Source organism: Microbacterium sp. NPDC087868 (assembly GCF_044900755.1).
Lineage (GTDB): Bacteria > Actinomycetota > Actinomycetes > Actinomycetales > Microbacteriaceae > Microbacterium > Microbacterium galbinum.
In genome coordinates this window covers 168054-390931 of record NZ_JBJDNO010000001.1, presented here as the reverse complement: position 1 = coordinate 390931, position 222878 = coordinate 168054, and the positions used below count along the sequence as shown (strand labels likewise).

The 222878-nt window shown below is 69.2% G+C and carries 225 protein-coding genes, 3 tRNA genes and 1 other RNA gene (2 of these 229 cut by a window edge); 92 read left to right on the top strand and 137 right to left on the bottom strand.

Translation table 11 applies throughout. The annotated features are described in order from the left end of the window. Positions 1 to 2 carry a 2-nt sliver of an SDR family NAD(P)-dependent oxidoreductase gene (locus ACI2JZ_RS01965; RefSeq protein WP_404596349.1) on the bottom strand. Its footprint begins 775 nt before the window's first position, so only 2 of the gene's 777 nt are visible here; only part of the start codon is in view: it crosses the left edge, with 2 bases visible at positions 1 to 2; the stop codon falls past the left edge of the window. Positions 3 to 87: 85 nt separating this feature from the next. Between ACI2JZ_RS01965 and ACI2JZ_RS01960 the strand changes: the two genes are divergently transcribed. The 3 genes from ACI2JZ_RS01960 (at position 88) to ACI2JZ_RS01950 (ending at position 3175) form a co-directional block, all read left to right on the top strand. Next, entirely contained in the window at positions 88 to 639 is a 552-nt protein-coding gene (locus ACI2JZ_RS01960; RefSeq protein ID WP_404596348.1) for a TetR/AcrR family transcriptional regulator, read from the top strand. Between the two features lie 24 nt (positions 640 to 663). Beyond that, complete coding sequence (locus ACI2JZ_RS01955; protein WP_247632153.1) at positions 664 to 1713, top strand: 2,3-butanediol dehydrogenase; 1050 nt, start codon at positions 664 to 666, stop codon at positions 1711 to 1713. A gap of 133 nt (positions 1714 to 1846) precedes the next feature. Continuing rightward, complete coding sequence (locus ACI2JZ_RS01950; RefSeq protein WP_404596347.1) at positions 1847 to 3175, top strand: flavin monoamine oxidase family protein; 1329 nt, start codon at positions 1847 to 1849, stop codon at positions 3173 to 3175. A 28-nt stretch (positions 3176 to 3203) separates the two neighbouring features. Here the strand turns inward: ACI2JZ_RS01950 and ACI2JZ_RS01945 are convergent, their stop codons facing one another. Both ACI2JZ_RS01945 and ACI2JZ_RS01940 read right to left on the bottom strand, forming a co-directional pair. Further along, the gene (locus ACI2JZ_RS01945; RefSeq protein ID WP_404596346.1) at positions 3204 to 4508 is read right to left on the bottom strand and encodes an ABC transporter permease; all 1305 of its coding nucleotides are present in this window, start codon (positions 4506 to 4508) and stop codon (positions 3204 to 3206) included. Further along, a complete protein-coding gene (locus ACI2JZ_RS01940; RefSeq protein WP_247622391.1) occupies positions 4505 to 5206 on the bottom strand; it encodes an ABC transporter ATP-binding protein in 702 nt (233 codons plus the stop codon). The genes ACI2JZ_RS01945 and ACI2JZ_RS01940 overlap by 4 nt, the downstream gene beginning before the upstream one ends. A 154-nt stretch (positions 5207 to 5360) precedes the next feature. Here ACI2JZ_RS01940 and ACI2JZ_RS01935 point away from each other — a divergent pair, with 154 nt between their 5' ends. Both ACI2JZ_RS01935 and ACI2JZ_RS01930 read left to right on the top strand, forming a co-directional pair. Beyond that, the gene (locus ACI2JZ_RS01935) at positions 5361 to 6548 is read left to right on the top strand and encodes a histidine kinase (RefSeq protein WP_404596345.1); all 1188 of its coding nucleotides are present in this window, start codon (positions 5361 to 5363) and stop codon (positions 6546 to 6548) included. Next, positions 6545 to 7213: a response regulator gene (locus ACI2JZ_RS01930; protein WP_404596344.1), complete on the top strand. Its 669-nt coding sequence runs from the start codon at positions 6545 to 6547 to the stop codon at positions 7211 to 7213. Before ACI2JZ_RS01935 ends, ACI2JZ_RS01930 begins: the two co-directional genes overlap by 4 nt. Positions 7214 to 7283: 70 nt before the next feature. Here ACI2JZ_RS01930 and ACI2JZ_RS01925 read toward each other — a convergent pair whose 3' ends face one another. The 4 genes from ACI2JZ_RS01925 to zapE form a co-directional block, all read right to left on the bottom strand. After that, positions 7284 to 7667, bottom strand: coding sequence for an SPW repeat protein (locus tag ACI2JZ_RS01925; protein ID WP_247622388.1), 384 nt, complete (start codon positions 7665 to 7667; stop codon positions 7284 to 7286). Between the two features lie 81 nt (positions 7668 to 7748). Beyond that, positions 7749 to 8303: a type II toxin-antitoxin system PemK/MazF family toxin gene (locus ACI2JZ_RS01920; RefSeq protein ID WP_336640309.1), complete on the bottom strand. Its 555-nt coding sequence runs from the start codon at positions 8301 to 8303 to the stop codon at positions 7749 to 7751. Between the two features lie 32 nt (positions 8304 to 8335). Continuing rightward, positions 8336 to 9574 (bottom strand): ammonium transporter, encoded by a 1239-nt coding sequence (locus ACI2JZ_RS01915; protein ID WP_336640308.1) that lies wholly within the window; start codon positions 9572 to 9574, stop codon positions 8336 to 8338. A 114-nt stretch (positions 9575 to 9688) separates the two neighbouring features. Further along, positions 9689 to 10732 carry a cell division protein ZapE gene (gene zapE, locus ACI2JZ_RS01910; RefSeq protein WP_404596343.1) on the bottom strand — a complete coding sequence of 348 codons (1044 nt, stop codon included), beginning with the start codon at positions 10730 to 10732 and terminating at the stop codon, positions 9689 to 9691. A gap of 130 nt (positions 10733 to 10862) precedes the next feature. Between zapE and ACI2JZ_RS01905 the strand changes: the two genes are divergently transcribed. Together ACI2JZ_RS01905 and ACI2JZ_RS01900 are read left to right on the top strand one after the other, a co-directional pair. After that, on the top strand, positions 10863 to 11756 hold the full coding sequence (locus ACI2JZ_RS01905) for a sulfurtransferase (RefSeq protein ID WP_247622384.1): 894 nt from the start codon (positions 10863 to 10865) through the stop codon (positions 11754 to 11756). Positions 11757 to 11775: 19 nt separating this feature from the next. Continuing rightward, positions 11776 to 12207, top strand: a complete 432-nt coding sequence (locus tag ACI2JZ_RS01900; protein WP_247622383.1) for a SufE family protein — start codon at positions 11776 to 11778, stop codon at positions 12205 to 12207. Here the strand turns inward: ACI2JZ_RS01900 and ACI2JZ_RS01895 are convergent. Continuing rightward, positions 12191 to 13345, bottom strand: coding sequence for an alpha/beta hydrolase family protein (locus tag ACI2JZ_RS01895; RefSeq protein ID WP_404596342.1), 1155 nt, complete (start codon positions 13343 to 13345; stop codon positions 12191 to 12193). The genes ACI2JZ_RS01900 and ACI2JZ_RS01895 overlap by 17 nt on opposite strands. 25 nt (positions 13346 to 13370) lie before the next feature. Between ACI2JZ_RS01895 and ACI2JZ_RS01890 the strand changes: the two genes are divergently transcribed. The 5 genes from ACI2JZ_RS01890 (at position 13371) to ACI2JZ_RS01870 (ending at position 19485) form a co-directional block, all read left to right on the top strand. Beyond that, on the top strand, positions 13371 to 13952 hold the full coding sequence (locus ACI2JZ_RS01890; RefSeq protein ID WP_247622381.1) for a DUF3000 family protein: 582 nt from the start codon (positions 13371 to 13373) through the stop codon (positions 13950 to 13952). Then, positions 13945 to 15138 (top strand): HRDC domain-containing protein, encoded by a 1194-nt coding sequence (locus ACI2JZ_RS01885; protein WP_336640305.1) that lies wholly within the window; start codon positions 13945 to 13947, stop codon positions 15136 to 15138. Before ACI2JZ_RS01890 ends, ACI2JZ_RS01885 begins: the two co-directional genes overlap by 8 nt. A 73-nt stretch (positions 15139 to 15211) precedes the next feature. Further along, positions 15212 to 16417: a thiolase family protein gene (locus tag ACI2JZ_RS01880; protein ID WP_247622379.1), complete on the top strand. Its 1206-nt coding sequence runs from the start codon at positions 15212 to 15214 to the stop codon at positions 16415 to 16417. Continuing rightward, a complete protein-coding gene (locus ACI2JZ_RS01875; protein ID WP_404596341.1) occupies positions 16417 to 18585 on the top strand; it encodes a 3-hydroxyacyl-CoA dehydrogenase NAD-binding domain-containing protein in 2169 nt (722 codons plus the stop codon). Before ACI2JZ_RS01880 ends, ACI2JZ_RS01875 begins: the two co-directional genes overlap by 1 nt. Positions 18586 to 18789: 204 nt before the next feature. After that, complete coding sequence (locus ACI2JZ_RS01870; protein ID WP_404596340.1) at positions 18790 to 19485, top strand: SPFH domain-containing protein; 696 nt, start codon at positions 18790 to 18792, stop codon at positions 19483 to 19485. A 12-nt stretch (positions 19486 to 19497) separates the two neighbouring features. Here ACI2JZ_RS01870 and dxs read toward each other — a convergent pair whose 3' ends face one another. The 5 genes from dxs to dut all read right to left on the bottom strand — a co-directional run bounded on the left by dxs (position 19498) and on the right by dut (position 26358). Further along, positions 19498 to 21438 carry a 1-deoxy-D-xylulose-5-phosphate synthase gene (dxs, locus tag ACI2JZ_RS01865; protein WP_404596339.1) on the bottom strand — a complete coding sequence of 647 codons (1941 nt, stop codon included), beginning with the start codon at positions 21436 to 21438 and terminating at the stop codon, positions 19498 to 19500. A gap of 155 nt (positions 21439 to 21593) precedes the next feature. Beyond that, entirely contained in the window at positions 21594 to 24428 is a 2835-nt protein-coding gene (locus tag ACI2JZ_RS01860) for an aconitate hydratase (protein ID WP_282185355.1), read from the bottom strand. 154 nt (positions 24429 to 24582) lie between these two features. Then, positions 24583 to 25329 carry a DUF3159 domain-containing protein gene (locus tag ACI2JZ_RS01855; RefSeq protein ID WP_247622375.1) on the bottom strand — a complete coding sequence of 249 codons (747 nt, stop codon included), beginning with the start codon at positions 25327 to 25329 and terminating at the stop codon, positions 24583 to 24585. Continuing rightward, positions 25326 to 25913, bottom strand: coding sequence for a DUF3710 domain-containing protein (locus tag ACI2JZ_RS01850; RefSeq protein WP_247622374.1), 588 nt, complete (start codon positions 25911 to 25913; stop codon positions 25326 to 25328). Before ACI2JZ_RS01850 ends, ACI2JZ_RS01855 begins: the two co-directional genes overlap by 4 nt. Continuing rightward, positions 25906 to 26358 carry a dUTP diphosphatase gene (dut, locus tag ACI2JZ_RS01845; protein ID WP_247956242.1) on the bottom strand — a complete coding sequence of 151 codons (453 nt, stop codon included), beginning with the start codon at positions 26356 to 26358 and terminating at the stop codon, positions 25906 to 25908. Before dut ends, ACI2JZ_RS01850 begins: the two co-directional genes overlap by 8 nt. Positions 26359 to 26370: 12 nt before the next feature. On the opposite strand from dut, the gene ACI2JZ_RS01840 reads away from it, so the two are divergent. Beyond that, on the top strand, positions 26371 to 26835 hold the full coding sequence (locus ACI2JZ_RS01840; protein WP_336640301.1) for a DUF3093 domain-containing protein: 465 nt from the start codon (positions 26371 to 26373) through the stop codon (positions 26833 to 26835). 89 nt (positions 26836 to 26924) lie between these two features. Here ACI2JZ_RS01840 and ACI2JZ_RS01835 read toward each other — a convergent pair whose 3' ends face one another. Next, positions 26925 to 27218, bottom strand: a complete 294-nt coding sequence (locus ACI2JZ_RS01835) for a DUF4193 domain-containing protein (RefSeq protein WP_247622371.1) — start codon at positions 27216 to 27218, stop codon at positions 26925 to 26927. A gap of 198 nt (positions 27219 to 27416) precedes the next feature. On the opposite strand from ACI2JZ_RS01835, the gene sepH reads away from it, so the two are divergent. Further along, positions 27417 to 28502, top strand: coding sequence for a septation protein SepH (sepH, locus tag ACI2JZ_RS01830; RefSeq protein ID WP_404596338.1), 1086 nt, complete (start codon positions 27417 to 27419; stop codon positions 28500 to 28502). A gap of 11 nt (positions 28503 to 28513) precedes the next feature. Here the strand turns inward: sepH and ACI2JZ_RS01825 are convergent, their stop codons facing one another. Next, complete coding sequence (locus ACI2JZ_RS01825; RefSeq protein ID WP_404596337.1) at positions 28514 to 29584, bottom strand: alkaline phosphatase family protein; 1071 nt, start codon at positions 29582 to 29584, stop codon at positions 28514 to 28516. Positions 29585 to 29679: 95 nt separating this feature from the next. Here ACI2JZ_RS01825 and ACI2JZ_RS01820 point away from each other — a divergent pair, with 95 nt between their 5' ends. Further along, a complete protein-coding gene (locus tag ACI2JZ_RS01820; RefSeq protein ID WP_404596336.1) occupies positions 29680 to 32121 on the top strand; it encodes a DNA topoisomerase (ATP-hydrolyzing) subunit A in 2442 nt (813 codons plus the stop codon). Between the two features lie 52 nt (positions 32122 to 32173). Beyond that, positions 32174 to 32410, top strand: a complete 237-nt coding sequence (locus tag ACI2JZ_RS01815; RefSeq protein WP_404596335.1) for a hypothetical protein — start codon at positions 32174 to 32176, stop codon at positions 32408 to 32410. A gap of 22 nt (positions 32411 to 32432) precedes the next feature. On the opposite strand, the gene ACI2JZ_RS01810 is transcribed toward ACI2JZ_RS01815, so the two are convergent. Further along, positions 32433 to 34511: a type IIA DNA topoisomerase subunit B gene (locus ACI2JZ_RS01810; RefSeq protein WP_372491549.1), complete on the bottom strand. Its 2079-nt coding sequence runs from the start codon at positions 34509 to 34511 to the stop codon at positions 32433 to 32435. Between the two features lie 179 nt (positions 34512 to 34690). On the opposite strand from ACI2JZ_RS01810, the gene ACI2JZ_RS01805 reads away from it, so the two are divergent. After that, positions 34691 to 34909 carry a hypothetical protein gene (locus tag ACI2JZ_RS01805; protein WP_247622365.1) on the top strand — a complete coding sequence of 73 codons (219 nt, stop codon included), beginning with the start codon at positions 34691 to 34693 and terminating at the stop codon, positions 34907 to 34909. A 79-nt stretch (positions 34910 to 34988) separates the two neighbouring features. Here the strand turns inward: ACI2JZ_RS01805 and ACI2JZ_RS01800 are convergent, their stop codons facing one another. Both ACI2JZ_RS01800 and ACI2JZ_RS01795 read right to left on the bottom strand, forming a co-directional pair. Next, on the bottom strand, positions 34989 to 36026 hold the full coding sequence (locus ACI2JZ_RS01800; RefSeq protein WP_404596334.1) for an alanine racemase: 1038 nt from the start codon (positions 36024 to 36026) through the stop codon (positions 34989 to 34991). Continuing rightward, complete coding sequence (locus ACI2JZ_RS01795; protein WP_247622363.1) at positions 36023 to 36727, bottom strand: alanine racemase C-terminal domain-containing protein; 705 nt, start codon at positions 36725 to 36727, stop codon at positions 36023 to 36025. The genes ACI2JZ_RS01800 and ACI2JZ_RS01795 overlap by 4 nt, the downstream gene beginning before the upstream one ends. 84 nt (positions 36728 to 36811) lie before the next feature. Between ACI2JZ_RS01795 and ACI2JZ_RS01790 the strand changes: the two genes are divergently transcribed. After that, the gene (locus ACI2JZ_RS01790) at positions 36812 to 37828 is read left to right on the top strand and encodes a sugar-transfer associated ATP-grasp domain-containing protein (protein ID WP_247622362.1); all 1017 of its coding nucleotides are present in this window, start codon (positions 36812 to 36814) and stop codon (positions 37826 to 37828) included. A 70-nt stretch (positions 37829 to 37898) separates the two neighbouring features. Here ACI2JZ_RS01790 and ACI2JZ_RS01785 read toward each other — a convergent pair whose 3' ends face one another. From ACI2JZ_RS01785 to ACI2JZ_RS01775, 3 genes are all read right to left on the bottom strand, one after another. Continuing rightward, entirely contained in the window at positions 37899 to 38591 is a 693-nt protein-coding gene (locus ACI2JZ_RS01785) for a coenzyme F420-0:L-glutamate ligase (RefSeq protein WP_404596333.1), read from the bottom strand. After that, positions 38591 to 39835 (bottom strand): RNA polymerase sigma factor, encoded by a 1245-nt coding sequence (locus tag ACI2JZ_RS01780; RefSeq protein ID WP_404596332.1) that lies wholly within the window; start codon positions 39833 to 39835, stop codon positions 38591 to 38593. Before ACI2JZ_RS01780 ends, ACI2JZ_RS01785 begins: the two co-directional genes overlap by 1 nt. Before the next feature lie 168 nt (positions 39836 to 40003). After that, on the bottom strand, positions 40004 to 40945 hold the full coding sequence (locus ACI2JZ_RS01775) for a proteasome assembly chaperone family protein (RefSeq protein WP_247622359.1): 942 nt from the start codon (positions 40943 to 40945) through the stop codon (positions 40004 to 40006). A gap of 114 nt (positions 40946 to 41059) precedes the next feature. Here ACI2JZ_RS01775 and ACI2JZ_RS01770 point away from each other — a divergent pair, with 114 nt between their 5' ends. The 3 genes from ACI2JZ_RS01770 to sucB all read left to right on the top strand — a co-directional run bounded on the left by ACI2JZ_RS01770 (position 41060) and on the right by sucB (position 45701). Then, positions 41060 to 42532 carry a leucyl aminopeptidase gene (locus ACI2JZ_RS01770; RefSeq protein ID WP_404596331.1) on the top strand — a complete coding sequence of 491 codons (1473 nt, stop codon included), beginning with the start codon at positions 41060 to 41062 and terminating at the stop codon, positions 42530 to 42532. A 1-nt stretch (position 42533) separates the two neighbouring features. After that, a complete protein-coding gene (gene lpdA, locus ACI2JZ_RS01765; protein ID WP_404596330.1) occupies positions 42534 to 43907 on the top strand; it encodes a dihydrolipoyl dehydrogenase in 1374 nt (457 codons plus the stop codon). A gap of 69 nt (positions 43908 to 43976) precedes the next feature. After that, positions 43977 to 45701: a 2-oxoglutarate dehydrogenase, E2 component, dihydrolipoamide succinyltransferase gene (sucB, locus tag ACI2JZ_RS01760; protein ID WP_404596329.1), complete on the top strand. Its 1725-nt coding sequence runs from the start codon at positions 43977 to 43979 to the stop codon at positions 45699 to 45701. A gap of 11 nt (positions 45702 to 45712) precedes the next feature. Here sucB and ACI2JZ_RS01755 read toward each other — a convergent pair whose 3' ends face one another. Then, positions 45713 to 47185 carry a hypothetical protein gene (locus ACI2JZ_RS01755; RefSeq protein ID WP_404596328.1) on the bottom strand — a complete coding sequence of 491 codons (1473 nt, stop codon included), beginning with the start codon at positions 47183 to 47185 and terminating at the stop codon, positions 45713 to 45715. 169 nt (positions 47186 to 47354) lie between these two features. Between ACI2JZ_RS01755 and ACI2JZ_RS01750 the strand changes: the two genes are divergently transcribed. Continuing rightward, positions 47355 to 48062, top strand: a complete 708-nt coding sequence (locus ACI2JZ_RS01750; RefSeq protein ID WP_404596327.1) for a DUF4191 family protein — start codon at positions 47355 to 47357, stop codon at positions 48060 to 48062. Between the two features lie 62 nt (positions 48063 to 48124). Here the strand turns inward: ACI2JZ_RS01750 and ACI2JZ_RS01745 are convergent, their stop codons facing one another. Continuing rightward, the gene (locus tag ACI2JZ_RS01745; protein WP_247622353.1) at positions 48125 to 49312 is read right to left on the bottom strand and encodes a RimK family alpha-L-glutamate ligase; all 1188 of its coding nucleotides are present in this window, start codon (positions 49310 to 49312) and stop codon (positions 48125 to 48127) included. A 25-nt stretch (positions 49313 to 49337) separates the two neighbouring features. Between ACI2JZ_RS01745 and ACI2JZ_RS01740 the strand changes: the two genes are divergently transcribed. After that, positions 49338 to 49817 carry an ATP-dependent zinc protease gene (locus tag ACI2JZ_RS01740; RefSeq protein WP_282185356.1) on the top strand — a complete coding sequence of 160 codons (480 nt, stop codon included), beginning with the start codon at positions 49338 to 49340 and terminating at the stop codon, positions 49815 to 49817. A 4-nt stretch (positions 49818 to 49821) separates the two neighbouring features. Here ACI2JZ_RS01740 and ACI2JZ_RS01735 read toward each other — a convergent pair whose 3' ends face one another. Continuing rightward, complete coding sequence (locus ACI2JZ_RS01735; RefSeq protein ID WP_404596326.1) at positions 49822 to 50253, bottom strand: RDD family protein; 432 nt, start codon at positions 50251 to 50253, stop codon at positions 49822 to 49824. 143 nt (positions 50254 to 50396) lie between these two features. Here ACI2JZ_RS01735 and glnA (ACI2JZ_RS01730) point away from each other — a divergent pair, with 143 nt between their 5' ends. Together glnA (ACI2JZ_RS01730) and ACI2JZ_RS01725 are read left to right on the top strand one after the other, a co-directional pair. Beyond that, entirely contained in the window at positions 50397 to 51821 is a 1425-nt protein-coding gene (gene glnA, locus ACI2JZ_RS01730; protein WP_247622350.1) for a type I glutamate--ammonia ligase, read from the top strand. A gap of 123 nt (positions 51822 to 51944) precedes the next feature. After that, entirely contained in the window at positions 51945 to 52511 is a 567-nt protein-coding gene (locus tag ACI2JZ_RS01725; RefSeq protein WP_404596325.1) for a hypothetical protein, read from the top strand. Positions 52512 to 52625: 114 nt separating this feature from the next. On the opposite strand, the gene ACI2JZ_RS01720 is transcribed toward ACI2JZ_RS01725, so the two are convergent. After that, entirely contained in the window at positions 52626 to 53102 is a 477-nt protein-coding gene (locus tag ACI2JZ_RS01720) for a hypothetical protein (protein ID WP_404596324.1), read from the bottom strand. A gap of 87 nt (positions 53103 to 53189) precedes the next feature. On the opposite strand from ACI2JZ_RS01720, the gene ACI2JZ_RS01715 reads away from it, so the two are divergent. Further along, a complete protein-coding gene (locus tag ACI2JZ_RS01715) occupies positions 53190 to 53399 on the top strand; it encodes a hypothetical protein (RefSeq protein WP_404596323.1) in 210 nt (69 codons plus the stop codon). A 224-nt stretch (positions 53400 to 53623) separates the two neighbouring features. Here the strand turns inward: ACI2JZ_RS01715 and ACI2JZ_RS01710 are convergent, their stop codons facing one another. The 5 genes from ACI2JZ_RS01710 to ACI2JZ_RS01690 form a co-directional block, all read right to left on the bottom strand. Then, positions 53624 to 53845, bottom strand: a complete 222-nt coding sequence (locus ACI2JZ_RS01710; RefSeq protein WP_404596322.1) for a WhiB family transcriptional regulator — start codon at positions 53843 to 53845, stop codon at positions 53624 to 53626. 540 nt (positions 53846 to 54385) lie between these two features. After that, positions 54386 to 55324 (bottom strand): glutaminase A, encoded by a 939-nt coding sequence (gene glsA / locus ACI2JZ_RS01705; protein WP_404596321.1) that lies wholly within the window; start codon positions 55322 to 55324, stop codon positions 54386 to 54388. Positions 55325 to 55357: 33 nt separating this feature from the next. After that, entirely contained in the window at positions 55358 to 55696 is a 339-nt protein-coding gene (locus ACI2JZ_RS01700) for a transcription initiation protein (RefSeq protein ID WP_336640285.1), read from the bottom strand. Positions 55697 to 55738: 42 nt separating this feature from the next. Continuing rightward, positions 55739 to 56434: an ABC transporter ATP-binding protein gene (locus tag ACI2JZ_RS01695; protein WP_404596320.1), complete on the bottom strand. Its 696-nt coding sequence runs from the start codon at positions 56432 to 56434 to the stop codon at positions 55739 to 55741. Further along, positions 56431 to 57498 (bottom strand): ABC transporter permease, encoded by a 1068-nt coding sequence (locus tag ACI2JZ_RS01690; RefSeq protein ID WP_404596319.1) that lies wholly within the window; start codon positions 57496 to 57498, stop codon positions 56431 to 56433. The genes ACI2JZ_RS01695 and ACI2JZ_RS01690 overlap by 4 nt, the downstream gene beginning before the upstream one ends. 163 nt (positions 57499 to 57661) lie before the next feature. On the opposite strand from ACI2JZ_RS01690, the gene ACI2JZ_RS01685 reads away from it, so the two are divergent. From ACI2JZ_RS01685 to ACI2JZ_RS01675, 3 genes are all read left to right on the top strand, one after another. Further along, a complete protein-coding gene (locus ACI2JZ_RS01685) occupies positions 57662 to 58843 on the top strand; it encodes a sensor histidine kinase (protein ID WP_404596318.1) in 1182 nt (393 codons plus the stop codon). Continuing rightward, positions 58840 to 59466: a response regulator transcription factor gene (locus ACI2JZ_RS01680; RefSeq protein ID WP_247622344.1), complete on the top strand. Its 627-nt coding sequence runs from the start codon at positions 58840 to 58842 to the stop codon at positions 59464 to 59466. The genes ACI2JZ_RS01685 and ACI2JZ_RS01680 overlap by 4 nt, the downstream gene beginning before the upstream one ends. A 111-nt stretch (positions 59467 to 59577) precedes the next feature. Beyond that, complete coding sequence (locus tag ACI2JZ_RS01675; protein WP_404596317.1) at positions 59578 to 60735, top strand: AI-2E family transporter; 1158 nt, start codon at positions 59578 to 59580, stop codon at positions 60733 to 60735. On the opposite strand, the gene ACI2JZ_RS01670 is transcribed toward ACI2JZ_RS01675, so the two are convergent. Genes ACI2JZ_RS01670 through ACI2JZ_RS01655 form a run of 4 tightly spaced genes read right to left on the bottom strand, consistent with a single transcriptional unit; the run spans position 60722 to position 66230 of the window. Beyond that, on the bottom strand, positions 60722 to 61642 hold the full coding sequence (locus ACI2JZ_RS01670; RefSeq protein WP_247622341.1) for a diacylglycerol kinase family protein: 921 nt from the start codon (positions 61640 to 61642) through the stop codon (positions 60722 to 60724). The two genes, ACI2JZ_RS01675 and ACI2JZ_RS01670, sit on opposite strands and share 14 nt — an antisense overlap. A gap of 48 nt (positions 61643 to 61690) precedes the next feature. Further along, complete coding sequence (locus ACI2JZ_RS01665; RefSeq protein WP_404596316.1) at positions 61691 to 64666, bottom strand: bifunctional [glutamine synthetase] adenylyltransferase/[glutamine synthetase]-adenylyl-L-tyrosine phosphorylase; 2976 nt, start codon at positions 64664 to 64666, stop codon at positions 61691 to 61693. A 9-nt stretch (positions 64667 to 64675) separates the two neighbouring features. Further along, the gene (glnA, locus tag ACI2JZ_RS01660) at positions 64676 to 66013 is read right to left on the bottom strand and encodes a type I glutamate--ammonia ligase (RefSeq protein WP_247622339.1); all 1338 of its coding nucleotides are present in this window, start codon (positions 66011 to 66013) and stop codon (positions 64676 to 64678) included. A gap of 13 nt (positions 66014 to 66026) precedes the next feature. Beyond that, positions 66027 to 66230 (bottom strand): SPOR domain-containing protein, encoded by a 204-nt coding sequence (locus tag ACI2JZ_RS01655; RefSeq protein WP_247622338.1) that lies wholly within the window; start codon positions 66228 to 66230, stop codon positions 66027 to 66029. 69 nt (positions 66231 to 66299) lie between these two features. Between ACI2JZ_RS01655 and ppgK the strand changes: the two genes are divergently transcribed. Beyond that, positions 66300 to 67046 (top strand): polyphosphate--glucose phosphotransferase, encoded by a 747-nt coding sequence (gene ppgK, locus ACI2JZ_RS01650; protein WP_247622337.1) that lies wholly within the window; start codon positions 66300 to 66302, stop codon positions 67044 to 67046. Between the two features lie 61 nt (positions 67047 to 67107). Here the strand turns inward: ppgK and rnpB are convergent. The 4 genes from rnpB to ACI2JZ_RS01630 all read right to left on the bottom strand — a co-directional run bounded on the left by rnpB (position 67108) and on the right by ACI2JZ_RS01630 (position 70419). Beyond that, positions 67108 to 67470: RNase P RNA component class A (gene rnpB, locus ACI2JZ_RS01645), an RNA gene on the bottom strand. 35 nt (positions 67471 to 67505) lie between these two features. Then, positions 67506 to 69209 carry a bifunctional 3'-5' exonuclease/DNA polymerase gene (locus tag ACI2JZ_RS01640; protein ID WP_404596315.1) on the bottom strand — a complete coding sequence of 568 codons (1704 nt, stop codon included), beginning with the start codon at positions 69207 to 69209 and terminating at the stop codon, positions 67506 to 67508. A gap of 19 nt (positions 69210 to 69228) precedes the next feature. Beyond that, complete coding sequence (locus ACI2JZ_RS01635) at positions 69229 to 69960, bottom strand: zinc ribbon domain-containing protein (RefSeq protein WP_404596314.1); 732 nt, start codon at positions 69958 to 69960, stop codon at positions 69229 to 69231. 33 nt (positions 69961 to 69993) lie between these two features. Beyond that, positions 69994 to 70419 (bottom strand): YchJ family metal-binding protein, encoded by a 426-nt coding sequence (locus ACI2JZ_RS01630; protein ID WP_336640260.1) that lies wholly within the window; start codon positions 70417 to 70419, stop codon positions 69994 to 69996. A gap of 42 nt (positions 70420 to 70461) precedes the next feature. Here ACI2JZ_RS01630 and ACI2JZ_RS01625 point away from each other — a divergent pair, with 42 nt between their 5' ends. Then, complete coding sequence (locus ACI2JZ_RS01625) at positions 70462 to 71310, top strand: aldo/keto reductase (RefSeq protein WP_404596313.1); 849 nt, start codon at positions 70462 to 70464, stop codon at positions 71308 to 71310. A 7-nt stretch (positions 71311 to 71317) separates the two neighbouring features. Here the strand turns inward: ACI2JZ_RS01625 and ACI2JZ_RS01620 are convergent, their stop codons facing one another. Continuing rightward, a complete protein-coding gene (locus ACI2JZ_RS01620; RefSeq protein ID WP_404596312.1) occupies positions 71318 to 72154 on the bottom strand; it encodes a helix-turn-helix transcriptional regulator in 837 nt (278 codons plus the stop codon). Between the two features lie 100 nt (positions 72155 to 72254). Between ACI2JZ_RS01620 and ACI2JZ_RS01615 the strand changes: the two genes are divergently transcribed. Beyond that, entirely contained in the window at positions 72255 to 73019 is a 765-nt protein-coding gene (locus tag ACI2JZ_RS01615; protein ID WP_404596311.1) for an SDR family oxidoreductase, read from the top strand. 57 nt (positions 73020 to 73076) lie between these two features. Here ACI2JZ_RS01615 and ACI2JZ_RS01610 read toward each other — a convergent pair whose 3' ends face one another. Continuing rightward, positions 73077 to 74030 carry an L-lactate dehydrogenase gene (locus ACI2JZ_RS01610; RefSeq protein ID WP_404596310.1) on the bottom strand — a complete coding sequence of 318 codons (954 nt, stop codon included), beginning with the start codon at positions 74028 to 74030 and terminating at the stop codon, positions 73077 to 73079. A 41-nt stretch (positions 74031 to 74071) separates the two neighbouring features. On the opposite strand from ACI2JZ_RS01610, the gene ACI2JZ_RS01605 reads away from it, so the two are divergent. Both ACI2JZ_RS01605 and ACI2JZ_RS01600 read left to right on the top strand, forming a co-directional pair. Continuing rightward, complete coding sequence (locus ACI2JZ_RS01605; protein WP_404596309.1) at positions 74072 to 74986, top strand: methyltransferase family protein; 915 nt, start codon at positions 74072 to 74074, stop codon at positions 74984 to 74986. Positions 74987 to 75260: 274 nt separating this feature from the next. Next, positions 75261 to 76349, top strand: a complete 1089-nt coding sequence (locus ACI2JZ_RS01600; protein WP_247622328.1) for an AAA family ATPase — start codon at positions 75261 to 75263, stop codon at positions 76347 to 76349. Between the two features lie 35 nt (positions 76350 to 76384). On the opposite strand, the gene ACI2JZ_RS01595 is transcribed toward ACI2JZ_RS01600, so the two are convergent. The 34 genes from ACI2JZ_RS01595 to ACI2JZ_RS01430 form a co-directional block, all read right to left on the bottom strand. Next, complete coding sequence (locus ACI2JZ_RS01595; RefSeq protein WP_247622327.1) at positions 76385 to 76699, bottom strand: HU family DNA-binding protein; 315 nt, start codon at positions 76697 to 76699, stop codon at positions 76385 to 76387. A gap of 125 nt (positions 76700 to 76824) precedes the next feature. Further along, the gene (locus tag ACI2JZ_RS01590) at positions 76825 to 77388 is read right to left on the bottom strand and encodes a hypothetical protein (protein ID WP_404596308.1); all 564 of its coding nucleotides are present in this window, start codon (positions 77386 to 77388) and stop codon (positions 76825 to 76827) included. Between the two features lie 3 nt (positions 77389 to 77391). Further along, a complete protein-coding gene (locus ACI2JZ_RS01585; RefSeq protein WP_404596307.1) occupies positions 77392 to 77802 on the bottom strand; it encodes a flagellar assembly protein FliW in 411 nt (136 codons plus the stop codon). Further along, positions 77799 to 78686 (bottom strand): flagellar hook-associated protein FlgL, encoded by an 888-nt coding sequence (flgL, locus tag ACI2JZ_RS01580; RefSeq protein ID WP_247622324.1) that lies wholly within the window; start codon positions 78684 to 78686, stop codon positions 77799 to 77801. Before flgL ends, ACI2JZ_RS01585 begins: the two co-directional genes overlap by 4 nt. A 14-nt stretch (positions 78687 to 78700) precedes the next feature. Next, positions 78701 to 80107, bottom strand: coding sequence for a flagellar hook-associated protein FlgK (gene flgK / locus ACI2JZ_RS01575; RefSeq protein WP_247622323.1), 1407 nt, complete (start codon positions 80105 to 80107; stop codon positions 78701 to 78703). Between the two features lie 7 nt (positions 80108 to 80114). Then, the gene (locus ACI2JZ_RS01570; protein WP_404596306.1) at positions 80115 to 80597 is read right to left on the bottom strand and encodes a flagellar protein FlgN; all 483 of its coding nucleotides are present in this window, start codon (positions 80595 to 80597) and stop codon (positions 80115 to 80117) included. A 122-nt stretch (positions 80598 to 80719) separates the two neighbouring features. Further along, positions 80720 to 80968, bottom strand: coding sequence for a carbon storage regulator CsrA (gene csrA, locus ACI2JZ_RS01565; RefSeq protein ID WP_336640252.1), 249 nt, complete (start codon positions 80966 to 80968; stop codon positions 80720 to 80722). A gap of 89 nt (positions 80969 to 81057) precedes the next feature. Beyond that, positions 81058 to 83124 carry a flagellar biosynthesis protein FlhA gene (locus ACI2JZ_RS01560; RefSeq protein WP_404596305.1) on the bottom strand — a complete coding sequence of 689 codons (2067 nt, stop codon included), beginning with the start codon at positions 83122 to 83124 and terminating at the stop codon, positions 81058 to 81060. Between the two features lie 38 nt (positions 83125 to 83162). After that, positions 83163 to 84266 (bottom strand): EscU/YscU/HrcU family type III secretion system export apparatus switch protein, encoded by a 1104-nt coding sequence (locus tag ACI2JZ_RS01555; protein WP_336640250.1) that lies wholly within the window; start codon positions 84264 to 84266, stop codon positions 83163 to 83165. After that, positions 84263 to 85024: a flagellar biosynthetic protein FliR gene (locus ACI2JZ_RS01550; RefSeq protein WP_404596304.1), complete on the bottom strand. Its 762-nt coding sequence runs from the start codon at positions 85022 to 85024 to the stop codon at positions 84263 to 84265. Before ACI2JZ_RS01550 ends, ACI2JZ_RS01555 begins: the two co-directional genes overlap by 4 nt. After that, positions 85024 to 85299, bottom strand: coding sequence for a flagellar biosynthesis protein FliQ (fliQ, locus tag ACI2JZ_RS01545; RefSeq protein ID WP_247622317.1), 276 nt, complete (start codon positions 85297 to 85299; stop codon positions 85024 to 85026). Before fliQ ends, ACI2JZ_RS01550 begins: the two co-directional genes overlap by 1 nt. Further along, positions 85296 to 86105: a flagellar type III secretion system pore protein FliP gene (fliP, locus tag ACI2JZ_RS01540; RefSeq protein ID WP_247624684.1), complete on the bottom strand. Its 810-nt coding sequence runs from the start codon at positions 86103 to 86105 to the stop codon at positions 85296 to 85298. The genes fliQ and fliP overlap by 4 nt, the downstream gene beginning before the upstream one ends. A gap of 155 nt (positions 86106 to 86260) precedes the next feature. Beyond that, entirely contained in the window at positions 86261 to 86689 is a 429-nt protein-coding gene (locus tag ACI2JZ_RS01535) for a flagellar biosynthetic protein FliO (protein WP_247622316.1), read from the bottom strand. A gap of 2 nt (positions 86690 to 86691) precedes the next feature. Next, positions 86692 to 87351: a FliM/FliN family flagellar motor switch protein gene (locus ACI2JZ_RS01530; RefSeq protein ID WP_247622315.1), complete on the bottom strand. Its 660-nt coding sequence runs from the start codon at positions 87349 to 87351 to the stop codon at positions 86692 to 86694. After that, the gene (locus ACI2JZ_RS01525; protein ID WP_336640247.1) at positions 87351 to 88271 is read right to left on the bottom strand and encodes a flagellar motor switch protein FliM; all 921 of its coding nucleotides are present in this window, start codon (positions 88269 to 88271) and stop codon (positions 87351 to 87353) included. Before ACI2JZ_RS01525 ends, ACI2JZ_RS01530 begins: the two co-directional genes overlap by 1 nt. Positions 88272 to 88274: 3 nt before the next feature. After that, complete coding sequence (locus tag ACI2JZ_RS01520) at positions 88275 to 89090, bottom strand: flagellar motor protein MotB (RefSeq protein WP_247622313.1); 816 nt, start codon at positions 89088 to 89090, stop codon at positions 88275 to 88277. Then, positions 89087 to 89896, bottom strand: a complete 810-nt coding sequence (locus ACI2JZ_RS01515) for a motility protein A (protein WP_404596303.1) — start codon at positions 89894 to 89896, stop codon at positions 89087 to 89089. Before ACI2JZ_RS01515 ends, ACI2JZ_RS01520 begins: the two co-directional genes overlap by 4 nt. A gap of 2 nt (positions 89897 to 89898) precedes the next feature. Then, positions 89899 to 90114, bottom strand: a complete 216-nt coding sequence (locus tag ACI2JZ_RS01510) for a flagellar FlbD family protein (protein ID WP_247622311.1) — start codon at positions 90112 to 90114, stop codon at positions 89899 to 89901. A gap of 105 nt (positions 90115 to 90219) precedes the next feature. After that, the gene (locus ACI2JZ_RS01505) at positions 90220 to 91386 is read right to left on the bottom strand and encodes a flagellar hook protein FlgE (RefSeq protein WP_247622310.1); all 1167 of its coding nucleotides are present in this window, start codon (positions 91384 to 91386) and stop codon (positions 90220 to 90222) included. A 21-nt stretch (positions 91387 to 91407) separates the two neighbouring features. After that, positions 91408 to 91839 carry a flagellar hook capping FlgD N-terminal domain-containing protein gene (locus ACI2JZ_RS01500; protein WP_404596302.1) on the bottom strand — a complete coding sequence of 144 codons (432 nt, stop codon included), beginning with the start codon at positions 91837 to 91839 and terminating at the stop codon, positions 91408 to 91410. Positions 91840 to 91850: 11 nt separating this feature from the next. After that, a complete protein-coding gene (locus ACI2JZ_RS01495) occupies positions 91851 to 93227 on the bottom strand; it encodes a hypothetical protein (protein WP_404596301.1) in 1377 nt (458 codons plus the stop codon). Then, entirely contained in the window at positions 93224 to 93646 is a 423-nt protein-coding gene (locus tag ACI2JZ_RS01490; RefSeq protein ID WP_247622307.1) for a hypothetical protein, read from the bottom strand. Before ACI2JZ_RS01490 ends, ACI2JZ_RS01495 begins: the two co-directional genes overlap by 4 nt. Then, positions 93643 to 94971 carry a FliI/YscN family ATPase gene (locus ACI2JZ_RS01485; protein WP_404596300.1) on the bottom strand — a complete coding sequence of 443 codons (1329 nt, stop codon included), beginning with the start codon at positions 94969 to 94971 and terminating at the stop codon, positions 93643 to 93645. The genes ACI2JZ_RS01490 and ACI2JZ_RS01485 overlap by 4 nt, the downstream gene beginning before the upstream one ends. After that, complete coding sequence (locus tag ACI2JZ_RS01480; protein WP_404596299.1) at positions 94968 to 95624, bottom strand: FliH/SctL family protein; 657 nt, start codon at positions 95622 to 95624, stop codon at positions 94968 to 94970. The genes ACI2JZ_RS01485 and ACI2JZ_RS01480 overlap by 4 nt, the downstream gene beginning before the upstream one ends. After that, entirely contained in the window at positions 95621 to 96694 is a 1074-nt protein-coding gene (locus tag ACI2JZ_RS01475; protein ID WP_404596298.1) for a flagellar motor switch protein FliG, read from the bottom strand. Before ACI2JZ_RS01475 ends, ACI2JZ_RS01480 begins: the two co-directional genes overlap by 4 nt. Positions 96695 to 96696: 2 nt before the next feature. Beyond that, a complete protein-coding gene (gene fliF / locus ACI2JZ_RS01470) occupies positions 96697 to 98334 on the bottom strand; it encodes a flagellar basal-body MS-ring/collar protein FliF (protein WP_404596297.1) in 1638 nt (545 codons plus the stop codon). A 2-nt stretch (positions 98335 to 98336) separates the two neighbouring features. After that, the gene (gene fliE, locus ACI2JZ_RS01465; protein WP_404596296.1) at positions 98337 to 98657 is read right to left on the bottom strand and encodes a flagellar hook-basal body complex protein FliE; all 321 of its coding nucleotides are present in this window, start codon (positions 98655 to 98657) and stop codon (positions 98337 to 98339) included. Beyond that, a complete protein-coding gene (locus ACI2JZ_RS01460; protein WP_247622302.1) occupies positions 98657 to 99049 on the bottom strand; it encodes a flagellar basal body rod protein FlgC in 393 nt (130 codons plus the stop codon). Before ACI2JZ_RS01460 ends, fliE begins: the two co-directional genes overlap by 1 nt. Further along, positions 99046 to 99393: a flagellar basal body protein gene (locus ACI2JZ_RS01455; RefSeq protein WP_247622301.1), complete on the bottom strand. Its 348-nt coding sequence runs from the start codon at positions 99391 to 99393 to the stop codon at positions 99046 to 99048. Before ACI2JZ_RS01455 ends, ACI2JZ_RS01460 begins: the two co-directional genes overlap by 4 nt. Positions 99394 to 99502: 109 nt before the next feature. Next, positions 99503 to 99778 carry a hypothetical protein gene (locus ACI2JZ_RS01450; protein WP_247622300.1) on the bottom strand — a complete coding sequence of 92 codons (276 nt, stop codon included), beginning with the start codon at positions 99776 to 99778 and terminating at the stop codon, positions 99503 to 99505. A 5-nt stretch (positions 99779 to 99783) separates the two neighbouring features. Then, on the bottom strand, positions 99784 to 100197 hold the full coding sequence (fliS, locus tag ACI2JZ_RS01445) for a flagellar export chaperone FliS (RefSeq protein WP_336640238.1): 414 nt from the start codon (positions 100195 to 100197) through the stop codon (positions 99784 to 99786). 20 nt (positions 100198 to 100217) lie between these two features. Then, positions 100218 to 101579, bottom strand: coding sequence for a flagellar filament capping protein FliD (gene fliD / locus ACI2JZ_RS01440; protein WP_336640237.1), 1362 nt, complete (start codon positions 101577 to 101579; stop codon positions 100218 to 100220). A gap of 101 nt (positions 101580 to 101680) precedes the next feature. Then, the gene (locus ACI2JZ_RS01435; protein ID WP_336640236.1) at positions 101681 to 102544 is read right to left on the bottom strand and encodes a flagellin; all 864 of its coding nucleotides are present in this window, start codon (positions 102542 to 102544) and stop codon (positions 101681 to 101683) included. A gap of 106 nt (positions 102545 to 102650) precedes the next feature. Continuing rightward, a complete protein-coding gene (locus ACI2JZ_RS01430) occupies positions 102651 to 103508 on the bottom strand; it encodes a sigma-70 family RNA polymerase sigma factor (RefSeq protein WP_247956287.1) in 858 nt (285 codons plus the stop codon). 195 nt (positions 103509 to 103703) lie between these two features. Here ACI2JZ_RS01430 and ACI2JZ_RS01425 point away from each other — a divergent pair, with 195 nt between their 5' ends. The 3 genes from ACI2JZ_RS01425 to ACI2JZ_RS01415 are packed head-to-tail and all read left to right on the top strand — an operon-like array spanning position 103704 to position 105348. Beyond that, the gene (locus ACI2JZ_RS01425) at positions 103704 to 104297 is read left to right on the top strand and encodes a molybdopterin-dependent oxidoreductase (protein WP_404596294.1); all 594 of its coding nucleotides are present in this window, start codon (positions 103704 to 103706) and stop codon (positions 104295 to 104297) included. Further along, positions 104294 to 105019 carry an FAD-binding oxidoreductase gene (locus tag ACI2JZ_RS01420; protein ID WP_336640234.1) on the top strand — a complete coding sequence of 242 codons (726 nt, stop codon included), beginning with the start codon at positions 104294 to 104296 and terminating at the stop codon, positions 105017 to 105019. The genes ACI2JZ_RS01425 and ACI2JZ_RS01420 overlap by 4 nt, the downstream gene beginning before the upstream one ends. After that, a complete protein-coding gene (locus ACI2JZ_RS01415; protein WP_404596768.1) occupies positions 105019 to 105348 on the top strand; it encodes a DUF6510 family protein in 330 nt (109 codons plus the stop codon). The genes ACI2JZ_RS01420 and ACI2JZ_RS01415 overlap by 1 nt, the downstream gene beginning before the upstream one ends. Here the strand turns inward: ACI2JZ_RS01415 and ACI2JZ_RS01410 are convergent. Then, positions 105305 to 105380 (bottom strand) — tRNA-Val (locus tag ACI2JZ_RS01410). The two genes, ACI2JZ_RS01415 and ACI2JZ_RS01410, sit on opposite strands and share 44 nt — an antisense overlap. Positions 105381 to 105532: 152 nt before the next feature. On the opposite strand from ACI2JZ_RS01410, the gene aceE reads away from it, so the two are divergent. The 6 genes from aceE (at position 105533) to ACI2JZ_RS01380 (ending at position 113163) form a co-directional block, all read left to right on the top strand. Beyond that, positions 105533 to 108259 carry a pyruvate dehydrogenase (acetyl-transferring), homodimeric type gene (aceE, locus tag ACI2JZ_RS01405; protein ID WP_247632086.1) on the top strand — a complete coding sequence of 909 codons (2727 nt, stop codon included), beginning with the start codon at positions 105533 to 105535 and terminating at the stop codon, positions 108257 to 108259. A gap of 31 nt (positions 108260 to 108290) precedes the next feature. Further along, positions 108291 to 109487 carry a CdaR family transcriptional regulator gene (locus ACI2JZ_RS01400; RefSeq protein WP_247633966.1) on the top strand — a complete coding sequence of 399 codons (1197 nt, stop codon included), beginning with the start codon at positions 108291 to 108293 and terminating at the stop codon, positions 109485 to 109487. 100 nt (positions 109488 to 109587) lie between these two features. Then, positions 109588 to 110508 carry an ACP S-malonyltransferase gene (locus tag ACI2JZ_RS01395; protein ID WP_247632085.1) on the top strand — a complete coding sequence of 307 codons (921 nt, stop codon included), beginning with the start codon at positions 109588 to 109590 and terminating at the stop codon, positions 110506 to 110508. Beyond that, positions 110505 to 111506, top strand: a complete 1002-nt coding sequence (locus ACI2JZ_RS01390; RefSeq protein ID WP_336640232.1) for a beta-ketoacyl-ACP synthase III — start codon at positions 110505 to 110507, stop codon at positions 111504 to 111506. Before ACI2JZ_RS01395 ends, ACI2JZ_RS01390 begins: the two co-directional genes overlap by 4 nt. A gap of 68 nt (positions 111507 to 111574) precedes the next feature. Then, entirely contained in the window at positions 111575 to 111823 is a 249-nt protein-coding gene (locus ACI2JZ_RS01385) for an acyl carrier protein (RefSeq protein WP_017202249.1), read from the top strand. Between the two features lie 95 nt (positions 111824 to 111918). After that, on the top strand, positions 111919 to 113163 hold the full coding sequence (locus tag ACI2JZ_RS01380; protein ID WP_247956291.1) for a beta-ketoacyl synthase: 1245 nt from the start codon (positions 111919 to 111921) through the stop codon (positions 113161 to 113163). A gap of 65 nt (positions 113164 to 113228) precedes the next feature. Here the strand turns inward: ACI2JZ_RS01380 and ACI2JZ_RS01375 are convergent, their stop codons facing one another. Then, entirely contained in the window at positions 113229 to 113927 is a 699-nt protein-coding gene (locus tag ACI2JZ_RS01375) for a YitT family protein (protein ID WP_404596293.1), read from the bottom strand. 72 nt (positions 113928 to 113999) lie between these two features. On the opposite strand from ACI2JZ_RS01375, the gene ACI2JZ_RS01370 reads away from it, so the two are divergent. Beyond that, entirely contained in the window at positions 114000 to 115403 is a 1404-nt protein-coding gene (locus ACI2JZ_RS01370; RefSeq protein WP_247622284.1) for a PLP-dependent aminotransferase family protein, read from the top strand. Positions 115404 to 115576: 173 nt separating this feature from the next. Here the strand turns inward: ACI2JZ_RS01370 and ACI2JZ_RS01365 are convergent, their stop codons facing one another. Both ACI2JZ_RS01365 and ACI2JZ_RS01360 read right to left on the bottom strand, forming a co-directional pair. Then, entirely contained in the window at positions 115577 to 116080 is a 504-nt protein-coding gene (locus ACI2JZ_RS01365; RefSeq protein WP_247956294.1) for a DUF3145 domain-containing protein, read from the bottom strand. A gap of 183 nt (positions 116081 to 116263) precedes the next feature. Further along, positions 116264 to 117037 carry a hypothetical protein gene (locus tag ACI2JZ_RS01360; RefSeq protein ID WP_247622282.1) on the bottom strand — a complete coding sequence of 258 codons (774 nt, stop codon included), beginning with the start codon at positions 117035 to 117037 and terminating at the stop codon, positions 116264 to 116266. Positions 117038 to 117212: 175 nt separating this feature from the next. Between ACI2JZ_RS01360 and ACI2JZ_RS01355 the strand changes: the two genes are divergently transcribed. Both ACI2JZ_RS01355 and ACI2JZ_RS01350 read left to right on the top strand, forming a co-directional pair. After that, positions 117213 to 119213 carry a DUF262 domain-containing protein gene (locus tag ACI2JZ_RS01355; RefSeq protein WP_404596292.1) on the top strand — a complete coding sequence of 667 codons (2001 nt, stop codon included), beginning with the start codon at positions 117213 to 117215 and terminating at the stop codon, positions 119211 to 119213. A 48-nt stretch (positions 119214 to 119261) separates the two neighbouring features. Further along, a complete protein-coding gene (locus ACI2JZ_RS01350; protein WP_404596291.1) occupies positions 119262 to 120509 on the top strand; it encodes an alpha/beta fold hydrolase in 1248 nt (415 codons plus the stop codon). 105 nt (positions 120510 to 120614) lie between these two features. On the opposite strand, the gene ACI2JZ_RS01345 is transcribed toward ACI2JZ_RS01350, so the two are convergent. From ACI2JZ_RS01345 to glgA, 3 genes are all read right to left on the bottom strand, one after another. Next, positions 120615 to 120872: a type B 50S ribosomal protein L31 gene (locus ACI2JZ_RS01345; RefSeq protein WP_021200734.1), complete on the bottom strand. Its 258-nt coding sequence runs from the start codon at positions 120870 to 120872 to the stop codon at positions 120615 to 120617. 92 nt (positions 120873 to 120964) lie between these two features. After that, entirely contained in the window at positions 120965 to 121750 is a 786-nt protein-coding gene (locus ACI2JZ_RS01340) for an ABC transporter ATP-binding protein (RefSeq protein ID WP_247622279.1), read from the bottom strand. Between the two features lie 17 nt (positions 121751 to 121767). Beyond that, complete coding sequence (glgA, locus tag ACI2JZ_RS01335; RefSeq protein WP_404596290.1) at positions 121768 to 122952, bottom strand: glycogen synthase; 1185 nt, start codon at positions 122950 to 122952, stop codon at positions 121768 to 121770. Positions 122953 to 122998: 46 nt separating this feature from the next. Between glgA and glgC the strand changes: the two genes are divergently transcribed. From glgC to ACI2JZ_RS01320, 3 genes are all read left to right on the top strand, one after another. Then, on the top strand, positions 122999 to 124243 hold the full coding sequence (glgC, locus tag ACI2JZ_RS01330) for a glucose-1-phosphate adenylyltransferase (protein WP_247622277.1): 1245 nt from the start codon (positions 122999 to 123001) through the stop codon (positions 124241 to 124243). Positions 124244 to 124290: 47 nt separating this feature from the next. Continuing rightward, on the top strand, positions 124291 to 124926 hold the full coding sequence (serB, locus tag ACI2JZ_RS01325) for a phosphoserine phosphatase SerB (protein ID WP_404596289.1): 636 nt from the start codon (positions 124291 to 124293) through the stop codon (positions 124924 to 124926). Between the two features lie 71 nt (positions 124927 to 124997). Beyond that, complete coding sequence (locus ACI2JZ_RS01320) at positions 124998 to 125696, top strand: alpha/beta fold hydrolase (RefSeq protein ID WP_247622275.1); 699 nt, start codon at positions 124998 to 125000, stop codon at positions 125694 to 125696. Between the two features lie 68 nt (positions 125697 to 125764). Here the strand turns inward: ACI2JZ_RS01320 and ACI2JZ_RS01315 are convergent, their stop codons facing one another. Next, complete coding sequence (locus tag ACI2JZ_RS01315) at positions 125765 to 126475, bottom strand: beta-ketoacyl-ACP reductase (RefSeq protein WP_336640222.1); 711 nt, start codon at positions 126473 to 126475, stop codon at positions 125765 to 125767. 142 nt (positions 126476 to 126617) lie between these two features. On the opposite strand from ACI2JZ_RS01315, the gene ACI2JZ_RS01310 reads away from it, so the two are divergent. From ACI2JZ_RS01310 to ACI2JZ_RS01295, 4 genes are read left to right on the top strand one after another with little or no spacing between them, the layout of a single operon-like run. Further along, complete coding sequence (locus tag ACI2JZ_RS01310) at positions 126618 to 127133, top strand: DUF4190 domain-containing protein (RefSeq protein WP_404596288.1); 516 nt, start codon at positions 126618 to 126620, stop codon at positions 127131 to 127133. Positions 127134 to 127186: 53 nt separating this feature from the next. Then, a complete protein-coding gene (locus ACI2JZ_RS01305) occupies positions 127187 to 127537 on the top strand; it encodes a DUF3099 domain-containing protein (protein ID WP_404596287.1) in 351 nt (116 codons plus the stop codon). After that, positions 127534 to 127728 carry a hypothetical protein gene (locus tag ACI2JZ_RS01300; protein WP_404596286.1) on the top strand — a complete coding sequence of 65 codons (195 nt, stop codon included), beginning with the start codon at positions 127534 to 127536 and terminating at the stop codon, positions 127726 to 127728. The genes ACI2JZ_RS01305 and ACI2JZ_RS01300 overlap by 4 nt, the downstream gene beginning before the upstream one ends. Further along, positions 127725 to 128534, top strand: a complete 810-nt coding sequence (locus ACI2JZ_RS01295; RefSeq protein WP_247622270.1) for an SURF1 family protein — start codon at positions 127725 to 127727, stop codon at positions 128532 to 128534. Before ACI2JZ_RS01300 ends, ACI2JZ_RS01295 begins: the two co-directional genes overlap by 4 nt. 2 nt (positions 128535 to 128536) lie before the next feature. Here the strand turns inward: ACI2JZ_RS01295 and ACI2JZ_RS01290 are convergent, their stop codons facing one another. Together ACI2JZ_RS01290 and ACI2JZ_RS01285 are read right to left on the bottom strand one after the other, a co-directional pair. Continuing rightward, positions 128537 to 129115: a pyridoxamine 5'-phosphate oxidase family protein gene (locus ACI2JZ_RS01290; protein ID WP_404596285.1), complete on the bottom strand. Its 579-nt coding sequence runs from the start codon at positions 129113 to 129115 to the stop codon at positions 128537 to 128539. 35 nt (positions 129116 to 129150) lie between these two features. Then, a complete protein-coding gene (locus ACI2JZ_RS01285; RefSeq protein WP_247622268.1) occupies positions 129151 to 130749 on the bottom strand; it encodes an ABC-F family ATP-binding cassette domain-containing protein in 1599 nt (532 codons plus the stop codon). 162 nt (positions 130750 to 130911) lie between these two features. Here ACI2JZ_RS01285 and ACI2JZ_RS01280 point away from each other — a divergent pair, with 162 nt between their 5' ends. From ACI2JZ_RS01280 to ACI2JZ_RS01265, 4 genes are all read left to right on the top strand, one after another. Beyond that, positions 130912 to 131529 (top strand): DedA family protein, encoded by a 618-nt coding sequence (locus ACI2JZ_RS01280; protein WP_404596284.1) that lies wholly within the window; start codon positions 130912 to 130914, stop codon positions 131527 to 131529. 5 nt (positions 131530 to 131534) lie between these two features. Then, positions 131535 to 132788, top strand: coding sequence for a sensor histidine kinase (locus ACI2JZ_RS01275; RefSeq protein ID WP_404596283.1), 1254 nt, complete (start codon positions 131535 to 131537; stop codon positions 132786 to 132788). Beyond that, positions 132785 to 133453 (top strand): response regulator transcription factor, encoded by a 669-nt coding sequence (locus ACI2JZ_RS01270; protein WP_247632069.1) that lies wholly within the window; start codon positions 132785 to 132787, stop codon positions 133451 to 133453. The genes ACI2JZ_RS01275 and ACI2JZ_RS01270 overlap by 4 nt, the downstream gene beginning before the upstream one ends. A 137-nt stretch (positions 133454 to 133590) precedes the next feature. Next, positions 133591 to 134922, top strand: a complete 1332-nt coding sequence (locus tag ACI2JZ_RS01265) for an acyltransferase (protein WP_404596282.1) — start codon at positions 133591 to 133593, stop codon at positions 134920 to 134922. On the opposite strand, the gene ACI2JZ_RS01260 is transcribed toward ACI2JZ_RS01265, so the two are convergent. The 7 genes from ACI2JZ_RS01260 to sufB are packed head-to-tail and all read right to left on the bottom strand — an operon-like array spanning position 134891 to position 141470. Next, positions 134891 to 136255, bottom strand: a complete 1365-nt coding sequence (locus tag ACI2JZ_RS01260; RefSeq protein WP_404596281.1) for an MFS transporter — start codon at positions 136253 to 136255, stop codon at positions 134891 to 134893. The genes ACI2JZ_RS01265 and ACI2JZ_RS01260 overlap by 32 nt on opposite strands. Next, entirely contained in the window at positions 136252 to 137406 is a 1155-nt protein-coding gene (locus ACI2JZ_RS01255) for a MalY/PatB family protein (protein ID WP_404596280.1), read from the bottom strand. Before ACI2JZ_RS01255 ends, ACI2JZ_RS01260 begins: the two co-directional genes overlap by 4 nt. After that, on the bottom strand, positions 137406 to 137741 hold the full coding sequence (locus tag ACI2JZ_RS01250) for a metal-sulfur cluster assembly factor (protein WP_247622261.1): 336 nt from the start codon (positions 137739 to 137741) through the stop codon (positions 137406 to 137408). The genes ACI2JZ_RS01255 and ACI2JZ_RS01250 overlap by 1 nt, the downstream gene beginning before the upstream one ends. A gap of 9 nt (positions 137742 to 137750) precedes the next feature. Further along, a complete protein-coding gene (gene sufC, locus ACI2JZ_RS01245; protein WP_247622260.1) occupies positions 137751 to 138521 on the bottom strand; it encodes a Fe-S cluster assembly ATPase SufC in 771 nt (256 codons plus the stop codon). Further along, the gene (locus ACI2JZ_RS01240; RefSeq protein ID WP_247622259.1) at positions 138522 to 138848 is read right to left on the bottom strand and encodes a non-heme iron oxygenase ferredoxin subunit; all 327 of its coding nucleotides are present in this window, start codon (positions 138846 to 138848) and stop codon (positions 138522 to 138524) included. Then, the gene (gene sufD, locus ACI2JZ_RS01235) at positions 138845 to 140050 is read right to left on the bottom strand and encodes a Fe-S cluster assembly protein SufD (protein WP_404596279.1); all 1206 of its coding nucleotides are present in this window, start codon (positions 140048 to 140050) and stop codon (positions 138845 to 138847) included. Before sufD ends, ACI2JZ_RS01240 begins: the two co-directional genes overlap by 4 nt. A gap of 1 nt (position 140051) precedes the next feature. Next, positions 140052 to 141470 carry a Fe-S cluster assembly protein SufB gene (sufB, locus tag ACI2JZ_RS01230; protein ID WP_247622257.1) on the bottom strand — a complete coding sequence of 473 codons (1419 nt, stop codon included), beginning with the start codon at positions 141468 to 141470 and terminating at the stop codon, positions 140052 to 140054. Positions 141471 to 141701: 231 nt separating this feature from the next. Between sufB and ACI2JZ_RS01225 the strand changes: the two genes are divergently transcribed. Continuing rightward, a complete protein-coding gene (locus tag ACI2JZ_RS01225; protein ID WP_404596278.1) occupies positions 141702 to 142844 on the top strand; it encodes a heme A synthase in 1143 nt (380 codons plus the stop codon). An 82-nt stretch (positions 142845 to 142926) separates the two neighbouring features. Then, positions 142927 to 143406, top strand: coding sequence for a hypothetical protein (locus ACI2JZ_RS01220; RefSeq protein ID WP_404596277.1), 480 nt, complete (start codon positions 142927 to 142929; stop codon positions 143404 to 143406). Here the strand turns inward: ACI2JZ_RS01220 and ACI2JZ_RS01215 are convergent. Next, positions 143352 to 144257: a heme o synthase gene (locus ACI2JZ_RS01215; protein ID WP_404596767.1), complete on the bottom strand. Its 906-nt coding sequence runs from the start codon at positions 144255 to 144257 to the stop codon at positions 143352 to 143354. The genes ACI2JZ_RS01220 and ACI2JZ_RS01215 overlap by 55 nt on opposite strands. Positions 144258 to 144473: 216 nt before the next feature. On the opposite strand from ACI2JZ_RS01215, the gene tkt reads away from it, so the two are divergent. From tkt to pgl, 6 genes are read left to right on the top strand one after another with little or no spacing between them, the layout of a single operon-like run. Next, positions 144474 to 146585: a transketolase gene (gene tkt, locus ACI2JZ_RS01210; protein ID WP_404596766.1), complete on the top strand. Its 2112-nt coding sequence runs from the start codon at positions 144474 to 144476 to the stop codon at positions 146583 to 146585. Beyond that, entirely contained in the window at positions 146582 to 147694 is a 1113-nt protein-coding gene (gene tal / locus ACI2JZ_RS01205; protein ID WP_247622254.1) for a transaldolase, read from the top strand. The genes tkt and tal overlap by 4 nt, the downstream gene beginning before the upstream one ends. Beyond that, complete coding sequence (locus ACI2JZ_RS01200) at positions 147691 to 149298, top strand: glucose-6-phosphate isomerase (RefSeq protein ID WP_336640209.1); 1608 nt, start codon at positions 147691 to 147693, stop codon at positions 149296 to 149298. The genes tal and ACI2JZ_RS01200 overlap by 4 nt, the downstream gene beginning before the upstream one ends. A gap of 22 nt (positions 149299 to 149320) precedes the next feature. After that, positions 149321 to 150871 carry a glucose-6-phosphate dehydrogenase gene (zwf, locus tag ACI2JZ_RS01195; RefSeq protein ID WP_247622252.1) on the top strand — a complete coding sequence of 517 codons (1551 nt, stop codon included), beginning with the start codon at positions 149321 to 149323 and terminating at the stop codon, positions 150869 to 150871. Next, complete coding sequence (locus ACI2JZ_RS01190) at positions 150868 to 151803, top strand: glucose-6-phosphate dehydrogenase assembly protein OpcA (protein WP_247622251.1); 936 nt, start codon at positions 150868 to 150870, stop codon at positions 151801 to 151803. The genes zwf and ACI2JZ_RS01190 overlap by 4 nt, the downstream gene beginning before the upstream one ends. A 4-nt stretch (positions 151804 to 151807) precedes the next feature. Continuing rightward, on the top strand, positions 151808 to 152590 hold the full coding sequence (pgl, locus tag ACI2JZ_RS01185; protein ID WP_247622250.1) for a 6-phosphogluconolactonase: 783 nt from the start codon (positions 151808 to 151810) through the stop codon (positions 152588 to 152590). Positions 152591 to 152611: 21 nt separating this feature from the next. Here the strand turns inward: pgl and ACI2JZ_RS01180 are convergent, their stop codons facing one another. After that, complete coding sequence (locus ACI2JZ_RS01180; protein WP_404596276.1) at positions 152612 to 153643, bottom strand: DMT family transporter; 1032 nt, start codon at positions 153641 to 153643, stop codon at positions 152612 to 152614. 57 nt (positions 153644 to 153700) lie between these two features. Between ACI2JZ_RS01180 and def the strand changes: the two genes are divergently transcribed. Then, entirely contained in the window at positions 153701 to 154267 is a 567-nt protein-coding gene (gene def, locus ACI2JZ_RS01175) for a peptide deformylase (protein ID WP_247956316.1), read from the top strand. A gap of 8 nt (positions 154268 to 154275) precedes the next feature. Beyond that, the gene (locus ACI2JZ_RS01170; RefSeq protein WP_404596275.1) at positions 154276 to 154764 is read left to right on the top strand and encodes a hypothetical protein; all 489 of its coding nucleotides are present in this window, start codon (positions 154276 to 154278) and stop codon (positions 154762 to 154764) included. Here ACI2JZ_RS01170 and ACI2JZ_RS01165 read toward each other — a convergent pair. From ACI2JZ_RS01165 to dusB, 8 genes are all read right to left on the bottom strand, one after another. Further along, positions 154723 to 156861 (bottom strand): heavy metal translocating P-type ATPase, encoded by a 2139-nt coding sequence (locus ACI2JZ_RS01165; RefSeq protein WP_404596274.1) that lies wholly within the window; start codon positions 156859 to 156861, stop codon positions 154723 to 154725. The two genes, ACI2JZ_RS01170 and ACI2JZ_RS01165, sit on opposite strands and share 42 nt — an antisense overlap. Then, positions 156858 to 159101 carry a heavy metal translocating P-type ATPase gene (locus ACI2JZ_RS01160; RefSeq protein ID WP_404596273.1) on the bottom strand — a complete coding sequence of 748 codons (2244 nt, stop codon included), beginning with the start codon at positions 159099 to 159101 and terminating at the stop codon, positions 156858 to 156860. The genes ACI2JZ_RS01165 and ACI2JZ_RS01160 overlap by 4 nt, the downstream gene beginning before the upstream one ends. Then, positions 159101 to 159313 carry a heavy-metal-associated domain-containing protein gene (locus ACI2JZ_RS01155; RefSeq protein WP_247622244.1) on the bottom strand — a complete coding sequence of 71 codons (213 nt, stop codon included), beginning with the start codon at positions 159311 to 159313 and terminating at the stop codon, positions 159101 to 159103. Before ACI2JZ_RS01155 ends, ACI2JZ_RS01160 begins: the two co-directional genes overlap by 1 nt. A 182-nt stretch (positions 159314 to 159495) precedes the next feature. Continuing rightward, positions 159496 to 159571: transfer RNA gene (locus tag ACI2JZ_RS01150), tRNA-Asn, on the bottom strand. Between the two features lie 97 nt (positions 159572 to 159668). Then, positions 159669 to 160442, bottom strand: a complete 774-nt coding sequence (locus ACI2JZ_RS01145; RefSeq protein ID WP_247622243.1) for an ATP-binding cassette domain-containing protein — start codon at positions 160440 to 160442, stop codon at positions 159669 to 159671. Positions 160443 to 160479: 37 nt separating this feature from the next. Further along, the gene (gene dnaG / locus ACI2JZ_RS01140; RefSeq protein ID WP_404596272.1) at positions 160480 to 162342 is read right to left on the bottom strand and encodes a DNA primase; all 1863 of its coding nucleotides are present in this window, start codon (positions 162340 to 162342) and stop codon (positions 160480 to 160482) included. Next, the gene (locus tag ACI2JZ_RS01135; RefSeq protein WP_247632053.1) at positions 162342 to 163733 is read right to left on the bottom strand and encodes a deoxyguanosinetriphosphate triphosphohydrolase; all 1392 of its coding nucleotides are present in this window, start codon (positions 163731 to 163733) and stop codon (positions 162342 to 162344) included. Before ACI2JZ_RS01135 ends, dnaG begins: the two co-directional genes overlap by 1 nt. Continuing rightward, positions 163726 to 164880, bottom strand: a complete 1155-nt coding sequence (gene dusB, locus ACI2JZ_RS01130) for a tRNA dihydrouridine synthase DusB (RefSeq protein WP_402784921.1) — start codon at positions 164878 to 164880, stop codon at positions 163726 to 163728. The genes ACI2JZ_RS01135 and dusB overlap by 8 nt, the downstream gene beginning before the upstream one ends. Before the next feature lie 60 nt (positions 164881 to 164940). On the opposite strand from dusB, the gene ACI2JZ_RS01125 reads away from it, so the two are divergent. Further along, positions 164941 to 165432: a glutathione peroxidase gene (locus ACI2JZ_RS01125; RefSeq protein WP_247622239.1), complete on the top strand. Its 492-nt coding sequence runs from the start codon at positions 164941 to 164943 to the stop codon at positions 165430 to 165432. Here ACI2JZ_RS01125 and ACI2JZ_RS01120 read toward each other — a convergent pair. After that, positions 165429 to 166133 carry a DsbA family protein gene (locus ACI2JZ_RS01120; RefSeq protein ID WP_404596271.1) on the bottom strand — a complete coding sequence of 235 codons (705 nt, stop codon included), beginning with the start codon at positions 166131 to 166133 and terminating at the stop codon, positions 165429 to 165431. The genes ACI2JZ_RS01125 and ACI2JZ_RS01120 overlap by 4 nt on opposite strands. Positions 166134 to 166189: 56 nt before the next feature. Between ACI2JZ_RS01120 and ACI2JZ_RS01115 the strand changes: the two genes are divergently transcribed. After that, complete coding sequence (locus ACI2JZ_RS01115) at positions 166190 to 166801, top strand: AAA family ATPase (protein WP_404596270.1); 612 nt, start codon at positions 166190 to 166192, stop codon at positions 166799 to 166801. On the opposite strand, the gene ACI2JZ_RS01110 is transcribed toward ACI2JZ_RS01115, so the two are convergent. Both ACI2JZ_RS01110 and recO read right to left on the bottom strand, forming a co-directional pair. Then, positions 166741 to 167544 (bottom strand): isoprenyl transferase, encoded by an 804-nt coding sequence (locus tag ACI2JZ_RS01110; protein WP_404596269.1) that lies wholly within the window; start codon positions 167542 to 167544, stop codon positions 166741 to 166743. The two genes, ACI2JZ_RS01115 and ACI2JZ_RS01110, sit on opposite strands and share 61 nt — an antisense overlap. Next, positions 167541 to 168281, bottom strand: a complete 741-nt coding sequence (gene recO / locus ACI2JZ_RS01105; RefSeq protein ID WP_247622235.1) for a DNA repair protein RecO — start codon at positions 168279 to 168281, stop codon at positions 167541 to 167543. The genes ACI2JZ_RS01110 and recO overlap by 4 nt, the downstream gene beginning before the upstream one ends. A 34-nt stretch (positions 168282 to 168315) precedes the next feature. Here recO and ACI2JZ_RS01100 point away from each other — a divergent pair, with 34 nt between their 5' ends. Continuing rightward, the gene (locus tag ACI2JZ_RS01100; protein WP_247622234.1) at positions 168316 to 169002 is read left to right on the top strand and encodes a trimeric intracellular cation channel family protein; all 687 of its coding nucleotides are present in this window, start codon (positions 168316 to 168318) and stop codon (positions 169000 to 169002) included. Between the two features lie 118 nt (positions 169003 to 169120). Here the strand turns inward: ACI2JZ_RS01100 and leuA are convergent, their stop codons facing one another. Then, the gene (leuA, locus tag ACI2JZ_RS01095) at positions 169121 to 170875 is read right to left on the bottom strand and encodes a 2-isopropylmalate synthase (RefSeq protein WP_404596268.1); all 1755 of its coding nucleotides are present in this window, start codon (positions 170873 to 170875) and stop codon (positions 169121 to 169123) included. 189 nt (positions 170876 to 171064) lie between these two features. Between leuA and ACI2JZ_RS01090 the strand changes: the two genes are divergently transcribed. Next, positions 171065 to 171724 (top strand): hypothetical protein, encoded by a 660-nt coding sequence (locus ACI2JZ_RS01090; RefSeq protein ID WP_404596267.1) that lies wholly within the window; start codon positions 171065 to 171067, stop codon positions 171722 to 171724. A 13-nt stretch (positions 171725 to 171737) separates the two neighbouring features. On the opposite strand, the gene ACI2JZ_RS01085 is transcribed toward ACI2JZ_RS01090, so the two are convergent. From ACI2JZ_RS01085 to hrcA, 11 genes are all read right to left on the bottom strand, one after another. Then, a complete protein-coding gene (locus tag ACI2JZ_RS01085; RefSeq protein WP_336640194.1) occupies positions 171738 to 172223 on the bottom strand; it encodes a hypothetical protein in 486 nt (161 codons plus the stop codon). Next, a complete protein-coding gene (locus ACI2JZ_RS01080) occupies positions 172223 to 173197 on the bottom strand; it encodes a hypothetical protein (protein WP_404596266.1) in 975 nt (324 codons plus the stop codon). Before ACI2JZ_RS01080 ends, ACI2JZ_RS01085 begins: the two co-directional genes overlap by 1 nt. Continuing rightward, complete coding sequence (locus ACI2JZ_RS01075; RefSeq protein ID WP_404596265.1) at positions 173190 to 173714, bottom strand: sigma-70 family RNA polymerase sigma factor; 525 nt, start codon at positions 173712 to 173714, stop codon at positions 173190 to 173192. Before ACI2JZ_RS01075 ends, ACI2JZ_RS01080 begins: the two co-directional genes overlap by 8 nt. A 54-nt stretch (positions 173715 to 173768) precedes the next feature. After that, positions 173769 to 174665 carry a GTPase Era gene (gene era, locus ACI2JZ_RS01070; protein ID WP_247622228.1) on the bottom strand — a complete coding sequence of 299 codons (897 nt, stop codon included), beginning with the start codon at positions 174663 to 174665 and terminating at the stop codon, positions 173769 to 173771. Further along, the gene (locus tag ACI2JZ_RS01065; protein ID WP_247622227.1) at positions 174658 to 175959 is read right to left on the bottom strand and encodes a hemolysin family protein; all 1302 of its coding nucleotides are present in this window, start codon (positions 175957 to 175959) and stop codon (positions 174658 to 174660) included. The genes era and ACI2JZ_RS01065 overlap by 8 nt, the downstream gene beginning before the upstream one ends. Beyond that, positions 175956 to 176414, bottom strand: a complete 459-nt coding sequence (ybeY, locus tag ACI2JZ_RS01060) for an rRNA maturation RNase YbeY (protein ID WP_247622226.1) — start codon at positions 176412 to 176414, stop codon at positions 175956 to 175958. The genes ACI2JZ_RS01065 and ybeY overlap by 4 nt, the downstream gene beginning before the upstream one ends. Further along, a complete protein-coding gene (locus tag ACI2JZ_RS01055; RefSeq protein ID WP_247624677.1) occupies positions 176411 to 177433 on the bottom strand; it encodes a PhoH family protein in 1023 nt (340 codons plus the stop codon). Before ACI2JZ_RS01055 ends, ybeY begins: the two co-directional genes overlap by 4 nt. Before the next feature lie 91 nt (positions 177434 to 177524). Continuing rightward, positions 177525 to 177875 carry a histidine triad nucleotide-binding protein gene (locus ACI2JZ_RS01050; protein WP_247622225.1) on the bottom strand — a complete coding sequence of 117 codons (351 nt, stop codon included), beginning with the start codon at positions 177873 to 177875 and terminating at the stop codon, positions 177525 to 177527. Between the two features lie 42 nt (positions 177876 to 177917). Then, positions 177918 to 178646: a 16S rRNA (uracil(1498)-N(3))-methyltransferase gene (locus ACI2JZ_RS01045; RefSeq protein ID WP_404596264.1), complete on the bottom strand. Its 729-nt coding sequence runs from the start codon at positions 178644 to 178646 to the stop codon at positions 177918 to 177920. Positions 178647 to 178649: 3 nt separating this feature from the next. Continuing rightward, the gene (gene dnaJ / locus ACI2JZ_RS01040) at positions 178650 to 179765 is read right to left on the bottom strand and encodes a molecular chaperone DnaJ (protein WP_247956328.1); all 1116 of its coding nucleotides are present in this window, start codon (positions 179763 to 179765) and stop codon (positions 178650 to 178652) included. A 36-nt stretch (positions 179766 to 179801) separates the two neighbouring features. Beyond that, positions 179802 to 180836, bottom strand: a complete 1035-nt coding sequence (gene hrcA / locus ACI2JZ_RS01035; protein WP_247622222.1) for a heat-inducible transcriptional repressor HrcA — start codon at positions 180834 to 180836, stop codon at positions 179802 to 179804. 101 nt (positions 180837 to 180937) lie between these two features. On the opposite strand from hrcA, the gene ACI2JZ_RS01030 reads away from it, so the two are divergent. Beyond that, entirely contained in the window at positions 180938 to 182359 is a 1422-nt protein-coding gene (locus tag ACI2JZ_RS01030; RefSeq protein WP_404596263.1) for a carboxylesterase/lipase family protein, read from the top strand. 16 nt (positions 182360 to 182375) lie between these two features. On the opposite strand, the gene hemW is transcribed toward ACI2JZ_RS01030, so the two are convergent. Genes hemW through lepA form a run of 4 tightly spaced genes read right to left on the bottom strand, consistent with a single transcriptional unit; the run spans position 182376 to position 186610 of the window. Further along, positions 182376 to 183593: a radical SAM family heme chaperone HemW gene (hemW, locus tag ACI2JZ_RS01025; RefSeq protein ID WP_404596262.1), complete on the bottom strand. Its 1218-nt coding sequence runs from the start codon at positions 183591 to 183593 to the stop codon at positions 182376 to 182378. Continuing rightward, the gene (locus tag ACI2JZ_RS01020) at positions 183593 to 184246 is read right to left on the bottom strand and encodes a DUF1990 family protein (RefSeq protein WP_247622219.1); all 654 of its coding nucleotides are present in this window, start codon (positions 184244 to 184246) and stop codon (positions 183593 to 183595) included. Before ACI2JZ_RS01020 ends, hemW begins: the two co-directional genes overlap by 1 nt. Before the next feature lie 10 nt (positions 184247 to 184256). Continuing rightward, positions 184257 to 184727, bottom strand: a complete 471-nt coding sequence (locus ACI2JZ_RS01015; RefSeq protein WP_247622218.1) for a DUF1990 family protein — start codon at positions 184725 to 184727, stop codon at positions 184257 to 184259. Positions 184728 to 184756: 29 nt separating this feature from the next. Then, positions 184757 to 186610 (bottom strand): translation elongation factor 4, encoded by a 1854-nt coding sequence (lepA, locus tag ACI2JZ_RS01010; protein ID WP_247622217.1) that lies wholly within the window; start codon positions 186608 to 186610, stop codon positions 184757 to 184759. A gap of 225 nt (positions 186611 to 186835) precedes the next feature. On the opposite strand from lepA, the gene ACI2JZ_RS01005 reads away from it, so the two are divergent. From ACI2JZ_RS01005 to ACI2JZ_RS00980, 6 genes are all read left to right on the top strand, one after another. After that, positions 186836 to 187819, top strand: a complete 984-nt coding sequence (locus ACI2JZ_RS01005; RefSeq protein WP_247622216.1) for an ABC transporter permease — start codon at positions 186836 to 186838, stop codon at positions 187817 to 187819. 3 nt (positions 187820 to 187822) lie between these two features. Then, on the top strand, positions 187823 to 188755 hold the full coding sequence (locus ACI2JZ_RS01000) for an ABC transporter permease (RefSeq protein WP_247632038.1): 933 nt from the start codon (positions 187823 to 187825) through the stop codon (positions 188753 to 188755). After that, positions 188752 to 190812: a dipeptide ABC transporter ATP-binding protein gene (locus ACI2JZ_RS00995; RefSeq protein WP_404596261.1), complete on the top strand. Its 2061-nt coding sequence runs from the start codon at positions 188752 to 188754 to the stop codon at positions 190810 to 190812. The genes ACI2JZ_RS01000 and ACI2JZ_RS00995 overlap by 4 nt, the downstream gene beginning before the upstream one ends. Positions 190813 to 190905: 93 nt before the next feature. Further along, the gene (locus ACI2JZ_RS00990) at positions 190906 to 192612 is read left to right on the top strand and encodes an ABC transporter family substrate-binding protein (RefSeq protein WP_404596260.1); all 1707 of its coding nucleotides are present in this window, start codon (positions 190906 to 190908) and stop codon (positions 192610 to 192612) included. A 156-nt stretch (positions 192613 to 192768) separates the two neighbouring features. Beyond that, on the top strand, positions 192769 to 192975 hold the full coding sequence (locus ACI2JZ_RS00985; protein WP_404596259.1) for a hypothetical protein: 207 nt from the start codon (positions 192769 to 192771) through the stop codon (positions 192973 to 192975). Positions 192976 to 193065: 90 nt separating this feature from the next. Further along, entirely contained in the window at positions 193066 to 193791 is a 726-nt protein-coding gene (locus ACI2JZ_RS00980) for an alpha/beta fold hydrolase (protein WP_404596258.1), read from the top strand. Here ACI2JZ_RS00980 and ACI2JZ_RS00975 read toward each other — a convergent pair. Together ACI2JZ_RS00975 and ACI2JZ_RS00970 are read right to left on the bottom strand one after the other, a co-directional pair. Beyond that, positions 193786 to 195006, bottom strand: a complete 1221-nt coding sequence (locus ACI2JZ_RS00975; protein WP_404596257.1) for an MFS transporter — start codon at positions 195004 to 195006, stop codon at positions 193786 to 193788. The genes ACI2JZ_RS00980 and ACI2JZ_RS00975 overlap by 6 nt on opposite strands. After that, entirely contained in the window at positions 195003 to 196376 is a 1374-nt protein-coding gene (locus ACI2JZ_RS00970) for a glycoside hydrolase family 1 protein (RefSeq protein WP_404596256.1), read from the bottom strand. The genes ACI2JZ_RS00975 and ACI2JZ_RS00970 overlap by 4 nt, the downstream gene beginning before the upstream one ends. Positions 196377 to 196631: 255 nt before the next feature. On the opposite strand from ACI2JZ_RS00970, the gene rpsT reads away from it, so the two are divergent. After that, entirely contained in the window at positions 196632 to 196892 is a 261-nt protein-coding gene (rpsT, locus tag ACI2JZ_RS00965; protein WP_247622209.1) for a 30S ribosomal protein S20, read from the top strand. A gap of 104 nt (positions 196893 to 196996) precedes the next feature. Here the strand turns inward: rpsT and holA are convergent, their stop codons facing one another. The 6 genes from holA to ACI2JZ_RS00935 form a co-directional block, all read right to left on the bottom strand. After that, complete coding sequence (gene holA, locus ACI2JZ_RS00960) at positions 196997 to 198040, bottom strand: DNA polymerase III subunit delta (protein WP_404596255.1); 1044 nt, start codon at positions 198038 to 198040, stop codon at positions 196997 to 196999. A gap of 9 nt (positions 198041 to 198049) precedes the next feature. Beyond that, the gene (locus ACI2JZ_RS00955) at positions 198050 to 198763 is read right to left on the bottom strand and encodes a ComEC/Rec2 family competence protein (RefSeq protein WP_404596254.1); all 714 of its coding nucleotides are present in this window, start codon (positions 198761 to 198763) and stop codon (positions 198050 to 198052) included. After that, positions 198736 to 200382, bottom strand: coding sequence for a ComEC/Rec2 family competence protein (locus ACI2JZ_RS00950; RefSeq protein WP_404596253.1), 1647 nt, complete (start codon positions 200380 to 200382; stop codon positions 198736 to 198738). The genes ACI2JZ_RS00955 and ACI2JZ_RS00950 overlap by 28 nt, the downstream gene beginning before the upstream one ends. Further along, positions 200379 to 201062, bottom strand: a complete 684-nt coding sequence (locus ACI2JZ_RS00945) for a helix-hairpin-helix domain-containing protein (protein ID WP_404596252.1) — start codon at positions 201060 to 201062, stop codon at positions 200379 to 200381. Before ACI2JZ_RS00945 ends, ACI2JZ_RS00950 begins: the two co-directional genes overlap by 4 nt. A gap of 155 nt (positions 201063 to 201217) precedes the next feature. Beyond that, on the bottom strand, positions 201218 to 203794 hold the full coding sequence (gene leuS, locus ACI2JZ_RS00940; protein ID WP_404596251.1) for a leucine--tRNA ligase: 2577 nt from the start codon (positions 203792 to 203794) through the stop codon (positions 201218 to 201220). Between the two features lie 34 nt (positions 203795 to 203828). Then, positions 203829 to 205172 carry an anthranilate synthase component I family protein gene (locus tag ACI2JZ_RS00935; protein ID WP_404596250.1) on the bottom strand — a complete coding sequence of 448 codons (1344 nt, stop codon included), beginning with the start codon at positions 205170 to 205172 and terminating at the stop codon, positions 203829 to 203831. Positions 205173 to 205213: 41 nt separating this feature from the next. Between ACI2JZ_RS00935 and ACI2JZ_RS00930 the strand changes: the two genes are divergently transcribed. Genes ACI2JZ_RS00930 through ACI2JZ_RS00920 form a run of 3 tightly spaced genes read left to right on the top strand, consistent with a single transcriptional unit; the run spans position 205214 to position 207786 of the window. Next, positions 205214 to 205885 carry a DedA family protein gene (locus ACI2JZ_RS00930; protein WP_404596249.1) on the top strand — a complete coding sequence of 224 codons (672 nt, stop codon included), beginning with the start codon at positions 205214 to 205216 and terminating at the stop codon, positions 205883 to 205885. 4 nt (positions 205886 to 205889) lie between these two features. After that, positions 205890 to 206915, top strand: a complete 1026-nt coding sequence (locus tag ACI2JZ_RS00925; protein WP_404596248.1) for an App1 family protein — start codon at positions 205890 to 205892, stop codon at positions 206913 to 206915. A 1-nt stretch (position 206916) separates the two neighbouring features. Beyond that, on the top strand, positions 206917 to 207786 hold the full coding sequence (locus ACI2JZ_RS00920) for a 3-methyladenine DNA glycosylase (protein ID WP_404596247.1): 870 nt from the start codon (positions 206917 to 206919) through the stop codon (positions 207784 to 207786). Between the two features lie 7 nt (positions 207787 to 207793). On the opposite strand, the gene ACI2JZ_RS00915 is transcribed toward ACI2JZ_RS00920, so the two are convergent. From ACI2JZ_RS00915 to ACI2JZ_RS00895, 5 genes are read right to left on the bottom strand one after another with little or no spacing between them, the layout of a single operon-like run. Next, positions 207794 to 208999: a glycoside hydrolase family 3 N-terminal domain-containing protein gene (locus ACI2JZ_RS00915; RefSeq protein ID WP_404596246.1), complete on the bottom strand. Its 1206-nt coding sequence runs from the start codon at positions 208997 to 208999 to the stop codon at positions 207794 to 207796. Positions 209000 to 209003: 4 nt separating this feature from the next. Further along, on the bottom strand, positions 209004 to 209657 hold the full coding sequence (locus ACI2JZ_RS00910) for an SDR family oxidoreductase (protein ID WP_404596245.1): 654 nt from the start codon (positions 209655 to 209657) through the stop codon (positions 209004 to 209006). 10 nt (positions 209658 to 209667) lie between these two features. Next, a complete protein-coding gene (locus ACI2JZ_RS00905; RefSeq protein WP_404596244.1) occupies positions 209668 to 210195 on the bottom strand; it encodes a hypothetical protein in 528 nt (175 codons plus the stop codon). Then, complete coding sequence (locus tag ACI2JZ_RS00900; protein WP_336640170.1) at positions 210192 to 210983, bottom strand: hypothetical protein; 792 nt, start codon at positions 210981 to 210983, stop codon at positions 210192 to 210194. Before ACI2JZ_RS00900 ends, ACI2JZ_RS00905 begins: the two co-directional genes overlap by 4 nt. A gap of 4 nt (positions 210984 to 210987) precedes the next feature. Then, entirely contained in the window at positions 210988 to 212049 is a 1062-nt protein-coding gene (locus ACI2JZ_RS00895) for an NAD(P)-binding domain-containing protein (protein WP_404596243.1), read from the bottom strand. Positions 212050 to 212204: 155 nt separating this feature from the next. Here ACI2JZ_RS00895 and ACI2JZ_RS00890 point away from each other — a divergent pair. Then, positions 212205 to 212277: transfer RNA gene (locus ACI2JZ_RS00890), tRNA-Ala, on the top strand. Between the two features lie 40 nt (positions 212278 to 212317). On the opposite strand, the gene ACI2JZ_RS00885 is transcribed toward ACI2JZ_RS00890, so the two are convergent. After that, entirely contained in the window at positions 212318 to 212863 is a 546-nt protein-coding gene (locus ACI2JZ_RS00885) for an AAA family ATPase (RefSeq protein ID WP_404596242.1), read from the bottom strand. Positions 212864 to 212868: 5 nt separating this feature from the next. Beyond that, positions 212869 to 213744, bottom strand: coding sequence for an alpha/beta hydrolase (locus ACI2JZ_RS00880; protein WP_404596241.1), 876 nt, complete (start codon positions 213742 to 213744; stop codon positions 212869 to 212871). A gap of 353 nt (positions 213745 to 214097) precedes the next feature. Between ACI2JZ_RS00880 and ACI2JZ_RS00875 the strand changes: the two genes are divergently transcribed. Continuing rightward, entirely contained in the window at positions 214098 to 215453 is a 1356-nt protein-coding gene (locus ACI2JZ_RS00875) for an MFS transporter (RefSeq protein WP_404596240.1), read from the top strand. A 14-nt stretch (positions 215454 to 215467) separates the two neighbouring features. On the opposite strand, the gene ACI2JZ_RS00870 is transcribed toward ACI2JZ_RS00875, so the two are convergent. Then, positions 215468 to 216136, bottom strand: a complete 669-nt coding sequence (locus ACI2JZ_RS00870) for a DUF2510 domain-containing protein (protein ID WP_404596239.1) — start codon at positions 216134 to 216136, stop codon at positions 215468 to 215470. A 165-nt stretch (positions 216137 to 216301) separates the two neighbouring features. Here ACI2JZ_RS00870 and ACI2JZ_RS00865 point away from each other — a divergent pair, with 165 nt between their 5' ends. From ACI2JZ_RS00865 to ACI2JZ_RS00855, 3 genes are all read left to right on the top strand, one after another. Further along, a complete protein-coding gene (locus ACI2JZ_RS00865; RefSeq protein ID WP_404596238.1) occupies positions 216302 to 216460 on the top strand; it encodes a hypothetical protein in 159 nt (52 codons plus the stop codon). A gap of 85 nt (positions 216461 to 216545) precedes the next feature. After that, a complete protein-coding gene (locus ACI2JZ_RS00860) occupies positions 216546 to 216806 on the top strand; it encodes a hypothetical protein (RefSeq protein ID WP_404596237.1) in 261 nt (86 codons plus the stop codon). Next, entirely contained in the window at positions 216803 to 217261 is a 459-nt protein-coding gene (locus tag ACI2JZ_RS00855; protein WP_404596236.1) for a BLUF domain-containing protein, read from the top strand. Before ACI2JZ_RS00860 ends, ACI2JZ_RS00855 begins: the two co-directional genes overlap by 4 nt. Here ACI2JZ_RS00855 and ACI2JZ_RS00850 read toward each other — a convergent pair. Beyond that, positions 217248 to 218069, bottom strand: a complete 822-nt coding sequence (locus ACI2JZ_RS00850) for a hypothetical protein (RefSeq protein WP_404596235.1) — start codon at positions 218067 to 218069, stop codon at positions 217248 to 217250. The two genes, ACI2JZ_RS00855 and ACI2JZ_RS00850, sit on opposite strands and share 14 nt — an antisense overlap. Positions 218070 to 218154: 85 nt before the next feature. Here ACI2JZ_RS00850 and ACI2JZ_RS00845 point away from each other — a divergent pair, with 85 nt between their 5' ends. The 5 genes from ACI2JZ_RS00845 to ACI2JZ_RS00825 form a co-directional block, all read left to right on the top strand. Beyond that, positions 218155 to 219270 (top strand): AI-2E family transporter, encoded by a 1116-nt coding sequence (locus ACI2JZ_RS00845; RefSeq protein WP_247622188.1) that lies wholly within the window; start codon positions 218155 to 218157, stop codon positions 219268 to 219270. 147 nt (positions 219271 to 219417) lie between these two features. Then, the gene (locus tag ACI2JZ_RS00840) at positions 219418 to 219978 is read left to right on the top strand and encodes a hypothetical protein (RefSeq protein WP_404596234.1); all 561 of its coding nucleotides are present in this window, start codon (positions 219418 to 219420) and stop codon (positions 219976 to 219978) included. Positions 219979 to 220016: 38 nt separating this feature from the next. Beyond that, the gene (locus ACI2JZ_RS00835) at positions 220017 to 221009 is read left to right on the top strand and encodes an NAD(P)H-quinone oxidoreductase (protein WP_404596233.1); all 993 of its coding nucleotides are present in this window, start codon (positions 220017 to 220019) and stop codon (positions 221007 to 221009) included. A gap of 10 nt (positions 221010 to 221019) precedes the next feature. Continuing rightward, a complete protein-coding gene (locus tag ACI2JZ_RS00830; RefSeq protein WP_404596232.1) occupies positions 221020 to 222705 on the top strand; it encodes an MFS transporter in 1686 nt (561 codons plus the stop codon). After that, on the top strand, positions 222702 to 222878 hold the 5' end (the start) of the coding sequence (locus ACI2JZ_RS00825) for an FUSC family protein (RefSeq protein ID WP_404596231.1). 906 nt of this gene lie beyond the right edge of the window; the window shows 177 of its 1083 coding nt (coding positions 1-177); it begins with the start codon at positions 222702 to 222704; the stop codon falls past the right edge of the window. The genes ACI2JZ_RS00830 and ACI2JZ_RS00825 overlap by 4 nt, the downstream gene beginning before the upstream one ends.

The following is a 222878-nucleotide window of genomic DNA, read 5'->3' as shown; positions in this document are numbered from 1 at the left end:
ATGACTTCCTCTCTGCGGCACCGTCGTGGTGCCGTCCTTCCCGCCACGTTACGCCTTATCTGACACATGTCGGATAAACTGGGCGACATGGATGCACGGGCGCGACGTTCACGGGAGCACCTCCGCGACGCCGTCCTGGATCTGGCTGGACGGATGCCGATCGCCGACGTGACCGCCTCCGCGATCTGCACCGCGGCGGGCGTGACCCGCGACACCTTCTATCGCCATGCCGAGAGCCCCGTCGATCTTCTCGCCGATGCCCTCTCGTCCGAGATCGCCGAAGCGATGGAGATTCTCCCGCGCACCGACGCGATCGGTGACGGCGAGCGGGCACTGCTCGAGCACGTCCTCCACCGCGCGGACGTCTACCGCGGCGCGATGCACCCCCTGCTCGCCGCTCCCGTGCGCAGCAACCTCGAGCGGTCCATCCGGTCGGGCCTCGAACTCTGGGTGCACCTTCACCCCGACATCGTTCCCCCGGACTTCCGCGACGATCCCGCGGCGATGGCGATCGCGTTCGCCTACGCCGCCGCCGGCACCGTGGGTTCCATCGAGGAGTGGCTGCGCAGCGGCGACGACGACATCGACCGCGCCGTGAGGCTCATCCTCGCGGCGTCCCCGGAGTGGTGGCTGCGCTGACGGCCGCCGGAAAAGGAGAGAAACATGAAGGCCGCAGTTTTCCACGCGCAGGAGGACCTCCGCATCGAGGAGGTCGCAGATCCCTCCCCCGGACCCGGGCAGGTCAAGCTACGCAACGCCTTCGCGGGCATCTGCGGCTCCGACCTGCACGTCTACTACACGCCGGAGGCAGCGGGCCTCGACTTCGAACACCCGCATCCGCTGACCGGGTCGACCCTCCCCCAGATCCTCGGACACGAATTCTCGGGCACGGTCGTCGAGCTCGGCGAGGGCGTCGACGGAATCTCGGTCGGAGACCGAGTGGCCGTCTGGCCGATCTACTACTGCGGTGACTGCGCTGCATGCCGCCGCGGCATGTACAACGCTTGCCAAAAGATCGGATTCCACGGCCTGAGCTCGGACGGCGGCGGCATGGCCGAGTTCACGACCGTCGACGCGTCGAAGCTGCACGTGCTTCCCGAGAACGTCGACCTGCGTCTCGGCGCCCTGGTCGAGCCGATGGCGGTCGCATGGCACGCCGTCTCGCGCAGCGGCGTGGAGTCGGGGGGAACCGCCCTCATCGCCGGGGCCGGCCCCATCGGCATCGGCGTGTGGTTCGCCCTCAAAGCACGTGGCATCGAGAAGGTGCTCGTGTCCGAGCCCAGCGCCGATCGACGCGCGATCATCGCGGCCCTCGGCGCCACGGTCGTCGACCCGGTGACGGAGGACCTCGGCGCGGCCGTCACCGCTCTGACCGACGGCGACGGCGTGGACGTGGCGTTCGATGCCGCCGGCGCCGGCCCCGCCATCACCTCCTCGCTCGCGAGCCTCGTGCCGGGTGGCCGTGTCGTCGTCGTCGCGATCCACGAGCGCACGATGGACTTCCTGCCGACCCAGCTGGTGATGGCCGAGACCGAGATCGCCGGCGCGCTGGCGTATCTCCCCGAGGACTTCGACGCGGTCATCGCCGCGATGGCCGCAGGCGTGTACGACACGACCGGATGGGTGAAGGACGTGCCGCTGGATGGCGTCGTGGATGCGATCCACGCTCTCCGTGGCGGCGCCGGGGCGAAGATCCTCGTCCAGTCGAACTGACGCGCACCTCAGGGCGATGGCCGGGACCCGACGCGATCGGTCCCGGCCATCGCCCTGAGCTCTTCCATCGGTGGGGTCCGACTGACTAACGTCGGGATCACCCCCTGCGATGCCCTCCGGCGAAGGAGCCCTCATGCACACCTCTGACGCGATCGTGATCGGTGCGGGAATCGCCGGCCTCTCTGCCGCGCGACTTCTTCGGGCGGAGGGCTTGAGCGTCGTCGTCCTCGAGGCGCGGGACCGCATCGGCGGCCGTGTGACGACCGATCGCTCCGCCGGCCGGGTCACGGATCTCGGCGCCTCCTGGATCCACGGCATCGACGGCAGCCCGGTCGCGGCCGCGGCGACGGCCTTCGGCATGCGCACGCAGGAGTTCACGGTCGGGGGCTACCAGCCCGACAGTCGTCCGATCGCTCACTACGGCCCCGACGGCATCCGTCTGTCCGACGCGGATGCCCGTGCCTACGTCGCCGACATCCGTGCGGTGGATGCGGCGCTCCGCGACGCCATCGCCGTGTCGGCGGCCGATGCGTCGTATCGCGATGTGACGGAGGCCGCCCTCGCGATGCAGGGATGGAACGCCGACCGCACGCAGCGGGTGCGCGAGTACCTCGAGCACCGCGCCGAGGAGCAGTACGGCGCGTGGATCGAGGACCTCGCCGCTCACGGGCTCGACGACGACACGATCGACGGCGACGAGGTCGTCTTCCCCGACGGGTACGACAGCCTCGCCACGCACCTGGCGGAGGGGCTCGACGTACGGCTCGACCACCCCGTCTCCCGTGTCGAGTGGTCGGCGGAGGGCGTCGTCGCCACCACACCGCACGAGGTCTTCCGCGCGACGGCGGCGGTACTCACGGTGCCGGTCGGGGTGCTGCAGTCCCCCGCATTGGTGATCGACCCTGCGCTGCCCGAGCTTAACGCCGGCGCGCTGTCGCGCCTGCGCATGAATGCGTTCGAGAAGATCTTCCTCCGCTTCCCCGCGCGGTTCTGGGACGACGGCGTCTATGCGATCCGCCAACAGGGGCCGGAGGGCCGATGGTGGCACTCCTGGTACGACCTCACCGCCCTCGACGACGAGCCGACGCTGCTCACCTTCGCCGCGGGGCCTGCGGCGCAGGAGACGCGGGACTGGGATGACGATCAGGTCGTGGAATCGGTGCTCGCGCAGCTGCGCCGGCTGTTCGGCGCCGACGTGCCGGCCCCCGTTGCGGTGAATCGCACGCACTGGCAGGACGATCCGTTCGCCCACGGTGCCTACGCGTACATGACGCTCGGCTCGACGACCGCCGATCACGACGACCTGGCGACCCCGATCGGAGGCGTGCTGCACATCGCCGGAGAGGCGACCTGGACCGATGACCCGGCGACCGTGCCCGCCGCGCTCCTGTCGGGGCACCGCGCGGCGGCCCGGGTCCTCGGGCGCGAGGTCGCGGTCGAGCGGCTGTGGTCCCGGCCGTGAACTCCGGACCGCAGCCACCGACCGCACCTCACTCGTAGCGCAGGGACTCGACGGGGTCGGCTCGCGCTGCCCGGGCGGCGGGCAGGGTCCCGGCGAGGAAGGCGATCACCATCACGAGGGCGATGATCGACAGGACCGAGACCGGATCGAAGGCGATGAGGGTCAACCCCGGCAGGTCCGCGAGGAGGCCGTCGGCCAGGACCGCGCTGATCCCCGCGCCGGCGAGCATCGCGATCCCGACGCCGATCGCGCTCCCGAGGAATCCGAGGAAGGCGGCTTCGAGGCTGAACAGACCGAACACGCGTCCCGAGCCCATGCCCATCGCCTTCATCAGACCGATCTCGCGCGTGCGCTCCTGAACCGACATGTACAACGTGTTCACGATGCCGAACGCCGCGGCCAGCAGGGCGATGATCGCGAAGGCGTTGAGCACGAGCACGATTCCGTCGATGACGGTGGTGATGGTGCCGAGCTGGTCGGCCACGGTCGTCCCGGTGAACCCGGCATCGGCCAGACGGTCCTTCAGCGCCTGGATCTCGTCGTCCGTCGCGTCGGGTGCGAACCACACCGTCGCCGATGCGAAGCGGTCGACCTGATCCGCGGGCAGGCCGGTCGTCTGGGCCTCGACGAGCGCGTCGCTCATCGACCGGTTCACGAGAATGCTCGAACCGGTCGGGCTCGCGAGCGCCTCCTCGGTGATACCGACGACGGTCGCGTCGATCGTGTGCGAGGTGCGCGCCGAATCCGTGATCCCCAGCGTGACCGTGGAGCCGAGCGCATCGTCGTCGTCCGCGAACCCGAGGGCCTCGACGTAGGCGGCGGGCAGCGCGACCTCCGTCTCCGACGCGTCGTCGTCGGGATCCGTTCCGGCGGCGAGCACGGTCGTCTGCCCCGGGATGAGGCTCCCGACCGAGGCGACGAACGGCGTGCCGTCGCCGGCCCGGATGAAATCGGGGGTGATCGTGCGCGTGGGATCCACGCGCACGACGCCATCGATCCCCTCGATCTCGGCGACGTCATCGGGATCGAGCGCGATCACCGTCTGCCCGGGGATGCCGCTCGAGACCTCGTCCGGGTCGTACTCGCGCGGTTCCCCGCCGGTCGCGCCCGGCACCGTCGTCGCATCGTCCGCCGCCCGCGTGACGCTCATCGCGTCGGCGGCGCCGACCCCCGAGACCGTGTCGTCGATGTACCGATTGATCCCGGTGCCGAGGCCGCCGGTCAGAGCGAGCGTGAAGGCTCCGACGAAGATCGCCAGGATGGTGAGGATCGTGCGGGTCTTCGCTCGGAACGTGTTCGAGATCGCCGATCCGACGAGGTCCGCGGCCCTCATGCGGCGACCTGCTCTTCGCTCTCGTCGACGATGCGCCCGTCGCGGATGACGATCCGGCGATCGCAGCGCGCCGCGAGATCCTCGTCGTGGGTGACGACGATCAGCGTGATGCCGTGCTCGCGGTTGAGTCCGAACAGGATGTCCTCGACCACTGCGCCCGTCGCACTGTCGAGGTTGCCGGTCGGCTCGTCGGCGAAGATGATGCGCGGATTGTTCACCAGTGCGCGCGCGATCACGACGCGCTGCTTCTGACCTCCGGAGAGGTCCACCGCCCGGTTGCGCGCCTTGTCGGCGAGGTCGAGCTGCTCGAGCGCGGCCATGCCGCGTCGGCGACGCTCGCCCGCCCGGACGCCCGCGATCTTGAGCGGCAGCACGACGTTCTCGAGCACGCTGTTGCCGCCGGTGAGGAAGAACTGCTGGAAGACGAAACCGAACGTCTTGTTGCGCGTGCGGTTGAGCTGTGCACCCCGCAGGCGAGCCGTCTGCACACCCTCCAGAGCGATCGTTCCGGTGTCCGGGGCATCGAGCAGGGCGAGCAGGTGCATGAGGGTCGACTTTCCCGATCCGCTCTTGCCGACGATCGCGATCGATTCCCCTTCGCCGACGTCGAAGCTCACCCCCTTGAGCGCATCGAAGCGGGTCGGGCCACGCCCGTAGGACTTGTGGACATCCCTGATCTGAAGAAGGGGTGCGGGCATCGGAGAACTCCGTTCGGATCGACGGATATCAGCGTCCCTCTCGCGCCGGGGTCCGCACATCCCTCGATCGTGTTCCATGTGTACCGCGTCCGCGGTACTCCCGATGACCCGGGCGACCGACGCGACGGCGGCCGTTCCACGGCAGACTGAGGGGATGGCAGAGCACACCGACGTTCCCGAGGCGCCCGCGGATCCGCGCCCCCGGATGCCGGTATGGCTCCCCGACGTGCTCGTCGCTGTCGTCGTGCTCGTCTTCGCCCTGGCACCGACTCCGATCCCCGACTTCCGACCGACGAGCGTGCTCTCCCTCGTCCTCGTGCTCCTCCCCCTCGCGATCGTCCCCTGGCGACGGCGCTGGCCGCTCCTGACGCTCGCCGCGCTCCTGGTCAACTTCGGCGCCGCAGCCGCCACCGGCATCCTGTCGCCCGGTATCGGCATCGCGATCGGCCTCGCGATGTACCAGGTCACCCTGCGCACCATCCGTCGACGCGCGCTGCTGATCGCGGCGTGCGCCGTCGTCGCCGTGATGCTGTTGTCCCTGCTCTCGGCGATCGGCTCCGTATACGACCCGCGGGCGTTCCAGTTCGGGCTGATCGTGGCGCTCTCGACCGCCCTCGGCGACGCGGCGCGCTCGCGGCGCGACTACATCTCCGCCATCACCGAGCGGGCGGAACGCGCGGTGCGCAGCCGAGAATCCGAAGCCCAGCGGCGCGTGAGCGAGGAACGGCTGCGGATCGCCCGGGATCTGCACGACGCGGTCGCGCACCAGATCGCGGTCATCAGTCTGCAGGCGGGAGTCGCGACCTCGGTGATCGACGATCGCCCGGAGAAGGCCAAGCAGGCATTGGCGACGATCCGCGGCGCCGCGCGCAGCGTGCTCGGCGAGATCGGAGACCTCATGTCGATGCTGCGCACGGCCGACGTCGGCGACGGGAGCACCGGCCCCCAGGCCGGCACCGACCGCATCGACGAGCTCGTCGCCCAGTTCGCGTCGTCCGGATTGGAGGTGACGGTGCGCACCGAGGGCGACCTCGACCGCGTCACCGGTGCGACCGGGCTCGTCGCCTACCGCGTCGTCCAGGAGGCACTCACGAACGCGCACAAGCACGGCACCGAGCATCGCGCCCACCTCCTGCTCCGCGCCGACGACGACGGCCTCGCGATCACGGTCACCAATCCGACGACCGCGTCGCCCTCACCCGGCGGCAGCGAGTCCCCCGGTCTCGGTCTCCTCGGCCTTCGCGAGCGCGTGACCTCCGTGCGAGGCACGGTCGACGCAGGACCCGACGGCGGCAGCTGGAAGATCCGCGCCTGGATGCCGCGGTCGAAGGAGCAGTCGTGATCCGCGTTCTCATCGTCGACGACCAGGCACTGATCCGACAGGCGGTCGCCGACATCCTCGGCGCGCAGGACGACATCGACGTCATCGGGCTTGCCGCGAACGGGCGGGAGGCGATCGACTTCGTGTCGGCGCATCGGCCGGACATCGTGATCATGGACATCCGGATGCCCGTGCTCGACGGCATCGAGGCGACCGCGCAGATCTGCCGGGCGCCGGGTCTCGAGGGCGTCCGCGTGCTCATCCTGACCACCTTCGAGGAGGACGAGTACCTCGTCCAGGCGCTTCGTGCGGGCGCCAGCGGCTTCATCGGCAAGGGCGCCGAGCCCGACGACATCCCGCGCGCCGTGCGCTCCGTGCACGCCGGCGACGCCCTGCTCTCCCCGTTGGCGACCCGCGCACTCATCGACCGCTTCGTCGCGATGCCGGTCCGAGGAGCGCCGGCACCGGGAGTCGCCGAGCTCGATTCGCTCACCGAACGCGAGCGGGAAGTGCTGCTGATGGTCGCTCGGGGTCGCTCCAACCAGGAGATCGCGGAAGAGCTGTTCATCTCGCCGCACACCGCCAAGACCCACGTGAACCGCATCATGACCAAGGTCGGAGCGCACGACCGTGCCCAACTCGTGATCCTCGCCTACGAGAGCGGTCTGCTCGTTCACGGCGGCTGAGGGCCGTTCCTCCGCCGCGCACGAGAGCGCCCCTCCCGCTCAGAACAGGAGGGGCGCCGTCGTCCGCGCGTCAGGCTCGGGCGGCCCGCGGCGTGGTCTGGGGCTGCGGCTGCGAGAACAGCACGACGATGATGACCGTCACGCCCACGACGACGTGCGGCAGCCAGACGTTGAGCGCTTCTCCGGAGAAGCCGAAGATCCACGGCGAGAGGGCGAGGAACAGGCTCGCGACGATGTCGAAGACGAGGTGCACGGGCATGGGGATGAACCCGAAGGGTCCCCATTCGTACTTCGTGAACAGGCTGTAGACGATGAGGCCGACACCGAGCACGATCGGGATGATGACCGCTGCGCCACCGACGGCGGCGAATCCGAACAGCCACGGTGCCGCGATGAGTGCGATGCCGACGACGTAGTCGAGGACTCCGTGGACCTTCGTGGGGATGAAACGCATGATGCCTCCTTGTGCGGGAACCGCGGGAGCGGCTCATGCAAGGAGTTCGACACCCCGGCGCAAACGGATTGGAGGAATCTCCTACCGGTCGGTGCGCCAGCCGTAGCGCCGCTGGAGGGCGGCGGCGACCCGGTCGAAGCGCGCACGCGCGAGCACGGCGGCCTCGCGGCGCATGCCCGCCTCGTGGACGCTGTAGAGCTGCTCGACGTCGACCCAGGACTCCCGCCCCTGGGAGTCCCACTCCCCCGACCCGATCGACAGGTAGTCGCGATCGCCGTCGTGGGAGCGGCTGGTCATCCGCACGGCGAACACCCGATCCGACGATTCCCGGCCGATCACGAGCACCGGGCGGTCCTTGCCCCGCCCGTCGCCCTCCTCGTAGGGCACCCAGGTCCAGATGATCTCCCCGGCATCGGGAGCGCCGTCGCGATCGGGCGCGTAGCTGATGACGACGTCGTCGAGGTGCGCGGGATCGAGCCGCACGGTCTCGACGCCGCGGGTGCGCCCGGCATCCGTTCTCGACGCCTTCAGCACGGCCGAACGTCCCGGCTCCTTGCGGGGCCGGGACGTTCGGGGTGTCAGTGCGTCGAGCAGCGCTTGCGCGATCGTGACGAGGATGCTCCTGGATGAACTCACACGTTCACACTACGTCGCTCGCGCTCGGGCGATCAGGCGTTGGTGAGCGCGTAGCCCTCCTCGCCGTGGACGACGGAGTCGACACCGGCGATCTCGTCTTCGCTGGTGATGCGGAAGCCGATCGTCTTCTCGATCGCGAAGCCGATGATGAAGGCGACGACGAAGGAGTAGATCAGCACGCCACCTGCAGCGATGGCCTGGACGGCCAGCAGGCGCCAGTCACCACCGGTGAACATGCCCTGTCCGGTGGCGAAGAAGCCGAGGTAGAGGGTACCGATGAGGCCACCGACGAGGTGGATGCCGACGACGTCGAGCGAGTCGTCGAAGCCGAGACGGAACTTCAGCTCGACCGCCAGGGCGCAGACGACACCGGCGACGAGGCCGAGGACCAGTGCCCAGCCGGGCGTCAGGTTGGCGCAGGCGGGGGTGATGGCGACGAGACCGGCGACGGCACCCGAGGCGGCGCCGACCGAGGTGGGCTTGCCGTCCTTGATCTTCTCGATGACGATCCAACCGAGGATGGCCGCAGCCGTGGCGCCGAGGGTGTTGATGCCGATGAGTCCGACACCGCCCATGTCCTCCGACAGCCACTCCGCACCGGCGTTGAAACCGAACCAACCGAACCACAGCAGAGCCGCACCGAGCAGCGTCAGCGGCACGTTGTGCGGCTTGAGGATGCCCTTCTGGAAGCCGATGCGCTTGCCGAGGACGAGAGCGAGGGCGAGGGCCGCGGCACCCGCGTTGATGTGCACCGCGGTACCACCGGCGTAGTCGATGACGGCGATGCCGCTGTCCTCGCCGAAGAGCGTGGTGCCGAGGTTCATGATCCAGCCGCCGCCCCAGACCCACGCGGCGATCGGGAAGTACCCGACCGTGGCGAAGATGCCGGCGAAGATCAGCCAGGAGCCGAACTTGGCGCGGTCGGCGATGGCGCCGGAGATCAGGGCGACCGTGATGATCGCGAAGGTCGCGCCGTACGCGACACCGAGAAGGGCGACGTTCGCGTCGGGGCCCTCGGACAGCGCCGAGAGACCGAAGTCGGCGAACGGGTTGCCCGCGAACTGCGTGGGGCTGTCGACCGCGCTCATCGAGTAGCCGAACAGGATCCAGAGCACGGCCACCAGTCCGATGGAGCCGAAGCTCATCATCATCATGCTGACCACGCTCTTCGCCTTGACCAGGCCGCCGTAGAAGAAGGCGACACCGGGGGTCATGAGAAGAACGAGGGCGGTCGCGGTGATCGCCCAGGAGATGTTGCCGGGAGCATCCATGGAATACCTCACATCCGAGTAACTGAGAGCACCAGTGTGGCGATGCCCGGTTTCGGGAAGGCGCGAGGAGTGTTTCGCTCCGGTTACACCCGGCGTCGGTGTGTAACCATCGCGTTACGCGCGGCTGGAATGCGTCAGTGCATTCAGCCGCGAGATGGCGCGCAGGTACTTCTTGCGGTACCCGCCGCCGAGCATCTCCTCGGCGAAGACCTGGTCCAGCGATACTCCGGTCGCGGCGATCGGGATCTGCGCGTCGTAGACGCGATCGACGAAGGCGACGAACCGCAGCGCCTCGGACTGATCGGTGAGCACGCGCACATCGCGCAGCCCGACGAGTCGGAGGCCGTCGATCAGGCGGATGTACCGAGAGGGGTGCACGCGCGCCAGGTGCGCGACGACCTCGTCGAACGCGTCGTCGGAGACCATCCCGGACTCGGATGCCGAGGCGATCGCCGAGGCGTAGTCCTCATCGGAGAGCACGATCGAGTGCCCGTCGATCGCCCGCTGACGGAAGTCGACTCCGTCGATCCGCATCGTCTGGAAGCTGTCAGACATCTGATGGATCTCGCGGAGGAAATCCTGCGCGGCGAAGCGGCCCTCGCCCAGAGCATTCGGAGGGGTGTTCGATGTGGCCGCGAGCTTCGTGCCCGAGGTGACGAGCTCGCCCAGCAGACGCGTCATGACCATCGTGTCGCCCGGGTCGTCGAGCTCGAACTCGTCGATGCAGAGGAGGTCGGCTCCGCGCAGCAGATCCACCGTGTTCTTGTATCCGAGGGCCCCGACCAGGGCGGTGTACTCGATGAAGGATCCGAAGTACTTCCGTCGGGCAGGCATGGCGTGATAGATCGACGCGAGGAGGTGCGTCTTCCCGACGCCGAAACCGCCGTCGAGGTAGACGCCGGGCTTGACCGCCGGCTCCTTCTTCGGTCGGCTGAAGAACGACGCCTTCTTGACCGGCGCACCGCGCCCGGCGAAACGCAGGAGCGTCTCCTTCGCCTCCTCCTGGGAGGGGTACGCCTCATCCGCGCGGTAGCTGTCGAACGTCGCACCGTCGAACTGCGGCGGCGGGACGAGGCTCGCGAGCATCTCGGGACCGGTGACGGTCGGCTGGCGGTCGCTGAGGCGCACGACGCCCGTGGTGCTCTGCGTGTCGGTCATTCGTTTCCTGTGTCGAAGTCTTACGAATCCGGCGCCTGCGGCACCGCGGGGAACTATCGTCGAAGCGACGGAACAACACTACGCCGTCGCCGCCCGCCCCCTTCACTCGCACACCCCCGAGGAGCATCCCGTGACCATCGAGTTCGACACGTCGTCCGCAAAGTTCGCCGAGTACTCCGAGCCCGGCCGGCTCGTCACCACGGAGTGGCTCGCCGCTCACCTGGGAGAGCCGGGGCTGGTCGTGGTGGAGTCCGACGAGGACGTGCTCCTGTACGAGACCGGACACATCCCGGGCGCGGTGAAGGTCGATTGGCACACCGAACTCAACGACCCGGTCGTGCGCGACTACGTCGACGGCGAAGGCTTCGCCGAGCTGCTGAGCCGCAAGGGCATCGCCCGTGACGACACGGTGGTCATCTACGGCGACAAGAACAACTGGTGGGCGGCGTACGCACTGTGGGTGTTCTCGCTGTTCGGTCACGAGGACGTCCGTCTGCTCGACGGCGGCCGCGACCGCTGGATCTCCGAGGGCCGCGAGATCACGCGCGAGGCGACGAACCGCCCCGCGGTCGAGTACCCGATCGTCGAGCGCGACGACACGCTCCTTCGCGCCTACAAGGAGGACGTGCTCGCCCACATCGGCAAGCCGCTCATCGACGTGCGCTCGCCCGAGGAGTACAGCGGAGAGCGCACGACCGCCCCCGCCTACCCCGAGGAGGGCACTCTGCGCGCCGGCCACATCCCCACCGCGCAGAGCGTGCCGTGGGCGAAGGCGGTCGCGGAGGACGGCGGGTTCAAGTCCCGCGCCGAACTCGACGCCATCTACCGCGACGGCGCCGGTCTCGCCGATGGCGACGAGGTCGTCGCGTACTGCCGCATCGGTGAGCGGTCCAGCCACACGTGGTTCGTGCTCAAGCACCTCCTCGGCTTCGAGAACGTGCGCAACTACGACGGCTCGTGGACCGAGTGGGGCAGCGCGGTGCGCGTTCCGATCGTGACCGGCTCGGAGCCCGGAGCGCTCTGAGCGTGTGACAATGACAGGGATGAGCGAAACGCACGTTCCTGAGACCCTCGCCGAGATCCGAGACGCCTTCCTCGACACGCCCGAGAGCGATCGGCTGCTGCTCCTTCTGGAGTTCGCGGACGAGCTCCCCGCGGTGTCCGAGGAGGTCGCGAACCATCCGGAGATGTGCGAACGTGTCGCCGAGTGCCAGTCCCCCGTGTACATCTACGTCGAGATCGTCGATGGCCGCGTCGTCATGCACGCCACCGCACCGCCGGAGGCACCGACGACTCGGGGGTTCGCGAGCATCCTTGTGCAGGGCATCACGGGACTCACGCCCGACGAGGTGCTGGCGATCCCCGAGGACTACCCGCAGGCGATCGGTCTGACCAAGGCCGTCTCACCCCTGCGCATCGGCGGTATGACGGGCATGCTCATGCGAGCGAAGAAGCAGGTCAGGCAGAAGCGCTGAATCCCTGCGCGGCGAGCCAGTCGCGGATCGCTGCGGTCCACCCGGTCTCGTCGTAGTTCCAGATCTTGGTGTGGCGCGCCCCCGAGAAGACCGGCATCGTGACGAGGTCCGGGCGCGCGTCCCGCAGGGCATGCGAGGCGTCCGCCGGCACGAAGCCGTCGTCGTCGCTGTGCAGGATGAGCGTGGGGGCGGCGAGCTCCTCGGCGCGCGCGACCATGTCGAGGCGGTCGAACGCTATCGCGTCCTCCGCCCCGCTCAGTCGCGCGGTCACCGGAAGGGACAGCGCCCCCATCGCCAGTGCCGGAAGCGGTGCGCGGAGCCCCGCCTCTCGTGCCTGATAACGCAGTACGGTGCGCCAGTCGACCACCGGCGACTCGAGGATGAGCCCGGCGATGCGGTCGCGGTTGCCGGAGTTCACGGCCGTCTGCAGCGAGACGGCACCGCCCATCGACCAGCCCATCAGGATCACCCGCTCGGCTCCGTGCCGGAGGGCATAGGCGATCGCGGCATCCACGTCACGCCATTCCGCGGCTCCGAGTGCATACGCTCCGCCGCGGCTTCGCGGGGCCTCGCCGTCGTTGCGGTACGAGACCATGAGGTTCGGCAGCCCTGCGGCGTGGAGGACGGGCACCGCACGCAGGCACTCGGCCCTGGTCGTTCCACGCCCGTGCACCTGAATGACCCAGGTGCTCGACTCCGCGGGGAAGAACCACGCGGGGCAGGGTCCGGCGGGCGAACCGATGAGGACGTTGCTCCAGGGCAGATGCAGCTCCGACGGGGCGGAGTAGTACCAGCCGCTGAAACCGGCGTCGCGATCGACGCGCGCACCCGGCTCGATCTGGGTGAGGAGCTTGCGCCGCACGGTCGTGCTGTCGGCGCTGAGCACCGCACCCAGCTTGACGTATCCGTACGTTCCCGTCGTGTAGAGCCCGTAACGCCCGGGAAGCTCGGTGTCGAGCGTGCGAGCGAGCTCGATGGTCTGCGCTCCCGTGTCGACCGCGAGGATCTTCGTGTTGGGTCCGCTCCGGGTCGGCATCACGACCCGGCGGGCGATGCTCAGCACGAGCAGCGCGGACGCCGCTCCGAGTGCGAGCAGGACAGGGAGAAGGAGTGCAACGGCGTGCCTGAGACTCTTCATCGCTTCCTGACTCTAGCCTGTTGCCGTGACCGCACCCCCCGATGCCGGGACCCTCTTCGAGAACGCCGCCGCAGAACTGCGCGAGACGGCGTTCCGTGACGACATCACCGTGCGCGAGATTCCGACCCCGACCGGCCTCGCGCCCTTCGCTCTGGCGCTCGCCGCCGATGTCCGCCCCGACGACGACGGCGACTCCGTGTACGGAACGGGTCGTTTCGTGCTGCTGCACGATCCGGACGAACCGGCGGGCTGGGGAGGATCGTGGCGGATCGTCATCTTCGCGCAGGCACCCCTCGAGACGGAGATCGGCACGGATCCGCTGCTCGCCGACGTCACCTGGTCGTGGCTCGTCGATGCCCTCGACTCCCGGGAGGCCCGGTACGGCGCAGCGTCGGGCACCTCCACCAAGACGCTGTCGAAGGGATTCGGGGGCCTCGCCCTCGAAGGCGACGGCGCACAGATAGAATTGCGGGCGTCCTGGACTCCGCAGGGCCCGTTCCGTCCGCACGTCGAGGCATGGGCCGAACTGGTCGGAATGCTGGCGGGTCTTCCGCCCGGTTCCGAGGGCATCGCCGTTCTCGGCGCGCGAAAGGCTGTACGTGACTGAATACTCCGTGATCTCGGATGCCGAGGAGTTCCGCGCCGCCTGCGCCGTGCTCGCGAACGGCACCGGACCGGTCGCCGTCGATGTCGAGCGCGCCTCCGGCTTCCGCTACTCCCAGCGCGCCTACCTCGTGCAGGTCTTCCGCCGGGACGCCGGCGTGTTCCTCTTCGACCCGCCCGCCATCGGCGACCTCACGCCGCTGAACGCGGCGATCGGCGACGTCGAATGGGTCTTCCACGCCGCGAGTCAGGATCTCCCCTCGCTGCGCGAACTCGATCTCGACCCGCACACGATCTTCGACACCGAGCTCGCCTCGCGCCTGCTCGGGCACGAGCGCGTGGGTCTCGCCGCCGTCGTCGAGCACACGCTCGGCATCACGCTGAAGAAGGAGCACTCGGCCGCGGACTGGTCGACGCGCCCGCTGCCGGATGCCTGGCTCGAATACGCGGCCCTCGACGTGCTGCACCTGATCGACGTGCGCGATGCGCTCGCCCTCGAACTCGAGGAGCAGGAGAAGACGGCATTCGCCGCCGAGGAGTTCGCGGCGACCCTGAGTCGCGCACCCAAGCCGCCCCGCGAAGACCCCTGGCGCCGTCTGAGCGGACTGCACCAGGTGCGCGGTGCCCGCAATCTCGCCGTGGCGCGCTCCCTCTGGCAGGCACGCGAAGCATATGCGCAGGCCCAGGACGTCTCCCCCGGACGCCTCATCCCCGACCGTTCGCTGGTGGCGGCGGTCATGGCGAATCCGCAGAGCAAGCAGGCGCTCGCCGGTATCAAGGAGTTCCAGGGGCGTGCGAGCCGCACGCAGCTCGACCGCTGGTGGCAGGCCATCGTCGACGGACGGGCGACCGAGGAGCTGCCGCGCGAACGGGTTCCGAGCGACGCTCTGCCGCCCCCGCGCGCCTGGGCGGATCGCAACCCCGAGGCTGATGCACGCCTGAAAGCCGCGCGCCCCGTGGTCGAGGCGATCGCCGAGGAACTGCACATGCCGACGGAGAACCTGTTGACGCCCGAGTACCTCCGACGCGTCGCGTGGGCGCCCGCGGGAGACACCCCGGAAGCCATCGGCGGCGCACTGACGGCGCTGGGCGCGCGCACCTGGCAGGTTGAACAAACCGCACAGAAGATCGCCGCCGCTTTTGTAGAAGCAGCGCAACAGCCCGACGAGGCTCCCGCCACGGCTTCGTAGGTTCGATCCAACCGATTCCTCCCCGTTTCGGGGCCTCCCTAGACTGAGGCCACCGCACAAACTTGGAGGCAAAGTGGCCGAGATCTCGGACGTCTTCTTCGTCGATGGAGTGCGCACCCCCTTCGGGCGCGCCGGCGAAAAGGGCATGTACTGGAACACCCGCGCAGACGACCTCGCCGTGAAGGCGACCATCGGTCTCATGGAGCGGAATCAGGCCGTCCCGGCCGACCGCATCGACGACGTCGCGATCGCCGCGACCTCGCAGACCGGGGATCAGGGACTCACGCTCGGTCGATCCGTGGCGATCCTCGCCGGACTCCCCCAGACCGTTCCCGGCCTCGCGGTCGAGCGGATGTGCGCGGGAGCGATGACGAGCGTGACGACCATGGGCGCCTCGATCGGGGTGGGCATGTACGACCTGGCCCTCGCCGGTGGCGTGGAGCACATGGGTCATCACCCGATCGGCGGCAACGCCGACCCGAACCCGCGATTCGTCGCCGAGAAGATGGTCGACCCCGGAGCTCTCAACATGGGCGTCACCGCCGAGCGCATCTTCGATCGCTTCCCGCACCTCACCAAGGAGCGCTCCGACCGGTTCGGCATGCTCAGCCAGCACAAGGTGCAGGCCGCCTACGACGCGGGCAAGATCCAGCCCGACCTCGTCTCGGTGGCGATCAAGGATGCCGAGGGCGCCTGGGGACTCGCGACCGAGGACGAGGGGCGCCGCCCCCAGACCACGATGGAGGATCTGGCCGCCCTGAAGACGCCGTTCCGCCCGCACGGTCGCGTCACCGCCGGCACCTCCTCGCCCCTCACCGACGGCGCGACGATGTCGCTGCTCGCCGGTGGCGGCGCGGTCAAGGAACTGGGTCTCGCCCCGAAGATGCGCATGGTCTCGTTCGCGTTCGCGGGCGTCCAGCCCGAGATCATGGGTATCGGTCCGATCCCGTCGACCGAGAAGGCGCTGAAGAAGGCCGGCCTGTCGATCTCCGACATCGGGCTCTTCGAGCTCAACGAGGCGTTCGCCATCCAGGTCATCTCGTTGCTCGATCACTTCGGCATCGCAGACGACGACCCCCGCGTCAACCAGTGGGGCGGGGCCATCGCGCTCGGCCACCCGCTCGCAGCCTCCGGTGTGCGCCTGATGATCCAGCTCGCGGCCCAGTTCGCCGAGCGCCCCGACGTCCGCTACGGCCTGACCGCGATGTGCGTCGGCCTCGGACAGGGCGGTTCGGTCATCTGGGAGAACCCGCACTACGACGGCAAGAAGCGGAAGTGATGGCAGGCATGGCGAACACGGTTTCCGAACAGTACGCGAACGTCGACTTCGCACCGATCCGGGCGCTCACCGACGGCGAGGTGATCACGCAGTCGCCCGTCCGCGACATCCGCCTGGCGTCGGGAAAGGTGCTCGCGCTCATCACGCTCGACAACGGTCGCGACCACACCCGCCCGAACACCCTCGGGCCCGCGACGCTCACGCAGCTCGGCGAGACGCTCGACGCTCTCACCGCGCGAGCGGCTGCCGGAGAGATCCAGGCGGTCGGTATCACGGGCAAGCAGTACATCCTCGCCGCGGGCGCGGATCTCTCCGACATCGGCAAGGTCGGATCGCGCGACAACGCCCGCCTCATCGCGCAGCTCGGCCACAAGGTGCTGGGCAAGTTCGGCGAGCTCGGCGTGCCCTCGTTCGCCTTCGTGAACGGTCTCGCACTGGGAGGCGGACTCGAGATCGCGTTGAACTCGACCTACCGCACGGTCGACTCCTCTGCCGCGGCGGTCGCGCTGCCCGAGGTCTTCCTCGGCATCATCCCCGGCTGGGGTGGCGCCTACCTGCTGCCGAACCTGATTGGCATCGAGAACGCGCTCGAGGTCGTCATCTCGAACCCGCTCAAGCAGAATCGGATGCTCAAGCCGCAGCAGGCGTTCGATCTCGGCATCTTCGACGCGATCTTCCCCGCGGCGAACTACCTCGAGAATTCACTGGCCTGGGCCGACGCGGTCCTCGGCGGCAAGAAGGTCGAGCGGAAGAACGAGCCCGGCAAGCTCGAGCGGCTCACCAAGTGGCCGATCGCGATCAAGATGGCGCGCGGCATGCTCGAGTCCAAGATCGGCACCGTGCCGAAGTCGCCCTATGCGGCGCTCGACCTGCTCGACAAGGCCAAGAGCGGCACCAAGGCCGAGGGGTTCGCCCGTGAGGACGAGGCCCTCGCCGAACTCGTCACGGGTGACCAGTTCGCGGCATCCATGTACGCGTTCGACCTCGTTCAGAAGCGTGCGAAGCGCCCCGTCGGCGCGCCGGACAAGGCCCTCGCCAAGAAGGTCACCAAGGTCGGCATCATCGGGGCCGGCCTCATGGCCAGCCAGTTCGCCCTGCTGTTCGTGCGCAAACTGCAGGTGCCGGTGCTCATCACCGACCTGGACCAGGCGCGCGTCGACAAGGGCGTGGCGTACATCCACGAGGAGATCGGCAAGCTCGAGGCCAAGGGCCGCCTCGACGCGGACTCCGCGAACAAGCTGCGCGCGCTGGTCACCGGCACCACCGACAAGAGCCTCTACGCGGACTGCGATTTCGTGATCGAGGCCGTGTTCGAAGAGGTCGGCGTCAAGCAGCAGGTGTTCGGCGAGATCGAGAAGATCATCGCCGAGGATGCGATCCTGGCGACGAACACCTCGTCGCTGTCGGTCGCGGAGATCGGCGCGAAGCTGGAGCACCCGGAGCGTCTCGTCGGCTTCCACTTCTTCAACCCGGTCGCGGTCATGCCGCTGATCGAGATCGTGAAGACGCCGAGCACGTCGGATGCCGCGCTGTCGACGGCCTTCGTGGTCGCTCGCAATCTCGGCAAGAACGCGGTGCTCACCGCCGACGCTCCCGGATTCGTCGTGAACCGCCTGCTGGCGAAGGTCATGGGGGAAGCGGCCCGCGCCGTGTACGAGGGCACCCCGATCGTCGACGTCGAGAAGGCGTTCGGTCCGCTCGGCCTGCCGATGGGTCCGTTCCAGTTGATCGACCTCGTCGGCTGGAAGGTAGCCGCGCACGTCCAGGACACGATGGCGACGGCATTCCCCGAGCGTTTCTACGCGAACGAGAACTTCCACGCCCTCGCAGAGCTGGACGCGATCGTCGAGAAGGACAAGGGCGGCCGGGTCACCGGCTGGACGAAGCAAGCCGAGAAGCTGCTGAAGCCCGCCGTCGGTTCCACGCCGGCATCGGCCGCGACGATCCTGCAGCGCGTGCAGGACGGCCTGGCCGACGAGATCAAGCGGATGCTCGACGAGGGCGTCGTCCCGGAGGTGGAGGACATCGATCTCTGCCTGATCCTCGGCGCGGGCTGGCCGTTCATCGACGGCGGCGCGTCGCCGTACCTCGATCGGGAGGGCGCGTCGGATCGTGCCTTCGGAGGATCGTTCCACACCCCGCAGATCCGGGGCGTCGAGAACCGCTGATCACGCGCAGCGGAGGGGGTCGTGCAGCGCGCACGGCCCCCTCCGTCGTTCTCCACGCGCTCGGCTGACGGTCGGTCGTTCCGACCCCGCCCCGTATCCGTCCGGCGGCGGTCGGGCGAACACGCACCGAACAGCGCATGAACAGCGCGCCTTCACGCCCGTTCACAGCACTCCGATCGCGGACGAGGGGGCACAGTGGTGTGCATGGACATGCTCCTCTCGATGCTGGGTGGCAAGGGACTCTCGGGTCTGCTCAAGACCGGGACCGCGATCCTCACGATTCTGCTGGTCGTTCCGGCGCTCCTGAAGATCTTCATCGTGACGGTGGACGAGGGCTGGGCAGCGATCCGCACCCGCAACGGCAAGCCGATCATCCGGAACCGCCCACAGCGGCGTCCGAACAGTCGCGGCGGTGCTGTCGGCGAAGTGGTCGTGCTCCATCCCGGATCGCACGGCGCGTTCCCGCTGTTCTACTGGTACAGGCTCGTCGACGTGCGTTGCCGCGCGACCGACCTGCCCGCCCGCGAGATGACGGGAGCGAAGGGGCACCAACATCGCGTCCACGCGTCGTTCGAGTGGAGACCGATCCCCACCGGCCGCGATCTCCGGGTGTTCGAGCTCGACGTCGTGAACGTGAAGGAGCGCGCGTCGAACATCGTCGGCGCAGCCTTGCGTGACGTGATCCGCGGCTTCGACGGTGCGGAACTCCCGCACAACGACGAGATCAACACCCGAGTCATCGCCGCGAGTGCCGACGAGGTACGGCGAGCCTGCGGCGTCGAGCTCGTGCGCGTCATGGTCACCGGCGATGCGCTCACCGACGGCTACCTGCTGTCGACGGCGCTCCGCGACACCGATCGCGACGCGCAGGCGGTCGCCGCGCTCCACGCGCTCAACTGATCAGCGCGGGTGTCAGCGCTTCTCGTGCAGCGGGAGATCGATCGTGCCGGTCTCCCCGGCGCTCCGTGCGACGGGGATACGTGTTCCCAGCACCTGCGCGACGACGTCCTGCGCGATCTTCGACGCGGTGAGACCGGCGTCCGCCAGGATCTGCTCCCGTGACGCGTGGTCGAGGAACTCGTCGGGCAGACCGAGCTCGTCGACCGCCGTATCGGTTCCTGCCTCGCGCAGCACCTGACGCACGCGCGTGCCGATCCCGCCGACGCGGATGCCGTCCTCCATCGTGATGACGAGACGATGACGTGCCGCCAGAGCGACGATCGACGGCTGCACCGGGATCGCCCAGCGCGGATCGATCACCGTGGCTCCGATCCCCTGGGCGCGCAACCGCTCCGCCACGTCCATGGCCATCGCCGCGAACGGGCCGATCGCCACGATCAGCACGTCTTCGCTCTCGCCTCGCGCGAGCACATCCACGCCGTCGTGGAGGCGGTCGAGCGCGGGCAGTTCGGCGGCGACCTCGCCCTTCGGGAAGCGGATGACCGTGGGCGCGTCGTCGACCAGGACGGCCTCTTCCAACGCCTCCGTGAGCCGGACGCCGTCGCGCGGAGCCGCGATACGGATGTGGGGCACGATCTGCAGCATCGCCAGATCCCACATGCCGTGATGGCTGGGTCCGTCGGGACCGGTCACCCCGGCACGGTCGAGCACGAACGTCACGCCTGCGCGGTGCAGCGCGACATCCATGAGCACCTGGTCGAACGCACGCCCCATGAAGGTCGCGTACACCGCGACCACGGGGTGCAGTCCCCCGTATGCGAGACCCGCCGCTGACGCGACGGCGTGCTGCTCGGCGATACCGACGTCGTACACGCGCTCGGGGAATCGCTCGGCGAACGGCGCCAGACCGGTGGGGCGGAGCATCGCGGCCGTGATCCCGATGACGTCTTCGCGGCGCGAGCCGATGTCGACGAGCGCATCGGAGAAGACATCTGTCCATCCGCGACCGCCCGACGAGAGTGTCTCGCCGGTCGCGGGGTCGATCTTGCCGACGGCGTGGAACTGGTCGGCGTCGTCGTCGCGCGCCGGCTGATAGCCGCGCCCCTTCTCGGTGATCGCATGAACGATCACCGGAGCGCCGTAGGACTTTGCGAGCTCGAGAGTCTCGAGGAGGGCGGGGAGGTCGTGCCCATCGACGGGCCCGAGGTACTTGATGTCGAGGTTCGAGTACAGGGCCTCGTTGTTCGTGAAGCGCGAGAGGAAGCCGTGCGTTCCGCCGCGGACGCCGCGGAACACGGCGCGCCCCACGGGACCGAAGGCGCGGAAGAGCCGATCGGACTTGTGGTGCAGGTCCTTGTACGCGGCGGCGGTGCGCACGCGGTTGAGGAAGCGCGACATGCCGCCGATGGTCGGGGCGTAGGAGCGCCCGTTGTCGTTGACGACGATCACGAGGTTGCGGTCGTTGTCGTCGGAGATGTTGTTGAGCGCTTCCCAGGTCATGCCCCCCGTGAGCGACCCGTCGCCGACGACCGCCACCACATGGCGGTCGGCGCGTCCGGTGGCCGTGAGGGCGCGGGAGACGCCGTCTGCCCAGCTCAGCGAACTGGACGCGTGCGAGGACTCCACGACGTCGTGCGGGCTCTCTCCGCGTTGCGGATAGCCGGCGAGACCGCCGCGCACGCGGAGACCCGAGAAGTCCTGGCGCCCGGTGAGCAGCTTGTGCACGTACGATTGGTGTCCGGTGTCGAAGATGAACGGATCGTCCGGCGAGGAGAACGTGCGATGCAGCGCGATCGTCAGCTCGACGACGCCGAGGTTCGGACCGAGATGCCCGCCCGTGCGGGAGACGTTCTCGACGAGGAAATCGCGGATCTCCTGCGCCAGATCGGCCAACTGCTCGGCGCTCAGACCGTCGAGGTCCCTGGGTCCTGAGATGCTCGGAAGAATGGGCATCGGCACCTCCTCACCTGCTGTGTCATCGGTCGCGGACTCGGTATCCGGGGCCTCATCGATGGTACCGCCAACCCCGGAGAATCCCCCGGGAGGCGCACCCCCTGGCATGACGAAGGGGACCCGGCTACGATGCGCCGGGTCCCCTGTCGGAGTGCTCAGACGAGCGAACGCAGAACGTACTGCAGGATGCCTCCGTTGCGGTAGTAGTCCGCCTCACCGGGGGTGTCGATGCGCACGACCGCGTCGAACTCGACGGCCTGCTTGCCCTCGGGCGAGTGCTCGCTCGGCGTGGCCGTGACGCGCACCGTCTTGGGGGTCACGCCGTTGTTGAGCTCTTCCAGGCCCTCGATCGAGACGATCTCGGTACCGTCGAGGCCCAGCGACTCCCAGCTCTCACCGGCGGGGAACTGCAGCGGGACGACGCCCATGCCGATCAGGTTCGAGCGGTGGATGCGCTCGAAGCTCTCGGTGATGACCGCCTTGACGCCCAGCAGGCTGGTGCCCTTCGCCGCCCAGTCGCGCGACGAGCCGGAACCGTACTCCTTGCCACCGAAGATGACGAGCGGGGTGCCCTGCTCCTGGTAGTTCATGCTCGCGTCGTAGATGTACGACTGCGGGCCGCCCGGCTGCGTGAAGTCGCGGGTGAAGCCACCCTCGACCACGGCACCGTCGTTGACCGCCGACACCATGAGGTTCTTCAGGCGGATGTTCGCGAACGTACCGCGGATCATCACCTCGTGGTTTCCGCGGCGCGAGCCGAAGGAGTTGAAGTCCTTGCGGTCGACGCCGTGCTCGGTCAGGTACTGCGCGGCCGGCGTGCCCGGCTTGATGTTTCCGGCGGGCGAGATGTGGTCGGTGGTGACCGAGTCGCCGAGGGTCGCCATGACACGAGCACCCTGGATGTCCTTCACCGGGGTGAGCTCCATCGTCATGCCCTCGAAGTACGGCGCCTTGCGCACGTAGGTCGAGTCCTCGTCCCACTGGAAGATCGCGTCTTCGGGAGTGGGCAGGCTGCGCCAGCGCTCGTCACCGTCGAACACGGTCGCGTACTGCTTGATGAACTGCTCGCGCGAGATCGACGAGTCGACGATCTCCTGCACCTCGTCGGGCGACGGCCAGATGTCCTTGAGGAAGACGTCGTTGCCGTCACTGCCCTTGCCCAGGGAGTCGTTCTCGAAGTCGAAGTGCATCGAGCCGGCCAGCGCGTAGGCGATCACGAGCGGCGGGCTCGCGAGGTAGTTCATCTTCACGTCGGGGCTGATGCGACCTTCGAAGTTGCGGTTGCCCGAGAGCACCGCGGTGACGGCCAGGTCGTGCGAGTTGATGGCCTCGGAGACCTCCTCGATCAGCGGACCGGAGTTTCCGATGCAGATCGTGCAGCCGTAGCCGACGGTGTAGAAGCCGAGACCCTCGAGGTCCTTGTCGAGACCGGACTTCTCGTAGTAGTCGGTGACGACCTTCGAACCGGGGCCGAGCGTGGTCTTGACCCACGGCTTCTGCTTGAGACCCTTCTCGAGCGCCTTGCGAGCGACGAGACCGGCGGCGATCATGACCGACGGGTTCGACGTGTTGGTGCACGAGGTGATGGCCGCGAGCGTGACGGCGCCGTTGTCGAGGATGTACTTCTCGCCGTCGGGGGTCGTCACCGGAACCGGCTTGGAGGCGTTCGCCGGTGCTCCGCTGTTGATGTGGACCGGACGCGTGGTCGGCTCCTCGTCGCCGGGGGCCTGACCGGGGTCGGACGCCGGGAACGAGTGCTTGGACTCGAGGTCGACGATCGAGTCGGAGGTCGACGGGGTCGCGTATCCGAGGATGTCCTGCTCGAACTGCGACTTGGCCTCCGACAGGAGGATGCGGTCCTGCGGGCGCTTCGGGCCGGCGATCGACGGGACCACGGTCGCGAGGTCGAGCTCGAGGTACTCGCTGAACACGGGCTCCTGCGAGGGGTCGTGCCACAGCTTCTGCGTCTTGGCGTACGCCTCGACGAGCGCGACGGCCTCTTCGCTGCGGCCCGTGAGGCGCAGGTAGTCGAGCGTGACGTCGTCGATCGGGAAGATCGCGGCGGTCGACCCGAACTCGGGGCTCATGTTGCCGATCGTGGCACGGTTGGCGAGCGGCACGGAGGCCACTCCCTCGCCGTAGAACTCGACGAACTTGCCGACGACGCCGTGCTTGCGCAGCTGGTCGGTGATCGTGAGGACGACGTCGGTCGCCGTGACGCCGGCGGGGATCTCACCGCTGAGCTTGAAGCCGACGACGCGCGGGATGAGCATCGACACGGGCTGACCGAGCATCGCGGCCTCGGCCTCGATACCGCCGACGCCCCAGCCGAGCACGCCGAGACCGTTGACCATCGTGGTGTGCGAGTCGGTGCCGACGCACGTGTCGGGGTACGCGCGCAGCACGCCGCCCACCTCGCGGTCGTAGATGACCTTCGCCAGGTGCTCGATGTTCACCTGGTGCACGATGCCCGTTCCGGGCGGCACGACCTTGAAATCGCTGAAGGCCGTCTGACCCCAGCGGAGGAACTGGTAGCGCTCGCCGTTGCGCTCGTACTCGATCTCGACGTTGCGCTCGAGGGCGTTCTCGGAGCCGAACAGGTCGGCGATCACCGAGTGGTCGATGACCATCTCGGCCGGCGAGAGCGGGTTGATCTTGTTCGCGTCGCCGCCCAGGGCCGTGACGGCCTCGCGCATCGTGGCGAGGTCGACGATGCAGGGCACACCGGTGAAGTCCTGCATCACGACGCGCGCCGGCGTGAACTGGATCTCGGTGTTCGGCTCGGCCGCGGCATCCCACGATCCGAGCGCCTCGATCTGCGCCTTCGTGACGTTCGCGCCGTCCTCGGTTCGAAGGAGGTTCTCCAGCAGCACCTTGAGGCTGAAGGGGAGCTTGTCGAAACCGGGCACCGTGTCGATGCGGAAGATCTCGTAGTCGGTGCTGCCGACCGTCAGGGTGCTCTGGGCACCGAAGCTGTTCACCGTGGACACGATTCCGTCTCCTTCTGATCTGATGGAAGCGACAGGCGATTCCATCTTGCTCGCCTGGGAGGGGCCGGGGCTAGCAAGGCGGACCTAACCAGTCTGCGCCTTCGACCCTCCAGGCAGAAGCCCTGCAATTTATCTTGATGTCAAGATAAATCTATCACGCCTCGGACGTCGTCTCCGCCGCCTGCGCCTCGCGCTTCTCCGGCGGGTACAGCGCGCGCACGACGAGCCACGTCACGGCGACCATCGGGGCGAACAGCGGCAGCCCCATGATCAGCTTGAGCGTGCCCAGCGCCGTCACCTCGCCCGCGAGGTACAGCGGGAGCTGCACGGCGAGGCGCGCGAAGAAGAGGGCCGACCAGGCCACGCCGAGCCAGAGGAACGCGCGACGCTTGCGACGATCCTGACGCCACGCCATCCCCTCCCCCATGAGGAAGCCCGCGGCGATGCCGATGAGCGACCAGCCGATGAGTGCGGTGACGAGCAGGACCGTGCCGTACGCGGCGTTCGTGATCAGCCCGGGCACGAAGTTGTCCTGCCCGCGCCCGGTGATCAGCGCCAGCGCGGCGGCCGCACCCGCGGCCACCAGCCCGCCGATCGCCGCGGACGGCGGCGACTTCTGCACGAGACGGACGATCGTGAACACGGCGGCGAGCCCCACCGACACCCCGAGGGCGAGGATGAGCGGCTCGGGGCGGATCGTGAACAGAACGACGAACGCCAGACTGGGCAGGACGGACTCGAGGATCCCGCGCCATCCGCCGATCGCCGACCAGACGACCGTGTGCGTGTTCGCACCCTCGGCGGGGTCGACACCGGCGCGGCGCGCCGCTCCGCTGAGCGCCGCGCCGAGGATCTCCGAGGCCGACTGCTCGCGGTCGCCCTGCGGGGCCGCCCCGCTCACGCCGATCCCGGCGTGGCCGGCATCTTCAGCGGAATGAGGTCGCGAGGCGGCATGGGCGAGCCGCCGCGCACGACGACGATCGAACGGAAGAGATCCTCGACCTTCGCGGCGGCGTCGGGGTCGGATGCCGCGGCACCGCCGATCACGCCGCGCAGGAACCACCGCGGACCGTCGATTCCGATGAAGCGCGCGAGGCGGAGCCCACTGCCCTCGTTCGCGGCGGCGGGCACCTCCGCCAGCAGCTCCTTGCCGAGAGAGCCTTCGCGCTCTTCAACGCGGCCGCCCTGGGCCTTGACCTGGTCGCGGAGCTGGACCCGGGTCTCGTCCCAGAGTCCGCCGGAGCGAGGCGCTGCGAAGGGCTGCACCTGCAGCGAGGAATCCGCGTAGTCGAGACCGACGGCGACGATGCGCTTGGACTGCTCCTCGACCTCGAGGCGGAGGTTGAGGCCCTCGCGCGGCAGGATCTTGATGCCGCCGAGGTCGATGTAGGGCCGGACCGGATTCGCCTCGGAGTCGTCGAAGGGGCCGTCGACGGCACGGTTCAGCGGTGCGGACTCCTGGGGAGTGGGGGTGTTGTCAGTCATTGCTCTTCCCTGCCTGATATCCGGTGGATCCGAATCCGCCCTCGCCGCGAACGCTCTCGGGCAGTTCGTCAACCGGGTGGAACACGGCACGCGTCACCGGCATGATGATCAGCTGCGCGATACGATCGCCGACCGCCACATCGTACGCGCTCCGGGTGTCGGTGTTGATCAGACTCACCTTGATCTCACCCCGGTAGCCGGCGTCGACGGTTCCCGGCGAGTTCACGATCGAGATGCCGTGCTTCGCCGCGAGTCCGCTGCGCGGCACGACGAAGGCGGCGTAGCCGTCCGGCAGCGCGATGCGCACACCCGTGGCCACCAGCGCGCGCTCGCCCGGCTCGAGGTGCACGGCCTCCGCGGCCGTCAGGTCCGCGCCGGCATCGCCGGGATGCGCATAGACCGGCGGCTGAGCGGCGATAATGGGGACATCAACGGAATCGGTCACCCCATGAGGCTAATGCAGAACCCCACCACCGACGCACGATCGCGCTACCGCGAGCGGCTCTCGCCGAGCCTGTGGCTCCTGGTCACGGTCGCGCTCGCCGGCCCCATGGTGGCGCTCATCTTCGTCCCGGTCGGCGCGACGATCGCGCTCGTCGCCGGAGCAGTCGTCTCGGCGCTCCTCGTGGCGCTCTTCATCCTCATCACCCCGGTCGTCTCGGTCGAGGACGGGGTGCTCCGCGCCGGCCGTGCACACATCGACGTCGCCCATCTGGGTGCTCCGCTCGCGCTCACGGGCAACGATGCGAAGGACGCCCGAGGAACGGGACTGCCCGCTCGCGGATGGCACCTGATCCGCGGCGGCATCGACGGCATCGTGGTCGTCCCGAACGACGATCCCGCCGACCCGGTGACCGCCTGGACGGTCTCTACCCGCACTCCCGACCGCCTCGCCGCGGCCATCCGCACCGCGCAGCGCTGAGCGCGCCGCCCGCGATCGAGTACCAGGCACAAACGACAACGCGCCCCTGACCGCGAGGGTCGGGGCGCGTGATTCGTCGCGCTGAGCCGTCAGGCCGCGCATTCCTTGCAGATCGGGCCTGCGGCCTCTTCGTGGTCGAGCTGCGAGCGGTGCTTCACGAGGAAACAGCTCATGCACGTGAACTCGTCCTGCTGCGCGGGCAGCACGACGACGTCCAGCTCGAGGTCGGAGAGGTCGGCTCCGGGGAGGTCGAAGCTGGACGGGTTGTCGGCGTCCTCGTCTCCGGTCGATCCGGAGAGCTTGTCGGGAACGCGCTCCTTCAGGGCTTCGATCGACTCGGAGTCGTCTTCGCTCTTACGGGGGGCGTCGTAGTCGGTTGCCATGCGGTTAGATCTCCACATTCATGGTGCGAGTGGTGGTGCGCCGTCGGGTATTCGGCGGCCATAGTTTGCATGACCGAGAGGCATTTCGCAAATGCCGGTGCGATCGACAGAGCAAACTCGCGGCGCGCCCACGGTATTCCCGCCCGGACCGGGCCACGCGTGACACCATGAATGCACACCCATCAGAGGGGCATTCGCATGGAAAACGTCACCATCGTCGGCACCGAGGCAGGAGTCCTCGTGCTCGCGACCGAGTCTGGCGAGCGGTTCGCGCTGGCCATCGACGACGTGCTGCAGCGGGAGCTGCGCAGGGCGACCCGGCAGGCCGAACCGGCCGCCCAGAAGCTCGCCGCCAGCCCGCGCGACATCCAGGCGCAGATCCGCGCCGGTCTCACGGCATCCGAGGTGTCCGCGCTGCTCGGAATCAGCGTCGACGACGTCGTGCGCTTCGAGGCGCCGGTGCTCGCCGAGCGCGAGCACGTCATCGGACAGGCGCTCGCCGTCCCCGTGCTGATCGGCAGCGAAGTCGAACCCGACGCGCAGCCCACGTTCGGCACGGCCATCCGCGCCAAGCTCTCCGACGTCGCGGCGACCGCCGAGCGTTGGGCGAGCTGGAAAGAGGAGTCCGGCTGGATCATCAAGCTGGAGTTCACGGCGAACGAGGTCGATCACGACGCGCGGTGGAGCTTCGATCCCCGCCGCAGCGCCCTGTCGCCCCTGAACGCCGACGCCACCCAGCTCTCCCGCCAGGGGTCCCTCCCCGACGGGCTCATCCCGCGTCTGCGCGCCGTGGAGTCCGACCGCACCTCCTCGCCCTACAAGGACGACAGCCGGTTCGACTCCGGAGCGTTCGGCCCGCGTCTCGTGCCGGCCCCCGAGGTCTCCGTCGAGGAGCCGTCCGCTCCCGAACGATCGAACGCGGCGGCGCAGGCCGCGGCGATCAATCGCGCGCCCGAGACGCAGAGCACGAATCCCGAGACGGCCGATCTGCTGGAGGCGCTCCGTCGTCGCCGCGGACAGCGCGAGGCTTCGCCGGCCATCGACGACGCGCCGACTGCCGAGCAGAGCCCGCCGGCCGCAACCACCGACGACGAGCCGGATCGCAACCTGATCGCGCTCTTCGAGGACGCCTTCGAGCCGGAGCAGTCCGACGAGCCCCGCACGGATGCTCCCCCGTCCCCGCGCGACCCCTCCGATTCGAACGAATCCTCCACGCGGAAGCGGCGCCGGAACGCGATGCCCTCCTGGGACGAGATCGTCTTCGGAGCGCGCACCGACGAGTGACGCTCGTGGGTTCAGTGCGCGAACGCACCGAGCCCGATCAGCGGAACCTGACGCTCCTCGGGAGTGAGTCCGCCGTGCTGTCCCACCATGCCGCGACCGCGTTGATCGGCGGCAGTGCCGTCGTAGATCGCCCCGTTCCCCCGTGGGACGGCGAGCAGGTCGCCGATGCGCGCCGCCGCGGCATCCGCGACCCGCGGTCCGAACAGGCCCGCGGCGATCGCCTCATCCCGTGAGGCGACGTCGGCGAGGCCCGCGAGGTCGGAGCGCCACCGGGCGATGACCTCGTCGGGGTCGGCTGCGGGGTCGAGATAGGCGTGGATCATGCGCGGCTCTCCCCCGACGTGCCGTACACCCGTCAGATGAGCCTCGTCGAGAACGATCTGCCGCCGTTCGGGAACATCGATCATGCCGTGATCCGACGTGACCAGCACTCCCACGCCGGACGGCACGCGCGCGGAGAGTGCGGCATCGACGTCCTCGAGCGCGGCCAGCCACTCCGCGGAGGCCATCCCGTGCTTGTGCCCCGCCTTGTCGACCTCGGGCAAGTAGCAGTAGACCAGGGAACCGGGGTTCTGTTCGGCGAGGGCGTAGGCGAGACGCACGCGATCGGCCGCACGCGCCTCCGCAGCGAAGGCGGCGCCGCGCATCGTCGCTCGGGTGAATCCGCTCTGCGCATAGGCGGCGAGTCCGACCGCGAACGCCCCGTGCCCGGTCGCTGCCGCACGCTCGAAGATCGTCGGAGCCATCTGCCAAGTCGCGGGGTCGAGCCCCTCACTCTCCCATCCCGTGAGCTGATTGACGAGAAGGTCGCGATCCGGGTCGACGACGCGGTAGCCCATCAGACCGTGCTCGCCCGGCCAGACACCGGTGAGGATGCTCGTCAATGCGGAGGCGGTCGTCGAGGGGAACACCGATGTCGCGACGTCGCGCTTGGTCATCTGCGCCGTCAGGTTGCGCGCATGACCGGCGTGCGCGCGCAGTCCGATGGCACCGAGGCCGTCGATCACGACGAGCACGACCGACGCGGCTCGGGGAAGACGCCCGGCATCGCCGCTCAACGCGGAGAACACGTCGTCCGCCACCCCGACGATGCTCCGGGCTGACGCGGACTCGGACGGTAGCATGAGGGACACCCGAGCCAGTCTGACACAGGCTCCCGCACGCCCTCAGGAACCCCATGCCGAAAACGCCGCCGCCCGAGCCCGTCGAGGAGCGCATCCAGGACATCGATCTCTCCAGCGAGATGCAGGGGTCCTTCCTCGAGTACGCGTACTCCGTGATCTACTCGCGCGCCCTCCCCGACGCCCGCGACGGCCTCAAGCCGGTGCAGCGCCGAATCCTGTACCAGATGGCCGAGATGGGGCTGCGCCCCGACCGCGGACACGTCAAGAGCGCCCGTGTCGTCGGCGAGGTGATGGGAAAGCTGCACCCGCACGGTGACTCGGCGATCTACGACGCGCTGGTGCGTCTCGCCCAGGACTTCGCCCTCCGCGTGCCGCTCGTCGACGGGCACGGCAACTTCGGCTCCCTGGACGACGGGCCCGCGGCCGCCCGCTACACGGAGGCGCGCCTCGCCGCTTCCGCCCTCGCCCTCACCGAGAACCTCGATGAAGACGTCGTCGACTTCGTCCCCAACTACGACGGGCAGTTCCAGCAGCCGGCCGTGCTGCCCGCCGCGTTCCCCAACCTCCTGGTCAACGGCGCGAGCGGTATCGCCGTGGGTATGGCGACCAACATGGCGCCGCACAACCTGATCGAGGTCGTGGCCGCCGCGACGCACCTGCTCGAGAACCCGGACGCGACGACCGAAGAGCTCATGGAGTACGTGCCGGGACCGGACTTCCCCTCCGGCGGGGTCCTCATGGGCCTCGACGGTGTGAAGGACGCCTACACGACCGGTCGCGGCGCGCTCAAGGTGCGCGGGAAGGTCTCGATCGAGCCCCTGGGCCCGCGTCGCACCGGCATCATCGTCTCGGAGCTGCCCTACATGGTCGGCCCCGAGCGGCTGATCGAGAAGATCCGCGATGCCGTCCAGGCCAAGAAGCTCCAGGGCATCAGCGACGTCACCGACCTCACCGACCGCAATCACGGCCTGCGCGTCGCGATCGGCATCAAGACCGGGTTCGATCCGAACGCCGTGCTCGAGCAGCTCTATCGCCTCACCCCGCTCGAGGACTCGTTCAACATCAACAACGTCGCCCTCGTGGGCGGCCAGCCCCGCACGCTCGGCCTCAAGGAGATGCTCAGCGTCTACGTGGCCCACCGGCTCGAGGTCATCACCCGCCGCAGCCGTTACCGTCTGGCCCGGCGCGAGGAGCGCCTGCACCTCGTCGAGGGCCTCCTGATCGCGATCCTCGACATCGACGAGGTCATCCAGGTCATCCGATCGTCCGACGACTCCGAGCAGGCCCGCACCAAGCTGCGCGACGTGTTCGATCTCAGCGAGCTCCAGGCCGAGTACATCCTCGAGCTTCGGCTGCGTCGACTCACCAAGTTCTCGCGCATCGAACTCGAAGCCGAGCGCGACGCGCTCCTCGCCGACATCGCGGCGCTCCGCGAGCTCCTCGGCAGCGACGCGCTGCTGCGTCAGGCGGTCGCCACCGAACTCGACGCCGCCGCGGACGCCTACGGCACCCCCCGCCGCACGCTGCTCATGAACGCCGCACCGCCGAAGCCCCGCGCGACGAAGGGCGCCGTCGACCTGCAGATCGCGGATGCGCCGACCGTCCTCGTGCTGTCGACGACCGGGCGCGCGGTGCGGGTCGACCTCGTCGACGGGCAGGAGCTCACGGTTCCCGCGCGCCGCAGCAAGCACGATGCGATCCTCGCGACGGTCGAGACGACGGTGCGGGCGGAGATCGGCGCGCTGACGAGTGCCGGGCGCGTGGTGCGCTTCTCCCCCGTCGACCTGCCCTCGGTGCCGTCCAGCTCGGTGCAGCTCGCCGCAGGCACGCCGCTGCGCGACTACCTCGGGATCACGACCCGCGGGGAACGCATCCTCGGATTCGTTCGCTTCGACAGTGAGACCCCGATCGCGCTGGGGACGGCGCAGGGAACGGTGAAGCGCATCGTCCCGACCTCGATTCCGGTGCGTCCGGACGTCGAGGTCATCGGGATGAAGGCCGGGGACTCCGTCGTGGGTGCCGCGGACGCACCCGACGACTCCGAGGCGGTGTTCGTCACCACCGACGCCCAACTGCTGCGCTTCTCGGCCTCGGCCGTGCGCCCGCAGGGCGCCCCCGCAGGCGGCATGGCCGGCGTGAAGCTCGGGGCGGGCGCATCCGTGCTCTTCTTCGGCGTCGTCGGCGCGGGATCGGATGCCGTCGTGGCGACGGTCTCGGGCTCCGACAGCATCCTTCCCGGCACCGATGCGGGGCGCGCGAAGGTGTCGTCGTTCGAGGAGTACCCGGCGAAGGGTCGCGCCACGGGCGGCGTGCGCGCGCACGCCTTCCTGAAGGGTGAGGACCGGCTGACGGTGGCCTGGGTCGGGGCCAGCCCCGCGCAGGCCGTCGACCCCACCGGCGCCGTGCGGAAGCTGCCCGAGTCCGGAGCTCGACGCGACGCCTCGGGTCAGCCGACGGATGGTGTCATCGGCAGTATCGGACGCACGCTGGTCTGATCTCCACCGCGCTCATCGTATCGCGGCAAGGCCTCTCGGGGAGCCTCGGAGGGTGGGAAAGAAGATCGGACTCATTCTTGCGGGCAGCGTTCTCATCGGAGTCTTTCTCGCCTGGATGCTCGCCAAGGGAACGGACGAGGCTCAGGCGTGGATCGATCCGAATCCGTGGCTCGGCTTCGTTGCCTGGGGCCTCGCGTTGCTCTGCCTCCTCGGTGGTGCCGCATTGATCGCTCGCGTCGTGTTCCGCGCGGACGCAGATCGAACGGACGAGGTCGGCCCCTCTCGATGAGCGTTGCTCGCGGAAACGCGACCTAGGCGTCGATCGCCTCGCGCGACAGACGGTCGGAGGAGTCGATGATGAACTCGCGACGCGGAGCGACCTCGTTGCCCATCAACAGTTCGAAGACACGACCGGCGGCTTCGGCATCCTCCATGCGCACGCGTCGGAGCAGACGCCCCGAGCGGTCCATCGTGGTGTTCGCCAACTGCTCGGCATCCATCTCACCCAGACCCTTGTACCGCTGGATCGGCTCCTGCCAGCGCTTGCCGGCCTTGCGGAGCTTGGCCAGCAACGCGTGCATCTCCTGCTCGCTGTACGTGTAGATCGTCTCGTTCGGCTTGGAGCCCGGGTTCATGACCACGACACGGTGCAGCGGCGGCACTGCGGCGAACACACGCCCGTGCTCGATGAGCGGCCGCATGTAGCGGAAGAAGAGGGTGAGCAGCAGGGTGCGGATGTGGGCGCCGTCGACGTCGGCATCGCTCATCAGGATCACCTTGCCGTACCTCGCGGCGTCGATGTCGAAGCTGCGCCCCGAGCCGGCACCGATCACCTGGATGATCGATGCGCACTCCGCGTTCGACAGCATGTCGCCGATCGACGCCTTCTGCACGTTGAGGATCTTGCCGCGGATGGGGAGCAGCGCCTGGAACTCGCTGTTGCGCGCGTTCTTCGCCGTCCCCAGGGCCGAGTCGCCCTCGACGATGAAGAGCTCACTGCGCTCGACCTCGTTCGTACGGCAATCGACGAGCTTGGTCGGCAGCGTCGACGACTCGAGAGCGTTCTTACGACGCTGCGTCTCCTTGTGGGCGCGCGCCGAGACGCGGGCCTTCATCTCGGCGACGATCTTGTCGAGCAGCTGCGTCGCCTGACTCTTGTCGTCGCGCTTCGTCGAGCTGAAACGCGCCGCGAGATCCTTGCGGATCACCTGGGCCACGATCTGGCGCACGGCGGGCGTGCCGAGCACCTCCTTGGTCTGCCCCTCGAACTGCGGTTCGGGCACGTTGACCGTGAGCACGGCGGTGAGCCCGGCGAGCACGTCGTCCTTCTCGAGTTTGTCGTTGCCGACCTTGAGCCGACGGGCGTTCTGCTCCACCTGTGCGCGCAGCACCTTCAGCAGCTCCTGATCGAAGCCCTGCTGGTGCGTACCGCCCTTGGGCGTCGCGATGATGTTGACGAACGACCGGGTCGTGGTCTCGTAACCCGTCCCCCACCGCATCGCGATGTCGACCTTGCACACGCGCTCGACCTCGGTCGCCACCATGTGGCCGTCGGCTTGCAGCACGGGAACCGTCTCCTTGAACGTCCCCTCGCCCTGCACGCGCCAGGTGTCGGTCACGGGCGGGTCACTGGCGAGGTAGTCGACGAACTCCGAGATGCCGCCCTCGTAGTGGTAGCTCGTCTCGACGTTCTCCTCCGCGCGCTCGTCGCGCACCACGATCTCGAGCCCCGGCACGAGGAACGCGGTCTGCCGAGCGCGCGTCTCGAGGTCACCGAGCTGGAAGGCGGCGTCCTTGGTGAAGATCTGACGGTCGGCCCAATAGCGGATACGCGTGCCCGTGACGCCTCGCGGAGCCTTGCCGACGACCCGCAGCTCGCTCTTCTGCTCGAACGGGGTGAAGGCCGCATCCGGCCGCTTGCCGTCGCGGTCGTCGAAGAGACCCGGTTCGCCGCGGTGGAACGACATCGCGTAGGTCTTGCCGCCGCGATCGACTTCGACGTCGAGACGTTCGGAGAGCGCGTTCACGACGGAGGCTCCGACACCGTGCAGACCGCCGGAGGCCGCGTACGACCCTCCGCCGAACTTGCCACCGGCGTGCAGCTTGGTGAAGACGACTTCGACACCGGTCAGACCGGTGCGCGGCTCGACATCGACCGGGATGCCGCGGCCGTTGTCGTGCACCTCGACGCTGCCGTCCGGGTGCAGGATGACATCGATCTTCGCGCCGTTGCCGGCGACGGCTTCGTCGACGGCGTTGTCGATGATCTCCCAGAGGCAGTGCATGAGCCCGGGCGATCCGTTCGAGCCGATGTACATACCGGGACGCTTGCGGACAGCCTCGAGGCCTTCGAGCACCTGGAGATGATGGGCGGAATACTCGGCGGTCACAATCTCCGATTCTATGTTCGAATACCCCGCACGGCCCGCCGACACTCCCCGGACCGGCCCACCGCGTGCCGCGCGCGTACGCGGTGAGCGAAACACGCCGTGATCCGGGCATGCTCCCACCCACTCCGTGGTTGTATTGAGCACGCTCCCCAGCGAACCCGAATCGAGGAGGCACCGAGATGAACGCAACGACCGAACGTGAGACCTCCGTGGTCGAGTTCCGCCTGACCGCAGCAGACCGCTGCGACTCGTGCGGCGCGCAGGCCTACATCGCAGCCGAGGTCAACGGCTCCGAGCTCCTGTTCTGCGCCCACCACGGACGCAAGTACGAAGAGAAGCTCCGCGCCATCGCAACGAGCTGGCACGATGAGACCGCGCGTCTCGTCGAGGCCGTCTGACCCCGACTCCACGAAGGCCCTCCCGCGGTGACGCGTCGAGGGCCTTCTGCATACCCTCCCGCGGTTCCGCGTCTCGGCGTCAGACGACGACGCGGCGCACGCGCGAGGTCAGCCGGGTGAGGATCTCCTCGCCCACGGTGTCGATCCGCTCGGCGAGAGTCGTCGCGGACGACTCCCCCCACTCGCCCGCTCCGAAGACGCGCACGACGTCGCCCACCACAGCGCCCGGCCACCCGGCGACGACGCTCCGGGTGTGATCGATGCGGCGCAGCTCCCGCGCTCCCTGGGGTGTGCCGACGGCGACCCCCGCGAGCGTCGAGGGGATGCCGTCGAAGCTCCCGATCGCGACGACCGCATCGCCGTCGACGACGTCGACCACCGAGGCGGTCAGCGTCGCGACCGGACGGATGCCGTCGAGCTCGGGGCCGTCGGCCGAGCGGACCCCGTAGCAGAACGCGCCGATGCGCGACAGCGTGCCGCGCAGTTCGGGCCGCCACCACGAGGCCGCAGACGCCGTCAGATGGAGGAAGGTCGGAGCGGCACCGGTGTCGCCCACCTGCCGCACTGCCTCCAGGAAGACCGCCTGAGCCTCGTCGTCCTCGGCATCGCTCGCTTCGGCGATGTGGCTCCAGATGCCGACGAGTTCCAGCACGCCTGCCGCCTCGGCCGCCCGCGCGGTGGCGACGGCATCCGCCCAGTCCTCCGGCAGGATGCCGTTGCGATGCAGCCCGCTGTCGATCTTGAGGTGCACGCGCGCACGCACCTCGATCGCCGTCGCCCGGGCGATCACCCGGTCGAGGTAGTCCGCCGTGCCGATGCCCAGATCGACATCGTGCAGCAGCGCCTCGTCGATCTCCGCGTCGGTGGACGTGACCCAGGCGAAGATACGCGCGCCGCCGCCAGCGACCCGCCGCACATCGATGGCGCTGCGCACGTCGAAGCTGCCGATCCAGGTCACGCCGGACTCGATCGCCGTCTCGACCGCCCAGGGCAGCCCATGGCCGTACGCGTCGTCCTTCACGACGATCATGAGCTCGGACGGCGCGATGCGCCGCTGCACCGCCGCGATGTTGGCGCGCAGAACGTTTCCGTCGAGCCGCAGTTCGGGACGCGTCACGCCTCCCACCCCCGATCCGCGTGGATGCCGGCGACGGTGATCAGCTCGGGCATCGTGAGCCCGGTGACCTCCGCCCATCGCGCCAGTCCGGGGGCAGCGGGACCCGTGCCGCCGAAGTAGGTCGCCTCGGTTCCGACCGCGGCATCCGCCCCGCCGAGGTCGACCACGCAGACATCCATCGCGACACGCCCGACGATCGGTCGTTCGCGTCCGTCGATCTCGACGGACGCGCGGTTGCCGAGCGCCCGCATGATCCCCTGGGCGTAGCCGCCCGTGATCAGCGCCACCGTGGTGTCGCTCTCGGCCCGGAACGTGTAGCCGTACGACACCGCATCGCCTGCCCGCAGGCGCTTGGTCGAGAGCACGAGACCGTGCAGGCGCATCACCGCGCGCACCGGCATCACGCCGTCGCGATCGGGAAGGCCGTAGAGCAGTGTCGAGTCGATATCGGCCTCGCCGTCGAGCGTCGCCGCGATTCCCTCGAGAGCGAGCGCCTCGAGCACGCCCGGCGAATCGACGAGCACGCGCTCGGCGCCGACCGCCGTCACCGCGTGCGCGACCGCCAGCACGCCGTGCCCCCAGGCATCGCGTCGCAGGTCGGCGACGTGCCCGCCCGCGTGGAGCGCGGCGGCAGCGCCGGAGGCCAGAGCGGAGCGGGAGATCATCGCCCGCGGCCGGGCACTCGAAGTCGTCTCACGCACGGTTTCCAGCCTATCGGTGTCTCCCAGGAGACGATCGGTGCCCACCGTAGACTGGGGAGAACCCCCTCTCACCTTCGGAGTCACATGTCACGTCTTTCCCTCGCGCCCCGCATCCGCTACCTGATCGGGCGCGCACGACGCATCGACGTCGGATCGGTCGTCGAACGCGCGAAAGAGGCGTCGGAGCAGCACCACAAGGCCGTGCCCGCGATCGTCGTCGACATGCTCTGGTCGGCAGCACGGCACAACGTCGGGTTCCAGGACTACATCGACTACGACTTCGCGATGCTGACCCGCGCGGAGCGCGAGACGTACATGACCCACCCCGTCTCCAACCAGCTCTCGCAGCGCTACGACCACCCGGACTTCCGATGGATCTTCCAGGACAAGGTCGAGTTCGACAAGCACTTCTCCGCCCACCTGCACCGGGAGTGGCTGGTGGTCGAGGAGGGTAACGCCGACGCCGTGCGCGAACTCACGCAGCGTCTCGGCACGATCGTCACCAAGGAGCCGGTCGGCCAGGCCGGAACCGGTGTGCACCGCTACCACGCGGCCGACATCGAGGACTGGGACGAGTTCCACCGCGGACTCCTCAACAGGGGCGAACTCCTCATCGAAGAGGTCATCCGCCAGCACGACGCCCTCGCCGCGGTCTGCCCCGGCACCGTCAACACCACGCGGATCACGGCGTTCTTCGACGGCGAGAAGGCGCACATCCTCGCGATGGCGCAGAAGTTCGGCCGCGGGGCGGTCAGCGATCAGATGACCTTCGGCGGCTTCTACACGATGCTCGACGAGAACGGCCACGCCGTGGGCGCCGGCTACGACTCGCACGGCCATGTGCACGAGACGCACCCCGACTCGGGCTTCCGGATCGCCGACTTCCAGCTCCCCTACATGGACGAGGTGCGCGCCTTCATCGATCAGGTCGCGCGCGTCGTCCCGCAGGTGCAGTACGTGGGCTGGGACATCGTCGTCTCCCCCGACGGCCCCGTGCTCGTCGAGGGCAACTGGGGTGCCGGCGTGTACGAGAACAAGCCGAGCGTCACCGGCATCCGCACCGGACACAAGCCGCGCTACCGCGAGGTCATCGGCTTCTGAGACGCAGACGAAAGGGCCCCGGATGCCGCGAAGCATCCGGGGCACTTTCCCGTGTCGTTCTCGCGACCGGTCAGATCTCGCGGACGATGCCCAACGGCGTGGACTCCACGCCCTGGCCGAGCGGGTTGTCGCCGAGGATCTTGACGAGCCGACGTTCGCCGTCCTTGTCGAGGGTCGATCCGAGGATGTTCCCGCCGATGTCGTTGATGTCGACGACGGCGACCTCCGCCGTGCCGCCCAGCAGCGTCTTGAGGCGCGCAGCGACCTCTCGCGGGTTCTTCGGCCCGAGCACGACCGCCTGGTTGTAGGGCGGGATCGTGTGCTTGGTGGGGCCGTCGATCGCGCGCGCCTTGTCGCCGGCGATGCGGTAGAAGTCACCGCGTCGGCCGAACGCCTTCGTCACTGCGGACACCGCGGCGGCGAAGAGGATGCGCGGAGTTCCGCATTCGCGCAGTGCCATCTCCATCGTCTCCGGCATGCCGAGTCCGATCCCATAGGGGGTGCGGGTGACGTACTTCGACAGGAAGAGTGCGAGCTTGCGCGGCTGGATCTCGTCGAGACGGTACGAGCGCCCCTGCGTGATCGCCACGATCTTCTCGGTGACGAAGAGCAGATCACCCGGCTGCACGGCGGACGCCGCGTACTCCGTGATGACCTGGTCGATGTCGTCGTTCGGCATCACGACGCGCGTGCGCAGCGGAATGCGCGCGAACGTCTTCCCGTCGACGCTGGTCTCGAGCGCCTTGCCCTCGTTCGCCTGCATCACTCGAGGTAGTCCCGCAGCGACTGCGAGCGGCTCGGGTGGCGCAGCTTCGCCATCGTCTTGGACTCGATCTGACGGATGCGCTCACGCGTCACGCCGAAGGTGTCGCCGATCTGGTCGAGCGTCTTGGGCTGACCGTCGCCGAGGCCGAAGCGCATGCGGATGACACCCGCCTCACGCTCGGACAGCGAGTCGAGCAGCTGCTCCAGCTGGCGCTGCAGCATCGTGAAGCCCACCGCGTCGGCGGGGACCACGGCCTCGGTGTCCTCGATGAGGTCACCGAACTCGCTGTCGCCGTCTTCACCCAGCGGGGTGTGCAGCGAGATGGGCTCGCGCCCGTACTTCTGCACCTCGACGACCTTCTCGGGCGTCATGTCGAGTTCGCGGCTGAGCTCTTCGGGGGTGGGTTCGCGTCCGAGATCCTGCAGCATCTGGCGCTGGACGCGGGCGAGCTTGTTGATGACCTCGACCATGTGCACCGGGATGCGGATGGTGCGGGCCTGGTCGGCCATGGCACGGGTGATCGCCTGACGGATCCACCAGGTGGCGTACGTCGAGAACTTGAAGCCCTTGGTGTAGTCGAACTTCTCGACCGCGCGGATGAGACCCAGGTTGCCCTCTTGGATGAGATCCAGGAACTGCATGCCGCGGCCGGTGTAGCGCTTGGCGAGCGAGACGACGAGACGGAGGTTGGCGCCGAGCAAGTGGCTCTTCGCGCGCTGACCGTCGCGGGCGACCCACTGCAGGTCGAGTCCGAGCTGGCTCGTCTTCTCGGCAGCGGTCATCGCCGACAGCTTCTCTTCGGCGAAGAGACCCGCCTCGATGCGCATCGCGAGCTCGACCTCTTCGGCCGCGTTCAGCAGCGCGACCTTTCCGATCTGCTTGAGGTAGTCCTTGACAGGGTCGGCCGTCGCACCGGTGATCTGCGTCGAGTAGACCGGGACGTCCTCGTCGTCGTTCGACGAGATGACGATCGCGCCGGTCGGCAGCGGCTCGGTGAACTTCGGCTTGCTGTCGTCGTCGTCCTCGTCGTCGCCCGAGGCATCGTCGTTCGCGGCGGTGGGGGCCTCGTCTTCTTCGACGACGTCGTCCGCCTTCTTCTTCTTGACCGGAGCGCGCTTCGCGGCCGCGCGCTTGGCGGCGGTCTTCGGAGCAGCCTTCTCTTCGACCTCGGCCTTCACGTCGAGGTCGGCGTCGTCGGCAGTCTTCTTCGTCCGGGATTTGTTGGTCGTGGCAGGAGTCACGTTTCGCCTTTCACGGAGCGGCAGAGCCCCTCCGGGACATTTCGGACACTAGTAAGACCCTTGTCAAGTCCGCTCCCCGGAAGGAACGATTGACAACGGGTCAGACACCCAGTATCGCACACGCAGAAGGATGCGGGTGCATTCGCGCCGAGATCGTCGCGTCGAACGTCACCCGCGCCCCGACTTGTCGTCGTCTCCCGACGGCCGAGAGGCGAGGTAGCGCTCGAGTTCGGCGGCGAGCTCGTCGGCGCTGGGGAGGTCGCGCTCGTTGAAGCCGCCCTCGTCGTAGCTGCCGTCCTCGGGGTTGCGGCCGGCCATGTAGGCGTCGTAGCGACGCTCGAGGTTGTGCACCATCTGCTGCAGTTCCTCGTTGCCGATCACCTGCTCGTCGATCTTGGCGAGGTAGTCCTCGCGGCGTTCCTGGATCTCGTCGAGCATGAGCACGAGCCCGGTCGAGGCCATGAGCTTCTCGGCCGCCGCGATCACGGCGTTCGGGTTCTCGGTCTCGGCGAGGTAGTGCGGCACGAGCAGCACGAACCCGACGGCGCGATCGCCGCGCTCCGCGAAACGGAACTCCAGGAGGTGGCCGGCCGTCGCCGGCACCTGGGTGCGCGGGCGCCACACCGAGTGCACGACGCTGAGGTCGCGACGGTTGCCGCTGACGGTGGTGCCGATCGGGCGCGTGTGCGGCACCGGCATCGCGATCGAGTGCACCCAGTTCAGTCCGGAGACCTCGAACTCTGTGGCGAGGTCGAGCACCGTGCGGGCGAAGGCGTTCCACGCGAAGTCGGGCTCGTACCCGGCGAGCAGCAGGAACGGCTGCCCGAGGGCGTCGGTCGCGAGGGAGAGCTCGAGCTTGGCGGGGCGGAACTGCGTCAGGTGATCCTGATCGAACGAGATCACCGGACGGCGGGCGCGGTAGTCGAGCAGCACGTCGTTGTCGAACACCACGACGGGCTGCGGGTCGGCGGTCTCGCGGAGGTGCTCGATGAGTCCGGAGACGGCGTTGCCCGCATCGGTGAAGCCGGTCAGCAGCATGACCAGCGGAAGTCCGGGCGGCACCGCCGGAGCGTTCGCGACTCGTTCGTGGATCTCACCGGAGAAGGGCATTCCTCCATGCTACGAGCACGGCGGCGCGCAGGGGCTGGCGGGGTCTTGCTGAGAGCGAACACACCCCCGCCCGTCCGCGCCCGCGCCGCCTGCAGCTTGCCTAGGATGGAGGACATGACGCTTCCCGTGCTCTCGCACACCCCCGATCAGTTCCCCGGAAGCGCTGCCGATGCCGCAGTGCTCGTCGTGCCCGATCTCGCCGATGCGGCGACGTCGCTCGAGTCGTATCCCGGACTCGCCGAGGCCCTCGCGGCGGTGGGCTTCACCGGTTCGGCGTCCGCCTTCGTACGGGTGCACGCCCCCGAGGTGACGAGCCTGCCGTTCGCCGTGGTCGGCATCGGGGCCACCCCGTCGGCCGAAGCCGTGCGGAACGCCGCGGGCGCCGCCCTGCGTTCGCTGACCGGGTTCGAAACGGTCTCGCTGGCGCTGGCACCCGGCCTGGAGGAGTACACCGAGGCGGCGGCGGAAGGCGCCGTTCTGGGCGGCCACCGCTTCGACGGCTACCGCTCCAAGAAGCCCGCCGTCCGGGCCTCCGCCGTCGTCCTGCACGGTGCGCTCGACGACGCGTCGGTCGCCCGGATCCAGGCCACGGGCGATGCCGTGGCGCTGGTCAAGGATCTCGTGAACGTCCCGGCCGAGTGGCAGAGCCCGGCCGATCTCGCCCAGAGCGCGGTCGACAGCGTCGCCGACCTCGACGTCACCGTCGAGATCCTCGACGAGTCGGCTCTGACGGAGCAGGGCTACGGCGGCATCCTGGGCGTCGGACAGGGGTCCGACCGCCCGCCGCGCCTCGTGCGCCTCGACTACTCCCCCGCCGGCGCGACGCAGCACATCGCCCTGGTCGGCAAGGGCATCACCTTCGACACGGGCGGCCTCTCGCTGAAGCCCGCCGCATCGATGGTCGGGATGAAGTTCGACATGGCGGGTGCCGCCACCAGCCTCGCGGCGCTCCGCGCGATCGCGACGCGGGAGCTCCCCGTGCGGGTCACCGCGTGGCTCTGCATCGCCGACAACATGCCCTCCGGCCGGGCGACGCGCCCCGGTGACGTGCTGCGGATGCTCGACGGCACCACGGTCGAGGTGCTCAACACGGACGCCGAGGGACGCCTGGTCATGGCCGACGGGCTCGTCGCCGCGAGCCGGGAGAACCCCGACGTGATCATCGACGTCGCCACCCTCACCGGTGCGATCGTCATGGCTCTCGGGCACCGCCACACCGGCGTCATGGGCGACGACGACGCCGTGACGCGATTCCTCGCGGCGGCCGCGTCCGTCGACGAGCCGGCCTGGCGGATGCCGCTGCCGGACTACATGGAGGATTCCCTCGACTCGCCCATCGCCGATCTCATCAATGCGAACATGAGCGACCGCGCCGCGGGCGCCTCGTTCGCGGGGCTGTTCCTCCGTCGATTCGTCGGACGCGTCTCCGACGATGCGGACGCTCCGCGCATCCCCTGGGTGCACCTCGACATCGCCGGTTCCGGCGAGAACGGCAGCGCGCCGTTCGGATTCACCGAGAAGGGCCCGACCGGGGCGATGGTCCGGTCGATCGTCGCCTTCGCGGCCGCATCGGCACAGGAGGCCTGACATGACGACGCACACCTTCGACATCGTGGTCCTGGGCGGCGGCAGCGGCGGCTATGCGGCCGCGCTGCGCGCGAGCGAGCTCGGCAAGTCCGTCGCCCTGATCGAGAAGGACAAGGTCGGCGGCACCTGCCTGCACCGCGGATGCATCCCGACCAAGGCGCTGCTGCACGCCGCCGAGGTCGCGGAGCACGTGCGCGACGCGGCCGCAGTCGGTGTGACGGCGTCGTTCGACGGAATCGACACCGCGGGCGTCCGCGCCTACCGTGAAGGCATCGTCGCGAAGAAGTTCAAGGGCCTCGAAGGCCTCGTCAAGGCCCGGGGCATCACGACCGTGGCGGGCACGGGGCGGCTGAACGCCGATCGCAGCGTGAGCGTCGGGGACGATGTCTACGTCGGCGCTGACGTCGTTCTCGCGACGGGCTCGTACAGCCGCACGCTCCCCGGGCTCGAGATCGGCGGGCGCATCCTCACGAGCGAGCACGCACTCGCCCTCGACGAGGTTCCGAAGAGCGTTCTCATCCTCGGCGGTGGCGTCATCGGCGTCGAGTTCGCGAGCGTGTGGCGCTCGTTCGGCGCCGACGTGACCATCATCGAAGCTCTGCCCCATCTCGTCCCGAACGAGGACATCGCGATGAGCAAGGGTCTCGAGCGTGCGTTCCGGCGCCGCGGGATCCAGTACTCGCTCGGCATCCGCTTCCAGACCGCGACCCAGGACGACGCCTCCGTGACCGTGACCCTTGAGGATGGCAAGGAGTTCACCGCGGACTACCTGCTCGTCGCGGTCGGCCGCGGCCCGGTGACCGCCGATCTCGGTTTCGAAGAAGCCGGTGTGGTGCTCGATCGCGGTTTCGTCACCGTCGACCACGACCTACGCACCGGCGTTCCGGGCGTGTGGGCCGTCGGCGACATCGTGCCGGGCCTGCAGCTCGCGCACCGCGGATTCCAGCAGGGAATCGCGGTCGCGGAGCGGATCGCGGGCCTGTCACCCGTGAACGTCCCCGACAGCCAGATCCCCAAGGTCACCTACTCCAGCCCCGAGGTCGCCTCGGTGGGCGTGACGGAGGAGGCCGCGATCGCCGAGCACGGTGCGGATGGGATCGTCTCGTACGAGTACAACCTCGCCGGCAACGGCAAGAGCGAGATCATCGGCACCGGTGGCCTGGTCAAGGTCGTGCGCCGAAAGGACGGGCCCGTACTCGGCGTGCACCTGCTGGGAGATCGCGTCGGCGAGCTGATCACCGAGGGCCAGCTGGCCGTCGCGTGGGAGGCCCACCCCGAGGACATCGCACCCCTCATCCACGCGCATCCGACGCAGAGCGAAGCGCTCGGAGAAGCCTTCCTCGCCCTCGCGGGCAAACCCCTGCACGCCCTCTGAACACCAACCGGTGCCCAGGGTCACTAAGCTAGACAAGCGTTTGAACAACTTTCTGAAGGAGACTCCGTCATGAGCACATCCGTTATCCTCCCCCCGCTCGGAGAGAGCGTTACAGAGGGTACGGTCACCCGCTGGCTCAAGCAGGTGGGTGACACTGTGCAGGCGGACGAGGGCCTGCTCGAGATCTCGACCGACAAGGTCGACACCGAGATCCCCTCGCCGGTCACCGGCGTGATCGAGGAGATCCTGGTCGCCGAGGACGAGACCGTCGAGGTCGGCGCCCTGCTCGCCCGCATCGGCGACGGCAGCACGTCCGCACCGGCGGCCGACGCCCCCGAAGCCGCAGCTCCCGCTGCCGAGGCCGCTCCGGCCGAGGCCGCCGCTCCCGCCGCAGAGCCCGCTCCCGCCGCGGAGGCCGCTCCGGCCGCAGAGGCCGCTCCCGCCGCCGCTGCTCCGGCCGGTGACGCCAAGGACATCGTCCTGCCCGAACTCGGCGAGAGCGTGACCGAGGGCACCGTCACCCGCTGGCTGAAGCAGGTCGGCGACGAGGTCGCCGTCGATGAGGCCCTTCTCGAGATCTCGACCGACAAGGTCGACACCGAGATCCCGTCGCCCGTCGCCGGTGTTCTGCAGGAGATCCTCGCCGCAGAGGACGAGACGATCTCTGTCGGTGCCGTGCTCGCCCGCATCGGATCGGGCGCCGCTCCCACCGCTGCGCCGGCCGCACCCGAGGCCGCCGCTCCCGCACCCGAGGCCGCCGCCCCGGCGCCCGCGGCTGCACCGGCACCGGTCGCTGCCCCCGCACCTGCTGCCGCTCCGGCACCTGCTGCCGCTCCGGCACCGGCTGCCGCTCCGGCACCGGCTGCGGCCCCGGCTCCGGCCGCCGAGAACGACAACCTGTACGTCACCCCGCTGGTGCGCCGCCTGGCTTCGCAGCAGGGTGTCGACCTCGCCTCCGTGACCGGCACCGGCGTCGGCGGACGTATCCGCAAGGAAGACGTGCTGAAGGCCGCCGAGTCGGTCGGCTCCGCTCCGGCCGCCGCGGCTCCCGCCGCACCCGCTCCTCTGGAGGTGTCGCCGCTGCGCGGCACGACCCAGCCCATGTCGCGCCTGCGCAAGGTGCTGGCGGAGCGCGCTGTCGCCTCGATGCAGCAGACGGCGCAGCTGACCACCGTCGTGGAGGTCGACGTCACGGCTCTCGCGGATTACCGCGACAGCGTGAAGGCGTCGTTCCTGCAGAAGACCGGTGACAAGCTCTCGTTCCTGCCGTTCTTCGCTCTGGCCGCCGCTGAGGCGCTGCGCGCCTTCCCGATCGTGAACTCCACGGTCGACGGCGACCAGATCGTGTACCCGGCGACCGAGAACCTCTCGATCGCCGTCGACACCGAGCGTGGCCTGCTGACCCCGGTTCTGCGCGACGCCGCGTCGAAGAACATCGCGGAGATCGCGCACGAGATCGCCGATCTCGCCGCCCGCACGCGCGACAACAAGCTGAAGCCCGACGAGCTCGCCGGCGGCACGTTCACGCTGACGAACACCGGTTCGCGCGGCGCGCTCTTCGACACCCCCGTCGTCTTCCTGCCGCAGTCGGCGATCCTCGGAACCGGAACGGTCGTCAAGCGCCCCGGCCTGGTCAAGGTCGGCGGTTCGGACGCGATCGCGATCCGCTCGTACGTGTACCTCGCGCTCTCGTACGACCACCGCATCATCGATGGCGCGGACGCAGCCCGCTTCCTCGGTGCGGTGAAGGCCCGCCTCGAGTCGGCGCAGTTCGCCGCTCAGCTCGGAGCCTGACGACCGACGCCTCATGATGGCTGGTCCGCGACGTCGTACACGTCGCGGACCAGCCATTTCTCGTTCATCCGCACGAGGACGAGAATGCGCGGTGCCGCCGGAGACTCCGCACGGATCACCGCGACGTCACCGTACTCGTCGACGGGAGAGATGGCGGGTTCGGTGCCGGCGATCTCGCCCAGCTCCACGACATCGACCGTCGATCCCTCGGCGATCACGTCCGGACACGATGAGGCCCCGGCTTCGGCGCAGGAGGCTGCTCCGATGAGCAGCGATGCAGCCGCCGTAACCGCCGTCTCGTCGGACGCGGGGGCAGTCGTTCCGAGATCCTCGGCCGCCGGCGTCGGGCTCGGAGACCCCGACGTCTCGTCTGCGGTCGCCGGCTCCGTGGCCGTCGCGCTCTCGGACGCCGTCCGAGACGGAGCGCCGTGCCCTTCGGCAGCCTCCCCCGACTCGCCGCCGGGCCACAGCAGGCCGCCCGCCAGCACCGCGACCGCCGCCGCAGCGGCGATCAGAAGGCTCCGACGACGTGAGCGGGGCCCGACCCGCTCGTCGGTTCGATTCCGTGTGCCACTCGCTGACGGAGAGGCCGAGCGTCTGGCCAAGGACTGCGGGTCCCGATCCGGTAGCGCACGAGCGACGCGCCGCACCGCCTCCGCGACGCTCCCCCGGAGCGCTCCGAGCGCCTCACCGACGAGGCTGGGCCGCTCCGCCCTTCTCGCCCGACGCGACTCCACCGATCCGGTCCACGCGATTCCTCGGCGCCCCAGTGCCTGCCGCTCGCTCGGACGGGCGTTCGCCGCTCGGGCGACGTCTCGCGCGCGCTCGGGCGTGAGCACGTCGCACCGCAACGGGCGCGGTGACGCGATCTGCAGGAGAGCCTCCTCCCACTCCTCGATCCGACGTTGTGGTACGCGTGGCTGCGCCTCACCCAGATGCAGCCCCATCTGCACCTGGGCGAGGACGCGCCCCATTCCCCTGTCGCGGCACCCCTCCGCGACGAGCTCGACCACACGCGCCGCGCCCGCGCACGCGGCCTCCCCCTCCCCGACGACGAACACGGGGCGTCCCTCCCCGGTGACCCACCAGGTGCCGCTCTCGCGTGCCCCCGGCTCCCCGAGTTCGTCGATCCCCCGCAGCACGCTCGCCACGAGCGTGCTGCACTCCCCCAGCGACAGATGCTCGTCGACGACGTGTCGACGCGCGAGAAGGCTCGTCACCCTCTCCGTGCACCACGGCAGCAGCACGTCGTGCCCGTCGCGACGCCGCACGACGTCGAGCGGTGCGGCGATGTGCTCGGCGCCGGCGAAACCCCAGCCGGCCCATCCCGCCAGCGCCCCGGCATCCACCTGCACCGCCACGCCCTCCCCGCGGGTGACGAGCAGTCCGCCGAACGGAGTCTCCGCCGCGTCGAGCGAGCGGACGACCCGGTGCGCATCCGGCACGAGCGGTGGCGTCGGGGTGCCGGCTGCGTCATCTGTCATGTCCCCATGACAGCGCACTGCCCAGGGCTCGAGAGCGGGAAACGGGCTGATGGGGATGGATCCGCACGATCCGCGCTCTGTGCAGGAGCGGTCGACGCCCTGACGATCGCGCTCCGCTCGGCGCGAACGACGGCATCAGCGGCACCGGGGACTCGGTAGGCTTGTCCCTATGGCAAAGACTCCCGAACCCGAGAAGCGTCCTGGGTTCTTCTCCCAGATCAAGTCCCTCTTCAGGTTCACCAAGGAGGCGTACCCCTGGCTGCCCTGGGCGCAGCTCGCGATCCTCATCGGCGGCATCCTCATCGGACTCGTCGTCGGGTACCTGATCCCCCCGCTGCAGTGGTGGACTCTTCTGCTCTGGGGCATCACCGGACTCATGCTCGGCGTCCTCGCCGCGATGTTCCTCATGACGCGCCTGTCGACCTCGGCGATGTACACGAAGATCGACGGCATGCCCGGCGCCACCGGCCACGTCATCAGCACCAGCCTCGGACCCCGCTGGCAGGCATCCGACACCCCGGTCGGCATCAACCCCAAGACCCAGGAGGCCGTCTACCGCGCGGTCGGCCGCGGCGGCATCGTCGTCGTCGGCGAGGGCGCGCGCGGACGCCTCACCCGTCTGATCAACGAGGAGCGCAGCAAAGCCCAGCGCGTCGCCAACGGCGTGCCCGTCACGGTGCTCTACGTCGGACACGGCGATGACGAGGTCGCGATCTCCGACCTTGCCAAGACGATCAAGAAGATCCCGAAGGCGATCGACAAGGCCACGATGGCCGCCGTCATCCGCCGCATCGAGTCGGTGTCGCAGTCGCTGTCGTCGCTGCCGATCCCGAAGGGGATCGACCCGACCAAGGTGCGCGCCCAGCGTCCGCGCTGAGCGCCGACAGCCGAAGAAAGACGAAGCGCGGCCGTTCCCCTCGGGGGACGGCCGCGCTTCTCTCACTCCGAGAGGGGCTGGCGAGGCAGGCGCCGCACCTTGGCGCGCCGGCGGCGACGCTCGGGCACCATCGAGCGCATCTCGTCGAGCTTCCCGAAGCAGAACAGCCGGTCATCGGCCTCGAGCACGACGTGCTTGCGCGGGTTGGGGATCACCGTCACCCCGCGGTGCAGCGTCAGCACCGTGATGTCGCGCTCCCACAGACCCGCCTCGCCGAGCGTCTTGCCCACGAGGTCGACGGCACCGTGCACCATGAGCTCGGCGACGCCGTACCCGGTCGAGACCGTGAGACGCTGACGCACATCGATCTCGGGGAACGCGACCTGCCCGGCGATGTAGTCGATGATCGCTCCCGCGACGTCGAGCTTGGTCGCCGTCTCGATGCCCTGGAGACCCGGCGAGGAGTTCACCTCCATCACGAGAGGGCCGTCATCACCCTCGAGCATGTCGACGCCGGCGACCCGCAGGCCCATGATCTGAGCAGACCGGACGGCGGCGCGCTCGTACACCGGATCGAGCTCGACCGCCTCGACCGATCCGCCGCGGTGCACGTTCGATCGGAACTCGTCGCCGGCCGCCGAACGTCGCATCGCCGCGACGACGCGATCACCGACGACGAGCGCGCGGATGTCGCGACCCCGGCTCTCGGCGATGAACTTCTGGATCAGCACGTTCTGCTTCGTGGAGTGCAGCGTCTCGATGATCGCCTCCGCCACCTTGACCTGCGGGGCGAGGATCACGCCGATCCCCTGCGTGCCCTCCAGGAGCTTGATGACGACGGGAGCCCCGCCGACGCGCTCGATGGCCGGGCGCACGTCGGCGCGGTTGCGCACGAAGGCGGTGGGCGGCATGGCGATGTTGTGCCGCGACAGGATCTGGTTCGCGCGCAGCTTGTCACGGGCGCTCGAGATTCCGTTGGCGGTGTTCGGCGTGTAGACGTCCATCTGCTCGAACTGCCGCACCACGGCGGTGCCGAAGTACGTGATCGAGTTGCCGATGCGGGGCAGGATCGCGTCGTAATCGCTGAGCTGACGCCCCCGATAGTGCAGGTCGGGTTCGTCCGCGGTGAGGTCGATCGCGAAGCGCAACGTGTTCAGCACCTTGACGTTGTGCCCGCGCTGGAGCGCGGCGGCACGGAGGCGCTGGGTGGAGTACGCCTGGGGCGCACGGGAGAGCACTGCGAGCTTCACGAAGATTTCCTGCCAGGATGGTCGGGTGACGAAGACATCCCATTCAAACACTCTTACGGGGTGGCGAGAATGGGTGAGCCTGCCCGATCTCGGCGTGGACTGGATCAAGGCCAAGATCGACACCGGCGCACGTACTTCATCGCTCCACGCGTTCGACATCCACGAGTTCGATCAGGACGGCGCGCCGTGGGTCAGATTCAAGGTCAAGCCCTGGCAGGACAGTCAGGCGGATGCCGTCGTCGTCGAGTCCCCCGTGCACGACCGTCGCGCGGTGCGCAGCTCCTCCGGCCACGCGCAGGAGCGCCTCGTGGTGGAGCTCCTCATCCGCCTGGTCGACCGCGAGGTGCTGGCGGAGGTCACGCTGAGCAACCGCGACGAGATGGGCTTCCGCATGCTCATCGGCCGGGAGGCGCTCCGTCAGGGATTCTCGGTCGACCCCGCGCGATCGTTCCTCGGGGGCCGGGCGCCGCGTGAGGCCCGTCGCCGGAACCGCGGCAGGATCTGACCGCTCAGGTGCGGATCAGCACCGTGCCGACGACCTTGTCGTGGAGTCCGCGCTGGTCGGCATCGAAGATCACCGCGGGGATCACGACGATGAGCAGCAGCGTGCGCACGATCGGTCGCCACAGGCCCACCCAGCCGCCGTCGAGGCGCACCACGCGCATCCCGAGGATGCGGTGCCCGGGGCTTCCTCCCGCCGTGGGGATGAAGAGGATCTGCAGCAGGGCGAACACGGCCATCGGGCCGAACTGGCTGAGTCCCGCCTCGGCGGGCAGGGCGAACTGGTCGAAACCGAGGAACGCGGTGGCGATGATCGTCGCCGCGACGTAATCGATCAGGAGCGCTCCGATGCGTCGTCCGAGGCGACCGACGCTCCCCGTGCCCGACGCGGGCAGTCCGAGGCGTTCACCGGGGTAAGCGTTCACAGCATCCGTCACCATCCCAGCCTACCGAGGGCCGATATGCGCTCCGACCGGCGAGGCGCTGTAACACGCCCGAAACAAAGTCGATACCGTGGAGAAATCCCCCGACCGTACTCTGCGAGTGGCCCCGAAGCCATCGATCCGTCTTACAGGAGTCGTACATGTTCAAAGATTCGTCCGAGGTTCTGAGCTACATCAAGGAGAACGACGTCAAGTTCCTTGACATCCGTTTCACCGATCTCCCCGGTGTGCAGCAGCACTTCAACATTCCTGCATCGACGGTCGACGAGGCGTTCTTCACCGAGGGGCAGCTGTTCGACGGCTCCTCGATCCGCGGCTTCGCCAGCATCCACGAGTCCGACATGCAGCTCATCCCCGATGTCACCACCGCGTACATCGACCCCTTCCGCGAGGCGAGCACCCTCGTGATGATCTTCGACATCTACAACCCGCGCACGGGTGAGATCTACTCGAAGGACCCGCGCCAGGTCGCCAAGAAGGCCGAGAAGTACCTCGCCTCCACCGGCATCGCCGACACCGCGTTCTTCGCCCCCGAGGCCGAGTTCTACATCTTCGACGACGTGCGCTACTCCGTCACCGCCGGTGAGAGCTTCTACAAGGTCGACTCCGAAGAGGCCGCGTGGAACACCGGTCGCGAGGAAGAGGGCGGCAACCTCGCCAACAAGACCCCGTACAAGGGCGGCTACTTCCCCGTCAGCCCGGTCGACAAGACGGCCGACCTGCGCGACGACATCACGCTCAAGCTGATCGACGCCGGCTTCATCCTCGAGCGCTCGCACCACGAGGTGGGCACCGCGGGTCAGCAGGAGATCAACTACCGCTTCGACACGATGGTGCACGCGGCCGACGATATCCTGAAGTTCAAGTACATCGTCAAGAACACCGCCAACGAGTGGGGCAAGGTCGCGACCTTCATGCCCAAGCCGCTCTACGGCGACAACGGCTCCGGCATGCACACGCACCAGTCGCTCTGGAACGACGGCAAGCCGCTGTTCTACGACGAGGCGGGCTACGGCCAGCTCAGCGACATCGCGCGCTGGTACATCGGTGGCATCCTGGCGCACGCGCCGGCCCTGCTCGCCTTCACCAACCCGACGCTGAACAGCTACCACCGTCTGGTCAAGGGCTTCGAGGCGCCGGTCAACCTGGTCTACTCGGCCGGCAACCGCTCCGCCGCGATCCGCATCCCGATCACCGGCTCCAACCCCAAGGCCAAGCGCATCGAGTTCCGCGCGCCGGATGCCTCGGGTAACCCGTACCTGGCCTTCGCCGCGCAGCTCATGGCCGGCCTCGACGGCATCAAGAACCGCACCGAGCCGCACGAGCCCGTCGACAAGGACCTCTACGAGCTTCCGCCCGAGGAGGCCAAGGGCATCCCGCAGGTGCCGAACTCGCTGCTCGACTCGCTCGACGCTCTCGCGGCCGACCACCAGTTCCTCCTCGAGGGCGGCGTGTTCACCAAGGAGCTCATCGAGACCTGGATCTCGTACAAGTACGAGAACGAGATCCTCCCGATGGCGCAGCGCCCGCACCCGTTCGAGTACGAGCTGTACTTCGGCGTGTAGCCAGATCTCGCGGGATTCCAGGGGTTAGTCCGCAGGGAGTCCGCAGAATCTCTGATAGAGCCCGTCTCAGCATCTTGCTGGGGCGGGCTCTTCGTATTGAGCCCACCCACTAGCTTGTCTTTCGTGACCTCATTCGAGCCTCTAACTTTCGTGGCCAGCATCAGCGGCAGTCTCATCGTCGCTTACGTCGGTGTGCGCTATTTCACAGGCGCGAAGATCCGCGCCGAACGCGCAGATGTCGCGCGCAGAGAACTCAGGAAGGCGGTGGCGCCCTGGTTGCGCGCCGCTCGAGAGCGTGCCGCTGGAAGGGGCAGGAACCTGCAGCGCGAGGTACGCACATCCGATGCCGAAGACGGCGTGCGCGCACTCGCCGTCCTAAGGATCGCGGAGGATCTCCCCGCGTGGCGGCGCAGGCTCATTCACCGACGGTGCCGCGTTGTCTTCGGCGCCGAGTGGTATGAGCTCGCGCAGGAGCAGGTCGATGTCGAGACGGACGCGCTAAGTGATGCCGGTCATATTCTCACTCGCGCGCTGTTTCAGCATGCCGAGCCGGGAGTGCGCGTCCTCGGGGTTGGCCAGCCGAAAGTCACTTTCAGTACGGGTCTGATGCAACGCGTGTACTCGTCGAACGTGAACGCCGACGCATCCGTCCTCGTCGACCAGTTACGGAAGCTCAGCAAGGGCTACTGACTGACGGACGCCGCTCCGAGACCGGTGTGACGCGAAAGGGCGGTGACGGCCGCGGCGATCGACGATGCGCCGAACGCGACGAACTTCCCGCGACCAAAGCCCGGCCGACACTGATCAAGAGCGCTGGACGCCCCTGATCTCGCGCAGCACCTCGTTGACCGCGAGTTGCGTCTCGATCGCCGGCTTGCGGTAGGCCGGCACGTCGTCGGCTCCGAGCAAGCCCTGCAGTTTAGCGTCGTCGCCGACCCGTTCATCCCACAGCTTCGGAATGCGCTCACGGCCCAGGGCTCCGATGAGGGTCAGCGCTTCCGATCCGAGTCGCTTGGACTCCTCCCGATCGCTCGATCCGCCCTTGTTGAGGTTCTCGAGCAGCCTCGTGAGTGTCTCTAACTCGAACATGAGGTGTGCCTGACGCAGCGCCTCGCGGCGGTCTTCCGCCGCGACGGCAGCAGCTGCGGAACGATCGTCCTCAGCGATCTTTTGAGCATTCTTGCGGTCTTTCGCCGAGACGATGAGAGCGACGACCGCTGCCCCGACTGCTGCCAGGACAACCGCTATTTGGATCAGGTTGCCGATATCTTGCGAGCTCATAGTCGGGAGTCTGGCAGTCTGTCCGTCACCTGCGCCAGCGTTCCTCGCGGGCCATGCATGTCCGATGTCCACGTTATGGTGTGGGCCATGGCATTCATCTCACGGCAGTACAGCGACAAGGATCTGGCCGATCGGCTTCTCGAGCGGAAGCGCGACTTGAGCTTCGAGGGGGCTCGGGTAACCGACGTTGATCTATCCCTTCCGACCTCGAACGCCTCGCGAACGATCACTGTCACTCTCAGCGTCCCGGTCACTCGCGAGGATCTGGAATACATCCTCGCCGAGCCGATCGACTGAACGATGAGCATCGCCGATTGGTGGTTCAAACTCCCCGAGAGCGCACGCAGCGCTCTCGTCGAAGATCCCCAGCGTAATCTGACGGCCGATCTGGTGATCGCTATAACGCACGCAGCAGGTGTAGGGCCGACACTGACCCGATGGGAGGCTCAGCCACCCGTGCCGGCTCATCTGACGCCCGAGCAGGTGGAGTGGATTCGAACCCACGGGGCTACTAATTCGCTCTAGCGGGTGAAGATTCCCGGGGTGCCGCCGTTTCGTTCCGACGGCAGCACCCCGGCCCACATCTCCGAGGCCGGCCGACCCGCCGCGGCGAACGCGGCGCAGACATCGGACAGTGGGCATTCCGCGCAGACGCCGCGCATCATCGCGAGTTCCTCCGGGTCGACGAACTTGTCACGGGTGAACGTCTCGAGGCCGTCGCATACCGGGGCAGTGTCTTCCATCGTCCGCATGAGCGCCGCGTGCTCCGCCTGGCCACGGAAGTCGCGAGCTCGCGCAGCACGTCCTCCCAGGACACCGCGGCCTCCGTGGCGGTGTCAACGTCCTCCGCGCTGACGGCGAGTCGGGTAGCCGTCTCGTTGCGTGTAGCCGCGGCACGCACCCGCTGAGCGAGTACCTCCGCCGAGAGTGGCGGGGCCTCTTCCCGGCGTCGAGGATTCGGCGTCGGATCCGGTTCTGATGCACGGGTGACTCTGCCATTTTGCGGCGCCACCACTCGAGTAGCGTCTCGAGCTCGACGTAAGCGGGGGTGTCCGCGAGAGTCACCGCGAGTCCGCAGAAAGTCCGCAGAAGCCCCAGATATGCCCGCGCATCGACACCACTCCCCACCATGGAGAAGCCCGGAACTACGGGGATTCCCGAACGGGCACGCGCCGACATGCACCCACGGAAAGTACGAGCTGTACTTCGGCGTCTGATCCCGGATCGAGAAGAGCGCCCCACCGGCTTCGGCCGGCGGGGCGCTCTTTCGTTCTGCAGCGGCGTCACCCGCGCGGCATCGCGAACGCGTGGAGGCCGAGCTCCCGGCTCAGGACCTCGCTCACGTGATGTCCGCGCACGCTGGTCCCCTGCTCGTCGAGTGGCGGACTCACCACGGCCGCTCCCAGCGCCGCCGGCACCGCGAGGACGATCGCGCCGGACACGCTCGACTTCGCCGGCACACCGACCTGGCGCATCCACCTCCCCGACCCGTCGTACACGCCGCAGGTCGCCATGACCGAGACGACGTCGCGTGCGACGTCGGAGCCGACGACCTGCACCCCGGTGAGCGGGTTCCGCCCTCCGGCGGCGAGCGTGGCGCCCATGGCCGCCAGATCGCGCGCGTCGACGAGAACGGCGCACGCGCGGGCGTAGACGGCGACCGCCTCGTCGGCGCCGACCTGCAGCGTGCCCTCCGAACGCATCAGGTGAGCGAGCGCGTGATTGCGATCACCGAGCAGGTGCTCGCTCTCGGCGACGCTCTCGGAGACGCTCAGGTCACGACCCGCGAAAGCCGACAGTCCCACGAGGATCCGTCGACTCCTGGCGGCGGCATCCGCGCCGTCCACCAGCGCCGAGGTGAGCAGCGCGCCGGCGTTGACCATCGGGTTGGGCGGGCGGCCGGTGCCGCTCTCCAGCTTGATCGCGTCGAAGGCCTCCCCGGTCGGCTCGATGCCCAGACGATCGAGAGCCGCGGGTCCATGGTCCTGGAGCGCCAGGGCGAAGAGGAACGGCTTGACGGCGGATTGGATGCTGATCTGCACGTCGGCCTGAGCGGTCGCCCTCGTCTCGCCGTCGAGCGTGACGAGCGCGATGCCCAGCAGGTCGGGGTCGGCATCGGCGAGTTCCGGGATGCTGTCGTCGACGGCGCCCCCTCGCTCGCGCAGCGCCCGGTCGCGCACGCCGTCGAGATCGTAGGAGAGGGGATCGACCGCGGAGTTCATGGTCCCAGCCTGTCACGCCCGGGCCGAGGCTCGTCAGCTCGCCGGGTCGTACCCGAACTCCCGGAGCTCCTGAGGGCACCGGCATGCGTGCGCGACGCGCGCCGCCCAGTCGACGGCATCCGCTCGCGTGGGCAGCTCGAGGACGAGGAATCCTCCGGTGATCCGCGACCCGGGGTACGTCTCGTCGCTCACGGCACCGCGACCGGTCACGAGCACCGGAGCCACGTCCTCGTCGATCCCGCCGCCGAAGACGTAGACGCCCGCGGCCTTGGCCTCGTCGATCACGGCGTGCGAGGTCTCGACGACTTCCGGGAACTCCTCCTCCGTCAGATCCATCGCTTCGGCGGGGAAGGAGATCAGGTACTTGGTCATGCTCCGATGGTGCGTCGCGGGACGGGAGTGCGCAAGAGCGAGTCAGCGCGTGACCGCGGCGGGGTGATCGATACGTCCGTCGACGAGCTGGACCACGGAGTGCATCCGTGGCAGATGGACGAGATCGTGGGTGACGAGCAGCGTCGACGTGCGCCGCTCGTCGGTCAGACGCAGCAGGAGGTCGATGATGCTCGCGCCGCGCTCCTGGTCGAGTGCGCTGGTCGGTTCGTCGATGAGGAGCACGCTCGGTTCGTTCATCAGCGCACGCGCGATGTTCACGCGCTGACGCTGTCCTCCCGAGAGCTGGTGCGGACGCTTGTCGAGGTGCTCCGCGAGGCCGACATCCCTGAGGAGCGATTCGGCACGTCGGGTCGCGGCCGCACGGCGTCGCCGCGGACGATCGCCACCGAGCTCGTTCATGACCACGAGTTGCTCGTGAGCGGTCAGGGACGGGAGAAGATTCGATTGCTGGAAGACGATCCCGATGGACGTGCGGCGCAGTTCGGACGCCCGATCTGCCGTCAGGGTCGTGGCATCGACGCCGTCGATCACGACACGACCGGAGTCCGGCCGGATCAGCGTGGCCGCGACCGCCAGCAGGCTCGACTTGCCCGAGCCGCTCGGCCCGGTGATCGCCGTCACCTCGCCCGGGGACGACGAGAGCGTGACGTGGTCGACGGCGGTGATGCGATCGCTTCCGTCGGGGAAGGTGAGGGTGATGTCTTCGAGGCGGATCATCGGTTGCTCCCGAGTGCGGTGAGGGGGTCGGCGGAGGTGACGGAACGGAGGGCGAACGCGGCGCCAGCGAGACCGAGAACGATCATGAGCACGGCCGGAAGCACGGTGGTGAGCGGACTCAGGAGGAACGGCAGCGCGGCACCCGCAAGAGCCCCGAGGATCGACACGACGCCGATCCCGGCGCCGATGCCCGCCACGAGCACCAGCGCCGCCTGTCCGAGCGCATCGCGCACGAGCACCGAGGTGCGGGCGCCGAGGGCCTTCAGGATCGCGATGTCGGGTGTGCGCTGCATCGTCCACACGGTGAAGAACGCGCCGATGACCAGCGCCGAGATGCCGAAGAGCATCGCGACCATGAGGAGCAGGGACCCGATCTCCGAACGGAAGGCGCTCAGCGCCGTCAGAGAGCCGACGATGGTCGTCGATCGAGTGCCGATCCGGCTGTCCGCCGCGTCCCACTCGGGTGAACCGGTGACCGCGAGCACCGTGGCGAAGGCATCCGGATCACCGGTCGCTTCCGCGTACGCCTGCCAATCCGCGAGGGTCATCCGCACGACGGGCGTGTGACTGTACCAGTCGTCTCCCCCGATACCCACGACCGTGTACGCGGTGCCCGCGATCGTGACCGGGTCGCCGAGGTGCGCGCCGAGCTCGTCCGCTGCGGGACGCGAGAGCACGAGCTCTCCGGAGGCGACCGGCGACTGCGGCGCGAAGTCGGGCTGCACGCCGAAGACGGCGATCGATGCGACGGTGTCTTCCGACTCCGCTCTGGTCTGACTGATGCCGAGGGGGTGCACGGATTCGACACCGGCGGTGGATTCCCACTCGGATGCCTGCTCCGCGGTCACTCGTGACTCGGCGAAGCTCGGTCCGTCGTCGGCACCGGGATCGGCGAAGACCACGCGGTCCCCGGGGATGCCGACCACGGCGGAGATGTTCTGGACGGCGAGGCCGCCGGTCAGTCCGCTGAGGAATCCGACCAGGACGGTGATGAGCGCGACGACGGTGCCGATCAGGACGAATCGTCCGCGGGCGAAGCGCAGGTCGCGGAGGGCGATGTACATGCGGGGTTCCTCTCCTGCCGTCGGAATGACGACGCTTCCACTCTCCTGTCTCGGTGGTCCGCGCTCATCGGCCGTGTGCACGGTCCTGACCGGCCGTTCGGTGGGGGACGGAATCGTCCTTTCGGACGATGCGGTGCGCACCCCGAAGCGTAGGATTCGAGGCATGGCCCACACCCCGCTCACACCCGTCTTCACGGGGTTGCGGACGGGATTGCACCTGCTCTTCGTCGCGCTGTGCGGACTCGTCATCGTGCGGGCCTTCCTCGCTCCAACCCCGACGAGCATCCCCGCGATCGCCCTCACCGTCGCGCTTCTGGCGACATACGGGTGCGGGGCTGCGCTGGCTCGCTCGACCTCTCGCTCGAGCTGGCTCACGGGTGTGTGGCTCGCGGCGGTCAGCGTCGAATGGGTGCTCCTGGTCTTCCTCACCGCCGAGGCCGCGTATCTGGTCTTCCCCCTGTTCTTCCTCTACCTGCACGTGCTCGGGCGCCGATGGGGCACGCTCGCCCTGCTCCTGGCGACCGGGGTGGCGATCTGCACGCTCGGTCTCCACAGCGGATGGACCGTCGGCGGGGTCGTGGGGCCCCTCGTCGGCGCCGGCGTCGCCCTGCTGATCGGCCTCGGCTACGAAGCCCTCGCTCAGGAGGCACGGCAGCGGGAAGATCTCATGCGCGAACTGCTCGCGACCCGCGACCGATTGGCGACCACCGAGCACGAGTCGGGAGTGCTGGCGGAGCGCGCACGTCTCGCACGGGAGATCCACGACACGCTCGCGCAGGGCCTGTCGAGCATCCAGATGCTGCTCCATGCCGCCGAGCGGACGGATCCGGAGCGCCCGGGGATCGAGCACCTCCGCCTCGCCCGTGAGACCGCCGCAGACAACCTCGGCGAGGCGCGCCGGTTCATTCGCGAACTCGCTCCCCCGGACCTCGATGACCACGGTCTCGCCGGGGCACTCCGCCGTCTGGCCGACGACCAGTGGTCGACGCAGGGACTCGACGTCGACGTGCGCGTCTCGGAGGCGGTCGATCTCCCCATGCACGTGCAGACCGCGCTGCTGCGGATCGCCCAGGGAGCGATGTCGAACGTCGTGCAGCACGCCGATGCGCGCACCGCGACGATCGCCCTCACCCTGAGTCCCGGCGACCTGGAGTTCGTGATCTCCGACGACGGCCGCGGGTTCGACGCCGGCCTGGACGCCGACCGCCCCGCCCGTTCGGACTCGTTCGGACTGCGCGCGACGCGCGAGCGCGTGGATCAGCTCGGCGGCACCCTCGACGTCCGTTCCCTTCCGGGTGAGGGGACCACGCTGCGCGTCTCCTTGGCTCTCGAGGGCCGCGCATGATCCGTCTCCTGGTCGTCGACGACCACCCCATCGTCCGCGCCGGACTGGTCGCCCTGTTCGCCCTCGACGACGACATCGAGGTCATAGCGGAAGCCTCGACCCCCGACGAGGCCGTCGCCGTCGCGGAACGCGCGAACCCCGATGTCGTGCTCATGGATCTGCAGTTCGGCGCGGGAACGGCCGGATCCGGTGCCGAGGCCACGCGGAGGATCCGGGCACTCGACGCACCGCCCTACGTGCTCGTCCTCACGAACTACGACTCCGACGCCGACATCCTCGGAGCGGTGGAGGCGGGCGCGAGCGGCTACCTGCTGAAGGACGCGCCGCCGCATGAGCTCTCCGCGGCGGTCCGTGCGGCCGCGGCCGGGGAGAGCGCACTCGCGCCCGTGATCGCCACCCGGCTGCTGCAGCGGATGCGCGCCCCGAAAGCGAGCCTGAGCGCGCGCGAGATCCAGGTGCTCGAACTCGTCGAAGCCGGCCGCACCAACACCGAGATCGCGAGCGAGCTCTTCGTGAGTGAGACGACGGTCAAGTCGCATCTCGCGCACATCTACACGAAGCTCGACGCGACGTCGCGCACGGCCGCGGTATCGGAAGCCCGGCACCGCGGCATCCTGCGCTGACCCGCCATCCACAGGCACAGAACAGTGGCCTGCGCAAGCCCGCGTGTCCTTGCTTGACCCGGGTCGGACGCGGTGGTCAACTGAGAGGTCTGCACTACGAGGGGATCCATCATGCGCCGCAGAAAATCAGTCACGAGGACCGAGACCATCGAATCGGGCCCCGCGACGGGCCGCACCTCGCGGCAGGTCAGCTCGGTCACGGCCGCGGCCCGCACGAATCCCTTCATGTTCGGACTGCTCGGCGCACTCGGCGTTCTGGTGGCCCTCGCGATCGGCGGGATGGTCGGCCAGCTGGCGACGGTGTTCGTCTACATCGGCGTCGCGATCTTCCTCGCCCTCGGACTCGACCCCATCGTCTCGTTCATCGAGCGCAAGCTCCCGCGGCCCGCCGCCGTCGCGATCGTCGTCGCCGTCGTGGTGCTCGCCTTCGCGGGCATCATCCTCGCGATCGTCCCGATCCTCGTGGAGCAGATCACCAACCTCGTCAACGACGGCCCGCAGATGGTCGAAGACTTCATGGCCAGCGCCTGGTTCAAGGACGTGACGGCGCAGTTCGGATCGACCTTCGAAGACGCGGCCCAGGGGGTTCTGAGCTTCGTGCAGGATCCCGGCAACATCCTCAACATCAGCGGCGGGGTGTTCGCGGTCGGCGCGGGTATCGCCGGCGGCTTCACGGGCGTGACGATCGTGCTCATCCTCACCCTCTACTTCATGGCATCGCTGCGCAGCATGAAGAAGGTCGCAACGCGCTTCGTGCCCGCCTACCAGCGCGACACGTTCAGCGGCCTGCTGGAAGACGTCTCCGGCGCCGTCGGGCGCTACGTCATGGGTCAGGCGAGCCTCGCCCTCGTCAACGGCATCCTGAGCCTGATTTTCCTCAGCATCATCGGTGCGCCGGTGCCGGCACTGCTCGCCCTCATCGCCTTCATCGGATCGATGATCCCTCTGGTCGGCACCCTGGCCGCGTCGATCATCAACTCGCTGATCTGCCTGTTCATCAGCCCCGTGACCGCGCTCATCGCCATCATCTACTACCTGGTGTACATGCAGGTCGAGGCCTACGTGCTCTCCCCGCGCATCATGAACAAGGCCGTCGCCGTCCCCGGCGCGCTCGTCGTGATCGCCGCCGTCGCCGGCGGTGCGCTCGGCGGCATCCTCGGCGCCCTGGTCGCGATCCCCGTGGCCGCGAGCATCATCATCATCGTGCAGAAGGTCGTGTTCCCCGCTCAGGACCGCAAGCAGGTGCCGCCGGCGCTCACCGCACCGTGAGAGCGCCCGGCTGCACCCGCACCGCGAACTGAGTGATCTCGCCCATCTCCTCACCGTCGATCTCGAAGACGAGCGGCTGGGCGAGCGAGACCGCGATCCTCTCCACGGCGAGATGCTGCGCCGAATCGGTGCTGACCGCCTCGTCGCCACCGGTGAGCAGCCGCCGGATGCCGTTGTCCCACACCACCGAACGCAGGGTGTTCATCCACTGGAGCGCGCCCTCCGAGCTGATGAGGAGGATGTCGAGCAACCCGTCGTCGAGCTGCGCATCGGGGAGCAGGCGGAGTCCGCCCTGGAGCATGCCGCAGTTGCCGATGAGCATCGTGTGCCCGCGCACCTCCTCGGGTTCGCGATCATCCACGGTCACGGTGATGTCGGTCATCTCCGTGCCCGCCAGCGCGCGCCCCATGGCTTCGACGTACGCGAGCCATCCCGCCCGGTCCTTGAGGTCGTCGTTCGTCTCGACCAGCATCTGCGCATCGATCCCGAACCCCACCATGACGGCGAACGCGCGAGTCTCGCCGTTGAACTCCACCCAGCCCAGGTCGATGTGCTGCGGAGTGGCATCGCGCACGCGCTCGAGGGCCGCGACCATACCGGTCAGCGGCACTCCGAGGTTGCGAGCGAGCAGGTTGCCGGTCCCCTGCGGAACGATCCCCAGAGCGACCTCCGTGCCGGCCAGGGCTTCAGCGACGGCACGGACCGTCCCGTCACCGCCCACCGCTACGACCACCTCGCACCCGTCCGCGACGGCCTCCGCGGCCATCCCGCGCCCCGGATCGTCGATGCTCGTCTCCCACCACCGGATCGGGGCATCCGTTCCGAAGACCTCGTCGACCGCGGCGCGCACCTCGTCTCCGTCGATCTTGGACGGATTCCACACGATGCCGATGCTCGAGACGCTCATGAGGCCAAGCCTGGGGCCGAACGCGTCTCGCCGCAAGTCGACACGGGTCTAGCCGTAGAACTCCTGCTCGAACGCCTTGCGGGCGCGTCGAGTGACGCCCAGGTACTCCTCCTCGAGCTCGGTGGCCGAGCGGTCGGGATAGCCGAGGATCCGCGCGATCCCGTCGAGCTCGCGGCGATCCGCGGGGAGCACGTCGCTGGTCGTTCCGGTGAGGATCGTGATCGCCGAACGCAGACGGCTGGACAGCAACCAGGCCTCACGGAGGCGATCGGCGGCCTCGGCCGGGAGGAGTCCGGCATCGACCGCCGCGCCGAGCGCTCCCAACGTCGACGTCGTACGCAGGCCCGGCACGGCGTGCGCGTGCTGCAACTGGAGCAGCTGTACGAGCCACTCCACATCGCTGAGCGTCCCGGGGCCGAGCTTGAGGTGGCGACGCGGGTCGGCCCCCTGGGGAAGCCTCTCCCCCTCGACGCGCGCTTTGATGCGCTTGATCTCGCGGGTGCCCTGCAGGTCGATCGACGCGGGGTAGCGGATCGTGTCGGCGAGCTCGGTGAAGCGCGCGATCAGCTTGGCGCTGCCGGCGACGCCACGCGCCCGAAGGAGCGCCTGCGCCTCCCACGACAGCGACCAGCGGCGGTAGTACTCGGCATACGCCTCGATCGATCGCACCACCGGACCGTGGCGACCCTCCGGGCGCAGTCCCGCGTCGAGATCGAGCGGAAGCCGATGGTCGGTGACCTGTTCACGGAGACCGGCGACGATCTTCGTCGCGAGCGTCTGCGCGCGGTCGGGATCGACGCCGTTCGCCGCGTACACGTAGAGGATGTCGGCATCCGATCCGAAGCCCAGCTCCGCTCCCCCGAACCGGCCCATGGCGATCACCGCGAAGTCGAGCGCATCGTCTTCGGGCGGCACGACATCGCGCAGCACCGCACGCAGCGCGGCCTGGATGGTCGCCTCGGTGATGTCGGTGAGAGCGGTCGCGACGTCCTCGATCGTCAGGACGTCGAGCACCCCGCCCATCGCGGTGCGCAGCAGCTCGCGACGCCGCAACGCGCGCACGGCACGCAGCGCGTCGCCGATCGTCTCGTGCCGCGTCTGGATCGCCCTGGCCTCCTCCGACAGCGCGGCGCCGCCGCGCGGACGCAGGGACTCGGTGCTGTCGAGCCAGGCCACGGACTCCGGGATCCACTCCATGAGTTCGCCGATGTACCGCGACGTCGACAGGATCCGGGTGAGGCTCTCGGCCGCCCCCGAGGAGTCCCGCAGCATCCGGAGGAACCAGTGCGTGTTGCCCAGGCGCTCGCTGATGCGGCGGAACGCGATCAGGCCGTAGTCGGGATCGGTGCCGTCGGCGAACCATCGCACCATCACCGGCATGAGGTGGCGCTGGATCGTGGCCTTGCGGCTGAGTCCGCTCGTGAGCGCGCCGATGTGTCGCAACGCGCCCGCCGGATCGCGGAAGCCGATCGCCGCCAGACGATCGTGCGCCTGCGCGGTCGACAGGGAGCGCTCGCCCTCGGGCAACGCGGCGACCGCGCTGAGGAGGGGACGGTAGAAGAGCCGCGTGTGGATCTCGCGCACTTCGCGTCGCACGCTCTCCCAGCGCGCCCAGATGCCGTCACCGCTGTCGGCCAGCGCCGTGCTGCGCGCGAGGACCCGGAGTCCCGCGGGCGTCCGCGGCAGGAGGTGGGTGCGGCTGAGCTCCTTGAGCTGGAGCCGGTGCTCCATCAGTCGCAGGACCCGGTAGTCGTCGGCGAAGGTCGTCGCCTCGACCCGCCCGATGTACCCGCCCTCGACGAGGGCCTCCAAACTCTCGAGGGTGCCACGGGTGCGCAGGGTGGCATCCGTGAGTCCGTGCACCAGTTGCAGCAGCTGGACGGTGAACTCGATGTCACGCAATCCGCCCTCGCCGAGCTTGAGCTGGTACGGGGCATCCTCCGGATCGATGTGCTCCTTGACGCGCTCGCGCATGCGCTGCACGCTGTCGACGAAATCCTCGCGGGCCGCGCTCGACCAGATCTTCGGCTGCACGGCGCCGATGTACTCCGCCCCCAGCTCCGGCTCGCCGGCGAGGGGCCGCGCCTTCAGCAGGGCCTGGAACTCCCAGCTCTTCGCCCAGCGGTCGTAATAGGCCAGATGGGATCCGAGCGAGCGGACCAGAGCACCCTGCTTGCCCTCCGGCCGCAGGTTCGCGTCGACCTCCCAGAGAGGCGGCTCCTTCTCGATGCCGCTCAGGCCGCGCATGGTCTCGCGGGCGAGCTTCGTCGCCAGATCGATCGCACGCGACTCGGAGACGATCTCCTCATCGGCCGTGCCGCCGACGAAGATCACGTCGACGTCGCTGACGTAGTTGAGCTCCCGCGCACCGGCCTTGCCCATGCCGATGATCGAGAGGCGGACGGCCGCCACCTCGCGCTGATCGACGGTCTCGCGCAATCGACTGCGCGCCACGGCCAGCGAGGCCTCGAGCGCCGCACCGGCCGCGTCCGCCAGCGCCGCCGCCACATCGGCGAGAGCCTCGACCGGTGCGGTCCGGGTCAGATCGTAGGCCGCGATCGCCGCGAGGCTGCGGCGGTAGGCGACCCGGAGCGCCACGACCTCGTCGTCACTGCCGGACCGCGCGAAGCCGTCGACGGCGCCGACACCGGCGAGCATCGCCCGGGTGAGCTCGTCTGCGGTCGGCAACGCATCGACCTCGTCGGCGAGCACCGAGAGCTCCGCGGGGTTGCGGAGGAAGAAGTCCGCCAACCCCTCGGATGCCCCGAACACCCGCCAGGTGCGGCGCTGGGTGTCTCCGCCGTCGAGCAGGGCCGCCAACGGCGCGGGGTCGCGTCGCGCCACCCGCAGCATCCCGCGCACGGCCGCGTCGGGATCGGCGGCATCCGCCCCCGTCAGCAGCTCGGCACGCGAGCGACCGAGCAGTTCGGCGAGCTCGGCGAGGGCCTCGGCGGCCTCGCCGAGCTCATCGAATCCGAGTCGAGCCAGCGCGGACAGCGAGAAGGAATCGTCCGGACGGGCCATGCGCACGGCTCAGAGCAGCTCGAGGTTGTTTTTCAGCTCGAGCGGCGTGACCTGGCCGCGGTACGCCTCCCACTCCTTGCGCTTGTTGAGCAGCACGTAGTTGAACACCTGCTCGCCCAGCGTCTCGGCGACGAGCTCGGAGTCCTCCATGTACTCGAGGGCGTGGTCGAGGCTCGCGGGCAGCGACGAGTAGCCCAGCGCGCGGCGCTCGGCGTCGCTGAGCGACCACACGTTGTCCTCGGCCTCGGGCGGGAGCTCGTACTCGTCCTCGATGCCCTTGAGGCCGGCGGCCAGCATGAGCGCGTACGCCAGGTACGGGTTCGCGGCGGAGTCCAGCGCACGGTACTCGACGCGCGACGACTGCCCCTTGTTGGGCTTGTACATCGGCACGCGCACGAGCGCGGAACGGTTGGCGTGCCCCCACGTGACGAAGCTCGGGGCCTCGTCGCCGCCCCACAGGCGCTTGTACGAGTTGACGAACTGGTTCGTGACAGCCGAGATCTCGTTCGCATGGCGCAAGAGGCCGGCGATGAAGTGACGCCCGGTCTTCGAGAGCTGGTACTTCGCGCCCTCTTCGTAGAACGCGTTCTGGTCGCCCTCGAACAGCGACATGTGCGTGTGCATGCCACTGCCCGGGTGGCCGCTGAGGGGCTTCGGCATGAAGGTCGCGTACACGCCCTGCTCGATCGCCACCTCCTTGATCACCGTGCGGAACGTCATCACGTTGTCGGCGGTGGTGAGGGCGTCCGCGTAGCGCAGGTCGATCTCGTTCTGACCGGGTCCGCCCTCGTGGTGGCTGAACTCGACCGAGATGCCGAGGTCTTCGAGCATCCGCACCGAACGACGACGGAAGTCGTGCGCCGTGCCGCCGGGCACGTTGTCGAAGTACCCGGCGGAGTCGACCGGAACCGGTCCCTCCGGACCGTACTGCGACGACTTGAGCAGGTAGAACTCGATCTCGGGGTGCGTGTAGAACGTGAACCCGGCATCGGCTGCCTTCGCGAGCGTGCGCTTGAGCACGTGGCGCGGGTCGGCGACCGCGGGCTGGCCGTCGGGCGTCGTCAGGTCGCAGAACATGCGGGCGGTCGGATCGATCTCGCCCCGCCACGGCAGAGTCTGGAACGTCGTCGGATCGGGCTGCGCGAGCAGATCGGACTCATGGCTGCGCGTGAGCCCCTCGATGGCCGAGCCGTCGAAGCCGATGCCCTCGGCGAACGCGCCCTCGACCTCGGCCGGCGCGATGGCGACCGACTTGAGCGTGCCGATGACGTCGGTGAACCACAGGCGGACGAACTTGACGCCGCGCTCCTCGATCGTCCGGAGGACGAAGTCTCTCTGCTTGTCCATATCGTGCGGAGCCTCAGCCCTTTCCTTCGTCCCAGCCGGATTCGGCCGCTTCTTCATCGGCCCAGGCGCGGGAGCGCGCCTTCAGCGTCTCGGGTGCGTTCGCGGCCTCGGCCTCGGTGTCGAACGGGCCCACGCGGTCGATCGACTGCGAGATCATCCCGAATTCGACCTGCTTGGTCTCGAGGTTGTACCAGTACTTGTGTTCGCCGTCCGACATGGCCCGTCCCTTCGTCGTCTGATGTCATCGATCCTACTGGCGCGAACGCCTGTCGCTATGCTGTGGGTCATGGCAAAAGCGATCGGCGTCGACATCGGCGGTACCGGAATCAAGGCAGGAATCGTCGACCTCGAGCACGGAACGATGGCGTCCGATCGGGTACGGGTGCCCACGCCCGAGGGCGCGGCTCCCGGCGACGTGCTGCAGGCCGTGCAGACGGTGCTGAAGACCCTCGACGTGCACGAGTCGACCCTCCCCCTCGGCGTGGCCTTCCCGGCCATCGTGAAGCGCGGCAAGACGCTGTCGGCCGCCAACGTGTCGAAGGAGTGGGTCGACTTCGACGCCGAGCGCTTCTTCCGCGACGGCCTCGGCCGCAACATCGTGTTCGTGAACGACGCGGATGCCGCGGGCGTCGCCGAGGCACGACACGGTGCGGCGCGCGACGTGCGTGGATTCACCCTGCTCACGACCCTCGGCACCGGCATCGGCTCGGCCTTCATCAACGACGGCGTACTGCTGCCCAACACCGAGCTCGGTCACCTCAACTTCCGCGAGTACGAGTCCGTCGAGCAGTGGGCCGCGACCTCTGCGCGCGAGCGCGAGGGGCTCACCTGGGCCGAATGGGCCGAGCGCCTGCAGGCGTTCTACTCGCACATCGAATTCCTCTTCAGCCCCGACCTGTTCGTGGTCGGCGGCGGCGTGTCGAAGAACGCGGGCGACTTCCTCCCGCTCCTCGACCTGAAGACCCCGATCGTCCCGGCGATCCACCGCAACAACTCCGGCATCATCGGTGCAGCCTCGCTCGCGGGCGACTGACACCCTCGAGACCGCGAGAAGGCCCGGTGACCTGATGGTCACCGGGCCTTTCACGTCGAGGCGAATGGGCCGACCTGTACGCCGGGTTCTGTTCCGGGGTTCTTCGCCCCTTCGACGGCCATCTCTCTCGGCGACACGTTGCCGTGCCGCTCCAGCGGTCTACCCGAGGACTCGGCGAGCCGCGTCAACATCCTCTGTCTGACCTTGCTCCGGGCGAGGTTTACCTGGCGGGACATGTCACCATGTCCCCCGGTGGTCTCTTACACCACCCTTTCACCCTTACCCCCGGCGAACCGGGGGCGGTCTGCTCTCTGTGGCACTGTCTCGCGGATCACTCCGGGTGGGTGTTACCCACCGCCCTGCCCTGTGGAGCCCGGACGTTCCTCGGTGCGGTTGCCCGCCACGCGACCGTCCAGTCGACCCATTCGCATCTGCCAGTCTACGACGCCCGGCCGCGCCTCATTTCTCGGCGGACTCGGTGATGCGCAGATCCAGTGGCACGTCGATCGGGAACGTACCGAACAGGCGTGTGGTCGCGACGGCCGCCGCCTCGCGCACGGCGTCGGCGGCGGCATCCGCGAGCTCGACGGGGACGTGCAGGATCACCTCGTCGTGCAGGAAGAACGCGAGGTGCGCGGCCTCCGCGAAAGGGCCGGATGCTGAGGCCGGCGTCGCAGCGGGCGGCAGGCCGCGCAATCGATGACGGATCTCGGCCAGCCAGATCAGCGACCACTCCGCCGCGGTGCCCTGCACCACGAAGTTGCGGGTGAAACGCCCCCAGTCGCGAGCGCTGCGCCGCGCCTGCGCGACCAGCGCCGCGTCCACGTCCGCTCCGGTGGCCGCGGACTGGAGCGCCGCCCACTCGGGAGACGGCTTCGGCGACGAGCGTCCGAGCCAGGTCGAGACCACCCCGCCGTCCTCCCCCGCGCGTGCGGCGGCATCGACGAGCGCCATCGCTCGCGGGTAGACCTTGCGCAGTCGCGGCACGAGCCGGCCGCTGTCGCCCGTCGTCGCACCGTACATGGCACCGAGCACGGCGTACTTGGCCTCTTCGCGTGTCGCCACCGCGCCCGAGTCGACGACTCCGGCGTACAGATCGGTGCCCTGCGCCGCACGCGCCATCGCAGCATCCGAGGCCATCGCCGCGAGCATGCGCGGCTCGAGCTGGGCGACATCGGCGACCACGAGGGTCCACCCGGGGTCCGCCCGTACGGCGGGGCGCAGACTGCGCGGCAGTTGCAGCGCTCCCCCGCCGGCCGATGCCCAGCGCCCGGTCACGACGCCACCGGGGATGTACACCGGGCGGAACCGCCCGCGGTGCACCCAGTCGGCGAGCCAGACCCACCCGTTGGCGCTGAGCAGACGCGACATCTTCTTGTAGGCCAGGAGCGGTTCGACGACCGGGTGCTCGTACTGGGCGAGCTCCCATTTGCTCGTCGACTCGACGGGGACCCCGGAACGATGCAGCGCCCGCAGGAGCTTCGGCTGGCTGTCGAGATGGAGGGTGGCGTCGCCGAGGATCGCGCGCACCTGTTCGCCGAGCGCGACCATCTTCGCCGGGAGCCCGCCGGCGAGTGATCGAGCGCCGAGCGTTTCGGTGAGGATCTCGTCGTGCACGCCCTCGTTCCAGGGCACCCCCGCCGCGCGCATCTCCTCGGCCACCAGGCCGCCGGCGGATTCCGCGGCGCAGAGCAGGGCGAGCCGGCCGTCGGATGCCGCGGCGATCACCCGGCGCTGCGCGCGGTACTGCTCCAGGGCGTCGGCGACCGGATCCCCGCGCGTCGAGTCCGTGTCGAAGAGATCGAACAGCCCGGGTGCCGCATCGGGCGCCTCGCGGCGCATCCAGTCCTCGGACGGCTCCAGAGGGTGTGGGACGGATGCCGTGTCGCGGAGGATCGCGTGGCACAGGACCAGATCATGGGTGCGTCCGACCCGCACGCCGTCGGCGAGCAGCGGTGCATAGGTCTCGCGCGCGCTGCGGATCACCCAGCGCGGCGCGTCGCGCTGCTCGGACTCGGCCACCCAGCCCGGCAGATCGCGCTCACTCAGGCTCTCTCGGCGGATCTCGACGTCCGCGGCATCGAGATCGACGGCGACGTATGCGCCGCTGCCGTCGGCGACCAGCAGAATGCGTCGCTCGGACGATGCGGGCGACGCGCTCACGACGAGAGCGCCGCGTGCATCACAGTCCCGATTCCTCCGCGCGCACCAGGATGCAGCCGCACTCGGGGCAGTACACGACCGCGTCATCGGCGGCGCGACGGATCTCGGCGATGTCGGTGCTGGGGAGCATCATGCGGCACCCCTCGCACGTGCCACGGGTCAGCAGGGCCGCACCCGCACTGTTCGCGGCGCGACGCGTGTACTCGGCCAGCAGCGGCGCGGGGATGCTCTCGGCCACGGCTGCACGATCGCGGGCGAGCTGGACGCCGAGCTCGGCAGCGGCGGCGACGTCGGCCTTGCCCTGCGCGCTGAGCGTCGAGCCCTCGGCGGTCGTGATGTCGATGAGTGCCTGCTGAGCGGCGACGGCAGCCTCGGCCTCTTCGACCCGCCCCATGACGTCGAGCTCGGCGTCTTCGAGGTCGTTCTGGCGGCGGGTGAGACTCGCGATCTCGTGCTCGAGGGCCTGCGCCTGCTTGGGGTCGGTCGCGACCGCGAGGCGCTCGGCGTCACGTGCCCGGCGCTGCTCGACGAGCTTCACGTCGGACTCGAGACGGGTCAGCTCGGTGCGTGCGTCGTCGCAGGTGCCGGTGAGCGCGGTGAGCTCGCGCAGCTGCTCCTGACGGATCGACACCAGCTCGTTGATGCGCGCGGCCTGCGAGGGATGGGTGCGGGCACGATCGGCCTGCGCGATGCGCCGGTCGAGGTCGGCGATGTCGAGCAGGATGCGCTGATGTTCGGAGCTGGCGTTCACGCTGTCCAATCTATCGTCTGGCGGGGGCCGCCATCACAGCAGGTCGCCGTCGACGTACAGCCACCGGCGCTCCTCGCGAACGAACCTGCTGCGTTCGTGCAGCACGCCGCGGGCTCCGTTCTGGAGCCAGTGCGCCGCGAACTCCACGACCCCGTCACGATCGAAGGGGCCGCCCGCCTCCCGGTCGAGCACCACGAGTCGCCGCCAGCGCAGGTCCGGTTCGATCTCGATCGATGCCGGTCGCGTGGCGGCGTGCCAGGTCGCGCGCAGGTGGGCGACGTCGCCGATCACGAACGCCGTGTAGCGCGACCGCATCAGCCGCTCGGCCGTCGGGGCGGTGGTCTCGGCCCGAAGGATCGGACCGCAGCATCCGCCGAAGAGGTCGCCCGATCCGCAGGGGCACCGGGCGGAATCCGTGATCGCTGCGTCATGCGGCGCCATCTCCGCCTCGGGTGTCATCCCTCCAGCGTACGCTCGAGACACCGACCGAGAAGGAGCACCGTGAGCACTCAGCCCGCCATCCCCACGTTCACCGCCCACAACGGATTCGCCCTGCCGGCGATCGGCCTGGGGACGTACGCGCTCAACGGCGATGCCGGGGCGGATGCCGTGACCGGCGCCATCGGTGCCGGGTACCGCCTCATCGACTCCGCCTTCAACTACGAGAACGAGGGTTCCGTCGGACGCGGGGTCGCGGCGTCCGACATCGATCGCGACGAGATCATCGTGACCACGAAACTTCCCGGTCGCCATCACCCCGCCGAGAAGGCCCGGACGAGCATCGAGGAGAGCCGGTCGCGTCTCGGCCTCGACATCACCGACCTGCACCTCATCCACTGGCCCAACCCGAGCCAGGACGAGTACGTGCAGGCGTGGGCGGCGCTCGTCGACGCCCAGCAGCGCGGGGTCGTGCGCCAGATCGGCGTCTCGAACTTCCTGGCCGAGCACCTCGAGCGCGTCGAGCGCGAGACCGGGGTGCGTCCCGTCGTGAACCAGATCGAGGTGCACCCCTACTTCCCGCAGAGCGAGCAGCTCGCGTACCACCGGGAGCACGGCATCCTCACCGAGGCGTGGAGCCCGCTCGGCCGGGCGAAGGAACTGCTCGACGAAGACGTGATCCGCGAGGTCGCGGCCTCGCACGGCATCACTCCGGCACAGACGGTTCTCGCCTGGCACGTCGCCCGCGGCACGGTCTCGATCCCGAAGGCCTCGTCGCTCGAGCACCAGGTCGCGAACCTCGCCGCCGCAGAGGTCGCGCTCGACGAGGCGGAGGTGCTGGCGATCACGGGCCTCGGGCGTGCGGACGGGCGACTCTTCGACGCCGATCCCGCGCACCACGAGGAGTCCTGACCGAGGATCAGACCTTCTGCGTCCCCAGCACGCGCAGGAACTCGAGCTTGCTCGCCGCCTCGCTGCCCGGCGCCGCGGTGAGCACGATGAGCGCCTGGGACTCGTCCTCGGTGAACAGCGCCTGACAGTCGACCTCGATCTCACCGAGCTCGGGATGGATCATCGTCTTGTGCTGCTCGAAGCGCCTGCTCACCTCGTGGTTCTCCCAGAGCCCGATGAACTCGTCGCTGCGCGCCGAGAGTTCTCCGGCGATCTCGCCGGCCCGCGAGCGCGCCCCCATCACGCCGTGCGCGGCGCGCAACGAGGCCACCAGGGCGCGGCTCTGGCGAGCGTGGTCGGCCTCGGGATAGCGCCGCCGCTCGGTCTCGGGCATCGCGAACCACCGGTAGATGCCGCTGCGTGCGAGTCCCGTCAGCGCGCTGGCGTCGCCGAGGAGGGCCCGAGCGGCGTCGTTCTGCACGAGCACCTCGTCGAGGACCGAGACCACGAACGCCGGGGTGTCGTGCAGGCGGTCGAGCACGCGCAGGATGCCGGGCCGCACGTACTCCGTGACGTGCGCGCGATCGGGGGCGCTGTAGCCGCACAAGCGGTAGAGGTAGTCGCGCTCGTCTTCGCTGAGCCGGAGCGCACGAGCGAGCGATGAGAGGATCTGCGCGCTGGGCTGCGGTCCACGGCGCTGCTCGAGGCGCGTGTAGTAGTCCGTCGACATCGTCGCGAGCTGAGCGACCTCCTCGCGGCGCAGCCCGGCCGTACGCCGACGCGGCCCCGGCGACAACCCCACGTCGTCGGGGGTCAACGCCTCCCGGCGACGGAGGAGGAAGTCGGCCAGCGCATCACGATCCACCCCCCGAGTATCCCGCGAGTCGCCGACCCGATCCAGGGATCGCCGCTCCCTGGATCAGCCGTCTCTGGAGCGGTCCATGCGATCGACGGAGGCTGGACGCATGAACATCAGCGGAAACACCATCTTCATCCCCGGAGCGACGAGCGGCATCGGCCTCGCCCTCGCCCTTGCCCTGCGCGATCGCGGCAACGCCGTGATCGTCGGCGGCCGGCGCACCGACCGTCTGGAGGCGATCGCCGCCGAGCACCCGGATCTCGGCACCGTGCGGATCGACACCGCGGATGCCGGGAGCATCGAGGACGCCGCCCGCACGGTGCTCGCCGAGCATCCCTCCCTCAACGTGCTCGTGACGATGGCGGGCATCATGCGCACGGAGGACTGGCGCACGCCGGACGGCTTCCTCGCCACGGCCGAGGAGATCGTCACCACGAACGTCCTGGGGCCGATCCGCCTCATCGCGGCGTTCGTCGAGCACCTGCGCCGTCTGCCCGACGCCACGATCATGACGGTGTCCTCCGGGCTCGCCTTCGCTCCACTGCGGGTCACGCCGACGTACAACGCGAGCAAGGCGGCGATCCACATGCTCAGCGAATCGCTGCGTCTCCAGTTCGAGGGATCGAGCGTCTCGGTCATCGAGCTCGAGCCCCCGGCCGTGCGCACCGACCTCATGCCCGGACACGCCGAGAACGACGCGGCGATGCCGCTCGACGAGTTCATCGCGGAGGTCATGACACTGCTCGAAACCCGGCCCGACGCCTCGGAGGTGCAGGTCGAGCGAGTGAAGTTCCTCCGCTACGGCGAGGCACGCGGGGACTACGCACAGGTGGTCGCCGCACTCAACAGCACCGACCCGCACGGGAAATGAGAGCGGCCGGGGCACCGGCTCCGGTGCCCCGGGCCACATTTCCGGGGGCAGATACGGTCAGGAGCGCAGGGTCGCCGCGGCCGAGCGGAGCGCGTCGGCGGATCCGCGCAGCAACGCCAGCTCGGAGTCGGAGAACGACGTGTTCCGGATCGGCACGGCACCCGAGGCGCTGACGATCGACGGCACCGAGAGTGCGACGCCGTCGATCCCGTGGAAGTCGTCGAGCACCGTGCTCACCGGCATCACGGCGTGCTCGTCGTGCAGGATCGCCTCGACGATGCGTGCGCTCGAGAGACCGATCGCGTAGTTCGTCGCTCCTTTGCCGCGGATGACCTTGTAGGCCGCGTCGCGGACGTCGACGGCGATCTCGTCGAGCTCGGCGAGTGTGAAACGGGGATGCTCGGGGGTCTCCCATTCGAGGATCGGCGCTGTTCCGATCGTGGCCCGCGACCACAGGGGGAATTCGGTGTCGCCGTGCTCGCCCACGATGTGCGCATGCACGCTCGCCGTCGAGACGCCCGCTCGCTGCGCCAGCTTCCAGCGCAACCGCGAGGTGTCCAGCACGGTACCGGACGCGAAGATGCGCTCGGGCGGCAGACCCGTCTCCTGCTGGGCGATGACGGTGAGCACGTCACAGGGATTGGTGACGATCACGTACACGGCGTTCGGGGCCACCTCGAGGAGTTCCGGCATCATGCGTCGGATGATCCCCGCGTTCACGTCCGCGAGCTCGATCCGCGTCTGACCGGGCTTCTGCTTCGCCCCGGCGGTGATCACGACCACGTGGGAGCCTGCGGCGACGGAGACGTCGCTGCCACCGATGATGTCGCTCGTTCCCGTGAACTGCGTACCGTGCGCGAGGTCGAGCACCTCGGCCTCGACCTTCTCGGTCGCGATGTCGTAGAGGGCGATGTGCCGCGCGGACCCCCGGATCAGCGCTGCATAGGCCACGCTCGATCCGACGCTGCCCGCGCCGACGACCGTGAGCTTCGAGTTCTCGATGATCTCCATCCGCCCAGTGTGGCAGGTGGCCGGGTGGATAGCATGGGGCGGTGTTCGCCAGCATCCGCATCGCTCCCCCGGCGGCACGCGCGTACTTCTCACTGCAGGCCGTGGCCGGCGGATGCTGGTGGCTCGGAGTGCTCCTGATCCCCGCGATCCGCACGGCGACGCTCGACGGACTCCCCGTTCTCCCGATCGCGATCGCCGACATCCCTCTCTTCGTCGGAGGGTCGGCGCTCGCCGCGTGCGGCGTGCGGGCGGCGGTCTGGGTCGTCACCTCCTGGACCGTGCTCGTGGCGGGCGGGATGGTCGTGCACGCGACCGTCACCGGTCTGGCCGGATGGGGTGCGCTGCTCATGGTGGCCGCCGCGGCGGGGAGTCTCGCCGCCGGCATCGTGATCATCGTCGGCCGGGCACCCTTCGAGTGGATCGCTCGTGGACCGTTCGCCTTCCGTACCTCCCGCACCCAGGGGCGCGCCCGGGTGATGGCGCGCACGGGACTTCAGACCCTGTTCTTCTGGGGCGTGTTCCTCGGGCTCCTCCCGCTGCTCATCGCCATGGTTGAGGCTCGGTGGGGGCTTCATCTCGAGCTGCCTCCCGCGCTCCGTCTGACCGGTGTCGCGCTGTTCCTCGCCGCGACCGCCCTGGGCCTCTGGTCGGCGATCACGATGTCGCTTCTCGGCGAGGGAACGCCGCTCCCCTCCGAGATGGCGCGCCGTCTCGTCATCGCCGGTCCGTACCGCTTCGTGCGCAACCCGATGGCCGTCGCCGGCATCGCCCAGGGCATCGCGGTCGGGTTGATGCTCGGCTCCTGGCTGGTCGTCGTCTACGCGCTGTGCGGCTCGCTGGTGTGGAACACCGCCGTGCGTCCGATCGAGGAAGCCGATCTCGCGGAGCGGTTCGGCGACGACTATGCCGACTACCGCCGCCGAGTCACCTGCTGGGTGCCGCGGTTCGCCGGCTGACGGTTCGCGCGCACCCTGTCGAGCGACCCGAGTGCACGTAAACGAAGAGATTTCGGCCCCGACACGCCGTTTCTCGCTTGTCGTCCGACCCGCAGACGTGAAATGGTATCCCGGGCGGATCCCCCACCGCTCGTCCTCCGGTTCCTGCGTGACTCCCCTACTCGTCGGGACCTCGTGCTCCATCCGTGCCGCTCCGCCCACCGCGGGCAGAGCGAGTCACCGAGCGAGCCACGAAACCCCACCGATCGACCATCGGGGAGCGAAGGAGGAGGGTGTGGCCAGCACTTACATCGAGACCGGCGGTCACGTGCGGGTGTACGACGACGCCGTGCGCACCCACCAGGCGTTCCCCCTGGGGACCTATCGGGTCAGCTTCACCTCGAAAGAGGGCTTCAGCCTCGTGCGCATCGATGATCTGACCGTCGGAGCGGAGCGCGTCTACGGCGGCCGCGATCGCAAAGTCGCCAAGATCTTCCGCTCCTACGCTCTCTCCGACCGCAGCCTCGGGGTCATGCTCTCGGGCGACAAGGGCATCGGCAAGTCGCTGTTCCTGCGCATGGTCGCCGAGGCCGCGCGCGAGCAGGGCCTTCCCGTGGTGGTCGTCTCCGAGGACCACGACGGCATCGTGGAGTTTCTCGACAGCCTCGACGAGTGCCTCATCGTCTTCGACGAGTTCGAGAAGATCTTCCCGGCGGGCCGCCGAGGAATCACCGACGGGTTGAATCGGCAGAACCAGTTCCTGTCGCTGTTCGACGGACTCTCCTCGGTGAAGCGCGTCTACTGCCTCTCGGTGAACGCGATCGCCGACGTGAGCACCTATCTGGTCAACCGCCCCGGCCGGTTCCACTACCACCTGCGCTTCGACTATCCGGGGCCCGACGAGGTGCGGCAGTACCTTCTCGATCAGGCACCGAACGCGCACCCCGACGAGATCGAGAACGTGGCGTTGTTCTCGCGGCGGGCGCGGCTGAACTACGACCATCTGCGGGCGATCGCCTTCGAGCTGCAGCAGCCCGACACGCTGTTCGCCGAGATCGTCGACGATCTCAACATCAAATCGGTCGAGCCCGGCACGTATCGCATCGAGGCGCGCTTCCCCGACGGCAAGGTCTGGTTCGACGAGGTCGAGATGAACCTGTTCGAACGCGGAGACGTCGGGCGCACGTTCGAGCTGCGCAACGGCACCCGTTCGCTCTTCGCGTCGTTCGTGCCGCGCGACCTGATCTTCGAACCCGACGGCAGCATCTTCGTGCCGATCGATCGACTCGATCTGCTCGGTGACGACGACGAGGAACCGGAGGTCTATCCGACGACCGTCAGCCTCGCGCTCGTCGCCCCGGCGACCTACGGATTCGGACTCTGACGTCCGGGCCCGTGTCGTTCAGTCGGTGACGTCGGTCAGTCGGTGACCTTGACGCGACGATTGACCTCGCGGGTCGCGGAGAACTTCAGCACCGTGTAGTCGGTGACCTCGCCGGTGCCCTCGTCCTTGCCGAACTGCACGCGGTGCCCCTTGTGGGTCTGCGGATAGAACTTGCCGAAGTTGGTGAGGGTGACGGTGTTGCCCTGGCTGACGAGATCGAGGAGTTCGTCGATCATCGCGTTGTACGCCGTCTGAGCCGCGAAGACCGAGATCCCTCCGCGTCGCGCGAATCGCTGTACGAATTCGCGCTTGCTCACGCGATTGGCCTCGAGCGTCTTGGATGTGCTCATGCTCTGTACCGTCCCCTGGTGTGTTCGCTCGTCGCCGAGCGTCTTGCGCTGCGCCCCTGACAGCTGCACCGGTGATTCGTCGAAGGCCCCCCTGCGACGAACCGGGATCAGCGAGGCCCCAGCCCTTACCCCTCAGAGGATAGTGCCTCTTCCTTGGTATACGCGGTGAACTCCGGTTTCACCTGATTCTTCCGTGTTTTCGCGATTTCTCGGGCCGAGCGTGCGGCGGCGGTCGACATGTCGATCTGCGTACGGATGTCGAGGCCGCGTTCGTCGGCGCTCACCGAGAGCTCGGTCGGCTCGAGCGTCTTGGTGTTCACCACCACGTCGCCGTCGTTGATCAGCAGATCAGCCTTCACACCGTAGGCGCGGCCGACGATCGTCCCGCGCGCATCGAGCAGCGACGCGGTGTTCTCGCCGGCGGCCTCGGCGATCGCGGCGAGTTGGGCCGCGGTGTACCGGGCCGAGTTCTCGAACTCCGCATCGGACGACTCCTCCTTCGAGGGGACGAGTGCGAGTTCGGTCTGCCCCGGTGCCCGACGGTCGCCGGGGTGCACCCGCGCATCGAGGTGGTGGACGGCGCCGTCTGCATCGTCGCCGACGATGAGGCGGTCATCGTAGGCGAGGACCACGAGGTTGACCCCCTTCGTCGCACCGGGACCGTGCGTACGAGAGCGAAGATCGACCATCCGTCACCGTCCGCCGAGAAGCGAACGGATCGGGTAGGTCTGATCCTCGAGGATCACCTGCACCGCGCGCCCGTTTCCGGGGTGGACGACGATCGGCGCGCGCAGATTCACGTGCACACCCTCGTCCCCGGGGTTGGCCACGACCAGCATCCGGAGCGCATCGTCCGCGGATGCTCCGACCTCGGCGCGGACGGATGCCGGAACCTTCGGCGCGTACGCACGATCGACGAACGGCGCCTCCACCACGAACAGGCGCACCTCGGCATCCGTCGCCCGGAGCGCGTACAGACCGTCGGCCCCCTCGATGCTCTCGAGGGTGAACGTCGTGTACGGGGCCAGGCCGAGCATCGGCGAGGTGAACTCGATCACGCGGGCTGCCGACTCGATGTTCGCTCGGGCGGTCGTCGCGGTCATCGCAGGAACTCCAGGAGGTTGGTCTGCAGCGACTTGGCGGTCACCTGCAGGGCGGATTGGAAGACGAGCTCGGCGGACTGCAACCGCACGAGGACCTCGAGGCTGTCGACGTTCTCGACCTCGGCACGACGCGCCTCGAGGTCGGTGGAGGTGGCGAGGTTCTGCGAAGCCGCGCGCTCGATCTGCACCTGCCGGGCACCGGTCGTGCCGCGCGCGGCGATGACGCCCTTCAGGCGCGCGTCGATGTCGTCGAGGCGCGGGCCGACGTTCGCGCCGCTGCGCAGTTCGGCCGCGATGTCCCTCAGAAGCGCGAAAGCGCTGTTCGCTCCCTCGCCGAAGGCCTGCGAGCCGTCGAAGTCGACGCGAACCGTCTCGTTGTCGCTGATACGTCGCTGCACGCCGTCTCCCGGGCTGCCGTGGAACGCGAAGGTGTCGGGGTCGAACGCGGCACCGGCATCGCCGGTCCCGGCGAAGACGCTGCGGCCCAGCACCGTCGTGTTCGCCTGAGCGAGCAGCTCCGCGCTGATCGTCTCGAGCTCCTGCGCGATGGATTCCCTCGCCGTCGGGCTCAGCGCCCCGGAGTTCGCTCCCTGCGCCGTCAGATCGCGGGCCCGGTTGAGCAGGTCGGTGCTCGCTCCGAGCGCCGTGTCGACCGTGGTGACCCAGGCCATACCGTCGCTCAGATTCCGTGCGAACTGTGCGACCCGCGCCTGTTCGCCGTGCACGCCGAGCGTCGTCGCCGCGGCGGCGGGATCCTCGCTCGGTGAGCGGAAGGCGCGCTGCGAGGCGGCCTGATTCTGCAGGCGCTCGCGGTCCGCGAGGTTGGTCTGCAGCGTGCGCAGCGACTGCTGCGTCATGGTGCTGCTCGTGATGCGTCCGATCATGGTCGACTCCCGGGTCAGCGGCCGACCAGGCCGGTGCGGTTGATGAGCAGGTCCAGCGCCTCGTCCATCGCCGTCAGCACGCGGGCGGCGGCCTGGTAGGCGGTCTGGTAGGTCAGCAGGTTGATGGTCTCCTCGTCGCCGTCGACCGAGGCGTTCGACTGCTGCGCGGTGACCGCGGCCACGGCGCCCATGTCGGCGATGTCGGCCCGCTGCAGATCACCGGCGACCGCGACCGCGAAACCGGTGACGAACGTCGCCCAGGTCTTGCTCGGCCCCGTGGCGGAGGCACCGAGAGCACTGATGCGGTCGGCGATCGTGGTGTCCTTCGCTCCGGCTCCCGGCGCCGCCAGCGCGAGCTGATCGAGCCCGGTGGGCACGACGCTCAGTCCGAGCGCCGCGGGCCCCGTCGTGTCGAGGGCGAAGAAGTCGCCCCCGGCCGCGCCGCCGGCGGTCACCCCGGTGCGGTGCACGTCGTTGACCGCCGCGGCGAGGGCGGCTGCGGTGTCGTTGTACGCGGCGGCGACGCCGGCGAGCGTGCCACCGTCCGCCGCCGGGGCGAGCGCGCTGATGGTGCCGCCGATCACGCCGCCGCCGACGGCGACGGGAACGTCCGGCCGATCGGCCCACGACACGACGATCCGACCGGCATCCGAGATCTCGCGCGGACCGCTCACCTGGAGCGATCGGCTGCTGTCGCCCGAGACCAGCGCATTCCCGTCGACACGGAGGGTGAGAGTGCCGTCCGACTCGACGACGCCCGTCGCCCCGATCGCCGAGGACAACTGCTGGGCGAGCACATTCCGCTGATCGATCAGTTCGTTGGCGTTGCGTCCGGCGTGCAGCGCGTCGCGGATCTGACCGTTCAGCGTCGCGACCTGACCCGCCACCGCGTTCACGTCGGCGATATCGCGATCGACCTGTCCGCGCAGATCGCCCCACTGGCCCGCGACGGCCTGATAGCCCGCCGCGATCTGGCCGACGAGCACCTGAGCGTTGGTGAGCACGACCTGCGCCGCCGCCGGTTCCGGGGTGTTCGCGAGATCCGACCATCCGGCCCAGAAGCGGTCGAGGTTCGCGGCGAGGCCGTCCGCGGTCGGCTCCGCCATCGTGCTCTCGGCGCGGGCGGCCGCGGTCGCCCGCGCGCTCCAGAATCCGGAGGTCGAGAGGGCATCGCGCACCCGCGCGTCGAGCACGGCATCCCCGAGGCGTGCGACACCGGTGACGGAGACGCCTCCGCCGATGCCGAGGCCGCTCTTCCACAGTCCGGTCTGACCCACGCCGGAGAGCGGAGCCTGATCGACCCTCTGCCGGGTGTACCCGGTGGTCGTCTGATTGGCGATGTTCTGACCCGTCACGGTCATCCCCGCGCGGGCGGCGGAGAGGGCGGATTCCGCCAGACGAAGACCTGAGAACGAAGACATGGTCACCTCACATCCGGGTGTCGAGAAGTCGGGCGTCGCCGCCGCGGACGACGTCGCCGCTGGGCGTGTACTCGCCGGTCGGCTCGCCGAGCCCGGCGATGGTCTCCTGGGTCATGCGGATCGCCGTGCGCAGACGCTGCTCGTTGACCTGCTTCATCTGCTCGATCTCCTCGGCCAGCGCGGTCATCGCGGAGAGGTGACCCTCGAGCACCTCCCGCCATCCGTCGGAGGGCGCCGCGGCGATCAGCTGCCGCAGAGTCGTCGCCTCGGGTGCACCCCACTCGTCGGCCACGGCCACGACGAGTGCATCACGCGAGAGCGCGACGGTCGGCATGGCGGCGAGCACGCGCTCGATCTCGGTCGACGCGTGCCGGATCCACCGGTTGCGGCCGGTCGCGAGCAGCATCTGCTGCTCGTCCAGTTTGAACAGCAGCGTCTCGAGCAGCTCGCGCTCGCGCAGCAGGTGCATGCTCAGGTCGTGAGCGGCCACAGGGCGTCACCTCGTCGGGTCGGGTCGTCGATGACGGGAATCCCCGTCACATCTACGACTATCGCGACATCGCGGAGGCGAGTAACTCGACACGGATGGGGAGAACTCCCCATTGACACCCGTCAGGAAGCTCCACTCAAGCGTCGCAGGGCACCGAGGAGCGCGCTCTCCGCCGACTCGTCACCCGCGGTCTGCGCCGCCTGCTGGTTGGCATCTCCGACCGCGAGCACGATCTCCGCACGGTTGATGCGGGTGTCGCGAGGGGCGTCGATCCCGACCCGGACGCCGCTCGGGGTGACCGCCAGGATCGTCACCGTGATGTCGTCGCCGATCACGATGCTCTCGTTCGCGCGCCTCGTCAGAACCAGCATGTCCGTCCGCCTTCCCTGGCTGCGGCGCACTCGCGCCATCCTCTTCCCCAAGGTAGTGCATGCCCTCGTAAACGAGCGGAATCTGCAGATCAGCCCGCCGCGCTGGGGAGAGCGGACGGAGCGATGCGCACGACCCCGACGACGTCGGTCGCGTGACCCGCCGCCCCGGCCTCGTCGTAGGAGAGCACGGGGAGAGACTCGACCTGCGGTGCGAGCATCCGCCGCACGGCCTGACGCAGCGACGGCGCGCAGACGAGCACCGGTTCGGGCCCCGCCTGCGTGAGCTCCGACACCGTGCGGCGCACGCTTTCGAGCACCTGCAGCGTCGCCTCCGGCGTGAGAACGATCTGGGGATTGCCGTCGACGACGCGCATTCCCTCGAGCATCTGCTGCTCCAGCATGGGATCGAACATGACGACCCGGATGCGCCCGTCCTCGGCGAAACGTGCGGCGATCGCGGGTCCGAGCGCCGCACGCGCGGCATCGATGAGTCCGGGGATCTCGGTCGACGTCTTTCCCCGGAGCACGAGCGCCTCGTAGATGCGCGCGAGGTCGTTGATCGGCACGCGCTCCGCCAGCAGTCCGGCGAGCACCCGCTGGATCGCCGCCAGCGAGAGCACCGCGGGAGTGAGCTCCTCGACCGTCGTGGGGCTCGTCTGCTTCAGGTGCTCGGTCAGCTGGCGCACGTCTTCGAGCGAGAGGAGGCGGTGCGCCTGGCTCTGCACGATGTCGGACAGGTGGGTGATGATGACGCTCGCGCGATCGATCACCGTTGCCCCCGCCATGTCGGCCGCGTGCGACATCTCGGCCGGCACCCACTTGCCCTCGAGCCCGAACACCGGGTCGACCGCGGCCTCGCCGGGGAGCTGCTCGAGCCCCGTGCCGATCGCCAGCACGTGACCGCGGGGCACTGCTCCGCGACCGACCTCGACACCGGCGATGAGGATCGCGTAGGTCTGCGCCGGCAGATCGATGTTGTCGCGGGTGCGCACGGGAGGCATGAGGATGCCGATGTCGAGGGCGAGCTTGCGACGGAGGGACTTGACCCGGGTGAGCAGATCCCCCGAGCCACCGGCGGCGAGGTCGACGATGTCGGTGGAGAGCGAGATCTCGAGCGCGTGCACCCGCATCCGGTCCATGAGGTCGTCCGGTCCCTCCGCACCGGCCTCGGCGGCTTCCTGCTCCAGCGCATCGGCCTCGCGCGCGGCATCCCGATCCTCGCTCGCCTTCACGCGCGACGCGGCGAAGAGCAGCACGGCGCCGATGCTCGCGAACACGAGCAGCGGCATCCCGGGGATGAATCCCATCGCGACCGCCGCCAGCCCGGTGATGACGAGGGCGTTGCGCGACTGCAGCAGCTGTCGCGCCGCGGCCTGCCCCATCTCTGCCTCGACGTTCTCACGCGTGACGATCATGCCCGTCGACACCGCCATCAGCAGCGCGGGGATCTGCGTCACGAGCCCGTCGCCGATGGTCAGGATGCTGTACGTCTCGAGCGCCTCCCCCATCTCCATGCCGTGCTGCGCCATGCCGATGATGATGCCGCCGACGAAGTTGATGACGACGATCACGATGCCGGCGATGGCATCGCCCTTGACGAACTTCGACGCGCCGTCCATCGCCCCGTAGAAGTCGGCCTCCGCGGCGACCTCGGCCCGGCGCCTGCGCGCCTCGGCGTCGGTGATGAGCCCGGCGTTGAGGTCGGCGTCGATCGCCATCTGCTTGCCGGGCATCGCGTCGAGGGTGAAGCGCGCGCCGACCTCCGCGACGCGCTCCGCGCCCTTGGTGACCACCACGAATTGGATGACGGTGAGGATCAGGAAGATCACCGCACCGATCACGAGCGACCCGCTGATCGTGATCTGCCCGAACGCCTGGATCACCTGGCCCGCGTGCGCCTCACTGAGCACCAGGCGCGTGGACGCCACGTTGAGTCCGAGGCGGAACAGCGTGGCGACGAGCAGCAGGCTCGGGAACACCGAGAAGTCCAGCGGCTTCTTCACGAACATGGCCGTGAGCAGGATCAGGAGCGCGAACGAGATGTTCACGACGATGAGCACGTCGAGCAGCGGCGTCGGGATCGGCACGATGAGCAGGAGGATGATCCCGACCACCCCGACGGGGACGGCTCCCTTCGACAGCAGCTGACCGATCATGCGTCCTACCTTCTCGTTTTCCGTGTCTGGGGTTCGGGTCAGAGCCCGCGGTCGCGGGTGCTCGCGAACGGCATGGTGTGGGTACCGCGCGCCGAGCCGCGCCGCTTGAGGTGCTCGATGAACGCCAGCACCTGGGCCACCGCGGTGTAGAGCTCCTCGGGGATCTCGCGGCCGATCTCGCAGGCCGCATGCAGGGCGCGGGCGAGCGGGATGTCACGCACCAGCGGCACCCCCGACTCCTCGGCCCGCTCGCGGATCTTCTGCGCCACGATGCCGGCGCCCTTCGCGACGACGCGCGGGGCGGACTTCCCGGGCTCGTACCGCAGCGCGACGGCGACGTGGGTGGGGTTGACGAGCACGACGTCGCTGTCGCCGACCGCCGCGATCATGCGGTTGCGACTGAGGGCGATCTGGCGCGATCGCCGCTGAGAACGCACGAGCGGGTCGCCCTCGCTCTTCTTGTGCTCGTCCTTCGCCTCCTTCTTCGTCATGTGCGTGTGCTTGCGGTTGCGGCGCAGCACGACGGCGACGTCGATGGCGGCGAGCAGGATGCCGACGACGACGGCGACCTGCAGGAGGGCCATCACTCCCCCGGCCGCCTGCTCGAGGAGCCAGGTGATGTTGTGGCTGCCGCTGGCCATGAGCACGGGGACCAGGCCGGACACCACGATCCAGAGCGCGAGACCGATGGCCGTCGTCTTGAGCAGCGCCTTCGCACCCTCCCAGAGCGCCTGCCGTCCGACGACGCGCTTCAGCCCGGTGACGAGGTTGAACTGCTCGGTGCGCATCGTCACACCGCGCAGGTGGATGCCGCCCTGTGCGACGGCGGTCGCGGTCGTCGCGAGGAGCACGACGACCAGCATCGGCAGCAGGATGCCGCCCATCGACGTCAACGCCGCCCCCAGCACCTCGACCGCGGCGTCGGCGGTCGGATGACCCGCCACCGGCGCCACCCGCAGGAAGAGCTCGGTGAGCACCTGGGTCGCCGAGGCGATCGCCGGGAGCGACATGATCGCCGCCGCTGCGATGCAGACCCAGGCCGTGAAGTCCTGGCTGCGACCGATCTGGCCCTTCTTCCGCGCCTCCTTCAGGCGACGATCGGTCGCCTTCTCGGTGCGTTCTCCGGTATCGGTCTCGCTCATCGGGTCACCTCCAGGAGCAGCCGGGCGGCGTCGTCGGCGATCGCCGCGACCACGCCGGGGAGCGCCGCGTACACGAAGCCCACGAGCAGGAGGGTGAGCCCGATCTTGATCGGGAAGCCCATCGCGAAGGCGTTGAGGGCCGGGGCGACGCGGGTCACGAGGCCGAGTCCGACGTCGGCGAGGAAGAGCACGATCAGCAGGGGGCCGGCGATCTGCACGGCGCTGAGCATCATCTGCCCCGCCGCTCCCACGAGCGCTTCGGCGGGATGGGCGAGATCGATCATCCCCGTGACCGGCACCGCGTCGAACGAGCGGAAGAGTCCGCCGAGAACGAGCTGGTAGCCGTCGGAGGCGAACAGCAGCACGATCGCGGTCATCTGGAACAGGCGGGTGAACTGGGCGCCGTTCACCGCCATGCCGGGGTCGAACGCCTGCGCGAGCTGGAAGCCGCCGAAGGTGTCGACGAGGTAGCCGGAGCTCTGGATCGCACTGAAGAGCACCATCACGAGGAAGCCGAGAAGCGCGCCCGTGAGGGCCTGCCCGACCAGTGCGAGCAGGAATCCTCCGGTGTCCAGACGCTCGTAACCCGCTGTGACGACCGGTGACACCGCGAGCGCGAGCCCGACGCCGAGCATCGCGCGAATGCGCATCGGCACCGTGCCGTGACTGAACGGCGGCGCGATCACGAGGAACGCCGTGATCCGCACACAGGCCAGAGCCGTCGCCTCGAGCCAGGTGAAATCGATCGGGATGTACATCAGCCGCCGTTCAGCAGCGACGGTATGCGTGCGAACAGTTCGTTCGAGAACGCGATCATCTCGGAGATCATCCAGTGCCCGCTCACCAGCAGCGCGATTCCGACGGCCACGAGCTTGGGCACGAAGGAGATCGTCATCTCCTGCACCTGGGTGATGGACTGCAGCAGCGAGATCGCGAAGCCGACCACGAGTGCCGTGATCAGGAGCGGGGCGCACAGCTTCGCCGCGAGGATGAGCGCCGCCTGGCCGATGTCGATGACCGCTTCGGGATTCATCCCCCACCTCCGGCGTAGGACTGCACGAGGGCGGTGATGACCATCCCCCACCCGTCGATGAGCAGGAACAGCAGGATCTTGAACGGCAGCGAGATCATGACGGGCGGGAGCATCATCATGCCCATCGACATCAGGGCGCTCGCGACGACGAGGTCGATGACGAGGAACGGCACGAAGATGATGAAGCCGATGAGGAAGGCCGCACGCAGCTCGCTGAGCATGAACGCGGGCACGAGCGTCTGCAGGGGGATGCTGGACGGGTCGCTGGGGTTGTCCATCTGCGCGGCGCGGTGCATCAGCGCGATGTCCTCTTCGCGCGTGTAGGCGAGCATCCACTGCCGCAGCGGTTCCTGGGCGAGTTCGAACGCCCGGCCGAAGTCGATCTGCCCCTCGGTGAACGGGGCGACGGCGACCGTGTTGATGTCGGTTAGCACCGGCCACATGATGAACAGGGTCAGGAAGAGGCTGAGGCCGGCGAGCACCTGGTTCGGCGGGATCGACGGCAGCGACAGGGCGTTGCGGGTGAGGGCGAGCACCACGAAGATCTTCGTGAAGCTCGACATCATCAGCAGCAGCGCGGGTGCCACGCTGAGCACCGTGATGCCGAGCAGCGTCACGATGCTGTCGGACGGCGTGCCGTTGATGCCGTTGATCGTCACTCCCTCGCCGTCTCCCGACTGCGCGGGGACGACGGATGCCGCGGCGTGGGCGCCCGCGGCGCCCCAGAGCACGAACACCGCCACGAGCACGAGGACGACGGCGGCGAGGACCCCGATCCGACCGCGGGCTCGCCGCGCGTGCGCCATCGGCGCGGCGGCGAGGGCTGATGCGGGCACGGCGGCACTCCGAAGATGGGTGTCGTGGCCGATCCGTAGCCAGGGGGACGAGCGATCCGTGCTCACACGCGACTATCGCGACAGGGGTTCTCCCGCGTAACCGCGCGAAGGGGTGAGGACGCCGATCAGGCGACGGAGGTGAGCGGCGGGCGTTCCGTGTCGTCGCCGCGCTCGTCGTCGATCGTCTCGTCGTCGATCGTCTCGTCGATCTCGGCCGGAGCCTCCTGCGTGTCGACCACGCTCACACCGCCCTCGGTGACGCCGAGCACGTAGCGGATGCCCCCGAACTCGGCCACCACCAGCTGGGCCTTGGCACCGATCCCGGTGCGGGCGACGACGGTGATCTTCTCGGGACGCGGCCGCGCGGACTTCGACGCCGAGGATCGCGGCGGACGGAGCACGGACAGCCGCCCGAGCTTCTTCGGCAGGAGTCCGTCCAGCGGGCTTCCGCCCTTCGCACCGGCCTTCTGCAGACGTCGGCTGAGGAACAGCAGCAACCCGAGCACCGCGGCCAGTGCCACGATCATCCGCAGCGCGACGAGGACGTCGTCCATGTTCAGACGCTCTCGGCGCCGTCGAGGATGCGTTCGACGCGGATCGCGAAGTCGCCGTCGGCCACGACCACGGTTCCATGACCGATCAGACGCCCGTTGAGCTTGATGTCGGCGGGAGAACCCGCAGCACGGTCGAGCTCGACCACGTTGCCCGGCTCGAGCGCGAGGACGTCGCGCACCGGCATCCGCGTGCGGCCGATCTCGACCACGAGCTCCATCTCGACGCCGGCGATGCGATTGATGCGCTGCGGTCCCGTGGAGCCCGAGCCCGTACGGTCGCCGTCGATGCGCACCGAGGCGCGCGCGGCGATCGCACCGGTCGAATCGACCAGGTCGAACACCTGCGTGCCCGGAGCGGCGAACACCTCGGTCGCCGCGACGGTCTCCCCGGAGCCGAGAGCCCCGGGCCCGAGCACGATCGACGCCGCCTCGAAGATCGGATGCAGCCGGTCGGCGAGATCGGCCTTCTTCGATCCGTCCTCCAGCTGCGCGGGATCGATGACCTGGATGGCGAGCCGGGCCCCCGGTGTGCCGGTGAAGGTCACGGCGATCGCCTCTCCCACCGCGCCGGGGTCGGTCGACGGCGTCGGGATGACGGGGAAGCCGAACGGCAGCTTGCCGGCGATCGCCGCGGCGATGGCGGTCTCGTGGAAGGTGCTCATCAGTGGTTCTCCTCGTGGGTGGTCGTGATCGTGCAGGCGAGGCGCGATCCGCGGCTGCCGGGCGTCGCGCGCGCGATTGCCGTGTCGCCCGCCATCAGTTCGTAGGGCATCGTCTCGGGGTGGGGCAGGCGCAGCAGATCGCCCGGGGCGAGGTCGAGCACCTCCCCCGCTCCGATCGTGATCGGAGCGAGACGCAGCGTGATCTCGAGCGGAGTGCTGTGCACCTGGTCGCGCGTATGACCCGCGCCGCGCGTCGCCGCGGCATCCGCCCCCGCCTCGGCGAGATGGTCGACGACCGCGGAGGCCGGCAGCATGATCGAGGCGACCGTGCGTGTGTCGCCCAGGCGCATCGTGTATCGGGCGACGATCACGGCGGCCGACGCCGAGATGACCTGGAGGTACTGCGGGTTGTAGTGCACACCGCCGAAGACGGGCTCGCCGGGGAGCAGCGGACCGAGGCTCGCGGACAGGTGCTCGAACGTGCCCTCCATGAGGTTGCGCACCAGGGCGAGCTCGATCGGCGTGAACGTGCGGGCATCCGGGAGGGAGGTGCTGCGCCCTCCCATCATCTGCACGACCCAGAGCAGTGCGCTGTCGAGCCCGAACTGCACGACGCACGGCTCGTCGCGATCGGCGAAGGCGCCGGCGACCATGGCCGTGGTGCTCGGCAGCGTCTGCGCGTACTCCTCGTACGACACGAGTTCGACGTCGTCGAGGGTGAGGTGCGTGCGCACGCGGATCTTCGCGGTCAGCTGCGACGACCACAGGCGGGCGAAGGACTCGAACGACGCCTCCAGCCGGCGGATGCTGTCGCGCCCGAGCTGCGCGGGGCGACCGAAGTCGTACGCCGGATAGCGCCCGGCGGGGTCGTCCGGCACGGCGTGCGCGGTCATGGCGGTCTCCTCGGAGATGGTGGACACGTCTCAGCCCTTCCCGGCCGCGTCGGCGAGTGCGGGGAGCAGCGCCCGCACCTGGTCTTCCTCGGTGGACTCGACGACGATGTCGACCCGTCGGTTGCTCGCGAGCGCCTCCGGGCTGTCGCCCTCGACGAGCGGACGCGTGTCGGAGAACGCGGTCGCCTTCACCCGCGCACCGCCGACGAGTTCGTGCTCGACCAGGAAGCGCGCCACCTGCGTGGCGCGACCTCCCGACAGCTCCCAGTTCGTCGGGAAGGGCGCGGCCGAGAGACGCCGATCGGCATGCCCCTCGACGCTCACCTGATTGTCGACGGTCGTCAGCACGTCGCCGATCGCGTCGAGCACGGCGTCGGCCTTGGCCGAGAGATCCGTGCTGTTGTCGCCGAAGAACGTCTCCGCGCCGACCAGACCGACCTTGAGCCCCCGGTCGTCGATCACGAACTCGACCGTGTCCTGCAGCCCCTGGGCGGCGAGCGATGCCCGCATGCGCTCCCGCAGTTCCTCGAGCGACTCGTACTCCGCCGCAGCGCGCTGGGTGAGGTCGGGCTCGCCCTCCTCGTCGAGCATCTCCGGCGGGATCACCAGCCCCTCGGAGATGTCGGCACCGCCGGTGGTCGTCTCCTCCTGCCCGAAGCCGGTCGCGAGGCTGTTCGCCAGCAGCTCGAACTTGGTCTTGTCGACGTTCGAGACGGCGAACAGCACGATGAACAGGCACATCAGCACCGTGACCATGTCGGCGTAGGACACGGCCCAGCGCTCGTCCGGCTCGTCGTGCGATTCGTCCTCGTGGCCGCGCCCGCCCGCGCGGCGGGCCGTGCTCACAGGCCCTCCTCCGAGCCCTGCGCCTCCGCGCCCTTCGTCTCCTTGGGAGCCCGTCGCTTCGGCTTGACGGTCGACAGCGCCTCGAGGCGCTCCTGCAGCAGATGCGGCGCGCTGCCCGCCTGGATGGCGAGCATCCCCTCGCTGACGATCATCATGCGCTCGAGCTCGACGGCCCCGATGCGGTTCAGGCGCCCGGCGATCGGGTTCCAGATGAAGTTGGCCGAGAGGAGCCCCCACAGCGTCGCGACGAACGCCGCCGCGATCATCGGGCCCAGGTGATCGGGCTCGTCGAGCTTCTCGAGCACGTGGGTCAGCGACACCACCGTGCCGACGATGCCGATCGTGGGCGCGTAGCCGCCGAGCGACGAGAAGAACTTCGCGGCGATCCGCGTCCGCGACGAGGCCGCCGTGATCTCGTCGTCCATCATGAGGCGCAGGTCGTCGGCATCCGTCCCGTCGGCGAGTGCCTGGAGAGCCTGCCGGGTGAACTGGTCGGGAGCCGAATCGAGCTCCTGCTCGAGGGCCAGCAGGCCGTCGCCGCGGGCCTTCTCGGCGTAGCCGACGAGGAACGGGATCACGGCTTCGGGCGTCGAGCGGGGCCCGCGCACCATCCTGCCCAGGCTCTGCACGGCCAGGCGCGTGTCGCGCAGCGTGTGGCTGGCGATGCCCACGCCGATCGTCGAGCCCAGCACGAGGATCATCGGTGCTGGGATGAGCAGCGCCTCGAAGCTCGCGCCCTCCATGGTGATCATCGCGACGAGAGCGCCGAACGCGAGGACGACGCCGATGAGGAATGCGGGATCCACCGTCAGTCCCCCGACTTCCGGCCGAGCGCCTGGGCGGCGTCGAGCACGCGGGCACGATAGGCGACGATCAGCTCGACGACCGTGTCGAGGCTCTCCTCGACCACGTACACCCCGCCGTCGATCATGTGCAGGGTCGTGTCGGGCGAGGAGTACACGCGCTCGATGAGATCGGGGTTCACCGCGAACCGTGTGCGGTCGAGGCGGGTGACGATGATCATCGAGGAGTCTCCGGGCGAGGGGCGTCGGGTGAGAGGCGGTTCAGCCCCGACTATCGCGACGTGGCCCGCCCCGGGTAACCAGGGCGGGCCACGTGCGATGCGGGATCAGCGCTTGAGCTGGGTGAGCTCCTGCAGCACCTCGTCGCTCGTGGTGATGATGCGGGCGTTCGCCTGGAAGCCGCGCTGCGCGACGATCAGATTCGTGAACTCCTGCGAGAGATCCACATTGCTCATCTCGAGCGCGCCGGAGACGAGGCTGCCGAATCCGGCCTGGCCCGCCTCGCCGATCTGCGCGGGGCCCGAGTTGACCGACAGGCGGTACGACGATCCGCCGGCCTTCTCGAGCCCCTCGGGGTTGGCGAAGGTCGCCATCGCGATCTTGCCGAGGGTCTGGGTCGCGCCGTTGCTGAACGTACCGACGATCGACCCGTCGCCCGTGATGCTGTACGACTTGAGCGTGCCGGCTGCTGCGCCGTTCTGATCGGTGACGGCGACCGTCGACAGGCTCGCGTACCCGGTGACCGCGGTGAGGTCGACGGTCACCGCGCCCGCGGTGAGGGTGAGCCCCGGGCCCGTCTGCTTGCCGTCCGTGAACGCGAGGGCGCCCGTCGCGCCGCTCACGGGCTCGGAGACGTCCCAGCCCGCGGCCGTGCGCGTGAACGTGAGGCTCAGCGTGGTCGGCGTGCCCTGGGCGTCGAAGACCGTGACGTCGCGCACGACCTCGTCACCGGCGGCGGCGGTCGAGGGCAGGTTCCCGGTGACCGTCGCTCCGGTCGTGGCCCGAGCGGGCGAGACGGCATCGAGGGGCAGCACGATGTTGCCGACGGCCTGGCCGGTGTTGACGACGCCGTTCTGCGCCGACCAGCCCTGCACGATCGCCCCGTCCGCGGTGACCATCTTGCCGGTCGGGTCGAACGAGAATCCTCCCGCACGGGTGTACAGCGTCTCGCCGCCCGCGCGAACGGCGAAGAAGCCGTCGCCCGAGATCATGAGGTCGCCGCCGCGTCCGGTGGCCTGTGCGGAACCCTGGGCGAAGTTGGTGCGCACGCCCGCGACCTGCACGCCGAGACCGACCTGGGCGGGGTTGCGCCCGCCGACCTGGTCGTCGGGGATGCCGGCGTTGCCGATGAGCTGCGAGAGGGAGTCCTGGAAGACCACGGACGAGCCCTTGAAGCCCGCGGTGTTGACGTTGGCGATGTTGTTTCCGGTCACGTCGAGCATGGTCTGGTGCGAGCGGAGTCCGGAGATGCCGGAGTAGAGCGAGCGGAGCATGGTGTTCTCTCTTCCTGTGTGTCAGGTGGTCGGTGCGGTCGGGGTGGCGACGCCCGTGATGGCGTCGAGTGCGATGGTCTTGTCGCCGATGGTCACCTGCGGCACGGGGCCGTCGAACGAGACCTTCGTGACGATGCCGGTGACGGCCTTGCCGTCGGCGTCCTCGTAGCTCGCCTCCTGCCCGATGAGGGCGGCGGCGGCCTGGCGCATGTCGAGTGCGAAGGCCTCGGCGCCGTTGTCGGCGAGGGCCGTGAGCTGCTCCATCATGGCGAGCTGCGTGGTCTGCGAGATCATCTCGTTGGTGTCCATCGGACTCGAGGGGTCCTGGTGGGTGAGCTGGGTGACGAGCAGCTTGAGGAAGACCTCGCCGTCGAGCACCTGCTTTCGGGCGGCGGGATCGGTGGTGCTTCCGGTGTGGATCGCGGTGGGTGCGCTCACGGCGTCGACGGTCACGGGGTGTCCTCTCAGGCGAAGGTGTCGAGACCCGCGCCGGCGACGGCGAGGGCGGAAGTCGGGACGGAACGTCGATCGGGCGCATCGACACGAAGACCCGGGGCGACCACGGGGCCGCTGTCGCGCCTGTCGCCCGCCTGTCCCCCGGCGCCGGGATCGGTTCCGGGCTGCGCGAACCGATCGGAACCTCCGGCATCCGTCGACGATGCGGATGACGAGGTCAGCGAGAGGTTCGCGTGGGGCAGCACGGCGGCGAGGTCGCGACGCAGATCGGAGACGATCGCGCGCAGCGCTTCGCGCCCGGCGTCGGTCGCTCCGACGAGTTCGACGCGCACGTCCCCGTTCTGGCCGATGTGCGCCCGCACGGTCACGGGGCCGAGGGTGTCGGGACTCACCGTCATCGTGAGTTGGTGGCTGCCGGCCGGGCGCTGGGCGATGTTGACGACGACCGGGGACACCTGGGTGGCGACGGATCGGGCGGATGCCGGGGGCTCCGGCGGCGAGACGACCGCGACGGCGGGTGCCGACGCGCTCGCCGCAGGTGCGACGACCGGGGCGGACGGCGTCGCGGCCGCGGGGCCGGCGGGCCGATCCGAGGGGTCTGCGACGGTGCTGGGCGCAGGTGCGGCAGCCGCCGTGACCCCGGATGCCCCGGTCGACGATGGTGCGGATGGCGCAGCGGCGGGAGGAGCGGATGCCTCCACTCGCGTCGCGGCAGGCGCGGGAGTGAGGGTCGTCGGTGCAGTCATGACCGGCGGGGCACCGTGCACCGGCCCAGCGGCGGACGACGGGCCCGTCGACGGCACGGAAACGGTGGGGTCCGGGGCCGCGGATGCGCGAGCGGGAGCTGCGGCGCGGTCGAGCGGGGCATCGGCATCCTCTCCCCCGGTCGCCGACGTCGGCGGCGCGAAGAGCGTGGAATCGATCCCGTCGTCGGCCGTCGCGTCGGAGCGGGAGGCGGAAGCGGTCTCCGTCGTTCCGGGCGTCGATCCATCATCGGCGGCGAACGTCGTGACCGTCGGCGCATCGGCGAGAACCGTGGTCGGGGCCGGCGTCGGAGCGGGAGCCGCGGCCATCGCGCTGATCATCGAGACGGCGTCGACGGGGACCGCACTCACCGATGTCTCGCGCGGCGCCGACTCCGTCGCATCCGTGGCGTGCTCTCCGTCACTCGGAGCTTCCGTGAGCTCCGTCGTCACGGTCGGCGCGAGGCGCACCGATCCGTCCGCGCCGGTCGGGGCGTCGAGCATCCGTTCCGCGAGTTCCAGCGCGGCCCCGAACGACCTCGTCTCCGCGGGCATCCCGCGTCCGGTCGGGGCCGCGCCCCCGGCGACGAGCGCGGCGAACGGGTCGGACGACGCCGTTCCCGCGGCGATCCCCGCCCTCATGCGGTGCGCTCCTCGCGCCGGCTGCGCACGACGGCGATCTCGTCGAGAGCCGTCTGTTCCGCATGCTGCGCGATCCGGGCGCTCTCGACCCGGTGGGCGTCCTCGAGGCGTTCGAGGCCGCGGAGCTCCCGGCGGGCCTCGACGTGGGCCGCTTTCGCCTCCGCCTCCTCGGCACGGCGCATCTCGGTGAGCGCCTGCACGTCGCTCAGGGCACTGCGGCCGGCGGCGCGAGCCGCGGCCATCGCGAGCAGGGTCGGCGCGTCGTCGACCTGTGCGCTGATCTCGGCGAGACTCACGACCGCTCCCTGTTCGGCGGTCTCGGCCTGCAGCCGGGCGGATGATGTGCGGGACAACTGCTCCGCGGCGACGCGCTCCTGCGCGTCGCGCACGCGCAGGAGGCCGGCGAGGGGGAACGTCATGGCGTCAGTCCTCCGAACTCGGTGGTGAGGGCGGCGAGGAGCCGCCAGGAATCCTCGGTTGTGGTCAGATCGTCCATGCGCTGCGTCAGGAACGCGGCGATGGCCTGCTCGTTCGCGAGGGCGGCATCGACCAGTGGATTCGCCCCTGGCCGGTACGCACCGATGTCGATGAGGTCGTTCGCGCTGCGACGCGCGGCGAGCACGCTGCGCAGCGCCACCGCATGCGCTCGCTGCTCGGAGGTCGTGATCTTCGAGACGACGCGCGAGATCGACCCCAGCGCGTCGACGGCCGGGAAGTGGCCGCGCACCGCGAGGGCGCGGTCGAGCACGACGTGCCCGTCGAGGATGCCACGGGCCGCGTCGGCGATCGGCTCGTTGTGGTCGTCCCCGTCGACGAGCACGGTGTACAGGCCGGTGACGGATCCGACCGGCCCCGTGCCGGCGCGTTCGAGCAGGCGGGCGAGAACGGAGAAGGTCGACGGTGGATATCCGCGGGTCGCCGGTGGCTCGCCTGCGCTCAGCCCGATCTCACGCTGAGCCATCGCGACACGCGTGAGGGAGTCCATCATGAGCACGACGTCGTTCCCCTCCGCCCGGAAGCCCTCGGCGATGCGGGTGGCGACGAACGCCGAGCGCATGCGCACCATCGCCGGCTGGTCGGAGGTCGCGACGACCACCACCGAGCGCGCCAGGCCCTCGGGCCCGAGGTCGTCCTCGAGGAACTCCCGCACCTCTCGACCGCGCTCGCCCACCAGAGCGATCACGGTGACGTCGGCCGTCGAGCCGCGGGCGATCATCGACATCAGCGATGACTTGCCCACCCCCGATCCTGCGAACAGACCGAGGCGCTGTCCCGTGCCGACCGGGGTCAGCGTGTCGAGCACGCGGACGCCCAGTCCGAGTTGGCGGTCGATCCGCTGACGGTTCAGGATGCTCGGAGCCTCGTGATCGAGGGGGACGAACGCGGTGTCGCGGCCGAGCGGGCCCTTCCCGTCGATCGGGCGGCCGAGACCGTCGAGCACCCGACCGAGCAGTGAGCGACCGGTCGGCACGCGCAGGCGCTCGCCGGTGTGCAGCACGCGGGCCCGCGCGGTGATCCCGTCCAGCGGTCCGAGCGGCATGCACCGCGCCGATCCGCCATCGACCGCGACGACCTCGGCATCCACGCGGCGTCCGTCCGCCACGTCGATCCGCACGCGGTCGCCGACCGCGGCATCGATGCCCACGACCTCCGCTCCGAGGCCGAGCACGGACTTCACCGTGCCCGAACGCTCGGGGCGCGCGGCGTGGAGCACGCGCTCCCACGACGCCGTGCGCGCACTCATGCGATGGCCTCGCGATCGACATCGGCATCGCGGTCTCCGCCGCTCAGGGCATCGCTCGCCCGACGCAGTGCCTCCGCGACGCGCACGTCGACCGCGCCATCGGCGATCTGCACGATGGCGCCACCGGGCGATACGGATGCATCGTCGATCATCTCGACGCCGTGCAACGCGGCCACGGCATCCGCATCCGCACGCAGGATCTCGCCGTCCCGTGGATGCACGGCGACGCGCGTCCACCGGTCCACGGGCATCTCGGCGAGAGCCCGGCGGAGCGCGTGCGCGGCCGAGCGCGCCGGGTCCGACAACTCCGCGCCGAGGATCGCGGCCGCGAGCTCCACCGCGAGCTCCTCGATTCGGTCCGCCGAGAGAGCGCTTGTCGTGCGGACGCGATCCGCCACCGCCGATCGCGCATCGTCGAGTGCGGTCAGGGCGCTCTCGTACCGCACCGCCTGCGCATCGCGCTCCTGCTGGAGCCGCTCGGCCTCGGCGGCCCGCTGCGCCCGCGCCTCGTCGAGCGCGATCCGGCGCCCCTCCGCGAACCCTTCCGCATAGCCGCGCGTGCGCGCCCGAGCGGCCTCGTCGCGCACGTCGGTCGGGGTCTCCCCCACGCGCGGCACGACGAGCGGGGTGAAGGCGGTGTCGGAGAGCGTCATTCGATCAGCTCGTCCTCGTCCTCGCGGGAGATCGTGATCTCCTCCGCCGCCTCGAGCTCGCGGATGATGCGCACGACCTCGGCCCGCGCCTCGTCGACCTGACGCACGCGCACCGATCCGAGCACCCGCGCCTCCTCGGCGAGGTTCTCCTTGTTCCGCTCGGTCATGTTGCTCGTGACCTTGAGAGCGATCTGCTCGTCCGCCCCCTTGAGAGCGAGAGCCAGGACCCGCAGGTCGATCCCGCGCAGCACGCGCTGCGCATCCCGGTCCTCGAGACGCGTGAAGTCGGCGAACGTCACCATGCGGCTGCGGATGTCCTCGGCCAGGGCGAGGTCGCGTCCCTCGAGGCTCGCCAGCAGCGACTTCTCGAGTGCGGTGTCTGAGCGGCTGATGATCTCGACCAGGGGCTGCACGCCGCCGATGGACTCGTGATTGTCGCGCATCGCGAAGACCCCGGTGCGCGAGCGCAGGGAGTCGGCGACGATCGAGATGGCCTCCTGCGTGGCGGTGCCCATCGTGGCGATCGCCTGCGCGACGTCGGTGCGCAGCGGATCCTGCAGGGCGGCGAGCACGGCGGCGGCACGATCCGCCCGCAGGTTCGCGAGCACGACCGCGACCGTGGTCGGCAGCTCTCCCTCGAGGATGGTGGCGAGCTGGGCGGGATCGGCCGCGTTCAGGAAGTCGAACGACACCGCGCCCTGCGACATCACCCTGCCGACCATGCCGACGGCCTTCTCCCGGCCGAAGGCGGTCTCCAGCAGTCCGGTCGCGAGCTCCTGCCCGCCACGGGAGGGCACCGATCCGCCCGTCGCGATGCGGGTGAAAGCGGCAAGAGCGCGGGCCGTGGCGGCGAGATCGACGCCGCCGAGCTGCGTGAGCTCCGCGGCGAGCAGCTCCGACCGGTCCTCGCCGAGCAGACGGAGCACCTCGGCGCTCGCCTCCCGGTCCATGTTCAGGAGCACGATGGCCGCCTGCCGCAGCCCGCTCATCGGAGCGATCGCCTGACCGGACGCGGCGACGACGGCCTCCGTGATCTGCTCGGTCGGGGCATCCGGGGATTCGATCTGCATGCTCATACGGTCGACTCGTCCATCAGGCTCGCCAGCGCGGTCGCGGTGGTTTGGGGTTCGCGGCGGGCGATGTCGTCGATCTCACGGCGACGACGCTCGACGAGGATCTGCTCCCGCTCGGGCTCCTCCTCGACGTCGAGGAGGGTCGGTGAGACCTGCGGCAGCAGCGGTGCCGTCAGGGCTTCGCGGTCCTGCAGGCCCTTGAGCGACTTGAGCTTCTGCTCCTCGCTCTCGGTCAGGGTCGCGAGGTACTCGATCGGGCCCTCGTCGGTGTAGGCGATGCGACGCTTCATGCGCAGGCGGATCGACAGGAAGACGACGAGGATGATCACGGCGAGCAGGATCGAGCCGCCGATGATCGCCGACCGCACGAGCTCCTGCTGGAACTGCGCGGCCTGCTCGGCCTCGGCGGCCGCCAGTGCGGTCTGCGCGGCGTTCGCGCCGGCGCCGGCGAACTCCACGAACTCGACGGCGATCGTGTCGCCGCGCTCGACATCGATGCCGGCGGCCGAGGCGACGAGGGTCTCGATCTGCGCGGCGGTCACGCCCGTCACAGTGCCGCGGTTGAGCGCGATGCTCACGGTCTGCCGGGTCACCTCGCCGGCGGGGGTGATCGTCTTCTCGGTCGACTTGTTGACGGCGTTGTTGCGCGAGGTCTCCTCGAACTCGTACGCGCCGTCGCCGTCCGCACCGTTGGGCACCGCGATGTTGTCGGGGCCGAGCACACCGGTGCCCCCGCCCTGCCCGCCGGTGTAGGTCTCGGTCTTCGTCTGCTCCGAGGCGCTCAGGTCGCCCTCGGGGGCCGAGTAGGTCTCGTCCATCCGCTCGGAGGTCGAGTTCGCGACGTCCGCCGACACCGTCACGGTCGCGTTCCCCGGTCCGACGATCGTCTCCAGCATCCGGTTCACCGACGCGGCCACCCGGGCTTCGTGCTCGGTCGCCTGCTTCGACGAGTTTCCGGCCACGCCCGAGCCGACGGCCGAGAGCACCGTGCCGTTCTGGTCGGTGACCGCGACGTCCTCCGGCGTCATGCCCGGAACCGACGCGCTCGTGAGGTGGATGATCGCCTCGATCTTCTCGTCGCTGAGCGTCGACCCGTTGCGGGTCTTCACGAACACCGATGCGGTGGGGGTCTGCTGCTCCGAGACGAACACGCTCTCCTCGGGGATGGCCAGCTGCACCGACGCCGTGCTGATGCCGTCCATCGCGCCGATCGTGCTCGCGAGCTCGCCCTCGATCGCGCGCTTGTAGGTGACCGACTGCTGGAACTCGCTCGCGGTGACGCCCATCTTGTCGAGCAGGGTGTATCCCTCGCTCGTGTCACCGGGGAGCCCCGCGGATGCTGCCGCCAGCCGCTGCGCGTAGACCTGGTCGTCGGGCACGAGGATCGTGGCGCCGCCCTCGGCGAGCTCGTAGCCGACCCCCGCCGACTTGAGCTGGTCGACGACCGCCGAGGCGTCGCCGGCGCTGAGTCCGGTGAAGAGCGGGCTCATCTGCGGCTTGGTGAGCCAGGCCCCGAGTGCGACGGCCCCCATCACCAGCAGCGCGACGCCGATGATCGCGATCGTGCGCTGAGCGACGCTGAAGCCCGAGACGATCAGCTTCACGCGTTCGAAGGAGTTCGTGATCACCTTCGGCATGATCAGGCCTGCATCCGCATGATCTCGTTGAACGCCGAGACGCTGCGGTCACGGATCGCGACCACGAGGTCGAGCGTCACGCCGGCGCGGGCGGAGGCGATCATGGCCTGGTGGATGTCCTGCAGGTCACCGGTGACGGCCTGCACGGCGAGCTCGTTCGAGGTCGACTGCAACTGCTGCAGGTTCTCGATCGCGCCGGACATCGAGGTCGCGAAGGCGCCCGCCGAGGCGGACGATCCGGTGCCGTCGGCACCGGATTCGAAGCTGAGGGCCGACATCGGACTGACGCCGGCGGCGGAGATCGCGTCGATGGGGGTCGACATCAGTTGCGTCCGATCTGCAGGGCGGCCTCGTAGGTGGTCTTGGCGCGGTCGACGACGGCGGCGTTCGCCTCGTAGCCGCGCTGGGCGAGGATCAGCATGCTCATCTGGTCGCCGAGTTCGACGTTCGGGTACTGGACGTACCCGTCCTCGTTCGCATACGGATGCTCGGGGTCGTAGACGAGCTTCGCCTCGGCCTCCGATTCGACGACCCCGGCGACGAAGACGCCCGGGCTCTCGGTACCCGCCTGCACCGTGACGAACTTCTCCCGGAACGCCTCTTCACCGGCCGGTGTGGCGGTGTTGACGTTCGCGATGTTGTCGCTGAGCGCGTCGAGCCATTTGCGGTGCACGTTCAGTCCGGTGCCGGCGATGCCGATCGCGTCGAAGGTCATGCGGATGCCTGGCCGATCGCCTTGGTGATCGAGGCCGCCTGGCCGCCGATCGCCTGGCTGGCGAACTGGAACCGGAGCACGGTGTCGATGTTCGACAGCGTCTCGGTGTCGAGGTTCACATTGTTGCCGTTCAGGCGGGTGGGCTCGAGCGAGCGCTCGACGGTCGCGGCGACCGACCCCGATCCGCCGTCGACCGCGCGACGCAGCTCGTCCTCGAACTGCACCCGCTTCGCCTGGTAGCCGGGCGTGTTGACGTTCGCGATGTTCTCGGCGATGGAACGCTGGCGCAGGGCCAGACCGTCGAGCGCGCTGATCAGCGCGGAGGATGTTACGGATTCGAGCACGGCGGCACCCCGGATGTGTGGTGGAGAAGCCGATCCGTGGCCTGCGTCGAGCGATCCGTGCTCGTGGCCGACTATCGCGACAGTGCGGTGCCGGCGTAACCGCCGCCGCTCATCCTTCGACGTCGAGGTACGCGGGAGCGTCGGGCGACCCCGTCGGCACCCGACGGAGCGCGGCGAGTTCACGCGCCACGTTCGCCCGCGAGGCGGTGAGTCCGCGGATCATCATCTGCTGACGCGCCAGCACCGCCTCCGCGCGTTCGCGCAGCTCTTCGGGCACGGGTCCGGGAGGCGGCTCGAAGGTCGGGTCGAGCTGGTCGTCGGCGGCATCGAGCGCCCGCTCGAACGTATCGAGCACGGCCAGCCACGACGCGAGGTTGTCGGTCATGCGGCTCAGCCCAGCGCGGATGCCGGGGCGGGAGCCGCGGCCGAGGTCACCGCTGCGGCCTGGTGCCACGCTTCGCGGAGCGGCGCGACGAGTTCGCGGCACTCCGCAGTGGCCAGCCGATCGCGGCCGATGTTCGCGGTGATCAGGCGCCCGCTGACGTAGGTGTACACCGCGCGCAGGTCGGCCGCGCCGTCCCAGGCGTCGGTGAGCGACCCGCTCAGCTCGGCGACGATCTGCTGGGCGTGGGTGAGGTGGGTGCCCGCGGCCGCCCAGTCCTCGGCATCCTGCGCGGCCCCGGCTCGATCGATGTCGACGAGCAGGCGGTCGTACAGCAGGGTGAGCAGACGCTCGGGCGAGGCCGAGGCGACCTGCTGCTCGAGGTACTGCTGCTTGGCGCGTTCCAGGGATGTCAGGGGCATCGCTTGTCTCTCCTCGGCGATCAGGACTTGGTGGCGGTGAGGGCGGCGAGCTGCCCGGTGAGCCACGACGACTGGGATTCGAGCTTCGACAGCTGCACCTCGAGCTGCGAGTACGTGCGCTCCAGGGTCGCCCGACGCTGCTCGAGACGGACGTCCCACCGCTCGACCTGCGTCTTGAGGGTCTTGACCTCGGACTCCTGCCCGGTGATGCGCTGCGTGAGCAGACCGTCGTACTTGTCGGAGTAGGTGTCGGCCACGCCCTCGAGGCGACCGGCGACGCCCGAGAACAGCTCCTGGGTCTTCTCGGGATCGTCGGCGAGTGCCTGGGCGAACTTCTCGGCGTCGAACGACAGCACGCCCTTCTCGTTGATCGAGATGCCGATGCTCGAGGGCGAGACCCCGTCGATCGGATGCTGCACGGCGTTGGCCAGGGCTGTGCGGAGGTTGCGCACGGTGCTGTCGCCGGTGAACACGCCGAGGGTGGTCTTCTCCCCCACCGCGCCGACCGTGGCCTTCGAACCGTTGTCGATGCGGGTGAGGAGACCGGCGATCTCCTTGATGAACGCCTCGGCCGTGGCCGTCTGCGCCTTCGCATCGAGGGCGACGGTGACCGTGACCGGGTCGGCGCTGGGCTTCGTGACCGTGACGGTGACGTCGTCGCCGACGGTGATCGTGTTGCTCGCGCTCGTCAGCACCTGCTCGGCCGAGGTCCCCGCGAAGAGGCGGATGCGGGCGTCGGCACCGGCCGTCAGCACGGCGGCCCCCGGCTCCGTGCCGAGGTCGATCGCGGTGCCCGCGTCGAGATCGTCGCCGTTGCCGCGGTGCAGCGTGAAGGTGTTCTCGGCACCGGTCTCTGCGGCGTTCAGTTGGATGCGCGAGAGCGGGGCGCCGTCGGCATCCGTCCCGGCGGGCACGACGGTCGCCGTCACCCCCGCCTTCGCGGCGTTGATGGCTTTGGCGAGATCGTGGGGCGATGCACCGGCGGGCGCGATCTCGGTGCGGGTGCCGTCGGCGGCCACCAGCGTGAACGCTCCTCCCCAGGAGCTCGCGCCCCCGGCCGCGGTGACGACCGAGTGCGCGGTGGCGACGGCGTCGACGACGATGCTCGTCGAGAATGCGCTCGCCTTCGGCCCCGCGTTCACGGTGACGCTCTCGGACGACGACGTGGCGGTGAAGGCGGCCAGCGAGGTGGCGGACGCCGCGGTCTTGGCCTTCTCGACCAGCGCCTGCAGCGAGGTGTTCAACGACTGCAGGTTCGTGATGATCGAGGTGCGGTCGGTGATCTTGGTGGTGATCAGCTTCTTCGGGATCGCCGACACGTCCATGAGCGCGTCGATGAGCTCGCCGGTCTTCAGTCCGGAGACCAATCCGTCCAGTTTCATCCTCGGATGCCTTCCCTCGGGGCGTGTCGCAGGTCTTAGGGGAAGGCGCCCGGGCGGAGTGTCCCCCGCCCGGGCGCCCGGTGCGCCTCAGGCGCGGCGGCTCAACGGAGCAGCTGGAGAACGCCCTGGCCGGACTGGTTCGCCTGCGCGAGCATCGCGGTGCCCGCCTGCTGCAGGATGTTCGCAGCCGTGTACTTGACCATCTCGGCCGCCATGTCGGTGTCGGCGATGCGGCTCTTGGCCGCCGAGAGGTTCTCGGCCGAGACCTGCAGCGAGTTGATCGTCGACTCGAAGCGGTTCTGCACCGCACCGAGGTCGGCGCGGGCCGACGAGACGCTCTTGATCGCGGCATCGACCGTGTCGATCGTTGTGGCGGCGACGGTCGGGTTGGCGAAGCCATCCGCAGTGGTGAGGATGTCGTCGCGCAGGTCTGCCGCCAGCGTGGCGATGTTCGCCGTGCCGAGGTTCACGGTGATCTGGCTCGAGGCGGAACCGTCGGCGCCGACCTGGAAGCTCAGCACACCGTTGCCCGCCGCGCCGGCGGTGCCGTCGAGCAGCTGGATGCCGTTGAAGTTGGCGCTCTCGGCGATGCGGTCGAGTTCGTCCACGAGCTGCGTCACCTCGGTGGTGATCGCCTTGCGCGAGTCCGCGTTGTTCGAGTCGTTACCGGCCTGCACCGCGAGGTCGCGCACGCGCTGCAGGATGGAGTGGACCTCGGTGAGCTGGCCTTCTGCGGTCTGGATGACCGAGATGCCGTCCTGAGCGTTGCGGGCTGCGACGTTCAGGCCGTTGACCTGCGAGCGCAGGCCCTCGGAGATGGCGAGGCCGGCGGCGTCGTCTGCCGCGCGGTTGATGCGCAGGCCGCTCGAGAGCTTCTCGAGCGACTTCGAGACGTCGTTCTGGTTGCTCGACAGGTTGCGGTACGAGTTGAGCGCGCTGACGTTGGTTGCGATCTGAAGACCCATGAGTATCCTCCGTGGTTATGGGACTGGAAGCGGGTCCATCCGTGGACCTGCACATCCCACATTCGCGACACCTCGCGCGGTCCGTAACCGGTGACCGACGGGAAAGTCAGATCGCGGGAAGGAGGTCCTCGCTGCGGTGCGCGCTCGCGGGCTTCTCCGGTCCGAAGAGCGCTCCGAAGAACTCGGCCTTCGCGGGGCTGGTGCGGTCACCGGCGGTCCCCTGCTCCCAGGCCTCCATCGCCTCACGCATGAGAGCGAGACCGCGCGAGCGCAGCTTCGACACGTACGCGTGGCTCACCTCCATCTCGTCGGCGAGGTCCTTGACCATGCGATCGTCGAGGTAGATCCCGCGGATCACCCGGCGCATCGCGTCCGGCAGCGCATCGAGCACGCGCACGACCATGTCACGCGTCTCGTTCTGCTCCGCGGCGAACTCGGGGAGCACGATGCTGTCCGTGAGGTCGACCGCCTGTCGGCCCGATTCGGGATCGAAGTGCTCCTCGAAGCTCGTGGCCGTGCGCACCATCGCATCCAGGTGCAGCATCTCGGCGACCGCCGCGATGTCGAGGCCCGCTTCCTTCGCGACCTCGGCGGGGGTGCCGGCACGACCCGTGCGAGCAAGCACGGCGTCGCCGGCGGCGCGGATGAGCTCGATCTTGTCGCGTCCGCGCTCCCCGGCGGGGTCGGCGCGACGCATCTCCGAGAGCATCGCCCAGGTGATCTGCGTGCGGGCGAAGGCGCCGAAGGGGATGCCGCGCTCGGGTTCGTAGGTCATCGCGGCGCGGGCGAGCCCGAGTCGAGCTGCCGACATGAGGTCGTCGAGGTCGACGTGCTCCGCCGTACGGGCCTTCTCCAGCGCGAGGAACGTCGCCAACGCCATGTTGTCGCGCGCGAGCCGCTCGGCGGTGGCCGGGGCCGTCGCGCGCGATCCGGAGACAGCAGAGGAAGCAGAATCCTGCAGCAACGTGGCTCCTTGAGTTATCAACTGATTTACGTGTGAAGCTAGCAGGTTTTACACGTAGACAAGTAAATAATTGATTTCGCAGGAGTGTCGGATCGACTTCGCCACTCGTGGCGATGCGCGGACGTTCGACAGATGTCGTAGCGCGGCCGTCGCCCATCCGCTTGAATGACCCCACACGAGCGAAGGCAGGCGAGCATGAGTGTCATCTCCCGCGGATTCGGAGCGCGCAGACGAGAGTCCGATGAGCGGCTCCCTCCCGGTCAGTATCTGACCGGGGACTTCCCCGTGCTGTCGGCCGGACCGACGCCCCGGATCCCGACCGAGTCCTGGGAGTTCGTCGTCGTCGGTCGCGACGGGATTCGGCACGCCTGGACGTGGGAGGAGTTGCACGCGCTCCCGATCGAGACGATCACCACCGACATCCACTGCGTGACCCGCTGGTCCAAGCTCGGCACGCAGTGGCGCGGCGTCGCGGTCGAACGCCTCCTCGACGCAGTCGGCGACGATGCGGCATTCGCCGAGGTCTTCTCCTACGGCGGGTACACGACCAACCTCTCCCGCGACGACCTCGTCGGAGGGCGCGCATGGATCGCGCTGGAGTTCGACGGCGAGCCCCTCGCCCCCGAACACGGCGGGCCCGCACGCCTGCTCGTTCCGCACCTCTACTTCTGGAAGTCGGCGAAGTGGGTGCATGGGCTGAACCTGCGCGAGCACGATGCACCGGGATTCTGGGAGCAGAACGGCTACAACATGCACGGCGACCCCTGGAAGGAGGAACGGTACTGGTGACGACCGCACCGCTGTGGCGCCCGGCGACCGTCGTCACGACACGCAGCGCCGGCAGCCACGGGCGCATCCTCGGACTGCAGGTCGACGGCTGGCCGGGCAATCTCGCCGGGCAGCACGTGGACGTGCGCCTCACGGCCGAGGACGGCTACCAGGCCGTGCGGTCGTACTCGCTCGCCTCCTCCGGCCCCGGCGAGGTTCTCGAACTCGCGGTCGACGAGGTTCCCGACGGCGAGGTCTCCCCCTACCTGGTCGAAGACGTGCGGCCCGGCGATCAATTGGAGATCCGCGGACCGATCGGCGGCTACTTCGTCTGGACCCCCGATCGCCCCGAGCCCGTTCAGCTGATCGCCGGCGGATCGGGCATCGTTCCCCTCATCGCCATCGCCCGTGCGCACGAGCGTTCCGGCAGCAGCGCGCCCATGCGGCTGCTGTACGCCGTGCGCTCGGCGTCGGACGCCTTCTACCTCGACGACATCGACCGCCTCGTCGGCAACGGCCTCGTCGTCGACTGGGCCTATTCGCGCGTCGCCCCGCCCGGCTTCGCACGACCCGCCGGACGGGTGGATGCCGCGACCATCGTCGCTTCGACGTTCGCCTCATCGCTCGAACCGTCGGTCTATGTGTGCGGCCCGACCGGTTTCGTCGAGGCCGTCGCCGATCTCCTCGTCCTGGCGGGGCACGCCCCCGACCGCATCCGCACCGAGCGCTTCGGAGGAGCCTGATGGAACACACTCCCGAACCCCGGACCGTCCGGCGCGTCGACGGCAACGCCGCCGGCGGGTATCTGCTCGAGATCTTCGGCAGGGACATGACCGGCGCGCGCGCCACCTGCGGGCACTGCGCGCGAGCGGCCGTGATCGCGGATGCCGTCGCCGAGATCGACGGCGCCTGCGTCATCCTGCTCTGCCGCGGATGCCGCCGCACACTGCTGACATACCTGCGCAGCGAGGGGCGAAGGACGCTCCGCATCGACGGTCTGACGACCATCGAATGGGTGGACGGCGAAGTGGTGGGCCCTGCCGGGATCGAACCGACGACATCCACGGTGTAAACGTGGCGCTCTACCAGCTGAGCTAAAGGCCCTGGTGCGTCCAGTGTATCCGTATGCGGATGCGCACCCGCATGGTGGAAGAGGGCTAGGCTGAGGACGGCGCGCGTTGTGCACAGCCGACAAGGCTGCCCGCGTCGCTTCCCGTTTCCTTGGCATGACCTGCCAGCTTGACGAAAGGCTCCCCGTGACCGTCCACGACCAGGATCCGTACTCTCAGGACTCTCTCGACAGCGACCCGGAAGAGACGGGTGAGTGGCAGCAGTCGCTCGATGAGCTCGTCGATGCCAAGGGCCACGGCCGTGGGCGCGAGATCATGCTCAGCCTGCTGAAGCGCTCGAAGGAGCTGCACCTGGGCGTGCCGATGGTTCCGACCACCGACTACATCAACACGATCGCACCCGAGAACGAGCCCGAGTTCCCCGGTGACGAAGAGGTGGAGCGCCGCTACCGCGCGTGGATCCGCTGGAACGCCGCCATCACGGTGCACCGCGCCCAGCGCCCCGGCATCAGCGTCGGCGGGCACATCTCGACCTACGCGTCGTCGGCCGCGCTCTACGAGGTGGGCTTCAACCACTTCTTCAAGGGCGCCGACAACCCCGGCGGCGCCGACCAGATCTTCATCCAGGGCCACGCCTCGCCCGGCACCTACGCCCGCTCCTTCCTCGAGGGCCGACTGAGCGAGGACCAGCTCGACGGCTTCCGCCAGGAGAAGTCGCACGCCCCGCACGGCCTGCCCTCCTACCCGCACCCGCGCCTGATGCCGGAGTACTGGCAGTTCCCGACCGTGTCGATGGGCCTCGGCCCGATCAACGCGATCTACCAGGCGATGTCGAACAAGTACCTCGAGAACCGCGGCATCAAGGACACCTCGCAGTCGCACGTCTGGGCCTTCCTCGGCGACGGCGAGATGGACGAGGTCGAGAGCCGCGGACAGCTCCAGGTCGCGGCGAACGAGGGACTCGACAACCTGACCTTCGTCGTCAACTGCAACCTCCAGCGTCTCGACGGCCCGGTGCGCGGCAACGGCAAGATCGTTCAGGAGCTCGAGTCGTTCTTCCGCGGCGCCGGCTGGAACGTCATCAAGGTCGTCTGGGGCCGTGAGTGGGACGACCTCCTCGCCCGCGACACCGAGGGTGCGCTGCTCAACCTCATGAACGTCACGCCCGACGGCGACTTCCAGACGTTCAAGGCCGAGTCCGGCGGATACATCCGCGAGCACTTCTTCGGACGCGACGAGCGCGCCGCCGCCCTCGTCGAGAACTACTCCGACGACGACATCTGGAACCTCAAGCGCGGTGGCCACGACTACCGTAAGGTCTACGCCGCGTTCAAGGCCGCGACCGAGCACAAGGGCAAGCCCACCGTCATCCTCGCGAAGACCGTCAAGGGCTACGGCCTCGGTCCGCACTTCGAGGGGCGCAACGCGACCCACCAGATGAAGAAGATGACGCTGGACAACCTCAAGACGTTCCGCGACGCCATGCACATCCCGATCACGGACGCGCAGCTCGAGGAGAACCCGTACCTGCCCCCGTACTACAACCCGGGCCCCCAGGACGAGACCATCCAGTACATGCTGGAGCGCCGCAACAACCTCGGCGGCTTCCTGCCCGAGCGTCGTTCGACGCACGTCGGTCTCTCGCTGCCCGACGACACCGCCTACGCGCTCCCGAAGAAGGGCTCCGGCACGCAGGAGATCGCCACGACGATGGCGTTCGTCCGACTGCTGAAGGACCTGCTGCGCTCGAAGGACTTCGGCCACCGCATCGTGCCGATCATCCCCGACGAGGCACGCACCTTCGGTATGGACGCGTACTTCCCGACGGCGAAGATCTACAACCCGAACGGCCAGCACTACACCTCGGTCGACCGCGAGCTCCTCCTCGCCTACAAGGAGAGCCCGCAGGGCCAGATCGTGCACGTCGGCATCAACGAGGCGGGCGCCCTCGCGGCGTTCACCGCTGCCGGCACGTCGTACGCCACGCACGGCGAACCGCTGATCCCGATCTACCTCTTCTACTCGATGTTCGGCTTCCAGCGCACGGGCGACGCCCAGTGGGCGGCGGGCGACCAGATGGCGCGCGGTTTCATCATGGGCGCCACCGCCGGTCGCACCACCCTGACGGGTGAGGGCCTGCAGCACGCCGACGGGCATTCGCACCTGTTGGCCGCGACCAACCCCGCGACGATCTCGTACGACCCCGCGTACGGCTACGAGATCGCGCACATCGTGCGGTCGGGTATCGAGCGCATGTACGGCGGCGAACACGAGGACCCGAACGTGATGTACTACATCACGCTCTACAACGAGCCCATCGTGATGCCCGCCGAGCCCGAGAACGTGGACGTCGACGGCATCGTGCGCGGCATCCACCGCATCTCGGTCGGCGAGGGCGAGGGTCACCGCGCCCAGCTCTTCGCCTCCGGCGTCGGACTCCCCTGGGCCCTCGAGGCGCAGGAACTGCTGAAGAACGACTGGGGCGTGATCGCCGATGTTTGGTCGGTCACCTCGTGGACCGAGCTGCGCCGCGACGGCCTCGCCGCCGACGAGCACAACTTCCTGCACCCGGAGGAGGAGCCCCGCACGGCCTACCTCACCCAGAAGCTGCAGGGCGCCGAGGGTCCGGTCATCGCGGTGAGCGACTTCATGCACGCCGTCCAGGACCAGATCCGCCCGTGGGTCCCGCAGCGTTTCGCGACGCTCGGCGCCGATGGCTTCGGTTTCTCCGACACCCGCGCCGCGGCACGTCGCTTCTTCAAGATCGACGGCCCGTCGATCGTGGTGCGCACGCTGCAGTCGCTCGCCGAGGACGGCGTCGTCGACCGCTCGCTGGCCGCGCAGGCCATCGCGAAGTACAGCCTTCACGATGTCAACGCCGGAACCAGCGGCAACGCGGGTGGCGAAAGCTGAGTCATCGGTGACAGGTTCGTCTCCCGCCGGCATGGACAAGGCCGCGACCCTCGCCTGGCTGCGCCGGATCTCCGGTGACATCGCCTCGGTGACGATCAAGCGCCTGGAAGACACGCTGCCCTGGTACGCCGACATGCCACCAGCCCGCCGCTCTGCGGTCGGGCTGGTGGCCCAGGCGGGCATCACATCGTTCATCCAGTGGTACGACGACCCCACCTCGACGCCGTGGATCGCGGCCGACATCTTCGCCGCCGCTCCGCGGGAGCTGCTGCGCAGCGTGAGTCTGCAGCAGACCCTGCAGCTGATCCGCGTGACCGTCGAGGTCACCGAGGAGCGCGTCGCCGGCAAGGGTGAGAACATCCGCGAGGCGATCCTGCTCTACTCCCGCGACGTCGCCTTCGCGGCCGCCGACGTCTACGCTCGCGCGGCGGAGGCCCGGGGACTCTGGGATGCCCGACTCGAGGCGCTCGTGGTCGACTCGATCCTCACGGGCGAGGCCGACGAGGAGCTCCCCAGCCGGATCGCCGCCCTCGGGTGGCACGGTCACGGTGAGGTCGCCGTGCTCGTGGGCACGACTCCCCCGCAGTTCGACGTCGACCAGGTGCGGCGCACCGCCCGCAAGCTGGCGGTCGACGTACTGATCGGCGTGCAGGGGTCACGACTCGTCCTCGTGCTCGGCCGCGCCCGTGACGAGGAGCAGGAGACCGACGACGACGAGCTCACGTTCCTCGAGATCGCGTCTCGACTGGAGCCCTCGTTCGGCCCGGGCTACGTCGTGCTCGGTCCCGCCGTCGTCGCGCTCGTCGACGCCAGCCAGAGCGCCCGCGCAGCACTCGCCGGTTTCGCGGTCGCCCGCGCCTGGCGCAGCGCCCCGCGGCCGGTCGAGGCCGACGATCTGCTTCCGGAGCGGGCACTCGCCGGTGATCCGCTGGCCAAGCAGACGCTCATCGAGCGGATCTACCGCCCGCTGCAGGCGCATTCGACCGACCTGGTCACGACGCTCTGGAGCTATCTCGACAACGGCCGCTCGCTCGAGGCGACGGCCCGCGAGCTCTTCGTGCATCCGAACACCGTGCGCTACCGGCTCAAGCGCGTCAGCGAGGTCATCGGCTGGGATGCCACCGGCCCGCGCGAGGCGTTGATCCTGCAGACGGCCCTGATCCTCGGTTCGATCGGCGCCGCCGACCAGTCCCGACGCCGCCCGTCGCAGCGTCGGGTGCCGCGCTGACCCGCGTTTCCCGCGGCGCTGTGCGCCACACACAAGCGTTCTTCGGAATCTTGTGATGAATCATCCACCGCTTGCCTCCGATCATTGGCAGACTGGGGATGTGATTGTCGTCGTATGCCCTGGTCAGGGCTCGCAGACCCCCGGTTTCCTCGCCCCTTGGCTCGAGCTCGACGGGGTGGCCGAGCGCCTCGCGTCGTACTCCGACGCAGCAGAGGTAGATCTCCGCCTCCACGGCACAGAATCGGATGCCGACACCATCCGCGACACGCGCATCGCGCAGCCGCTGATCGTGGCCGCATCGCTCATCGCGGCCGACGCGCTGAACGCCCGCGCCGGGCGCCGGGCCGACGGCATCGCCGGCCACTCGGTCGGCGAGATCGCCGCCCTGGTGGGCAGCGACGTGATCGATGCCGAGACGGGCATGCGCCTGGTCGGCATCCGCGGACGGGCGATGGCGGATGCCGCGGCGCAGACCCCCACGGGCATGAGCGCGGTCCTCGGTGGCGATGAGGCGGCCGTCCTCTCTCGACTCGACGACCTCGGTCTGTCGCCCGCGAACTACAACGGCGGCGGCCAGATCGTCGTCGCGGGCGAGCTCCCCGCGCTCGAGGCCCTCGCCGCAGAACCCGTCAAGGGCACCCGGGTGATCCCGCTGCAGGTGGCCGGTGCCTTCCACACCACCTTCATGGCTCCCGCCGTGGCCGTGCTGCGGGACGCCGTCGCCGAGGTCGCCCCCGCCGACCCGACGCTGACCCTCTGGACGAACCGCGACGGATCGGTCGTGACCCGCGGCGCGCAGGCCCTCGACTACCTGGTCGACCAGGTCTCGTCGCCCGTGCGCTGGGACCTCTGCATGGCGTCGTTCGCCGATCAGGGCATCACCGGCCTGATCGAGCTCGCTCCCGCCGGTGCGCTCACCGGACTCGCCAAGCGCGGTCTGCGCGGCGTTCCGAGCGTCGCCGTCAAAACCCCCGAAGACCTCGATGCGGCCGTCGCGCTGCTGAACGGAGAAGCCGCATGAGCGCCACCCTGACGCAGGCCACGGGCCCCGCTTTCACCCGCATCTACTCGTACGGCGCCGCGCGCGGCGAGAACGCCGTGCCCAACGACGACCTGATCGGTCCGATCGACTCGAGCGACGAGTGGATCCGCCAGCGCACGGGAATCATCACGCGTGTGCGCGCCGACAAGGGCACGGACGCGATCGACCTCGCGTCCGAAGCCGCCGCCGAGGCGATCGAGAAGGCCGGGATCCCGGCCGACCAGATCGACCTCGTCATCGTCGCGACCATCAGCAACCCGAAGCAGTCCCCCTCGGTCTCCGCGATCGTCGCCGACCGCGTGGGTGCGAACCCCGCAGCGGCCTACGACATCAACGCCGCCTGCGCGGGATACGCCTACGCCGTGGCCCAGGCCGATGCCCTCATCAAAGCGGGGGCCGCGCGCTACGCGCTGGTGATCGGCGCCGAGAAGCTGTCCGACATCGTCGATCCCGCCGATCGGAGCATCTCGTTCCTGCTCGGTGACGGTGCCGGCGCCGCCGTGATCGGCCCGAGCGACACCCCCGGCATCGCTCCGGCAGTGTGGGGTTCCGACGGCTCGAAGGCGGATGCCGTGGGCATGAACGGCACCCTGACGCAGTTCCGCGACGGCGAGGTGCCGTGGCCGACCCTCCGCCAGGAAGGTCAGACGGTTTTCCGCTGGGCGGTCTGGGAGATGGCGAAGGTCGCCCGCGAGGCGCTGGACCGCGCCGGCGTCGAGGCATCAGACATCGCTGCCTTCATCCCCCACCAGGCGAACATGCGGATCATCGACGAATTCGCCAAGCAGTTGAAGCTCCCGGAGACCACGGTGATCGCCCGCGACATCGAGACGACGGGAAACACCTCGGCTGCATCGATCCCGCTGGCCAGCCACCGTCTGATGGCCGAGCACCCCGAGCTCTCGGGCGGACTCGCCCTGCAGATCGGCTTCGGCGCGGGCCTCGTGTTCGCGGCTCAGGTCGTCGTGCTCCCCTGACCGGGGCCCGACTTTCCCTAGACTGTTCCACGGTTCCGAAAACAACCCGTAAGAAAGAGGAAGACCACATGGCTTTCACCAACGATGAGGTCCTCGCCGGCCTCGCAGAGCTCATCACCGACGAGACCGGCATCAACGCCTCCGAGGTCGCTCTCGAGAAGTCGTTCACCGACGACCTCGACATCGACTCGATCTCGATGATGACGATCGTCGTCAACGCCGAGGAGAAGTTCGGCGTCACCATCCCCGACGACGAGGTCAAGAACCTGAAGACCGTCGGCGACGCCGTCAACTTCATCGTCGCGGGCCAGGAGTAATCCACGAGGGATGCCACCCCCGCATCGTCGGGGCGTGGCATCCTCCGTCCTGCCCCCCACCCTGCTCTGAATCCCGTCCGACAAGGAACCACACCATGACCAAGCGCATCGTCGTCACCGGCATCGGCGCCACGTCCGCCATCGGCGGGACAGCTCCGGAGAACTGGACCAACCTCCTCGCAGGCGCCTCCGGCACCCGCGCACTCGAGCACGACTGGGTCGCCCAGTACGAGCTCCCCGTCACCTTCGCCGCCGAGGCGATCGTGCGGCCCGAGGAAGTCCTCCCGCGCCATGAGGCCAAGCGCCTCGACCCTTCTTCCCAGTTCGCCCTGATCGCCGCCCGTGAGGCCTGGGCCGACGCGGGCTCCCCCGAGGTCGCCCCCGAACGCCTCGGCATCGACTTCGCCACCGGCATCGGCGGTCTCTGGACCCTCCTCGACGCATGGGACACCCTGCGTGAGAAGGGACCCCGCCGCGTCATGCCGCTCACCGTCCCGATGCTCATGCCCAACGCCGCGGCCGGCAACCTCTCGCTCCAGTTCGGCGCCCGCGCCTACGCGCAGACCGTCGTGAGCGCCTGCGCCTCGAGCACCGAGTCGATCATCCACGCGTTCCACCACCTGCAGGAGGGGCTGGCCGACGTCGTCATCGCCGGTGGCACCGAATCGGCGATCCACCCGATCACGATGGCCTCCTTCGCCTCGGCGCAGGCCCTGTCGCGTCGCAACGACGACCCCGCGACCGCTTCCCGTCCCGGCGCGATCGACCGTGACGGCTTCGTCATGGGCGAGGGTGCGGCAGCGCTCATCCTCGAGACCGAGGAGCACGCGAAGGCCCGTGGTGCGAAGATCTACGGCTACGTGCTCGGCGGCGGCGTGACGGCCGACGCCTACCACATCACCGGCAACGACCCCGAGGGCACGGGAGCGGCGCGCGCCGTCACCCAGGCGCTCGAGGAGGCGGGCATCACCGCCGATCAGGTCACGCACATCAACGCGCACGCGACGTCGACCCCGGTCGGAGACCCGAACGAGTACGTCGCGCTCAAGAAGGTCTTCGGCGACCGCATCGACGAGATCCCCGTGTCGGCGACCAAGGCATCGACCGGTCATTTGCTCGGTGGCACCGGCGCACTCGAGGCGATCTTCGCGCTGCTCGCGCTGCGCGACCGCGTCGCCCCGCCCACCATCAACATGACCGAGCCCGACCCCGCCGTGCCGTTCCGCCTCTCCGGCGAGCCGACGCCACTGGGTGACGGCCCGCAGTACGCGATCAGCAACTCCTTCGGCTTCGGCGGTCACAACGCCGTTGCAGTGTTCGCAGCGGCCGACAACGACTGAGTCGCGCACACGACGACGGCCCCCGGAGATCACTCCGGGGGCCGTCGTCGTGTGTCGGGGGGCGTTCAGCTCGGCACGGACGCCGCGGGCGGGGCGAGCCGCTGGGACCGTGCTACGCGCATCCGGGTGATCCGCGGCAGGAACCAGCCGATCAGCGGACCGACGCCGAAGGCGAAGAGCACCGTGCCCACGCCGACCGGCCCACCGAGCACGAACCCGACCAGCAGGACGCTCCCCTCGATCAACGTCCGCACGATCCACACCTTCCAGCCGGTGCGGCGCACGAGTCCGGTCATGAGTCCGTCGCGCGGTCCCGGGCCGAAGTCGGCGGCGATGTAGAGTCCGGTCGCGAAGGCGAGCAGCAGCAGACCGAAGATGAACATCGGCGCTCCGATCCAGACGGTCGGCGGAGCGGGCAGCACGAGCAGCGTGAGGTCGGCGGCGGGGCCGACCATCAGTGCGTTCAGCAGCGTGCCGAGGCCGACTCGCTGCCGCAGGGGGATCCACAGCAGCAGCACGACGATCGAGACGAGCACGGTCACGGTGCCGTAGCCGATGCCCGAACTCCCCGAGACGCCGAGTGCGAGGACATCCCAGGGAGCGACGCCGATCCCGCCCCGCACCATGAACCCGAGCGCCACGCCGTAGAGGAAGAGACCGAGCACGAGCTGCCCGAGGCGCTCGACGAGGTCGCGCCGACTCGTGGCGGTGACGGGCAGGAAGACGGCGCGCAGGTGCATCTCTCCATGGTGGATGTCGGTCATGCTCCGAATCCGAGTCCACTCCCCCAGAAGTGGCCTGCAGAAATCAGTCCACTTCTGCGCCATGCTGGAGGCATGGGATCACGACTCGTCGAACAGCTCGGAGCGCAGAACGCCGCCGGCGCCACGGCGTCCGCCCTCGCCGACCAGATCCGCGCGCTCGTACTCGACGGTCGCCTGACCGTCGGCGAGCGGCTTCCGAGCGAACGTGCGCTCGCCCTGGAGTTGCGCCGCTCCCGGTCGACGATCACCCGCGCGTACGGGCTCCTCGAGGCAGAGGGCTATGTCGCCCGGCTGCACGGCGGGAGCACCCGCATCACCCTTCCGCACGCCGACATCGTGACCATCCCGACCGACGACGACTCGGCCATCGACCTGTCGATCGCCTCGATGGACTCCACCCCCGGCCTGTACGACGCCACCGTGCGCTCCCTCCCGCGCCTCGCCGCGATGCGGGGCACGAGCGGCTATTCGTTGCGCGGCCTCCCCGAGCTCCGCGAGGCCGTCGCTGCTCGCTTCTCCGAGCGCGGCGTCGAGACCTCGGCCGACGAGATCATGATCACCTCGGGCGCTCTGAACGCCCTCAACCTGGTGCTCGCGACGATCGGACGACGGGGAGAGCGCGCGCTCGTCGAGCAACCGACCTTCCCACACGCGCTCGAGGCGCTTCATCGTCACGGCTACCGCCTGGTGCCGACCCCCGTCGACGTCGAGGGCTGGGATGCCCGACACCTCGCCGAGACGCTCCTGAGCGTGCGACCGCATCTCGCCTACCTGATCCCGGACTTCCACAACCCGACGGGCGCGACGCTCCCCGATGACGAACGATCGCGCCTCGTCGCCACCGCGCGCAGCGCCGGGACCACGCTGATCGTCGACGAGACGACCACGGAACTCGACATCGACCGCGGGTGGGCGCCCACACCGATGGCGGCGTACGACCCCCGCGTCGTGACCGTCGGCTCGATGTCGAAGATCGCCTGGGGCGGCATGCGCATCGGCTGGATCCGCGCCGAACGGTCCCTCATCACTCGACTCCTCGCGGTGCGCCCCTCGTTCGAGCTCGGCACGGCCCTGCTCGAGCAGTGCATCGCCGTCGAGCTGCTCGCCGACATGCCGGCCCTCACCGCACACGTGCGCACGCGCTTGCGGGCAGGACGCGCGGCGGTCGAGGCGGGACTCGCCGCGCTTCCCGGCATCCGGATGCCGTCGACGCCCGGCGGTCTCTCGGCGTGGGTCGATCTCGAAGTTCCGGTCTCGACGGCGCTGTCGCTCGCGGCGCGCGAGCGGCAGCTCATCCTGCCGCCCGGGCCGCGGTTCACCACCGGAGGCGTGCTGGAGCGCCGGCTGCGCATCCCCATCACGCTGCCCCCGGAGCGGACGGCCGAGGCGATGACGCGCGTCGCCGAGTCCTGGGCGCATGTGCAGGGCGGGGCGGCTTCCCACGGCGACGACCTCCGCCACGCCGCGGTGATCTGACCGGGCCACTGCCTCTCCGACGACGGCACCTCCGACGACGAAGACCCCGCCGTTGCGAACAGGGGCGGGGTCTTCGTCTATGGAGCGGGGGACGTCTTCTCAGCGTCCGGGACGAATCACCGGCATCCGATACTCACGCCTCCCGCGCTCCAGGTCTGTGGGTCGGCGACACGTCAGCCGACCTTGTGCAGCCACACGACGCGGGCGTCGTCGCTCGCGTGGCGGAACGGCTCGAGCTCGTCGTCCCACGCGGAGCCGAGGGCGACGTCGAGCTCGCGCTGCAGCTCGATCGCACTGCCGGCGGCGATCTCCATCGCATACCGGATGCGATCCTCGCCGATGACGATGTTGCCGGCGGCATCCGTCTGGGCGTAGTGGATGCCGAGGTCCGGGGTGTGCAGCCAGCGTCCACCGTCGCTACGGGGAGTCGGATCCTCGGTCACCTCGAAACGCAGGTGCTCCCACCCGCGGATCGCGGTCGCGAGAGCGGCGCCGGTACCCACCGGGCCATCCCAGTAGAACTCGGCGCGGCGGGCGCCGTCGAGCACGGGCTGGTCGGCCCAGTCGAAGTTCACCGCACGCCCGATAGCGCGACCCACCGCCCATTCGAGGTGCGGGCAGAGCGCGCGAGGTGCCGAGTGGATGTACACCACTCCGCGTGCGTAAGCCGTCGCCATGATCTCTCCGTTTCATCAGGTGCGTCTTCCCCAACGACCTGAACTGAAATCAGCGACGATATGCGGTTATGCGCCCATTCTCGCCCACGATCCTGGAAACCACAAGCATGTGATTCCACGGGAAAGGCCCCGGTCGCGACGACCGGGGCCTTTCGTGGAGACGGGTCTCCGAGGTGCAGAGGATCAGGCCTCGCTCATCGCCTGCTTGACCTGCTGGCCCTTGGCGGCGTAGTACGCGGCGCGCGCGGCATCCTTGCGGGCCTGCTCGGCGTAGCCGTGCTCGAGCACCTCCTGCGGAACCTCGACGTTGGGAACGTCATCGGTGCCGTGGTACTTCTCGATGTACGCGTCGAGCTCCGGGCCCGAGGTCCACGAGGTGATGAGGCAGTAACGCGGCTCGGTGCCGTTGTGCGTCGCGGCGTGCCACAGGCGCTGCGTGTCCACGATGAGCTGCGCGCCGGCCGGAAGCGCGATGCGGTACTCGATGCTCGGGTCGGTGCGGTTCTCGCGCAGGACGAAGTAGCTGTCCTTGTCGTCGGTGAGGTTGAAGAAGCCGCGAACCACCCACCCCGTGCCGTCCGGGTTCAGACGGTTGTTGTCATCCTGGTGCAGGTTGTAGAGGCAGTCGCCGTACGGGGTCGGCTGCAGTTCGATGACCCGGCAACGCCCGACGTTGGCACCGGGCTCCTGCGCGCGGCGCGTGAGGTTCGGGGCCTTGGCGGTCTGCGAATCGATCCAGACGCCGTCCTTGTCGGTGCGGGGCGGCTTGTGGTTCCAGAAGCCGTTGCACTCGATGTCTCCGAAGGCGCTGGCGAGCGGCGCGAATCGCGTGTCGCCCGAGGACTTCCAGTCGTTGTACTCGATGTCCAGCCACTCTTTGGGGTCGAGTTCCTGGTTGTAGCTGTCGAGGACGACGAAGCCCTTCTCCTCCAGCGCTTTGGACTTGATGTATCCCATGATCGAGTCATGTTCCTTTCATCGGGGGCCAGCACGTTTTAACAGGCCCTGATAAGGCAAGCCTAACAGCGAGCGGTGCGTGCGCTTCGGATGCGGCCGTGAATAACCGAATAGACTGAAAACGGTGCCGGGTTCACCCTCGACATCGCGCGCTACGGGAGGACGAGACACCAGTATGAGCACCGCCACCAACGTCGAGGCGACAGCAGTCAACACGATCGAGTGGCTCGCGGCGGGGTCGACCACCATCGTCGTCCCCGTGTACCAGCGGCAGTACCGGTGGGACATCGGCGGGTGCGAGAGACTGCTCTCCGACATCCGCTCCGTGGCGGACGCCGACGAATCCCACCGCCACTTCATCGGCTCGATCCTCTCCGCGCAGGACGGCGCGACCGACGACGACCTGATCCTCATCGACGGGCAGCAGCGCATCACGACGCTCACCCTCCTCATCGCCGCTCTGCACCACAGCGTGCGAGGCACCGACCCGCAGCTCGCCGCCGACCTCGAGAGGGTTCTCGTGCGCGCCGACGATCCGTCCCGCACCAAGCTGCGCCCGCACGACGCCTGGGCCGGGCTGTACGAATCGGTCGTGCTCGATCGGCGCGACGACGCCGACCGGGAATCCCGCTTCGATGACAACTACGCGTTCTTCCGGAGTCAGGTGCACGCCGACGAGGTCGCACGCATCTGGCGCGGGCTGCAGCGACTCGAGCACGTGTCGATCACGCTCGGCGCGCAGGCGAACGCGCAGCAGATCTTCGAGAGCCTGAACTCGACGGGTGAACCCCTGCGCGACCACGAGCTCATCCACAACTACATCCTGATGGGGCTCACCCACGCCGAGCAGCTCGACGTGGAGGCCCGGTTCTGGCTGCCGATCGAACGCCACACGGGTGAGACGATCGGCGCCTTCTGGCGGCACTACCTCGTGATGACGACCGGGCGCGAACTCGCGGCGAACGGCGAGCACGGCGTCTACAGCGCCTTCCGCCACTCGTTCCCCCGGGTCGATGCGGAGCGGCTGCAGGCGGATGCCGAGGTCTGGCGCCACTACGCCGAGATCTACGGCATCCTCCTCGACCCCTCGCTCGAGAGCGATCCGGAGATCGCCCGACAACTGCGCTTCGTGAACACCTTCGGTCGCGCGGCCTACCCGCTCGTGCTCAGCGCCTACAGCGACCACTCCCGCGGGGTCATCGAGCGCGACGAACTGATCGAGACGCTCGAATGGATCCAGGCGCTCTACCTGCGCCGCACCCTCGTGAACCTGCCCAACGAGCGCCTGGTCGCCCGGCTCTGCCGCGCCCGCTCGCAGGGGCGGGAGGCGCTGGCTCGCGCCTTCGCACGCATCACCCCCTCCGACGAGCGGGTCAGCGCGGTGCTGAAGTACAGTGAGCTCCCCTACGCCGCCTACGTGCTCGGCCGTCTCGAAGGCGTCGAGGATCCCCTCGAATTCGACGTCGAGCACATCGTGCCCACCGTCCCCGGCGACGCCTGGTCGGGGGACGGGGCGCGCACGTGGAGCGAATACAGCGAGGACGAGCAGAACAGCCACCGCGCGCTCGCCCCCACGCTGGGCAACCTCACGCTGCTGGAACAGCACCTCACCGAGAGCGTCTTCGGCGCCTCGTTCCCGGTCAAGCGCGCGGATGCCTACGCGCGGAGCAGCGTCGCCGCGACTCGGGAGCTGGATGCCATCGACCAGTGGAACACCGCGGCGATCACGGCCCGCACCGTGCGCCTCACCGCCGAGCTGCTGCAGGTCTGGGCGCGACCGGCCCTGCCCGAGATCGACGACGACGGACTGACCCCGATCCTCGACGCCGTCCGCCGTCGCGGCTGGCCCGCCGGTTGGGAGCGCGAGTTCGACTACGTCGAGTACCGCGGCGAGCGGTGGGAGGTGTACGACGTCAAGCATCTCTTCAACCGGGTCCTGCGTCGCGCCTGGACCGACACCCGTGCCGCCGCCCTGTCGTACTCGGCAGCGCACGGCGGCCCCATCTACGACGGCATGGCCTGGAAGGGGCAGTGGGACGAACTCACCGACGGCCACCACCTCTACATGGGCTGGGACTCGAACTACATGATGAGCGCCGTGCAGGGGGTGCTCGAGGAGGCCGGCATCGCCGCCGAGGTGTTCGTCAAGTACTCCTACATCGGCAACGTGATGTAGCGCCGGCTGCACCTTCGCCCTGGGCCGCTGCTCGATAGGATCGAAGACGTGACTACCGTCGTGCGCCGCCTGCTGGATCTGACCGTCGAAGAGCACACGCTCACCGTCCCGCTCGTCTGGGGTGATCCCGCCGACAGCCGCACCATCGAGGTGTTCGCCGCCGTCGTCTCGCGTCCCGGCGGCGAGACGCTCCCCTACCTGGTGTTCCTCCAGGGCGGCCCGGGCAGCGAGGCGCCCCGCCCGTTCCACGCCGCCACCTCGCCGGCCTGGCTCGACGAGGCACTCGCGCACTATCAGGTCGTGCTGCTCGATCAGCGCGGCACGGGGCGCTCGACTCCCGTCTCCGATGGCGACCTGGCACTCGGTTCCTCGGTCGTCGCCGAGCACCTCACCCATCTGCGGGCCGACGCGATCGTGCGCGACTGCGAGGCGATGCGCCAGCACCTCGGCGCCGAGCAGTGGAGCGTGCTCGGCCAGTCCTTCGGCGGCTTCACGACCCTCGCCTACCTCTCCACCGACGCCGACTCCCTGACCGACGTGTTCATCACGGGAGGGTTGAGCGCGATCGGCCGCCACCCCGACGACGTCTACGCCCTCTGCTACGACAAGATGCGCGATGCCTCGGAGCGCTACTACCGGCGCTTTCCCGAGCACCGCGACGCGATGCGGCGCCTGGTCGATCGTGCGGCCGCCGGTGACATCGTGCTCCCCGACGGCGAGGTCGTCTCGGTCTCCCGCCTCCGCTCCTTCGGGTCGGCCCTCGGAACGGATGCCGGATGGCAGACGGTGTGGTCGCTTCTCGAATCGGATCCGACGAAGAACGCGTTCCGCTACGACCTCATGAATGCGATGCCCTACGGCGGACGCAACCCGCTCTACTTCGCCTTCCACGAGTCCAGCTACGCCGATGGCCACGCCACGCGGTGGTCGGCCGAGCGCACCGAGCCCGCGGACTTCCGCGACGATCCGACGCTGTTCACCGGCGAGCACATCCGCCGCGATTGGACCGAGACGGTGCCGGCCTTCCAGCCCTGGCGGGATGTCGCCCTCGAGCTCGCCGAGTTCGAGTGGCCCTCGGTGTACGACGCCTCGGCGATCGCCGCGTCCGAGGCGACCGGCGCCGCCGCCGTCTATGTGAACGACGTGTACGTGCCCTACGAGTTCTCGCTCGAGACCGCGAAGCTGCTGCCGGGCGTCCACCTGTGGCAGACGAGCGAGCACGAGCACAACGGGCTGCGATCGGGCCCCGTGCTCAGCCGTCTCATCGACCTCGCGCACGGTCGACGCATCCGCTGAGCATGTCCGTCGCTCGGCGGATGCCGACGACGTGAACGCACGTCGTCGCGAGTACGACGAAGGCCCCGCTCTCCGAGGAGAACGGGGCCTTCGAGGCGGGGGTCCTTACTTGGACGATCCGCCGAAGCCCTTGAAGCGCTGGTTGAACTTCTCGACGCGGCCGGCCGAGTCCATGATGCGCTGCTTGCCCGTGTAGAACGGGTGCGAGGCCGAGGAGATCTCGACGTCGATGACGGGGTACTCCACGCCGTCCAGCTCGATGGTCTTGTCGCTCGAGACGGTGGAGCGGGTGAGGAAGGTCTCGCCCGAACCGAGGTCGCGGAACACGACTGCCTTGTACTCGGGGTGGATGTCAGTCTTCATGGGATTCCTTAGTTGCTGCCCTGGATTGTGCCAGGGACGAGGGAAGTCTGCGGTGCAGAGTGCACCAAGGGTCGATCTTATCAGATGACGGATCAGGATGCCGCGCGAGCCGCGTAGCGTCCGTCCTCGCTGCTGAGCGTGATCGGCATGCCGAACGCCTCCGTGAGCGCTTCGGCCGTGAGCGTCTCGCGGATCGGACCGGCCGAGACCACGCGCCCTTCACGCAGCAGCATGACGTGCGTGAATCCCACCGGGATCTCCTCGACGTGGTGCGTGACCATGAGCATGGCCGGAGTCGTCGGCGACGAGGCGTAGCCGCTGAGGAGCGCGAGGAGCTCCTCGCGCGATCCGAGGTCGAGCGAGGCGGTCGGCTCGTCGAGCAGGAGGAGTTCGGGGTCGGTCATCACGGCGCGGGCGATCTGGACGCGCTTCTGCTCGCCGTCGCTGAGAGTGCCGAAGGTGCGATCGGCGAGGTGGTCGAGCTTCCACTCCCCCAGCACGCGCAGCGCGCGGCGCTCGTCGATGTCCTCGTAGTCCTCGTTCCAGCGCCCGAGCACGGAGTACGCGGCGGTGAGCACTGTGTTGAGAACGGTCTCGTCGCGCGGAACCCGCTTGGCCATCGCCGACGAGGCGAAGCCGATGCGCGGGCGCACCTCGAACACGTCGGTGCGACCGAGGGTCTCGCCCAGCACCGTCACGGTTCCCGAGGTCGGGTGCATCAGCGTGTCGGCGAGCTGCAGCAGCGTGGTCTTGCCCGCGCCGTTGGGTCCGAGGACCACCCAGCGCTGGTCGTCCGCGACCTGCCAGGTCACGTGGTCGATGATGTTTCGCCCGTCGCGGCGCACGACGACATCGGTGAAATCCAGAGCGATCGGCATGCGACCAGCCTATCGGCTCAGGCGGTGAGCTCCGCGTAGAGCGCGCGGGTCGCGTCGGCGATCGACGACCAGCTGAACTCGCGCGTGGCCCGGTCCCGTCCGGCATCGCCGTAGACCCGCGCCTGCGCCGGATCCATGGCCACCTCGGTGAGCACGGCCGCGAGGTCGGCGACGTACCGATCGGGGTCGACCGGGGTACCGGTGCCGTCCTGCACCTGCTCGATCGGCACGAGGCGACCCGTCACGCGGTCGGCGACCACTTCGGGGATGCCTCCGGTCGCAGTGCCGACCACGGCCGCACCGCAGGCCATGGCCTCAAGGTTGACGATGCCCAGCGGTTCGTACACCGAGGGGCACACGAAGGTCGTGGCGGCGGTGAGGATCGCCGAGAGCTCGTCGCGCGGCAGCATCCGCTCGATCCAGATCACGCCGTCGCGGGTCTGCTGGAGCAACCGCACGCCCTCCTGAACCTCGGCCATGATCTCGGGGGTGTCGGGAGCTCCGGCGCAGAGGATCAACTGCACCTCGGGCGGCAGCAGCCGCGCGGCCTGCAGCAGATACGTGAGTCCCTTCTGGCGGGTGATGCGCCCGACGAAGACCACCGACGGACGGTTCGGGTCCATGCCGACGGATGCGAGGAACTCCGGGTTCTGCACGGGGCGCCAGCGTTCGACGTCGATTCCGTTGTGGATCACCCGGACCTTCGCGGGGTCGACCTGCGGGTAGCTGCGCAGGATGTCCGCCCGCATGCCCGCGCTCACGGCGATCACGGCCGCGGCGTTCTCGTAGGCGAGCTTCTCGATGCCGCTCGACACGGCGTAGCCGCCGCCGAGCTGTTCGGCCTTCCACGGGCGCAGCGGCTCGAGGCTGTGCGCGGTGAGCACGTGCGGGATGCCGTGCAGCTGCGCGGCGAGGTGTCCCGCGAAGTTCGCGTACCAGGTGTGACTGTGCACGACGTCGGCGCGCTCGATCGCGGCGACGATCTCGAGATCCGTTCCGAGCGTCTGCAGCGCGGCGTTCGCGGAGGCGAGTTCGGAGGGCGTGGAGTACGCGGCAGTACCCCGCTCGTCGCGCGGCGCACCGAAGGCGCGGACGCTCACGCCGATGCTTTCGCGGAGCGCCGCCACGAGCTCGGCCACGTGCACCCCGGCGCCGCCGTAGATCTCCGGCGGATACTCCTTCGTGATCATTTCGACTCGCATGTCTGAACGCTAGTACAGCGGGCCGGATCGCACCTAAGGTGGAGCCATGTCCGCTCCAAAGAAGATCTTCGGCATCATCCTCGCCGGCGGCGAGGGCAAGCGACTCATGCCGCTCACGGCCGATCGCGCGAAACCCGCGGTGCCCTTCGGCGGACAGTACCGATTGATCGACTTCGCGATCTCCAACCTCATCAACTCGGGCCTGCGGCAGGTCGTCGTGCTCACGCAGTACAAGTCGCACAGCCTCGACCGCCACATCTCGCAGACGTGGCGCATGTCGGCGCTGCTCGACTCGTACGTCACCTCCGTTCCGGCGCAGCAGCGCCTCGGCAAGCGGTGGTTCTCGGGCTCGGCCGACGCGATCCTGCAGAGCATGAACCTGCTCAACGACGAGAAGCCCGACATCGTCGTCGTGATCGGCGCGGACCACGTGTACCGCATGGACTTCCGGCAGATGATCGACGCGCACATCGCCTCGGGCGCGAAGGCCACCGTCGCCGGCATCCGCCAGCCCCTCGCTCTCGCGTCGCAGTTCGGCGTCATCGACACCGATCCCGAGGATCAGGGCCGGATCCGTGCGTTCCTCGAGAAGCCGACCGATGCCACCGGTCTGCCGGACGCACCGCACGAGGTGCTCGCCTCGATGGGCAACTACGTCTTCGACGCCGACGCTCTGATCGCGGCTGTCGAGACCGACGGCGAGTCCCCGACCTCCGGCCACGACATGGGCGGCGACATCATCCCCTACTTCGTCGGGCGCGGCGAGGCCGGTGTCTACGACATGAAGCGCAACGAGGTGCCCGGTTCCTCGCCGCGAGATCGCTCCTACTGGCGCGACGTCGGAACGATCGAGTCGTTCTTCGACGCCCACATGGACCTGATCTCGACCCTGCCCGTGTTCAACCTGTACAACACCGACTGGCCGATCCACTCGCAGACCGTGAACTCGCCCCCCGCGAAGTTCGTGCGCGACTCGGTCGGCCGCATCGGCAACGCGATCGATTCGATCGTCTCGCTGGGGTCCGTGCTGTCGGGAACGCACCTCGAACGCAGCGTGGTGGGTCCGTGGACTCTCGCCGGGGGCGGATCGACGATCACCGATTCCGTCGTGTTCGACCACGTGCACGTCGGAGCCGGATCCCGCGTGCATCGGGCGATCCTCGACAAGAACGTGGTGCTCGCCGACGGTGCGACCGTCGGTGTCGATCGGGAACGCGATCTCGCCCGCGGGTTCACGGTCACCGAGACGGGCATCACGGTTGTCGGCAAGGGACTGTACATCGAGCGCTGAGCGTCATCCGTCCGGCGGCGACGTCCGCGCTCGGTAGGCTCGACGTCGTGACCCCTGCGCGCTTCCTCGTCGTCCTCGATGCCGATTCGACCCTCATCCGCAACGAGGTGATCGAGCTGCTCGCCGACGAGGCCGGGCGCCGCGACGAGGTGCAGGCCGCGACCGAGGCCGCGATGCGCGGCGAGGTCGACTTCGCCGAGAGCCTGCGCACCCGTGTCGCGGCGCTCCGCGGCGTCTCGGTCGATGCCTTCCCCCGCGTTCTCGCGCGCATCGAGCCCACGCCGGGCGTGCGCGAGCTGACCGCCGCGGTGCACGCACGCGGCGGAGTCGTGGGCGTCGTGTCCGGAGGGTTCCACGAGATCCTCGACGACGTGGCCCCGACCCTCGGCGTCGATCGCTGGCGGGCCAATCGGCTCCGCGTGTCCGACGGGGCGCTGACCGGCGAGGTCGACGGCGCGATCGTCGACGCCGCAGCCAAAGCCGAGTCGCTCCTCGAGTGGGCCGCCGAGCTGGGTGTCGCCCGGCACGCGACGATCGCGATCGGAGACGGGGCGAACGACCTGAAGATGATGGCGGCGGCCGGCCTCGGACTCGCTTTCAACGCCAAGCCCGCCGTGCGCAACGCGGCGAGCCTCGTGGTCGGACCGCAGGACCTCGCCGAGGTCATCGCTCTTCTCCCCTGATCGGCCCCGCGGAGTTCGGCGATGTTCTGCGACCCCTCGCGGATGTCGGAGGCCGGCGCTAACGTCGGCCCATGGACATCATCCTCATCCCGGGCCTGTGGCTCGATGCCGAGAGCTGGAACGACGTGACACCCGTGCTGACGCGCGCGGGCCATCGCGTGCACCCTCTGACCCTGCCGGGCGTCGGAGCACCCGCGACGCGATCCGCCGACATCGGCATCGCCGACTGGGTCGACGCCGTCACGCAGAAGATCGACGAGCTCCCCGGAGAGCGGGTGGTCGTCGTCGGACACAGCGGCGGGGGAAACGTGGCCTGGGGCGCGGCGAACGCCCGCGCCGACCGCGTCTCCCGCGTGGTCTTCGTCGACACCGTTCCGCCGCCGCCCGGTCACGGCATCAGCGAGTTCGAGGTCGTCGACGGTGTAGTGCCGTTCCCGGGATGGGACTTCTTTCCCGATGAAGACGTGTTCGATCTCGATGCCGACACGCGTGCGCGCACCGCGCCGACCGCGAAGAGCGTCCCCGCGCGCGTGCCGACCGACGCGATCGCCTTCGAGGGCGATGCGCGCTTCGGAGTGCCGGTGACGATGCTGATGGGCGGACTCGACCAGGAGACGCTCGAGTCGGAGATCTCCGACTGGGGTCCCTACGGCGACGAGTACAGCGCGATCGACGACGTCGAGGTCGTGCGAGTCGGCTCCGGTCACTGGCCGCAGTTCACGGTGCCCCAGCGCCTCGGCGAACTGATCCTCGCCGCCGTCGCCCGCTGACCGACCGTCGGGGCGCGGTCAGCGGCGAGACCACTCGGAGAATCGAGGGGTGATCCGCGCGACGGGCGTCAGTGGCCCATTCCGAGGCCGCCGTCGACGGGGATGACGGCGCCCGAGATGTAGGCCGCGTCGTCACCCGCGAGCCAGGTCACGACGCCCGCGACCTCGTCGGGGCTCGCGAATCGTCCCGCGGGGATGTTGGCCTTGTACTGCTTCTGGGTGTCTTCGGGCAGCTCGGCGGTCATGTCGGTCTCGATGAAGCCGGGAGCGACGACGTTGGCCGTGATGCCGCGGCTGCCGAGTTCGCGCGTCAGCGAACGTGCGAAACCGACGAGGGCGCTCTTCGACGCCGAGTAGTTGATCTGGCCGGCCGAGCCGTACAGCCCGACGACGCTCGAGATCAGGATGACGCGGCCGAAGCGGGCACGCAGCATCCCCTTCGACGCGCGCTTGACCACGCGGAAGGTGCCTCCCAGGTTGGTGGCGATGACGCTGTCGAAGTCGTCCTCGCTCATGCGCAGGAGCAGGGTGTCCTTGGTGATGCCGGCGTTCGCCACGACGATCTCGATCGGGCCGAGCTTCTCCTCGACCTCGGTGAAAGCGGCGTCGATCGCGGCGGCATCCGTCACATCCGCGCGCACCGTGAGCGTGCCCTCGGGGCCCTCGCCGCTGCGCGCGGTGACGGCGACGCGATAGCCCTCGCGCACGAATCGCTCGGCGATCGATCGGCCGATGCCCCGGTTGCCTCCGGTGACGAGGACGACGCGCTGCTCACTCATGTTCATTCACTCCCGCTGTTCACGACGATCCGGCATCCGAACCGACACCGATCCTACCGAGGATGCTCCCCCGAGTCGGGCGCGCGGCGTTTGACACCCGCGCAGCGGGCTGGGAGCCTGATCTCGACGAAAGGGTCTCCGCGTGAGCGACAACACCACTCCCCCTCCAGCCGGCGGAACGCCGTACACTCCGCCGCCCGCCCCTCCCGTGCAGCCCACCCAGGCGTACCCGGGAGCCGCTCCCGTCTACGGCGCACCTGCCGCCCCCGGCTATGGGCAGCAGCCTCAGTCGCCGGTCCAGCCCGGCTACGGCGCGCCCCACCAGCCGTACGGCTACGCGCAGAATCCCTATCCCGTCTACCCGGCACCGCGTCCGACCAGCGGACTCGCGATCACCTCGCTCGTCTGCGGCATCGTGAGCTTTCTGTTCAGCTGGCTCTTCGTCCCGGCGCTCGCGTCCATCGCCGCGGTGATCACCGGGCACATGGCGCTGAAGAAGACGAAGAACGACCCGACCGTCGGCGGACGCGGAATGGCGTTCGCCGGTCTCATCCTGGGGTACGTCGTGCTCGGTATCGGCGTGCTGACGATCGCGATCTCGCTCATCAGCCTCCTCGCGTTCGGAGCGTTCACCCTCCCCTTCCTCTATAACAGCTGATCGCTGCACGAAGGCACTCCCGCCCCCGCCCACCGGCGTAGGCTGGAGGCATCGTGAACCGCAAGCACACCGTCCCCGCCGTGACCTCTCTGCCGCAGTCGCCGGCAGCCGAGTCCGATCACCGCGTGCGCCGCTATGCGATCACGATGACGATCCGCATCGTGTGCTTCGGCCTCATGGTCTTCGTGCAGCCTTACGGCTGGTACACATGGGTCTTCGCCGCCGCGGCCGCGGTGCTCCCGTACATCGCCGTGGTCTTCGCGAACGCCGGCAGCGACAGCACCGAATCGGGGGCGGAGTCCCCTCGGCAGGAGATCGAGGCGACACCGGCGGTCGCCCCGGAGCCGATCGAGGAAGCTCCCGGCATCATCACGATCCACGAGAAGCCGCAGGATCGCACGTGACCGATCTCATCTGCTCGCGCGCCGACTGCCGGAGCGCGGCGACGAAGCAGGTCGTCTGGCGCAATCCCCGCATCCACGCTGCGGACCGCGAGAAGATCTGGTTGGCGTGCGACGAGCACGTGGACTACCTGCACGACTACCTGGCGGCCCGCGACTTCCCGGTGACCGTCCGAAACGGAGTACCCGCGTGAGCAAGCGCCTGACCCGTTGGATGGTCTACGTCCTCATCGCGATCGGCTTCGCGGTCGCCTGCGCGTTCCTCTCCAATTGGCAGTTCGAGAGGAACGAGTCCCGCGCCGAGCAGATCGAACTGGTCGAGCAGAACTACGATGCCGACCCGGTCCCGCTCGGAGACCTGATCGGCGACGACGACCTCCTCCAGCCCGGCGATGAGTGGCATCCGGTGCTGCTCCGCGGCGAGTACCTCTCCGACCAGCAACTGCTCGTGCGCAACCGGCCGCACGGCGGCACCAGCGCCTTCGAGGTCCTCGTGCCGTTCCGTGACGTCGACGGTCGCGTGTTCATCGTCGACCGCGGCTGGGTTCCCCCGGGCGACGGCGACACCCCGGATGCGGTTCCCGAGGCCCCGAGCGGTACCGTCGAGGTCGTCGCGCGACTCCGCCCGAGCGAGCAGGTCCCGGCCTCCGGGCGCGGTGCCCCCGAAGGGCAGGTGCCGACCATCAACCTGCCGACGATCGCCGGCCTCGTGGAGGGCGATGTCATCACCGCCGCCTACGGACAGCTCATCAGCGAAGATCCCGCGGGTACGCCGCTCGGAGGCTTCACGTCGCCCACCGACGATCCGGGGCCCCACCTGTCATACGCGATCCAGTGGATCCTCTTCGCGATCATGGGTTTCATCTTCATCGGCTACATCATCCGCACCGAGATCGTGAAGCACCGCGAGGAGGTCGAGGGCCGACCGGCCCCCGTCAAGGAGAAGCGTCGCCGGGACAAGGACGCCGACGTCGAGGACGAACTTCTCGACGCCCGCTGAGGTCAGCTCCCCGCCGCCCCGGCATCCGTTCGTCCCCATGCGCGGCCGTCGCGCTCGTAGACGACGCGGGTGTGCCGACGATCCTGCGAGCCCTGCCAGAACTCGATGCGTTCGGGCACGAGGCGCCACAGCACCCAGCCACCCGGCTCGATTCCCGCTCGGGCGGCAGCCGAGCGCGCGGAGAGATCGGCGGCGCTCTCCTCCCTCGCGGCTTCGACGACCCGCCCGCGCACGCGGACCGAACGCACCAGGGGCTGCCACCAGAAATTGAGCGCGGCAGCAGGATGCGCCGACAGCTGATCGCCCTTGCGCGACGCTCGAGGACCGGCGAACGCCCAGCCCCGTTCGTCGACGTCCTTGAGGATCAGCGCCCGCGCGTCCGGGATGCCGTCCGGGCCGACCGTCGCCAGCGTCGCCACGTGAGGCTCGGCCACTCCGGCATCCACGGCCGCACCGATCCAGTCGCGGAACAGCTCGAGCGGAGAATCCGGCAGCAGCGTCGCGTCCCAGATCGGCGCGTCGCCGATCAGAGTGGGTTGCGCCCGCAACCAGGAGGAGATCGTGCTCGGCGGGGTCGGCATGCTCTCGACTATGCCACCGATCCCTCGCGCTCGCGTCAGGCGAGCTCGATCAGGTCCTGGTACTCCTGGTTCCAGATGTCCTCCACGCCGTCCGGGAGGATGAGCACGCGCTCGGGATTCAGCGACTGCACGGCGCCCGGGTCGTGCGAGACCAGCACGACGGCCCCCTCGTAGTGCGCGAGGGCGTCGAGGATCTCCTCGCGCGACGCGGGGTCGAGGTTGTTCGTGGGCTCGTCGAGGAGCAGCAGGTTCGCCGACGACACGACGAGGGTCGCGAGCGAGAGACGGGTCTTCTCCCCACCGGAGAGCACACCCGCCGGCTTCAGCACGTCGTCCCCCGTGAACAGGAAGGAGCCGAGCACGCGGCGCGCTTCCGTCTCGGTGATGTGCGGGGCCGCCGAGACCATGTTCTCGAGCACCGAACGATTCACGTCGAGGTTCTCGTGCTCCTGCGCGTAGTACCCGACCTTGAGGCCGTGGCCGGGCTCGAGCTGTCCCGTGTCGGGCTGATCGACGCCCGCGAGCATTCGCAGGAGCGTCGTCTTGCCGGCACCGTTCAGACCCAGCACGACGACCTTCGAACCGCGATCGATCGCCAGGTCGACATCGGTGAAGATCTCGAGCGAACCGTACGACTTCGACAGCCCCGACGCCATGAGGGGCGTCTTGCCGCAGGGCGCGGGCTTCGGGAAGCGCAGCTTCGCGACCCGATCCTGCTGCCGCACGTCGTCGAGTCCGGCGAGGAGCTTCTCGGCGCGCGCGACCATCTGGTGCGCGGCCGCGGCCTTCGACGCCTTCGCCCCGAACCGCGCGGCCTGCAGCTGCAGCGTCGTCGCCTTCTTCTCGGCGTTGGCGCGCTCCTTCTTGCGGCGCTCCTCGTCGGCCACGCGCTGACGCAGGTAGTTCTTCCAGTTCATGTTGTACGTGTCGATGACCTGGCGGTTGGCATCGAGGTAGAACACGCGGTTGACGGTCTCGCCGACCAGTTCGACGTCGTGGCTGATCACGATCAGCCCGCCCTTGTAGGTCTTGAGGAACTCGCGCAGCCACACCACGCTGTCGGCGTCGAGGTGGTTGGTCGGCTCGTCGAGGATCATCGTCTCGGCATCCGAGAAGAGGATGCGGGCGAGCTCGATGCGACGACGCTGACCACCCGACAGCGTCGACAGCGGCTGGTCGAGGATGCGGTCGGGAAGCGAGAGGTTGTGGGCGATGGATGCCGCCTGCGCCTCGGCGGCGTAGCCGCCCTGCGCCTCGAACTGCTCGGTCAGCGCCGCGTAGCGCTTCATGGCCTTCGCAGCGACGGCGGGGTCGTCCGATCCCATCGCGAGCGACGCCTCGGTCATGCCGAGATTGAGCTGGCCGAGACCACGGGCGTCGAGGATGCGCGTGCGCGCCAGGTCCTCCGGGTTGCCCGAGCGCGGGTCCTGCGGCAGATAGCCGAGCTCCCCCGAACGCGTCACGCTGCCGCCGGAGGGCAGGACGTCGCCGGCGAGCACCTTGGTGAGGGTGGTCTTGCCCGCTCCGTTGCGGCCGACGAGACCGATCTTGTCACCGTCGCCCACGCGGAACGACACGTTCTCCATCAGGAGGCGAGCGCCCACGCGGATCTCGAGTTCGTGCACGGCAAGCACAGCGGGATGTCCGTTCGTTCGGGAGGAAGGTGGCCGAGCGGCCAGCCTCCCAGTATAAGCGCCCCGACGGGACGGCCATCCCAGGAAGATCACTCCCCGGTGTGACGCGGTCGATACCGCAGAGGGATGACCGTCCTGCCACCCGGTTCGTAACGTTCGAGGGTGGACGTGATCAATGACCTCATTCTCCAGGCCGTGGCCTCGCCGTGGCTCGTGCTCGTGCTCTTCGCCGTCACGGTGATCGACGGCTTCTTCCCTCCCGTGCCGAGCGAGACGGTGCTCGTCGCCGCCGCGGCCGCGTCGGTCTCGGGCGGAGGGCCGAACCTGCTCCTCCTCGGCGTCGTGGCTGCGCTCGGCGCCGCACTGGGCGACAACATCGCGTTCCTCATCGGTCGGCGTCTCGGTACGTCCCGCGCGGGCTGGATGCGACGGCCGCGCGTCAACGCCGCGTTCGCCCATGCCGAGCGCGCGCTGGAGACCCGCAGCGCCGCGCTGATCCTCGGCGCCCGCTACATCCCGGTCGGTCGTGTGGCGGTGAACATGACGGCCGGGGCCCTGCGCTTCCCCTGGCGCCGGTTCCTGCCGCTCAGCCTCGTCGCGGGCGCGAGCTGGAGTGCGCTCAGTCTCGCGATCGGTCTGCTCGCCGGCAGCTGGATCAAGGATCAGCCGCTCCTGAGCGCCGGCGTCGGCATCGTCATCGCCCTGCTGATCGGCATCGTGATCGACCGCGTGTCTGCCGTCCGACGCCGCCGGAGCGCGCCCGCCCACCTGGCAGGATGAAGATCATGACCCGTGTCCGGCGTGCTCCCCGTCACTCCCGGCGGACGATCGCGTTCGTCGGGCTCTGGACGGTGACCGTCGGCCTCTACTCGGTGTTCGTCCCGGTCCACGCCGCCCTCTACGGAACCCCGGTCGCACTGGCGTTCCTGCTCGGCGCTGCGGTCTGCGGCGCCCTCCCCCTCTCGATCGCCCGCCCGCGCACGGCGATCGTCGTGTTCTGCACAGCGGTCCTCATCGTCCCGCTCGTGACCGACACCGACCTCGCTGCGACCGCGCCCTGGCCGTGGTCGGTCCCCGCCACGCTCGCGTTCGTCGGCCTCGTCGGGCTCGTCACCGGTATCCACGGGCTGCGGCCGGGACTCCTTCTCCTCGTGCTCGCGCTCGTCGCATCGCTCACCGCCCCTCTGCTGCGCCCCGACATCATCGAGACGGCGAACGTCTCGGCGACCGCGACGGCCGATCTCATCGTCACCGCGTCCGTCGCCGTGGCCGCTTTCCTCCTCGCGCTGCTGATCGCCAGCCGCCTGCGCATCGGCGTCGAGCTCACGCGCGAGCGCGAGCATTCCGCCCTCGAGGAGTCGCGGCGCGCCCTGATCGAGGAACGCACCCGGATCGCCCGCGAACTCCACGACGTCATCGCGCACAGCATGTCGGTCATCCAGGTGCAGGCGTCGACGGCGCGATACCGCCTGCCATCGATCGACGACACCGCCGCGGCCGAGTTCGACGACATCGCCGCGACCGCGCGCACGTCGCTGAGCGAGATGCGACGGATGCTCGGGGTGCTGCGCACCGAGGATCAGGCCGTGGAACTCGCTCCGCAGAACGGCATCGAGGACATCCCCGCGCTGGTCGACACCATCCGCCGCGCCGGCGTCGACGCCGGTCTCTCGCTCGTGGGAATGGATGCCGCGACATCCGCTCCCCCGGCCGTCCAGATCGCGGCCTACCGGATCGTGCAGGAGAGCCTCAGCAACGCGGTGCGGCATGCGTCCGGCAACGCGGTGACCGTTCGGCTGCAGGCGGATGCCGGCACTCTCCGCATCCGCGTGCGCAACGCCGCCCCCGCGGAGGCGCAGGATCGCGGCGCCGGGCATGGCCTGCGTGGAATGCGCGAGCGCGCCGAGGTGCTCGGCGGCAGTCTCTCGGCGGGCCCCGCTCCCGACGGCGCCTGGCTCGTCGAGGCCGCCCTCCCCCTGGCCGGAGGGCGCGACGATTCGCCGTCCCCGGCATCCGCCCCTCCGAAGGAGAACCCGTGACCATCAGCGTCCTCATCGCCGACGATCAGGCCATGGTGCGCGCAGGCTTCGCCGCGCTCCTCGACGCGCACGACGGCATCCGCGTCACCGGACAGGCTTCCACGGGAAACGAAGCCGTGTCGCTCGCCGCACGGCTCGACCCCGACGTGATCCTCATGGACGTGCGGATGCCCGACCTCGACGGGATCGAGGCGACCCGCCGCATCCTCGGCTCCTCGTACCCCGCGGCGCATGTGCCCCGCATCCTCATGCTCACCACCTTCGACATCGACGACTACGTCTACGACGCTCTCGAGGCGGGGGCGAGCGGGTTCCTGCTCAAGGATGCGCTCCCGGAGGAACTGGTGCACGCCGTGCGCGTCGTCGCCGGGGGCGACGCGCTGCTCGCCCCGAGCGTGACCCGCCGGGTGATCGCGCAGTTCGCCGGACGTCGCCCCCGTACGCCCCGCGCGGCTTCCGCCCTCGCCGAGCTCACCGACCGTGAGCGCGAGGTGCTCGTGCTGATCGGCCGTGGGCGGTCCAACGGCGAGATCGCCGCCGAACTCTTCATCGCCGAGCAGACGGTGAAGACGCACGTCGGCAAGGTGCTCGCGAAGCTCGGACTCCGCGACCGTGTGCACGCAGTGATCCTGGCCTACGACACCGGACTCGTCGAACCGTCCTGACCGCACCCTCCTGGCAGTGCACCTCGGCGACGGCGGCGCCCTCACCCCTCGGTACGGGGTCGAACGGCACCGCGGGGTGATGTCCTCCGCCGCACCGCGTCCATAACCTCCGGGAAGACCGTTCCCCAGGAGGATTCATGGCCATCGTGCAGGCACCCCCCGTCCGAGACATCCCGAGCGCCGAGGCTCGCGGCACTCGCGACACCGGCATCGACCTCGTCCGCTCGCTCTGCGTGATCGGCGTGGTGCTGCTGCACGCGATCATGGTCGGCGTCTCCGTGGTCGACGGACGCCCCGCCTTCGACAACGCCAGCACCGGCACGTGGTGGATCGTGCCCGTCAGCTGGGCTCTGCAGGTCATGCCCCTGTTCTTCGTCATCGGCGGGTTCTCCGGACTGCTCGCCTATCGTTCGGCGGTCGCCCGCGGGGGCGACGCGCGGAGCTTCATCGCGGGGCGGGTGCACCGACTGCTGCGGCCCGCCGTGGTCACGATCGCCGTGATCGGCGTCGCGCTGTGGGCATTGACGCTTTTCGGGATCCCCGCGGACCTCATCGCCGTCGCGGGTTACCGGTACGGGCAGCCGCTGTGGTTCCTCGCGGTCTTCCTGCTGTGCCAGGCACTCCTGCCCGCGCTCGTGCACCTGCACCGGACTCGGCCGCTCCTGATCCTCGCCATGCTGGTCGCAGCCGCAGCCGCCGTCGACGCGGCGAGGGCGATCAGCGGAGTCGACGCCCTCGGGTTCCTCAACCTGGCGTTCGTCTGGCTCGCGCTCCAGCAGATCGGGTTCTTCCTCGCCGACGGCAGCATCGACTCCCTGCCCCGTCGCACCCGGGTGCGCATCGGCGTGGGCGCGGCGCTCACCCTCCTTCTCGGTTTCGCCACCGGCCTCTGCTCCCCCGACCTGATCGCGCACATCAACCCGCCGACCTCCGCGCTGATCCTCGTCGGTATCGTGCACACCTGCGCCCTGTCGCTGAACCGCCCCCGCCTGTCCGCCCTCAGCGCTCGCCCTCTTGTCGCGGTCGTGAGCGGCTTCATCGGCCGACGGACGATGACGATCTACCTCTGGCACATGCCGGTACTGCTCGCCATGGCGGGCGTGACGGCGATCGTCGCGATCAGCGACGGCAGCACGCTCCCGGTGGCGGGAAGCGCCGCGTGGTGGGCGGATCGTCCGCTCTGGCTCGCGACGGCACTGACGCTCACCGCCCTCGTGGCCGTCCCGTTCACGCGCATCGAGACGCGTCGTCCGCCGATGGCGACCGACGCGACCCGGCGCATCGCGCTCTCGGTGCTGAGCGGTCTGATCGGCGTGGTGCTGCTGCTCGTGACCGGCACGACACCCGTCACGGCGATGATCGCGGTCGGCCTGCTCCTCGTCGCTCTCCGCCTGGCGGCTGCGCCGGTACACGGCCGATGGAGCCCCCGGTCGGCTCTCAGGAGCGTTCGGCCGCGTGCCCGAGCCTGAGACCCGGGATCGCCGCTGCACCGACGAGCGCGAGGCAGAACACGAACACGACCCAGAACGTGCTCGCTCCGCCTCCGAGCGTCGCGACGGCGAGACCGGCGAAGGCGATCGTGACCGCCGAGCCCGTCGAGTCCGAGATCGAGAGTGCCGAGGAGTTGAATCCCTGGTTGCTCTCATCGGAGTACGCGAGCGTGAGCACGGTCAGCCGTGGGTACAGCAGGCCCATTCCGCCGCCGGCGAGGCCCCATCCGATCACGACCACGAGCGGCGAGATCCCGAACAGGGCGGCGAGGAGCACGCACAGCAGGGCCATCAGCAGCAGCGAGAGGCTGATCATGGTGATGCGGTGGTTTCCGAGCCGTTCGCCGTACTTCCCCTGCAGTGCGGATGCCCCGGCCCACGCGAGCGCGGCGAACATGAGGGCGATGCCGGCCCAGGTCGCCGTGAATTCGAAGCGCTCCATGAGCAGGTACGGGATGTACGCCTCCGCGGCGAAGAAGGCACCGGCGACGATGCCGCGCATGAGCACGACGCTCGGCAGCCCCCGCCCGGCCCGGAGCGCACCTCGGGGCAGCAGCGGGAGAATGGCGATCCCGATGACCGCCAGCGCGCCGATCGCGACCGGCCAGCGCACCTGCGGCACCGTGTCGGCGGTGAAGCCGATCACGACGGCGAGAACGGCGACGACGACCGCGAGCAGCAGTCGGGTCGCGATCGTCCGCCGGTCCTGCGGCTCACCGTGGCCGAGATCGACTCCGCTCAGGCGCACCGCGATCACCGTGAACGCGATACCGGTGAGCACGGCGACCCCGAGGAACGTCCAACGCCAATCGATGTGCTCGGCCACCGCTCCGGCGAGGAAGGGGCCGATCATCGACGGCACGACCCAGGCCGCGGCGAACGCCGCGAAGATCCGCCCGTGCAGGTGCGGCGGATACAGCCGCGCGACGACGACGTAGAGCGCGACGGTCTGGCCACCGGCGCCCAGCCCCTGCACGAGTCGCCCGACGAGGAACTGGTGCATCGTGACGGCGAAGCCCGAGATCAGGAGTCCCACCAGGAACAGCGTGACCGCGACGTAGAGCGCACCCCGCGGCCCGCGGGCGTCCGACCAGGCGCCCGCGGCGACCATGCCGATGACACCGGTCGCGAGGGTACCCGAGAAGGCGACCGCATACAGCGCTCCGCCGTCGAGGGCCTCGCTGACGATCGGCATCACCGTCGTCACCGCGAGGGCCTCGATCGCGGCGAGGAAGATCAGCGCGATCGCGCCGGTCGTGACCCAGATGCGGCTCCGGTCCCAGATCGACGCGACGGGCGACGGGGCCGTCATCGCCCGACGAGCGCCGCGATGCGCTCGATGGCCTCGGTGAGGATCTCGGGACTCGTGCCGAAGTTCAGGCGCGCGAACCCCGTGCCCTCGTCGCCGAACGCCGAACCGTTGTGGAGGGCGACCTTGGCCTCGCGCAGGATGCGTCGCGAGGGATTGTCGCCCCACCCCAGGGGTCGCAGGTCGATCCAGGCGAGGTATCCGGCATCCGGCAGGCGGTAACGCGCCCCCGGAAGATGCCGCACGAGGAGATCCTCGAGAAGGATGCGGTTCTGGTCGAGCGTGCGGAGCAGACCGTCGAGCCAGGGGTCGCTCTCTTCCGAGAATGCGGCGACGGCAGCGATCAGACCGAACTGTCCCGTGCGCCAGACCACCTCGATGGGCAGGTCGCGCAGCACGGCGTACGTCGTCTCATCGGCTGCCACCATGAGCGCGCACTTGAGGCCGGCGAGATTGAACGCCTTGCTCGCACTGACCACGGCATAGCCGACCCGGCGGGCGGCATCGTTCACGGCGAGGAACGGAGTGAATCCCGTGCCGGGCTGCGCGAGCGGTGCGTGGATCTCGTCGGAGACCACCGCCGCACCGAACTCGGCGGCGAGATCCGCGAGGGCTGCCAGGGCGTCGCGATCGTGCACCGTTCCGGTCGGGTTGTGCGGGTTGCAGAGCAGGATGGCGGTGGCGCCGTCGTCGAAAGCCGCCCGGATGCCGTCGAGATCGAGTTCCCAGCGCGTACCGGTGTCTCGCAGGGGCACGCGCTCGACCTCCGCGCCGGCCTCCGCGACGAGGTCGTAGAAGGGCGGGTACACCGGAGGGGTGACGACGACGCGCTCCCCCGGTTGGGTGACCCGGCGGAGGATCTCGACGATGCCCATGCTCACATCTGCCGTGCTGCGCATGAGCGACGGGTCGGGCGCCCACCCGAGCCTGCGCTCGGCGAACGCCGCGTAGGCCTCCTTCAGAGGAGTCCGCGACGCGATGTACCCCGTGTCACCGAGATCGAGCGCACGCTGGAGTGACGCCGTGATCTCCGGTGCGAGCGGGAAATCCGTCTCCGCCACGAACAGCGGCAGGACGTCCTCGGGGTACTCGCGCCACTTCTCGCTCGTGCGTCGGCGCAGCTCGGAGAGAGGCAGCGCCTTCACCTCGAGCATCAGATGGCGAAGCCGAGTGCTCGCATCATGTCGCGGCCGTCGTCGGTGATCCGCTCGGGACCCCACGGCGGCATCCATACCCAGTTGATGCGGAAGCGGTCGACGACCTTGTCCAGGGCCTGCGCGGTCTGCTCCTCGAGCACGTCCGTCAGCGGGCATCCGGCGCTCGTCAGCGTCATGTGGATGACGAGAGCGTCGTTCTCGTCATCCCACGCCAGGTCGTAGATGAGTCCGAGGTCGACGACGTTGATCCCGAGCTCGGGATCCATGACGTCCTTCAGAGCCTCGGTGACCTCGTCGTACTTCTCGTCGGTCAGCGTCGCGGTCGCGGTCATGCGGTCAGCCTACGCTTCGATGGGAGCGGCGGGGTCGAGGAAACGGTCGTATCCCTCGTCTTCCAGCCGGTCGGCGAGCTCGGGGCCGCCCTCTTCCACGATCTTGCCGGCGACGACCACGTGCACGAAGTCGGGGCGGATGTAGCGGAGGATGCGCGTGTAGTGCGTGATGAGGAGCACGCCGAGGCCGGTGGCCTCCTTGGCGCGGTTGACGCCCTCGGAGACGATCTTCAGCGCGTCGACGTCGAGGCCGGAGTCGGTCTCGTCGAGGATCGCGAACTTCGGCTGCAGGACCTCGAGCTGGAGGATCTCGTGACGCTTCTTCTCGCCGCCGGAGAACCCCTCGTTGACGTTGCGCTGAGCGAACTTCGGGTCCATGCGCAGGTTCGCCATGGCCGCCTTGACGTCCTTGGTCCACGCGCGGATCGCGGGGGCCTCGCCGTCGAGCGCGGTCTTGGCGGTGCGCAGGAAGTTGGTGACCGTCACGCCGGGGATCTCGACGGGGTACTGCATCGCGAGGAACAGACCGGCGCGTGCGCGCTCGTCGACGCTCATCTCGAGCACGTCCTCACCGTCGAAGGTGATCGAACCACCGGTGACGGTGTACTTGGGGTGGCCGGCGATCGTGTAGGCCAGCGTGGACTTGCCCGAGCCGTTGGGGCCCATGATGGCGTGGGTCTCACCCGTGTTCATGGTCAGGGTGATTCCGTTGAGGATCGGGGTGGCCCCCGCCTCGGTCTCGACCGTCACGTGGAGGTCGCGGATCTCGAGAACAGACATTCAGATTTCCTTCGTCACAGTCGGGTCGATGAGCACGTCGTCGCCGTCGATCTCGACGACGTAGACGGGGACGGGCTCGTAAGCAGGGAGGTTCTGGGGCTTGCCGGTGAGCAGGGAGAACGCCGAGCCGTGGGCCCAGCACTCGACCGTGTCACCTTCGACGAAGCCCTCGGAAAGGGAGATGTCGCCGTGGGTGCAGGTGTCGCCGATCGCGTGGATCACGCCCTCGCCGTCCTTGATCACGGTGATCGGGACGCCATCGGGCTCGACGCGGATCGGCATGTCCTGCTCGAGCTCCGCGACACCGCACACGCGCTGAGCGCTCATGCCGAGACCGCCGCGAGCTCCGCCTCGATCGCAGCGAGGAGTTCGGACTCGAGCGCCGGGATGCCGAGGCGCTGGACGATGTCGGTGAGGAAGCCGAGCACGACGAGACGGCGTGCCTCTTCCTCGGTGATGCCACGAGCCTGCAGGTAGAAGAGCTGCTCGTCGTCGAAACGACCCGTCGCGCTCGCGTGTCCGGCGCCGAGGATGTCGCCCGTCTCGATCTCGAGGTTCGGGATCGAGTCGGCGCGGGCGCCCTCGGTGAGCACGAGGTTGCGGTTCGCCTCGTAGGAGTCGGTGCCGGTGGCATCCGGGCCGATCAGCACATCGCCGATCCAGACGCTGTGGGCGCTCTCGCCCTGCAGCGCGCCCTTGTACAGGACGTCGCCCTTGGTGTGCGGGCCCTTGTGGTGCAGGTAGACCTGGCTCTCGAGGTGCTGGCCGGCGTCGGCGTACGACAGACCGTAGAGGTAGCCCTCCGAGCCTGCACCCGCGAGCTCCACGTTGGGGTTCACACGCACCACACCGCCACCGAAGCTGATGACGAAGTGCTTGAGCACGGCATCCGCATCGACACGGGCCTGATGCGCCGCGGTGTGCACCGCGGCATCCTGCCACTGCTGGAGAGTCACCACGGTGAGACGCGACCCGGCGCGGGCGATGATCTCGACGTTCTGCGCGTACTGCGCGGCACCGATGTGGTTCAGCACGACGGTCGCCGAGCTGTGCTCGAGAGCCTCGATCACGATATGGGCGTCGGCGCGCTTCTCGGCACCGCGACCCTCGATGGTGAGGAGGATCGGCTCCGCGACCTCTTCCTCACGCGGGATGCGGATGTGCATCGCCTCCGAGGCACCCCGCCAGGCAACCGCGCCGGTGATGTCCTCGCCGCGGAAGAACTCGCCGCGAGGAGCCGCGCCGATCGCGAGCGGTGCCGCGAGGTACTGCTCGCCGGCGGAGAACTCGTAGGAGACGCCGTCGTTCTGCGCGGCGGTCTCGAAGAGCGCCGTCAGCTTCGCGACAGGGGTGTGCTTCCAGTTCACCTCGCGCCCCGTCGGCACGCCGAAGTCGGCGGGCTCGAAGGAGTGCGGGCGTTCGGAGCGGGTCTGCACCGGCACGAAGCCGGCGTCCGCCACCTGCGCCGCCGGGTCGACGTGCGCGCTCGAATAGTGCGACGCCGTGGGCGTCGTCGTCTGGGAGGTCATCTCAGCCGACCGATCCTTCCATGCCCATCTCGATGAGCTTGTTCAACTCCATCGCGTACTCCATCGGCAGCTCGCGCGCGATCGGCTCGATGAAGCCGCGCACGATCATCGCCATGGCCTCGTCCTCCGGCATGCCGCGCGACTGCAGGTAGAAGAGCTGCTCCTCGCTGACCTTGGAGACGGTGGCCTCGTGACCGAGCTGCACGTCGTCGACGCGGATGTCGATCGCCGGGTAGGTGTCGGAGCGCGACTTGGTGTCGACGAGCAGCGCGTCGCATCGCACGGTGTTCGCCGAGTGGTGGGCGTTCGCATCGACGCGGACCTCGCCGCGATATCCCGCACGACCGCCCCCACGGGCGATCGACTTCGAAACGATCGACGACTGCGTGTACGGAGCCATGTGGATCATCTTCGCGCCGGCATCCTGGTGCTGGCCGGGGCCGGCGAAGGCGACCGAGAGCGTCTCGCCCTTGGCGTGCTCGCCCATGAGGTAGATCGACGGGTACTTCATCGTCACCTTCGAGCCGATGTTGCCGTCGACCCACTCCATCGTCGCTCCCTCGTGCGCGACCGCGCGCTTGGTGACGAGGTTGTAGACGTTGTTCGACCAGTTCTGGATCGTCGTGTACCGGACGCGGGCGTTCTTCTTCACGATGATCTCGACGACGGCCGAGTGCAGCGAGTCGGACTTGTAGATCGGAGCGGTGCAGCCCTCGATGTAGTGCACGTAGCTGTCCTCGTCCGCGATGATCAGGGTGCGCTCGAACTGCCCCATGTTCTCGGTGTTGATGCGGAAGTACGCCTGGAGCGGGATCTCGACGTGCACGCCCTTGGGGACGTAGACGAAGGAGCCGCCCGACCAGACGGCCGTGTTGAGGGCGGCGAACTTGTTGTCGCCGGCGGGGATGACCGAGCCGAAGTACTCCTCGAAGAACTCGGGGTGCTCGCGGAGAGCGGTGTCGGTGTCCATGAAGATGACGCCCTGCTGCTCCAGGTCCTCGCGGATCTGGTGGTAGACGACCTCGGACTCGTACTGCGCGGCGACGCCGGCGACGAGACGCTGGCGCTCGGCCTCCGGGATGCCGAGGCGCTCGTAGGTCTCGCGGATCTCGGCGGGGAGGTCCTCCCACGACTGCGCCTGCTTCTCGGTCGAGCGCACGAAGTACTTGATGTTGTCGAAGTCGATGTCGCTGAGGTCGGCGCCCCAGGTCGGCATCGGCTTGCGGCCGAACAGCTGATAGCCCTTGAGACGGGTCTTCAGCATCCATTCGGGTTCGCTCTTGAGCGCCGAGATACCGCGGACGACCTCTTCGGAGATCCCGCGTTTCGCGACGGCGCCGGCGGCGTCAGCGTCGTGCCAGCCGAACTCGTACACCCCCAGGCCATCGAGCTCCGGGCGGTCGATCAGCACATCCGACATCACACTCTCCTCATTGGGCCTCAACGGTGTCATCCGCCCCGACACACCTGATCCCCGTCGAGTCTGCGGGGAGCGGGTGCCGCTGGTGGGCCCTCATCACCGGCGCATCCTTCGCGCCTAAACTGTTATCGATGCTTCCGCGCCCTCGAGCGCGCATCGCAACAATCCGATTCTACAGGCTCCGCTTCGCGGACGGGCCGCCCGTCCTGCGCGAAGCGCGCCGGAGGCCCCATGCCCGACACCGCCACGCCCGCCCGCACCACCGCCGCGGAGCTCGATCTGCGACCCGCAGCATTCACTTCGCCGTGGGGACGCGTCCTCCGCGTGTTCGCGTGGCTGTCGTTCCTCACCGAGACGATCATCATCGGCACCGGTGGGGCCGTGCGCCTGACGGGCTCCGGACTCGGATGCTCGGAGTGGCCGCTCTGCACACCGGAGTCCCTCGTGCCGATCCTGGCGGACCAGGGCATCCACGGCGCGATCGAGTTCGGCAACCGGCTGATGACCGGCGTCGTGGGCGTCATCGCGCTGGTGGTCGTGCTGCTCGTGCTGCACCTGACCGACGGATCGCGCTCGGTCTTCCGCGCGCTCCGCTATGCGGCGGGCGGCATCGTGGCGGCCGCGGCCGCGTTCGCCCTCGTCACCCTCACCGGCCTTCCGGTGCCCCCGTTCCCCGTGGCGTCCGCGGTCCTGCTCCTCGCGGTGATCGCCGCCGCGATCCACACGACGCGTCGCGCCTCGGCGCGCCGCGATCTCCTCGTCCTGGCCTGGGTCGTGTTCGCCGGCGTCATGGCGCAGGCGCTCGTCGGCGGCATCACGGTGCTCACCGGCCTGAACCCGTTCATCGTCGGATTCCACTACACGTCGTCCCTGCTCCTGGTGTGCGTCACGGCCGCATTCCTGGTGCGCCTGTACGCGGCTCCGGGACCGCGCGAGCGCGCGGTGCCGACCTGGTTCATGATCCTCAGCCACGTCACCGGGCTGGCGCTCGCGGTCACCATCCTGTTCGGCGTGCTGACGACCGGATCCGGCCCGCACTCCGGCGACCAGGACGTGCTGCGGCACGGATTCGACGCGACCGTGCTCGCGCACGTGCACTCCTGGCCCGGGTACATCCTCGCCGCTCTCGTGCTCGCCCTGACGATCGCCGCGTGGGCGCTGCGCCTCCCGCCGCGGAAGTGGCTCGTCGTCCTGGTCCTGGCCATCGCGGTCCAGGTCGGCGTCGGGGTCTGGCAGGCGCGCGCGGGACTCCCGCCTCTGCTGGTCGGCATCCACATGGTGCTCGCCTCGCTCTCGGCAGCGACCTACACCGTCGTCGTGCTGAAGCTGAAGCGCCCGGCAGCCGACGAGGTCAGCGCCCCCTCCGCCGGCTGAACGGACGTCTCAGAGTCCGCGGACAGCCGATCCATAGGCTGCGCATACCGGAGTCATCGGCGCGTCCGTGATCGTGGTCGGCATGAACAAGTCACTGACACGCAGCATCGGATTCTGGCTGCTCCTCGTGCTCGCACTCGCCTCGACCGCGGTGGGTGGGTGGCTCATCTCCGGGCAGATCGGGACGATGACCACGACGCTCCTCGACAACACCGCGACGGGCGTCGACGTCTACGTCGGTCAGTCGCTGGTCGTCGTCGGCTCCGCCCTGCTCGGCGCGGGCGTGCTCGGCATCCTCCTCGCCGTCGCCCTCGTCGCCGTGCAGTCGCTGATCCCCGCGGCGACGCCCGTCGTCGTCGAGCCGATCGACTGGACGGCCGAGGCCGATGACACGACCGCTCCGGTGGGCGACGCGACGGTCACGGCCGTCGACGAAGAGACCTCAGCGGATGGGACCCTCGGCACTCCGGTGAACGACGACGTCGAGGCGGATGCCGAGACCGACGATCAGAAGGGCAGCAGCGGGTCGACCGCGACCGCGACGAAGATCAACGTCAAGTAGGTGATCGAGGCGTGGAAGACTCGCATCGGCCGCGCCTCGGTCCCCCGCACCGCACGGTTGTACAGGCGGTGCGACTCGTAGATGAACCATCCTCCGAAGACCAGGGCCGACACCGTGTAGACGAGGCCCATGTTCGCGATCGGCACCAGCAACAGAGAACAGGCCAGCGTCGCCCAGGCGTAGAGGATGACCTGGAGTCCGACCTGCGAGGCGTTGCGCGTCACGCCGAGCATGGGCACGTCGACGTCGTCGTAGTCATCGCGGTACTTCATCGACAGCGGCCAGTAGTGCGGCGGAGTCCACAGGAAGATCAGCAGGAACAGGATGAACGCGGGCCAGTCGAGCGATCCGGTCACGGCCGCCCAGCCGATCAGCACCGGGAAGCACCCGGCGATCCCGCCCCAGACGATGTTCTGCTCGGTGCGGCGCTTGAGGAGCATCGTGTAGATCACGACGTAGAAGAAGATCGCGAAGGCCGAGAGGGCGGCCGCGAGCCAGTTCGTGGTGACCAGCAGCCAGACCGTCGAGAGCACCGCGAGGGTCCAGGAGAACACCAGCGCGCCGCGCGGCGTGACCTCGCCCGTCACGAGCGGGCGGTTCTCGGTACGGTGCATGTGCGCGTCGATGTCGCGGTCGAGGTACATGTTGAACGCCGCGGCGGAGCCGGCGCTCATCGCGCCGCCGATCACGGTCGCCAGCACCAGCCACAGATCGGGCATGCCGCCGTACGCCAGGAACATCACCGGCACGGTCGACACGAGGAGCAGCTCGAGGACGCGCGGCTTGGTGAGGGCGACGTACGCCTTCACCGTGCGACCGATGGACCGCTTCCCCACGGTCTGATCAGACATCGTCGAGATCTCGATCGCCTCCTCCACACGCGTCATGACAACCCTTCCAGTCTAGGGCACGCGGCGGGGCGGACTCGGAGCGTAAGACGGGGTCTGGGGTCGGACCCACCCCGCTATGCTGAAAACACTCGCGCCCGGCGCTGTGCACACTCTCCGTGACGATGCGGAGGCGCAGGGAATACGGGCGCCCTCGAAACTGTCGGAAAGGGCATGAACGTGTCGGAATTGCAGTGGGATGAGATCGATCGGCGCGCGGTGGACACCGCTCGCCTCCTGGCGGCGGACGCCGTGGAGAAGGTCGGAAACGGGCACCCCGGCACGGCCATGAGCCTCGCTCCTGCCGCCTACCTCCTCTACCAGCGCGTGCTGCGGCACGACCCGACCGACACCGACTGGCTCGGTCGCGACCGCTTCATCCTCTCGGTCGGACACTCCTCGCTCACGCAGTACGTGCAGCTCTACCTCGGCGGCTTCGGCCTCGAGCTCGACGACCTGAAGGCGCTCCGCACCTGGGGCTCGCTCACGCCGGGACACCCCGAGTACGGTCACACCAAGGGCGTCGAGATCACCACCGGTCCCCTGGGTCAGGGCCTCGCGTCGGCCGTGGGCTTCGCCTACGCCGCCCGTTACGAGCGCGGCCTGTTCGACCCCGAGGCGGCAGCGGGCACCAGCCCGTTCGACCACTTCGTCTACGTCATCGCCGGTGACGGCGACCTGCAGGAAGGCGTCACGAGCGAGGCCTCCTCGCTCGCGGGCCACCAGCAGCTCGGCAACCTCATCGCCATCTACGACTCGAACCAGATCTCCATCGAGGACGACACCAACGTCGCCTTCACGGAAGACGTCGCGAAGCGCTACGAGGCTTACGGCTGGCAGGTGCAGACGGTCGACTGGAAGAAGACCGGCGAGTACGTCGAGGACGTCGCCGAGCTGAACGCGGCCATCGACGCCGCGAAGGGCGAGACCTCCAAGCCCTCGCTCATCATCCTCAAGACGATCATCGGCTGGCCGTCGCCCGGCAAGCAGAACTCCGGCAAGATCCACGGTTCGGCACTCGGCGCCGACGAGCTCGCCGCCACCAAGAAGGTCCTCGGCTTCGACGCCGAGGAGACGTTCGTCGTCGCCGACGACGTCCTCGCGCACACCCGCGGTCTCGCCGACCGCGCCGCCGGCATCCGTGCCGAGTGGCAGGAGTCCTTCGACGCCTGGGCCGCGGCGAACCCCGAGCGCAAGCAGCTCCTCGACCGCCTCGAGGCGGGAGAACTGCCCACCGACATCCAGAACGCCCTGCCGGTCTTCGAGGCCGGCAAGGACGTCTCGACCCGTGCGGCCTCCGGCCAGGTCATCAACGCCCTCGCCGCCGAACTCCCCGAGCTCTGGGGCGGATCGGCCGACCTCGCCGAGTCGAACCTCACGACGATCAAGGGCGCCCCGTCGTTCATCCCGGCCGAGTGGTCCACCCACGAGTGGTCGGGCAGCCCGTACGGCCGCGTGCTGCACTTCGGCATCCGCGAGCACGCCATGGGCGCGATCGTCAACGGCATCGTGCTGCATGGGAAGACGCGCGCCTTCGGCGGTACGTTCCTCATCTTCAGCGACTACATGCGCCCCGCCGTGCGTCTGGCCGCGCTCATGAACGTGCCCAGCGTCTTCGTCTGGACCCACGACTCCGTCGCGCTCGGCGAGGACGGACCGACGCACCAGCCGATCGAGCAGCTCGCGACACTGCGCGCCATCCCGAACCTCGCGGTGGTGCGCCCCGCCGACGCGAACGAGACCTCGGCCGCCTGGCTCGAGATCCTGCGTCGCCAGGCGGGTCCGGCCGGCATCGCCCTCACCCGTCAGAACATCCCGGTGTTCGAGCGCGGCGAGGGTGACGCGGAAGGCGAGGTCTTCGCCTCGGCCGACCGCACCGCCCGCGGTGCCTACGTGCTGGCGGAAGCCGCGAACGGCACGCCGGACGTCATCATCGTCGCCACCGGATCCGAGGTGCAGCTCGCCGTCGAGGCCCGCTCCGCACTCGCCTCCGAGGGAATCGGCGTGCGCGTCGTGTCGGCCCCCTCGCTCGAGTGGTTCGACGAGCAGGACGAGGCGTACCGCGAGAGCGTGCTCCCCGCCGCCGTCACCGCGCGCGTGTCGGTCGAGGCCGGCTCCGTGCTCACGTGGCGCGGCATCGTCGGCGACCGCGGACGTTCGGTCGGCATCGACCACTTCGGCGCATCCGCCGACTACAAGACCCTGTTCCAGAAGTTCGGTATCACCACGGAGGCCGTGATCGCGGCCGCTCGCGAGACCATCGCCGCACACAGCACCAAGGAGAACGCATGAGCACCCCCACCGCACAGCTCGCCGCCGCCGGCGTCAGCATCTGGCTCGACGACCTCTCGCGCACCCGCATCTCCTCCGGCAACCTCGCCGAGCTGATCGAGACGCGCAACGTCGTCGGTGTCACCACGAACCCGACGATCTTCGCCAACGCGCTCACCGACAAGAGCAACACGTCGTACGACGCCCAGGTCACCGAGCTCGCCGCCTCCGGCGCCTCCGCCGAGGAGGCCGTGTTCGCGGCCACCACGCAGGACGTCGCCGCCGCACTCGACGTGTTCCGTCCGGTGTGGGAGGCCTCGAACCACGTCGACGGCCGCGTGTCGATCGAGGTCTCCCCCGACCTCGCTCACGACACCGACGGCACCGTCGCGTCGGCCAAGGAGCTGTGGAGCAAGATCGACCGCCCCAACCTCCTCGTCAAGATCCCCGCGACGAAGGCGGGCCTGCCGGCGATCACCGAGGCGATCGCCGCGGGCATCAGCGTCAACGTCACCCTGATCTTCAGCCTCGAGCGCTACGAAGAGGTCATCGACGCCTACCTCGCGGGCCTCGAGCGCGCGCAGGCGGCGGACATCGACCTCGCCGGAATCCACTCGGTCGCCTCGTTCTTCGTGTCGCGCGTCGACACCGAGACCGACAAGCGCCTCGACGCGATCGGCACCGATCAGGCGAAGGCCCTCAAGAGCAAGGCCGGCCTCGCCAACGCGCGTCTGGCTTACGAGCTGTTCGAGAAGAAGTTCGCCGAGAAGCGCGCGCAGGATCTCCTCGCCGCCGGCGCGAACCTGCAGCGCCCCCTCTGGGCCTCCACCGGCGTCAAGGACCCCTCGCTGCCCGACACGCTCTACGTGACCGAGCTCGTCGCGGCCGGCGTCGTGAACACGATGCCGGAGAAGACGCTCGAGGCGACCTTCGACCACGCCGTCGTCACCGGTGACACCATCACGGGCGGTTACGCCGAGGCGCACGCCGTCTTCGACGCACTGGCGGAGGTCGGAATCGACCTCGTCGACGTCACCCAGGTGCTGGAGGACGAGGGCGTCGCGAAGTTCATCGACTCCTGGCACGACCTGCTCGCACAGGTCGCCGAGACGCTGGAGGCACAGCGATGACCTTCGGCATCCACGCCTCCGGCGACGCTCGCGTCGCGATCGACGAGGTCGTCCCCGCACTCGTGCGCGACCTGGTCGCCTCGCGGATCACCGGCGGAGACCCGACCCTCTGGGGCCCGGCGGCCGAGGCCGAGGCCTCCATCCGTCTGGGCTGGGTCGAGGCCGTCTCGGTCTCGCGTCCGCTCGTCGACGAGATCGTCGCACTCCGCGAACAGCTCGCCTCGAAGGGCGTCGACCGCGTCGTCCTCGCGGGCATGGGCGGATCGTCGCTCGCCCCCGAGGTGATCGCTCAGACCGCGGGCAAGCCGCTCACTATCCTCGACTCGACGGCCCCGGGCCAGGTGCTCGCGGCCCTCGACGAAGGACTCGCCGACACCGTGCTCGTCGTCTCCTCGAAGTCGGGCTCGACCGTCGAGACCGACTCCCAGCGCCGCACGTTCGAGGCCGCCTTCCGCGACCTCGGCATCGACCCGCTGGAGCGCATCGTCGTCGTCACCGACCCGGGCTCCCCGCTCGACGTCTCGGCGCGCGAGACCGGCTACCGCGTGTTCAACGCCGACCCGAACGTCGGCGGACGCTACTCCGCGCTGACCGCGTTCGGCCTCGTGCCGTCCGGCCTCGCGGGCGTCGACATCGACGAGCTCCTGAACGAGGCCGAGGCCTCGCTGCTCGAGGTCGCGGTCGACTCGGCCGAGAACCCTGCACTGCGCCTCGGCGCGGCCATCGCCGCGACCAATCCCCGCCGCGACAAGCTCGGCCTCATCACCGACGGCACCCACATCAAGGGCCTGCCGGACTGGATCGAGCAGCTGATCGCCGAGTCCACGGGCAAGGACGGCACGGGAATCCTCCCCGTCGTGCTGCTGCCGGTCTCCCCCGAGCTCGATTCGAAGCCCGCCGACCTCCAGATCGTCCGTCTCGTCGACGACGCCAACGAGTTCCACCTGCACGAGCGTCACGAGGGCGAGATCCTCGTCAGCGGCTCGCTCGGCGCGCAGCTCATCGTCTGGGAGTACGCCACCGCGATCGCCGGCCATCTGCTGCGGATCAACCCGTTCGACCAGCCCGATGTCGAGTCGGCGAAGGTCGCGGCCCGCGGTCTTCTCGACGCGCGCCCGGAGCCGACCGCTCCGGCGTTCACCGAGAACGGCGTCGAGGTGCGCGTGTCCGACCCGGCTCTCGCCGTCTCGGGCACCGTCGAAGGTGTGCTGGACGCCCTGTGGGCGCAGCTCGCCGAAGACGGCTACGTCTCGATCCAGGCCTACGTCAACCGCCTCGAGGTCCCGCAGCTGCAGGGTCTCCGCGAGCTCGTCGCCGCCGACTCCGGTCGCCCGACGACGTTCGGCTGGGGACCGCGTTTCCTGCACTCCACCGGTCAGTACCACAAGGGAGGCCCCGCCCAGGGCGTCTTCCTGCAGATCCTCGAGCGCACCGACGTCGATCTCGAGATCCCGGAGCGACCGTTCACGTTCGGCCAGCTCATCGAGGCTCAGGCTGCCGGCGACGCCGCAGTCCTGGCCGAGCACGGTCGCCCCGTCGTCTCCCTGACGATCACCGACTCGTCGGCCGACGTGCTCACCCTCTTCGAAGCCGCACAGAAGTAGTCAGCAGGAGAATCCCCCACCGATGTCTGTTCCCCTCTCGCGCGGGCACAACCCGCTGCGCGATCCCGATGACCGCCGTCTCAACAGGATCGCCGGGCCCAGCGCCCTGGTGATCTTCGGCGTCACCGGAGATCTGTCTCGCAAGAAGCTCATGCCGGCGGTCTACGACCTCGCCAACCGCGGTCTGCTCCCGCCCGGCTTCGCACTCGTCGGGTTCGCCCGACGCGATTGGGAGGACCAGGACTTCGCCCAGGTCGTCTACGAGGCCGTCAAGCAGCACGCGCGCACGCCGTTCCGAGAGGAGACGTGGGCGCAGCTGCTGCAGGGCATCCGGTTCGTCTCGGGCGAGTTCGACAACCCCGAGTCGTTCCAGAAGCTGAAGGACACCGTCGACCAGCTCGACGTCGAACGCGGCACCATGGGCAACCACGCCTACTACCTGTCGATCCCGCCGAAGGACTTCCCGCTCGTCGCGAAGCAGCTGAAGGACTCGGGACTGGTCGGGGAGGATGCCGACGAGGATTCGCGCTGGCGGCGCGTGGTGATCGAGAAGCCGTTCGGGCACGACCTGGACTCCGCGCGTGCACTCAACGCCGCGCTCGAGGTCGCGTTCCCTGCCGACTCGATCTTCCGCATCGACCACTACTTGGGCAAGGAGACGGTGCAGAACATCCTCGCTCTGCGCTTCGCCAACGAACTCTACGAGCCGATCTGGAACCGCAACTACGTCGACCACGTGCAGATCACGATGGCCGAGGACATCGGCGTCGGCGGCCGTGCGGGGTACTACGACGGGATCGGCGCCGCGCGCGACGTCATCCAGAACCACCTGCTCCAGCTGCTCGCGCTCACTGCGATGGAGGAGCCCATCAGCCTCTCCGCCGAGCATCTGCGCGCCGAGAAGGAGAAGGTCCTCGCGGCGGTGCACGTACCGGACGACCTCTCGCAGGCGACCGCGCGCGGCCAGTACGCGGGTGGATGGCAGGGCGGCGAGAAGGTCACCGGCTTCCTCGACGAGGAGGGCATGAACCCCGAGTCGACCACCGAGACGTACGCCGCGATCAAGCTCGAGATCGACACGCGCCGCTGGTCGGGTGTGCCGTTCTACCTGCGCACCGGCAAGCGTCTGGGCCGCCGCGTCACCGAGATCGCCGTGGTCTTCAACCGCGCTCCGCAGCACCTGTTCGGACGCGGCAACGCCTCGGAGCTCGGTCAGAACGCACTGGTCATCCGCGTGCAGCCCGACGAGGGCGTCACGATCCGCTTCGGCTCGAAGGTGCCGGGCAGCGGGTCGAACGTGCGCGACGTGACGATGGACTTCGGATACGGCCACGCCTTCACCGAGGCCAGCCCCGAGGCCTACGAGCGCCTCATCCTCGACGTCCTGCTGGGCGATCCGCCGCTGTTCCCGCGGCACGAGGAGGTCGAACTCTCGTGGAAGATCCTCGACCCCGTCGAGAAGTTCTGGGCGTCCGAGGGCGGCCCGGTTGAGCAGTACGCACCCGGTTCGTGGGGTCCGGCATCCGCCGACGCCCTGCTGGCCCGCGACGGACGAGTCTGGAGACGACCGTGATCATCGACCTTCCCGACACGACCGTCAGCCAGGTCGCCAAGCAACTCGTGAAGGTGCGCGAAGAGGGCGGCGCCGTCGCCCTCGGCCGCGTGCTGACCCTCGTGATCTCGGCCCGCAACGGCGTCGCCGAGGCGGCCATCGACGCGGCCAACGACGCATCGCGCGAGCACCCGATGCGCGTCATCGTGCTCACCACGGGCGAGGGCGAGTCCCGTCTCGACGCCCAGATCCGCGTCGGCGGGGATGCCGGAGCGAGCGAGGTCGTCGTCCTGCACGCTTACGGCGACGCCGCGAGCAACGAGGAGAGCCTCATCACGGGCCTGCTGCTGCCGGATGCTCCGGTCGTGGCCTGGTGGCCGGAAGAGGCACCGACCTCTCCGTCGTCGTCGCCGCTGGGCCGGATCGCCCAGCGCCGGATCACGGATGCCGCGACCGCGCACGACGTGCGCGACCGCCTCGCGCTGCTCGGCAAGACCCACGCCCCGGGTGACACCGACCTCGCGTGGACCCGTCTGACGCACTGGCGCGAGCAGCTCGCGGCCGTGCTCGATCAGCCGCCGTTCGAGCCGATCACCGCGATCGAGGTCCGCGGCGCCGCCGCCTCCCCGTCGACCGCGCTGCTGGCCGCCTGGCTGCAGCTCGCTCTCGAGGTTCCGGTCCGCTGGTTCTCCGAACAGCCGGAGATCTGGCACGACGGCATCCGTTCCGTGCGGCTGACCCGCGAGTCGGGCGACATCCTGCTCGAACGCCCGTCGCCCGGCGTCGCCCAGCTCACGCAGCCCGATCAGCCGAACCATGACCTGCACCTCCCCCGGCGCACCCTTCGCGAATGCCTCGCCGAGGAGCTGCGCCGCCTGGATCCCGACCTCCTGTACGGTCGAGTGATCACCGAGGGCTGGGAGAAGCTGGGCCCGCCCGAGACAGGAGAGTGACGACGTGAGCGACGCAACGTCCGCAGAGAAGCGGGTCGTGGTCGAGGCCACCCCCACCGACGTGGCCGCACGGGTCGCCGACCGTTTCCTGACGCGCCTGCGCGCCCGTACCGTCAACGGTCGCGTCGCCCACGTCGCCCTCACGGGCGGTTCGATGGGCGGCGCGGTCCTGACGGCGACGCGCGAGGACCCGCGGGCCGCGTCGATCGACTGGTCGCTCGTGCACTTCTGGTGGGGCGACGAGCGCTTCGTGCCGCGCGACGACGCCGATCGCAACGCACTCCAGTCGCGCAACGCGCTGCTCGACCACATCCCGGTACCGCCCGAGAACATCCACGAGGTCGCCGGCTCCGATGACGGCCTCACCCTCGACGAGGCGGCGGCCGCGTACGCCGCCGAGCTCGCGCGCTTCGGCACCGACGAGAACCCGTGGCCCGCGTTCGCGGTGTGCTTCCTGGGGGTCGGGCCCGACGGACACATCGCCTCGCTCTTCCCCGATCGCGAAGAGGTCACGGTGACGGATGCGGCCGCTCTCCCCGTGCGCAACTCGCCGAAGCCTCCGCCCGAGCGCGTCACGCTGACGCGTCCGGTCATCAACACCTCGAAGCGCGTCTGGTTGGTGCTCACGGGCGCCGACAAGGCGTCGGCGCTGGGCCTGGCCCTCGCCGGTGCGAGCTACACGAGTGTTCCGGTCGCCGGTGCCCGCGGGCGCAAGCGCACGGTGTTCTTCGTCGACGAGGCCGCGGCCTCCGAGGTCTCGCCGGATCTCATCGATCAGGCGTACTGATCGGGCGGACCGAGAACCGCTCTACGGACGATCCGTCTCCTCGGACCCCGGTGCCTGCTCGGCGCCGGGGTTCGTCGTTGCGGTACCGCCGTCGCTGCCGCGCGTGATGCCGATCTCCTGGCTCTCGCTGAGCACCTGCGGGTGGTAGCGGGCGAGGTTGACCACGCCGTAGACCGCGATGGCCCCGGCGACGCCGTAGATCACGAGCGCCCATGGCGGTGCAGCGGCCGCCTCGCCGAGGATCACCATTCCGATGAGCACGGCGATGAGCGGGTCGACGACCGTGAGGCCGGCGATGACGAGGTCGGGCGGGCCGGAGCTGTAGGCGGTCTGCACGAAGTACGCCCCGACCGCCGCGGCCGCGACGAGGGCGATGACGCAGATCGCGGTGATCCACTCGAACTGCCCCGCCTCGATGCGCTTGATGACGACCTTCGCCAGGGTGGCGACGAAGCCGTAGAGAACACCGGCGCCGATCACGTAGAACAGGGCGCGCATGCGGTGCCGCAATACGAGCCAGCAGGCGCCGAGCACGATGATCACGACGAGGAGGATCGCGAGGATCACGAACAGTTCGCGATCCTGCACCTCGCGCTCGGTGGCGAACAGCGCGGCGAAGAAGACGAACAGGAAGATGCCGCCGACACAGCAGATGATCGCGGTGATGGACTTCTTCGTCGGCGAGTGCCCGGAGATGCGGGCGTTCAGCAGTGTCGTGATCACCAGCGCGATGGCGCCGAGCGGCTGCACGACCATGAGCGGAGCGCGCACGAGAGCGGCGAGCTGGCACACGATCGCCAGGCCCAGCATCAGGGTGCCGATGATCCAGGAGGGGCGTGTGAGCAGCCGGCGGAGCTGGTCGAAGCTGAGGCCCGACGTCCCCTGCGAACCGCTCAGGCGCTCGACCTTCTCGACGCCGCGGTGCTGGTACTGCGCGCCGAGCGACATGAACACCGCACCGGCCAGCGCGAGCGGGATGCCGAGGAGCAGCCCGGGGTTCTGGAAGACACCGACGAGCTGCTCGCCGACGTCTTCTACCGAGTTCACTTCCACACCCCTGCGCTCACCCTACGACCCTACCCGTCGCAGTGCGCCCAGTAGGGTTGTGACGTGGCTGTACTTCCGATTCGCATCATGGGCGACCCCGTCCTGCACTCCCCCGCTTCTCCCGTCGACGAGATCACCGATGAGATCCGCACCCTCGTCGCCGACATGTTCGAGACGATGGACATCGCTCCGGGTGTCGGCTTGGCCGCACCGCAGGTCGGCGTCGCCCTGCGCATCTACACCTACTCGTACGTCGATGACGACGATCAGCCCTGGCGCGGCGTGATCATCAATCCGGAGCTCTGGATCACTCCGATCGAGCCCGGCTCCCCCGATCCCGACCTGGAGTCCGAGGGATGCCTGTCGTTCCCGGGCGAGCGCTTCCCGCTGCGCCGCTCCGAGCACGTCCGGGTCACCGGCATCGACCTCGAGGGCGCACCGGTGTCGATCGCGGTCGACGGATGGCGCGCACGCATCATGCAGCACGAGTTCGACCACCTCGACGGCATCCTCTACGTGGACCGCCTGTCGGACGGCGACTGGAAGACCGCGCAGAAGATCGCCCGTAAGCGCGGCTGGGGCCGTCCCGGCGCCAGCTGGCTGCCCGGCGTCGACGACCTGGAAGGCTGAGGGCGCACATGATCCGGCGTACACACCGCGGCCTCGCCGCGCTCGCACTCACGGCGACTCTCTCGCTCACCCTGCTCGGATGCAGCAGTTCGGACGAACGCGAACGCGATTCCGGGACGGGTCAGGTGACGGAGGAGGCCACCATCGACATCGTCGCCCTCGAGCTCGGCGACTGCATGATGGACGCCCCCAGCGGGCTGCGCGAAGACATCGACGTGGTTCCCTGCACGGAGCCGCACGACCAGGAGGTCTTCCACGAGATCACCATGCCCGACGGCGACTTCTCGGAGACCGACATCGACGCGGCGAGCATGGAGTGCATCGGAGAGCCCTACACGGCGTTCATCGGTCTCGAGAAGGCCGAGTCGGTGTTCGAGGTGTTCCCCCTCATCCCGAGCGAGACCTCGTGGGACGAGCACGACGACCGGACCATCCAGTGCGTGATCTTCGACCCCTCAGGCCCCGTGACCGGCACGCTCGCGGGAGCTTCCCGCTAGAACGTCGCGGTCGTCGGGTCGGAGGTCGAGCCGGCGCAGGAGCTGGGCGTTGAGCGCGACGACGACCGTCGACAGCGACATCAGCACCGCACCCACCGACATCGGCAGCACGAACCCGATCGGCGCCAGCACACCCGCGGCCAGAGGCACGGAGAGCAGGTTGTATCCGGCCGCCCACCAGAGGTTCTGCGACATCTTGCGGTAGGTCGCACGCGACAGCTCGATCACGGACATGACGGCGCGGGGATCGGAGCTGGCCAGGATCACCCCGGCCGAAGCGATCGCCACGTCGGTGCCCGCGCCGATCGCGATCCCGACGTCCGCCTGTGCCAGCGCGGGAGCATCGTTCACGCCGTCGCCCACCATCGCGACGATCCTGCCCTCCCGCTGCAGCTCCGCGACCTTCGCCGACTTGTCCTCCGGACGCACCCCCGCGAACACACGTCGGATGCCGAGCTCCGCGGCGACGGCATCCGCGACCGCCTGCGCATCTCCGGTGATCATGACGACCTCCACGCCGCGACGACGCAGGTCGTCGACCGCGGTACGGGACTCGGCGCGCACCTCATCGGCCAGCGCGAATGCGCCGATCACCGTACCGTCGACCACCGCGTGCAGGATGATCGCGCCCGTCGCCCGCCATGTCTCGGCGACGGGCAGCTCGTGCGCTCCGATCTCATCGAGCAGCTTCGGACCGCCCACGCGCACATCGGCACCGTCGACGGTCGCCCGGACCCCGACCGCCGGCGACGACGAGAAGCCGACGGCCGACGGGGTGTCGAGTCCACGCTCCTCCGCCGCGCGGACGATCGCCCGGGCGAGGGGGTGCTCGCTGTCACCCTCCGCCGACGCCGCCACTGCGAGCACACGGGCCGGATCGACTCCGTCGGCCGCCGCGATGTCGGTGACGACCGGCTCGCCGCGCGTCAGCGTTCCGGTCTTGTCGAACAGCACCGTGTCGACGGTGCGCATGCGCTCGAGCGCCAACCGGTCCTTCACCAGGATGCCCGCGCGAGCGGCCCGTTCGGTCGCGATCGAGACCACGAGTGGGATCGCCAGACCCAGGGCGTGCGGGCAGGCGATCACGAGGACCGTGATCGAGCGCACGACGGCGGCATCGACGTCGCCGACGGCCGACCATACCACGGCGGTCACCGCCGCCGAGATCAGGGCGAACCAGAAGAGCAGCGCCGCCGCACGGTCGGCGAGCCGCTGAGCGTGCGAGGTGGAGTTCTGCGCATCCTCGACGAGTCGACGGATGCCGGCCAGCGCCGTGTCGTCACCGACCGCCGTGATCTCGACGCGGAGGCCCGAATCGGTCGCCACGGTGCCCGCCGTGACGATGTCGCCGGGCGTACGGGTCACGGGACGCGACTCCCCGGTGATCATCGACTCGTCCATCGCCGCGCTGCCGTCGACGATCCGGCCGTCGGCGGGTACCCGCGCGCCGGGACGCACGACGACGAGATCGCCCACGCGGAGTTCGTCGGGCGGCACGCGCACGGTGCGCTCGCCCTCGATGCGTTCGGCCTCGTCCGGCAGGAGCGCGGCCAGCGAGTCGAGCGCCGACGTCGTCTGCGCGAGTGAGCGCATCTCGATCCAGTGACCGAGCAGCATGATCACGATGAGGAGGGCGAGCTCCCACCAGAACTCCAGCTCGTGATGCAGCACCCCGAGCGTCGCTCCCCACGAGGCGAAGAAGGCGACCGTGATCGCGAGGGCGATCAACAGCATCATGCCGGGGCGTCGCGCGCGCAGTTCGCCGACGGCGCCCTGGAGGAACGGCCTGCCGCCCCACACGTACATCACCGAACCGATCACCGGGGCGACGAAACGCACCGGGCCGTCGGGGATCTCGTAGCCGATGATCATCGCGAACATCGGGGAGAGCAGCACGACGGGGACCGCGAGCACCAGGTTGATCCAGAAGAGTCGCCGGAACTGGCCCACGTGGTCGCCGTGGCCGGAATGACCGGCGTGGCCGGAGTGTCCGGCGTGCTCGGGGTGTCCGGAATGGTCGTCGACTTTCGCCTGGCCTCCGTGGGGTGGCACCTCGTGCTCGTTCTCCGGGTGCGCGTGTGGGTGCGTCTCGCTCATCGATCTCTCCGCTCGTCGCGTGCGCCACTGCGGAATCCGCGCAGGCGCAGACTGTTGCCGACCACGAACACGCTCGACAACGCCATCGCGGCGCCGGCCAGCATCGGGTTCAGCAGTCCGAGGGCGGCGACCGGGATCGCCGCCACGTTGTACGCGAAGGCCCAGAACAGGTTCGTCCGGATCGTGCGCAGGGTGCGGCGCGACAGGCGGATCGCGTCGACGGCGCTGCGCAGATCCCCGCGGACCAGCGTGATGTCGGATGCCTCGATCGCGGCATCCGTTCCCGTTCCCATCGCGATGCCGAGGTCGGCACGCGCGAGCGCAGGCGCATCGTTGACGCCGTCGCCGACCATCGCGACCGTTCGTCCCTCGCCCTGCAGCCGCGCGACGACCTCGGCCTTCTGCGCGGGGAGCACCTCGGCGATGACCTCGTCGATGCCGACCTCGCGAGCGATATGACGCGCGACGGCCGCGTTGTCGCCCGTCAGCAGCACCGGAGTGAGGCCGAGCGCCTTCAGCTGCACGACCGCTGCGGCGCTCGTCGGCCGCACGGCGTCCGCCACGACGAGCACGCCTCGGACCGCTCCGTCCCAGTCGACCGTCACGACCGTGCGCCCCGCCTCCTCATGGGAACCGTGGATGGCGTGGTCGCGCGTGCTCGTCGCTCCGGCGAACATCGCCGCGCGGCCGACGCGCACGCGATGCCCGTCCACGACGCCCTCCACTCCGATACCCGGGTGGTTGACGAAGCCGTCGACCGCCGGAAGCGTGCCCGCTTCGGCCTCCGCCGCCTGCGCGATCGCCCGTCCGATCGGATGCTCGGAGGCGGCCTCGAGGGCACCGGCGAGGCGGAGCAGTCGTGTGCGATCCGCTCCCGGCTCGACGATCACGTCCACGAGGCTCATCGCGCCCCGGGTGACCGTTCCCGTCTTGTCGAGCACGACTGTGTCGACCGCGCGCGTGGATTCGAGCACTTCGGGGCCCTTGATGAGGATCCCCAGCTGGGCTCCGCGACCGGTACCCACGAGCAGCGCGGTCGGCGTCGCCAGGCCGAGGGCGCACGGGCAGGCGATGACCAGCACCGCGACGGCCGCCGTGAATGCCATCGTGGCCGAGGCACCGACGGCGAACCAGGTGACGAGCGTGCCGAGCGCGATCACCAGAACGATCGGCACGAAGACACCCGAGATCCGATCGGCCAGGCGCTGCACCTCAGCCTTCCCGGTCTGCGCCTCCTCCACCAGTCGCGCCATCTGCGCGAGCTGGGTGTCGGCCCCGATCCGTGTCGCCCGGACGACGAGGCGGCCGCCGGCGTTCATGGTCGCGCCGGTGACGGAGTCTCCCACGGCGACCTCGACGGGCACGGACTCGCCCGTCATCATCGAGGCGTCGACGGCCGATGTACCCGAGACGACGATGCCGTCGGTCGCGATCTTCTCACCGGGGCGCACCACGAACTCGTCACCGATCCGTAGATCGTCCGCCGGGACGCGTTGCTCGACACCTCCCCGGAGCACCGCGACGTCCTTCGCTCCGAGCTCCAGCAGAGCGCGCAGCGCCGCCCCCGCACGACGCTTCGACCGCTTCTCGAAGTTGCGACCGGCGAGGATGAACATCGTCACGCCCGCCGCGACCTCGAGGTAGATCGCATCGGCGCCGTCGGACGGCGTCAGGACGAATTCGAACGGATGGGTCATGCCCGGCATGCCCGCCATGCCGAAGAACAGCGCGTAGAGCGACCAGAGGAACGCCGCGATCGTTCCCATCGACACGAGCGTGTCCATGGTCGCCGCACCGTGTCGGAGGTTCACCCAGGCCGCTCGGTGGAACGGCCACCCGCCCCACACCACGACGGGAGCCGCGAGCGTCAACGATGCCCACTGCCAGTAGGTGAACTGCAGCGCCGGGATCATCGCCATCGCGATGACGGGGACGGTCAGCGCCACGGAGACCCAGAGCCGGGTGCGCAGGCCGTCGAGCTCGGGTTCGCCCGCGGCATCGGGGTCGGCATCCTGGGCGCGGACGGGCAGCGCCGCCGTGTACCCGGCCTTCTCGATCTCGGCGATCAGGACGGCCGGGTCGTAGCCCTTCGGCGCCGCGACCGACGCCTTCTCGGTCGCGTAGTTGACCGTGGCGGTCACCCCGTCGAGCCGATTCAGCTTCTTCTCGATCCGCGTCGCGCACGACGCGCACGTCATCCCGCCGATCTCGAGGTCGACGCCGATCGCCCCGGCGGTCATCAGACGCGGACGGCCGAGTACCCGGCCTCGGATACGGCCGAGAGGATCTGCGCATCGTCGACGTCCGCAGCGGTGATGCGCAGCATCCCGGTCTGCGCGCTGACGTCGACGATCTCGACGCCCTCGATCTGCTCGACCTCCTCGCGGACCGACATCTCGCAGTGGCCGCAGGTCATCCCGGTCACCCGGTAGTCGGCGGTGGTGTCGCTCATGGGAACTCCTTCGGAGTGTTCGTGGATACCCCCTGGGGGTATTAGGTGCAACGCCACTCTACCCCTCGTATTCCCCGAGCGCACGCGAAAGCGGCCGGACGCCGTCGCCGAACGCCCGAGCGGCGAGACGAGGAGGGCCGACCGAGAAAAGGGAAAAGCCCCTCCGAAGAGGGGCTTTTCATTGGCTCCCCGGCTTGGACTCGAACCAAGAACCTGCCGGTTAACAGCCGGCTGCTCTGCCAATTGAGCTACCGAGGAATGTGCTCCGCTGCGCGGGCAACTCGACAAGCTTAGCAAACTCCGAGCGGTGCACGTGACACCGGAGGCGGTTATCGCGCTCTCGGGCGTGTCGCGCTCAGCGCCGGGAATCCGCCTCTGCGTTCGGCACCCAGAGCAGGTCCTTACCGACGCCGCGCGCGACCACGTGCCCGGCGCGCAGCATGAGCGTCTCGGCGTTGAGCTCACGGATGAAGTCGGCGTCGTTCGTGACGAGCAGAGCCGCCATCGACTGCTCCTTACGGCGGCGCGTGATCGCATCGAAGACCACCGGACGCACCTCGAGATCGAGGTTCGCGAGGATCTCGTCGGCGATGAGCACCTGCGGTTCGAGCACGAACGAACGGGCGATCGCGACGCGCTGGCGCATTCCCGCGCTCAGCTCGTAGGGGAACTTCGCCGCGGTGCCGAGGGGCAGATGCAGCTCGTCGAGCAGCGTGGCGACGCGAATCGAGAGCGCCTTGCTGTTCACGCGCTTCTCGCGCATCAGGATGGGTTCGGCAATCACCTCGTTGACCGTGAGCCGGGGCGGCAGATCGGCGCCGGCGCCCTGCGGCACGAAACCCGTGCGGTATGTGAGCACGCGGTGCTTGCGACCGGGACGCCGCGCGTCGACGCCGCAGACCTCCGCACGCCCGCCGACGACCTTCACCGAGGGATCGGTGGATCCGGCCAGCGCCGCCACGAGGCTCGACTTACCCGATCCCGTGGGACCGGCGATGCAGAGGAGCGCGCCCGGGGCGAGCGAGAACGAGACCCCGTCGACCGCACGCGTCGGAGAGCCGTGCCCGATCCGGTCGATGACCAGATCGGAGCAGTCGATGGCGTGGGTGGAGGCGTGCCTGCGGGACATGCATCCCATCCTGCCCTCCCCCGACGGCCGTGCGGGGTTACGACTCGACGAACCGCTGACGCTCGATGTCGATATCGCGCAATCGCATGCGGAGCGCACGACCGCCGTCGGAGTCGGCGGGCACCCGCTGGACCGCGCCCAGGAGCTCCTGCTTCTCGCTCTCGAGCTGCCGCATGATGAGGCGTCGCGCGAGATCGGTGGTGCTGGCCACAGCGCCCTCCTCGTTGCGCGCGGGGAAGGGCATCATGAGCAGTTCACCCGCGAGCGTGCGGTACGGCTCGCGCACGCTGTTGACGGCATCCGTCGCCCACCCCGCCCGCGTGCGGTCGGCAGCGGCGGCCACGGCCTCGCGCACGGCATCGAGGGCCGGGGTGCGCAGGGGGGCGCCGAGCGCCCGCGAGAGCAGCGGCTGGTCGATCTGGTGACCGTACTGCAGCGCTCCCATCAGCGCATCGCGCTCCACGGCGACATCGGCCGAGCGCGGCAGGCTCGCGAGCGTGACCGGTGCGATTCCGGATGCCGCTCCCTCACCCCCGCCGGACGGTACCGTCTCGCGCCGCGACGGGGCACTCTGCGAGCCGCCCCGCGCCGAGCGCTCCACCTCGGTGTGCACCTCGGTCGGATCCATGCCCAGACGGCGGGCGAGCACGCGCTCGTATCCGGGACGCAACAGGCGATCGCGGATCTCGGCCACGATCGGGGCGGCCGCGCGCAGAGCACCGACGCGCCCCTCCACCGTCGCCAGGTCGAAGCCGGCGAGCTTGCGGTCGATCGCGAACTCGAACATCGGCACCTTGGCATCCATGAGGCCGCGCACCGCGGCATCACCGCGCTGCAGCCGCAGGTCGCAGGGGTCGAGGCTGTCGGGCGCCACGGCCACGAACGTCTGCGCGTTGAAGCGGTCGTCCTCGGTGAACGCGCGCAGCGCCGCCTTCTGTCCCGCCTCGTCGCCGTCGAACGTGAACACGACCTCACCCGAGGCGTTGTCGTCGCCCATCACCCGGCGCAGCACCTTGATGTGCTCGGCGCCGAAGGCCGTTCCACAGGTCGCCACCGCGGTCGTCAGGCCGGCGAGATGGCACGCCATGACATCGGTGTATCCCTCGACGACCACGACGCGCCGCGGATCTCCGCGGGAGATGTCGCGCTTGGCGAGATCGAGACCGTAGAGCACCTGCGCCTTCTTGTAGATCGGCGTCTCGGGGGTGTTGAGATACTTCGGCCCCTGGTCGTCGTCGAAGAGCTTGCGCGCGCCGAACCCGATCGTCTGGCCCGACACATCGCGGATCGGCCAGACCAGGCGCCCGCGGAACCGGTCGTACACGCCGCGCTGCCCGGTGGAGACCAGGCCCGCGGTGCTGAGTTCCTCGCGCGTGAAGCCCTGGGCCGTCAGCGCCTTGAGCATGCCGTCCCATCCGCGCGGCGCGAAGCCCACGCCGAAGTGCGCGGCGGCACCCGCGTCGAAGCCGCGCTCGCCGAGGAACCGTCGCCCCGCCTCGGCATCCGCCGACAGCAACTGCGCCCGGAAGAACTCGGCCGCCGCGGTGTTCGCGGCATAGAGCCGGCTCCGACCGCTCGTCTCTGGAGCCGCACCGCCGTCCTCGTAGTGGAGGGTGTAACCGATGCGGCCCGCGAGGCGCTCCACCGCCTCGGTGAAGCTCACGTGGTCCATCTCGCGCAGGAACGAGTAGACGTCTCCCGACTCGCCGCACCCGAAGCAGTGGTAGTACCCCACCTGCGGGCGCACGTGGAAGCTCGGGCTCTTTTCGTCGTGGAACGGGCAGAGTCCCTTGAGCGATCCGACACCGGCGGATTTCAGCGCGACGCGCTCCCCCACGATGTCGGCGATGTTCGTGCGCGACTTGACCTCGTCGACGTCGGTCTGCCGGATGCGGGGCATCAGCGGGCCCCTTCGACGACGGTCGACCTCTCGGCGTGCGCGCGCGCCCCGGGGCGTGCGTGACGGGGGGTCCAGATGCCGACCTCGGCCGGGTCGATCTCGCCCACGAGTCGGTTGTGCCAGTCGATCGCGCTCTGGTCGGTGAGGCTGGCGATCTGGTCGACGATGACGCGGGCGCGCTGATCATCGGTGTCGGCGTCGTGGAAGTCCGCGGCGAACGCCGGTTCGAGCACATCGGCACCGGCCGACCACAGCGTGTCGGTCTGCCAGAGTGCGTCGGCGAGACGGGTGAGCACCCGGCGCTGCTCCTTGTAGACGCCCTTGCGCGCCTCGATCGTCACGATGGCCTGGCCCATGATGCCCTTGAGCACGGCGATCTCGGCCTCGACCACGCGCGGCACGACGACGTGTGCGTTGTAGCGCACCAGCGCCTTGCTGCCATAGGCCTCGCGGGTCGCCGAGACGGCCGCGCGGGCGAAGCGCCCGATCAGGTCGCTCGTCAGGTTCTTCAGACGCGCGAGCGACTGGCGGCTGCGGTCGAACGACGAGAGCCACATCGACTGCGACGAGAGACGGTAGAGCGCGTCGGCCAGCTCCTCGCGCGTGAAGTCGTACCCCACCCACTGCTGGATGCGTCCGAGCAGGGCCTCGTGCTCTGCCGGATCCGAGAGCTGGGCGACGTCGAGGTAGCCGTTGACGATCGCATCCTCGAAGTCGTGCACCGAATAGCCGATGTCGTCGGAGAGATCCATGATCTCGGCCTCGATGCAGCGCAGACGCCCGGGCGCACCCTCGCGCATCCAGCGGAAGACCGCCTCGTCCTCGGGGTACACGCCGAACTTGAGCCGGCCACCGGGGTCGGGCACCGGGCTGTCGACCGTCCACGGGTACTTGCACGTGGCGTCGAGACTCGCGCGCGTGAGGTTGAGTCCGACGGAGCGCTCGTCGTCGTCGAGCACCTTCGCCTCGAGACGGGTGAGGATGCGCAGCGACTGCGCGTTGCCCTCGAATCCGCCGATGTCCGCCGCCCATTCGTTGAGCGCACGCTCACCGTTGTGGCCGAAGGGCGGATGCCCGAGATCGTGACTGAGGCAGGCGGTGTCGACGACATCGGCCGAGACGCCCAGGGCGGTGGCGAGTTCGCGCCCCACCTGCGCCACCTCGAGCGAGTGGGTGAGGCGGTTGCGGGCGAAGTCGGCCGTGCTCGCGGGGCTCAGCACCTGCGTCTTGGCGGCGAGGCGGCGCAGGGCCGCCGAGTGCAGGACGCGGGCCCGGTCGCGGGCGAAGTCGTCGCGCTCCGAACGATGGGTCTCGGCGAAGAAACGCTCGGCGTCGCGCGGGTCGTATCCGTCGCCGCGGGGTGCGCGCGCCGGTGTGACCGCGTCACCCACCGCTGTTCTCGATCTCTGCTCCGCGCATCATCTCCGAGGCAGATGCGGCGATCTCACGCGAGTCGAGCCACTTGTCCGGAAGCGCCGGGCGCTTGGGACGGCCGGCGCGTCCGCGCTGGCCCTCGGCATCCGCTCCGGGATAGGGCGCGGTGTGATCGAGGCGTCCGAGCAGGTCGTCGATCTCGGCGAGGCTCGACGCCGTCGCGAGTCCGGTGCGGATGTCGCCTCCCACCGGGTACCCCTTGAAGTACCAGGCCACGTGCTTGCGCACGTCGCGACACCCGCGGTCCTCGTCCTCGAAGAACTCGACGAGCAGCTCGGCATGCCGGCGGAAGGCATCGGCCACGAATCCGAGGGTCGCGTCGACCGGGTGGCTCTCGGCGCCGAAGGCGGCGGCCAGTTCGCCGAAGAGCCAGGGGCGACCGAGGCATCCGCGTCCGACGACCACGCCGTCGCAGTCGGTCTCGGCCATCATGCGCACGGCGTCGTCGGCCGACCAGATGTCGCCGTTGCCGAGCACCGGGATGCTGGTGACGGCCTGCTTGAGTTCGCCGATCGCGTTCCAGTCGGCGTTGCCCGAGTAGAACTCGCTGGCGGTGCGGGCGTGCAGGGCGACCGCGGCGACACCCGCGTCTTCGGCTGCGCGCCCGGCGTCGAGGAACGTGAGGTGGTCGGGATCGATGCCCTTGCGCATCTTCACCGTGAGCGGCACGTCGCCCGCGGCCTTGACGGCCTGCGTGACGATGTCGGCGAAGAGAGAGCTCTTCCAGGGAAGGGCCGCTCCCCCGCCCTTGCGCGTCACCTTGGGAACGGGGCATCCGAAGTTCAGGTCGATGTGGTCGGCGTGATCCTCGGCGACGATGATGCGCACGGCCTCGGCGATGGTCTTCGGATCGACGCCGTAGAGCTGGATCGACCGGGGTGTCTCGCTCTCGTGATGGCGGATCAGACGCATCGTCGTCTCGTTGCGCTCGACGAGCGCGCGCGAGGTGATCATCTCGCTGACGTAGAGGCCGGCGCCGTACTCACGGCACAGACGGCGGAAGGCGGTGTTCGTGATCCCGGCCATGGGCGCGAGGACCACCGGCACGTCGAGGTCGATGGGACCGATGCGAAGCGTGCGCGCGGATGCGGTGGCGAGAGTCATGTCCTGACCATTCTCCCAGACGCGGAGCCTGTGGTGCCCCATCGACCTAAGCTGTGGAGTATGACCGATTCCGCGCTCCGTTCGATCCCCTTCACCGATGCGCAGGGCAACGAGAAGACTCTCGATGACCTCGGCGCCGATGTGCTGCTGGTGGTGAACGTCGCGTCGAAGTGCGGACTCACCCCGCAGTACGAGCAGCTCGAGGAGTTGCAGCGTCTGTACGGTGATCGTGGCTTCAGCGTGGTGGGCTTCCCGAGCAACCAGTTCCTGCAGGAGCCCGGTTCCGTGGAGCAGATCACCGAGTTCTGCTCGACCACCTACGGCGTCACCTTCCCGGTGAACGACAAGGTGAAGGTCAACGGGCGGAACGCCGCCGAACTCTTCAAGGCTCTCAAGGAGACGCCCGACGCGAACGGCAAGGCCGGACGCGTGGAGTGGAACTTCGAGAAGTTCCTGGTGCTGCCCGACGGCGAGGTCCTCCGGTTCCGGCCGAAGCAGAAGCCGGACGACCCCGCGATCGTGAGCGCAATCGAAGGCGCGCTCACGCGTTAGACGGCGGCGGCTTCGGCCTCCGCGTCACCCTCGAGCTCGGCGTCTCCGCGCTTGGACCACAGGTCGCGCAGGACGTTCTCGAATGCGGCCGGCGGCTGGGCGCCGCTGATCCCGTACTGCCCGTCGATCACGAAGAACGGCACACCCTGGATGCCGTAGGCGCGCGCCTGCGCCTGGTCCTGACGGACGGCGGGAAGGTACTGCTCCGTCTCGAGCGCCTCCCGCGCGGCGTCGGCGTCGAGTCCGACCTCCACCGCGAGGGCGACGAGGTCGTCGATGCGACCGACGTGCTTGCCCTCGGTGAAGTAGGCCGACATCAGTCGCTCCTCCAGCTCGTGCTGGAGGCCGTGCGCCTTGGCGAAGTGCAGCAGCTCGTGCGCCTTGACGGTGTTCGTGTGCTGCAGCAGATCGAAGCGGTACTGGAGGCCCGCCTTCTCGGCGACGCCGGTGACGTTGGCGAGCATCTGCTCGACCTGGTCGCGCGGCATTCCCTTATGGCCTGCGAGGAAGTCGATCTCGTCGCCGTCGAAGTCGACGGGGGTGTCGGGCGAGAGTTCGAACGAGTGGAAGGTGACGTTCACCTGCGGGGCGTCGTCATCACCGGCGACGGCTTCGAGCCCCTTCTCGAGATTGCGCTTGCCGATGTAGCACCACGGGCAGGCGATGTCGGACCAGATGTCGATGGAGATGGGTTCGCTCACACCCTCATCCAACCCCATCACTCCACTCCGTATTCCGGCGTCGCTAGGATCGACGGATGCTGTCCGCCGACGATCCGCTCGCCCGGGTGCCGCAGCGCGTGCTGGTGGCGGGGGTCACGGGTTCGGGCAAGACGACCCTCGCCGGCCGTGTCGCTCGGCTCTGGGGGCTGCGCCACGTCGAGATCGACGGGCTGTTCCACGGCCCGGACTGGACCCCGCGGCCGGAGTTCCTCGACGATGTGCGGGCCTTCGCCGGCGAGGACCGGTGGGTCACCGAGTGGCAGTACACGAGCAAGGGCACCGATCGCATCCTCGCCCCGCGCGCGGAGCTCGTGATCTGGCTCGACTACCCCTACCGAGTCGTGCGCTCGCGACTGCTGCGTCGCACGATCGGTCGCAGCATCCTGCGCACCAAGATGTGGAACGGCAACGTCGAGAAGCCGATCTGGCGCATGTTCCGCGGTTCGCCCGAGGAGAGCATCCTCGCCTGGCAGATCGCGACGCTCGACAAATGGACGGAGCGGATGCCCGTGGCCGCCGCCGCGTTCCCGCATCTCACGATCGTGCGTCTGCGGCATCCGCGCGAGGCGGAGCGGTGGCTCCGCGCTCAGGCCGAGGCGTCGGGCGCGTCGATCGCTCCGCCGAAGCGACGGTCGCGCGAGAGGTAGATCCCGATCGCCCGCCAGAGCTCATCGCGGGAGAAGTCCGGCCACAGCGTGTCGAGGAAGACCATCTCGGCGTAGGCCGACTCCCAGAGCAGGAAGTTCGACGTGCGCTGCTCACCCGAGCTGCGCAGGAACAGGTCGACGTCCGGCATGTCCGGCACGTAGAGGTTGCGACGGATCATCTTCTCGGTGATCGCGTTCGGCTTCACCCGGCCGGCCGCGACATCCGCCGCGATCGAGCGCATCGCATCGACGAGTTCCACGCGTCCGCCGTAGTTCACGCACATCGTGAGCGTCAGGACGTCGTTGCCGCGCGTCAGCTGCTCGGCGTACTGCAGCTCCTTGATGACGCTGCCCCACAGCCGCGGCTTGCGCCCCGCCCAGCGCACGCGCACACCCCACTCGTTGAGCTGATCGCGGCGCCGGTGCAGCACGTCGCGGTTGTATCCCATGAGGAAGCGCACCTCCTCGGGCGAGCGTGCCCAGTTCTCGGTCGAGAAAGCATAGACCGAAAGGTGCTTGACCCCCGCCTGGATGGCACCGGCGACGACATCGAGGAGCACCTCCTCGCCGGCCTTGTGGCCCTCGACACGGCTCAGTCCCCGACGGTTCGCCCAGCGCCCGTTGCCGTCCATGACGATCGCCACGTGCTCGGGGACCGCGCGGAACGCCGGCGGGTGCACCCCCGTCCAGTCGAGGGGACGGTACGCGACGGCGTCCTTGTGCGTGTAGGGCTTCGGGGTCACCGTGCTCCTCCGGGGATGTCGGATACGTGCGCGAGCGAGCGGATGCCCCGCTCGAGGTGCCATTGGGCGTAGGCGCTGATGAGGCCCGATGCGGCGGCGGTGTCGGCGGCGGACGCCGCGTCGACGGCATCCCACTCGCCCGCCATGAGCGCGCGCAGCAGACCCAGCGCCTTCTCGCCGATGCGCGGACTGCCCGCCGGTGCGCACGACGTGCACACCAGGCCACCCAGTTGGACGACGAAGGTCGAGTGCGGGCCGGGAGTACCGCATCGGGCGCACTCGCCGAACGAGGGCGCCCACCCCGACAGGGCCATGACGCGCAGGAGGTAGGAATCGAGGATGCTGCGGGGGGCGTGTTCACCTCGTGACAGCGCGCGCAGACCGCCGACGAGCAGCAGGTACTGATCGGGAGTCGCCTCGGCATCGCTCAACCGATCTGCCGTCTCGACCATCGCGTTGGCGGCGGTGAAACGCTCGTAGTGCGCGACGATGTCGGCGCCGTAGGAGCCGAGCGACTCCGCCTGCTGCACGATGTCGAGCGAGCGCCCCTGATAGAGCTGCACGTCCGCGACCATGAACGGCTCGAGCCGCGAGCCGAACTTCGACGACGTGCGCCGCACACCCTTCGCGACCGCGCGGATCTTGCCGTGCTGCCGCGACAGCATCGTGACGATGCGATCCGCCTCCCCCAGCTTGTGGGTGCGCAGGATCACCGCTTCGTCTCGATAGGTGGGCATCCCTCGATTATCCTCCGTGCGAGACAATGGACGGGTGACCGAACCGCTCTTCATCATCCCGTTCTGGGCGGATCTGCTGGGCGTGGGGCTCGGCGGCGTCCAGGGAGCCCTGTTCGCCTCCGGTTTCCAGGGTCAGCGACGCCTCGACTGGCTCGGCGTCGCGATCATCGGGATCATGATCGGGATGGGTGGCGGTCTCATCCGCGACATCCTGCTCGGGCAGACCCCGGCGACACTGCAGAACCAGTGGTATCTCGTGACGGCGACCGGGGCCGCGCTCTTCGGAATGCTGCTCGCCGGGCTCTTCACACGTCTGAACAAGGTGATCGTCGGGCTCGACGCGATCGTCATCGGCATGTTCGGCGCTTTCGGCACGAGCAAAGCCCTCGCCCTCGGCATCCCCGAGGTTCCCGCCGTCTTCATCGGCGTCTGCGCAGCGGTCGGCGGCAGCGTGCTGCGCGACATGCTCATGGGCCTGCCGACCGCGATCATGCACGTCGGCTCGCTGTACGCCGTGGCCGCCGGTGGCGGATGCGCATTCATCGTCATCGCGCACGCCCTGGGCATGTCGATCCCCCTCGCGGCGGTCATCGGCATCGCCGTCACCGCGGTGATCCGCGTGCTCGCGGTGAGCTTCGACGTCTCGTTGCCCGAGCAACGGCGCCTCTACCGCCGCAAGGTCGCCGCCGAGACCGGGGCGATCCCGATCGTCAAGCCCTGACACGTTCTAACTGGGTCCCTGAGCTCGTCGAAGGGCCCCACCACGCGCAACGGCTCGTCGTGGGGGACGCTTCGACAGGCTCAGCGACCCAGTGCAGGTCAGCGACCTGGAAAGCCGTTCAGACGGCGGCGAGCTCGCCCTGCCGAGCGCGGATCGAGCGGTTCACACCCGACACGATCGCCTTGAGCGACGCGGTCGAGATGTCGCCGTCGATGCCGACGCCCCACAGGCGCTGATCGCCGATCTGCAGCTCAACATAGGCCGCGGCCTGCGCGTCGCCGCCGGCGCTGAGAGCGTGCTCGACGTAGTCGTACAGAGTGATGTCGAAGCCCTGCGCGCGCAGCACCTCGATGAAGGCGGCGATCGGTCCATTGCCGTTTCCCGCGACAGCCACCTGCTGGTCGTCGTCACGGAGAGTGACGTCGAGCACCACGTCACCCGACATGTCGCTGCGGGTCTGCGTGGCGAGCAGTTCGAAGCGCCCCCACTTGTCCTCGCTCGATGCGGCCGGCAGGTACTCGTCGTTGAAGATCGACCAGATCTGGTCGCTCGTGACCTCGCCGCCCTCGGCATCCGTCTTCGTCTGCACGACGCCCGAGAACTCGATCTGCAGCTTGCGCGGCAGGTCGATCGCGTGGTCGGCCTTCAACAGGTAGGCGACGCCACCCTTTCCGGACTGCGAGTTGACGCGGATGACGGCCTCGTAGGAACGACCCAGATCCTTCGGATCGACCGGCAGGTAGGGCACCGCCCACTCAATGTCATCGACCGTGACGCCCTCGGCGTCGGCCCGCACGGCCATGGCCTCGAAGCCCTTCTTGATCGCGTCCTGGTGCGACCCGCTGAACGCGGTGAAGACCAGGTCTCCCGCCCAGGGGTTGCGCTCGGGCACCGGCAGCTGGTTGCAGTACTCGACCGTGCGCTTGACCTGGTCGATGTCACTGAAGTCGATCTGCGGGTCGATCCCCTGCGTGAACAGGTTGATGCCGAGTGCGACGATGTCGACGTTTCCCGTGCGCTCCCCGTTACCGAACAGGCATCCCTCGATGCGGTCGGCACCGGCCATGTAGCCGAGCTCGGCCGCGGCGATCGCGGTCCCGCGATCGTTGTGCGGGTGCAGCGAGAGGATCACGTTCTCGCGGTGGTTCAGGTGCCGGCTCATCCACTCGATCGAGTCGGCGTACACGTTCGGCGATGCCATCTCGACCGTGGCGGGCAGGTTGATGATGACCTTGCGGTCGGGCGTCGGCTCGAAGACCTCGATCACCTGGTTGCAGATGTCGGCGGCGAACTCGAGTTCGGTACCCGTGTAGCTCTCGGGCGAGTACTCGTAGTAGACCTGCGTCTCGGGGATGCGCTTCTCGAACTCGCGGCAGAGTCGTGCGCCCTCGAGGGCGATGTCGATGATGCCCTGCTTGTCGGTGCGGAAGACGACCTCGCGCTGCAGCACGCTCGTCGAGTTGTACAGGTGGACGATGGCCTGCTTCGCACCGGCGATCGACTCGTAGGTGCGCTCGATCAGGTGCTCGCGCGCCTGGGTCAGCACCTGGATCGTGACGTCGTCGGGGATCAGGTTCTCTTCGATCAACTGGCGGACGAAATCGAAGTCCGTCTGGCTGGCCGACGGGAAGCCGACCTCGATCTCCTTGTATCCCATGTTCACCAGGAGCTCGAACATCACGCGCTTGCGCTCGGGCGACATCGGGTCGATGAGAGCCTGGTTGCCGTCACGGAGGTCGACGGCGCACCAGCGCGGCGCGGTCGTGATGCGGGCATCGGGCCAGGTGCGGTCCGGGAGGTCGACGGTGATCTGCTCGTGGAACGGCCGGTACTTGTGGATCGGCATCCCGGAGGGGCGCTGCGTGTTCTGCATGATGGGCTTCTTCTCTTCGTCAGAATGTACGGGCCAACACAAGCGCCGCGACGAGGAAGGCCCTAGCTCTTAGGACTCGTCGCGGCAGCTAAGAAGAAGCAGACCGCCGAAAGGCATGTGGTCATGCTAGCAGGATGCCCCGTCCGCCGTGCACGTGAGACGAACGCCGTCTCGACGACACTGGTGGGTATGAGCACACCACTGCGTCGCCGTCTCCTCTGGTCCGCTGCCCTCGCGACGGCGCTCGCGTCGACCCTGGCCGCCTGCGCGACGGGTCCCGGCGCGGGTGGGTCACCGACGAGCAGCGCCGACCCTCAGGCGCAGGACTTCTCAGGCATCGTCTCCGAGCCGCCGACGGGACGCGTGCGCGGCACCGGCACGGTGCTCGACGTCGACGGAGAGGTGCAACTGTGCCTCGGCGGCGTCGCCGAGTCGTACCCGCCGCAGTGCACGGGTGTGCCGCTCATCGGATGGAGCTGGGACGGCATCGACGGGAGCGAGACCAGCGGTAAGACGACCTGGGGCGCCTACGCGGTGACCGGACGGTACGACGGCGAGAGCATCACCGTCACCGACCCGCCCGTGCTGCTGGCGCTGTACGACCCGGTGCGACCCGACGATCCGACCGGAGGCATCGAGGGAGATGCGACCGCCGCCGAGCTGACGGAGATCCAGGACGATCTGAGCTCACGCCTCGGCAGCGACGCACTGACCCTCTGGACCGAGCGCGGCTTCGTCTGGGTGCAGGTCGTCTGGGACGACGGACAGCTCCAGCGGGCGGTCGACGCGGAGTACGGTGACGGCACGGTCATCGTCCTCCCCGCTCTGAACGAGTTCGACGCGTCCTAGGAGGACGATGGGCTCAGAGGACGCAGCGGACCGTCTTCGCCGTCCCGCCGACGTTCACCCATCCACCGGCGTTCGCCGTCGCGAGCACGCCGCCCGCGCTGTTGCGCGCCTGGGCGTAGCCGGAGCTCCGGGCATTGGCGAGGGATCGGGGCACGAAACCGCTCGGTACCGTGAGCGTTCCGCACGTGCCCCAGGACACGCTCGTCCCCGACAGCGAGCCGGCGCTGAAGGCGCAGATCCGTCCGGACGCGCAGTTTCCCACGGCGGCGCGGGCGAAGAGCCCACCCGGGCCCGACGGAACCGTGACCTCCATGTCGAGCGCCGGCCAGACCGCGCGATGCGCGTCGATGAGCACGCCCCCGGGAATCTCGTCGAGCATCTGCGCGATCTGCGGATCGACCTCGTCTCCCCCGGTCGCGGCGGAAGCCGCAGCGGGGGTGGCTACCACGAGCAGGCCGGCGACGATCAGGGCCGAGAACACGGCACGGGGAGGCCTCATCACAGAATCCCTTCGATGTCCCAGAGCTGGTACGAGATGATGGCGCCCGCGGCGAACGCCTCGTTGTCGAGGAGGTTGGTGCGCTCGACACCGACGATGCGCCCGGTGTCGACGGAGAGCAGGACGACATCGCTCGAGGTGCCGTCCGGTGACGGGACGCGCAGCGCGGTCACGGGTCGCTCCAGTCGATCGGTCGAGGTGCCCAACGCCTCGACCCCCGGCACCTGCTCCAGGATCCCGAGCATCTCGGACTCCTGGGCGTTCGTGAGCGTCCACTGCCCCTTGGCCGAGCTGATCGCGGCGACGACGTCGAAGCCGGTCGGATCGCTCGGCAACCAGTAGGCCTCGAGCACCGCCCGCATGTTGTCCGGTGTGGCAGCGGGCATGTCGACGACGGGCGCGGCGAACTCGCCCGGCGCCATATCGAGCTCCCACGCGACCTCGCCGCTGCTCGAGATCTCGGAGCCGACGTTCGCGGCGGCATCCGCGGGATCGTAAGGCACGCCCTCGATCGCGACCGTTCGGCCGGACAGATCCGGATTCCAGGTCGTCGTCACGAGCTGCGGCACGACCTCGGTCTCGCGGGTACCCATGTCCACCGCGAACGACCACGATGCGGACTGGACAGCGCGTTCGGCTCCGGCGGGTCCGTCGCTCGTCGCGAGCGCGGCCTGCGCGTCGTCGAGGATCTGAGCGGTCGTTCCGCCGGCATCGAACTCGAGCGGGAGGGGTGTGCCGGCCACGGCCGCGTTCTGCGGAACCATGACGGCGACCGCGACGACGGCGGATGCCGCAGCGACGGTGAGCCCCGACGCCCACCCGGCGACGACCGCGCGGCGCTGGCGCGGGGCACGCGTATCGCGCAGGATCCGATCCCGCAACGCGATGGCTCGCAGGTCGGGTGCGGATTCCCGTGGTGTGCGCGCCGGGTCGGCGTCGGTGAGCACGCGCTCGAGCAGAGCACTGTCAGTCATCGACGATCACCCCCTCCGATCTCAGCGCTTCGCGCACGTGTTCCTGTGCGCGAAGCAACGTCTTGCGCACACGGGCCACGGAGATCCGCGCGAGTTCGGCGATCTCCCCCACCGACAACCCATCCCAGTACGTGAGCACGATGATACGCCTCTCGCGGGCCGGGAGTACAGAGAGAGCACGCAGAACGGCCGCCTGCTCGGTCGCATCCGCCTCGTCTTGCGGACCGCGGATCCCCTCGTGCACCGCTGCCGCCGTGCTCCACCGGGTGCTCGCGGCGTGCGAGCGCGCGCGCAGCGCACGATCGGCGGCGCGCAGAAGCCACACGCGCCCCATCGGCTTGCGCGGATTCAGTCGCGCCCAGGCCGTCACGAAGACCTCCGAGACGATCTGGGTCACCTCGCCGTCATCGACGACGACGCCTTCGATGTGGTGACGGATCGCCGCCCAATGAGCGTCGAAGACCGTGGAGAAGACCTCGTCCCGCAGCGATCTCGGGTCGTCGCTGCCGGTGATCATGCGCTCGGGGGTGGCGGTCCCGCGTACGCCGCCTGAGTCCCTCGGGAAGTCATGTCAGAACCCGAGCCGGCCCAGCTGCTTCGGGTCGCGCTGCCACTCCTTCGCGACCTTCACGTGGAGGGCGAGGAACACGCGGGTGCCGAGGAGCTCCTCGACCTGCGCGCGGGCGCGCGCCCCCACGTCACGCAGGCGCTTGCCCTTGTGCCCGATGATGATCGCCTTCTGACTGTCTCGCTCGACGATGATCGATGCGTGCACATCGGTGAGGTCGCTGCCCTCACGCGGGGCCACCTCGTCGACGACCACCGCGATCGAGTGCGGCAGTTCATCGCGCACGCCCTCGAGCGCGGCCTCGCGGATGTACTCCGCGATCCGGTCGTCCTGCGACTCGTCGGTCGTGATGCCCTCGGGGTACAGTGCCGGCCCCGTGGGCATGAGGGCCAGGATCTGATCCGAGAGCACGTCGAGCTGATCGCGCGTGAGCGCCGAGAGCGGGACCACGGCGGCCCAGTCCTCGCGCAACGCATCGACCTCGAGAAGGCGCTCGGTGATCTCGTCGCGTCCCGCGGCATCCGTCTTCGTGACGATCGCGACCTTCTTCGCGCGCGGGTATCCGTCGAGCGAGGCGGCGATCCGCCGATCGCCCGGGCCGATCTTCTCGGTGGCCGGGACGCAGAAGCCGATCACGTCGACGTCGCCGAGCACCTGCTCGACGAGATCGTTCAGACGCTCGCCGAGGAGCGTCCGCGGCTTGTGGATGCCGGGGGTGTCGACGATCACGAGCTGGCCGTCGGGGCGGTTGAGGATGCCGCGGATCGCCCGCCGGGTCGTCTGCGGCTTCTCACTGGTGATCGCGATCTTCTCGCCGACCAGGGCGTTCGTGAGAGTCGACTTCCCGACGTTCGGTCGGCCGACGAAGGTCACGAACCCGCTTCGGTTCTGCTCAGTCATCGTGTCGTTCTCCTTCGTCGTCCGCAGCATCCTCGCCACGCGCTGCTCTCTCCACGAACACCGTGGCGATCCCTCTGCCGCGTCCTCGGGACGCGCCGCCCGTCAGGACCAGCCCGTCGACGACGGCCGTCGCACCGGGCTGCGGAACCTGCCCGAGCGCCTTGCCGAGGAGGCCGCCGATCGAGTCGACGTCCTCGTCCTCCAGTTCGAGCCCGAACAGATCGCCCACGTCCTCGAGCGAGAGGCGGGAGCTCACGCGGTAACGCCCGTCGCCCAGGTCGAAGAATTCGGCGGATACCCGATCGTACTCGTCCGATATCTCGCCGACGAGTTCCTCGATGAGGTCCTCGAGCGTCACGAGTCCAGAGATCCCGCCATGCTCGTCGATCACCAGGCAGACGTGCACCGCATCGCGCTTCATCTGCTGCAGGAGCGTCTCGGCGCGCATCGACTCGGGAACGAAGGTCGCAGGCCGCGAGATGGGGCGGATGGACGCTCCGCGCCAGGCACCCTCGTCGCGGTAGGCGAACTGCACGAGGTCCTTGAGGTAGAGCACACCCACGACGTCGTCCGCCTCGTCGTCGACCACGGGCATGCGCGATACCCCTCGGTTGAGGAAGAGTTCCATCGCCTCGCTGGTCGACGCCGTGGCATCGACGGTGACCATCTCGGTGCGCGGCACCATGACGGCGCGCACGAACTGGTCGGTGAAGTCGAACACGGAGTGGATGAGGTCGCGGTCGTCGGCCTCGATGAGGTCGTTCGACGCCGCCTCGTCGACCATGCTGAGCAGTTGCTCCTCGGACGAGAAGGAGCTGCGTCCGGCGCCCGGCGTCACGCGGTTGCCGAGGAGGACGAGCCCCTGCGCGATCGGGCCCAGGATGATGCGCAGGCCGCGCACGATCGGAGCGTTCGCACGCAGCAGACCGTCGGCGCGGTGACGTCCGACCGTGCGCGGGCTCGCACCGACCAGCACGAACGTGATGCCGGTCATGAGCACGGCGGCGGCGAGCATCGCCCACCAGATGTTGTCGAACAGCGAGGTGAACGCGACCGTGACGAGCACGGCCGCCGTCACCTCGGCGAGCACGCGGATGAAGGCGACGGAGTTGACGTGGGCGTCGGGATCGGCGGCGATGCGCGCGAGCTGAGCGGCGTTGCGCCCCTCGGTGCCCATCTCCTCGAGGTCGGCGCGCGACCGCACGCTGAACGCGGCGTCGATCGCCGACATCAAGCCGCCGAAGGCGACGAGGAGGACGGCGGCGGCGAGGAGGGAGACGGCGACGAGCGTCATCGCCGACGCTCGGCCGCGGCGAAGCTCTGGATGAGCTCCTTCTGCAGGCCGAACATCTCACGCTCCTCATCGGGCTCGGCGTGGTCGTAGCCGAGCAGGTGGAGCAGGCCGTGCGTGGTGAGCAGGATGAGCTCGTCCATCAGGGTGTGCCCGGCGGCCTGGGCCTGAGTCTCGGCGACCTGCGGGCAGAGAACGATGTCTCCGAGCAGACCGGGAGCGGTCGGACGATCCTCGGTGCCGGGGCGCAGTTCGTCCATCGGGAAGCTGAGCACGTCGGTGGGACCGGGCTCGTCCATCCATTGCACGTGCAGCGCTTCCATGGCGCCCTCGTCGACGAGGACGATCGCGACCTCGGCATCCGCACTCACGTGCAGTTGAGCGAGGTTGTGGTCGGTCAACCGCTGCAGCACGGTCTCGTCGACGTCGATCGCCGACTCGTTGTTGATCTCGATCATGAGAGTCCTCGTTTCGGCATGCGGTCACGGGGACCGGGTCGTTGCGCGCCACGTCGATCGGCGCGGTTCGCGAACTCGGCGGCCTGCTCGCGCTCGAACCGCTGCGCCGTGCGCTTCTCGTCGTACTCGCTGTAGGCGTCGACGATGCGGCCGACGAGCGAGTGGCGCACCACGTCGTCGCTGGTCAGTCGGGAGAAATGGATGTCGTCGATGTCGCCGAGCACGCGGGTCACCATGCGCAGACCGGACGAGCCCTGCGGGAGGTCGACCTGGGTGATGTCGCCGGTGACGACCATCTTCGTGCCGAAGCCGAGACGCGTCAGGAACATCTTCATCTGCTCGGGGGTGGTGTTCTGCGCCTCGTCGAGCACCACGAACGAGTCGTTGAGCGTGCGACCGCGCATGTAGGCGAGAGGCGCGACCTCGATCGTTCCCGTCGCCATGAGCCGCGGCACGATCTCCGGGTCCATCATCTCGTTGAGCGCGTCGTAGAGCGGTCGCAGGTAGGGGTCGATCTTGTCGGTCAGGGTGCCGGGCAGGAAGCCCAGGCGCTCGCCCGCCTCGACGGCGGGGCGGGTGAGGATGATCCGCGTGACCTCCTTGCGCTGCAGTGCCTGCACCGCTTTGGCCATCGCCAGGTAGGTCTTGCCCGTTCCGGCGGGACCGATGCCGAAGACGATCGTGTTCTCCTCGATCGCGTCGACGTACTCCTTCTGCCCGAGAGTCTTCGGGCGGATGACCTTGCCACGGGTCGACAGGATCGCCTCGCCGAGCACCTCGCTCGGACGAGGTCCCCCGTCGCGGAGCATCCGGGCGGAGCTGGTGACGTCGCTCGGAGCCAGATCGGCGCCGCCCCGGGTCATCTGGAGCAGCTCCTCGACGAGCGTCTTCGCCGCGGCGACCGCCGATGCCGAACCGCTGAGCGTGATCTCGTTGCCGCGCACGAGGACCTGCACATCGCGGTGCTCCTTCTCGAGCATCCGCAGGAGCCGGTCCTGCGGACCGAGCAGCTGCACCATCGCGACGCCGTCGGCGTAGATCTTCTCGACGGACTCCGGAGCGGATGCTCCGCTGCGGCGTTCCGGGATCTCAGGACTCTGGTCGTGGTTTTCAGGCACCGACACTCTTCTCGTTCAGTCCCCCGCCCAGCACGTGGGCGTGGACGTGGAACACGGTCTGTCCGGCGTTCGGGCCGGAGTTGAAGACGAGGCGGTAGTCGCCGTCGTCGGTGTGCTGCGCGGCGAGTTCCTTTGCGAAGGAGACCATCTCGGCGAGCAGCGTCGGGTCACCCGCCGCGATCTCGGCGACGTCGCGGTACTCCGCGGTCTTCGGGATCACCAGGAGGTGGACCGGCGCCTGGGGCGCGATGTCACGGATGGCGAACACGCGTTCGGTCTCACCGAGGACCTCTGCGGGGATCTCACCGTTCAGGATGCGCGTGAAGATCGAGGGTTCGCTCATGTTCCCAGTCTAGCGGCGGGGTCCGCCGGCACGGCGGTGCGCTCACCAGCGGCGGAGGGCGACGGAGAGCACCGCGATCGCCGCGGGTCCGGCCGTCGAGGTGCGCAGCACCGTGTCTCCCAAGAGCACGCGCTCGGCGCCCGCCGCGGTCAACCGGGCGATCTCGTCGTCCGAGACGCCACCTTCGGGTCCGACGACCAGCACGATGTCGCGGTCGTCCGCGGTGATCTCCGACAGTCGGGTCGTCGCCGACGGGTCGAGGATCAGCACGCGCTCCGCGCTCGCACGGGTCGCCAGCTCCCCCGTGCTCGCGGGAGCCGCCACCTCGGGGACCCACGGCCGATGAGCCTGTTTGGCGGCCTCGCGAACGATCGTCGCCCACCGCTCACGGCCCTTCACGGCCTTGGGCCCCTCCCAGCGGGAGACGCTCCGGCTCGCCTGCCAGGGCACGATCTCGTCGACGCCCAACTCGCAGGCGGCCTGCACCGCGAGCTCGTCGCGGTCACCCTTCGCGAGCGCCTGCGCGAGAACGATGCGCGGGGTCGGCGACGAGTGCACGGCCCGATCGGAGATCCGCACGTCCACTCGTGCGGGAGCGACCTCCTCGGCGACGCCCTGGAGCCAGATGCCCCGACCGTCACCGATCGTCACCTGCTCCCCCACACGGAGGCGACGGACGACCGCCGCATGCTTCGCCTCGGCACCGGTCAGCGACACGAGATCGCCGGGCTCGGCATCCGACGACGTTTCGACGAGGAAATGCAGCGCCATGGCTCAGTGCGTGCGGAAGCGGTCGCGGAGCTTGGAGAAGAGACCCTGCTGGAACTGCGCCAGCTGCGGCCCCGGAGCCTTCGCCTTCTTCGCGAAGTCCTCGATGAGCGCCCGCTGCGCGGAGTCGAGCTTGGTCGGAGTCACCACCTGCACGCCGACGCGCAGGTCACCCCGCTGCGAACCGCGCAGCGGCGTGATGCCGCGTCCCTTGATCGTGAGCACGTCGCCGGACTGCACGCCCGCGCGCACCTCGAGATCCACCGCACCGTCGAGGCCCTGGATCGAGGTCTCGGTGCCGAGGATCGCATCGGTCATCGACACCTCGAGCGTCGCGAGCAGGTCGTCTCCGTCACGGCTGAACGCCGCGTGCGGGTTGACCGTGACCTCGACGTACAGGTCGCCGTTCGGGCCGCCGGCCTTGCCGACCTCACCGGAGCCGGGCAGCTGCAGGCGCAGACCGGTCTCGACGCCGGCGGGGATGTCGAGCGAGACGGTACGACGAGAGCGCACGCGCCCCTGACCGCCGCAGGTACCGCACGGGTACGGGATGGTCGTGCCGTAGCCCTCGCACGTGCCGCAGGGCTGCGAGGTGACGACGTTGCCGAGCAGGCTGCGCACCGTGCGCTGGACGTGTCCGGAACCGCCGCAGATGTCGCAGGTGACGGGCGACGTGCCCTCCTGACAGCAGGAACCCTGGCACGTCTCGCAGAGCACCGCGGTGTCGACCTCGATGTCGCGATGCGCACCGAAGACGACGTCGCCGAGGTCGAGAGTGACCCGCACCAGCGCGTCCTGCCCCCGCTCACGGCGGGAACGCGGGCGCGCACGCCCTCCACCCTGTCCCGCGCCGAAGAACGTCTCGAAGATGTCGCCGAATCCGCCGAACCCTCCGCCGAAGTTCCCGGCCGCGCCGTCTCCCCCGCCCATGTCGTAGCGGCGGCGGGAATCGTCGTCGCTGAGCACGTCGTACGCGTGCGTGACGAGCTTGAACTTCTCCGCCGCGTCCTCACCCGGATTCACATCCGGGTGCAGCTGACGCGCGAGGCGCCGATACGCCTTCTTGATCTCGTCGGTGGAAGCGTCCCGGGACACCCCGAGAACCTCATAGTGGTCCGCCACGATCGCCTTTCTGCGTTGTTCTTCGTCGACGGCCGCTCAGCGGCTCGTCTCGTCTTCGTCGAGCATCCGCGTCAGGTAGCGGGCCACGGCCCGCGCCGCCGCGAGATTGCTCGGATAGTCCATGCGCGTCGGGCCCATTACGCCGACCCGCGCCGTTCCGCTGGGGGCGGCGTAGTTGCTCGCGACGATCGACGCCTCGCCCAGCCCGAACGGGGCGTTCTCGGTGCCGATGCTGGCCGCGAGGCCGTGCTCGTCGGTGACCATCTCGCTCATGAGCCGCAGGAGCGTCACCTGCTCCTCGATCGCCTCGAGCAGCGGATGGATGCTTCCGCGGAAGTCCTGCTCGCGACGCGCGAGCGTCGCGGCCCCCGCCATCACCAGGCGCTCCTGACGGAACGTACCCAGCTCGTCGACGATCACGGTGGCGAGAGCCCGCAGTGCGGCATCGCCGGGAGCGGCCTCGGGCGCCGCCAGCAGCGTCTGCAGACGGTCGGCCGCGTCACTGACCGCCTGCCCCGTGAGCAGGGCGGAGAGCCGCGCGCGAAGCATGATCGCATCACCGTCGTCGATCTCGATCGGCAACGGGGCCATCCGCTGCGAGACGCCGCCGGCGTCGGTGACGAGCACGACAAGCATGCGGGTCGGGGCGAGCGGCACGAGTTCGATGTGGGTGAGGTGCGCACGGGCGAACGACGGGTACTGCGCGAGCGCGACCTGACCCGTCAGCTGCGTCAGCACGCGCACGGTGCGCACCATCAGGTCGTCGAGATCGCTCGGCGCCGCCAGGAACGACTCGATCGCCGTTCGCTGAGCGGACGAGAGCGGGCGCAGCTGGGCGAGATGATTGACGAAGACGCGGTACCCCTTGTCGGTGGGCACGCGGCCCGACGAGGTGTGCGGCGCGGTGATGAGCTCCTCGTCCTCGAGGAGCGCCATGTCGTTGCGGATCGTGGCTGCGGAGACCCCGAAGGAGTGGCGGTCCACGATGGAACGGCTGCCGACGGGTTCGTGGGTCTCGACGTAGTCCTGCACGATCGCGCGGAGAACCTGGAGTCCTCGCTCTGTGACCATCGCCCTTCCCTTCCGTTGGCACTCGGACGTTCAGAGTGCCAATCCTACCCCGCCCGCGGCTCGTCTCGTCGGAGGTCGGGCTCCGCCCTAGGATGACGACCATGACCGCCCCCACCGCCGAGCTGTCCACCGGAATCGTCGAGGGATCGAGCGAGGGCGGGGTATCCCGGTTCCTCGGCATCCCCTACGCCGCCCCTCCCTTCGGCGAGAACCGGTTCCGGGAACCGCGGCCGGCGACTCCGTGGACCGGCGTGCGTCCCGCCACGGCCTTCGGGCCCACGGCCCCGCAGTCGCCGTATCCCGGCGCGATCGGCGAGCTGCTCGGATCGGTCAGGATCGACGGTGACGACATCCTGACCGCCAACGTCTGGGCGCCGACGGATGCCGAGCGCGCCCCGGTGCTGCTGTGGATCCACGGCGGAGCGCTCGAGCGCGGCACCGCGGCGCTTCCGCTCTACGACGGGGCCGGCTTCGCCGCCGCAGGGATCGTCTTCGTGTCGATCAACTACCGCCTCGGCTCGGAGGGTTTCTCGATGCTCGACGACGCACCGCGCAATCTCGGCCTCCGGGACGCGGCCGCAGCTCTCGAGTGGGTGCATCGCGAGATCGGCGCGTTCGGCGGCGACCCCGCACGCATCACCCTCATGGGGGAATCGGCCGGAGGCGCGATCGTCGCGGGCCTTCTCACGCGCGACGACTCCCGCACCCTCGTCGCGCGCGCGATCATCGAGTCCGGTCCGTTGGAGGCGCAACCGCCGCAGAAGGCGGGGCGGGTGACCGCGGTTCTCGCGAAGCGGCTCGGCATCCGCGCCGATCGTGCGTCGTTCGCGTCCGTCCCTCCCGAGAAGCTGCTCGAGGCGCGTCGCGCGCAGTCCGCGGGCTCGTCGCCGCTGGGCGGAGCGCCGGGGTTCCAATTCGCGATCGATCCGGACAGCCTTCCGCGCTCGCCTCACGAGGTCCTGCCGACCATCGACACGCCGCTGCTCATCGGCAGCAACACCGATGAGTACCGGCTCTGGTTCACACCCGAGACCCTCGCCGAGATCCGCCCGCTCAAGCTCTTCATCGCGCGTCTGGCCCTGGGAATCCCGCGCCGAGCCGTATCGGAGTACCGGAAGGCGTTCCCGAAGGCCTCCACCGGCGAGATCTTCGGACAGTTGGCGACCGACGTGATGCTGCGCGCGCCACTCTCGCGCGCGGCGCGCGCCCGCCCCGCGCTCACGTTCGTCTACGAGTTCGCGTGGCCGAGCCCGGTGCGCGATCTGCGTGCCGCACACGCTCTCGAGCTCGGATTCGTCTTCGACCGTCTGGCGGATGCCGAGGCGCAGCGCCTCGCGGGCGCCGATGCACCCCAGGCTCTCGCCGACGAGATGCACGCCGCCTGGATCTCCTTCGTCACGACAGGTTCGCCCGGCTGGGCGGCGTACGGCGCCGACCGCACGACACGGGTGTTCGACACGACGAGCGGCACGCTCCCCCAGCGGCGCACCGCCGGAATGGATCTGCTCCCGACCCGGAGCTGACCGCTTCGCTCCCGCGTCAGTCGGTGAGCTCGCGCACGACGGCATCGGCCAGGAGCCGTCCGCGCAGCGTCAACTGCACCCGACCCTGCACCGCGGCGCGGGCGTCGACGAGGCCGTCGGCGATGAGACCCGCGACGTTCGCGCGATTGCCGGCCGGCAGGTCGGCCACCGCGATGCCCTCGACGAGGCGGCTCTGCAGCAGCACCCGTTCGAGCATCCGTGCGCCCTCGTCCGGACGCTCGGTGCCGGCCGCCGGAGAATCGGATGCCGACAGCCGCTGCGCGTACGCCGCTGGATGCTTGACGTTCCACCAGCGGAGTCCGGCGACGTGGCTGTGCGCCCCCGGCCCGAAGCCCCACCAGTCGCTCCCCCGCCAGTAGGCGAGGTTGTGACGCGAGCGCTGTGCGTCGCTGCGGGCCCAGTTGCTCACCTCGTACCACTCGAAGCCCGCCGCGGCGAGGCGGCGATCGGCCAGCTCGTACATGTCGGCCTGCAGATCGTCGTCGGGCGTCGGCACCTCGCCACGCCGGATCTGGCGGGCGAGCTTCGTGCCGTCCTCGATGATGAGCGCGTACGCCGAGATGTGGTCGGAGTCGAGTTCGAGGGCCGCATCCAGCGACGCCTCCCAGTCGGCGAGGGACTCGCCCGGCGCGCCGTAGATCAGATCGACGCTGACGGCGAGCCCGGCTTCCTTCGCCGCGGCGACGGCCGTGCGCACGTTGTCGGGGTCGTGCGTGCGGTCGAGCGCGGCGAGCACGTGCGGCACCGCCGACTGCATGCCGATCGAGAGACGCGTCACGCCGGCATCCGCGAGCGTGCGGGCGACCTCCGGCGTGACGGTGTCGGGGTTGGCCTCGACCGTGACCTCCGCGCCCTCGGCGAGGCCGAAGGCCGAGACCGCGGCACCGAGCATCAGCGCGAGATCGCCGGCGGGGAGGAGCGTGGGTGTTCCCCCGCCGAAGAAGACCGTGTCCATCGGGCGCAGCGCACCCGCCTCGTCGAGCACGTTTCGCGCGAGATCGATCTCGGCGAGCAGCGTGGAGGCGTAGTCCTCCTGACGGGCGCCGCGCAGTTCGCTCGAGGTGTAGGTGTTGAAGTCGCAGTATCCGCACCGCACGCGGCAGAACGGGATGTGGAGGTACGCCGAGAAGGGAACCGAGGGATCGATCGGCAGATCGGCCGGCAGGCGGCCGTCGGACGGTGCGGGATCGCCGAGAGGAAGGGGCCCCGCCATCAGAGGGGGGTCGCGTAGAGCGGGGAGATCGCCCGGAGATAGCGGGCGAAGAGCTCGCGACGGCGACGCTTCACGAGCGGCGGCACCGTGCGGTAGAGCAGGGAGTTGGGGGCGTCGAACGCGCGCACCGTGAACCAGACCTCGTCGTTGTCCTCGCGCCAGTCGACGTCGAAGGACTCCTCGCCGCTGACGACCGAGCCGCCGACGGTGCCGAGCACGAAACCGATGCGTCGAGCCTCCTCGGTGACCGAGATCACACGCAACTCGGCATCCGCGCGCATGCCCGACAGACGACCGCGCACGCGCAGCGTCATGCCCGGGCCCACGAACGGAGTCCCTTCGGCATCGTAACGGGGCTCGACGTCGCGCTTGCTGGGGGCGATCGGGTTGCCCTCGGCATCGAAGCTCACGCCCGCGTACGCCGGGCCGGGCGCGGGTCGCACGTCTTCGATCGCGAGGCCGGCCGCGCGCTGCGCCGTCCACGACAGCAGAGCTTCGCCGGCGGTCTGGAACCGCTCCGCTCCAGATCCGATCCGCCAGGACTCCTCCGCCGGGAAGCTGCGCTCCGGCGGGTACTGCATCAGATCGGGCGCGTGGGTGGCACCCACGGCCGCATAGTCCACCGTGTCGTCTCGGAAGTTCCCGCGCCGCATGAGATCCAGCCTACTGGCGGTTGCCTGGACGAACACCCCACTCGCGCGCCTCGGCGGCGACGATGCGGGTGTACCGCGCGTGGGTGCGGCGCTGGATCAGCCTCAGCGCGGGCGACAGCAACCACCACACGAGGGTCGCGGGGCGCGAGATCGAACGGGCGGTGAACACACCGTCGTCGAGCACGAACGATTCCTCTCCGTAGATCGGATGACCCGGGCGCGTCTCGTACCCGAAACCCCGCTCATCCGCCCACACCACCCGGATCGGTTCGGAGAATCGGATACCGAGCACACGCTTGGCCAGCACGCCCTCGGCGTTCGCGACCGGCGCGGACGCCGGGCCGTCGAAACCCGCCCGCCGCTTGAACTCCCAGGAGCGGATCAGCGTGCGCACGGCATCCTGATCCTCCGGAGCGACCGCGATGCTGCGCTCGGACAGGCGCATCCCCGCCGGCACGTCGACGATCGGATGCCGCGTCATCCCGCGCGTGTACGGCGGGAGCGGCCTCACTACTTCTTGTCCTTGCCCTCGACGTCGCCCGACAGCGCGGCGATGAACGCCTCCTGGGGGACCTCGACGCGGCCGACCATCTTCATGCGCTTCTTGCCCTCCTTCTGCTTCTCGAGGAGCTTGCGCTTGCGGGTGATGTCACCGCCGTAGCACTTGGCGAGCACGTCCTTGCGGATGGCGCGGATCGTCTCGCGAGCGATGATGCGTGCACCGATCGCCGCCTGGATCGGCACCTCGAACTGCTGGCGAGGGATGAGCTTGCGCAGACGCTCGGCCATCATCGTGCCGTAGGCGTAGGCCTTGTCGCGGTGGACGATCGAGCTGAACGCGTCGACCTTCTCGCCCTGGAGCAGGATGTCGACCTTCACGAGGTCGGCCTCCTGCTGCCCCGCGGGCTCGTAGTCGAGCGAGGCATAGCCCTGCGTCTTGGACTTGAGCTGGTCGAAGAAGTCGAAGACGATTTCGCCGAGCGGCATCATGTAGCGCAGCTCGACGCGCTCCTCCGAGAAGTACTCCATGCCGAGCAGCGAGCCGCGACGCGACTGGCAGAGCTCCATGACCGTGCCGACGTAGTCCTTCGGGAGCAGGATCGCGGTCTTGACGATCGGTTCCGACACGGAGCCGATGCGGCCGTCGGGGTACTCACTCGGATTCGTGACCGTCACGGTCTCGCCGGTGTCGGAGGTCAGCACCTCGTAGATCACGCTCGGCGCCGTGGTGATGAGGTCGAGTCCGAACTCGCGCGAGAGCCGCTCGGTGATGATCTCGAGGTGCAGCAGGCCGAGGAAGCCGCAGCGGAAACCGAAACCGAGAGCCACCGACGTCTCCGGCTCGTACTGCAGGGAGGCATCCGAGAGCTTGAGCTTGTCGAGGGCTTCGCGGAGTTCGGCGTAGTCGCTGCCGTCGATGGGATAGATACCCGAGAAGACCATCGGCTTCGGGTCGGTGTATCCGGACAGCGCGTCGGTCGCGGGCTTGCGTGCCGACGTGACGGTGTCACCGACCTTCGACAGTCGCACATCCTTCACGCCCGTGATGAGGTACCCCACCTCGCCGACCCCGAGTCCCTTGGTCGGGATCGGCTCGGGGCTCGACACGCCGACTTCGAGCGCCTCGTGGTTCGCGCCGGTCGACATCATCTGGATGCGCTCGCGCGGCGACAGACTGCCGTCGACCATGCGGACGTAAGTGACCACGCCGCGGTAGGCGTCGTAGACCGAGTCGAAGATCATCGCGCGCGCCGGAGCATCCGCGTCACCCACCGGAGCGGGGATCTCCTTGACGAGTCGATCGAGAAGCGCCTCGACGCCCACGCCGGTCTTGCCGGAGACGCGGAGGACGTCTTCCGGCTTGCCGCCGATGAGCGAAGCGAGCTCCTTGGCGTACTTGTCGGGGTCGGCGGCCGGGAGGTCGATCTTGTTCAGCACCGGGATGATGTGCAGATCGTTCTCGAGCGCGAGGTAGAGGTTCGCGAGGGTCTGCGCCTCGATGCCCTGCGCCGCGTCGACGAGCAGGATCGCTCCCTCGCACGCGGCCAGCGAGCGGGAGACCTCGTACGTGAAGTCGACGTGGCCCGGGGTGTCGATCATGTTGAGCGCGAACGTCTCGCCCTCGATCTCCCAGGGCATGCGCACGGCCTGGCTCTTGATCGTGATGCCGCGCTCACGCTCGATGTCCATGCGGTCCAGGTACTGAGCGCGCATGTCTCGGTCGGAGACGACACCGGTGATCTGCAGCATGCGGTCGGCGAGGGTCGACTTGCCGTGATCGATGTGCGCGATGATGCAGAAATTTCGGATCTGCGTCGCGGGCGTCGCGGCAGGCTGAAGCGGAGTGAGAGCGCGTGGGGACATGTTGCGTCGATTCTACGGTGAGGGAGGCCTAATGCCCGATTCCGCCGATCCGGTGGTAACGTCGCCCAGGTCTCCGGCGTGGAACCGAGTTCCACGGAGGAAACGACCCCGTAACATCTTTTTGGTATACCGGAACGTGCGAAGAGGCGCGTCCGGAGTGAAGCACATTGATCGGATCCGCAACGGTGATCCCGTTCGGCTCTGGTGAAGAGAGAGATACCGACCTTGATCAAGTACCTGCTGCGTCGAGCACTGGGCTGGCTGCTCATGATCGTCGTGGCGACGAACCTCACGTACTTCCTCGCCTGGCTCTATCTGGACCCGCGCAGCAACTACGTCGGGCGCCGCCCCCCTCTCAACGAGGAGCAGATCGAAGCGCTGCTCCGCCCCCGCAACCTCGACGACACGGTCCCCCTCCTCGAGCGCTGGTGGACGTGGTTCAGCAACATCCTCTTCCACTGGAACTGGGGGCTCAGCCCCACGGGCGACTCGGTGAACGACCAGGTCGCGTACCGAGTCTGGGTCAGCGCCGAACTCGTCCTCGGGGCCACCATCCTGTTCACCGTGATCGGCATCGCGCTCGGCGTCTACACCGCCTCCCGCCAGTACAAGCTCGCCGACCGGATCGGCCAGGCGACCTCGATCATCACGATGAACATCCCGATCGTCGTCGCGTCGCTGGGAATCGTGCTGCTCGCGATCCAGGCGAACAGCGCGACCGGGACGCGGATCTTCTTCGTCACGGGCGCAGCGAGTCCGGGGGTGAGCGGGTTCTTCCCCGTGCTCATCGATGCGCTGCAACATCTGATACTCCCGACGATCGCGCTGATCCTCGTCAGCTACGCCGGCATCCACTTCCTGCAGCGCTCGCTGCTGCTCGACAACATCAACGCCGACTACGTGCGCACCGCGCGCGCCAAGGGGTTGACCAAGTCCCAGGCGATCCGCCGCCACGCGCTGCGCACCTCGCTGATCCCCGTGACGACCCAGGTGGCCTTCTCCATCCCGGCGGTCTTCACCGGCGCCGTCCTGACCGAATCGATCTTCGGCTGGAACGGCATGGGCAAGTACTTCACACAGACCATCGCGACGAACGACATCCACGGCGTCGTCGCCGTCGCGGCCTTCGGCGCAGTGATGACCGCGATCGGCGCCGTCCTCTCGGACATCGCCGTGGTCATCCTCGATCCACGAGTGCGGGTGAGCTGAACCATGAGCATCGCAGACCTCTCCGATCCCCTCCGCCACGGCGACGACCCGCCGGCGACCCCGGTGCGCACACCGCGCAAGCGGATGTCGAAGTTCGAACTCTACGGTCGCCGCTTCCTGCGCAACCGCGGTGCCGTCGCGGGCGCGGTGATCTTCGTCATCATCGTGCTGTTCGCCCTCATCGGCCCCCTCTTCCAGCAGTACGACCACATCGAACTGGACTTCCTCGCACTGACGAAGCCCCCGTCGGCCGAGCACTGGTTCGGTACGAACGGCGCGGGCAACGACCTCTACGCCCAGGTCGTCGTCGGCCTGCAGCGGTCGCTCATGATCGCCCTGGCCGTGTCGATCGGAACGACCGTGCTCTCCGCGCTCATCGGCGCGGCAGCCGCGTACTTCGGTGGCGTGTTCGAGCGCGGAGTGCTCGTCGTCATCCACTTCCTCATGGTCGTGCCGACGTTCCTCATCCTCGCGATGATCTCGAACAGCGCCGGCGGCGATTGGCGGATCATCGCGGTCATCATGATCGCGATCAACTGGTTCTTCCCCGCCCGCGTGATCTGGACGCTCTCCCTCTCCCTGCGCGAACGCGAATACATCTCCGCCGCGAAGTACATGGGCGTGCCCGGATTCCGGATCGTGCTGCGCCACATGCTCCCCAACATCGGATCGCTGCTGGTCATCAACTTCACGCTCGGCGTGGTCGGCGCGGTGCAGACCGAGACCAGCCTGTCGTTCCTCGGCTTCGGTGTGAAGGCGCCGGACGTGTCTCTCGGCTCGCTCATCGGCTCCGGCTCGGCGACCATCACGAGCGCACCCTGGCTGTTCTACTTCCCCGCGGCCGCGCTCACCCTCCTCACCATCTCGATGGCTCTGATCGCCGACGGTCTGCGCGATGCCCTCGACCCGACCTCTGCCGCGGGAGGCCGCGCATGACCGCTCCCATCCTCTCCGTCCGCGACCTGCGCGTCAGTTTTCCCTCGGAGGCCGGTCGCGTCGACGCGGTGCGCGGCATCTCGTTCGACCTCGAAGCCGGCCGCACGCTGAGCATCGTGGGCGAGTCCGGCTCGGGCAAGTCCGTCACCTCGCTGGCGATCATGGGCCTGCTGACCGAGAACGCGAAGGTCGAAGGATCGATCGTCTTCGACGGCCAGGAACTGATCGGCAAGACGGATGCCCAGCTGTCGATGATCCGTGGGAACGGCCTGTCCATGGTCTTCCAGGATCCGCTCACATCTCTGACGCCCGTCTTCACGATCGGCGATCAGCTGGTCGAAGCGCTCACCGTGCACAAGAGCATGGGCAAGAAAGAGGCCCAGGCCCGCGCGATCGAGCTCCTCCGTCTCGTCGGCATCCCGAATCCGGAGCGGCGCCTGAAGGCGTTCCCGCACGAGTTCTCGGGCGGTATGCGCCAGCGCGTGGTCATCGCCATCGCCATGGCGAACAACCCCAAACTGATCATCGCCGACGAGCCCACGACCGCCCTCGACGTCACGATCCAGGCGCAGATCCTCGACCTGCTCGGCACGGCGCAGCGCGAGACCGGCGCCGCGGTGATCCTCATCACCCACGACATGGGGGTCGTCGCCAAGACGGCCGACGACGTCCTCGTCATGTACGCGGGACGCGCCGTCGAGCAGGCGCCGGTGCGCGAGCTCTTCCACCACACGCGGATGCCGTACTCGATCGGCCTCCTCGGCGCGATGCCCCGGGTCGACGCCGCCGAGAAGGTACCGCTCATCCCGATCCACGGCAATCCCCCACTGCTGATCGACCTTCCGGACGCCTGCCCGTTCGCGGCCCGATGCCCGATCGCGATCGACGCGTGCCGCGCGTCGGAGCCCGAACTGCTCCCGGTGCCGACCAGCACGTCCAGCGAGCATCGCGCCGCGTGCATCCGATCGCACGAGATCGACGACGGCGGCATGCTCGGCGGGCTGCCCGTCTACCCCGTGCCGCCGATCCCGGAGAGCGCGCTGACCCGCACCCCGCGGGAGGAACGCCCGATCGCACTCGAGGTCACCAACCTCACAAAGACGTTCCCGCTGCTCAAGGGCGCCTTCGTCAAGCGCCGCGTGGGTTCGGTCCACGCGGTCAAGGGCGTCACCTTCGACGTGCGCAAGGGTGAGACGATGGCGATCGTCGGGGAGTCCGGCAGCGGTAAGTCCACGACCCTCCTGCAGATCATGGACTTCGTGCCGCAGGAGAACGGCGACATCCGCATCGGCGGCAAGAGCGTCTCCGACGTCAAGCGCGGCGCCGAGGAGCGCCACCTGCGGCGCGACATCCAGATCGTGTTCCAAGACCCGATGGGCGCCCTCGACCCGCGCATGACCGTCGCCGACATCATCGCCGAACCGCTGCACGCCATCGGCGTCAAGGGAGACGAGGCCGACAACCGCGTCGACGAGCTCATGGATCTCGTCGGTCTCGATCCGGCGCACTCGGATCGGTTCCCCGGAGCCTTCTCGGGTGGACAGCGACAGCGCATCGGAATCGCCCGCGCCCTCGCCACCAACCCCAAGATCATCGTGCTCGACGAGCCCGTCTCGGCGCTCGACGTGTCGATCCAGGCCGGCGTGATCAACCTTCTCGACGAGCTCAAGGTGAAGCTCGGGATCTCCTACCTCTTCGTGGCGCACGACCTCGCCGTCGTCCGCCACATCGCCGATCGCGTCGCGGTGATGTACCTCGGCGCCTTCGTCGAGGAGGGCGACGTCGACAGTGTGTTCGACGATCCGCAGCATCCGTACACGCAGGCACTGCTGTCGGCGATCCCCGTTCCCGATCCCGACATCGAGCGCGCTCGCGAGCGGATCGTCCTCTCGGGCGATCTCCCCAGCCCGACCGAGGAGGTGCGCGGCTGCTCGTTCGTCAGCCGGTGCCCCCTCTACCCGACGCTCGCGCCGGAGCAGCAGGCGCGGTGCGAGGGCGAGGTGCCCGCATTGACGGGTGCGTCGTCCGCGCACATGAACGCGTGCCACTTCCGGTAACGGTTAACAACGATTAATCGACCTCGACGCACGACAGGCTTAACCTCTCCCCATCCCCACAGGCCGACACGGCACAAGAAGGAGCACCAAACCATGAAAAGGCATCAGAAGCTGCTGGGCGCTCTCGCCCTCAGCGGCGCCCTCGCACTCGTCATGAGCGGTTGCGCATCGGGCGGCGACGGCGGTAGCACCGACAACGGCGGCGAAGCCGAAACCGTCACGGGCGCGGACTACAACCCGCAGCCCCGCGAGAATCTGCAGGAGGGCGGCGAGGTCACCTTCCCCATCGGTGAGATCACCCCGCAGATGAACGCCAACCACTCCGACGCCACGGTCGACACCGCGACGCTCTGGGAGTGGTACAACCCTCAGACGATCCTCATGACGCCGGAGGGCGAGGCATACGCCAACCCGAACTACCTGACCGACTGGACCACCGAGGTCGTGGACGACAAGACCGTCGTCACCTACACGATCAATCCCGACGCCGTGTGGAACGACGGGACGCCGATCGACTGGACCGCCTACGAGCAGACCTGGAAGGCGCTGCGGTCGACGGATGAGGGCTACGTCCCCAACTCCACCGACGGTTACTCGCTGATCGAGAGCGTCGAGCAGGGCACCGACGACCGCCAGGCCGTCGTGACGTTCACCCAGGTCTACCCCTGGACGAACGGCCTGTTCTGGCACCTCGTCAACCCGAACATCAACACCCCGGAGCTCTTCAACGAGGGCTACCTCAACGAGGCGAACCCCGACTGGGGTGCAGGCCCCTATGAGATGACCGAGTTCGACCCCAAGGGCGGCACGGTCATCTTCGAGCCGAACCCGGACTGGTGGGGCGACAAGCCGCTGCTCGACAAGGTCACCTTCCGTCAGCTCGACGACACCGCCGAGATCAACGCGTTCAAGGCCGGCGAGATCAACATGGCGTCGACCGGCACGTCCGACCGCCTCGCGCAGGTCGCCGACATGGATGACGTCGTCACCTACAAGGCCCAGCGCACCGCCACCAACCTCATGCAGCTGAATGCCGAGCGCCCTCAGCTCGCCGACATCAAGGTGCGCGAGGCGATCATGAAGGCGATCGACCGTGAGCAGCTCAAGGAGGTCGTCTGGAACGGCCTGGGCTACACCGAGGAGCCGGCCGGCTCGCTCATCCTCTTCCCGTTCCAGGACGGTTTCGTCGACTCGCTCAGCGAGGCCGGCTGGAAGTTCGACGACGACGAGGCGAACGGCCTTCTCGACGAGGCGGGCTGGGTCGCGGGTAGCGACGGCATCCGTGAGAAGGACGGCGTGCGACTCGCCGTCAACCTCCCGGTGTTCGGTGACGACCCGATCGTCGAGACGCGCGGAAAGGTCATCCAGGCGCAGCTCAAGGCGATCGGCGTCGAGGTCACGGTCGACGTGCGTCCGACGTCGGAGTTCTCGACGACGGTGACGACGAAGGACTGGGACATCATCCTCATGGGCTTCTCGTCGAGCGACCCCTACGGGTTCGCGTACTTCTGCCAGGTCTACTGCTCCGACAGCGGCCTGAACCTGTCGGCCACCGGCACCCCGGAGCTCGACGAGAAGATCGCGGGCGTCGCGGACCTCCCCACCGCGGAGGAGCAGATCGCCGAGGGCACCAAGGTCGAGACCGAGGTCATCAAGGAGACGTGGGGCATCCTGCCTCTGTACTCCGGCCCCGAGATCCGCACGGTGACCAAGGGACTCGCCAACCTCACCCCCGAGACCTACACGGGTCTCGACCTCTTCGGGCTCCTGCCCGTCGAGAACGTGGGCTGGGAGAAGTGATCTAGCACTCACCCATAGTGTGGGGGTCGGCGAGAGATCGCCGGCCCCCACACGCGTCTACCCAGGGAATCCGTACTGCGCACCCCCCCTGGACGAGGCTGCGCATTCGGATTAATTTCTCGCACACGCACAGACGGAGTCCAAAGGAGGGCGCTCATGCTGAAAGACAAGAAGCTGAAAGACAAGAAGACGACTGTCCGGAACTCGATCGTCGGGGTCGCGGCGGCTTTGATGCTCACCCTGGGGTCGGCGATCCCCGCAGGTGCTGTCGTCGACATCACGCATCCCGGTGACGGCGGAGGTGGGGGCGGTGCGGGTCCTTGGCCCATCAAGTGCATCAAATACTGCCCCGGACCGCGTTGACGCATCCCGCGACGAGCAGGCGGGGTCGGTGGTCTTCCACCGGTCCCGCTTTCTCGTGCGGTGCGCGGGCTGCGCACCTAGGCTGAGAGCGTGAGCGTCCAGATCGTCTTCGTGCACGGCATCCGCACGTCGGCCACCATGTGGCGTTCGCAACAAGCGTTCCTCGACGCGCGGGGGTACGCACACACCGCGGTCGACCTGCCGGGGCACGGCACGCGCATCGCCGAGGACTTCACGCTCCACGAGGCCCTGCACACGATCGATGCCGCCGTCCGCGATGCGGCGACGCGCGGACCGGTGCTGCTGGTCGGGCACTCCATGGGCGGAATCCTGTCTCTCGCCTACACCGGAGGCGGGGAGACGACACCGGTCGCGGGCCTCGTCGCGGCGTCGTGCACCGCGTTGCCCGTCGGTGCCGGGCTCGCCGCCTATCGCTGGCTCGCGCGCGCGATGGATTCACTACCCGACCGCGGACGCTGGCTCTCGGATCGTGTGCTCGACGCGACGATCCCCCCGGATACCCGCGAAGACTTCGGCGCAGGCGGCTACGCGCTCGACGCGCAGGACATCGCCCTGGGCAGCCTCGCGGCGCTCGACCTCGCCGCGGCGGTCGCCCGCATCCGACTGCCGCTCTGGTTCGTCAACGGTCAGTACGACCAGCTGCGTCGCCACGAGACGCTCTTCTGCTCGCTGGCCCCCCAGGCCGAACTCATCGTGGTACCGCGCACCACGCATCTCGTCACGGCGATGCGACCTCGCGTCTTCAACGCCGTGCTGCAGCTCGCGATCGCGACCCTCGAGAAAAAGAGCTCATGACCTCTGCGGCTGCCTCGCGAGGCCGGTGAGCACTCCGCCTGCGAGCGACAGCACCGCGGCGGCGGCGAAGACGAGCCAGAATCCTCCCACCAGCGCCACGAGTCCCGCCCCGAGCACCGGACCGATCAGCTGGCCGAGAGCGGCCGTGACGTTCACGATGCCGAGATCGCGGGCGTGGTCCTTCTCATCGGGCAGCAGATCGGCCGCGAACGCGAGGCCGACGGTCGAGAACGCGCCGTAGCCGAGCCCCATGAGGGCGGCGGCGACCATCGTCATCTCGAAGGTCGGCACGAGCGCGATCGCCACACCGGATGCCGCCTGCACGACCGTGGCGATCACGGCGAGCCGGCGCCGGTCGCCCGTGCGGTCCGACAGGATGCCGGTGAGAACGGATGCCGCGACCACGAACAGCGTGTAGACGACGATGAGCAGCAGCAGGTTGTCCTGCGCCGTCGACGACGGCTGACCGAGTCCGTGCAGCAGGAAGAAGAGGAAAAGCGCGGTCCCCAACGCGTTGCCGATATTGGTCACGAGGCGCCCGGCGAGCATCCACGCGAAGTCGCGATCGCGCAGCGAGGCGAGGGGCCGACGGTCGCGGGTCGTCGGCCGCACGGCCTCCGACGCGGAGGGATCGGGGAGCACCAGGGCCACCGCACTGCCGACCGCCGCGATCACGGCGGCGAGGAGCAGATACCCCGAGACGATGTCGAGCCCGAGGAGAACGACGAGACCGACGCCCAGCACGATCCCGACGGCCTGGCTCGACCCGACGGCCGCGGATGCCGCGCCCCGCTGGGTCGTGGGCAGTTGGTCCGCGATCATCGCGGTGAAGGCCGCCGACGACACCGCGACACCGATCGATACACCGACCCACGCCCCACCGACCGCCCAGGGCCCCTCGGAGAAACCGGTGAGCACCAGGAAGGCCGCGGTCGTCCACACGCCCGCCAGCGCCCACGGACGCCGTCGAGGGCGCCCCGGTCGAGCACGATCCGACAGCGCCCCGGCGAGCGGTCCGGCGACGATGCCCGCGAGTCCGCCGATGCCGAGGACGAGCCCCGAGGAGACCACTCCCCGGATCCAATCGTCTTCGGGGGTGTCGAGCTGCAGCGGCAGGAGGAGCTGCACGGGCGTGAGCTGCACGGTCCAGATGGCGAGCCAGGCGAGGGTGAACAGCGACATCCATCGCGCGCCGACCCGCGTCGCCGCGGTCATTGCGCGCTCCGCTCGATCGCCACCGCGGTGCGCGTGCGGGCGATGGCGTCGCGGTACCAGTCGTACGAAGCCTTGGGTGTGCGCTCCCCCGTGGTGAAATCGACGTGCACGAGGCCGAAGCACTGGGTGAATCCGTCGGCCCACTCCCAGTTGTCCAGGAGCGACCAGACCGTGTACTCCTCGACGGGAACGCCCGCGGCCATCGCCTCGCCCACCGCCGCGATGTGCGCGGCGAGGTAGTCGATGCGTTCGGCGTCGTCGATGCGGACCGCGCCGTCGGGCTCGGGGAACGAGGCGCCGTTCTCGCCGATGATCACCGGCGGCATGTGCGGATGCCGGCGATGGAGGTCGATGAGCAGATCGCGGAGCGCCTCGGGCACGATCGGCCACTCCGGGCCGAAACCGGTGACGGGCGCCCCGGGCGTCGGCACGATCTCGAACGGCAGTGGTCCCGCCGGATCGGCGACGGTCACCGTCGTCGGGTTGTAGAAGTTGATGCCGTAGAAGTCGATCGACGCCGCGATGCGCGCGAGTTCACCGTCGAGCACGGGCATCGGCGGCAGGCCGAACGCCTCGAGGTCGGGGTACTCACCCGCGAGCAGGGGTTCGCTGAACAGCCCGTTGTGGAGCGTGTCGTACATGGTCGCCGCCACGAGGTCTTCCCGCGATGCGGTGAGCGGCAGCACGCGGGTGTGATTGTTGACGAGTCCGACGGCCGTCGCGCCCCGCGAACGCAGCGCCTCGGCGGCGTACGCGTGCGCCAGGAGCTGATGGTGGACGGTCGGCAGGGCGTGGAAGAGCAGCGGTCGTGCGGGGGCGAGCGCCCCGGTGCCGTACCCCTGCAGCGTGGTCATCGCCGGTTCGTTGAGCGTGTACCAGTGGGTCACCCGATCGCCGAGCCGATCCGCCACGATCGCGGCATAGTCCGCGAAGCGTTCGGCCGTATCGCGGACGAGCCAGCCGCCGTCGGACTCCACCGCGCTCGGCATCTCCCAGTGGTACAGCGTCGGGAACGGGGTCGCGCCGACCTCGAGCAGGGCATCGACGAAGCGGGAGTAGTGATCGAGCGCGGCGGTGCTGGCCGGGCCGCGCCCGTCCGGCTGCACCCGCGCCCACGGAATCGAGAAGCGATAGCGGTCGATGCCGAGGTCCGCCACCAGGGCGACATCCGCCTCCGGATGCCGATAGCTGTCGCACGCGCGTTGCGGCGTCGAGGCGTCTCGCACCGCACCCGGCACATCGACGAAATCGTCCCAGATCGAGCGTCCTCCCCCGTCGTCGGAGGGAGAGCCTTCGATCTGGATGGCGGACGTCGCCGCGGACCAGCGGAGACCTGAGGGCAGAACGGTATCGCGGGAAGCAGAACTCATGTCGCTCCTTGGCGTCTGTGTCGGGTGATCCTGATTCTGCACCCGGTACCGCGTTTCGCGCGACCGAGTTCCGCGATCGGCTCGTCGTGTCGGACTCCGGACGCCACCCGAGAGGCGTCGTTTCGCGTGATCCGCCCGACTGCTGGTAGAGTTGCTTCTTGGCTTGCGTGTGGGTTCTTCCCTCACGACCGTCGTGCAGCAGCCCTCTTCTGCTGCCGGCACTCCGAATCACTCCTGTACAGAAAGCGTCCACACGTGGCAAACATCAAGTCGCAGATCAAGCGCAACAAGACCAACGAGAAGGCTCACGAGCGCAACAAGGCCGTGAAGAGCGAGCTCAAGACCCTCGTTCGTCAGACCAAGGCAGCCGTCGCCGCAGGCGACAAGGCAGCCGCCGAGGCCACCCTCAAGAAGGCCGCCGTCAAGCTCGACAAGGCCGTCAGCAAGGGTGTCCTGCACAAGAACCAGGCGTCGAACCGCAAGTCGGCCATCGCCAAGTCGGTCGCCGCTCTCTGAGCCAGCACCGCTGAGAAAGGCCCGTCCCGTTCGCGGGGCGGGCCTTCTTCGTGTCGGTGACGCGTGCAGGCTTTTCCCCTGACGCGACGGAGCGGAGTGGCGGACTACTCCTCGCCGAACGGGCGACGGGTGGCGATGACCGTCACCATGCGCTCGAGCGCGAAGATCGGGTCGCGCGATGCGCCCTTCACCTCGGCATCAGCCCGTGCCGTCGCCTGGATCGCGAGCCCGAGCGAGCGCTCGTTCCACCCGGCGAGATCGCGTCGTGCACGATCGACCTGCCAGTCCTTCATGCCGAGGCGCTGGGCGAGCTGACGGCTCGGTTCCCGGTTTCCCGCGACACGCGCCATGGTGCGCAGCTTCATCGCGAAGGCCGCCACCATCGGCACCGGATCGGCGCCCGACGACAGCGCGTGCCTCAGCGAGATGAGCGCCTCGCCGTAGCGACCGGCGATCGCCGTGTCGGCGACGACGAAGGCGGAGACCTCGACGCGGCCGCCGTAGTACTTGGTGACGATGTCGTCGGTCACATCGCCCTCGACATCGCCGATGAGCTGCTGGCAAGCGGCGGCGAGCTCGGTGAGGTCGTCGGCGAAGGCCGAGACGAGCGCCCGCAGCGCCGAGGGCTGGATGCGCTTCTTCGCGGCCTTGAACTCACCGGCGGCGAAATCGACGCGGTCACCGTCGCGCTTGATGGCGGGGCAGGCGATCTCGATGCCCTCCCCCGTTCCGGCGCGCAGAGCGTCGAGAAGCTTCTTACCGCGCACGCTGGCTCCGGTGTGCCGGAGGATCACGGTGGCACCGTCCTGCGGCTGGTCGAGGTACGACACGGCCTCCTGCAGGAAGGCATCGGAGCAGCGCTCGACGCCCGAGACCCTCACGAGCCGCGGCTCGCCGAAGAGCGACGGCGACGTCATGGCGAGCAGGGTGCCGGGTGCGTAGTCGTCGGCGCGGATGTCGCTGACCTCGAGGGCCGGGTCCTCCGCGCGCAGATAGTCGCGGATGCCGGCGATCGCACGCTCGGCGCAGATCTCCTCGGGCCCGGACACCAGCACGAGCGGGGCGGGACGCGGTTCTCGCCAGGAGACCTGGGGGATCTTCGACGGCTGCTTGGCGGCGGTGCGGGAAGAGGATCGCGGAGCTGCCATGGATCCAGCCTACTCGCGGGCACCGACGTCGGACTCCGTCCAGACCGCGATCCTGCCGTCGTCGATCCCCAGCAGGATGCGTCCCTGTCGATCGGTGCGTAGAACGTGCGCCCCGACCGCCGTGAGCAGGTCGAGCGTCTCCGCGCGCGGATGGCCGTAGTCGTTGTCGATGCCCGCGCTGAAGACCGCGATCGCCGGACGGACCGCCTCGTAGATCGCGGGATCCTGATCGGCACTGCCATGATGGGCGACCTTGACCACGTCATAGCGTCCCGCCAGACGGGCGTTGCGCGCGAGCATCCGCTGCGCTTCGGCCGACAGGTCGCCGAGGTAGAGCGAGCGCGGCACGCCACCCCCGGAGACCTCCATCACGACGCTCGCGTCGTTGCCGGAGGGGAACACCGCCGACTCGCGGAGCGGCCAGAGCACCCGCCAGGTCGATGCACCGAGCGTGCCGCGCATCCCCGCCGTCGCCTCGGTGACAGTCGCACCACCGGCCCCCAGCCCGTCGAGGATCCGCTGTTCCTCCGCCTCGACGACAGGTCCGTGGAGCACCGCGTCGACCCGTCCGCGCACGGCGTCCACTCCCCCGACATGATCGAGGTCGAAGTGCGTCACCACGAGGAGGTCGATGCGGTCGATGCCGAGCGACCGCAGGCAGTCGCCGAGCGGGCCCGGCTCCGGACCGGTGTCGATCAGTGCGACTTCTCCTTCCGATCGCACGAGCAGCGCATCCCCCTGCCCCACGTCGCACGCCGCGATCGACCAGCCGGATGGCGCCGACATCGCCGCGAGCGGCCCCTGCAGAGCGAGATGCGCGCCGCCGAGCGAGAGCGCCACGATGAGCACCACCGCCGCGACGCGGTACGTCCAGGAGAACCACCGGCCTCGGCGGCCGCCGACGTCGCTCGTTCCTCGCCGCCCGCGCACGATGATCCCAGGGCGGCGCTGAGCATCGCGACGAGCACGGCACTGCCGATGCCGGGAACCAGGGATGCCTGCGCGAGCGGCAATCGCGCGCTCACCGTCGCGGTCACCGAGATCCATGCCGCGGGCAACCAGGCGGATGCCGCGAGAAGATCGGCGAGCATCGGGATCGGCGCGGCGAGGCAGGCGAGAAGACCGATCACGGTCGCGATCGGCGCCGCGGGAGCGGCGAGCAGGTTGGCGGCGATCCCCACCAGGGACTGCTGCTCGGCGAACAGCGCGATGATCGGGCCGCAGGCCAGTTGGGCGGCGAGGGGCACCGAGATCGCGAGAGCGAGCGGCTGCGGCATCCACCGAGCGAGCCCGCGCGCGAGCGGAGGCGCCAGCAGGATGAGCGCTCCCGACGCCGCGACCGACAGGGCGAACCCGGCCGTCGCGGCCAGCCAGGGGTCGGCGATGAGGATGCCGGTGGCGCACAGCGCGAGCATCCCCGCGCCCGCGCTCGGACGGCCGAGGAGCACCGTGAGCATCGCGACCCCGGCCATCACCGCCGCGCGGATCACGCTGGGTTCGGGGGTCACCAGCACCACGAACCCCGCCAGTGCGAGGGCCGCGACGACGATCCGCAGACGGCGCCCACCCCCGCACAGGGCCACGAGAAAGAACGCCGCCGCGACCACGATCGCGCAGTTGGCGCCGGACACGGCCGTGAGGTGACTGAGGCCGCTCGTGCGCATGTCGTCGTTCAGCGCGTCGGAGACCGCCCGGGTGTCACCGACAGCGAGACCGGGCAGCAACCCCGCACCCGGCTCGGGCAGGCGCGTCGCTCGCTCGATGAACGCGCTGCGCGCGCCAGCCGCAACCGCGAAGACCCCCGAAGCCGGGCGCACGATCTCCGCCTCGCTCGCGAAGACGACGACCGTGGCGCGCTCGCCCGCATCCGTCGCCTCCATCTGCCCCGTCACACGGATCGTCGCGCCGAGATCGAAGCCTTCGGCCGGCTCGATACCGATGCGCACCGGCGCCGAGACCGCCACCTTCTCGTCCGACGAACCGACGGAGCTCGACTGCGCCTCGAACCAGAGACGCCCGTCCTTCCCGACCGACGCCGACGACGACACGTCCGCGACCACGTCGACCGCATACGCCTCTCGCTCACGAACCGCCTCGCGTGCCGGCATCGCGAGGCAGGCTGTCGTCGCCACCGCGGCCGCCGCCGCGAGCACCACGATCATGAGGCCCCCGCGCTCCACGCCACGCGCACGGGAGCGCCCGACGATTGCCCCGGCGACGACAGCGGCCAGCACGCAGAAGGCAGCCACCGCGCCCGCGATCTGCGGGAGGAACACGCACAGCAGCCCCGTGGCCCATGTTCCCCCGGCGATCGGCAGCAGTCGGAGGTCGCGTCTCCTCACACCCGCACGCCGTCGCGCAGACCCTCGAGCAGCTTCTCGCCGATGCCCGGCACGGCGAGAAGGTCATCGACGGTCTGGAAACGCCCGTTCTCGTCGCGCCACGAGATGATGCGCTCGGCCAGCGCGGGGCCGATGCGCGGAAGGGTCTCGAGCGCCGCCTGATCCGCGGAGTTCAGGTCGATTCGGTCGTCGCCCGGAGTCGTCGTCCCCGAGCCCGGAGTCGTCCCGGAACCCGGTACGAGAGCGCCCGCGCCGACGACGGGCACGACCACCTGCTCACCGTCGGTCACGATGCGGGCGAGGTTGATCGCGGCGAGGTCGGCCTCCTCGGTCGTGCCGCCGGCCGCAGCGAGGGCGTCGACGATCCGGGCATCGATCGCGAGCACGTACAGGCCCGGCTTCTCGACGGCGCCGAGGACGTGCACGTAGAGCTCCCCGCCCGGCGCGGTTGCTCCCGCGGCATCGGTCGCACCGGTCGACTCGTCTCCGATCGAGACCGTCTCGACGGGCGCGGCCTGCCCGCGGAGGATCCCGAGCCCGACCGCGACCGAGAGCACGACGAGGGCGAGCACGACCGCCGCTCCGGTGCTCAGACGCAGGCGCCGGGGCGCAGACGGAGGATCCACGAGCGCAGCATCCACGGGCAGGGCGTCATCGAGAGGTGCTTCGGTCGGCGGCATCCGCCCACGCTAGGCCGCCCGATTCCGCCTTTCCGCGCCACTTTCCGCGCGCAGTGGATAACTCCGACCGATCGCGCGCCGTGCAGAACCACACCCGCCGGAACGCCGAGACCGCCGCCCGGCATCCGGACGGCGGTCTCGATCGAGCGAGCGGATCAGCCCTTGACGACGAAACTCACGATCTTGGGCGCGCGCACGATGACCTTGACGATCTCCTTGTCACCGATCGCTCGGATCACGCGCTCATCGCCGCGGGCGAGAGTTTCGAGCTCCGCCTCGCCGATGCGTGCGGAGACCTCGAGCTGAGCGCGCACCTTGCCGTTGACCTGCGCGACGGCGGTGATGGTGTCTTCGACCAGCAGCGCCGGGTTCGCCGAACGCCACGTGACGAGACCCACGGAGGGCTCGTGTCCGAGGATCTCCCACATCTCCTCCGCCGTGTGCGGGGCGATGAGGTCGAGCATCACGGCGACGGTCTCGGTGGCTTCGCGCACCGCCGGGTCGGCAGCACCGTTCGCACCGTTGTCGATCGTCTTGCGGATGGTGTTCACCAGCTCCATCAGGCGGGCGACGAGCACGTTGAACTTGGTCTGCTCGACGAGCGCCGGGGCCTCGGACAGGAGCTTGTGCGTCGTGCGGCGCAGCGCCGCATCACCACCGTCGAAGACGACGTCGATCGGGCTCGAGACCTCGCGCGCGATGCGCAGCGCCCGCGACAGGAACTTCTGGGCACCCGTCGTCGAGACGTCGGCCCAGTCCTTGTCGTCCTCCACGGGTCCCGCGAACGCCAGGCCCACGCGCAGCGCGTCGGCGCCGTGCGCGTCGAGCTCCTCCTGGAAGAGCACGAGGTTGCCCTTGCTCTTCGACATCTTCTGGCCGTCGAGGAGAACCATGCCCTGGTTGATCAGGTTCGAGAACGGCTCGGTGAAGTCGATCAGCCCCATGTCGAACAGCACCTTCGTGATGAAGCGTGCGTACAGCAGGTGCAGGATCGCGTGCTCGACTCCTCCGATGTAGGAGTCGACCGGAGCCCATCGTGCGGCCTGGGCAGGGTCGAAGGCGACCTGATCGCTGTTCGGCGACAGGAAGCGCAGGAAGTACCACGAGCTGTCGACGAAGGTGTCCATCGTGTCGGGGTCGCGCAGCACGGGCTCACCGGTGGCCGGATCGACCGTGCGCACCCAGCCCTCGGCACCGCCCAGGGGCGAGGTGCCCTTCGGCTTGAGATCCAGGCCCTCGATGCTCGGCAGACGAACCGGCAGCTTGTCCTCCGCGACCGGGATGATGCTGCCGTCTTCGGCGTGCAGCATCGGGATCGGCGTTCCCCAGAACCGCTGACGCGAGATCAGCCAGTCGCGCAGACGGTAGTTCTTCGCGGCGCGACCGGTGCCCGATGCCTCGAGCTGCTCGATCGCGCGGGCGATCGCGTTGCGCTTCGACAGGCCGTTGAGCTCGCCCGAGTTGATCAGACGCCCCTCACCCGTGAGCGCGATGCCCGTCGACGCGGGGTTCTGGTCGTCGAGCGCGCCGGTGTCGATCGGCACGCCCTCGTCGTCGACCTCGATGACCGGCATCGCTCCCGTGATGGGCGCCGTCGTATCGACGACGACCTTGACCGGCAGGTCGAACGCGCGGGCGAAGTCGAGGTCGCGCTGGTCGTGCGCGGGAACCGCCATGACCGCACCGTGACCGTAGTCGGCCAGTACGTAGTCGGCAGCCCAGATCGGCAGCTTCTCGCCGTTGACCGGGTTGATCGCGTAGCGCTCGAGGAAGACGCCCGTCTTGGGGCGATCCGTCGCCTGGCGGGCGATGTCGGTCTCCTTCTGCACCCCTTCGAGGTACGTCTGGAAGCGCTCGCGCACCTCGGCCGGAGCATCCGCCGCCAGCTCGGCGGCCAGGTCGGAATCGGGCGCCACGACGAAGAACGTGGCGCCGTGCAGCGTGTCGGGGCGCGTCGAGAACACGGTGACAGGCTCGTCACGGCCCTCGATACGGAAGTCGACGTCGGCGCCGACCGAGCGGCCGATCCAGTTGCGCTGCATCTGCAGCACCTTGTGCGGCCAGAAGCCCTCGAGCTGGTTGAGGTCGTCGAGCAGACGGTCGGCGTAGTCGGTGATGCGGAAGTACCACTGCGTCAGCTTCTTCTTGACGACCTCGTAGCCGCAACGGTCGCAGCGACCGTCGACGACCTGCTCGTTCGCCAGCACCGTCTGGTCGTTGGGGCACCAGTTGACGGCGCTCTTCTTGCGGTAGGCGAGACCGCGCTCGTGCATCTTCAGGAACAGCCACTGGTTCCAGCGGTAGTACTCGGGGTCGGACGTGTGCAGCACGCGCGACCAGTCGAACGAGACGCCGTACGCCTGGAATCCGACCTTCTGCTGCGCGATGTTCTGATACGTCCACTCGCGCGGGTCGGCGCCCTGACGGATCGCCGCGTTCTCGGCGGGCAGCCCGAAGGAGTCCCACCCGATCGGGTTCAGGACGTTGTGCCCGCGGTGACGCCAGAAGCGCGCCACGATGTCGGAGTACAGGTAGTTCTCAGCGTGTCCCATGTGCAGGTCGCCGGACGGGTACGGGAACATCGCGAGCACGTAACGCCGGGGGCGCGTGTCGTCATCACCGCCGGTGAGGAACGTCTCGTTCTCCGCCCAGTACTTCTGCCACTTGGCCTGGATGGCATGAGCCGACGACGTCTCGTCCTCGGCGGGAGCGGTGGACAGGTTCTCAGACAACGAACGCACGACCAATCTGAAAGGAAAATCGGGATCAGTTCAGGATATCGGAACCCCAGGCCCCGGGCAGGACAGCGCCCAGCGCCGCGAGCGGCGCACGCGCCTTGGTCGCGACCTCGGCGACCTCGGCCGCGGCATCCGATCCCCAGGTGATCCCGCCACCGGCGCCGATGGTCGCCCTGTCCTCGTCGATCACGATGCTGCGGATGACCATCGCGAAGTCGACGGCACCGTCGACTCCGACGTAGCCGAAGCAGCCGGCGTAGATCCCGCGCGGGCCGCCTTCGAGCGCGTGCAGGCGCGTCATGGCCGAGAGCTTCGGGGCCCCGGTCATGCTGCCCGCGGGGAAAGCGGCGTCGAGGAGTGAACCGACGGTCGCACCGGGCGCCGCCGTGCCGCTGACCGTGCTCACGAGCTGGTGCACCGCGGGATAGCTCTCCACGACCCACAGCCCCTCCACGCGGATGGACCCTGCGACGCAGACGCGGGAGAGATCGTTGCGCATGAGGTCGACGATCATGACGTTCTCGGCGCGTTCCTTGGGGTTGACGGCGAGCTCGGCGGCGAGAGCGGCATCCTCGATCGGATCCGCGGATCGCGGCCGCGTGCCCTTGATGGGCCGCGTGCGGATGACGCCGTCCGCGGCGAGGAGGAACTGCTCGGGGCTCGCGCTCAGCAGCGCACGCCCCTGGATCCGAACGAAACCTCCGTGGTGCGCGGGCGTCGCGGCGCGCAGTCGCGCGTAGACCGCGACCGCATCGCCGACACCGGAAGCCGAGAAGCGCGTCGTGAGGCAGAGCTGATACGCGATCCCCTGCCGGATCAGGTCACGGCAGCGCTCGATGAGGCCCGCGTACTCCGCCGGTTCGTGCCGGGCCTCGGCCACGACACCGGCGACCGGCGCCTTCGGCAGGTCGGGAAGAGCGGATGCCGCGACCGCCGCCTCCTCGACGAAGGACTCCCACTGAGCGAAGTCTCCATCGGTCTGCACCCACACCCGCCGACGCGCATGGTCGAACGCGGCGAAACGCTGCACACGCATCCACGACGCCCGGTCATCCGCGTCGCCGCCGTCGGTCGGGGCACCGGCCGCGACCGCCCCGGTCTCGTAATCGTGCCAGCCCACCCATCCGCCGCGGAACGGCGGTCGTTCATCGTCGGCCGCTCCCCCGTCGGCGGGAGCGCCGCGGACCTCCCCGAGCGCCACATCAGCGGGCAGCGCCGACGGCTCGCCGACGCCGACGAAGCTCCACCCGTTCGCCGTATCGGGACCCGCGTCGAGCCAGAACACCTCCGGCGACGAGGCCTCGAGAACACGGAAGACGTCGACGGGCTCGACCCAGACGGAAAGGGGACGAGCGGGTGGACGATGGGGCACCTTGTCAGCCTAGAACCTGGCCGCTCCCGTATTCTCGTGCTGTGGATGACCTCTTGACCTGGCTGTTCGAATTCATCCGTTCGATCGACCCCGTCACCCGCACTCTCATCGCCGGCGTCGCCGTCATGCTCGAGACCAGCGTCCTCATCGGACTCCTCGTGCCCGGCGACACCGTCGTGATCATGGCCTCGATCGGCGTCCGAGGTCCGGTCGAGGCGACCGCGATGGTGATCGCCGTGGTCATCGGCGCGCTGATCGGCGAGAGCATCGGTTTCGCCCTGGGTCGCTGGCTCGGCCCCCGCATCCGGACGTCGTGGCTCGGGCGCCGGATCGGCGAGAAGAACTGGGTGCGTGCCGAGCGATATCTGCAACGCCGCGGCGGAATCGCGATCTTCCTCTCGCGATTCCTGCCCGTACTGCACTCCCTCGTGCCCCTCACGGTCGGCATGAGCGCCTACTCGTACCGGCGTTTCCTGGCGTGGACGGCTCCCGCCTGCGTGATCTGGGCGGTCGCGTACGTCAGTGTCACCTCTCTCGCCGCGCTGACCTTCGACGAGATGGTCGATCGCGTGCACTATGCCGGATATGTCTTCGTCGGCATCATCGTCGTCTTCCTCGTCGTGGTCTACCTCGGCAAGAAGCTCCTCGAGCGCTCGGAAGCCCGCCACCTCGAGGCCCACGACGCGGAACCCGAGGCGGACGTGAAAGACTGAGCCAATGGCTTCCGCACCCCCGGCGCCCCGGATCCACTGGTTCGCCCGACTCGAACACCGCTTCCATGTGTGGCGTGAAGTTCGTGCGCGCAAGCGGGGTCGCACCGCGACGGTCGTGCCGTTCCCGGGCTATGGCGGACCCGGCTGGGTGCGCGTCGTCGGGCGCGTCCTGATCGTGCCGCCGCAGCGACGCGGCAAGGACGGGGAGCTCGCGAGCATCCGCGGCTGGCGAAGCTTCGTCGGGATCCCGGTGAGCTTCGCGAAGGTCTCGGTGCACGTCGGCGACACGGTTCACCAGGTCGTCGCCGATCGCGGCGGCGTCGTGGACGCCGTGATCCACGCGGATCTCGACGCCGGATGGCAGACGTTCCGCGTGTCGACGGAAGAGCAGGAGCCGGTCGAGGCGACCACCTTCGTCGTCGGCGAGTCCACCACGTTCGGGGTCGTCTCCGACGTCGACGACACCGTGATGGTGACCGCTCTGCCGCGTCCGTTCATCGCGTTCTGGAACTCTTTCGTGCTCGACGAGCACGCCCGCATCCCCGTGCCCGGCATGGGAGTGCTCCTCGACCAGTTGCTGCGCCAGCACCCCGGCGCTCCGATGGTGTACCTGTCGACCGGCGCATGGAACATCGCGCCGACGCTCCGTCGCTTCCTGAGCCGCCACCTCTTCCCCGCGGGTTCCATGCTCCTCACCGACTGGGGCCCCACGCACGACCGCTGGTTCCGCAGCGGCCGTGAGCACAAGCTCACCAACCTGCGTCGGCTCGCCGACGAGTTCCCGCACGTGCGCTGGCTGCTCATCGGCGACGACGGGCAGCATGACGAGGCCATCTACTCGACCTTCCTCGAGGAGCATCCCGAGTCCGTCGCCGGCGTGGCGATCCGTCGTCTGCTCCCCGCGGAGGCCGTTCTCGCCGGTGGGCGCACGGATGCCGAGCCGCACGGCGACGAGGACGTGCCGTGGGTCAGCGCCGAAGACGGCGCCGGACTCCGCGACCGGCTCGGCGACGCCGGCATCCTGGACTGACATGCCCCTCCCCCTGGACGAGGTCGACTGGCGCGTGCGGGAGCACGCCCACCAGGAGCGCGCCGACGCCCTGACCGCCGAGCACCGCTCGCGCGCCGCGGCCGGGGAGAAGCACCCCGTGTGGGACTTCCTCTTCACCTACTACTCGTACAAGCCCGCGCAGTTGCGTCGCTGGCATCCCGGCGCGGGCGTCGAGCTCGCCGACGCTGCGGAACGCGCGGGCTGGCGTTGGTACGCCGCGGGATCGGCTCCCGGCAGCGTCGTGCCCGACGCTCCGGCTTTCGCGCGCGAGAAGCCGGAACTCGCGGGACTCGTCGAACGGATGCTGCGCCGCACCGCTTCACGGCCCGGACAGTTCGGCTGCTTCGGTCTGCACGAGTGGGCCATGGTCTACCAGGCGGACGAGCACCGCCATCCCGTGCCGCTCCGGCTGGGACGAGACGGCACCGACGCGGTGGTCGAGGCGCACGATCTGCGCTGCACCCACTTCGATGCCTTCCGCTTCTTCACTCCCGAGGCCGTGCCCCTCAACCGCTCGGCGCTCACGCGCGAGGAGCAGCCGCTGTTCGAGCAGCCGGGCTGCCTGCACGCGGGGATGGACCTCTACAAGTGGGCGACCAAGCTCGGTCCCCTCGTTCCCGGCGACCTGCTGCTCGATGCGTTCGAGCTCGCACGCGACATCCGCCTGCTCGACATGCAGGCCGCCCCCTACGACCTCTCGGCCTGGAACGTCGAGCCGGTGCCGATCGAGACGAGCGAGGGCAAGGCGGAGTACGTGCGCCGCCAGCGGGTCTTCGCCGATCGTGGTGCGGCGTTGCGCACCTCGCTGCTCGATGCCTGGCTCGGAGACGCGGAGACCGCGGCCGCGTAAGGCGAGCTCAGCCGGCGGGCGTGCAGTCCGCGCACACCGACCAGTCGGCGGTGTCGGCGGCCAGCTCGAGGCGCAGCTCCCTGACGCGCGTCGCCGCATCGGCGAGTCGCTCTGCCGGCAGGTCGCCGGACTGCACGGCGGCGACCAGTCCCGCGACCATCCGACCGGCGGTCTCGGGAGTGGACCCCGCGATCATGAGCACGAGGTCGTTGCCCGCGGCGATCGCGGCGACGCCGTTCGCCACCGGATCCGCGTAGGCGGGGTCGCCCGACGAGAGCAGCATGCCCAGATCGTCGGTCACCATGACGCCGTCGAAACCGAGTTCCTCGCGAGCGATCCGATGCCACTCGGCCGACATCGACGCGGGCGCGGGGTCGACCGCGGTGTAGGCGAGGTGTCCGAACAACAGCAGCGAGGCACCCGCATCGATCCCGGCGGCGAACGGGGGCTCGTCGGCCGTGCGCCACTGCTCCTTCGACATCGGCGTCGTCGGGATCGCGTGATGCGAATCCCCCTCCGCCGCTCCGTGTCCCGGGAAGTGCTTGAGGGTCGAAGCGAGGAACTCCTCCTGCGCCGTCGTCGCCGCCGCGACGCGCTCCGAGGCCGATGACGGGTCGGTGCCGAGAGCCCGCCCGTAGATGAAGGATGCGGAATCCGCGGCGACGTCGGCGACGGTGCCGAAGTTGACATTGACCCCGGGGCGGGCGACCAGTGAGGCCCGCGCCGTGAAGGCATCCGTCGTGTCTGCCACCGGCGCGGACTTCAGGGTCGTCGATGCCGCGAACGCGTCGGACGGCAGACGCGAGACGATCCCGCCCTCCTGGTCGATCGCGATCAGCGGAGGAAGCGACTCGTCGACCGTCAACGCGGAGGTGAGCGCGCGCAGCTCCGGCTCGGTGGCGGGGATGTTCGAGCCCATCAGGATGAAGCCGCCGAGTCCCTGCTGCATGTACGCGTGGAGAGCCGCGGGATCCGCCACCGGGATGTGTCCCATCACGACGCTCGCCGCCTGCTCGGCGACGCTCATGCCGCGCACCTCTGCCTCCGCGCGCGCAGCGGGTCCGAGAGCCGCCGGGGTCGCGGCATCCGTCTGCAGACGAAGAGCGGTCGGCCGCGGATCATACGACGGCGTCTGCGCCGCCGCGGGTGCCGCGACCGCCGCCACCGCGAGGGCGGCGACGGTCGCGAGCATCCAGCGACGCAGCGCTCTCATCCGATCAGCTCAGCGCCTCGGCGATGGGCAGGGCGGCGTCGGCCGCTCCGTTGCCGAACCGGATGGTGCGCCCGAACGTCGACGGCTCGACGAGCGCGGCAGCGATGACCGCGGCGACATCCGCACGCGACACCTCGCCCTTGCCCTCGGGGTCGAGCACGATGCGACCGGTCGGGTCGTCGAACGTGAGGGTGCCGGGGCCGAGGATCGTGCCATCGAGATCGGTGGAGCGCAGGTGCTCGTCGGCCGCCCACTTCGCGTCGGCGTAGGCGAAGAAGCCGTCGCTCTCGGGCACGCCGTGGTCGGCGGTCGAGCCGATCCACGACACCATCACGTAGCGGCGGACTCCCGCGACCTCGGCTGCGTCCATCGAGCGGATCGCGGCATCGCGGTCGACCGCATAGGTGCGCTGCGCGTCTCCCCCACCGGCGCCGGCCGACCAGACGACCGCGTCGTGACCGCGGATCAGATCGGCGATCCCCGCGACATCGAGCGACTCGATGTCGGCCACGAGCGGACGCGCGCCCGTGGCCTCGACATCGGCGATGTGCTGGGGGTTTCGGATGACGGCGGTCACCTCGTCGCCGCGGGCGACCAGGAGCGGGGCGAGCAGCAGGGCGATACGGCCGTGCCCTCCGAAGACGATGATGCGGGACATGCGATTCTCCTCACTCCGGCAGCTGAGAGCTGTCGATCACGAAAGCTTGCGGATGGCTCGGAAGGTAGCGTACGACCACTCCCTGACCGCCCGGTATGTACGCGTCACGGTCGGGGAAGACGGCCGGGCTGAAGAAGTTGCTCTCGAGGGTGTATTCCACCCCGTCGCCCGTGGTGAAGGTGACCCAGTCGCCGTCGAGCGTTCCGATGGTCGGGCGGCCGTTGTCGTAGATGTACGCGCGCGTGACCGGCACACCGGTCAGGCTCAGGATGCCGATGACGAGGTTCGCGAGCATCACGAAGGCGAGGATGCGGAACAGCACGCGCACGGTCGTTCCGCCGATGTCGCGGCGCGTCGCGCCGCCCTCCGGGAGGAGACCCTCGCGCTCCCGCACACGGCGCAGCGCCACACGCGGACTCGTGCGTTTCGCCGAGATCGCGAACAGTCCGAGGATCGAGAAGCCGGCGATGAAGACAATCGCGTAGGCGTGGGACGCAGGGAAGTTCAGCAGCCAGAACAGGGTGTCGAGGGGGTTCATCGCCCGGCCTCCTTCTCGATCGTCACGGCCACGGTCTGCGGATCCTCCCGGCGGTAGAACGCCCAGATCGGGGCGCCGACCTGCAGATGCGGGATCGCCTGCGGGTACACGAACACCGTGGTGTCGGCCTCCCAGGTCTCCCCTCCCTCGGGCGCGAGCAGCACCCGCAGCGCGAGTTCGGACTGGCCCTCGCGACGGCGCCCGGTGGGCCGGATCTCGAGAACGGATGCCGGAACCTGCGTACCGGTCGTGCGCGCCCGCACCTGGCGCGGGTCGATCAGTCCGCGGTCGATGCGCCACTGCAGCAACGCCTCGCTCACCGCCGGATCGGACGGATCCACGAGTTCGAGGGCGTCGTGGTCGCCGGGCCGGTACCGCACCGCGAGCGGTTGGCCGACCTGCAGCGCCCCCACGTCGGCGAGCGGCACGAGGGTGCGCAGCTGTGCCACGAAGTCGTCGCCATCGGTCGGGGTCACGCGGAGGAAGATGTCGTACTGAGGCACGTCGTTGATGGTCGTTCCCGTGGTCTCGACCTCGACGATGCGTCCGATACCGATCCGTGCGTCACCCGCGCGTGCGAGTCGTCGGCGGGCAGGGCCGAGCATCACGCCCCCGAAGGTGAGGAGAAGCCCCCAGGCCACGCCGATCATGATCGGGGCACCGAGGCTGTCGCCCCCGAAAGGGAGGATCGACTGCCGCTGATCGATTCCGAAGAGCCCCTCGCCCGTCCAGATCACCAGCCAGGCGGTGAGCAGCAACCAAACGATCAGCAGTGCGAGGCGAAGCATGCCTTCAGCGTATCGAGGGAACGTTCGCCAGCGCTCGCCGCACTCCGGTCGCGGCAGAGCGCCCTGCACGGTTCGCCCCGATCGTGCTCGCCGAGGGCCCGTAACCCACGAGCTGGATCCGGGGATCGGCGACGGCCGTCGTTCCTCGTCCGCCACGATCGAGCTGGATGCCTCCCGCGGCGCTGCGCAGATGCAGCGGGGCGAGGTGACCGATCGCGGGCCGGAACCCGGTCGCCCACAGGATCACGTCGACGCGCTCGAACGATCCGTCGGCCCAGCGCACGCCGTCGGGTTCGATACGCGTGAACATGGGTCGCCGTGCAGAGTATGCTCCCAGGCGCTCGGCTTCTCGCTCCTGTTCGCGGAGCATGAGCCCGGTGACGCTCACGACGCTCTGCGGCGGCAGCCCCTGCGCGACGCGCTGCTCGACGAGTGCGACTGCTGCCGCGCCCGCCTCGGGCGTGAAGTCGTCGGTGCGCCAGACCGGCTCGCGCCGCGTCACCCAGAGGGTGTCGGTGATCGGGGCGAGCGCGCCGAGGAACTGGACAGCGGATGCCCCGCCCCCGACCACGAGAACGCGCTTCCCTCGGAAGTGCTCGGGACCGGGGTAATCGATCGTGTGCAGCTGCTCGCCGAGGAACGTCTCCATGCCCGGGTAATGCGGCAGGAACGGATGCGTCCAGGTGCCGGTCGCGTTCACCAGGGTGCGCGAGCGCCACTCCCGCTCCCCTGCTCGTGTCACGAGCACGCCGTCCTCGTCGTCCACGCGATCGACCGTGACGGGGCGGATGATCGGAAGGACATGGGTTCGCTCGTAGGCGGCGAAGTAGGCGGGGACGACGATGTTCGCGCGCTGGCCGTCACGCGGGGGCGGAGTGTCGCCCGGGAGCTCTGCGACCCCGTGCACGTCGCGCATCGTCAGGGCATCCCATCGGTGCTGCCAGGCTCCGCCCGGCTCGGCGTCGGAATCGAGCACCACGTGCGAGATGCCGAGCCGCGTCAGGTGGTACGACGCCGACAGTCCGGCCTGACCCGCGCCGATCACGATGCTGTCGAGGATGCTCACGCTGACGTGAACGTGCGGGCACCCGCCGTTGTTCCCCCGGGGCTCTCGTACCTGTTCCGCATCACGACGCGCCCGGGCGGCTCGCGCCGATTGGTGTTGAGCTCGCGACCTGTAGTACGCTTTTCGAGTTGCCCCGGTCAGTCCGGAGCGATTCTGGGCCTGTGGCGCAGCTGGTAGCGCACCTGCATGGCATGCAGGGGGTCAGGGGTTCGAGTCCCCTCAGGTCCACCGAAGATGGGAAGCCCCGCGAGACATCGCGGGGCTTTTCTCATGCCTCCCTCAGATCGCAGAGAACCCTCGCGACGATGTCATCCGGCGACTCGTGCGGCCCGACGCGCTCTTCGTCGATCCCGGTCAGTGGAGCCCACCCGTCATACCATTCGCGCATTTGGCCAGCGCCGAACGCGCTTCGAAGCGCGCGCGTCTCATGGCGCCGAACCGTCTCCTCGAACCCCACATCGAACTGATAGAAGCGCGTGACGCCGCGGTGATCCCGCCGTAGCCGATCGAGCATCGAATCGTAATCACGCAGGTTCAGCACTCCTTCGAGGATCACGTCGTAGCCGAGGTCGATCGACTCACGCGCGACTGCGTAGATGAGCGGCGCAGCATCAGCGGACACTGAACCTCGATCGGCGTCGGAGAGCAGCTCACGACGAAAGTAGTCCTGATGGATCAGGGCGGTGCGCCCGCCGAGTTGCCGACGTAACGCCAGCGCCGTCGTCGTCTTTCCCGACGCCGAGTCACCCCGCAAGACGACCAGGCGCGTGGTTGCCGTTCCGAACCGCGCTAGACCCCCGCTCTTGTCCGGCATGTCTGTCACAATGCAGCCAGCTCAGGGATGCTGCCGTGCACCGCATCACGCCAGAGCCAGCGAAGCGCATCCGGCAGCAGGACGCCCGCGTGGTTCGGGCTGTGCCCGCCATCACCCAGCACGAGCCGGAAGTCGTAACCCCCACGTGCAAGCCCGGCCGTGACCTCGAGATTCTCCGCGAGCTGATTCATCTGCGGCTGATCCCATCCGTCGTCACGATGGGCCGCCTGAAGGAAGAACCGCACGTTCCTCCGCGGCTCGGTCGCGATCAGATGCGGAAACGGATTGCCCCCGGGGATCTGCGCGAAGCTCGATACGAACGCGATGACGCGCGAGAACGCGTCGGGCCGCTGCCAAGCGGCCGTGAACGCGGCGTTCCCACCCGAGCTGCCACCGCAGATCCCGCGCCATCCCGGATCCACGGAGATCCGGAAGCGCGATTCGACGATCGGAAGAACCTCCGTCGTCAGAAATGTCGCGTAACGCCCGTCGAAGGCGTCGTACTCGACGTTGCGGTTCTTCGGGTGTCCCGAGTCGCGCACGACCCCGGGGTCGATGAAGAGACTGATGGTCACAGGTATCTCCCCGTGCTCGATCAGATTGTCGAGCACTGTTCCGGCGCGAATCTCCCCCTCGGGATCCAAGTACCACCAGCCATCGTTGAACACCATCAGTGCCGCATCGCGCTCACCGTCGTACGCGCTCGGCACGTGGATCCAGCATCGTCGCACGGTTCCGGGGAAGACGGTGCTCTCGTCGATCGTGAACTCGATGACCTCGCCAGGGGCGGTCCGGGCGCTCCGCTGACTGTCGGGACCGTACGCATAACGCACGTCGGCGAGGTCGACGGGAAGCTCACGGAAAGGGATCACGGATGTCATCGTCGCCACGATAGCGACGGAACGATCCTCGCGAAAGAGTCTGCATAGATCCTGTTTCCTGTAGGATTTGGCTCACCATGCCCCTCGCAACGATGCAGGATCTGCCATGAACGCCGAGCCGCTCCCCCCGCTACGGATCTCTCACGCCCCGGTCGGACCACGCCACTCGGCGGCGCTATCGTCGATGCGGGTCCCCCGGACCGGATACCTCGCCGTCTCACTCCTCTGCCCGCTCCCGAACGTCATCGCCCTTCTCGGGCTGAGCGGTCGGCGCCGCACGAAGGAGGTGCCACCTCCGTTGAGTCGATGACGACCACCCCTCTCCCCCTCTGGCAACGACACGAAGGACGACGATGTCTCGCACGGATTCCCCCACCACCCCCACGAAGAAGAACTCGATGCTCGGCGTCGGCGCCGCAGCCCTCGTCGGCTCGGCCCTCGAGTGGTACGACTTCTACCTGTACGGCACGGCCGCAGCGCTGGTCTTCAACCGGATCATCTTCGTGAATTCCGACCCCGTCGTGGCCACGCTCGCCGCCTTCGCGACCTTCGCTGTCGGTTACCTCATCCGTCCCCTGGGCGGTCTCATCTTCGGCCGAATGGGCGACACCCTCGGCCGCAAGCGCGTGCTCGTGCTGACACTGCTGATCATGGGCGTCGCGACGTTCCTGATGGGGCTCACCCCCTCCTACGAGCAGATCGGCATCTGGGCACCGATCATGCTGATCGTCCTCCGCCTCGTGCAGGGCATCGGTGCCGGAGCCGAGTTCGGCGGGGCGGCCATCTTCTCGGTCGAGCACGCCGACCCGCGACGCCGCGGCCTGCACGGCGCCTGGCCGTCGGCCGGCGTCTACCTCGGTCTGCTGATGGCTTCGGGTGTCTTCGCCGTCGTCACCCAGCTGCCCGAGGATCAGTTCCTCGCCTGGGGCTGGCGCATCCCGTTCCTGCTCAGCGCCGTCGTTGTGATCGTGGCGTTGATCATCCGTCTCCGCCTCGCCGAGAGCCCCGCATTCGTCGCGATGCAGTCGGACGAGCACGCCCCCGTCTCCCCGGTGAAGACCGTCTTCGCGCAGGAGAAGACCGGCATGCTCACCCTCTTCCTCGCTCAACTGCCCCAGAACGTCGTCTCGTCGATCAACCTCGCCTTCATCACCGCGTACCTGGTCGGAAACCTGCAGCTGTCGGCATCCGTCGGCCCCGTCGCCACCACGATCGGCACGGCCGTGACGATGGTGCTGCTGCCCGTGTTCGGCGCCCTTTCCGACCGGATCGGCCGACGTCCGGTGATCCTGTTCGGCATCGTCTTCTCGGGGATCTTCGCGTTCCCGTACTTCTGGCTCATCGGCGGCGGCGAGGCACCGGCACTCGTCGTCGTGGCGATCGTGCTGAGCCTGGGCCTCGGGGTGGGCGCGATGTTCGGCCCCCAGGCGGCCTACTTCGCCGAGCTCTTCACCGGCGGTGCTCGATTCACGGGCCTCGCGTTCTCGCGGGAACTCGCCGGTGCCGTCAGCGCGGGCACGACACCGCTGATCGCCGTGGCCCTCGTCGCGGCGACCGGCGGTGCGACCTGGGCGGTCTCGCTGTTCATCGTCGCGGCGTGCGTCGTGGGAGCGATCGCGGTCTTCTTCGGCGGCGAGACGCGTGGGCGCCGGATGAGCGCGACGACCGTCGCCGATCTGAAGGCATCCACCGGGTCGTTCGAGCGCTGACGCGCGGCTTCCTCTCAGACGAGGGGATCGAACCTTGACGGCCCCATGCGCAGTCTGCCGATGCGCGTCGTCGCGATAATGCTGAGTGCTGCGCCGCCGCCGATGGTGAGAGGCGACCACCAGGTGTAGAGCGCCGCGGACAGGCTGAAGCCATCCATGAGCGAGAGGACGAGACCGAAGACCGCGACCGCGGCGGCGAGCGACCCCCAGCCGATCTGCGTAATCCGCTGTGCTCGCTGCACCTTCTCCACCGTGGTGGGCGCTCCTCGGTACGAGAGGTGCGATGTCCAGGACGAGCCATCCCACCAGCGGGCGACCCGGCGGATGCCGCTCGCGTACCAGCCCGGAGGCGGAGCCTGCGGCGGGACGGGACTCACGGGTGGCCGCGGCGGCGCCGTGTGTGCGGAACCGGGCACGAGGGTGGGGAGCCGCCCGGCGGCGAGGGGCGCGGGAGAGGGCATGGGTGGCGCGGGATACTCGTAGGCCGGCGGCAGTCCGGCCGGCCCGCTCCGCCCACCACGCAACTGCTCATCACCGCTGGGCGGCAGGGGTGCCGGGGATCCCTTGCTCCGGAGAACCTGCACGAGGATGAAGGCGACGATGCCGACGACTCCGAGGAAGCTGAGGCCCAAGAAACCGATGTACAGGGCCACGGGATGCCAGAACCATGAGATGACGTCCATTCGGCGGCCTTCCGCGTCCGTCGGGATCGCACTCTCCCGAACTCGTGTCCTCCACTATGCCCGGGATGCCTCGTCGGGCACGAACGACCGACCGAAGTCAACGACCTCGACCGCAAGCCTGCCCACTCGGAATGATGATGCCCTTCACTCGAGACAGGAGATCAGATGAGCACCCCCGATTCGCCCGAGACCGACGACCCGCGCACCTACGACGGCCCGGATTCCGACATCGCCGCAGGGAACATCACCGACGCGGACTTCACCACCGACGCTCCGGAAGGCACCTCCCCCGAGGAGGAGACGGACGCGGACGGCGGAGCATAGGAGGGCTTCGACTCTGCCTGCCGTACGGGGCGTGCTGAGCGCAAGGGGGAAGACGATGTCGGCGGCACGCCCTAACGTTCACGTTGTGAACGATCCTGATCAGCACCCCGACGACGTCCTCTGGGCGTGCGTCGAAGACGGATTCCATGTCGGCAGTCGCGGTGGGGACTTCCTCGGTTACGTGGACCGCCGCACGGACGGGCACTACGCCGCTTTCGATGCGCGATCGCGGGAGATCGGCGCGTTCGCGTCGCTCCACGAGGCGACGGATGCCGTCACCGCCTCGTCGACGCCGAGCACGCCCCTGTCCACCGCGGGCGACGAACTCGTCGGAGGTGACAGATGAGCGCCGACCTGATCTCCGTCGTCTACACGAGCACCGCGTCGCAGCCGTTCCGCGGCTCCGCTCTCGAAGACCTCCTGACGACCTGCCGACGCCTGAACACGCAGAGAGGTGTCACCGGCATGCTCCTCTACCGCGACGGGCGGTTCATCCAGATCCTCGAGGGGGCGCCCGACGTCGTCGATCGTCTCATCGAGACGATCCGTCGCGACCATCGCCACCACGACCTCCGGATCCTTCTGCGCGACGGGATCGCGGAGCGTCGCTTCAGCGACTGGACCATGGGTTACCGGCCCCTCCGCGATTTCTCCGGCGGCATCCCCGAGGGGTATCGGGATTCGTTCGACGATCTCGACGAGGGGGCGGATACCGAGACCGCTCGGCGCGCGCTGGCCGAGTTGACGCTGTGGTTCCGCGCGCGGTCGGTCGCCTCCGTCCCCTCCGTCACCGGTGCATAGCGTCGTACCCGGATCGGAACGACGGGAACTCGAGCGGCCCGACGACCCTGCGAAGGAGTGCACCGTCCAACACATGGCCCGAATCGCGGTGAGCCCCGGCATCCGGCGGCGGCTCCACACCGAGTAGATCGGCGATGTAGGTCACGACCTCGCCGAGCCGGACCGGCTCTTCGTCGACGGCGTGCAGAAGCACGGGTGGAGAGGCCATGCGCAGAAGCGTGTCGATCGTGCGGACGAGATCGCTCTCATGGATGCGGTTGGTCCAGCGCCGATAGTCCACCTCCGCGTGATCCCGCACGCGGCGGATCAAGAAGTCCCTGCCCGGGCCGTAGATGCCCGCAGGGCGGAGCACGACCGCAGACAACAGCTCCTGCGCGGCGAGCTCGCCATCGCGGATCGCCTGCGCGCGCTCGGTCTGCGGGTGCGGCAGCGTGCGCTCCGTCAGCACATGGTCGGGCTTCTCGCCCGCGAAGACGCCCGTCGAGGACACGAACACCGTGCGCTCCGGGATCGCCGGCAGGGCGTGGACGATATGGCCGAGCGCTACGCGGTACGCGTCGACCCCCTCTCCCGGCGGAAGGGTGACGACCAGCGAATCGATCGCCGGGAGATCGACGGGCAACGGCGACGCGACGTCTGCCTCGATACCGATCACGCCGGCGGGCAGGTCGGATGCCGAGCGGCGAAGCGCGAACACCTCGCTCCCGTCCGCGATCAACGAGGGGGCCAGCCGAGCGCCGAGCTTGCCGAATCCGACGAGCAGGGTGCGTCGAACCGGCCTCGTCTCGTGAGCGGGGAAGGTGTTCATCCCTCCAACCTGCCACAGAGCGTCAGGGGCGGTTGCTAGGTTGGACACTCACGGTGCGCGAGCGCCGGCGAACGGGAGGAAACCGATGGGACTGTTCCGACGACCGGAGATGCCGAAGCCCGCCGAGCCGGGGCTCTGGTCCCGAGGGTTCGGTGTCGTCGCGACCCGCAGCCTGCAGACCCTGATCGTGCTCGCTCTCGTCGCCGTCGGCGTGCTCGTGATCACGCAGCTCTCCCTCGTCTTCATCCCCGTGACGATCGCGCTGATCCTCGCGAGTGCGATCCATCCGCTCGTCGCCCTGATGCGCCGTCGCGGGATGCCGTCGATCCTCGCCACCTGGATCGCCTTGATCGGCATCCTCGCCGTGCTCGGCGGCGTCGTCTGGGTGATCGTGCTCACCGTGCGATCGCAGTGGGACGACCTCGTCGACTCCGCCACCGACGGCATCGCACAGGTCACCGACTGGCTCGGCACCCTCCCGTTCGACTTCGGCGCCATCGACCTCGACGACGTCTGGGCCAACGCGCAGGACTTCCTCACGAGCGCCTCGTTCGGTCAGGGCGCCCTGGCCGGCGTCTCGGCCACCGCGAGCTTCTTCACCGGCCTCGCGCTGATGATCGTCGTGCTGTTCTTCTTCCTCAAGGACGGCCCCCGTATCTGGGAGTTCCTGCTGCGCCCCTTCACCGGCGAGAGCTACGAGCGGGCGCGCCGGATCGGTGACAAGACCGTCGACGTGTTCGGCGGCTACATCCGCGGCACGTCGATCGTCGCCGCGGCCGACGCGCTGGGTATCGGCATCGGCCTCGCGATCCTGCAGATCCCGCTCGCGATCCCGCTCGCCGTGATCGTCTTCCTCACCGCCTTCATCCCCCTGGTCGGCGCGACGGCCGCCGGCATCCTCGCCGCTCTCGTGGCCCTCGTGACGCACGGCCCGGTGGCGGCGCTGATCGTGGTCGGCATCGTGGTGCTCGTCAACCAGCTCGAGGGCAACTTCCTGCAGCCGGTCGTCATGGCCCGGTCGCTGAAGCTGCATGCCCTCGTCATCCTGCTGGCCCTGACCGCGGGCACGATCCTCGGCGGCATCGTCGGCGCCGTGCTCTCGGTACCGCTCGCCGCGGTCGCCTGGGGAATCATCACCGTGTGGGACGGACCGCACACGCCTGCTCGCCCCTTCCGCAAGAAGCGGTCCGAGACCGTCTGACGCGGGCCTCGACAGCCGACGAAGCAGTCCCCGTCCTTCGTCGGATGCCCCGTGCCGGGCGATGTGGGGAGATGGAGGAACGCAAGGACGACACCGGGAATCCTGCGCGGCTCTCCCCTCCACCCGGCACGAACGAAGGATCCCCTCATGGCTGTCACCGTCCGCTCCGACCTGGTGCTCTCCCACGCCGTCGTCACCTCCGATGTGACCGGCAACTTCGACGACGTCGACATCGAGTCCTGGCTCAAGAACCTGCCCACCCACGAGTACCAGCGCTGCGCGCCCGGCGACCACAAGGCGGCCGGCTACACGGTCGACGACGACGGCACGCCCATGTCGATCAACGTCGAGGTCATCGGCACCGGCCTCGTGATCCAGCAGTACCGCTACGAGGTCGCGAGCAAGCACTACTGCAAGATGGTGTCGATCTCCGACATCCTCACCCCGACCGGTTGGACCACCACGCAGGTGATCTGGGAGCTGGGCATGGAGCAGCTGGAGGGCGACCAGCTGCGCTACGTCAACACCGTCACCTCGCACCCGACCGAGGAGTTCCTCGAGTTCATCACGGCCAGCGGCGCGACGTTCGAAGAGGCCGCCGCGGCACGCCAGAAGGCCTCCGGTCAGCACTGCGAGCTCGAGACCCCGCACTACGCGCAGAGCATCATCGCGTACGCGAAGAGCAACTCGGCCACGGCCGCCGCCTGAGCGTTCCCGCTCGCACCCGATCCGAGAGAAGGCATCCCATGACCTCCGCCATCCGTTTCACGCACCCGGGCCCGCCCGAGGTGCTGCGTCTGGTGCCGGTCGCGCGGCCCGAGCCGACCGCCCACGAGGTGCGCATCCGCGTGCATGCGGCGGGGATCAACAACGCCGACCTGCTCGAGCGCCGGGGCCACTATCCGGTCCCTCCGGGGGCGCCGGCAGGCCCCGGCCTCGAGTGCGCCGGCGTGATCGACGCGGTGGGGGCGGATGTCGACGGCTGGAGCATCGGCGACGAGGTGTGCGCCCTGCTCGCCGGAGGAGGCTACGCCGAGGAGGTCGTCGTGCCGGCGACACAGATCATGCCGAAGCCGCGCTCGCTCACGATGGTCGAGGCAGCGGGTCTCCCCGAGGTCGCCTGCACGGTGTATTCCAATCTCGGCATGATCGCCGGTCTCACCGCCGGGCAGACCGTTCTCGTGCACGGCGGGGCGGGTGGCATCGGCTCGTTCGCGGTGCAGTGGGCGAAAGCGATCGGCGCCAGAGTCATCGCCACGGCGGGCAGCGACGCGAAGGCGGCGGCGGCCCGCGCGTTCGGCGCCGACATGGCCATCAACTACCGCGATGAGGACTTCGCCGCGGCCACGCTCGCCGCCACGGACGGACGCGGCGTCGACGCCATCCTCGACATCGTCGGCGCTCCGTACCTCGAGCGCAACATCGAAAGCCTCGCCCTCGACGGCCACCTCGTGATCATCGGAGGGACGACCGGGCCGACGACGCTCGACCTGTGGGAGCTGATGTCGCGCCGGGCGAGCGTCTCGGCCACGCTCCTGCGTGCACGGCCGGCCGCGCAGAAGGCAGCGATCGTCGCCGGCGTCGTCCGCGACGTCCTCCCGCTCGTCGACAGCGGCGCGATCCGCGGCGCCGTGGATGCCGTCTTCCCGCTCGCCGAGGCCGGCCGCGCGCATGCGCTGCTGGAGAGCGGGACGACCGTCGGCAAGGTCGTGCTCGATGCGACCGCCGAGCGGCTCTGACGGCACGCGCATGGACCGCCCGCCCGAACCGAAGCCCGCGACGGGTGACCGCCCCGTCCCGAACGATCCTGCGCACGACCGCATCTGGGCGCCGCTCGCCGTCCCGATCTTCCGCGCACTCTGGATCACCGCGCTCGTCAGCAACATCGGCACCTGGATGCAGACCGTCGGCGCGCAGTGGTTCATGGTCGAGCAGCACACGCATCCTCTGCTCATCGCCCTCATCCAGACGGCGTCCGCCGCGCCCGTGCTGCTGCTCGGCATCCCGGCCGGGGTGCTCGGGGAGTTCCTGAACCGCCGATCGCTGCTCATCTGGATGCAGACGCTGCAGGTCCTTCTGAGCGCTGCTCTGGTGACTCTCACCGCGACCGGCGAGATGACGCCGTACCTGCTGCTGATCATCACTCTGCTGCTCGGCGGGGCGACCGCGGTGCAGCTGCCGGCGTACCAAGCGCTTGCGACCGAGATCGTGCCGGTGCGGCTGGTGCCGATGGCGGCGTCGCTGAGCGCGGTCTCGGTCAACATCGCCCGCGCGATCGGTCCCGCGATCGCCGGAGTACTGCTGTCGGGTTTCGGCGTCGCTTTCGTGTTCGGCATGAACCTCCTCTCGTTCGCCGCGTTCCTCGTCGTGCTCGTCACCTGGCGCAGCTACCGTCCGGATGCGCGACAGGCCGAGCGCTTCGTCGACGCGGCACGGGCGGGAGTCCGCTACGTCACCCGCGCCGCCGTCGTACGGCGCATGTACGTGCGGCTCGGGGCGTTCGTCGTGCCCGGCAGCGTTCTCTACGCGCTCCTCCCCCTCATCGCGACCGAGCGGCTGGGGCTCGACTCCGCCGGCTACGGTCTGCTGCTGGCCGGGATCGGCGTCGGATCGATCGGCGCGGCCTTCCTCATGCCCGTGTTCCGTTCGTGGGGAGCCAACCGCACGGTGCTCGCGGCATCCGTCCTCTTCGGCGCGGCCACCATCGGCGTCGCCCTCTCGCCGACGATCGTGCTCGCCCTGCCCCTTCTCGCCCTCGCCGGTGCCGCGTGGATCGGCGTCGTCGCCACGCTGAACGGCGCGGTGCAATCGTTCCTGCCGGTGTGGGTGCGGGCACGGGGACTCTCGGTGTACCAGATGGTGCTGTACGGCTCGATGGCGGCGGGCGGGCTTCTCAGCGGTGTGGTCGCCGGCTGGGTCGGTGCCACCGCGGTGACCGCCGCCGCGGGCGTGGTCACGCTGCTGGTCGCGGCCTCGCAACTCCTCTGGCCGTTGCTCGAGACCGCCGACAAGAAGCGCGAGACGTTCGCGCTCCCTCTCGCCGAAGCGTCCGTGGACGTCGATGGCACGAGCCCCACCCTCGTTCTCGTGCGCTACGACGTCGCGCCCGAGAACGTCGATGCCTTCCGCGCTCAGATGCGCCTCGTCGAGCACAGCCGGCGGCGCACGGGCGCACGCACCTGGGCGCTCTACCAGGACCGCGAGGACGGCGACTGGGTCGAGGCCTTCGGCGTCGGCAGCTGGGACGAGCACCTGCAGCAGCACCGAGCACGACTGACCCGCTACGACCAGACGGTGATCGAAACGGCGGGCGCGCTCGCGAACTCGGTGGAGGTCGAACATCTGGTCGAGACGGCGGATGCCGCAACTCCCCGCCGCGCCCATCATGCGGGCGCTGCGCACCACTCCCCACCCCACCCCGCCGCGCCCTCATGAACCGGGCCGCCCGGACGCTCCGCGAGCTCACCGCCGTCGTCCCCTCGCCGGGTTCCTGGGTCGCCGCGACCCAGGCGACGCTCGCGGTCGTCCTGCCCGCCGTCGTGTTCGCCGCCGCCGGCGCCGCATCGCTCGGTCTGCTCGCCTCGTTCGGCGCTCTCGTCGTCATGTAC

Coding starts and splice junctions, on each gene's coding strand:
- ACI2JZ_RS01675 (WP_404596317.1), top strand. CDS start 59,578: ATGCGCCGCAGAAAATCAGTCACGAGGACCGAGACCATCGAATCGGGC.
- era (WP_247622228.1), bottom strand. CDS start 174,665: ATGACTGAGCAGAACCGAAGCGGGTTCGTGACCTTCGTCGGCCGACCG.
- ACI2JZ_RS01250 (WP_247622261.1), bottom strand. CDS start 137,741: ATGACCGCGACCGCGACGCTGACCGACGAGAAGTACGACGAGGTCACC.
- dxs (WP_404596339.1), bottom strand. CDS start 21,438: ATGCCCATTCTTCCGAGCATCTCAGGACCCAGGGACCTCGACGGTCTG.
- zwf (WP_247622252.1), top strand. CDS start 149,321: ATGTCTGTTCCCCTCTCGCGCGGGCACAACCCGCTGCGCGATCCCGAT.
- ACI2JZ_RS01590 (WP_404596308.1), bottom strand. CDS start 77,388: ATGGTCGATCTTCGCTCTCGTACGCACGGTCCCGGTGCGACGAAGGGG.
- ACI2JZ_RS01960 (WP_404596348.1), top strand. CDS start 88: ATGGATGCACGGGCGCGACGTTCACGGGAGCACCTCCGCGACGCCGTC.
- ACI2JZ_RS00840 (WP_404596234.1), top strand. CDS start 219,418: ATGGCTGTCACCGTCCGCTCCGACCTGGTGCTCTCCCACGCCGTCGTC.
- ACI2JZ_RS01020 (WP_247622219.1), bottom strand. CDS start 184,246: ATGCGGCGCGGGAACTTCCGAGACGACACGGTGGACTATGCGGCCGTG.
- ACI2JZ_RS01165 (WP_404596274.1), bottom strand. CDS start 156,861: ATGAGCGAGACGCACCCACACGCGCACCCGGAGAACGAGCACGAGGTG.
- ACI2JZ_RS01505 (WP_247622310.1), bottom strand. CDS start 91,386: ATGCTCCGCTCGCTCTACTCCGGCATCTCCGGACTCCGCTCGCACCAG.
- ACI2JZ_RS01425 (WP_404596294.1), top strand. CDS start 103,704: ATGAGTGTCATCTCCCGCGGATTCGGAGCGCGCAGACGAGAGTCCGAT.
- fliQ (WP_247622317.1), bottom strand. CDS start 85,299: ATGAATCCCGAAGCGGTCATCGACATCGGCCAGGCGGCGCTCATCCTC.
- ACI2JZ_RS01145 (WP_247622243.1), bottom strand. CDS start 160,442: ATGTCCCGCAGGCACGCCTCCACCCACGCCATCGACTGCTCCGATCTG.
- sufC (WP_247622260.1), bottom strand. CDS start 138,521: ATGTCTGTTCTCGAGATCCGCGACCTCCACGTGACGGTCGAGACCGAG.
- ACI2JZ_RS01560 (WP_404596305.1), bottom strand. CDS start 83,124: ATGATCGGTCAGCTGCTGTCGAAGGGAGCCGTCCCCGTCGGGGTGGTC.
- ACI2JZ_RS01895 (WP_404596342.1), bottom strand. CDS start 13,345: ATGAAGAGTCTCAGGCACGCCGTTGCACTCCTTCTCCCTGTCCTGCTC.
- ACI2JZ_RS01460 (WP_247622302.1), bottom strand. CDS start 99,049: ATGACCTTCGACGCGATCGGCATCGCCGGCACCGGACTGAACGTGCAC.
- ACI2JZ_RS01200 (WP_336640209.1), top strand. CDS start 147,691: ATGACCTTCGGCATCCACGCCTCCGGCGACGCTCGCGTCGCGATCGAC.
- ACI2JZ_RS01935 (WP_404596345.1), top strand. CDS start 5,361: ATGGCAGAGCACACCGACGTTCCCGAGGCGCCCGCGGATCCGCGCCCC.
- ACI2JZ_RS01915 (WP_336640308.1), bottom strand. CDS start 9,574: ATGGATGCTCCCGGCAACATCTCCTGGGCGATCACCGCGACCGCCCTC.
- lepA (WP_247622217.1), bottom strand. CDS start 186,610: ATGTCCCCACGCGCTCTCACTCCGCTTCAGCCTGCCGCGACGCCCGCG.
- ACI2JZ_RS01360 (WP_247622282.1), bottom strand. CDS start 117,037: ATGGGATACATCAAGTCCAAAGCGCTGGAGGAGAAGGGCTTCGTCGTC.
- ACI2JZ_RS00850 (WP_404596235.1), bottom strand. CDS start 218,069: ATGAACACCTTCCCCGCTCACGAGACGAGGCCGGTTCGACGCACCCTG.
- ACI2JZ_RS01720 (WP_404596324.1), bottom strand. CDS start 53,102: ATGAGCTCGCAAGATATCGGCAACCTGATCCAAATAGCGGTTGTCCTG.
- tal (WP_247622254.1), top strand. CDS start 146,582: ATGAGCACCCCCACCGCACAGCTCGCCGCCGCCGGCGTCAGCATCTGG.
- ACI2JZ_RS01955 (WP_247632153.1), top strand. CDS start 664: ATGAAGGCCGCAGTTTTCCACGCGCAGGAGGACCTCCGCATCGAGGAG.
- ACI2JZ_RS00855 (WP_404596236.1), top strand. CDS start 216,803: ATGAGCGCCGACCTGATCTCCGTCGTCTACACGAGCACCGCGTCGCAG.
- sufD (WP_404596279.1), bottom strand. CDS start 140,050: ATGACCTCCCAGACGACGACGCCCACGGCGTCGCACTATTCGAGCGCG.
- ACI2JZ_RS01290 (WP_404596285.1), bottom strand. CDS start 129,115: ATGCCGACCCCGCCGAGCACGATCTCCTCCTGGTTGCGGGCGCAACCC.
- ACI2JZ_RS01085 (WP_336640194.1), bottom strand. CDS start 172,223: ATGAGGCCTCCCCGTGCCGTGTTCTCGGCCCTGATCGTCGCCGGCCTG.
- ACI2JZ_RS01370 (WP_247622284.1), top strand. CDS start 114,000: ATGGGATCACGACTCGTCGAACAGCTCGGAGCGCAGAACGCCGCCGGC.
- ACI2JZ_RS01900 (WP_247622383.1), top strand. CDS start 11,776: ATGAGCGAAACGCACGTTCCTGAGACCCTCGCCGAGATCCGAGACGCC.
- zapE (WP_404596343.1), bottom strand. CDS start 10,732: ATGACCGACACGCAGAGCACCACGGGCGTCGTGCGCCTCAGCGACCGC.
- ACI2JZ_RS01925 (WP_247622388.1), bottom strand. CDS start 7,667: ATGCGTTTCATCCCCACGAAGGTCCACGGAGTCCTCGACTACGTCGTC.
- flgL (WP_247622324.1), bottom strand. CDS start 78,686: ATGATCGGACGCATCACGAGCAGCACCATGACGCAGCAGTCGCTGCGC.
- ACI2JZ_RS01355 (WP_404596292.1), top strand. CDS start 117,213: ATGAGCACCGCCACCAACGTCGAGGCGACAGCAGTCAACACGATCGAG.
- fliF (WP_404596297.1), bottom strand. CDS start 98,334: ATGCCGAAGGTGATCACGAACTCCTTCGAACGCGTGAAGCTGATCGTC.
- ACI2JZ_RS01415 (WP_404596768.1), top strand. CDS start 105,019: ATGGAACACACTCCCGAACCCCGGACCGTCCGGCGCGTCGACGGCAAC.
- glnA (WP_247622350.1), top strand. CDS start 50,397: ATGTTCAAAGATTCGTCCGAGGTTCTGAGCTACATCAAGGAGAACGAC.
- ACI2JZ_RS00915 (WP_404596246.1), bottom strand. CDS start 208,999: ATGAGAGCGCTGCGTCGCTGGATGCTCGCGACCGTCGCCGCCCTCGCG.
- ACI2JZ_RS00865 (WP_404596238.1), top strand. CDS start 216,302: ATGAGCACCCCCGATTCGCCCGAGACCGACGACCCGCGCACCTACGAC.
- ACI2JZ_RS01585 (WP_404596307.1), bottom strand. CDS start 77,802: ATGACCGCGACGACCGCCCGAGCGAACATCGAGTCGGCAGCCCGCGTG.
- ACI2JZ_RS01030 (WP_404596263.1), top strand. CDS start 180,938: ATGACCGCCCCCACCGCCGAGCTGTCCACCGGAATCGTCGAGGGATCG.
- glgC (WP_247622277.1), top strand. CDS start 122,999: ATGTCCGCTCCAAAGAAGATCTTCGGCATCATCCTCGCCGGCGGCGAG.
- ACI2JZ_RS01690 (WP_404596319.1), bottom strand. CDS start 57,498: ATGTACATCGCCCTCCGCGACCTGCGCTTCGCCCGCGGACGATTCGTC.
- ACI2JZ_RS01735 (WP_404596326.1), bottom strand. CDS start 50,253: ATGGTGACGGATGCTGTGAACGCTTACCCCGGTGAACGCCTCGGACTG.
- ACI2JZ_RS00830 (WP_404596232.1), top strand. CDS start 221,020: ATGGACCGCCCGCCCGAACCGAAGCCCGCGACGGGTGACCGCCCCGTC.
- ACI2JZ_RS00945 (WP_404596252.1), bottom strand. CDS start 201,062: ATGCCGCCGACCGAAGCACCTCTCGATGACGCCCTGCCCGTGGATGCT.
- ACI2JZ_RS00995 (WP_404596261.1), top strand. CDS start 188,752: ATGACCGCTCCCATCCTCTCCGTCCGCGACCTGCGCGTCAGTTTTCCC.
- ACI2JZ_RS01315 (WP_336640222.1), bottom strand. CDS start 126,475: ATGAGTGAGCAGCGCGTCGTCCTCGTCACCGGAGGCAACCGGGGCATC.
- ACI2JZ_RS01155 (WP_247622244.1), bottom strand. CDS start 159,313: ATGAGCGACACCACCGCCGACTACCGGGTGACCGGGATGACCTGCGGC.
- ACI2JZ_RS01385 (WP_017202249.1), top strand. CDS start 111,575: ATGGCTTTCACCAACGATGAGGTCCTCGCCGGCCTCGCAGAGCTCATC.
- ACI2JZ_RS01535 (WP_247622316.1), bottom strand. CDS start 86,689: ATGGACGACGTCCTCGTCGCGCTGCGGATGATCGTGGCACTGGCCGCG.
- sufB (WP_247622257.1), bottom strand. CDS start 141,470: ATGTCGGATGTGCTGATCGACCGCCCGGAGCTCGATGGCCTGGGGGTG.
- ACI2JZ_RS01680 (WP_247622344.1), top strand. CDS start 58,840: ATGATCCGTCTCCTGGTCGTCGACGACCACCCCATCGTCCGCGCCGGA.
- ACI2JZ_RS01670 (WP_247622341.1), bottom strand. CDS start 61,642: ATGAGCGTCTCGAGCATCGGCATCGTGTGGAATCCGTCCAAGATCGAC.
- ACI2JZ_RS01950 (WP_404596347.1), top strand. CDS start 1,847: ATGCACACCTCTGACGCGATCGTGATCGGTGCGGGAATCGCCGGCCTC.
- ACI2JZ_RS01750 (WP_404596327.1), top strand. CDS start 47,355: ATGGCAAAGACTCCCGAACCCGAGAAGCGTCCTGGGTTCTTCTCCCAG.
- ACI2JZ_RS01875 (WP_404596341.1), top strand. CDS start 16,417: ATGGCAGGCATGGCGAACACGGTTTCCGAACAGTACGCGAACGTCGAC.
- ACI2JZ_RS01065 (WP_247622227.1), bottom strand. CDS start 175,959: ATGACGCTCGTCGCCGTCTCCCTCCTCGCCGCCGCCGTCCTCCTCGTC.
- ACI2JZ_RS01870 (WP_404596340.1), top strand. CDS start 18,790: ATGGACATGCTCCTCTCGATGCTGGGTGGCAAGGGACTCTCGGGTCTG.
- ACI2JZ_RS00845 (WP_247622188.1), top strand. CDS start 218,155: ATGGGACTGTTCCGACGACCGGAGATGCCGAAGCCCGCCGAGCCGGGG.
- sepH (WP_404596338.1), top strand. CDS start 27,417: ATGGAAAACGTCACCATCGTCGGCACCGAGGCAGGAGTCCTCGTGCTC.
- ACI2JZ_RS01050 (WP_247622225.1), bottom strand. CDS start 177,875: ATGAGCGAACCCTCGATCTTCACGCGCATCCTGAACGGTGAGATCCCC.
- ACI2JZ_RS01615 (WP_404596311.1), top strand. CDS start 72,255: ATGAACATCAGCGGAAACACCATCTTCATCCCCGGAGCGACGAGCGGC.
- ACI2JZ_RS00880 (WP_404596241.1), bottom strand. CDS start 213,744: ATGACATCCGTGATCCCTTTCCGTGAGCTTCCCGTCGACCTCGCCGAC.
- ACI2JZ_RS01700 (WP_336640285.1), bottom strand. CDS start 55,696: ATGACCAAGTACCTGATCTCCTTCCCCGCCGAAGCGATGGATCTGACG.
- ACI2JZ_RS00885 (WP_404596242.1), bottom strand. CDS start 212,863: ATGCCGGACAAGAGCGGGGGTCTAGCGCGGTTCGGAACGGCAACCACG.
- ACI2JZ_RS01775 (WP_247622359.1), bottom strand. CDS start 40,945: ATGCCCTTCTCCGGTGAGATCCACGAACGAGTCGCGAACGCTCCGGCG.
- ACI2JZ_RS01275 (WP_404596283.1), top strand. CDS start 131,535: ATGACCCGTGTCCGGCGTGCTCCCCGTCACTCCCGGCGGACGATCGCG.
- ACI2JZ_RS01090 (WP_404596267.1), top strand. CDS start 171,065: ATGAGCACACCACTGCGTCGCCGTCTCCTCTGGTCCGCTGCCCTCGCG.
- ACI2JZ_RS00870 (WP_404596239.1), bottom strand. CDS start 216,136: ATGGACGTCATCTCATGGTTCTGGCATCCCGTGGCCCTGTACATCGGT.
- holA (WP_404596255.1), bottom strand. CDS start 198,040: ATGGCAGCTCCGCGATCCTCTTCCCGCACCGCCGCCAAGCAGCCGTCG.
- ACI2JZ_RS01655 (WP_247622338.1), bottom strand. CDS start 66,230: ATGTCGGACGGCGAACACAAGTACTGGTACAACCTCGAGACCAAGCAG.
- dusB (WP_402784921.1), bottom strand. CDS start 164,880: ATGACTCTCGCCACCGCATCCGCGCGCACGCTTCGCATCGGTCCCATC.
- ACI2JZ_RS01225 (WP_404596278.1), top strand. CDS start 141,702: ATGCCCGACACCGCCACGCCCGCCCGCACCACCGCCGCGGAGCTCGAT.
- ACI2JZ_RS01835 (WP_247622371.1), bottom strand. CDS start 27,218: ATGGCAACCGACTACGACGCCCCCCGTAAGAGCGAAGACGACTCCGAG.
- ACI2JZ_RS01550 (WP_404596304.1), bottom strand. CDS start 85,024: ATGTACATCCCGATCGATTTCACCTGGCTCGAGGCGACGGCTCTGGCC.
- ACI2JZ_RS01665 (WP_404596316.1), bottom strand. CDS start 64,666: ATGGCCCGTCCGGACGATTCCTTCTCGCTGTCCGCGCTGGCTCGACTC.
- glsA (WP_404596321.1), bottom strand. CDS start 55,324: ATGAACTCCGCGGTCGATCCCCTCTCCTACGATCTCGACGGCGTGCGC.
- fliD (WP_336640237.1), bottom strand. CDS start 101,579: ATGAAACTGGACGGATTGGTCTCCGGACTGAAGACCGGCGAGCTCATC.
- ACI2JZ_RS01685 (WP_404596318.1), top strand. CDS start 57,662: ATGGCCCACACCCCGCTCACACCCGTCTTCACGGGGTTGCGGACGGGA.
- csrA (WP_336640252.1), bottom strand. CDS start 80,968: ATGCTGGTTCTGACGAGGCGCGCGAACGAGAGCATCGTGATCGGCGAC.
- ACI2JZ_RS01945 (WP_404596346.1), bottom strand. CDS start 4,508: ATGAGGGCCGCGGACCTCGTCGGATCGGCGATCTCGAACACGTTCCGA.
- leuA (WP_404596268.1), bottom strand. CDS start 170,875: ATGCAGAACACGCAGCGCCCCTCCGGGATGCCGATCCACAAGTACCGG.
- ACI2JZ_RS01125 (WP_247622239.1), top strand. CDS start 164,941: ATGACCGATTCCGCGCTCCGTTCGATCCCCTTCACCGATGCGCAGGGC.
- fliP (WP_247624684.1), bottom strand. CDS start 86,105: ATGGCGCACGCGCGGCGAGCCCGCGGTCGGATCGGGGTCCTCGCCGCC.
- recO (WP_247622235.1), bottom strand. CDS start 168,281: ATGCCCACCTATCGAGACGAAGCGGTGATCCTGCGCACCCACAAGCTG.
- ACI2JZ_RS01320 (WP_247622275.1), top strand. CDS start 124,998: ATGGACATCATCCTCATCCCGGGCCTGTGGCTCGATGCCGAGAGCTGG.
- ACI2JZ_RS01610 (WP_404596310.1), bottom strand. CDS start 74,030: ATGGAGATCATCGAGAACTCGAAGCTCACGGTCGTCGGCGCGGGCAGC.
- ACI2JZ_RS01240 (WP_247622259.1), bottom strand. CDS start 138,848: ATGAGCGCTCAGCGCGTGTGCGGTGTCGCGGAGCTCGAGCAGGACATG.
- ACI2JZ_RS01055 (WP_247624677.1), bottom strand. CDS start 177,433: ATGGTGCAGCTGCTCGGTCCGCAGGACCGGCTCCTGCGGATGCTCGAG.
- ACI2JZ_RS01375 (WP_404596293.1), bottom strand. CDS start 113,927: ATGACCGACATCCACCATGGAGAGATGCACCTGCGCGCCGTCTTCCTG.
- ACI2JZ_RS01345 (WP_021200734.1), bottom strand. CDS start 120,872: ATGAAGACTGACATCCACCCCGAGTACAAGGCAGTCGTGTTCCGCGAC.
- ACI2JZ_RS01940 (WP_247622391.1), bottom strand. CDS start 5,206: ATGCCCGCACCCCTTCTTCAGATCAGGGATGTCCACAAGTCCTACGGG.
- ACI2JZ_RS01045 (WP_404596264.1), bottom strand. CDS start 178,646: ATGGCGCTGCATTTCCTCGTCGAAACGTCGTCGGATGCCGAGCCCGGC.
- ACI2JZ_RS01265 (WP_404596282.1), top strand. CDS start 133,591: ATGGCCATCGTGCAGGCACCCCCCGTCCGAGACATCCCGAGCGCCGAG.
- ACI2JZ_RS01480 (WP_404596299.1), bottom strand. CDS start 95,624: ATGACGCTCTCCGACACCGCCTTCACCCCGCTCGTCGTGCCGCGCGTG.
- ACI2JZ_RS01215 (WP_404596767.1), bottom strand. CDS start 144,257: ATGTCTGATCAGACCGTGGGGAAGCGGTCCATCGGTCGCACGGTGAAG.
- ACI2JZ_RS01840 (WP_336640301.1), top strand. CDS start 26,371: ATGCAGAACCCCACCACCGACGCACGATCGCGCTACCGCGAGCGGCTC.
- ACI2JZ_RS00920 (WP_404596247.1), top strand. CDS start 206,917: ATGCCCCTCCCCCTGGACGAGGTCGACTGGCGCGTGCGGGAGCACGCC.
- ybeY (WP_247622226.1), bottom strand. CDS start 176,414: ATGATCGAGATCAACAACGAGTCGGCGATCGACGTCGACGAGACCGTG.
- ACI2JZ_RS00835 (WP_404596233.1), top strand. CDS start 220,017: ATGACCTCCGCCATCCGTTTCACGCACCCGGGCCCGCCCGAGGTGCTG.
- sucB (WP_404596329.1), top strand. CDS start 43,977: ATGAGCACATCCGTTATCCTCCCCCCGCTCGGAGAGAGCGTTACAGAG.
- ACI2JZ_RS01260 (WP_404596281.1), bottom strand. CDS start 136,255: ATGACGGCCCCGTCGCCCGTCGCGTCGATCTGGGACCGGAGCCGCATC.
- ACI2JZ_RS01220 (WP_404596277.1), top strand. CDS start 142,927: ATGAACAAGTCACTGACACGCAGCATCGGATTCTGGCTGCTCCTCGTG.
- ACI2JZ_RS01490 (WP_247622307.1), bottom strand. CDS start 93,646: ATGACGTTCCCCCTCGCCGGCCTCCTGCGCGTGCGCGACGCGCAGGAG.
- ACI2JZ_RS00905 (WP_404596244.1), bottom strand. CDS start 210,195: ATGAACCCCCTCGACACCCTGTTCTGGCTGCTGAACTTCCCTGCGTCC.
- lpdA (WP_404596330.1), top strand. CDS start 42,534: ATGACGACGCACACCTTCGACATCGTGGTCCTGGGCGGCGGCAGCGGC.
- ACI2JZ_RS01080 (WP_404596266.1), bottom strand. CDS start 173,197: ATGACTGACAGTGCTCTGCTCGAGCGCGTGCTCACCGACGCCGACCCG.
- ACI2JZ_RS01850 (WP_247622374.1), bottom strand. CDS start 25,913: ATGACTGACAACACCCCCACTCCCCAGGAGTCCGCACCGCTGAACCGT.
- ACI2JZ_RS01785 (WP_404596333.1), bottom strand. CDS start 38,591: ATGCAGGCGAACGAGGGCAAGGCGCTCGAGACCAGCGTCGACGGGAAG.
- glgA (WP_404596290.1), bottom strand. CDS start 122,952: ATGCGAGTCGAAATGATCACGAAGGAGTATCCGCCGGAGATCTACGGC.
- ACI2JZ_RS01365 (WP_247956294.1), bottom strand. CDS start 116,080: ATGGCGACGGCTTACGCACGCGGAGTGGTGTACATCCACTCGGCACCT.
- ACI2JZ_RS01555 (WP_336640250.1), bottom strand. CDS start 84,266: ATGAGCGAGACCGATACCGGAGAACGCACCGAGAAGGCGACCGATCGT.
- ACI2JZ_RS00875 (WP_404596240.1), top strand. CDS start 214,098: ATGTCTCGCACGGATTCCCCCACCACCCCCACGAAGAAGAACTCGATG.
- glnA (WP_247622339.1), bottom strand. CDS start 66,013: ATGGACAAGCAGAGAGACTTCGTCCTCCGGACGATCGAGGAGCGCGGC.
- ACI2JZ_RS00990 (WP_404596260.1), top strand. CDS start 190,906: ATGAAAAGGCATCAGAAGCTGCTGGGCGCTCTCGCCCTCAGCGGCGCC.
- ACI2JZ_RS01340 (WP_247622279.1), bottom strand. CDS start 121,750: ATGCCGATCGCTCTGGATTTCACCGATGTCGTCGTGCGCCGCGACGGG.
- ACI2JZ_RS01450 (WP_247622300.1), bottom strand. CDS start 99,778: ATGACCGACAACCTCGCGTCGTGGCTGGCCGTGCTCGATACGTTCGAG.
- ACI2JZ_RS00900 (WP_336640170.1), bottom strand. CDS start 210,983: ATGCTTCGCCTCGCACTGCTGATCGTTTGGTTGCTGCTCACCGCCTGG.
- ACI2JZ_RS01805 (WP_247622365.1), top strand. CDS start 34,691: ATGAACGCAACGACCGAACGTGAGACCTCCGTGGTCGAGTTCCGCCTG.
- ACI2JZ_RS01435 (WP_336640236.1), bottom strand. CDS start 102,544: ATGGGTCTTCAGATCGCAACCAACGTCAGCGCGCTCAACTCGTACCGC.
- ACI2JZ_RS00910 (WP_404596245.1), bottom strand. CDS start 209,657: ATGTCCCGCATCATCGTCTTCGGAGGGCACGGCCGTATCGCCCTGCTG.
- ACI2JZ_RS01510 (WP_247622311.1), bottom strand. CDS start 90,114: ATGATCATCGTCACCCGCCTCGACCGCACACGGTTCGCGGTGAACCCC.
- ACI2JZ_RS01255 (WP_404596280.1), bottom strand. CDS start 137,406: ATGCTCGAGGTGAAGGCGCTGCCTCTCTCCGAGCTGCGCCGACGCACG.
- ACI2JZ_RS01390 (WP_336640232.1), top strand. CDS start 110,505: ATGAGCGCCACCCTGACGCAGGCCACGGGCCCCGCTTTCACCCGCATC.
- ACI2JZ_RS01170 (WP_404596275.1), top strand. CDS start 154,276: ATGATCCGGCGTACACACCGCGGCCTCGCCGCGCTCGCACTCACGGCG.
- fliS (WP_336640238.1), bottom strand. CDS start 100,197: ATGCCCCTGACATCCCTGGAACGCGCCAAGCAGCAGTACCTCGAGCAG.
- ACI2JZ_RS01075 (WP_404596265.1), bottom strand. CDS start 173,714: ATGATCACCGGCAGCGACGACCCGAGATCGCTGCGGGACGAGGTCTTC.
- ACI2JZ_RS01015 (WP_247622218.1), bottom strand. CDS start 184,727: ATGACGCGGCATCCGATCGTCGACGTGCCGGCGGGGATGCGCCTGTCC.
- hemW (WP_404596262.1), bottom strand. CDS start 183,593: ATGGCGGGGCCCCTTCCTCTCGGCGATCCCGCACCGTCCGACGGCCGC.
- ppgK (WP_247622337.1), top strand. CDS start 66,300: ATGGCAAAAGCGATCGGCGTCGACATCGGCGGTACCGGAATCAAGGCA.
- dnaG (WP_404596272.1), bottom strand. CDS start 162,342: ATGCCCCGCATCCGGCAGACCGACGTCGACGAGGTCAAGTCGCGCACG.
- ACI2JZ_RS00975 (WP_404596257.1), bottom strand. CDS start 195,006: ATGACCGCGGCGACGCGGGTCGGCGCGCGATGGATGTCGCTGTTCACC.
- ACI2JZ_RS01710 (WP_404596322.1), bottom strand. CDS start 53,845: ATGGAAGACACTGCCCCGGTATGCGACGGCCTCGAGACGTTCACCCGT.
- ACI2JZ_RS01755 (WP_404596328.1), bottom strand. CDS start 47,185: ATGACAGATGACGCAGCCGGCACCCCGACGCCACCGCTCGTGCCGGAT.
- hrcA (WP_247622222.1), bottom strand. CDS start 180,836: ATGGTCACAGAGCGAGGACTCCAGGTTCTCCGCGCGATCGTGCAGGAC.
- ACI2JZ_RS01115 (WP_404596270.1), top strand. CDS start 166,190: ATGCTGTCCGCCGACGATCCGCTCGCCCGGGTGCCGCAGCGCGTGCTG.
- ACI2JZ_RS00985 (WP_404596259.1), top strand. CDS start 192,769: ATGCTGAAAGACAAGAAGCTGAAAGACAAGAAGACGACTGTCCGGAAC.
- ACI2JZ_RS01530 (WP_247622315.1), bottom strand. CDS start 87,351: ATGAGCACCTTCCACGAGACCGCCATCGCCGCGGCGATCGCCGGCAAG.
- ACI2JZ_RS01000 (WP_247632038.1), top strand. CDS start 187,823: ATGAGCATCGCAGACCTCTCCGATCCCCTCCGCCACGGCGACGACCCG.
- ACI2JZ_RS01160 (WP_404596273.1), bottom strand. CDS start 159,101: ATGACCGCCGGGGCGATCGGCGTCGACCTCGAGATCGGCGGGATGACG.
- ACI2JZ_RS01820 (WP_404596336.1), top strand. CDS start 29,680: ATGCCGAAAACGCCGCCGCCCGAGCCCGTCGAGGAGCGCATCCAGGAC.
- flgK (WP_247622323.1), bottom strand. CDS start 80,107: ATGTCTTCGTTCTCAGGTCTTCGTCTGGCGGAATCCGCCCTCTCCGCC.
- ACI2JZ_RS01495 (WP_404596301.1), bottom strand. CDS start 93,227: ATGAGGGCGGGGATCGCCGCGGGAACGGCGTCGTCCGACCCGTTCGCC.
- ACI2JZ_RS01630 (WP_336640260.1), bottom strand. CDS start 70,419: ATGACACCCGAGGCGGAGATGGCGCCGCATGACGCAGCGATCACGGAT.
- ACI2JZ_RS01715 (WP_404596323.1), top strand. CDS start 53,190: ATGGCATTCATCTCACGGCAGTACAGCGACAAGGATCTGGCCGATCGG.
- ACI2JZ_RS01400 (WP_247633966.1), top strand. CDS start 108,291: ATGGACAAGGCCGCGACCCTCGCCTGGCTGCGCCGGATCTCCGGTGAC.
- ACI2JZ_RS01790 (WP_247622362.1), top strand. CDS start 36,812: ATGTCACGTCTTTCCCTCGCGCCCCGCATCCGCTACCTGATCGGGCGC.
- ACI2JZ_RS00925 (WP_404596248.1), top strand. CDS start 205,890: ATGGCTTCCGCACCCCCGGCGCCCCGGATCCACTGGTTCGCCCGACTC.
- ACI2JZ_RS01595 (WP_247622327.1), bottom strand. CDS start 76,699: ATGAGCACATCCAAGACGCTCGAGGCCAATCGCGTGAGCAAGCGCGAA.
- ACI2JZ_RS00970 (WP_404596256.1), bottom strand. CDS start 196,376: ATGAGTTCTGCTTCCCGCGATACCGTTCTGCCCTCAGGTCTCCGCTGG.
- ACI2JZ_RS01475 (WP_404596298.1), bottom strand. CDS start 96,694: ATGCAGATCGAATCCCCGGATGCCCCGACCGAGCAGATCACGGAGGCC.
- ACI2JZ_RS01770 (WP_404596331.1), top strand. CDS start 41,060: ATGACGCTTCCCGTGCTCTCGCACACCCCCGATCAGTTCCCCGGAAGC.
- fliE (WP_404596296.1), bottom strand. CDS start 98,657: ATGTCGACCCCCATCGACGCGATCTCCGCCGCCGGCGTCAGTCCGATG.
- ACI2JZ_RS01380 (WP_247956291.1), top strand. CDS start 111,919: ATGACCAAGCGCATCGTCGTCACCGGCATCGGCGCCACGTCCGCCATC.
- ACI2JZ_RS01485 (WP_404596300.1), bottom strand. CDS start 94,971: ATGAGTGCGCGCACGGCGTCGTGGGAGCGCGTGCTCCACGCCGCGCGC.
- ACI2JZ_RS01695 (WP_404596320.1), bottom strand. CDS start 56,434: ATGATCCGCCTCGAAGACATCACCCTCACCTTCCCCGACGGAAGCGAT.